We start from the raw sequence: 228,755 nt of genomic DNA, 5'->3' as shown, positions 1-228,755 counted from the left end.
CCGCACGTTGGCCGTCACGACGGCACGCGCCAGCGCCACGCAGGTCAGCAGGGCGAGCGGCGCGGCGACGACGGCGACGGCGACCGCCGCCGGCCCGTGCGCGAGGGCGACGACCGAGCCGGTGAGCAGCGTGACGGTGAACACCGGCCCGATGCCGAGCAGCGAGGCGGCGAGAAGGGCGACGACGAGCCGGCGGGGACGCAGCGGCAGCATCACCAGCCGGCTCGGATCCAGGGTCTCGTCCCCGGTGGGGACGAACAGCGGAACGACCGCCCAGCCCAGCGCGACGAGCGCCGCCAGCGGGACGACGACCGCCTCCGCGTACGGGTTGCCGCGCAGCAGCACCAGCCCGAGGAGCTGGGCCGCGGACAACAGCAGCGCCAGGACCAGCGACAGCACGAACGCGGTCGTCCGGCCGGTGGACTGGCGCAGGCCGTTGCGGAGCAGCGACAGCTTGAGGCGGAGGAACGTGGGAGTCAGGGACGGTGCGGGCGCGGTGGTGGCTGCCGTGGTCGTCACCGGTCACCACCGGCCGGAGCGCCGTCCGCCGCACGCATGCCGTCGTCCGCCCCGCCGCCGAGCCAGTCGAGGGAGTCCCCGGCGGCGCGGTCGCCCGCCCCGACGAGGCCGAGGAACGCCTCGTGCAGCGTGGGCGCGTCGCCGCGCACCTCCGCGAGCGGGCCGTGGGCGCGGAGCGTCCCCGCGGCCATCACCGCCACCCAATCGCAGAGCGACTCGACGAGTTCCATGACGTGGCTGGAGAAGACGACGGTCGCACCGGATTCGGTGTACCGCTCCAGCACGCCCCGGATGGTCTGGGCGGAGACCGGGTCCACCCCTTCGAACGGCTCGTCGAGGAACAGCACCTCCGGGTTGTGGAGCAGGGCGGCGGCCAGGCCGATCTTCTTGCGCATGCCCGTGGAGTAGTCGACGACCAGTTTGTGCTGGGCGTCCGCGAGCCCGAGGACCTCGAGGAGCTGGTCGGCGCGGTGTTCCACGTCCGCCGGGGCGAGGTTGCGGAGGGCGCCCAGATACGTGAGCAGTTCGCGGCCCGAGAGGCGTTCGAAGAGGCGCAGCCCCTCCGGGAGCACACCGATGCGGGACTTCACCGCGACCGGGTCGCGCCACACGTTGTGGCCGGCGATTTCCACGGTGCCGGAATCCGGTCGCAGCAGGCCGGTGATCATGGACAGTGTCGTCGTCTTCCCCGCGCCGTTCGGACCGACGAGGCCGACGAATCGTCCGGCCGGCACGTCGAGGTCGACACCCGCCACCGCGGCGTGGTCGCCGAAGTGCTTGCGCAGTGAACGGACGCGGACCGCGACCGGGCCACCCTCGCGGGAGCCGTCCGCCTCACCGGGCGCGGCACCGTGGTGCCCGGCGGCCAGTGGGTCCGGTCCCGCACCGCGAGGGCGGTCGCGGCGCGGCCCCGGCGCCGGTCCCCCGAACGTCGGGACGGTCCCGTCCCTGCCCTCGACGCCTTCCGGCGACTGCTGCCGGCTGTCTGCCATGCGTGCTCACCCCTTGTCCCCGTTCACGGTCGTGCGAGGCACCGGACCGTGCGGTCGCGGCCTCGCCCCGACCACCCTAGAAGTGCCGGGTCCGCGACTCGACCGCCGCGTCGGAAGCCGTTGTCCATGTGTGACACGGCGTCCGGGCCGGGCGGTGGGCGGGCGTGCCGCCTACCGGGCCCGTGCTGCTGCCGCTTCCCGGCCGCAGGCGTAGGCGAGGGCCGGGAGGATCTCCGCGGCATCGGGCAGCCACCGGTTCCCCGGCCCTGGTGGGCAGGCCCACTGGACCGATCCCCGCGTCCCGACACGCGTCGGCGGTGCCGGGACCCACCAGCCCTCGCCCCGCACGCCCATGTCGAGGGCGCCGGGCGACCAGCCCAGCGCCCGCACCAGCCCGGGGACCCTGGCCGCCGCACCGGGCTGCACGAAGAACTGCATGCGTCCGTCGGGGGAGAGGGTCACCGGCCCCCGGGGAAGGTCGAAGCGCCGCATGCGGGCCAGCGCAAGGAAACCGGCCGTGTCGGGGACGTCGAGCGCGTCGAAGGTGCGGCCGGTCGGCAGCAGCACGGAGGCGAGCGGCACCTTCGCCCAGAGCCGCCGCGCGGCACCGGCGCTGCTCGTCGCGTCGCTCGCCCACCCCTCGTCGAGGGGATGTGCGCCGGGAGCCCCGCACCTGGCGCGGCCGCAGCTGCACTGCGGTGTCGGGGAGCCGTCCACCGTCTCCAGCCAGGCACCGGGACAGACGTCCCAGTACCGCTCCTCGGTGTACCGGGCCGCGTGCTCGGCCATGTGCTCCGCCGGGACGTCGTGGCGCCGCGGAGCAGGGGGCGACGCCGCGGGAGGGGGAAAGGCAGGGGGAACCGCTGCTGAGGTGACTGCGATGGTCTTCTCCACGCACATCACAACGTCGCCGGTCGGCGGCGGTCACGGCCGGGGGCCGGGCCCCGGCGGTTCCCCGTCCGCCCGACGCGGCGTGACCTCGCACATGTCCGGACCGGCCGCGTGCTTGACGGAACCTCCGCCCTCCCGCGGGCCGGACGGTCGGGGACGATGCCGGACGCCGCGGAGACGGCGGCCGGCGCGGCGCGGACCATCCCGCACGCGTGCGTGGTCGCGACTGTGTGCGAACCGGTAGCGTGAGGCGACGGCTGCAACGGTCAGGTGGCAACGAGGAGTTCCGGTGACAGCGCACAACGGACCCGGGCAGGGCGACGACCTCCCCTACGAGGGCGTCGTGCTGCCGTCCCACGGCGAGTCGTGGACACCTGACCGGCAGCAGCAGGCGCACGGCGGAACGCCGCAACCGGCGGCGGGACAGCCCTGGGGCAGCCCCTGGGGCCCGGATGCCCCGCAGCCGCCCGCTGCCCCGCCGTCGCCGCCGCCCGCGGCGGCGTCCCCGACGTTCCCGCAGCAGCAGCCGTACTACGACGCGGCGCCTCCCGCCCCGGGCGCGCCGGTGCCGCCCGAGGCGCCCGCACCGCCACCCGTCCCGCCGGGCACCCCGCCGATGCCGTACGCGCCCCCGCCGTCCGCGGAGCAGCCCGACCGTCGTGACACCGGGACCGCCGGCCCGGGCGGGCCGCCCGGGCAGCTCCCCCCGCAGCAGCCGGCGCCGCCGCCCGGACCGGGGCCGATGCCCCCGTTCGACACCGGCGCGCCGGCCTTTCCGCCGCCGCCCGCGGACGCGCCGGCTCCCGGGGGCGCCGGTCCGTGGCCCGCTCCGCCACCCGCCGCCCCCGAGGCGGACGCGACCCAGATGCTGCCGCCGCAGTACGACACGGAGCCGGGATGGTCCGGGGCAGTGGGGCCTGCCGAGGCGGACGCCACGCAGATGCTGCCCCCGCAGCACGGCCCGGCCGACGCCGACGCGACGCAGATGCTGCCCCCGCAGTACGGTCCGGCCGATGCGACGCAGATGCTGCCCCCCGAGACGTCGCAGGGGATGCCGGGGTACGCCGGCACGGCAGCGGGGCCGCCGCCCGCCGCCGCTCCGTACGGCATACGTCCGGGAGCACCGGCCGACCGGCCCCCGCCGTCCGAGTTCGACAGCCTCTTCCGGGCCGATCCGGCAGTGGCCCCCGGCTACGGCGGGCGCGCCGCCGCCGGCAGCGCGCCCGGCGGCCCGGACCCGTCCCGTGCCGCCCGGGGCCGCAGCGATCGGGACGGCGGCGGCCGCGACGGCCGGGGCGGGCTCTCCCCGACGGTGCTGACCGCCATCGGCGTCGTCGTGGTGATGGTGCTGGGCCTCGGTGTCGGGGCACTGATCAGCGGCGGGGACGGCGAGCCGGAGAAGGACGCACCGACCCCGCCCGCCGCAGGCGGACAGCCGTCCGGGTCCGCACCGGCGGCGGACCGGGCCGAGGAGCAGGCGAAGCAGCTGAGCGCCCTGCTGGAGAAGAGCAACAACAGCCGCAACGCCGTGATCAGGGCCGTGCAGAACATCAAGTCCTGCCGGAAGCTCTCCCGCGCCGCGTCGGACCTGCGGGAAGCCGCGAGGGGCCGCAACAGTCTCGTGACCAGCCTGGCTGACCTGGAGCTCGGCGCCCTGCCCGACAGCGCGAAGCTCAACACCGCTCTGGCCCGGGCGTGGAAGGCCTCGGCGCGGGCCGACAACGCCTACGCCGACTGGGCCGACCAGGCCGCAGGGAAGAAAGGGTGCAAGAAGGGCGAGGCGCGGGTCACGCACCGGACGTCCGTCGGCAACCGCGCCAGCGGCGAGGCGACCGCCGCGAAGAAGCAGGCCGCGGAGCTGTGGAACCCGACCGCTCGGCAGTACGGACTCCCGGAGCGCCAGTACACCCAGCTCTGAAGTACACCCGGCTCCGGCTCCGGCTCCGGCCGCCGCCCCGCCTCCCGCCCGCGGGTTCCGTGTGCCCCGGACGTCGCCCGACTCATACGTCCGGGCCGCTCACCAGCTGCTTCCGCACGTCGACGAACCCGTCACCGACCTGCGTCAACCGTCCGTCCCGCACGCGCTGGAACGTGACCTTGGTGTTGACGATGCGCGGGAACTCAGCCGCCGCGAGCAGGTCCTCGAAGTGCCACCGCAGATCGGGCGTCAGGCCGCGGGTGGAGATCGCGGGACCGTTGTCCAGCTCGTGCTTCAGCGAACGTGCCGAGACCGGGGTGGCGCCGTCGATCCGCTCGAGCGCCGCGCGCAGCACCGTACAGGCGATCCAGGTCGTCCGGACTCCCGAGTCGTCGGTGTCGATCCGGTTGTCGCCGAAGGCGTGCTCGCGCACCACCCGGTGCATCCGGTCCCAGCGCGGATCGTCGGACGCCGGGTACCAGCCGGTGGCGTAGGTGCCCTCCAGAGGGCTGTTCCTGCCACCGGTGCTGTCCACCAGGTGCTGCCCGATGCTGCCCAGCACCGAGGCCCAGGTCACCTCTGAGGACTCGCTCCCCAGGCGGCGGAAGGAGTCGAAGAAGGTGTCGGTGCGCCCGCCCAGCACGGCGGAGACACACGGCTTGCCCGCGCCGGTCGCCGCGGCCGGGGCGGCGCCCTCGAGCGCCTTCTCCGCCTGGGGGCCGTACGACGTCGCGTCCTCGGGGGCCCGCACGTCCGTGGCGGGGGCGGCGGTCCCGTCGCCGTCGCTCAGGCCCGCGTCGAGCAGCGGAGGCAGCCGGTCCCCGGCGAGGGTGTCGGGACGGACCAGCGTCACGTCGGTGCATCCGGCGGCGGCGAGCTGCCGTCCGCTGCCGGCGGCCAGGGCCGCCAGTCCGCCGTGCACGGGGTACGACAGCGGGCTGTTGAACTCGTCCTCCGTCACGCCGAACCCTCCGATGTAGGGGATGTCGGCGCTCTCGAGAGGTGCGATGAAGGCCCGTCCGAACCGACTGTAGGAGCCGACGACCGCTACCACGCCCTCGTCGACGGCGCGTTCGGCGCAGGCGGTGGCTCCCGCGGCGGTGTTGTGCTCGTCGCAGGTGAGGACCTCGAGGCGGTGCCCGTCGACACCGCCGCCGGCGTTGACCCAGCGCCCGAACGCCTCGGCCATGGCCGGCATCCCCGCCATGCTGATCGCCCCGGTGTCCTGGGGCGCCCACGTCATCACCTTGATCGGCGCGTTCGCCCCGTCGCCCGGACCCGCCCCGCACCCGGACAGCAGCGGGGCGGCCACGGCGGCCACGGCCGCGACGACCGTGGTTCGGCGGAGGCCGTTCCGGAGCCGGGAACGGCTGCGGAGGTTGCGGGTCAGAGCGCTCATGGCACCGCACGATGCCGTCCGCTCGTAACCGCACGAGGGCCGCGCGCGAACACGCAGCCGCCTGAGGGTGAATTCCAGGGGGTGCTGGGGTGGGCTCCGCGGCGAAACGTAGGGTCGGTCGACATGCAGCACGTGCAGCAAGCTCCGGAGAAGTCTTCCCGCCGTGGCCGTCGGTCGACCACCATGGGCGGCATGCCCGTACATGACATGCCCTGGTGGCGCTGGCGCAGCAACGTGCGCTCCGCGCTGCACATGCTCTCCGACCCGGGGTTCCAGCAGGAGTGCTGGGCCACCGGACGTCCCGGCTACGGCGACGTCACCGACGCGGTCTACCGCCTCGTCGAGGACACCTGGCTGGACAACTGGTCCGCCGAGAAGTACGTCGGCACGATATTCCGCGACTCGCAGGAGGCCGCCCTGGTCGACACGGCGGTGCTGCGGGTGCTGCGGATCATGCACCAGGTGGGGGCGGACGCACCGGTCGGCGCCTACCTGGAGCACCACGGCTGGCAGGAGGCCGTGCGTGCGGCGCGCGAGGCGCATGTGCGGCTGACCGTCAACGACGGCGAGGACCCCGACGTGCCGCCGCAGTCCCTGGACGCTCTGGCACAGCTGCTGCGCGCGGTCTGACACCGGGTGCGCGGTGCCCGGCCCCGCCATCCTCGGAGGCACCGGGCCCGAGGGGTGGACAACGCCTCCCGGGCGGCAGCGGATGTGCCACTGTGGGCCCATGAACGCGTCTGAGCCCGACCAGTTCGTCCTCACCCTCTCCTGCCCGGACGCGAAGGGCATCGTCCATGCGGTGTCCAGCTATCTGTTCATGACCGGGTGCAACATCGAGGACAGCCGCCAGTTCGGCGACCACGACACCGGGCTGTTCTTCATGCGGGTGCACTTCTCCGCGGAACCGCCGGTGACACTGGAGAAGCTGCGGGCGAGCTTCGCCGCGGTGGGCGACTCGTTCCGGATGGACTGGCAGATCCACCTGGCCGAGGAACGCATGCGGATCGTGCTGATGGTGAGCCGCTTCGGGCACTGCCTCAACGACCTGCTGTTCCGGGCACGCATCGGCGCGCTTCCCGTCGAGATCGCCGCGGTCGTCTCCAACCACACGGACTTCGCCGAGCTCGCCGCCTCCTACGACGTGCCGTTCCACCACATTCCGGTCACCCCGGAGACCAAGACGCAGGCGGAGACCGAACTGCTGCGGATCGTGGAGCGGGAGGAGGTCGAACTGGTGGTCCTCGCCCGCTACATGCAGGTGCTCTCCGACGACCTGTGCAAGGCGCTCTCCGGGCGGATCATCAACATCCACCATTCGTTCCTGCCCAGCTTCAAGGGGGCGAAGCCCTACCACCAGGCGCACGCCCGGGGCGTGAAGCTGATCGGTGCCACCGCCCACTACGTGACGGCCGACCTCGACGAGGGGCCGATCATCGAGCAGGAGGTGGAGCGGGTCGGCCACGAGGCGGGACCGGAGGCGCTGGTCGCCGTCGGCCGGGACGTGGAGTGCCAGGCGCTGGCACGGGCGGTGAAGTGGCACAGCGAGCACCGGGTGCTGCTCAACGGGCACCGCACGGTCGTGTTCGCCTGACCTCCGCAGGCCCCGCCCGCCCCGGCAGCCTCCGGAGCCCGTCCGGGGCCCGGAGTGTCAGAGCCGTGACAGCGAGGCCGTGGCGAAGAGGACGTCGCGGACCGCCTCCCGGTCGCCGTCCTGCCCCGCCGCCGCTTCCGCCGGTGGGATGTGCCCCGCCGCCAGCCGGCAGAACTCCCTCTCGTCCAGCGCGACGTGAGCCACGGTGTTCTCGGCGGAGGCCGCGGCGCCCGGCGAGTCCAGCGGCACGTACCAGTCTCCGCCTCCCGGCCCCTCGACCTCCAGGTGCAGCGTGCGGCCAGGTGCTCCGGCCGCGGTCAGTGCGCGGGGCGGTGCTGCCAGGCCTTTCCGGCGGCGCGCGGCCAGGGCGTCCGGCAGCAGCCGCACCGCCAGATCCAGCATCTGCTCCAGATGCGGTGCTGCGGGGAGTTCGTAGGGGTAGTCCACCGCGTCGGCGATGTCGCCCGCGTGCACCCAGCACTCGAAGGCGCGCTCCAGGAAGGAGTCCCGCAGCGGGAGCTCGAACCCTCCGTAGGGGACGGGCAGTTCCGGTGTCCGATCGCCTCCGAACGGCACCGTGCGGATCAGGGCGTGCCGCTGGTCGCGCCAGGCCTCCCGCACGCGGTCGCCCAGCGCCCGGGACCGCCAGGCCGCCTCGGTGCGCGCGGTGGGGTCGGACACCGCGCTCTCCTCGGGCCGCGCGTCGGCCGGCAGCGGATCCGGTAGTCCGAGCACGACGGCGAGGCTGCCGTCGACGGCCAGCAGATGCTCCAGCACGCCCCACACCGTGGTGGTGCGGTGGGTGTGCTCGCGGCCGTCGAACCAGCGCAACCGCACCGGGGTGCGCCACTCCTCCTCGGCCATGTCGTGGAGCAGCGCGTCCAGGCGGGCGGTCTCCGCGTCGTAGGGAGCCGCCCAGACCGGGACGGAGATCCGTGCCGGACGCTGTGCCAGACAGTTGTCCAGCACCTCGGAGCGCAGCATCGGGTCGAGGTCGAGGCCGTCCTCGGGATGCAGCAGGCCGACGGCGTCCCGCAGCCGCAGTGCCTCGTCCGCGCACCGGGCGCAGTGTGTCAGGTGCTCCTCGACCGCCCCGGTCTCCCCGGTCGAGCAGGCGGCCAGGGCCCAGGCGCCGAGCAGGGACTTGAGTACGTCGTGGCTGTATTCCGGCGGTCGTGCCGCACCCTCCCGGCGGCCCGCCGGGATGCCGGGAGTGCCGGAGCCGGAGGTGCGGAGGCCCGGCGCCCCGGCCGGAGGGCCGTCCCGGTCCTCGTCAGGGGGCGGTGGAAGCGTGGGCGGCGGCCACGCGCCGTCCTCGGCCGCGTCGCGCGGCGGCGGTATGCGCGGCACACCGCCGCTCGGTGTGTCGTCCTGCGGACGGTCCGGACCGCTCATCCCGCGCGCCCCAGGCCCGAGGCGGGACCCGGCGCACCGGGCGGCGGGCCGACCGGGGGTGCGGGCGAAGCGCCGGGCAGGCTCCGGGCGGCGGCCGAGGAGAGCAGCTGCAGCCCCAGGCGCAGTCTGCGGCGGGCCTCGTCCTCGGTGACGCCGAGATGTTCGGCGGTCTGCCGGTAGTCGCGGCGCTGGAAGTAGGCCTGCTCCAGGGCGGCGCGCAGCGAGGTGGGCATGGAGGCGACGATGTAGTCCGCCCGGGCTGCTGCGGAGGCGGCGCGCACCTTCTCCTCGGCCTGCTCGGGACTGCAGTCCGTCTGACGTTCGCGCAGCACACGGGCGGAGAGTCGCTGTGTCACCGCGGCAATCCAGGAACGCAGCGAGCCGTTGTGCGGGGTCCACTCCTCGGGGTGCTCCCAGAGGTGGAGGAACACCTCGCGCGTCGCCCGGTCGGCGGCCGCGTCGTCGCCGAGGACGCGGTGCGCCAGGCCGTGCACGAGGGCGGCGAAACGGTCGTACAGCTCGCCGAGGGCGGCGGCCTCTCCCCGCGCCAGCCGCTGCTGCATCTTCCGGTCCCAGCGCGGTGGTGTGTCCTCTGCCATGGTGGCTCCTGCTTCCGTGCCGCCCGTCCCGTCTGTGCCGTGTCGTTGCCCCGGCCCGCACCCGTGCGTCCGTACCCCTCGAATGTAGTGCGGGACGCTGACAACGTATCCCCCTCGACGGCAAAGTGCGCCGTGTATTGATTGCCGATCGTGGTGAATCAGTCACGCCGGGCAGGCGACGATTCCGTGAAACAGGACCGGAATGGGGTCTGTTGCCCGCTTGGTCACCGGTTCTGACCGGAAGTCGCCGCAGGGTTGGCGGCGGACAGGGCTTAGGGTCGGCTGGAGGCGGGCCGTTTCGACGGCCGCCGCCAGGGCAGCCGAAACCAAGGATCTCCTGCGGGTGGGACGGCCGAGGCGTGCACCCCGGGCGAACGAAAGGGAAGCGGACACGTGTCGTTGAAGGTGTTGGAGGAGGAGCGGGGGGAGTGGGCCGTCCTGCGCGTCTCCGGCGAGATGGACCTGGTCACCTCACCCGCCGTACGGCAACACGTCCATGACGCGGTGGCGGAGGGGCGCCACAGTCTCGTGCTCGACCTGTCCGAGGTGCTGTTCTGCGATTCGAGCGGAGTGGGTGTCCTCATCGCTTCCCGGCGGCTGATGCGGTCCTGTGCCGGGCGTCTCCGCCTGATCCTCCCCGCCCAGGGGGCGGAGGACGGTTCGCACGTGAACCGTGTGCTGTCCGCGCTGGGGGTGCGCCGCCTCTTCGACTGCTATCCGGACCTGGCCGCGGCCACCGGCCGCTCGGGGGCCGACCGGCCCCTCTCTGCCTGATTTCTGCGCCTGCTCCCGCCGCCTGCTCTGCTCGCCCGGACCCGTCCGTGCCCGCCCGGCTTCCCTGCTCCGACCTGCCGCGGACCCTCGTCCCTTCACCGTTGCGTGAGCCGATCCGCTTCCCTCTGTCCGATCTTGCCCGGAAATGCCCGATATTCGGTGCGGTGTTCGTGGTGCAGTCCGGTACGCTCCCTGTGTGCAAGAAGTTCCGAAGTGCTCCCGGTGAGCAGTGAGTGGACGGTCTCGCGAGGAATGCCGCGGCATGGCTGCGACTGCGTGACCCGCGGGCCGCGTACTCCTTTGCGTCGGAATAGGCCCGAAGTGCTTGTGGGCGGCCCGTCGCGGCGAGCAAGCTGTGCGGTGTTGTCGTCACGCGGTGTGGTCGACTTCTTGCGTATCGTGATGTCCCCGCCGGTTCGGGTGGTGTGAGCGTGCAGTCGTGGCAGGTTCGGTTGGAGATCGGGGCCGATCCGACGGAGGTCGGCCGTGCCCGCAGGTGGGCACGTGCTCGGCTGCACGCCTGCGGCGTTGCCGAGGCCGACGAGCAGCTCGCCGAGACCGTGGTCCTGCTGGTGTCCGAACTGGTGACGAACGCCGTGGTCCACACCGGTCGTCCGGCCGTGCTGCGGCTGTGCCTGAACGGTTCTGCATCCCAGGGTGCCGCGGGAGCGGGCGCGGCGCTCCGGCTGGAGGTCCTCGACGCCGTCCGCGCCGCTCCCCGGCCCCGCCGCGCAGAGGGTGAGGACACCGGCGGCCGCGGCCTGGAACTCGTCTCCGGGCTCGCCGACCGCTGGGGCTGGCACCCGGCGGACGGCGGCAAGCGCATCTGGTGCGAATTCGACCGCGTCCCCGCGGGCGCCGCCCCGGCCGCCGCCTCCCGGGGCCTGCCACCGACCGGCGCCCGGGAGGCCGCAACGCCTCGGCAGCGCACCCCCGGGACGCTCCGGCCCCTGTGCTGAATCGTTCCGCGGAAGGTCCGGGACTGTCCCCGCGGTCCGCTTCCGCGTGCCGTGCGGCGGCTCTCTCCCGGCCCCGGTGCGGAAGTCGATGAACTGGGCCTGGCCGCCGTCACGATGGGGCGGCACCACCGTCCGCGCCGCGCACCGGTGATCCGTTCCGGCCGCGGAAGGTGCTGCGGTAGGCGGCGGGGGAGACGCCCACGGCCTCCCGCATGTGCTGCCGCAGCGACGCACCGGTGCCGAGCCCGGCCCGGTCCGCCACCCGGTCGACCGGCAGGTCGGTCTCCTCCAGCAACTGCCGGGCCCGCTCGACACGGCGCGCGGCGAGCCATCGTCCCGGGGTCGTACCGGTCTCCTCGCGGAACCGGCGGCTGAAAGTCCGTACGCCCATCGAGGCACGCTCCGCCAACTCCTGCAGTGAGAGCGGCTGTTCCAGCCGCTCCAGGGCCCATGCCCGCACGGCGCCAGTGGACGACGGCCGCCGCTCCGGCGCGGCGACCGGACGGGGCACGAACTGCGCCTGGCCGCCCTCGCGGTGGGGCGGTACGACCGTCGTCCGGGCCACGTCCGCGGCGACGGCGGCACCGGCGTCGCCGCGGATCATGTGCAGGCACAGGTCGATGCCCGCGGCCTCGCCGGCCGAGGTGAGTACATCGCCGTCGTCGGTGTAGAGCACGTCCGGGTCGAGCGCGACGCGGGGATGCAGCTCGCGGAACCGCTCCGCCGACTTCCAGTGCGTCGTCGCGGGCCTGCCGTCCAGCCGGCCGGCGGCCGCCAGCACGAAGGCACCGGTGCACACCGAGGCCACCCGCGCCCCCGGCCCCACGCGCGCCAGAGCCCGCGCGAGGTCCGGGGGCAGCCGGGCGGAGAGGCCGTCCTCCTCGTGGGAGGCGGGCACCAGCACCGTGTCCGCCTCGGCCAGGGCCCGGGGGCCGTGCCGGACCAGGACCGGGAAGTCGGCATCGGTGCGCACCTCGCCGGGAGAGACGGCGCAGGTCACCACCTCGTACAGGGCGCGACCGTCGTGCGGGTCCCGTGCGGCGCCGAACAGCTGGTGGATCAGGCCCAGTTCCAGCGGCAGCACGCCGTGGCGGACCAGCACGGCCACCCGGTGCCTGCCGTCGTCCGAGAAGGTTCCGGCGGAGTGCATCGCCGCGGTCACCTCCTCCTGGCCGTATTCTTTCACATGGTGGCCATCCGGCCACTCGTCCCGGGGCGGCCGGTGGCGCAGGGTCGAGGCATGAAGGTTCTGTGGATCTACGCCCATCCCGAGCAGCGCTCCCTCAACGGCACCCTGCGCGAGGCCGGACGGAACGCGTTGGCCGCGGACGGCCACGGCCTGCGGGAGTCGGACCTGTACGCGATGGGCTTCAAGCCGGTCGTGGACGCCGCCGACTTCCAGCGGCCGGACGACGGCCGTCTCGTCGTCGGCGCCGCACAGGAACGCGCCTACGCGGCGGGGGAACTGGCCGACGACATCCGCCTCGAGCAGGAGAAGATCGCCTGGGCGGACACCCTGGTGCTCCAGTTCCCGCTGTGGTGGTTCGGGCCGCCCGCCATCCTCAAGGGCTGGTTCGACCGGGTCCTGGTGCAGGGCTTCGCGTTCGGCGTCCGTGACGAGAGGGGGCGGACCCGGCGCTACGGGGACGGCGGACTGGCCGGTCGCCGCGCGCTGGTGGTCACCACCGTCGGGGCGCGGCCGGCCGGCTTCGGCCCGCGCGGCATCCACGGTGCGGTCGAGGAGGTGCTGTGGCCGGTGCTGCACGGCACGTTCTGGTACACCGGCATGGCCGCGCTGCAACCCCACGTCGTGCACGGTGCGGACCGGGCCACCCAGGCCGAGGCGGCGGCGCAGGCGGACCGGCTCGCCCGGCGGCTGAAGGGCCTGCCGCAGGAGGCGCCTCTCGCGTACCGGCCGGAGGCGGGCCCGGACTACGACGAGGACCTGGTGCTGCACGCCGACCGCGCCCCGGGGCGTACCGGCCTCGGAGCGCATGTCGGGTGAGGGGGCGGGTCAGAGGTTCCGCTCGGCGTACGCCTCCATCGCCTCGCAGACGTAGGCGGCCGTGCCCTCGCCGTGCACGTCGTAGTGGGCGGCGAACCGGGGATCGCCGACGTACATCCGGCCGAGTCCCGCGAACTGCTCCGCGTCCGGGCTCCTGCCCTGCCAGCCCGCCGTCACCCAGGCGTAGTGGCGCCCGGTGATCGCCTGTGCCTCCTCCCCGTCGGCGGGGAGGCCGTCCCGGTGGGCGCGGGCGAAGTCCTGTGCGACGGCGGCCTGCCGACGGCCGAAGTCGCGCTTCTCCTCGTCGGACAGACCGCGCCACCACCGGTCGCCCCGTGCGTAGGCCTCGCGTCCCCAGCGTTCGACCACCTCGTCCTCGTACTGCGTGTGGTCGAAGCCGTCCAGCACCTCGTCCGGCATGAGCGGATCGCCTCCTTCTGTCTTCCGCAAGGTCGTCCGAACGGACCGGACGAGGCGGTCGAGACGCTCCCGTTCCTGCTCCAGCAGGCGCAGGTGGGTGCGGAGCGCCGCCTCGGTGTCGCGCTGCCCCGCGAGCACGTCGGCGATGGACGCGAGACCCAGCCCGAGCTCCCGCAGCAGCAGGATGCGCTGGAGCCGTACGAGCGCGGCATCGTCGTAGTGGCGCAGGCCGCCCGGCCCGATGCGGCTGGGCGGCAGCAGGCCGATGTCGTCGTAGTGCCGCAAGGTCCGGCTGCTGACGCCGGCCGAGCGCGCCACGTCCTGGATGGGCCACTCCATGCCCTGCCGCCTCCCTCCCGCCCGTGCGGTCCGTCGGTGCTTCGACGCTACGGGTTGCCGCGACGTCAAGGGCAACCCGCGATCCCGCCGCTCGGGTGCGGGCCGGCCGCCGCGATGGCCGCGGGCGGCGGGCGTCCGGTGTGTCAATCGGCGAGTCGGTCTATCGCCCGGGCTATGCGCTCGGCGTCGCGGGCGAGCTCGCGGAGCATCCCGCTCAACGGGTTGGTGTAGCCGGTGAAGTACAGGCCGCGCGCACCCGGGTGCGAGTGCGGTCCGTGCACGAGGGGGCGGCCGTTGTCGCCGAGCACGCCGAGGTGGCCCACGAGGGGTTCCAGGCCCCGCTCGTAGCCGGTGGCGGCGACGACCACCTCGGGCGCCACCGCCGTGCCGTCCGTGAGCTCGACCTTGTCGCCGTCGAACGAGGAGACGGCGGCGACCGGTTCGACGCGGCGCTGCCGTACCGCCTTGATCAGTCCGACGTCCTGCACCGGGATGGCCCCCTGGCGGGCGCGGGTGTACAGGCCGGTCTCGGGGCGGGGCAGGCCGTACGGGGCGAGGTCGGGGACGGCGGCCTTCGCCAGCTGTGCGGCCATGCGGTCGACGAGCCCCACGGGCAGTCGTCGGCACAGTACGCCGTTCGCCTGCGCCGGCCACCCCAGTGTGGAGCGGCGCACGATGTGCGGGGGAGTGCGGACGGCCAGGCGGACGCGCTCCGCACCGCCCTCCGCGAGGTCGACGGCGATTTCGGCGCCGGTGTTGCCGCTGCCGACGACGAGCACGTCCTTGTCCCGGAACGGCTCCGCGTTGCGGTAGCGGGACGCGTGCAGCAGCTCCCCGGTGAAGGTCTCCCGCCCCGGCCACGCGGGGAGCCGCGGTGTGTGGTTGAAGCCGGTGGCCACGACCACGGCCGGTGCGGCGAGCCGGCGGCCGCCCTTGGCGTGCAGGGTCCAGCCCGTGCCGTCCGGGCCTCGTTCGAGGCGGGTCACCTCGACGCCCTGGGCGAGTTCAAGCCGGTGGTGGTCGGCGTAGGCCTCCAGGTAGCGGACCAGGTCGGCACGTGCGACCCAGCGTCCGTAGGAGCGCGGGATCGGCAACCCGGGCAGTGCTGACCAGCGGCGGGTGGTGTGCAGGCGGAGCCGGTCGTAGTGCGTGTGCCAGGAGGCCCCCACCGAGGAGGACTTCTCCAGGACCACGGCGCGGAGGCCGCGCCGCTGAAGGGCGGCCGCCACCGCGAGGCCGCCGGGGCCGCCGCCCACGACGTGGACCGGGGCGTCTTGTCCGGGCATGTGCATGCCTTGAGCGTAGTGTGCAGCCCTTCTGTGGAGGCTGTGAAGCCCGCTGGCGGTGGGGCGAGAGGAAAGGTGCAGGTCGCAGGTGTGTGCGGGGGTGGTGAACGGGAAGTGTGGTGTGCCGGTGGCGGGGTCGCGGAGTGGAGTGGCACACCCCTGCGAGGGGTAACGATTCGACAACAACGGGTAGTGTCGCGGTCTCGATGGTGGACATGTCCTGTTGGTCACGGATGTGCACGGCTAGAACGGAGCGGTCATCGCACGCCCGACCGAAAGGGCCGCTCCGTTGCAGCACGCCGAGAGAAAACACGCCACGTCCCGACCGGCCCTCCTCCTGGCGGCAGCGCTGCTGCTCGTCGGTGCCGCCGGTCCCGCCGTCGCCGGTGAGACGCCGGCACCCGCCGCGCAGGGCCACGTCCGAGGTGCGGACGCCCCCGGCGCGATCGACGGCGAGTACATCGTCGTCCTGAACGAATCGGCCGGTCCGGCCTCCGGGTCCGCCCGTCGCGCCTCGGCGCCCGCCCTGCGGCACCTTGCCGACGGCCTCCTGGAGGACGTCGGGGCGCCGGACGCAAGGGTGCACCGCACCTACGGCACGGTGCTCGAGGGGTTCGCGGTGACGGCGGACGCGGCCGCGGCCCGGCGGCTCGCGGCACTGCCGTCCGTCGCCTACGTCCAGCAGAACGGTGTCGAGTACGGCGACGGCACCCAGATCGACCCCACCTGGGGCCTGGACCGGATAGACCAGCGCTCCCTGCCGCTGGACGACGCGTACGGCCACGACGGCGGCGGTGCGGGCGTGCACGCCTACGTGGTGGATTCGGGCGTCGCGGTGGGGTACCCGGCCTTCACCGGCCGCGCCTCCGACGGGTGGGACTTCGTCGAGGACGACGGCGTCGCCCAGGACTGCCACGGCCACGGCACTCACGTGGCCGGAACCGTGGGCAGCGCGGAGTACGGAGTGGCGAAGGACGTGGAGATCGTCGCGGTGCGGGTGCTCGACTGCGAGAACAGCGGTACGACCGCGGACGTGCTCGCCGGGTACGACTGGGTGGCCGCCAACGCCCAGCTGCCCGCCGTCGCGAACGTGAGCATCGGCGGCAGCGCGAGCGACGTCAAGGACGCCGGCGTCCGGGGCATGGTGGAGGCCGGTGTGACCGTGACTGTCTCGGCGGGGAACAACGACGTCAGTGCCTGCCTGCAGTCCCCGGCCCGTGAATCCTCGGTTCTCACGGTGGCCGCGACGACCAGCAGCGACGCACGCTGGGCTTCCTCCAACCACGGCAGCTGCGTGGATCTCTTCGCGCCCGGCCACCTCATCGAGTCCGTCGACCTCGACGACCCGTTCGGCAGCGCCGTCTGGAGCGGGACGTCGATGGCGGCGCCGCACGTGACGGGCGCCGCCGCGCTGTACCTGGAGGGCCACCCGGGGGCGACGCCCGGCCAGGTGACCGACGCGCTGATCGCCGGCACGACGAAGGGCGCCGTGACCGGTGCCGGCACCGGTTCGCCGAACCGGCTGCTGTACACCCGGTACTGATCCCGGTACGGCAGGCGCCGGAGGGGCGGGTGAGCCCGGACGGTGCGACGGTGACAGGAGCCGTCGCACCGTCGCGTCCCTCACCCCGGCGGCCGGGCTGCCGGGTGAGGGACGCGGTCACTTCGCGGGCTTGCGGCCCGTCACTCCCAGGTGGACGAGCTGCACCAGGGCCGGACGGATCTGTGTCTGCTTCACGCCGAGGCTCTGGAACGCCTTCTGGTGCCCCGCCACCGAGGCGAGCAGGGTGACCAGCGAGCCGGCCATGGCGGCCGGTGCGACCTCGGGGTCGACGCGGCCGCGTTCCTGGAGCTCCTCGACCGTGTCGGCGAGATGGCCCGTCACGGAGTTCAGGATCCGTGTGCGCAGCCTGGAGAAACGTTTATCCCCTTCGGCGGCGCCGAGGTCGACCACGCGCATGATCGCGTCGTGACGCCGCCAGAACCCCAGGAATCCGTCGACGAGCTCCTCCGCCGTCCGGCGCCCCGCCTTGCCGCTCCAGGAGCGGTCCTCGACGAGTGCGCCGAGCGACGCCGACTCCTTGACCATGGAGTCCGCGAGCTCCAGGACGGCTCCTTCGACGTCCGGGAAGTACTGGTAGAAGGTCGCGGGCGAGGTGCCCGCCCGCCGTGCGACGTCGATGACCCTGACGTCGCGGTACGGCGACGATGAGAGCATCTCGCCGAGACAGTCGAGTAGTTTCTGCCGTGTCGCCTGGCCTCTCCGGCCGGCGACCCTGCCGTCGACGGTGCGTACCTGTCCTGTCATGCCGTCAGCTTACCGACGGGCCGGCGACGCGCGATTCGGCAGCGTGCAAACGGGTCCCGCGGGCCCGACCATGCCCGGAACGGCCCTGACGGGCCCTTGTCGCCCTGCGGCCGCCTGCGCCGCGGTCTAGCGTTGATCCCGAGTTGCGCCGGTGTGCCGGGACACCGGCCAGGGCCTGACGGGAGGTCGAGGACCATGGCCGGATTCGCCGAGGGCGAGCCGTGCTGGGCGGTCGCCATGCTGCCCGACGTCGCAGCGGGGAAGCGCTTCTACGGACAGCTCCTGGGCTGGTCCTTCGGCGACCCCGACCCCGAGCGGCACGCCTACACCACCGCGACGCTCGACGGGAAGGCCGTCGCCGGGCTTCTCGGCAAGCCGGACGGCAGGATGCCCACCGACTGGAACGTGCACCTGAACACTCCCGACGCGGCAGCCGCCGCCTCACGCGCCCGTGACGCCGGAGGCCAGGTCGTCGTGGAGCCGTTCCCCCTGGGGTCGGCCGGGACCACCTCGGTCGTCGCCGACCCCGGCGGCGCGGTCTTCCAGCTCTGGGAGCCCGGCAGCATGCAGGGTCACGAGACCTCCGGGGTGCCCGGCGCGTACGCCTGGGCCGAGGTGCACACCCGTGCGGGTGACAAGGAGGCCGTCGACGGCTTCTACTCCGAGGTCTTCGGCTTCGCCACGGAGGACCTCAGCGAGGAACTGGGGCACGACTACCTGCTCTGGACGCCGCGCGGCGGCGGGTCCGGCGCGCGGCACGCCGTCGGCGGGCGTGCCCTGATCGCCGCGGACGTCCCCGAGCAGCTCCCGGCCCACTTCCTGCTGTACTTCGCTGTTGCCGACTGTGACGAAGCGGTCCGGCTCACCGGCCGGCTCGGGGGACGCACGGTGCTCGAACCGACCGACACCCGGTTCGGTCGCCATGCCGTCCTGGTGGACGACCAGGGCGCCTATTTCGCCGTGATCGCCCTCGAAGGAGTGAAATGACCAGGTGGTGACCGGGGAGTAAGGGCGCGGTCGGGACGCCCCGGGTTCGCAACCGCGGGCCCGGGCAGGAACAATCGGCCGGACGGACTCTGACGTCCTGCAGGGCGGTGAGATGCTGCACGGGGCGGATACGGAAAGTGAACGCCCCAACGGGGAGGTGGCAGACAAGTGGTGGACCAGCTGACGCAGCACGATCCGCGACGGATCGGGCCGTTCGAGGTGCTCGGCCGTCTCGGCTCAGGCGGGATGGGGCTGGTCTATCTGGCACGATCCGCATCCGGCCGGCGGGTCGCGATCAAGACGGTGCGCACCGAACTCGCGGAGGACCAGCTTTTCCGGGTCCGGTTCACGCGCGAGGTCGAGGCGGCGCGTGCGGTCAGCGGCTTCTACACCGCGGCCGTGGTGGACGCCGATCCGCGGGCGACGGTGCCGTGGCTGGCGACAGCCTTCGTGCCCGCGCCGTCCCTCGAGGAGATCGTGAACGAGTGCGGTCCGCTGCCGGTCCAGGCGGTCCGGTGGCTGGCGGCCGGCATCGCCGAAGCCCTCCAGTCCATCCACGGGGCGGGCCTGGTCCACCGTGACCTCAAGCCGTCGAACGTGCTGGTCGTGGAGGACGGCCCACGCGTCATCGACTTCGGGATCGCCTCCGGCGTGTCGAACACCCGGCTCACCATGACCAACGTCGCCGTCGGCACCCCGGCCTACATGTCGCCCGAGCAGGCGAAGGACTCCCGCAGCGTCACGGGCGCCAGCGACATCTTCTCGCTCGCCTCCACCCTGGTGTTCGCCGCCACCGGACACGCCCCCTTCCACGGTGCCAACCCGGTCGAGACCGTGTTCATGCTGCTGCGCGAGGGGCCGGACCTGGAAGGCCTCCCGGAGGAGCTGCGTGGGCTGATCGAGTCGTGCATGCGCATGGCCGCCGAGGAACGGCCGTCGCCCGCCGACCTGCAGGCGCAGCTCGCCCCGCACCTGTTCTCCGCGGGCGGCGACGACAGCGGCACGGCCTCCGCCTGGCTTCCCGGAGGCGCGGTGGCGCTCATCGAGCGCAAGCGCGGAGTGCGCGGGCGCGTCCGCACCCCGGCGCCCGGTGCCGCGGGCCACGCGCCCTACGCGCCGCCGGCCCCCGAGGCCGCCCCCGGCCCCGCCGCCTTTCCGCCGCCGTCCGCCCGACCGGCGGGCAACGGCGCCCGGCCCCAGCCGTTCGGCGGGCCGGCCGGTACCGGTGGCGTTCCGGCCGGTCCCGGCGGACCGTCGGCGGCGGGCCCCGGGCACGCGTACGCCGCGGCGGCCTCGGTCTCGGCGCCGCCCTCGCCCGCACCCGTGACCGGAGCCGACGGCCCGCCCGTGGAACTTCCCGGCACCCAGGTGCCCATCGGGCCGGGGCCGCGCCGCGTCGAGGAGCCCGCCGCCGCACAGGCGGACCCGGGGGCGGGCGGCACCGGGTGGGTGCGGCCGCCGAGCGCCGCCCCGTCGTCCGCGACCGCCGCGCCGGGACCGGCGCCCGCGCCTCCCGCCCCGCCGCACGCCCCGCCGGTACCGGCCGCGCCGCCTGCCGAGGCGACCTCCGCGCCGCAGAGCTGGCGGCCCTGGCGGTTCCGCATGTCCAACGACCTGTGGGGCACCCCGGTCGTCGCCGACGACCTGCTGTACGTCACCTCCTTCGAGGTCCACGCCCTCGACGTCGCCAGCGGCCGCCGCCGGTTCAAGACCCGCGAGGTCGCGTGGTCCATGGCGGTCCAGGCGGGCCGGGTCCTCGCCTCGGACGGCCCCAGCCTCTACGCCCTCGACGCACGGGACGGGTCCGAGCACTGGCGGCTCGCCACCGACGGGTGGGTGTACGCGCTCCACGCCGACCGGGGCACGATCGTCACCGGCACCCGGGGCGGGGGTGTCCAGTCGTGGGACGCCGCCACAGGTGAGCGGCTCTGGGAGCTCACCGGTGCCCAGACCGATTTCGAGACCGCCGAGGCCGGCCCCTCGATCCACGACGGCACCGTCTTCACCTGGGGCGACGGACGGCTCTACGCCCTGGACGCACGCGTCGGCACGGAGCGCTGGTCCTACCCCGTCGGGGACACCTCCGTCACGGGAGGCGTCCCCGTGCGGCTCACCTCCGCCCCGGACGGCACGGTGTACGTGTGCGCCGGCTCCCGGGTCTTCGCGCTGGACGCGGCCACCGGCCAGGAGCGGTGGCGCTTCGACGCCCCGGCCGCCTTCCTGTGCGCGCCGGCGTTCGTGCCCGGACCGGCGGTGACCGGCGGCGGGCTCTACCTCGCCGACTATCTCGGCACGGTGTACGCCCTCGATGCCGTGAACGGCCACGACCGCTGGCGCATCGCCACCGAGGCACGGCACTCCACGGAGCCCGTGGTCGTCGCCGACGGCCTCGTCCACCTGGGCAGCGGAAGTGCGCTCTACACCCTGGACGCCGTCAGCGGCACGCCGCGCTGGCGGTTCGCCGCCGGGGGCGACGTGGTGGGCGCGCCGGTCGTGGCCGCCGGCCGGGTGCATTTCGGTTCCGCCGACAGCTGCATCTACACGCTCGACGCGGTGGGCGGGCAGCTCCGCTGGAAGCTCGCGACGCAGGGCGAGATCACAGGGTCGCCGGTCGTCGTCGGCGGCGTGGTGTACGCGTGCAGCAAGGACCGCTGCGTCTACGCCCTCGACGCCGCGAAGGGCACCGGCCAGTCCCGCGGCCCCGCCTGACGGGCCTGCCCGGGCAGGCCCGTCAGGCGGGGCGCCCGTCAGGCCGCGTCACGGTGGCCGCCGCTCCGCGGATCGTGGGAGCCGCGGAGCTGGAGCCGGTGCAGCAGCCGCTGCGGCAACGGTTCCCGCTCCTGCTTCTCCGCCGCATCGGGGGCTGCGGTGTGCGGTTCCTCTCCGCGCAGTGCGTCCGGCCCCTTCTCCGCACGCGGCTTCCCGCCGCGGGCCGGGCCGCCGCCGGTTCCGGCTGCCGCGCCGGTCGGCGGTCGGGTGCCCGGTGCCGACGCCCCGTCGGGCGGTGTCCCGGTGGGCGGTGGTTCGTCGGGTGTTCCGGCCTCACCGGCCGCTGCTGCCGTGCCCGCCTCCGCCGGAGGTTCGCTCTCCGCAGGTCGCTCCGTCGTCTTCCCGCCCTCGGCAGCAGCCGTTCCCTCCTCGGCTGCTGCTTCTCCGGCCGCCGCGGTCTCTCCGGCGTTCTTCCCGGACGTCTCCTCGGCGGGCCCGGTGCCGCCGGCCGGGGCGGGGGAGGACGGGGACGGCGCCGCGCCCGTCGCGCCCACCGTGGGCAGCGGGCGGGTCGTCGCCCCTGCGTCGCTTCCGCCGGTCCGCTCCGGGGCCGCCGTGCCGGCGGCAGCGGTCCCCGTCGCTCCGGCGGGTTCGGAAGCAGCCTTCCGGGGCTCTCGCACCGGGAGCGGCGGCGGCGCCTCGGTACGGGGCCCGGCGGCGGCTCCCGCCCTCGCTCCCGCGCCGGCCGGCACCGGGCCGGCGGGCCGCCGCAGCCGGTAGTCCCGTGCCCCGCGGTGCCTGCCGCGCCTCCGGCCGGACATCACGACCGCACCGGCGAGGACCAGCGCCGCCGCGCCGAAGGCGATCCCCACGCCCCAGTCCAGCCCGGCGTCCCCGGCGAACGTGAGACTGCCCTGAACGAGGCCCTGCCGGACCATCCACAGCACGGTGAAGCCGACCATCACCAGGGCCGCCGACCCCACTACCGCCCGGGACCGCAGCAGCACCCCGAGCACCGCGACGACGGCGGCGGCGAGCATGGGGAGGAACAGTCCGGCGAACAGCGCGGGCTGTGCGGCGGTGATGCCGTCGGCGGAGAAGAGTGCGGAGAGCGCGTAGTCCTTGCCGTCCCGCCCGCCGTACCAGGGGAGAAAGGTGCTCCACACGGCTGCTGCCGCACCGACGAGGGCGATCAGTGCGCCGGTCGCATTCCGGATCATCGCGCCGCCTCATTTCCGCGCGAGAGAACGCGGCACGCGCGGGCACGCGTGCTCACGCGTGGTCCGCCATCGACGCTACGCCGGGCCGTGCCGCCGCGCCACCGCAGGTGGGGCGGTACGGGGAGGCGTGGACGGCAGCACCTCCCCGTACCGGCACCGGGCAGCGCCCGGGGCCCGAGTCAGGCGGTGGGGAAGCCGAGGTCGATGCCGCCGTGCGACCCCTCGTGCCAGCGGGAGGTGACCACCTTCCCCCGGGTGTAGAAGTGCACGCCCTCCGTGCCGTGCACGTGGCTGTCGCCGAACAGGGAGTCCTTCCAGCCTCCGAAGGAGTAGTAGGCCATGGGGACCGGGATCGGCACGTTGATACCGACCATCCCGACCTCCACCTCGTTCTGGAAGCGGCGCGCGGCGCGGCCGTCGCCGGTGAAGACGGCCGTGCCGTTGCCGTAGGGGTTGGCGTTGACCAGGTCCACGGCATCCTCGAAGGAGTCGACGCGGAGCACGGACAGCACGGGGCCGAAGATCTCCTCGGTGTAGATGTCCATCCCGGGCGTCACCCGGTCGAACAGTGTCGGCCCGAGCCAGAAGCCGTCCGGTTCGCTCTCCACGGTCAGCCGCCGGCCGTCGCAGACCAGCTCCGCACCCGCCGCGACGCCCGCCTCGATGTGTCCGGCGACCTTGTCCCGGTGCTCCCGGGTGATGAGCGGCCCCATCTGCGAGTCGGGTGTCGTGCCGGGGCCCACGTTCAACCCGGCGATGCGGTCGCGGACCCGGGCCACCAGGTCGTCGGCGATCGGCTCGGCCGCCACCACCGCGGAGATCGCCATGCAGCGTTCCCCCGCGGACCCGAACCCGGCGTTCACCGCGGCATCGGCCGCGGCGTCGAGGTCCGCGTCGGGCAGCACCACCATGTGGTTCTTCGCCCCGCCGAGAGCCTGCACCCGCTTGCCGTGCTCCGACGCCGTGCGGTGCACGTACCGGGCGATGGGCGTGGACCCCACGAAGCTGACCGCCGCCACGTCCGGGTGCGTGAGGAGGCCGTCCACCGCCGCCTTGTCGCCGTGGAGCACGTTGAAGACGCCGTCCGGCAGTCCGGCCTGCTCCCAGAGCTCCGCCAGCACCGTCGCCGAGGACGGGTCCTTCTCGCTGGGCTTGAGCACGAAGGTATTGCCGCACGCGATGGCCAGCGGGAACATCCACATCGGCACCATCGCGGGGAAGTTGAACGGCGTGATCCCGGCGACCACGCCCAGCGGCTGCCGCAGGGAGTAGGAGTCGACCGAGGCGGAGACGTTCTCCGAGTAGGAGCCCTTGAGCAGGTGCGGGATGCCGCAGGCGAACTCCACGACCTCGAGTCCGCGCTGCACCTCGCCCGCCGCGTCCGAGGCGACCTTCCCGTGCTCGGCCGTGATGAGGGCGGCGAGCTCCTTGCGGTGCGAGTCGACCAGGTCGCGGAAGGCGAACATCACCGAGGCGCGCTTCGACAGTGGCGCGTTGCGCCACTCCCGGAAGGCGTCCTTCGCTGCGGCCACGGCCGCGTCGACCTCCGCGGCGCCCGCGAAGTCGACGTGCGCGGTCAGCTTTCCGGTCGCGGGGTCGTGGACCTCGCCCTGCCGCTCCGCCGGGCCGCCCTGCCAGGGCCTCCCGCCGATCCAGTGCGTGACCGTCCTGCTCATACGACTGCCTCCGGTTCGGCTCGAGGAACGGGTGCGGCTCACCCGCGGGGGTGTTCCGCGGACGACTCCACCCTCCACGGCCCGGCCCGCGGCGGACAATGCGCAGACTGTCGACACCCGGGCGCATTCTGCGACAGTCTGTAAAGCACCGGGGGGCGGCGCGCCGGACGTCCGGCCGACCGCAGGGGGACGGCCCGGGCGAGAGGAGGGCCGGCCGGAATGCCGACGACCGTCGCGGACATACTCGCGCTGCCCGAGATGGCGGAGGGCGACCCCCGTGTGCTGGCGGGGCACGACCACCTCGACCGCCCGGTCCGCTGGGTGCACGTCAGCGAGATCACCGAGATCGCCGGCCTGCTCCAGGGCGGCGAGCTGCTGCTCACCACCGGCGTTGCGCTGCCCGAGGCCACCGAGCGGCTCGGCGGCTACGTCGAGGAGCTCGCCGCCGCGGGCGTCAGCGGGCTGGTGCTCGAACTGGGCCGCCGCTTCCTCGAGGCGCCTCGGTCGCTGGTGCGTGCCGCGGAGCGGGCCCGCATGCCCCTGGTGGTCCTGCGCCGCGAGGTGCGGTACGTGAAGGTGACGCAGGCGGCGCAGGAACTCATCGTCAACGAGCAGTTCGCCCGTCTCGCCCAGTCCGAGCGCATCCACCACCTGTTCACCACGCTCAGCGTGGAGGGCGCCGCCCCGCAGGACATCCTGCGCCACACGGCCGAACTCACGGGCCTCCCGGTGGTGCTGGAGAACCTTTCGCACCAGGTGCTGGCCCACCACAGCACCGGCAGCCGACGGTCCGTGCTGCTGCGGGACTGGGAGCGCAGGTCGCGCGGGGCACTGGCATCCGAACGGTCCGGACCGGCGGGCCCCGAGGGATGGCTGGTCGCGCCGGTGGGCGCCCGCGGCGAGGTGTGGGGGAGGCTCATCCTGGCCGGGGACGCGGGGGAGCCGGCAGGGCACCGGCTCCTCGTGCTCGAGCGGGCGGCGACCGCCCTCGCGATGAACCGGCTCGCGGAACGCGACCGGGAGAGCCTGGAACTCCACGCCCACCGCACACTCCTCGCGGATCTGCTCCACGGGGAACTGCCGTCCGCCGCGGACATCCACGCCCGGACCGCCGCGCTGGGCGTCCCCACCGCCCGCCGCAGCCTGCTCGCGGTCGTCGTACGGCTGCAGGCCGGCCCCGGTACCCCCGGAGGGGAGGCGACCTCCGTCCGCGCGCAGGACCAGGACCGGGAGGACGCGGAGGCGATCACCACCGCGGCCCGCAGGGCCGGTGTCACGGCGCTGGTGGCGCCGCTCGGTCCCGCCCGTGTCGGACTGCTCGTCGCGCTGGAGCGGACGGAGCGGCGGGAGGACGCGCTGGCCCGGCTCGCCGACGCCGTGCACGACCGGCTCGCCCGCTGCGCGCGCCCCCGGCCGGGCCGGATCGGCGTCAGCTCCGGCATGGCGGAAGTGACCGAGGTGCGCCGCGCGTTCGCCGAGGCCGCGCAGGTCGCCGACGCCGTCGCCGGCTCCCCCGACACCGGCGGATACTCCGAACTGCCGGACGTACGGGTGCGGGGGCTGCTGTACCTGCTGCGGGAGGACCCGCGGGTGCAGGGTTTCGTGGAGCGGGAGCTGGCGCCGCTGGTGACGTACGACGCGGCGCACGGGACGGATCTGCTCGGTGTGCTGCGCGCGTTCCTGGAGTGCGGCCGGAACAAGTCGGCCGCGGCGGAGTCCCTGCACCTGAGCCGTCCGACGTTCTACGCGCGGCTGGCCACGGTGGAGCGGGTGCTCGGTGTTCCGCTGGACGCCGCCGAGTCGGCGCTGTCGCTGCACGTCGCCGTGCTGGCGCTGGACGCCGTCCGCAGGGGGACGGGCTGAGCGCGCCGCGGACGGGCGGAGCCGGCAACGGTGGAGCCCCCTCCTCCTCCACCGGTGCCGACTCCGGCTCCCCGGCGGCGCCGGCTCAGTCGGCCGGTGCCGTCGTCTGGTGACGGCTCTCCTCCGGCCCGTCCCCGGCCGTCGGCGTGGGTTCCTCCTCGGCCGCGGCTTCCTCGGTGGTCGTGGCTTCCGGCGTGGTGCTGTCGGTGGACATCGCGTCCCTCCTCCGATGCAGGGCAGTGGTGGATGCCCGTCCGGCGACTCCCCCGAGGGCCGCCGGACGAACATCTGGGCTGCTCGCCCCTCCGGGACGAGCAGGTCCCTCCCCTTCGGGCCACCTGCCCCCCGACGCGGTGGCCCGATGACGACCACTCTCGCGGCAGGCGATAAACGAATGATGAACGTCCACCGACACGGCCTCGCGCGGCCCGCGGGCGCCCGTGGAGCGGTTACGCGACGGCTGCCGGGGCGAGCAGCGCACGCACGTCCGCGGCCTCCGGCGAGTCCAGTTCCTCGTAGGTGGAGAGCGCCTCCGTCCAGCAGGCCCGCGCCCGGCTCCCCTGGCCGATGTCCGCGAGGGCGCGCCCCAGCACCGTGAGCGCGTGGGCGTGGCGCCAGGGGCCGCCCACACCGCGCAGGATCGACTGGGCCTGCTCCGCGTGCCCGGCGGCCGACGTGGCCGTCCCCGCCGGCAGGTGGACCTCCGCCAGGCGCACGTGCGCCATGCCCTCCCACAGCCGCTGCCGCGTCGTCCGGAAGGCCTCCAGCGCCTTGTCCAGCGCGTTCCGGGCCTCGTCGAACCGGCCTGCCGCCGTCAGTGCGAGCCCGAGGGCGTAGTGGCCGTTGCCGAGCCGCATCGTCATGCCGTGCCGTTCGTAGATCACCACCGCCTCCTCGGTGAGGGCGACGGCGTTCTCCGTGCGGCCCGAGCCGATCTGGTTCCGTGCCAGGTTGCACAGGGCGCTCGCGACCGACGGTTCGTTGTCGTAGGCGCGGAACGACTCCAGGGCCTGGTGCAGGTACCGCTCGCCGTCGGCATGGCGCCCCTGGTAGTTGGCGATGATGCCGCGGTCGTTGAGCGAGTAGGACGAGGCCACCGGGTCCTCCGCCTCGCGCCCGAGGAGGCCCGCCAGCCGTGCCTCCTCGTCGGCGTGACCGAACTGGCCGGTCGCCATGTGGAGTCCGGTGAGGACGGAACGCGCCCGCGCCTCCGCCTGTGCGTCGCCCTCGCGCCGGGCCGCGTCCCGCAGCGCGAGCGCGGCCTGTTCGTGGGCGCGGACGTTGACCCCGCCCTCGCCGAGCGCGACGGTGACCATCAGCAGGTCGGCGGCCCGGCGCAGGGTCGTCCCGGAGGCCAGTTGCTGTGCGCAGGCGAGGAAGCACGGCGATTCGGCGAACAGCCAGTCGATGGCCGCCGCGGGGTCGGCGAACGCCAGGCCGTCCTCGCGTGCGCCCGCCACGTGGTCGGCCAGCCGTTCTCCGGGCAGTGCCATCCGGAAGGCGTTGCCGCCGGTCGCGAGGTAGAAGTCGAGCAGCCGCGACAGCGCCTCGTCCCTTTTGGAGGGGGGCTGTTCGTCGCGTTCCGCGCATTGTCGCGCGTAGAGCCGCACCAGGTCGTGGAAGCGGTAGCGTCCGGGAGCGGCGGACTCCAGCAGGGAAGTGTCCACCAGCGACTCCAGCACGTCCTCCGCGTCCTCGGGGAGCCGGCCCAGCAGCGCGGCGGCGGCGTGCAGCGAGATGTCGGGTCCGTCGGCCAGGCCCAGCAGGCGGAACGCGCGGGCCTGGGAGGGGTCGAGCTGGCTGTAGCCGAGTTCGAAGGTGGCCTTCACCGCCTGGTCGCCGACCTGCAGTTCGTCGAGCCGTCGCCGTTCGTCCGCGAGCTTCGCCGCGAGGAACGACACGGTCCAGGTCCGCCGGGAGGCCAGGCGTGCCGCGGCGATGCGGAGCGCGAGCGGCAGGAAGCCGCAGGCGGCGACGACGTCCATGACGGCCTGGCGCTCCGCGCGCACGCGGTCCTCGCCGACGATGCGGGTGAAGAGCGTGATCGCCTCCTCCGGGCTCATCACGTCCAGGTCGACCAGGTGGGCGCCCGCGAGGTCGACCATTCTCGTGCGGCTGGTGATCAGCGCGGCGCAGCCGGCGGTGCCGGGCAGCAGGGGCCGTACCTGGGCCGCGTCGCGGGCGTTGTCCAGCAGGGCGAGGACGCGGCGTCCCGCCAGCAGCGAGCGGAAGAGCGCCGAGCGCTCCTGCAGGCCGTCCGGGATGGTGGAATCGGGGGTGCCCAGCGAACGCAGGAACGAGCCGAGGACGGCCTCCGGTTCCACGGCCTGTCCGGCGCCCTGCAGGTCGACGTACAGCTGGCCGTCGGGGAAGTGCGCGCGGGCGGCCTGGGCCACGTGGACGGCGAGGGTCGTCTTCCCGACCCCTCCGATGCCGGCGACCGCGGACACGGCCATCACGGAGCCCTCTGCGGTGCCGAGTTGCCGGCCCAGCTCGGCCACCAGTGCGGTGCGTCCGGTGAAGTCGGCAACGGTGGCGGGGAGTTGGGCAGGGCGGGCAATCTCGTGCCCGTGGGGAGCGCTGGGGGAGCCGTCGGAGGCGAGCGCCAGGTCCTCGTCCGCCTCCAGGATGCGCTGCTGGAGCTCGGAGAGTTCGGGGCGCGGATCGACGCCGAGTTCCTCTCCCAGGAGCTTCCGGGTATCGGCGTAGACGGCCAGCGCCTCGGCCTGGCGCCCGCTCCGGTACAGCGCGAGCATCAGCAGCTCCCGCAGCCGCTCGCGCAGCGGGTACGCCGCGGTGAGGGCGGTGAGTTCGGATACCGCCTCGGTGTGCAGCCCGGTCCGCAGGCTCAGGTCCAGGCCCCGTTCCGCGAGACCGAGCCGCCACTCCTCCAACCGTGCCCGCTGCGTCCCGGCGTAGGGGCCGGGTACGTGGGCCAGGGATTCGCCGCTCCACTGGGCCAGGGCGGCGGCGTACGCGTCCCGGGCGCCGGCCAGGTCTCCTGCGGCCTCCGACGCCTCTGCGCGCGCCGCGTGGTCCGCGGCAAGGTCCAGGTCGAGTACGGCGCCGGCGTCGGCCGTGCGCAGGGCGTACCCTCCGGACTCGCTCACCAGGTGCGCGGCGTCCTCGCCCAGCGCCTTGCGGAGGCGCGAGGCGTAGGTGCGCAGGGCCGACTTGGCGCGGTCCGGCGGGTCCTCGCCCCAGAGGCCGTCCATGAGGTGCTCCGCGGTCACCGTGCGGCCGGCCCGGAGCAGCAGGGCGGCGAGGAGGGCCTTCTGCTGCGGCGATCCGGTGGGCAGCGCCGTCCCGCCGCGCCAGGCGAGGACGGGGCCGAGGACGTGGAAGCGCAGCCGGTCGCGTGGTTCCGTCCCGTGTGTCCTGTGGACATCGGCGCCCATGGTGCCCCCTGCCGTCCCTCGGCTCAGCTCCGGCTTCGCTCCGGTCAGTCTGCCTTGTCTGCGGCCGCTACGTCAGCTCAGCCACTGTGCGGTTGTGGGGAGTTGAGGCGTATTGAGGTGTTCGTGCACAGGTTTCCGGCTTCCGTCGCACGGCGGGCGCACGGCGGGCGCACGGTGCGGCGGTGCCGGCCGGTGCAAGCCGTGTCCGTTCGGAGAGTGAAGACGGCGTCGCGTGTCCGTTCATGACATGTAGCTGATGTAACGGCTGCACACGTTTACATCGCCTCCGTGGCCGCCGTGAAACCCAGCAAGAACGAACATATCGGACCAAAGGATTCACCCTGGTGGCGCCTGCCCAAGAGAGTTCGTTCAAAGCATTGCAACAGGTTTTCAGGCGCCCTATGTTCGGGTCCACTCTCGCAGGGGCGGTCCCTGTGCTGCGGAGAACGGAGGCGCGATGGCTGCGACCATCATCGACGTCGCGCGCCGTGCCGGGCTGTCCACGGCGACCGTGTCACGGGCGCTGCGCGGACTCCCGAACGTCTCCGAGGGGGCACGGGAACGGGTCCGGCGGGCCGCCGAGGAGCTCTCCTACACGACGTCCCCGGTCGCCTCCCGGCTCAGCTCGGGCCGCACCGGAGCGGTCGGAGTCGTCCTTCCGTTCGTGAACCGCTGGTTCTTCGGACAGGTCGTCTCCGGCATCGACTCCGTGCTGCGCGCCCACGACTGGGACCTGCTGCTCTACAACCTGGGCGACACCCGGGTGCACGAGCGGTTCTTCGAGCGGATGCCGGTCCGCCGGCGGGTGGACGCGCTGATCGTGCTGACCCTGCCGCTGCACGCGGCCGAGACGCAGGCGCTGGCCTCCCTGGACGTCCCCGTCGCCGTGCTCGGCGACCCCGTCCCCTCCTTCTGGAACGTCCGTATCGACGACACCGCGGCCGCCACCACGGCCGTGCGGCACCTGATCAACCTGGGCCACCGGCGGATCGGGCTCGTCACCGGCGCGGCGCACGACCCGAGGCGCTTCGCCACCCCCCTGCTGCGCCGGCAGGCCTACCGGGCGGCCCTCGACGCCGCGGACCTCGCGCACGACCCGCAGCTCGAAGTCCTGGGCCACTACGGCATCGAGGAAGGAGCCGCCGCCATGGCCCAGCTCCTCACGCTCCCCGACCCGCCGACCGCCGTCTTCGCCGAGTCCGACGAGATGGCCTTCGGCGCGCTGCGGACGCTGCGAAGAATGGGGCTGCGCTGCCCCGAGGACGTCTCGGTCATCGGTTTCGACGACCACGAGGCCGCCCACCTGATGGACCTCACCACCATCGCCCAGCCGGTCGTGGAACAGGGCGCCTTACTGGCCCGTCAGGTCCTGGACGCCCTGTCGGGGGCGCGGCGGGAGCCGTTCGAGACGCTCCTCGCGACCCGCCTGGTCGTCCGGGGCAGCACCGCGCCCGCCCCCGGCAGGTCCGGCGCCCGGCACCGTACGGCCGTCGCCGTGCCCCGCTCGGGCTCCCGCGCTCCCTGACCACCGCCCCCACCGACCGCCCACGTCCGCCCCACCGGCCCCGACCGGCGGAGCCGCTGCACGCATGCGACGGATATTTCACAGAAAGGCATGAACTCGTGAACCCACTGCGCAACAGGTCGATACCGAGAAAGTCCGCCCCCGTGGCGTGCGCGATGCTCACCGCCCTCGCCGTCTCGAGCTGCGGCGGCGGTTCCGGCGGCTCCGACGACGCCGCCGGCGGCGCCGACTTCTCCGAGCACGGGCCCATCACGTACGTCGCGGGCAAGGACACCAGCGGCTACGTGCAGGACATGATCGACGTCTGGAACAAGAAGCACCCGGACGAGAAGGTCACCTTCGTCGAGCTGCCCACGGACGCCGACGCGCAGCGGCAGCAGATGATCCAGAACGCCCAGACCGAGTCGGACGCGTACACCGTCCTCTCGCTCGACGTCGTGTGGAACGCCGAGTTCGCGGCGAACCAGTGGATCGACAAGCTGCCCGAGGACGAGTTCCCGACGGACAACATGCTCGACCCCGTGGTCGAGACCTCCGAGTACCGCGACGGCCTCTACTCCGTCCCGATGGCCGCGGACGGTGGACTCCTCTACTACCGCACGGACCTCATGGACAAGGCGGGGATCGAGGAACCGCCGGCCACCTGGCAGGAGATGAAGGAGGACTGCGACCTCATCAGGAAGAAGGTCTCCGAGGCCAAGGACATGAACTGCTACGCAGGGCAGTTCGAGAAGTACGAGGGCCTCACGGTGAACTTCTCCGAAGCGGTCAACTCTGCCGGGGGCGGTCTGGTCGACGACTCGGGCAAGCCCACGGCGGACACCCCCGAGGCGAAGAAGGGCCTGGACTTCCTGGCCGACTCCTTCCAGGACGGCACCATCCCGAAGAAGGCCGTCACCTACCAGGAGGAGGACGGGCGCCGAGCCTTCCAGGGCGGGAACCTGATCTTCCACCGCAACTGGCCCTACATCTACAACCTCGCCTCCGCCGACGACGGCTCCAGCAAGGTCGCCGGGAAGTTCGACGTCGCCCCGCTTCCCGGACTGGACGGTCCCGGCACCTCCAGCCTCGGCGGCCACAACCTCGCCCTGTCCTCCTCGGCGAAGAACAAGGGCACGGCGATCGACTTCATGAAGTACTTCACCAGCCACGAGAGCGCCCAGAAGCGACTGGACGTCGCCTCCCTCGCGCCGCCGTACGCCGACCTGTACGACGACAAGGCGATGATCGAGCAGTCCCCGTACCTGCCCGAGCTGAAGGAGTCGATCCTCAACGCCAAGGCCCGCCCGCGCGTCGTCAACTACGGCGAAGCCACCATGGCCATCCAGGAGCAGGCCTACGCCGCCCTCTCCGGCAAGAAGGACAGCGGCGCCGCCCTGAAGGAACTGCAGAAGCAGCTCATGAAGATCACTGCCGGCCAGCGGTCGGCGGGCTGACACGACAGGGCTGCCGACGCCACCGGAGGGACACCATGCTGGACACCACAGTCGAGGACGGGCAGGGCGCACGCGCCCCGGCGCCCGAACGCACCCGCAAGGAGCCGCCGCGGCCCCGCAGCGGGAAGCGGGCCACCGCGGGAGTGGGAAGACTGGCCGCGCTGCTCATCTCCCCCACCATGCTGGTCCTGGGCGTCGTCGTCCTCTATCCGACGCTGATGGCGATGCACCAGTCGCTGTTCGGCGAGAAGGGCATCGACCCGGAGACGGGCTTCGTGCAGAAGACCGAGCCCTTCGTCGGAATGGACAACTACGCCGCGATCCTCGGCGATCAGGCGGAGGTGTTCTGGAACGCGTTCTGGAACACCAGCTACTTCACCGTCACCACGGTGGCGCTGGAGACCGTCATCGGTGTCGGCATGGCGTTGATCATGCATCAGGCCCTGAAGGGGCGCGCGCTCATCCGGGCGAGCATCCTCATCCCCTGGGCCATCCCCACGGCCGTCAGCGCCCTGCTGTGGCGCTGGGTGTTCGACACGGACGGCGTCGCCAACGCCGTCCTGCCCGGCACCACGCTGTGGACGGCGGACGGCGCCCAGGCGCAGCTCGCCGTCATCATCGCGGAGGTCTGGAAGACCGCGCCGTTCGTCGGCCTGCTCACCCTCGCGGGCCTGCAGCTGATCCCCCAGGAGGTGTACGAAGCGGCCCGGGTGGACGGCGCCGGCGCGCTCCGCCGCTTCTGGAGCATCACGCTGCCGCTGGTGCGGCCCGCGCTGCTGGTCGCGGTGCTGTTCCGGACGCTGGACGCCCTGCGGATGTTCGACCTTCCCTACATCCTCATCGGCGCCCAGAAGGAATCCGTCGAAACCCTGTCCATGCTCGCGCACGCGGAGGCCTCGAACGTGAACTTCGGACCGGCCTCCGCGTACGCGGTGCTCCTCTTCCTCTACGTCTTCCTGATCGCGCTGGCGTTCATCCGCCTGCTCGGCACGGACCTCGTGGGCGGCGAGGACGCTGCGGCGGGCGGCGGGAAGAAGGGCGGCGGGAAGCTGTCGTCCAGGTTCGCAGGACGTGGCCGCGCCGGTGCGCCGCCCGTCCGGAAGGAGGTGGCGGTGTGAGCTCCGCGGTGAACACCGGGGCCGTGGGCTCCAGGAACCGGACCGCACGCCGGCTGCTGCCGGTGCTGGGCGTCGGCGTGGTCGTGCTGTACTGCCTGGCGCCGTTCTACTGGATGCTGGTGTCCAGCCTGCGGCGCACCTCCGACATCTTCGACATCTCGCCGTGGCCGTCACCGCTGTCGCTGGAGAACTACGCCGCGGTCTTCGAGCCGGGGCAGGGATTCTCCCGCGCCCTGCTGAACAGCCTCATCGTGGCGGGCATCACCACGCTGTGCGCACTGGTGCTGGCGACGTTCACCGCCTACGCCGTGGCGCGCCTGAGGTTCCGCTTCAAGCGCGTCATCCTCAGCGCCATCATCGCGACCTCGATGTTCCCGGTCGTCTCGATCGTCGTGCCGCTGCTGCGGCTCTTCACCGACATCGGGTGGATCAACACCTACCAGGCGATGATCGTGCCCAGCATGTCCTTCGCCCTGCCGCTCGCGGTGTGGAACCTGACCGTCTTCTTCCGGCAGTTGCCGGACGATCTGGAACAGGCCGCGATGATCGACGGCTGCACCCGCGGCCAGGCCTTCCGCAAGATCATGCTGCCGCTCGCGGCGCCGGGCGTGTTCACCACGGCGATCATCACCTTCATCGCGGCGTGGAACGAGTTCCTCATCGCGCTGTCCATGACGAACAAGGCGGAGCTGCAGACCGCCACCGTCGCCATTTCGAAGTTCACGGGGGCCACCCAGTTCGAGACGCCGTTCGGCAGCCAGATGGCCGCGGGCGTCCTCGTCACGGTCCCGCTGGTAATCATGGTCGTGATCTTCCAGCGCCGCATCGTCGCCGGCCTCGCCGCCGGGGCGGAGAAGTAAACCCTCGACCACGGGCCCACGCCCACGCACCGCCCACCGCCGAAACGGAGTCTTCGTGCCCCGCACCGCACCACCGGACACCCCCCACTCGCCGTGGTGGCGCACGGCCGTCATCTACCAGGTCTACATCCGCAGTTTCTGCGACGGGAACGGCGACGGCATCGGCGACCTCGCCGGCCTCCGCTCCCGTCTGCCGTACCTGCGGGACCTGGGGATCGACGCCCTGTGGATCAACCCCTGGTACCCGTCGCCGATGGCCGACGGCGGCTACGACGTCGCCGACTACCGCGACATCGACCCGTCCTTCGGGACCCTGGCCGAGGCGGAGGAGATGATCGCCGAGGCCCACGGGCTCGGGCTGCGCATCATCCTCGACATCGTTCCGAACCACACCTCCGACCGGCACCCGTGGTTCCGGGAGGCGCTCGCCGCGAAGCCGGGTTCCCCGGAGCGGGACCGCTACATCCTGCGGGACGGCAAGGGCCCCGACGGTTCCCTGCCGCCCAACGACTGGCGCAGCGTCTTCGGGGGCCGCGCCTGGACCCGCATCACCGAACCCGACGGCACCCCGGGACAGTGGTACCTGCACCTGTTCGCCGCGGAGCAGCCCGACCTGAACTGGGACAACCCGGAAGTACGCGCCGAGTTCGAGGACATCCTGCGCTTCTGGTTCGACCGCGGCGTGGACGGCTTCCGCATCGACGTCGCGCACGGCCTCACCAAGGACCCCGCGCTCCCCGACATCGGCATCGAGGAGGACGCGGTCTTCGCCCCGGAGGTCGGCGAGGAGGCCCACCCGTTCTGGGACCTGGACGCCGTGCACGACATCTACCGGGCCTGGCGGCGCATCGCCGACTCCTACGACGGCGACCGCGCCTTCGTCGCCGAGGCCCACGCCCGGCACGACCGCCTGCCCCACTACCTGCGGCCCGACGAACTCCACACCGCCTTCAACTTCGACTACCTGAAGGCCGCGTGGGACCCGAAGGTGCTGCGCACCGTCATCGACCGCAGCATTGCCTCGCACGCCACCGTCGGCGCTCCCACGACCTGGGTGCTGTCCAACCACGACGTGGTCCGGCACGTCACCCGCTACGGGCGCGAGGAGACCGCGGAACTCCCCAACATGCCCGGCGGCCCGCCGCCCACCGACCTGGAGCTGGGAACGCGCCGGGCGCGCGCGGCCGCGCTGCTGATGCTGGCGCTCCCCGGCGGCGCGTACGTCTACCAGGGAGAGGAACTCGGCCTCCAGGAGGTCGAGGACATTCCCGGGGAACTGCTGCAGGACCCCACCTGGGAGCGGTCCGGCCGTACCGTGCGCGGACGCGACGGCTGCCGGGTGCCGCTGCCGTGGTCCGGAGACCGGCCGCCGTTCGGCAACGGCGGCGAGGACGCGACCCCGTGGCTCCCGCAGCCCGCGGAGTGGAAGTCCCTCACCGCCCGGGCGGAGACGGGCGACCCTGCCTCCATGCTGGAGCTGTACCGCGAGGCGCTGCGGCTGCGACGTGCCGAGCCCGGATTCGCCGGTGCCGAACTGCACTGGCTGGACGGCCCCGAGGGGGTGCTGCACTTCGCGCGGGGCGACGGCCTGCGGTGCGCCGCCAACCTGACGGAGGACCGGTTCGACCTGCCCGCCGGTGGTGAGGTCCTGCTCTCCAGCGGGCCGCTCGACGGGGCGCGCGTCCCGGCCGACACGGCCGTCTGGTACCGCGTCGACGACTGAGCCGGCATCGCGGTCCGGTCACCGGCCGTCGGCGCCCGCAACGGCCGACGACCGTGACCGGACCGCGACGAGGACCGGAAGGGAGAGAGCGGGCAGCGACAGCACCCAGGCGAACGCCGCCCACGCAGGGTCGATCGGACGGACGACCTTGTCGACGAGGACGATCGCGGTCGTCGCCAGCAGCGTCGCACCGAGTGTCACGCCCACCCACCGTGCGGCGAAGCGCTGCTCCCGGCGGCGGGCCGTCCTGCGATACGCGTCCGCCACCTCGCGCGGGGTGCCGAGGGCCGCTGCTGCGGCGGCGACGGCGGTCTCCGCGTCGGCGCCCGCCTCCATCCGTGCCGCGGCGTCGCTGCGGACACGGTCGGCGATCTCCGCCGCACGGGGACCGAGCTCCGGCTCCGTCCTCGCCAACCGGCCCACCCACTGGTCCACCAGAGCGTCGAGCTGTGACATGTGTGCCTCCCGGGGCGGGTCGTGCGAGTGCGGCGGACGCGGTGGGAGCCCCCGGGCCGGGCTCGCGGCCGAGCCGGTCCCGGGCGGGCCCCGCACCCCTCTCAATCCTCGTCGCGGCCGTACTTGAACGCCAGTATCAGGATCAGCGCGACGACGACGAGGACCACGAGGTAGGGCGTCAGTGCGCTGGACCCGCCGCCGGTGGTGCCCCCCGAGTAGCCGCCCGTCGTACCGCGGTAGCCGCCCCGGCTGCGCCCCTTGACGCCGCGGGCGACCACGACCTGTCCCGTGCCCGCGCCCGAGGCGTGCGCGGCGACCCGGGCGACGGCGGGAGCGGGCCGCGGCGACGCGGCGGCCCCGGCGGCGGGTGCCAGTGCGAGTGCGGTGAACGCGGACAGCAGAACGGCGGCCGTGCGCATGGGATCCCCCTGGTTTTCGGTTCGTGCGGCGCCTCCGCGCCGCGAGACGACCTTGCACGGTAGCGGACGGGAGCCCCGGGCGCGCGGTTCCCGCGGCATCTCCGGGGCGCACCCGCCGGGCGGGCCCGGGCCCCACCCGGCGGGTGCAGTGCGTAGGGTCGGGGCATGACGAAGGAAGCGCAGGCAGGAACGTCGACGGCACCGACCGCCAACGCGATGCGCCGTGCGTTGCGGCGCGCCCGGGACGGTGTGGCGCTCGACGCCGCCGAGGCGTCCGTGCTGTTCCGGGCACGCGGTGAGGATCTGGCCGACCTGACGGCATCCGCCCGCCGGGTCCGCGACGCGGGTCTGGAGGAGGCGGGCCGGCCCGGTGTCCTGACGTACTCGCAGAGCGTCTTCGTCCCGCTCACCCGGCTCTGCCGCGACCGCTGCCACTACTGCACCTTCGTCACCGTGCCCGGGAAGCTGCGGAGCGAGGGGCACGGCATGTTCCTCTCGCCCGACGAAGTGCTCGACATCGCCCGCAGGGGCGCGGCGGCGGGTTGCAAGGAGGCACTGTTCACGCTGGGGGACCGCCCCGAGGACCGCTGGCCCGAGGCATGGGAGTGGCTGGCCGCCGAGGGCTACGACGACACCCTGGCCTACGTCCGGGCGATGGCGATCCGTGTCCTGGAGGAGACCGGGCTGCTCCCGCACCTGAACCCGGGCGTGCTCGGCTGGACGGACTTCCAGCGGCTCAAGCCCGTGGCCCCCTCGATGGGCATGATGCTCGAGACCACCGCGGAGCGTCTGTGGAGCGAACCGGGCGGCCCGCACCACGGGTCGCCCGACAAGGAGCCCGCCGTCCGCCTGCGCGTCCTGGAGGACGCAGGCCGGTCCAACGTGCCCTTCACCAGCGGCATCCTGCTCGGCATCGGCGAGAACCTCGAGGAACGGGCGGAGTCGCTGTTCGCGCTGCGCCGGGTGCAGCGGGCCTACCACGGCCTCCAGGAAGTCATCGTGCAGAACTTCCGTGCCAAGCCCGACACCGCGATGCGCGGCATGCCGGACGCCGACCTGGACGACCTGATCGCCACCCTCGCCGTCACCCGGCTCGTCCTCGGCCCCTCCGCACGCCTCCAGGCCCCGCCGAACCTGGTCGACGGCGAGTTCGCGCGGGTCGTGGACGCGGGCATCGACGACTGGGGCGGCGTCTCCCCGCTGACCATCGACCACGTCAATCCGGAGCGCCCCTGGCCGCAGATCGAGCGGCTCGCGGAGCACGCCCGGAATTCCGGCTTCGAGCTCCGCGAACGCCTCGCCGTCTACCCGGAGTTCGTGAAGCGGGGCGAGCCGTGGCTCGACCCGCGGGTGCTGCCGCACGTCGAGGCCCTCGCCGATCCGGAGACCGGACTCGCCCGGGAGGACGCGGTCGTGCGGGGACTGCCGTGGCAGGAACCCGAGGAGGTCTTCGTCCCGAGCGGCCGCACCGACCTGCACGAGGCGGTCGACACCGAGGGCCGCAGCGCCGACCGGCGCGAGGACTTCGACGAGGTGTACGGCGACTGGGCCGCGCTGCGCGAGCAGGCCGGGCCCGGAATGGTCCCCGAACGCATCGACGGCGACGTCCGCGCGGCCCTCGCGACGGCTGCCGACGACCCCACCCGCCTCACCGACGACGAGGCGCTCGCGCTGCTGCACGCCGACGGCGACGCGCTGGAGGCACTGTGCCGGATCGCCGACGACGTGCGGCGCGACGCCGTCGGTGACGACGTCACCTACGTCGTCACGCGCAACATCAACTTCACCAACGTCTGCTACACGGGGTGCCGGTTCTGCGCCTTCGCGCAGCGCCGCACCGACGCCGACGCGTTCACGCTGTCGCTGGACCAGGTCGCCGACCGCGCCGAGCAGGCCTGGGACGTCGGAGCGGTCGAGGTGTGCATGCAGGGCGGGATCCACCCCGACCTGCCGGGCACCGCCTACTTCGACCTCGTCCGGGCGGTGCGGGCCCGCGTCCCCGGCATGCACGTCCACGCCTTCTCGCCGATGGAGGTCGTCAACGGTGCGGCACGGACCGGCATGTCGATCCGGGACTGGCTGCTCGAGGCGAAGGAGGCCGGACTCGGTTCCCTCCCCGGCACCGCCGCCGAGATCCTCGACGACGAGGTCCGATGGGTCCTCACCAAGGGCAAGCTGCCCGCCGCCACCTGGGCCGAGGTGGTCGAGACCGCGCACGACGTGGGGCTGCGGACCTCCTCCACGATGATGTACGGCCACGTCGACCAGCCGCGGCACTGGCTCGCACACCTGCGGACGCTGGCGGGGATCCAGCAGCGCACGGGCGGCTTCACCGAGTTCGTCACGCTGCCGTTCATCCACACCAACGCCCCGGTGTACCTTGCCGGGATCGCCCGGCCCGGACCCACGATGCGCGACAACCACGCGGTGACCGCCATGGCCAGGCTGCTGCTGCACCCGCACGTCCCCCACATCCAGACGAGCTGGGTGAAGCTCGGCACCGAGGGCGCCGCACGCATGCTTGCCTCCGGGGCGAACGACCTGGGCGGGACCCTGATGGAGGAGACCATCTCGCGGATGGCCGGTTCGTCCTACGGCTCCTACCGCTCGGTGCGCGATCTGGAGGCCATCGCCGAGGCCGCCGGACGTCCCGCACGTCCCCGCACGACGCTGTACGGCGAGGTCCCCGAGGAGCGGGTGCGGGCGGCGAAGGCCTCCGACGGGCACCTGCCACGGCTGCTGCCGCTCGCGGACGCCTGACCCGCACACCGGCCGGCGCCCGGTGTGCGGACAAGGAGGCGCCACGGGCGCCGCGTCCCGCTAGAGTGCCGTCCGGCAACGGTGGCGAACGGCAAGGAGAGCGCGCGTGACCACGGGTACCGCAGCCCTTTGGGGCCGTGCCGAGCAGCAGGACTTCCGCAGCCGCGTCCGCGGCTGCCTCCTCGGCGGCGCACTCGGCGACGCCCTCGGTGCGGGAATCGAATTCGACTCGCTCGACACCATCCGGGAACGGCACGGCGCCGCGGGCGTGACGGACTTCGTGCCGGCGTACGGGCGTCGCGGTGCGATCACCGACGACACCCAGATGACCCTCTTCACCGTCGACGGCCTCATCCGTGCCCACGTGCGCCGGGACACCGGTGCATGGCACCCGCCGACGGACGTGCACGCCGCATACCTGCGCTGGGCGGCCACCCAGCGCGACTGGGGTCCGGACGAACGCCGGGAGAGCGACGGCTGGCTGGCCCGCGAGGAGTGGCTGTACGCCCGCCGCGCCCCGGGGAACGCCTGCCTCAGCGGGCTCGCCGACTCCCGCATGGGCACCGTGGACGAGCCGAAGAACCCGCAGTCCAAGGGGTGCGGCACCGTGATGCGCTCCGCACCGTTCGGGCTGCTCGTCGGCTGGGAGCCGCAGCTCGTCTTCCAACTCGCCGTCGAGTGCGCGGCGCAGACCCACGGGCATCCCACCGGGTGCCTGGCGGCGGGCGCCACCGCGGCCATCGTCCACTCCCTGGCCCGCGGCGAGTCCCTGGACCACGCGGTGCAGCGCGCACTCGCCCAACTGGCCGCGCGGCCCGGCCACGAGGAGACGTCCGACGCGCTCAAGCGGGCGCTCGGCGCCGTCCGGCAGGGCATGCCGAGCGCGGAGCGGGTGGAGTCGCTGGGCCAGGGCTGGGTCGCGGAGGAGGCACTCGCCATGGCCGTCTACTGCGCGCTGGTGGCCGAGGACGTCCGGCACGGTCTGCTGCTCGCGGTCAACCACGGCGGGGACAGCGACTCCACCGGAGCGATCTGCGGCAACTTCCTGGGCGCGATCCACGGGGAGACGGCCCTCCCGCCGACCTGGGTGGCCGAGGTGGAGGGCCGTGCCACGATTCTGGAACTCGCCGACGACTTCGCGATGGAGATGACGCAGGGACCGGCACTGCACGCCCCGGGCTCCTCGTCCCCCGCGTGGCTGGCCCGCTACCCGCGGATGTGAGCCGGAACGCTGGTCAGGAGCCGCGGACCGTCGCCACGAACCCCCGCCAGGCCCGGGGCCGGAAGCGCAGCCGCGGACCGTCCGGCACCTTGGAGTCCCGGACGCCGACGACGTCCCGTGCGGGGGAGGCGACCTCGACGCACGCGCCGTTGCCGGTGGAGTAGCTCGACCTGATCCAGTCGCTCGTTCTTCCGTGCTGCAGCGTCATGTCCGCCCCGGTCCCTTCGCGTCGTCCGGTGTGTTCGGGACGACGCTACGCGGCGTCGCCGCGCTCCGACTTCCGCATTCACCCGACCGGATGGCGTCTGCGGAACAGTCCTGCGCCGCGTCGTGCGGGGGAGTAGCCTCGCCCGTTTCCGGGCGTGTGCCCGGCGGGAGCACTGCCGGGCACACGGTCAGGACTTCCGGTACTCCTCCGCCACGTCCTCGATGAACGCCCGTGTCTGGTCGGCGTTCAGCGCCTGCGCCCGCAGGTGCTCGTACATGACGCTGTAGCTCTGCACGTCGTTCGCCTTCTCCAGGTACAGGTCGCTGGTCACGCCCTCCAGGTAGACCACCGTGGAGTCGGTGGCCTCGGGGAACTCCAGGATCGCGTACTGGCCGTTGACCCCCGGGTGCGCTCCCATCGAGAACGGCATGACCTGGACGGTCAGGTGCGGCAGCCGGGACAGGGCGACCAGGTGCTCCAGCTGCTCCGCCATGGTCCGGGGGCCGCCGACGGCGCGCCGGAGCGCCGCCTCGTCCAGCACGGCCCACAGCCGCAGCGGCTGCACCGCTTCACCGATGCGGTCCTGACGGCGCATCCGCACCTGCACGCGCTTCTCGACGTCCTCCGCCGAGGCCTCCGGCAGCGCACCGGCCACCACGGCCTCGGCGTAGGCCCGGGTCTGCAGCAGCCCCGGCACCACCTGCGGCTCGTAGACCCGCAGCGAGGCGGCGTCCGTCTCCAGGCCGATGTAGACGCTGTAGGGGATGTCGCCGAACGCGTGCCACCAGCCCTGCTGGCGCGACTCCTTGGCCATCTGCATGAGGGAGTCGACGATGCGCCGGTCCTCGACCTCGTAGACCCCGCACAGATCGCGGACATCGCGCTGAGAGATGCTGCGGCGCCCGTTCTCCAGCCTGCTGATCTTCGACTGGGAGACGAGCAGCCGGTCCGCCACCTCCTCCGCCGTCATGCCGCGGAGCTCGCGCAACCTGCGCAACTCCTGGCCCAGGCGGCGGCGCCGTACCGTGGGATTGACCTGTGACGCCACAGGGACTGCACCTCCGCAGGTAAGTACGACTACTCACCAGCAGAGTGCCATCACTGTGCGCGTTCGCGCCGGGAAACGGCCGTATCCGGCCGCAGCGCACGGCTCCCCCGGGCGGGACGTCGGGCGGTCGCGTCGCGGCGCGCCCTGGTCCCGTCCGGGGTCCCCGGGCGGGGTGCACCGGAGGCGCTCAGCGCACCCCGGCCCGCACCATGCGTGCTGCGACGGGCGAGCGGCGCGCCGGCTCGCCGGTGGCACCGGCCCGGGCGGCGGGCGCCCCGACCGGGTGGGGTGTGCGGGACGGTGCGGCCGCTCGTGCGGGGCCGCGTCCGCCGCCTGCCGCGCTCTGCCGGCGGGGCGCAGCGGCGGTGCCGTTCTGCACGTCCGTCACCGCGTGCGCCACGAGACCACCCATCGGGTCGTGGCGGATCAGGTCCCGCAACCGGGAACGGCACGAGCGGCCCTCGTTGCCGGGGTAGAGGTGCTTGCCGAGCCCGACGGCGTGCGCCAGTGCGGCCAGCGCGGCGGTCCTGGAGTCCGGCGGCACACCGGTCCGTATGGCGGCGTCCAGCCGGTTCCGGATCTCCCGGCTGATCGCCGTGTCCGTCGCCTGGTACCGCGTCGTCGGAAGTACTCCGCACATCTGGCCGTTGACGGCGTGCACCATGCCGCACCGTTCCAGGTGCGTCAGGTACGTCTGGCGCAGGCCCAACCGGGGCCCGCCGATCCAGTGCACCGCACGTACCGGGCTGCCGCGCCTGCGCAGCAGCTCCAGTGCGGAGTCCAGTGTCGGATCTCCGGTCGGCCGCGGCAGCACCACGGCGATGCGGTCCCCGTCCGGGGCTATTCGTCCTGCGAGAGCCAGCTCCACGAGCTGGGCCCCGGCCAAGCCGAGGTCGAGCGACTGCGGCTGGGCTGTGGTTCCCGTGGTCGGGTCCAGCGCCAGCAGCAGAAGCTCCTCCGGAATCGTTCTGCGGCTCCTGCCCATCCATGCCTCCCCGCGTGGATGCATGACAGGGTGACCCCTCTCACAATCATCTGTCGAGAGTGCGTGACGGGAATGCGTGGGAACCGGCGGGTATGTCGTTCTCGTCCACCAGGGGGAGCGGGGTGAGTCCGTTCCACAGTGTGTCACGGGTGTGGCACGGTCCGCAGTCGGGGGTCCCGAAGTGTTTCACGGGAACAGGAAGCGGAACCGTTCAGCCACGCAACACTGTTTAACTGGGAGGGCCGTTGGTCACGGCATCCACACGCCGTGACCGCGACATCTGCACGTCGGAGACAGGAGGCATCGGTGGCGGGCGAGTCCCCCGACAGGTCGGAGCGGGAGAAGTCGTCGGGGGAGACGCGGGAGGAATCCGCACCGGTTCCCTCCGCGCGGCGGCGCCCGGGCGAACCGCCCGCGTCCACGGCACGGGCCGGAGCGGTGGACGGTGCCGCGGACGAGGCGGAGGGCGCGAGCGCGCCCGCCGGGGATTCCGGGGACGCCGGGGAGTCGGCCGATCGGGAGCCGGAGGCCGCGGAGACGTCCGCCGACTCGGGCGACTCGGGCGACGCCCGGCTGCGCGCGGCCGTGGCGGCCTGGGTCTCGGGCTCGGCGTCCGACCGGGAGACCGCTCCGGAGTCGAACGCCGAGGACGCCGCCGGGTCCGGGCAGGCATCCGGCGGCCCGGCCGGTGACGACGCATCGGCGGCGGGTGCGGCCGGTCAGCTGCCCGTCCGGCCGCGCCCCTCTGCCCCGGAGACCGCTGCGGGGCCTGCCGCGGACCGGCCGGACGAGGACCCGCCCACCACCCTGTTCGGCGGGGTGCGGCGCGAGGACCCGGAGTCCGGCGAGGACGCTGCCGCCGCCCGCGCGGAGCGGATGACGGCCGCCTTCTTCGGCGCCTCCCGCTCACGGGACGGCGCGGAGCAGGGCGCTGCCGAGGAGCCCGCAGAGCCCGCCGAGGAGTCTGCCGACCCGGCTGCCCGGCAGCCGGCGGACGAGCCCGCCGAGCAGCCGGACCCGGAACCGGACCCGGAGTCCGCAGCGGCGGAGGCCGTGGACGGTGCCGATGCCCCCGACACCCCCGACGAGCCTGCGGAGGGCGACCGGGCGGCCGCGGCGGAGGACAGCGACGGCCCGCGGGACCAGGCCACTTCCGTCCTCCGGGCTCCCGCCGGGCCGTCGGCCGACGGCCCCGTGGACAGCCCCACCACCCACCTGCGCCCCCCGGAGCCGGGCGAGACGGACACCCCGGACGCGCCGCAGGGCGAGCGGACCGGGGAGGACACCCGTCCCGCCGGGAAGAACTCCCCCGCCCCGGAGGGACGACACCCCGGCGCCGCGGCCGCCCGCGAACGCCTCGCGAAGGGCGCCGCGGGAGCCCGCTCCGCAGCGGCGGGGTTCGTGCCGCTGCGGGACCCGGACGAGGCGGAACGGTCCGGCGCGGCGGAACCGTCCGCCGGGGCACCGGAGGCGGGGCCCACCGGCGTCGGCGGCGGCCTGGAGCGGACCAAGCAGCAGCCGCTCCCCGACCCCCCGCCGCTGGAACTGCTGGCGCAGCTCACCAACACGCCCGCTCCGCCCGCGACCCCGCTGCGCACCGCGCTGCGCAGGGTGAAGATCTGGACCCCGCTCGTGGTCCTGCTGGGCATCGTGTTCGTCGTCGCGCAGGCGCTGCGCCCGCTGCCCGAGCCGTCGCTCACCCTCACCGCTGCGCCCGCGCACACCTTCGACGGCGGCCGGCCCTCGCTGCCGTGGCCCGGCGAGGGGCAGGCCGAGGTGCAGGTGGCCGGCATCGGCACACTCGGCACGCACGGCGAGCAGAAGCCGGTGCCGATCGGCAGCGTCGCGAAGACCATGACGGCCTACCTGGTGCTGCGCGAGCATCCCCTCGAGGAGGGCGAGGACGGGCCGACCCTCACTATCGACAAGCAGGCCGAGGAGGGCGGCAAGCGCGGCGCGGGCAACGGCAACGAATCGGTGCTGGACGGCGTGAAGGCCGGCGACCGGATCTCGCTGCGGCAGGCGCTCTCGGCATTGATGATTCCCTCCGCCAACAACATCGCGCGGCTCCTCGCACGCTGGGACAGCGGTTCCGAGGAGGCGTTCGTCGGGAAGATGAACCGCACCGCCGACGAACTCGGAATGGACCGCACGACCTACACCGACCCCAGCGGCCTGCGGGAGAGCACCGTCAGCACGGCCGGCGACCAGGTGAAGCTCGGCGCCGAGGTGGTCGAGATGCCGGAGCTGATGTCGATCACCAAGCTGCCGTCCTGGAAGAACCCCTTCACCGGTCAGCAGATGCGGAACTACAACACCCTGGTGCCCTACGACGGCGCGATCGGCATCAAGACCGGCACCACCACGGCTGCGGGCGGCAACCTGCTGTTCGCCGGCCACAAGGATGTCGGCGGCACCCGGCAGCTGATCGTCGGCGCCGTTCTGGGCCAGCACGCCGCACCGATCATCGACACGGTGAACGCGGTCAGCCGCGAACTGCTGACCGCCGCCGGCGACACGCTGACCTCGGAGACGATCGTGCGGAAGGGCGACGTCGTGGGCCACCTCGACGACGGCCTCGGCGGCCTTACGCCCGTGGTCGCGACGGAGGACGTGCGGGCCGTCGGCTACCCCGGCGTACGCGTCGACCTGTCCCTGGAACCCGGCGGGAAGGCGATGCCGCACGCGGCGCCGGCCGGCAAGGAGGTCGGAGTGCTGCAGGTCGGAGACGGTCCGGGAGCGGTCGAGGTGCCCGTCGCGCTGCAGAAGCGACTGACCGAGCCCCCGTTCGCCGACCGGCTGACGCACCTCCTGTGACGGTCCGGCGCGCCGCGCGCCGGTAGCCTGCGGGGGACCGCAGCAGCCACGTGGGGGAGAGAGCCATGACCACGCCGGCCCCTCCGCCACGCACCCGGACGACGGCCGACGCGGACCGGGCGTCCGCGCCCCGCGTGCCCGCGGCGCGCAGCACCCGGTCCGCGCAGGACGCGCCGCCGCCCGGCGCTGCTGCCGCGGGGCGGCGCGTCGCCGCCCACCTCGGTTCCCGCCTGGCCGCCCGGGTACGGCACCCGGTGGGGGCCGCGACGGTCACCGGTGCCGTCCTGCACCTGCTGTGGCTCTGGCTCGTCGCGAACGGCGGCGGCGATCTGGCGGCGCAGGACGCCTGGGCGGAGTTCGTCGGCCGCCATCCCGGCTCCGCCTACAACCTCGCCTGGTACGGCGGCATGCACCCGGTGTCGTACAGCATCCTCTCGCCGTACCTCATGGCCGTGGTGGGGGTGCGCCCCACCCTGATCCTCTCCGGCGTCCTTTCCGCAGGACTGCTGGCGCTGCTGCTCACACGCTCCCGTGCCGTCGCCCGTCCGATGGTGCCGGCGCTGTGGGGCGCCTTCGCCTTCGCCTGCAACGCGGCCTCCGGGAGGGTGACCTACGCTCTCGGCACGCTGTTCGCGCTGGGCGCCGTCGCCGCGGTCTGGGCCTGGCCGCGCAGGTGGCGGCACCGGCGGAAGCTGCGCGGCGCGGTCGCGTTGCTGCTGTCGGCGCTCGCCACCGCCGGCAGCCCGGTGGCCGGACTGTTCCTGGAGGTCGTGGCGGGCGCGCTGCTGCTGCAGGGCCGCCCGCGCCCCGCCGTGGCTCTCGGGGCGCCACTGCCGGTGGTGGTCGGGATCAGCGCGCTGCTGTTCCCGTTCCAGGGCGTGCAGCCGATGCCGTGGCCGTCGGTCGTGTTCCCCCTGGTGACCACGGCGGCCGTCCGGCTGCTGGCGCCCCGCGAGTGGCGGACGGTCCGCCGCGGCGCGGAGGTCTACTTCGCCGGCATCCTGCTCACCTGGGCCGTGCCCTCGCAGGTGGGATCCAACGTGGAGCGTCTCGCGCAGATCTTCGGCGGTGTGCTCCTGCTGGCGCTGCTGCCGCGGGTCCGGGCCACTGTCGCTCCGGGCGGCCGCAGGCTGACGGCACTGGTGTGCGCGTTCGTGGTGACGGCGGGTTTCCAGGTCGGAAAGCCCCTCTGGGACGTCGTCCACACGCGGCCCGAGGCGGCGTGGGCGCACAGCCTGGCCCCGCTGCTGCACCGCCTCCAGCAGGTCGACGCGGACGCGGGCCGGGTCGAGGTCGTTCCGGTGCGCAGCCACCGCGAGGCGTCGGCCCTCGCTCCGTACGTGAACCTCGCCCGCGGCTGGAACCGGCAGGCCGACGCCGAGCGGAACCCGCTGTTCTACCGGGAGGGCGGCTTCTCGCCGCAGCGCTACCACGACTGGCTGCGCCGCTGGGCGGTGCACTACGTCGTCCTGCCGGTCTCCGACACTCCCGACGTCGCGGCGCGGCAGGAGGCCCGGCTGGTCGCCTCCCGGCCCCCCTTCCTCGACCTCGTCTGGCAGGACGCCAACTGGCGGCTGTACGCGGTGGCCGACACGCGGCCGCTGGCGTCCTCGCCCGCCACCTCGGTGCGGGCGGCTGCGGGGCGGGTGACGCTGGAGGTCGAGGAGCCCGGTTCGGTGCTGCTCCGCGTCCCGTGGTCGCCGTGGCTGGGCCTGGTGACCCGGGACGGCGACCGCGTGGCTCCGCCCACGTCGGCGGAGGGCAATGTCAACGGCTGCCTGCGCCGGGCCCGTCCGCTCGCCGCGGGGCCGCCGGGCGGTGTGTCCGGGCCTCCCACGCACCGTCCCGGCAGGGAGCCGGCGGGATCGTCGGCGGGCGGCGCGCCCGCCCCCGGCGGGAACGACGGCCCGGACGGGGCGGACGAGGGGCCGCTGGGGCTTCTGGCGTCCGCCGTCTACGAGGAGGGCAGCAGCGGCCGCTGGACGGTCCTGGAGGTGCCGCGCGCCGGCACGTACCGCGTCGCCGCGCCCTACCGGCTGCCGCGCGGCACACCCTGCCCGCAGCAGGACTCCGGCGGTGCGGGCGGCTCGTGAGGCCGGGCCCGGTGAGCCCCTCAGTCGCGCAGCCCCTTCCGGACCTCGTCGACGCTGTCCGCGCCGGCCGCATCCTTGTCCTCGCGGTAGCGCAGGACGCGGGCGAACCGGAGGGTGACGCCGGCGGGATACCGCGTGGAGCGCTGCACCCCGTCGTAGGCGATCTCGACGACCAGTTCGGGGCGTACCACCACTCCCCACGGCTCCTCGCGCACCGCGAGTTCCCGCAGCCGCACGGTCTGCCAGGCGAGGAGGGCGTCGGTGAGGCCCTTGAAGGTCTTGCCCAGCATGGCGAACGAGCCGTCCGCACGGCGCGCCCCCAGGTGCAGGTTGGACAGGTGCCCGGTCCGGCGTCCGTGGCCCCACTCCGCACCGAGGACGACCAGGTCGAGGGTGTGCACGGGTTTGACCTTCAGCCAGGCGGCACCGCGGCGCCCGGCGCTGTAGCCCGCGTCGAGCGCCTTGACGACGACCCCTTCCTGACCGCGCGCCAGGGCCTCCTCGGCGAAGGCGCGCGCGGCGCGGCGCACGTCCTGCCGCGTCGGGTCCGCGGCCGTCGTCCGCCGCACGCGGAGCTCCGCCGGCACGACGCGGGCCAGTGCGGTGCCGCGCTCGTCGGCGGGACGGTCCAGCAGGGACGTGTCGTCGAGTGTGAGCAGGTCGAAGAAGGCCACGGACACCGGCAGGGCGCGGCGGGCGCCGGCGACGTCCAGGCGTGACCCGACGCGTCCCGCGGTCTCCTGGAAGGGGCGGGGCCGGCCGTCGGGTGCGCGGGCGACGACCTCGCCGTCCAGCACGGCGCGGGTCACGGGCAGCGCGGCCGCGGCGGCGACCACTTCGGGCAGCCGTTCGGTGATCTCGTCCAGGGTGCGGGTCCAGATCCGCACGGCGCCGGCCGCCGACGCCGCTGCCGTGCGGTCGACGTGGACCTGGACGCGGATGCCGTCCAGTTTCTCCTCGACGGCGCACGGACCGAGCCGGTCCAGGGCCTCGTCCACGTCTTTCGCCGTCTGCGCGAGCATCGGCAGCACCGGGCGGCCCACTTCGAGCCGGAACCCGGCGAGCGCCGCGGGCCCGCCTTCCAGCACGGCCCGGGCCACGGCTCCCGGGGAGCCGCCGAGCATCACGGCCCGCCGCACGTCGGCGGGTTCCGCGCCGGCGGCGGCCGCCAGCCCCTCGACCGCGAGGGCGTCGAGCGCACCCTGCCGGAGTTCGCCGCCGAGGAGGCGGACCAGGAAGTCCTGCTCCTCGGCGGTGGCGGCGGACAGGAGTGCGGCGAGCAGTCGGCGGCGTTCCGCCTGTGCTCCCGTGCCCGACACTGCCGCGATGCGGTCCAGGGCGCGGTCGGTCTCCTCGAGGGTGAGGGAGGCCGTTGGCGCGGGCCCGGGCCGGTCGCGGAGGGTCCGCGGGCCGATGCCGGTCCTGCGCTGCGGAAGCCTCCCTGCCAGGTAGGTGAGGGCGACCGGCGCCTCCGCCGGCTCGGCGGTGCGGAACAGCGCGGCGAGCAGCGCCACCTTCTCCGTCCGGGAGGCGGTGGCCGTGACGGCGAGCGAGGTACGGGCGATGTCGGCCAGCAGCATGTCCCCATCCTTGCGCCGCTCCCTTCTCCGCGCCGGGGAGGCGCGCGCGGGTTCGCGGCGGGCCGCGACGCGCGGGGCGCGCGACCGCGGTGCGTGCGCCTGTCAAGGGAACGTGTGAATACTGCACTTGACGTGGCGTCAACGCATGTGGACGTGGCAGGCTGAGGGGCGAGGCGGGGCCCGGCGGCGGACGACGTGCGCGGCACCGCCCGCCCGCTGAGGCTCGGCTCGAGAGTTGTGAGGTCTGACATGCGGCAGGAGAACCGCACCGTGCTGTCCGAGGTCGACGTGAACGTGCCCAGCGTGGCGCGGATGTACGACTACTACCTCGGAGGCAAGGACAACTACGCGGTGGACCGTGCCGCCGTGGCAGAACTGGACAAGGTGGTGCCGAGCACCAAGCCGCTGGCGATCAACAACCGGCGCTTCCTGCAGCGCGTGGTGCGCAGGCTGGCGGAGGACCACGGCATCCGGCAGTTCCTCGACCACGGCTCCGGCCTGCCCACCCAGGACAACGTGCACCAGGTCGCGCAGCGCATCGACCCGGGCTCGCACGTGGTGTACGTCGACGACGACCCGATCGTGCTCGCCCACGGTCGCGCGCTGCTGGAGGAGGACGAGCGCACGGTCGTCATCCAGGCGGACATGCGGCAGACCGACGAGATCTTCGGTCACCCGGAGGTCCGGCGTCTGATCGATCTCGAGCAGCCCGTGGCGGCGCTGTTCGTCTCGGTCATGCACTGCATCCCCGACCCGGGCCCCGAGGAGCTGCTGAAGCGTGTCGTGGAGAAGCTGCCGTCGGGGAGCTTCATCGTGCTGAACCAGCTGGTGAGCGAGAACAAGGAGACCCGGGACTCGGTCACCAACTTCATGGACGAGACCACCCAGGGGCACTGGGGCCGCGTGCGGGAGCCGCACGAGGTGGAGAAGTACTTCGAGGGGCTGGAGGTCGTGGAGCCGGGGCTGGGCCGCATCAACGACTGGCGCCCGGACTCCGAGCTCGCCCTCAAGGAGCCGGACACGGGCGACTGGTTCGAGTTCGGCGGTGTCGCCCGGGTGCCGTGACGCCCCGACCGCCGCGCCCGAGCGGGGCCCCTGCCGATCCGATCGGCAGGGGCCCCGCTCGTCGTCCGTTCTCCGACCTCAGGTTCTCCGGCCTCAGAGGGACGCGCGCAGCTCCTTGAGGAAGGCCGTGGTGGCCGCAGGCGCGTCCGCGGCGGCACAGAGCCGGTCCATGACCACCATGTAGTTCTCCACTTCGTCCTGCTTGTCCAGATACAGGGCGGTGGTGAGCTGTTCCAGGTAGACCACGTCGGGGAGGTCGGGCTCCAGGAAGCGAAGTATGGTCACCGGCCCGCCGGCGGCGGCGAGTCCGCCGACGTGGAACGGCGCCACCTGCAGGGTGACGTTGCGCCGGGCCCCGATCTTCAGCAGGTGGTCGATCTGCTCGCGCATGACGTCGTGGTCGCCGCCCAGGGGGCGCCGCAGCGCCGCCTCGTCGATGACGGCCCACAGGCGCGGGGCGTACTCGCTGTCCAGGGCCCGCTGACGGTCCATCCGCAGCCGGACCCGGCGCTCGATCTCGGAGTCGTCGGCCCGCGGGTGGCCGAGTCGCGTCACCGCCCGGGCGTAGTCCGGGGTCTGCAGCAGCCCTGGCACGAACTGCACTTCGTAGGTGCGGATGACCGAAGCCGACTCCTCCAGGCCGATGAGCTGCTCGAACCACGGCGGCAGCACGTCGCTGTACTTGTTCCACCAGCCCGGGAGGCTCGCCTGGCGGGCCAGCGCGAGGAAGCCCTCGCACTCTTCGCGGTCGTCGACCCCGTAGAGCTTCAGCAGGTCCGCGACGTCCCGCTCCTTGTAGCCGGTGCGGCCCAGCTCCAGGCGGCTGATCTTCGCGTGGGAGCCTCGGATGAACTCGCCTGCCGCCTCACGGCTGATGCCCGCAGCCTCCCGCAACCTGCGCAGCTGCGTGCCGAGCACGATGCGCAGGATCGTCGGTCCGCCTCGCGGGTGGTCGAGAATGCGCCTGACCGATGAGCGGTTCTCCGGATCCGGCTGTGCTGCCATCACGTGGCCCCTGCTCCCTGGGTAGTCGTCAGGCTGCCCAGTGTCCCACTCCCGACGCTGCACGTACAGCCGAACACCGCGCGGTGGCGCGATCCCGCGCGTCGTGCCCGCACCCGTGACGGGTGCGGGCACGACGGGACTTCGGGGGTTCGGGGTGTGTCGGGTGCGGGGGTCGGTGCGACGTGCGCGGGAGGACGGTCAGTTCTCCACGCGCACGAGGTCGTCGAAGTCGCCGTCCTTCGCGCCCTGGATGAACGCGGTGATCTCGGCGGGGGTGTAGAGGAGCGCGGGGCCCGTCGGGTAACGGGAGTTGCGCACCGCTACGCCGCCGTCGGCGAGTTCGGCGAGTTCGACGCAATTGCCGCTGGGGTTGCTGCGGCGGCTCTTGCGCCAGGTGACGTCCTGGAGTCGGGGGTCCTGCATGGCGTGGTCGATGTGCATGTCCTGCACCATGCCACAGGTTGATGTGCTTGCACCTGTTCTTGCACGTGTTCTTGCAGCCGTCCTTGCACTCGTTCTTGCAGATGTGCTTGCAGACAGCCGCTCGACGGCGGATGATGAGGGAACAGACGACAACTCCGGCCGCCTGACGACCTGATCGCCCCGTGTCCGGGTATCGATGACAGCAGTGGAGTTCGCGATGACGCCATCCCTGTGCACCCAGACCGACGCGCAGCAGTGCGAGTGGGAGGACCCGCTCACCCGGCTTCTCCTGCTGCTCGAACTCGCCGACAAGCCCGCCTGGTTGCGGGAGATCGCAGAGGCCCGCGGCGGTGCGGCCCGGGAGGCGCGTCCGGCCTGACCACTCCCGACTCCGGTTGTTCCTCAAAGCTTTGTGCAGGACACGACATCACTGCGAAGCTTGGGTTCGACAGTCGCCCGAACGGCGTCCGCCGACCTGCCGGAGACCCTCTTGGCCGAGTATCCCCGCAACCGCTCCGGGAGGTTGCTCGCATGGCTGCCGTTCATGGCGATGGGCTCGGTCGCCGCCGTCGACATCACGGCCGGCCCGGACGTCGGCTTCCTTCCGCTCATCGCGCTGGGACCCGCCTTCGCCGGCCTCTCCGGCAGCCTGCGGCGCACCGGTGCCATCAGCGTCTTCGCGCTGCTGCTGTGCTTCCTGCTGGGCCTGTACAACGGCCAGTTCGGCGACCGGCGGGGCACCACCGCACTCATCGGCGTCTCCGGCGTCTCCGCCGCCGGCCTGCTCGCCACGGCCGGCCGCAAACGGCGCGAGGTCGAACTCGCCAGCGTCCGCAGCATCGCGGAGGTCGCCCAACGCGTGCTGCTGCGCCCCGTCCCGCTCAGCGTCGGGCCGTTGCGCATCGCCGTCTCCTACACCTCCGCCGTCGCGGAGGCGCGGATAGGCGGAGACCTGTACGAGGTCGCCACCTCGCCCCGTGGCGTCCGGCTCATCGTGGGGGACGTGCAGGGCAAGGGCCTCACCGCCGTCGAAACCGCGGCAGTGGTGCTGGGCGCGTTCCGGGAGGCCGCCTACGACGAGAACGACCTGGTCGCCGTGGGAGAGCGCCTGGAACGTGCGCTGGGGCGGCACCTCTCGGACGAGAAGTTCGTGACGGCGGTCCTGGCGGAGGTCGTCGACGACGCGGTCACCCTGCTGGACTTCGGGCACCCGCCGCCGCTGCTGGTCCGGCACGACGGCTCGGTCGCGCACGTGGAGGTCCCCGACCCTGCGCCGCCGCTGGGCCTCGGCAACCTGGCCGCACACGCCCCCGAGCCGTACCGGCAGCCCTTCACCCCGGGCGACCAGCTGCTCTTCTACACCGACGGTGTGACCGAGGCCCGCGACCCCGTCGGGCGCTTCTACCCGCTCTCCGAGCGGATGCCGCTGCTCAAGGACCCGGACCCGCAGACGGCTCTGGACGCGGTCCGGCAGGATCTCGTGGCCCACGTGGAGCACCCGCTGCAGGACGACGCGGCGATGCTGCTGCTCCGGCACCGCATCCAGTGACCACTCTGTGGAGGAGACGCGGGGGGCATGTACATCCCCGTTGAAGGTGATGCGGAAGTGAGACATGCTGTGTCCTGGACCTGATCCCGCGGCTGCGGAAGACTCCGCTGCGTCGCGGGGGCGGTCACCTCCCCGGCGTGGCCACTGTTCACCCGAGAGTGGGGGTGATGGGGAGTGCGGAAACGGCACCGGACCCGTTCCACGGCGACAGGACTGACGCTCCTGCTGCTCCTTGCGCTGGCAGGGTGCGGTGGGCAGAACCCCCTCAGCGACGACGTCACGCTCGAGGTGGTCGCGATCGAGCGTGGCGACGGCGCCGGGAACAGCTCCCGGCAGTTCTGGGACGAGCTGATCGGCGACTTCCGCCGCGGCCACCCCACCATCGACGTCGATGTCGACCTCTACGGACCGGACGCCGTCGACGCGGAGATCCGCAAGCGGGTCCGCGCGGGCCACGCTCCCGACCTCGCGCAGACCGGCGGCATGTTCGCCGACTGGGCGAAGAAGGACCTTCTCTACGGCGCCCGGGACATGATGTCCCCCTCCACGCGGGCCCTGATCCAGGGGAGCCTGGTCGAAGCCGGCTCCGTGCGCCGCGAACAGTACGGCGTTCCGTTCTCCGCGGTGACCAGCGCCCTCTTCTGGAACAAGGACCTCTTCGAGAAGGCCGGTGTCGAGGGGCCGCCCCGCACCTGGAAGGAGCTGCGGACGGACGCCCGCGCCCTGAAGGCGGTGGGCGTGCCGACGCCGTACGGACTTCCGCTCGCCGACGGTTCCGCCCAGGACGAGGTGCTGAGCTGGACCCGCAGCGGTGGCGGCGGCTACCTGGACGAGGGCGGTGCCTACGCCTTCGACTCGGCCAAGAACGTCGCCGCCCTCGAGTGGCTGCGGGACGAGCTGGTCGAACCGGGCCTCACCAACCCCGAGCCCGCGAAGACCCCGCGCAGCGACCTGTACGGTGCCTTCGCCCGCGGCGAGGTCGGGATGCTGGGCGGCGACCCGAGCCTGATCGAACGGGCCCGGGACGAAGGAGTGCGCTTCGGAACCGCCCCGATGCCCGGCCGTGACGGGCCGAGCCGGACGGCCACCGCGGCCGCCGACTGGACCATGGCCTTCCAGGAGGGCGGGCACCTGGACCAGGTCCGCGCTCTCCTGGACTTCGTCTTCGAGGGCGACTACCTCCTCGACTACGCGCGGACCCACACCCGGCTCCCGGTGACCACCGGCGACGTGCGCACGCTCCGCGCCGACCGCGAGGAGCGGCAGCTGTGGGGCTTCCTCGACGCGCTCGGGTCGGCCCGCTTCGCGCCCACGGGGCTGAGTACCTGGAGCAGGACCTCCGCCCGCCTCGGGCCGGAGATCGGTGCAGCGGTGGAGCCGGGGCACGACCCGGCGGACGTGCTCGGACGGGTGCAGCGGGAAGCCGTCGCCGCCGCGACCGCAGCAGGCGAATGACGTCGGCGCACCGGCGCACGCCCCCGGTGCGCCGGGGTGCCCGTCGGGGGCGCGCCGCCGCGTTCGCGCCCTCGAGGCCCGCTCACCGGCGCGGGCCGCCGCCCAACGGTCTCCCGTCCTGCGCCTGACGACGACGCTGCCGCGGCGGGCGGGCAGGCCGACCACGCGGAATCGGGCCCGCGGACCGAAAGAGTGCGCGGTGTGTCGTCCGCCGTGCCCGACCGCGGCACGAGGAAGCCCCGGACCCGCCCGGGTCCGGGGCTGTCGGGTGTGCTCCGTGGTCGGCGCCGGCAGGCCGCGTCAGGCGGCCCGCGTCACCGACCCCTGGACGGCGTGCATCCATGCCTGGCGCAGGCGGGCCAGTTCCTGGAGGTCGGAAGGGGTCCATACCTTGCGGCCCGCGACGAAGGCGCGGATCGCCGCGTTCGCGTCGTCGGCGGACGACGCACGGGAAGGCGTCGGTGTAGACGGAGTGGACATGTGTGCAAGATTAGAGGAGGTGACCGACAGTTTCACCCGCCGCAGCCGGACGGGGACTGTCCGGAGGCGGCCGCCGCGGTCGTCCGCGACACCACCGTCCGAGTGCATCCGGTGGCGCGCGGGACCGAAATCCGCAGTTCACGGGCGTCGCTGCACGGGAGCGGCGCGAGGGAGTACCGGACCGGCCGTCCGGCAGGCCGCTCCGAGCCCCGTCGCGGGTCGTGGCGCATCTCACCCCTCGGCCACGTTTGCCGGCCCCCGGGAGCCGGGGGAGTGAGGGTCGTCGTGTGCGCCCCCCGTGCGCCTCCCCCGGGTACATGTGCCATGCGAACATGGCAGCGCCCGAGGGGCCCCGCGGCGCCCGGGCGGCCCGAGACGGACGACGGAGCTGACCGTGAAGACCTCACCCACCGTGCGCACCCCTGCGGCGACCGCGGCGGGCACCCCCAGAGGCCTCACCGAGTCCCGGTGGCAGGGCCAGGGCCCCACCGTCCCCCGGATGGCGCTGGGCGCCCGCCTCCGCGCGCTGCGGGAGAGGAGAGGACTGACCCGGGCCCAGGCGGGTGCCGCGATCGGCGTGTCCCGCTCGAAGATCAGCCGCCTCGAGCACGGCCGGACCGGCAGCAAGCACGAGGACGTCGAAGCCCTCCTCGCCGCCTACGGCGTCACGGGCGAGGACGAGCGGAACGCGGTCCGCGCCCTCGCGATCCAGGGAAACACCCCGGGCTGGTGGCACCGCTACTCCGACGTCATCCCCGCATGGCTCCACGACTACCTCGGAGCCGAGCAGGCCGCCGACGTCATCCGCGGGTACGAGGTCCAGTTCGTCCCCGGCCTGCTCCAGACCGCGGACTACGCACGTGAGGTCGTGCGACTGGGCCACCCCTCCGCGCTGAGCCACGAGGTGGACCGGCACGTCGAGTTCCGCATGCTCCGGCAGGACCTGCTGGAGCGCGCGAACCCCCCGCACCTGTGGATGGTCGTGGACGAGGCGGCCCTGCGGCGCCCGCTCGGAGGAGCAGCGGTGATGCGCGCCCAACTGGACCACCTGACCGAGATGGCGGGCCGCCCGCACGTCACCGTGCAGCTGCTGCCGTTCTCCTCCGGCGGCCACCCCGCCATGTGCGGCTCGGTCACCATGCTCCGGCTTCCCGGCGGCCAACTGCCCGACATGGTGTACCTGGAGCAGCTCACCACCGCCGTCTACCCCGACAAGCCGTCCGACGTGCACCGGTACTGGGACGTCCTCAACCGGCTCGTCGTCAAGGCCGCACGGGCGAGCGAGACCCCCGAACTGCTGCGGTCGATCCGCGACGACTTCTGACCGCTCCCACCCGGCACCGGGCACGGCCCGCGCCGGGCGCCCGCCCCGGGGTCTTCCGCCCACGGCCGCGTGCGGGGCATCGTGGTCCGCACACCCAGGCACCACGCTGCGAAGGAAGACCGTCAGCCGCATGCACCACACCACCTCCCCCCACGCCGCGCTCGCGCCCGCCCCGTCGTGGCTCTCCGAAGCCGTCCTCTACCAGATCTACCCGCAGAGCTTCGCCGACTCCGACGGCGACGGCATCGGCGACCTCGCCGGCATCACCGCGCACCTCGACCACCTCTCCTGGCTCGGGGTGAACACCGTCTGGCTCAATCCGTGCTTCGCCTCGCCCTTCCGCGACGGCGGGTACGACGTCTCCGACTACTTCAGCATCGCCCCGCGCTACGGCACCGACGACGACCTGGCCACGCTCGTCGACGCCGCCCGCCGCCGCGGCATCCGCATCCTCCTCGACCTCGTCGCCGGCCACACCTCCGACCGCCACGCCTGGTTCCAGCACGCCCTCCACGACCCCGACGACCACCGCTACATCTGGACCGACGGCAGCGGACCGGTCCCCGAGGGCTTCGCCCCCTCGCCGGGCCCCCGGCCCGGCGCCTACCTGCCGAACTTCTTCGTCTCGCAGCCCGCACTGAACTTCGGCTACACGCGCAGCAACGCGGACGAGCCGTGGCGGCAGCCCGTCGACGCGGAGGGCCCGCGCGCCAACCGGGCCGCGCTGCGCGAGATCATGGACCACTGGCTGCGCCTCGGCCTCTCCGGATTCCGCGTCGACATGGCGTCCTCCCTGGTCAAGGACGACCCGGGGCACGTCGAAACCACCGCGCTCTGGCAGGAACTGCGCCGCTGGCTCGACGGCGCGCACCCCGAGGCGGTGCTGCTCAGCGAGTGGGGCGACCCGGCCGTCTCCGTCCCCGCCGGCTTCCACGGCGACTTCTTCCTCCAGTTCGGCGGGCCGGACAACGGGCTGCCGATGCGCTCCCTGTGGAGCAACGGCGGCGGCACCGTGGACACCGCCTGGGAGCCCCAGGACTGCTGGTTCCACGCCGACGGCAAGGGCACCCCCGACACGTTCGTCCGGGCCTGGCAGAACGCGGAGGCCGCCCTCCACGGAACCGGCCACGTCGTGCTGCCCACCTCCAACCACGACTTCTCCCGGCTGGCCACGGAACCGCGCAGCAGAGCGGAACTCCCCGCCGCGTTCGCCTTCCAGCTCACCTGGCCCACCCTCCCCGCCCTCTACTACGGCGAGGAGATCGGCATGCGCTACGTGCCGGGCCTCCCCGACCACGAGGGCAGCCGACTCGGCCCGCAGTACAACCGCGCCGGATCCCGAACCCCCATGCAGTGGGACGACACCGCCAATGCGGGCTTCTCCACCGCCCCCGCCGAGGACCTGTACCTCCCCCTGGACCCCGACCACGACCGGCCCACCGTGGCCGCCCAGCGCGACGACCCCGACTCGCTGCTCCACCTGGTGCGCCGGCTCATCGCACTGCGCCGCACCACACCGGAGCTCGGCCCCACCGGCAGCGTGCGCATCCTCAACACCGGCTACCCGCTGGTGCACCTGCGGGGCGGCCGCTACCTGGTCGTCGTCAACCCGCGCCGCGAGCCCGTCACCATGCCGCTGCCGTGCACCGTCCCGCCCGGCGCGGTCCCCCGCCCGCTGGAGACCTCCGGCGTCACGGTCACCGACAGCACGCTCAGCGCCGAAGGCTTCGGCTTCGGCATCCACGACCTGGGGGCACCCGGCACCCCGGCCTGACCCGTCCCGCTCCGGCCCCCGGGCCGCGGACGCCCGCGTCCGCGGCCCGGGGGAGCGCGGAACCGGTCGGAACCCTCACGCCCGGCGGACGAGCCGCCGCGCCGCGGACAGCGCCAGGTGCCACGGGTAGTCCTCCGGCCCGGCGACACCCGGCGGCCGGGGGACGAAGCCCCCGTCCTCCCCGTACAGCACCCGCACGCCCGCCCCGCGCAGCGTCGCGATGCTCGCGCCGAACTGCGGGTGGGTGGCGTACACACTGTTCACGGACGGCATCACCACCAGCGGCCACCGCTTGCCGACGGCCTCCGCGACGAACCCCGCCACGAAGTCCGGAGTCAGCCCCAGCGCGAAGGTGTTGACGCTGTTCAACGTCGCCGGCGCCACCACCGCCACGTCGGCAGCCGGCCACAGATCGGTCTCCTCGGGAGTGCGCGGCGCGCTGCGCACCGGGCGGCCCGTCGCCTCCTCCAGACCCCGGACCCGCTCCTCCCCGAGCCAGGTGCGCGCCACCGGCGTCACCCCCAGGCACACGTCCCACCCGTCCCGCAGCGCCCCGTCGACGACGCCCGCGACGTCGAGGACCGGAGGGGCGGCACATCCCAACAGGTACAGCACCGGCGCATCCATCGGGACAGTCCACCACGCCCCGGCCCGCGACGTCCGGACCGGCTCCTGCGGCGCCCCACGGACGTCAGTCCCCGACCGCGCCCGCGTCGATCTTCCTGCCGCGCGTCGTCTCCACCACCACCGGCACGCCGTCCGGGACCCGGCCGTGCAGGCGGTGGAGCAGATCCGCCACCGGCGGCGGCCCGCCCGGGACGCGCACATGGATGTACAGCGTGTGCGAGGCGGCGTCCACCTTCATCACCGACGCCCCCCGCCGTCCGCCGAGCCACTCCTCCGCGGCGGTCTTCGCCCGGGCGGTCCAGAGCTCGATCAGCAGTGTCGCCGCGGTGTTGGCGGCGAGCGGCACGAACACCACGGCGAACAGCAGTCCCAGCGCGGCGTACGTCCGCCGGGTCGGCCGCTCCGCCCCTGCCCCGGGCTGCCGGCGGTAGGCCAGCGCGGCGAAGATCACCATGCCGCCGAAGACCAGGGCGAACAGGTTGGACAGGAACAGCACCAGGGCGCCCAGGGCCAGCCATCCCGACCCGTGCCCCAGGCACACCCCGGCCACCACCAGGGGCGGGACGAGGGAGATCGCGATCGCGACGCCCGGCAGCACGGCCGACACGTCCCGGCGGGCCAGCGCGACCGCACCGGCCAGTCCCGTCGCCATCGCGGCGACCAGATCCATCAGGCCCGGCGAGGTCCGTGACGCGACCTGACTGTTCGACAGCAGGTCGTAGTCGGGAGGGACGGCGACGGAGAACAGCGCCCCCACGGCGACGACCAGCAGACTCCCCAGCAGCACCGTGAGGACCGAGCCCGTCCGTCTCCGCTGCACGGACTCCACGGCGATCCCCATGATCGGCGTGGAGAGCGGCGCGATGATCATGGCGCCGATCACCGTCGCCGTCGAGTCCGTGATCACACCGCCCGCCGCGATGAACGACGACAGCGTCAGCATGGCCCAGAACGCCGAACGCTTCGCCCGGGCATCTCCCGCCGACAGGTCGAGGTCGTCCGAGAGGTCCTCCAGCGACCGCCGCTGCGATTCCGGGAGGAGGCGGGCGCGGAGTGCGCTGATCATGGCCCGAGTATCGCCCCGGCGGGCGTACCGGGACGAACAGGACACGCCCGGTGCGGCCACCGCACCGGGCGCGCCGCCGACCGGACCGGCGGACGGCACCACCCGGTCGGGCACACCACCCACCCGAGCGCCCGGGAACACCCCCTCCCGGAGGGCGGTCCACCCGGCCCGGCGCTACCGTCGGGCGGACGCCGCACCTCCGAGAAGGAACCACGCGACCATGGACGAACGGGACCGGCAGCCGCCCGCGGAGCCGACAGGACGCCGCCGCACCACCCGGGGCGCCACGGTCAGGCTGCTGGCACTGACCGTCCTGCTCGCCGGTCTCGGCGCATGGGCGGCGCTCGGCGGCGGCCGGGCGCTCGACAGCGCCGTCGACTTCGTCGGCGCCCTCGGCGTGTGGGGCCCGGCCCTGTTCGCGGTGACCTTCGCGCTCGCGACGACGGCTCTGCTTCCCGGCTCGCTGCTGTCCGCCTCCGCGGGGGCGCTGTTCGGCCTGCCCGTGGGCGCGACCGCGGTCGTCGCGGGAGCCACGGCCGGCGCCGCACTCTCGTTCGCCCTGGCCCGCGTACTCGGCCGCCCCGCCGTGGCCCGGTACACCGGCGGCGGAGGCCGACTCGCCGGCATCGACCGCTTCCTGTCCCGGCGCGGCTTCCCCGCGGTGCTCCTGCTGCGCCTGGTCCCGCTGTTCCCCTTCGCCGCCGTCAACTACGGGGCGGGGCTCTCCGGGGTGCGGTTCGTGCCCTACCTCGCGGGCACCGTCCTGGGCATCCTGCCCGCCACCCTCGTCTTCACCGCCCTGGGCGGAGCGGCGCGCGAGCCGGACTCCCCGATGCTCTGGATCGCCGCGGCCGGCTTCGTCGCCCTCACCGCAGGCGGCTGGTGGGCGTCGCGGCTCGTCCGCTCCCGCGCGCCCGAAGTCGACGCCGCCGTGCCCGAAGCCGACGCCGCCGCACCGGAAGTCGGCGCAGCCGGCGGGAGGCGGTGACGAGCGGCGGGCGCGTGGCGACCATCGCCCCGACCTCCGCCGTCCCCGCACCGTCAGTGGCTCCTGGCGTCACGAGCACGACGGGTGCGGGGAGAACGGTCCCGGGAGCCCGCGGGGTTCTCGTGCGCGGACCGGGAAGCAGGACGGCGTTCCGCCGTGTTCGGACAGCAGACACGCACGTGCCCTGCTGCGTCCTGGAGGTCTCGCCCATGTCAGAGCCGGAGATCGATGCCGTCGTGTTCGACGTGCTCGGCACGCTCGTCGACGAACCCGCCGGTATCCGTGCCGGCATTCGTGAACTGGATCCCTCGCTCGATCAGCGCGGGGTCGCACGTCTGCTGTCGTTGTGGCAGCAGCACATCGCCGTCGAGCAACGGCGCATGCTGGACGGCGCTCGGCCCTACCGTGCAAGCCAGGTCCTCGACCGGGAGGCCGCTCAACTCGTCGCCGAGGCAGCGGGCGTCGACGATCCGACCGCGGTGGCAGCCCTGGCGCTCTCGGGCCGGAGGCTCCCGCCGTGGCCCGACGCCGAGCAGGGGCTCGCCCGACTCGCCGAACGGTTCCCGCTGATCGGACTCTCCAACGCGAGCCGGACAGCGCTGCTGGAGCTCAACGCCCACGCCGGACTGCGCTGGCACCAAGCCCTGTCGGCCGAAGACGTACAGTCCTGCAAGCCCGACCCGGCGGTCTACCAGCTGGCCGTCACCGTCGCCGGAAGACCGCCGGAGCGGCTTCTGATGGTCGCCGCCCACGCCTGGGACCTGCGCGGAGCACAGGGCCTCGGTCTGCGCACCGCCTACGTGGCCCGCCCTGTCGGTGACCCGCCCGCCCCCTCGGACCGATTCCACCTGCACGCTGCTGACCTGGTCGACCTGGCGGAGCAGATCGAGCAGACCTGAGGCGTAGGGCGTCGGCCACCGACCGGTCAGCGTGGAGTCGTCTGCTCGGATCGGGTGGTCACCGCTTGCGGCGCTTGCGCTCCTTGGCCTTGCGCCGCTCGATGGTGTACGACGACCAAGCACCGCGATGGTGGTAGCACCGTGATGCTCCGATCATCGCCAGGTTTCGGCACCGAGTGCCCTTCCCGGTCGTCGCTCCACAACGCGACTGCGTGCCCATGGTGCATCACCTCCGGAGCGTCAGTGTTCAACCCTGACCCAGGCTGGCTTCCGCCCGAACACGGGCGGAAGGCGTACGCCCGGTGCACCGGAGCTGTCGGCAGGCGCACAGAGGCCTCACGACTTCTGATGGCACGCTGTGGTCAGCACGAGCGCCCGAGTTGCTGGACTCCGCTGCTGTAGTGCGACTCCAGCGTTACTCAGGTCCCATCGGTGTAAGCGAGGTGGGCACCGCAGGATCGACACCGGAAGAGAAAGGCGACCGGCATTCCGTCTCGGTCCAATGCTGCGAGATGGCGATCGATGAGTTCATCCTGCCAGCGCCAGGCACGCATCTCTTGCCGAAGCTGATCGGTCACCTCGGGGAGACCTGCAAGTTCCGCTGCGCCGGCGGGCCCCAGGAACGCGGCCGCGTCGCCACAGTGCTGCAACCACCGTTCCTGCTGCCAGCCGATGAAACCCGGAGTTCGACGTGCCACCTCCTCGATGGTCGACGCCTCAACTCCGTCGAGATCAGAGACATCGGAGAATTCGGCGTCGAATCGCTGGGCTGCTGAGCCATCCGCGATGCACCAGGGGCACACCGTGCCGTTCGGGTTCTGCGCCGTGTACATCGACGCGTGGTACAGATAGCCCCGGCGCTGTCCGCAGCACACGCAAGGCCCACTGCTGGGCTCAACGGAACCTGATGCCACGGGGGCCGGATGATAGGGGAAGAACGGCAACGCAACGGGATTCATCAGGGTGTGCCTCCATCTGTCCGGCGTGCGTCGGGTGCCACTGAGCCAAGCACGACGGCGTCGTCTCCTACGGCGAGCGCGGGCAACTCGGCCTCGAACGGGACTCCTGCACGTAGGACGTAGGGCGGGTCACCCGTCATGGCTGCGCGTCTCTGCTGTTCGCGGCCGGCGTGCCGCCCCGAGTCGTGATGGAGATCCTCGGACATTCGCAGATCGCCATCACGATGAACGTGTACACCCGCGTGAACGATGACAGCCGCCGGGGCGCGATGAGCCACATGGACGCTCAAGCGGCGACGGTAGAGCAGGGGGCTGCCGTCAATACAACCGTCAACGCCCCCGTGATCCGAGATCACGAGGGCGTTGACGCTGGTCAGCCTGGTGCCCCCGGCAGGATTCGAACCTGCGACACCCGCTTTAGGGGTTTTCCCTGGGCGAGGTGGTGACCTGCGGGGATGCAGGCTACGAGCTGTCTGACGAGAGGAAACAATCCTCCGTAGTTCACACGTTCTCATGGTGCTTCCCGTGCCCGTGTGTGCTGGATGCGTGGCCGTGGCCGTCGTCCAACGGGGGCATGCTCGGGATTCGGCGCGTGTTCGGAATGAGGCTGAGGTGCGAGCGGTGCAGGCGTCAGACCTTCTCGACTCGCACGGAGCGTCCGGCGAGGAGTTGATTCATGTCGTCGGTGTCGGACGTGAAGACGGTTGCCTGAGCCCCCTGCGCGGCTTCCCGCCCGGCCACAGCCGCCAGAACGGCGTCGATGGCGTACTTGTGCCCATGCAGGCCGACCGCCTTGAGCATGTCGCGCGCCATGGCGATCACATGGTCGTCCGTGTGGACGACCCGGATCCGGGACAGCGTCCAGTTCCACAGTGCCTGCCTCGACGTTTCGCGAGGGTCCCATGCCTCCAAGGTCGTGAGCGCCGAGGTGACGATCGGGATGTCGAGCCGCGGAGCTGTCTTGATCAACGCGGCCATCTCCCGATCACCCTGAACCGCCTTGGAGAGCGCCTCACAGTCGAAGACGAAGACGCGCCGGCGTGGCCGCTGCAGCTTCGCTCGGGCGGTGCGACTCACGCAGCCTCGTCCGAGCTCGATCGCCCCTCGTCATGCCAACCGTCGATGGCGGCGATGCGGTCCAGCGCTGCTTGCTGTTCGTCTTCCGTCACGGCGCCGTGCTCTTCTTCGAGACATTCGGCCAACTCGCGCAGTCGGTCCATGCCGTCCTGATGAGCGGCGGCGGCCGCGATGTAGGCGGAAACCCCGCGCGCGTCCACGCGTTCTTTGATCGATTCCGCCAGCTCTTCCGGCACGGTGATGGTGATCTTCCGGGTTGCCATACTGCAAGTATGCCATGGGTCCGTGTGCTCCGCGCCCGCGTCGCGGGGTGTGCCTCGATGCGTCGGAGTGCACGCTTATTGATGTCAGTTTGTGGATGTCAGTCGCGCACCCCCCCCACGCGGTCAGTCCCTACGGGAGAGCCGTTGGAGCCGTCTCCTGCGGACAGCAGCCCGCCCTCACCCGCCAGCCGGATCTCCTCAGCCTGCGCCCGGTCGACCAGCGGGGAGCCTCCGCAGAGACAGTCACGTCTGTCATCGACCGTACAGATCCAGCCGGAGGCGTGAGGAAGCCGTCAGCTCTCATCTATCAGCGAGCTCTGGAGAGGCTGCAGCTGACGGGGGCGGGGTGCGGGTTCGTCGACGACCACGCCGAGAACCTGCCCCGGCCGAGGGCCCTGGGCATCCGCACGGTCCATCACACGACAGACCCTGCAGCGACCGCCGCACTCCTGGACTCGCTGCTCCTCGACCCGGCAGGCGTCTTCTCCTGAGCCGACCCTGGGCTGTCGCGCTCCTCGCTCAGCGGACTCGCGCTGGGTCGTCCTTTTCGGGGCCTGCATGATGATCAGCGTGAACACGGAAAGCTGTGACCCATCCGAGATCGCGGCCCTCCGCGACATCTTCGCCTCCTATGCGGCGGCGGCGCCACCGGCCGGTTGGGAGGCGGTGCGGTCCTTCGAAGCAGAGCACCGCATCGTGCTCCCGGAGCCGTACCGCACACTCGTGGCGGAGATCTGCGACGGACCGTGCGCGGGACCGCCCTACTACGGTTTGCTGCCTTTCGCGCAAACGCCCTCGGATTGGGGCTCGTACCGCCCTGAACGCCTGCTGGCGGAACCTTTCCACTGTCGGCGCCGTGGTTGTGGGAGGAGGAAGGGAGCGCGCAGGTACTGTCGGAGCAGGAGCTTGAGGCTCGGACGGACTCCGTGACCGACCACGGCTCACTGCTGCTGGGCACGGACGGCTGCGGCATGTACTGGCACCTCATCGTTTCCCGCCCGCAGCGCGGTCACGTCTGGCTCATCGATGAGAACGGTGCGGTGCCCTTCGGTACTCGGCCGGACGCATCCCTGATGCCGGGCATGCCCGGTTTCACGGGGTGGGTGACCCGCTGGGCACAGGGCCGGTCTTGGTATACGGATGCCTAGGTGTATGAGGTCATGAGGTTGGTGACGCCTGTGTGGAGTCGGGAGGCTGGAGGGCGGTTCCCGGCGGCAGTGTGCGGCCGAAGGTAGTTGTAGTGGACGTTCCAGGGGGACTGCTGCATGTGAAGCTCCCCCAAGGCCGGGTAGTCAAGGTCCGGGCCGGGGGCGCAAGCGAGGACGAAACGGCCCTTCCGATCGGAACGTGAGCAACGTGGCCCCGTTGAGACAGGTGTCGACCAAGACGTCCTGCTCACGGAGCCACGTTGTCTCTTCATTCTGCATCCCCGCCTGCCCTATCGACGTTCGCGTGCGACGGCACTCCGGCCACGGGGTGCTTCGCGGCTGGGCACTTGGGCGGCCTGACCCCGTTTCTCCCCTTCGAGTTGGTGGACGCCGTTCTGGAGGAGACCCGCGCGGTCCAGCGGCGGCTGCGAGGGCTGCCCTCGAGGGTCGGTGTGTATTTCGTGGTGGCGATGTGCCTGTTCCCAGAGGTCGGGTACCGACTGGTCCGGGACAAGATGGCTGCTGCCCTTGTCGGCGTCCTGCCTGGCCCCAGCACGAAGGGTCTACGTGATCTGCGCCGGCGGGTGGGATGCGCCCCGGTGAAGGCCCTGTTCGAGGTGGTGGCCGGAGTATTGGCCCAACCCCACACCCCCGGAGTGCGCTTCGGCTCGTTCCGGACGGTGTCCTTCGACGGCTGCAGCTCGATCAAGGTGCCGGACAGCGAACGGAACCGGGCCCGGCTGGGGCGGTGCCCGCATGGCGGCCATCCCCAGATCGAGTTGATGACACTGGTCGAGACCGGAACGCGCGCGGTGATCGGCGCGGTCTTCGGGCCTACCCGGGAGGGCGAGACCTCCTACGCCAGCCGGCTACTGCATCACCTGACCCCTGGAATGCTGGTGCTGTGGGACCGAGGATTCGACAGCAACGACTTCCTCGCCGCCGTCCACGCCACCGGCGCACACCTCGTCGGCCGCATCAGTCAGCGCCGCCGCCCACCGGTCCTGAAACTTCTCGCGGACTCCTCCTCTCTCTCGACCATCGGCGGTGTGCCCGTACGCATCATCGAGGCCAAAGTGAACATCGCCTGCACCGACGGCAGCACCTTCGAGGACTCCTGCCGGCTGGTGACCACCCTGCTCGACGCCCAGCACTACCCGGCCGATTCGGCCTGAAGGTCAGCGCCGAGTGTAAGTAGCCGCCGGACGGCTATGTTGCAAGGTGCCCAGGAAGCAGGCTTCCTGGGCACCGCCCCGGTTCCATGGACTCGGTAAAGGATCAACGAGATAGTGTCTCTCCTGAATGTCAGCGACGTCAGCTACTCCTATGACGGCATTGTCAATGTCCTGTTGGACGTCACCTTCACGGTCGAGAAAGGCACGATCGTCGGTCTCGTCGGCCCCAATGGCTCCGGCAAGTCCACACTGATCAAGAACATCTTCGACCTCGTACGCCTTCAGTCGGGGTCCATCTGGATCGGCGGCCAGGAGCACGCCCGGCCCGAGGCGAAGCAATTGGGCATGTACCTGGCCAGCAACGACTACCTTCCCGAGTTCCTCACCGCCCGCGAGTACATCTCCATGATGGGCAAGCTGTACGGTCTCGACGCTGACCACGACGAAGCCCTCGCCCTGTTCCGCAAGTTCGCCATGGAGGGCCGCTACGACGACCTCATCGAGGACTATTCGCATGGTATGCGCAAGAAGACGCAGCTGGTGTCCGCCCTCGTCATCCGCCCGCCGCTGACCGTCATCGACGAGACCCTCAACGGCATCGACCTGGAAGCGCTGCATCTCGCCGAGAAGGAGTTCAGCCGGGCGCGCGACGAGGGACGTTCGATTCTGCTGTGCACGCACGACTTTGCCGTGCTGCAGCGCCTGGCCGACAGAACGGTCTTCCTCGACCTTGGTCACGTGGTGTACGACGAGTTAACGAACCATTTGGTCGAAGAACACGGATCGGTCGCCGCCATGGTGTTCGACTACCTCGAAACGGCGCAGCGGTGACGGCGGTCCGGCTGAGGCGCTCCGCAGTCCTGGCCCGGATGCTTCTCGTCTTTTTCCGCCGCCGGGTGCTGCGGGCCGGCGCCCTGAAGTCCGCCCCGGTCAGAGTGTTCGTCACGGTCGCAGCTGTTGTGCTCCTGGGCGTCATGTGCACCGCCTCCTACTTCTTCCTGCAACCCCTGGCTGACGAAGCGGCCGTGTGGCGGCTGCTGTTCGACACCTCGACGGTGTCCCTCCTGCTGTGGGTGCAGGTCGCGTTTTTGCTGGTGAAGGTGTTGTTCCTCAACGCCGAAGGAATGATGCAGCTGAGCTATCAGCTGCCGGTCACCAACCGGGAGCGCTCGGCGGCGTTTCTCATGTACGAGGCGGCGATGACCGCCATTGTTGCCGCTGCCGGCCTCGTCTCTCTCGCCGTCAGCGCGCTGGTCCTCCTCGGCCCGTCGGCGACTGGCTACATCACCGCCTCGATCATCCTGCCGGTCGCCCTGACCTATCTGGCCCTGTCCGCCCTGTACCAGCTGCTGACCCGGCTGTGGATGCTGATAGGGCTCAGCCGAATGGCGGGCGTCCTCAACGCGCTCGCTCTGTTCGCGGCGCTGGCGTACTACTCCGCGCAGATGACACCGATGGTTCAGGACATCTCCGATGCGTATCTGAGTAAGCGGACCGAGTACACATGGGTCACGTCGGTGTCCTGGGCCTACGTTCCTCGCCAGGTGGGTGTGGTTTCGCCCGTTACGCGCTTGGCGAGGTTGTCGATGGAGGCGATGTGGATCATGGCTTCGGAGCTGGCGGTCAGGGTCTCGTAGTCGCGGGTGAGACGGCGGTGCATCATGATCCAACCGATACTCCGCTCCACCACCCAGCGCCTTTTCACAACCTCGAAGCCGCGGATTCCCGGTTTTCTGTTGACGACTTCGACGTCGATTCCGAGCTGCGCTCCGTGCTCGACAACGGCCTTCTTGAAGCCTGTGTCGACCCAGCTCTTGACGATGGTCGGGTAGGTCTCCTTTGCCTGGTCGAGGAGGCGTATTCCCAGCGCGTTTTCGGAGAGGTCGGCGGCTGTGACGTTCACGGCGAGGATGAGGCCGATCGTGTCGGTGAGGATGCCTCGCTTCCGGCCCACGATCTTCTTCGCGGCGTCGGTTCCCTGGCTGGTCACGGGCACATTGGTGGAGGTCTTCACGCTCTGGGTATCGATGACGGAGGCCGTGGGTTCGGGCTTGCGACCTTCCTTCACGCGGGCCAGGGCGGTCAGGTCGTAGTTGAGCTGGACGAAGATTCCCTCGTCGCGCCAGGTGGCGTAGTAGGCGTAGACGGTGCCGTGGTTGGGGAAGTCGTGCGGGAGGTATTTCCAGGGGATTCCGGTGCGGTTCACGTAGAGAATGGCGTTGAACACGTCGCGGAGGTCGACTTTGGCCGGCTGGCCGGTGGGCCTGCGGTCGAGACGGGCTTTCCGCCATGCCGTCAACGTCGGCTCGATCAAGGCCCACCGGGCGTCGGACAGGTCGCTGGGTACGGCTTCCGCTGGCTCACGCCGTAGCGTTGGCATGAACAGGCCGGAATTCGATGTTCCGCTGAACATCGGGTGGTTCTGGTACATCGTCAAACCAGACGGACTTCCAGCTACAGAAGCGAGCAAGACGGGCGACGGGCCTCGAGCGGCAGGGGAGGACGAGACGCGCCTACCTGGTGGAACGAGGCAAACCAGGGTACGGATGAAGGCCACTTTCCGGAACGTAGCTACGTAAACGCCCTCTTGCAGTCCCTCTTCCGGCGATGCGGCGCACAAATCCGGGAGGGTCACCCGGCCTGTTGCCTACGGCTGTGCTCCAGCGCTCTCGGGCGTGCTGCTGAGCACCGTGGGCGAGTACACGTGGCCGGTGGTTCCGTCGATGGTCGCTTTGTACACATGCTGCTTGGTGTGCAGCGTGAGGAGCCAGTGCACGCGCCAGTCGCCCTCGCGGCGTTGGGCGAGGAGTACCGGTTCGGACTTCCGGGAGTCACTCGCGGTTCGGTGGAAGTGCTGCTCCATCGCTGCCCAGGCATCGGCTTGGGAAGTGTTCAGCGGTGGCAGGGCGGGGTCGTCGATGTGGCGGGCGAGGAGGTTGGTGAGGCGTCCGCTCGGCTCGATGACGACGTCCAGGCGCATCGGCATGAGGATGCCGTCCTTCTCGCGGCGCCAGCTCACCATCCAGTTCAGACCCTCGCCCTCCCCTTGGGCTGTGGCGGTCCGCCGGGAGTCCTGCAGCGCCCAGGGAGCGAACTTCTTTGCGTACGCCGTGGCGCGTGCTGCTGCGCCGTCCGCGCTGTCCACCGGCCCGGTGGCGCCGGGGATGGCGAAGCTCTGCTTCGTGCCCAGGTAGCTGGGCACGAGATCGACCCGGAAGCGCTCCCGGTCCGGCCACGTCAGTTCGGCGGCGCCTCCCGGCAGGCTGGCGCTGATGGTTCCGGATCCGTCCGGCCCGGGAGTGAAGGAGACCTCCTTCACGCGGTATCCGCTGCCGAGGGCTTGGTGGATGTGACGGGTGATCGCCTCACGTTGCGAGTCACTGGCGGAGATCTCGCTGCGGTCCCTGTCCACGACGTTCGGGGTCATCCACAGTCCCCAGGTGCCTACCAGGACGGCGAGGGCGACACCGGAGACGGCCAGGGTCCGGGATGTGGTGAGGAAAGCGGGCTCCTCCTGTTCCTTGCCCAGGCCGTTGACAAGGGCCCCCAAAGCGACCCCGCAGAGGGCGCCGGCGGAGTTGGCGACGAGGTCGCTGGTGTCGCAGAGGCGGCCCACGAAGGGGAGAACGCTCTGAAACGTCTCGATGCCTGCGGTGAGCACTATTCCCAGCAAGGCCACGGGAAGCACGCGGCGGGTCGCCATCACGCCGATGAGCCCGAAGGGGACGAACATGCCCGCGTTGAGGCGTCCCTGCACTGTGCTGAACGGTTCCCACACGCTCTTGTTGATGGTGCACACGATCGGCCCGCCACCGCCGCCCGTCGTCCACAGCGTCAGCAGCAGGACAGCGAGGATCGAGGCGATCCACAAGCCGAACAGAGCCGGCCGCGGCGATCGGCGAGAAGCCAGGCGATAGGCGAATCCTCCGCCTGCGACAGTGATGATCAGGCAGAGGACAAGGAACCCTTCGTGCCCGTTGAAGACAGCTTTCAGCATGACTACGTTTCGATAGTGTCAGGCAAAGGGGTCGCCGTAAGACGAAACACGGCGACCCCTTGTGTTGGTCATGTTCCGGTCTTTGTCAGCACTGAGGGAGCGGTGGCGTCGGGTATGTGTTGCCGCCCGAAGTGTTCAACTTGCCGGTGAACGGGGAGCAGCTTGCGCCAGGACTCCACTGGTGGCTGTAGTGGCGCGGGGTATTCGACATGTTCTGGTATCCCGCCCAGTGGTTGTTTCCGTTTCTCTCCCAGCCGAGACGTGCCGTGAGGGAACCGCCTGACTCTCTCCAGTAGTTGACACGGACGTAGGTGCCATCGCTCTTCCCGCTCACAGTGAGTACGCCGTTGCTGATCGAGGTGCAACGCTGGCCGCCTCCAGGATTCCCGTTGGACGGACAATCCGTGACTCCCAGGATCGATACATCCTGAGCCTCTTCAGCCATGGCCGTCGAGGCGCCCATGACAGGTATTGCAAGAGCTGCTCCAGCAGCAACTATGACGCGCATGCGATCACGCATAACAGGAAGTCCATTTTTTGAGTGTGACTGCAGATCTGAATCGGAAACCTTGACGAGTCGCCGATTAGTTGTTTCCAGGTCTCCTTTTAGGTTATTTTCACAGCCATGGTCAGTGGCTGGCGCCCCCTTGGAGGTATCGATCAACTTACAGTGCGTGAGGACGCCTAGGCAACAAGGAATTGACTTACTGGCTGAAACTGACATGGGTGGCGCGAAGGCTTCGGCCCCTCGGGTAATCGCCGACAGGCTTTCGCTGGCCATAATGCACTGCAATCTGGGTGAACTGGGCGGATTCAATCGGTCGTCGCAAACACCTTGATTTCGGAGGTGTTCAAGATCGCTACGGAGGACTGGAGCAGAAAGACCGGCGATGTGCCCGAGGGGCTGCTGCGTCAGTACTTCCCGAAGGGCACCGACCTCTCCCGATGGTCCGCAGAAGACCTCGAAGCCGTCGCCCAGGCGATCAACAACCGGCCCGGAAAAGTCCTCGGTTGGCGGACGCCGGCCGAAGTCTTCGAAGAGTAGCTACGCTCGTTGCAACAGCCCGGTGTTGCAAGCACCAGTCTGAACTCGCCCAATTTCGGGCAAGGAAGTTCGTCCACGCTCTGCACCGCCACGGCCTGACCGGGTCCATGGGAAGAGTCGGCGCCGCCGGCGACTACGCCGCGATGGAGTCCTTCTTCGCTCTGCTGCAGAACAACGTCCTCGACCGCCGTCCCTGGACCACCCGGCAGGACCTCCGGACCGCGATCGTGACGTTGGATTGAGCGGACCTACCACCGGCGCCGCCGACAGCTACGGCTGGGCCGCTTGACGCCCATCGAGTACGAGACCACCACGAAGCCCGCCGCTCTCGCGGCATGAAACCCGACTGTCACCTATACGTGCAGCAGTCCCTGGCCCTGGTACTCGGGCTTGAGGGGTGCCCTCATCCTGGCTTCCAGGTGGTCGACGAGGTGCTGGTGTCGGCGGCGGGCCAGTTCGTCGTTCGAGGGCATCGTCTGCCTCCCACCCTGCGCGCACGGCCATGTGTGCCATATGCGTGCTGCGAGACCGGAGGCCCTGTCGCCCTCTCGGGCGACAGGGCCTCTGACCTGGTGTTTCTGCGTGCCCCCGGCAGGATTCGAACCTGCGACACCCGCTTTAGGAGAGCGGTGCTCTATCCCCTGAGCTACGGAGGCGGGGCGTCTGCGAAGCGTGGCAGAAAACCTCGGAGGTGTCCGGGAAGGCGCTCCGTCGAGCTGTCTGCGATCACGCTGCGTCTGCTCCTGGGAGCCTTCCGTGCACCGGGCATGGGCGTGCGTGTGCAGAGACATCCACGGCTCGATCCAGCAAAGCTCCGGGGACAGCGTAGCGGACGAGGGGCCGCGGGTATCCGATCAGGGTGCCGCCGGGGAGGAGGGGGACGTTGGCGCGGGCGCCCCGCGTTGTCCGCCGCGACGGAGGTTGCGGTCGTTCCGGTGGCAGGTTCTCCGCTCCCGGCGCAGTGCTTCCGCCGCTTCGGAACCCGGCTGCGTCCGCACCGGTGATGTCGACGCCCTGACTGTTCGGAACCGCATTGTCACTGACAGCTGTTCTCATGGGTATGGGCGCATGGCCCGGCGGCGCCGTGGAGCGCCGCGAGGGGAGGGATGAACATGAGCACCACTTCGCGCGACGAGGTCATCGCGGGCGAGCAGCGGGCGGTGGACCACGCGTACGACTGCTACGCCGCGCGGCTCGCCGAGCTGACCGGTGGGGGTGTCGCCTCGGCTTCCGCCACCGGCAAGGACGGCGTCGCCAACCGCCTCGAAGCCCGGGTGCGGGCCGCGGAATACGACGGACTCGGCAACGAGTCGCTGGTCATCGGCAGGGTCGACGTGCAGGACAGGCCGAGTGACGTTCCGGAGACCTTCTACGTCGGTCGGCGTGCGGTCTCCGACGTGACCACCCGCGACACCGTCGTCGTGCTGTGGACCAGTTCGCTGGCCAAGCAGTGGTTCGAGGCAACGCCGGAGGCGCCGCGCGATGTCGCCCTGCGGCGGCAGTTGCGCTGCACGCAGAGCACCGTCGAGGACTACCACGACGAGATCGCCCCGGTGGTGCTCGCTGAGTCCTCGGCCCCCACCGTCCCCGAACCGCGGTCCGCTGCGGAGGGCGAGGCGGCCGAGGAGGAGGCGCCTCCCGAGGGGCGAGCGGGGGAAAGGGCGGAACCGCGGGCACCGGCCGGAGCGAAGCGCCGCCCGCCGCCGACTCCCGGTGATGTGGCGCGGGCCCAGCGTCGCAAGCCGGTCCAGCCGGACGACTTCCTCCTCCGTGAACTCGAGCGTTCCCGCCGGGGCCCCATGCGGGACATCGTGGAGACCATTCGGCGCGATCAGATGAGGCTGGTCACCGAATCCCCGTCCGATGTCCTCGTGGTGCAGGGCGGCCCGGGAACCGGCAAGTCCGCCGTCGGGCTGCACCGCGTGACCTGGCTCGTCAACAACGAGCACTTCCCCGCCCAGGACATCCTCGTCATCGGGCCCCACCAGCGCTTCCTCGACCATGTGGGCCAGGTGCTGCCGACGCTCGGCACGCGCGACGTCAACGCCGTCCAGCTGAACCGCCTGTGGACCGCCGACATCACGGGCAACGACGCCCCGTCGGCCCGGCTGGTGAAGTCCGACGAGCGGATGGCTGCTGTCCTGCGGAAACGTGTCGAGAGCGATCTGCGCTCCGACGTCCTCGACGAACTCACCACCGCGCCGTCCTTCGAGGGCGACGAACCCGCCGTTGTCGTCACGGCCGGCAGCGCGACGCTGCGTCTTCCCCGGTCCGAGGTCCTCGACCTGCTCAACGAGGCCCACGGCGGCGACGGTCCCTACCGGCAGCGCCGCGAACGTTTCCGGAACCTTCTCATCGATCGCCTTCTTCGCGAACTCGCCGCTCTCGCTCCTCGCCGCGTGCAGGACGGTGCGATCCGCCGTGACCTCGAACGCAATCGCCGCGTCGAGCGGCTCATCGACCGCATCTGGCCGACGCCGGGTGCCCGTGAGGCCCTGCGGAGTCTCTACGACCAGCCCGACCTGCTCCGCCGCTGCGCCGACGGCGTGCTCAGCGACGAGGAGCAGCGCGCGCTCCACCGTCCCCGGGCCGCCACCGCCGACGCCGACCCCTGGACCCTCGAGGACCACGTCTGCCTCGAGGAGCTCCGTTTCCTCATCACCGGGGAGTCACCCCGGCGGTACGGGCACATCGTCGTCGACGAGGCGCAGGACCTGACCCCCATGCAGGCCCGGGCGTTGCGTCGGCGCTGTGCGGTCAACGGTTCGATGACGGTCCTCGGTGACCTCGCGCAAGCCACCGGCCCGCACACCCACACGAGCTGGGAGCGCCTCGGTGCGTTGCTCTCGGACCACGGCGACTGGCGGGTCTCCGAGCTGAACACCAGTTACCGCGTGCCGGCAGAGATCATGTCGTTCGTCTCGCCTCTCGCCCGTGCAGTCGCACCGGCCCTGCCCTCCCCGCATGCCGTACGCGCGGCGGGCGAGGGTGCGGTACGGACCCTGGCGACAGAACCGTGGAAGCTTCTCGACGACACCGTCACCGAAGTGACGCGTCTGGTGGGTACGGACGACGGAACGACCCTGCGCTCGGTTGCGGTCGTGGTTCCCGACGACTCCGGATGGCTCGACGAGATCCGCCACCACCTCGACGCACACACCGCGATCGCCGATGCCCGCCGTGAGTCCGTCTTCGTGCTGGCGGCCGCTCAGGCCAAGGGCATGGAGTACGACCATGTCCTCGTCGTCGAACCCGCCACGATCGCGGACCGCGGCCCGGCCGGGCTGCGTCAGCTCTACATCGCTCTCACCCGCAGCACGCAGAGCCTGACCGTGCTGCACACCTCCCCGCTCCCCGAGGCGCTGACGAGGTCCGACGAGCGCACGGAAGCGTCGCCATCCGAGCCCGAACCGAAGGCGACGGGCGGCGATGTCCCCGAGATCGGCACGGACATCCGTGTTCGGGTGGTCGCCCACACCGCAGGTGGCAACTACAGGGTCGAGGCGGTGCGGCCCGCCACCGACCGGACGCTCCTCCTGGCCGTGCGGCACGGTTCCACGCCGCCTGCCGTCGGAGCGGAGCTGGACGGCTGGGTGCTCCGCCATGCCTCCGACGTCAGCTTCGTCACGCTCGAGGAACGGGGGCGCATGCCGATCTCGTCCAGGATGGCGAGGCGTTACCTCGCGGCGGTCGGCATCGTCGACGAACTGTCCGACGGTGAGGTCCCGTCGGACAGCCGCACGCGGCTTTCCGAGCTCAAGGGCATGGCCGATCGCTGCCTGCGCCTCGACCAGCAGGACTGGCTGGACGTCTGGCGCGTGCTCGGCTCCCCGGAGAGGGACCGTCTGAGTCTGTTGCGGGATCTCGCGGCGGACACGCAGCGGGCCGTGTCCGCCGGCGCCCTGGACGGTGGCAGGTTCCGGGCCGAGCTCGAACGCAGCGGCTGGGCCGACGCCTTGGCGACTGCACGACGGACACTGCGGCAACGGCTTGCGGCGGAGCCCTCCCCGCCGGCCGGTACCGGGGACTCCGCACCCGCGCACCCACCTGCGGTGAAGGAGAGCGATCGAATGCCCGACACTGCGGCAGAGCACGACACCCCGGAAGCGCGGACGGGCAGTTCACCTCTCGAGCGGGCGCTGGAGGCCGCGGCCGCAGCCGACCGCAGGTGCAACACCCACGAACTGGTCCGCCTCGAGTTGAGGGCAGCCCTGCTCCGGTCGGACCTGCGCACCACCGAATCCGCGATCGTCGACGTCCATCGCATGGGCGAGGCGGGTCACGTCGTCTACGAGGTTCTCGGTGCAGGCGGTCGTGCCTACCCCGACCTCCGCTCGGGAGCGGTGCGCCTCCTGGAGATCAATCACACCCTGACGACGCCGGTCGAGGAGCTGTTCCTGGTCCTGCCGGAAGCACCGGAGGAGGAGTGGGCCGCCGACACCGTGCACGCCGTCTTCGGCGTGCACGTGCTGTGGCAAACCCCGAACGGGTGGGACGGGCGGCACGTGGAGGCTGCGCTGGGCTCGGCGCAGCGGTCGTTCCGCCGGTGAAGTCGCTCGGGCGCCCCTCACTGCGCTCCTGTGCCTGCGCGGGCGGCGAGGTGGCGTTCGGCGACGAGGGCGGTTCCGGGGCCGTTCGGCTCCGGAACCGATGATGATCACGTCACGGATGTCGCCGTCTACTTCGCGGCGTCCGGGGTGATCTCGGCGAGAAGTTCCTCCACTCGGGCTTTGATCTCGTCGCGGATGGGGCGCACGGCCTCGACGCCCCGGCCCGCGGGGTCGTCCAGCGTCCAGTCGAGGTAGCGCTTTCCGGGGAAGACGGGGCAGGCGTCGCCGCAGCCCATGGTGATGCAGACGTCGGAGGCCCGGACGGCGTCCACGGTCAGCACCTTCGGGGACGCCGCGGTGAGGTCGATGCCGACTTCGCGCATGGCCTCCACTGCGGCCGGGTTGACCTGGTCGGCGGGTGCGGAGCCGGCGGAGCGGACCTCGACGCGGTCGCCCGCGAGGTGCGTGAGCCAGGCTGCGGCCATCTGGGAGCGGCCTGCGTTGTGCACGCAGACGAACAGGACGGAGGGCTTCTCGGCCATCGGGGGTCTCTCTCGATCGGGTTGCGCGCGCTGCCAGTTGGCATCAGCGGAGGCTGGCGTCAGCGACTGCTGATGTGACAGTATCAGTCCATGATGACGTCAGCCAAGACTGAGCTGAGCGCGACGGAGATCGACCTGATCCGGGTGCTCGCGGACCCGCTCCGGTTCCGGATCGTGCAGCTTCTGGCCCACGAGACGCTCTGCACCACGCACCTCGTCGAGGAGACGGGCGCGCGGCAGACCAACCTCTCCAACCACCTGCGGGTGCTCCGGGAGGCCGAGGTGGTGGAGACCGAGCCGTGCGGCCGCTTCACGTACTACAAGCTCCGGCCCGACGTGATCGAGAGACTGGCCGCCTCGCTCGGCGAGTTGGCCGGGACCGCCCGCAACACCCTCGCCGCCGACACGAAAAGGACCTGTCCGTGACCAGCACCGACTCCGCTGCCACCACGCCTGCGCCGCCGGACACCGGCGGCGCAGGCGTGGTGGGCCGGCTCTCCACCCTGGATCGCTTCCTGGCCGTGTGGATCCTCGCCGCCATGGCCCTCGGTCTCGGGCTGGGACGCCTGATCCCCGGCCTGAACGATGTCCTCTCCGCAGTGGAGGTCGGCGGCATCTCGCTGCCCATCGCCCTCGGCCTGCTGGTCATGATGTATCCGGTCCTGGCCAAGGTCCGCTACGACAGGCTCGACGCGGTCACCGGCGACCGGCGGCTGATGGTCTCCTCGCTGGTCGTCAACTGGGTCCTCGGCCCGGCGGTCATGTTCGCGCTGGCGTGGCTCTTCCTGCCGGACCTGCCCGAGTACCGCACGGGTCTGATCGTCGTCGGCCTCGCCCGCTGCATCGCCATGGTGATCATCTGGAACGACCTGGCGTGCGGGGACCGGGAGGCCGCCGCCGTCCTGGTCGCGCTCAACTCCGTCTTCCAGGTCCTCGCCTTCGGCCTCCTGGGCTGGCTCTACCTCGATCTGCTGCCCGGCTGGCTCGGTCTCGGCGAGGGCGAGCGGCTCGACATCTCGATGGGGGAGATCGCGTTCAACGTCGTCGTCTTCCTGGGCATCCCGCTGCTCGCCGGGTTCCTCACCCGCCGCATCGGGGAGAAGAGGGCCGGGCGCGACGCGTACGAGAACCGGTTCCTGCCGAGGATCGGCCCCCTCGCGCTCTACGGGCTGCTGTTCACCATCGTCGTCCTCTTCGCCCTGCAGGGGGACACGATCACCTCGCAGCCGCTCGACGTCGCCCGCATCGCGGTGCCGCTGCTCGTCTACTTCGCCCTGATGTGGTTCGGCACCTTCGCGCTCGGCAAGGGCCTCGGCCTGGGCTACGACCGCACCGCGACGCTCGCCTTCACCGCCGCCGGAAACAACTTCGAACTCGCCATCGCCGTCGCCATCGCCACCTTCGGCGTCACCTCCGGCCAGGCGCTGTCCGGCGTCGTCGGGCCCCTGATCGAGGTTCCGGTCCTGGTGGCGCTGGTCTACGTCTCCCTGGCCTGGCGCCGCAGGTTCACCGCTCCGGCGCCGGTCGCCGCGGGCAGGTGACGGGGTGACGGAACGGACGGACGTGGTGGTGGTCGGCGGCGGCCAGGCTGGGCTCGCGGCCGGCTACCACCTGCGCCGCCGGAAGCTGGACTGCGTCGTCCTCGACGCCTGTTCCACGCCCGGCGGTGCGTGGCAGCAGGCCTGGGACTCCCTGCGCCTGTTCTCCCCGGCCGCGTACTCCTCGCTGCCCGGCCGCCTCATGCCGCCCCGGCCCGGCGCCACGTACCCCGACGCCGAGCACGTGGTCGAGTACCTCGCCGACTACGAGAAGCGCTACGCCCTCCCCGTGCGGCGCGGCACCCGGGTCCACGCCGTGCGCCGCGACGGCCCCCGGCTTCGGACCGAGACCGACACCGGGACGTGGCAGTCCCGCGCCGTCATCAGCGCCACCGGCACCTGGTGGCGTCCCTTCCTCCCCGCCGTCCCGGGCGCCGCCGCCTTCCGGGGCAGGCAGGTGCACACCGTCGACTACCGCAGGCCCGAGGAGTTCGACGGGCACCGCGTCCTGGTCGTCGGAGGCGGCAACTCCGGTGCGCAGATCGCCGCCGACCTGGCCGTGCACGAGGGCGTCACCCTCACCTGGGGCACCCGCCGTGCGCCGCGCTACCTCCCCGACGACATCGACGGACGGGTCCTGTTCGACGTTGCCACCGCCCGCCGCCGAGCGCTGGAGACGGGCGAGGCCGACACCGGCGGAGTCGCCTCGCTCGGCGACATCGTGGCCGTGCCACCCGTACGTGAGGCCCGCGACCGCGGACTGCTCGGCGCCCGCCCGATGTTCGACCGGCTCACCGAGGACGGCGTGGCGTGGCAGGACGGCACCCGCCTCGCGGTCGACGCGATCGTCTGGTGCACGGGCTTCCGTCCCGCACTCGCCCACCTCGCCCCGCTCGGTGTGCGCGGGCCGCGCGGCCGCATCGCCACCGACGGCACGCGTTCCCTCGCCGAACCGCGGCTGCACCTGCTCGGCTACGGCGACTGGACCGGCCCGGCGTCCGCCACCCTGATCGGGGTCGGCCGCCCCGCCCGCGAGACCGCCGCCGAAATCGCCGCCCGCCTGCGCTGAGCAGCGGGAGGTGCGGGCCCGCGCGCCTCCCGGGCTCACCCGCCGCAGCAGCCGCCTGCCGCCGAGCCTGCCGCCTCGGCAGCCTTGCCGGAGGTGTCCGGGGAGGTGCCGGGGAGTCCGGAGCCCTTGCACACGCCCGTCTCCGGGAGGGCCAGTTCGACGTGTGCGGCGGCCTCGTGGTCGCCGGCGAGGGCGGCCGCGACGGAGCGGACCTGCTCGTAGCCCGTGAGCGCGAGGAAGGTGGGGGCGCGGCCGTAGCTCTTCATGCCGGCCAGGTAGAAGCCCTGCTCCGGGTGGGACAGCTCCTCGGCCCCGTGCGGCTGGACCGTGCCGCAGGAGTGCTGGTTCGGGTCGATCAGCGGCGCCAGCCGCACCGGTGCCTGAAGGCGTTCGTCCAGCCCGAGGCGCAGTTCGGAGAGGAACGACAGGTCCGGGCGGAAGCCGGTGAGGGCGATGATCTCGTCGACGGGCTCCAGGCGGCGGCCGTCCTCGCTCGTCAGGACCAGGCGTCCGTCGGCGTCCTCGTCGACGGCGGCGGTGCGGAAACCGGTGACGGCAGTGGCGTGGCCCGCCTCCACGGCGGCCTTGGCGCGCAGGCCCAGCGCGCCGCGTTCGGGGAGCTGGTCGGCCTCGCCCCCGCCGAAGGTGTCGGTGCCGATACCGCGGCGCAGTACCCACACGGCGTGGGGCCTCCCCCGGCCCGAGGGGCCGGCGGGAATCGTGCCGGATGCCTCCTCCGCCGGTTCGGCGAGCAGGGCGAGGGCGGTGAAGGCGGAGGCGCCGGAGCCGAGGACGGCGACGCGCTTCCCGGCGTAGCGTGCCCGGACCTCCGGCGCCCGCAGGTTCGGGACGCGGTAGGTGATGCGGTCCTGTGCGGCCCGCTCTCCCAGGGCGGGGAGTCCGTCCGCGCCGAGCGGGTTCGGCGTGGTCCAGGTGCCGGAGGCGTCGATCACGGACCGCGCCGTCAGACGTGCCTCGTCGCCGCCGGTGGTGCGCAGGTGCAGGGTGAACGGCTGGGCCTCGCGGTCGGCGTCCACCACGCGGTCGCGGCCCGCCCGGGACACCCCGGTGACCCGCACGCCCAGGCGTACCCGGTCGCCCAGGACGTCGGCCAGCGGCTGCAGGTACTGCTCGGCCCAGTCGCCGCCCGTCGGGCAGGAGGTCCCTTCGGGGCGGACCCAGCCGGTCGGCGCGAGCAGCTTCTCCGCGGCCGGATCCGTGACCTCCGACCAGGGCGAGAACAGCCGTACGTGGGCCCACTCGCGCACGGTCGCCGCCGGCCGGTCGCCGGCCTCCAGGACGAGCGGTTCGATGCCGCGCTCCAGCAGACGGGCGGCGGCGGCCAGCCCGACGGGCCCGGCTCCGATCACGACGACGGGCAGCTCGCCGGTGGCGGTCGCGTTCATGACGACTCCTCGCTGGTTCGATTCATGTCGATATCGAGTCTGCCGCCAGCATGGCACCTGATTCGATGAAGTTCAACATAGACTTTCGTCGAAACAGGAGTCCCGCGCTTCTTCTGCGCCCCTCTCCTGTTCCTCGTGTTTCGACATGTGTCAAAATTGAGGCATGGTGGAATCGACGGACCTGCGGATCGTGGAGGCGGAGGTCGCTCCGTGCTGCCCGCCGCTCACCGAACGCCCCTTCACACCGGAGGAGGCGGAACAGTCCGCTCCGCTGTTCAAGGCCCTCGGTGACCCCGTACGTCTGCGGCTGTTCTCCGCGATCGCCTCCCACGAGGGCGGCGAAGCCTGCGTGTGCGACATCTCGGATGTCGGCGTCTCGCAGCCCACCGTCTCCCACCACCTCAGGAAACTCAGGGAAGCCGGCCTGCTCGCTTCCGAGCGGCGCGGCACCTGGGTCTACTACCGCGTCGAGCCCTCGGTCGTGGCGGCGATGACCCGGCTCCTCGGTCCGTCCGCCGTCTCCGGGCCCTTCGCCGGGTGAAGCGCCGGGCGCGGGCGTCCGCGTGCCGACCGCGCGCTGCCGTCAGGGCGAGCGGTCCAGCCTGCGGGCGCTGAGGGTCCACAGGAGGCCGAGGGCGCCGAGGAGGAGCAGGACGGCTCCCGTCCCCCATTCGAGCTCGGGGGCTCGTTGGGCCTTGTTGGGCCGGTCGCCGTAGTCCCAGATGAACGGCGAGACGATCAGCCACGCGCCGAGCAGCATGGTGGCCACCGAGGCGAACCGCTGCTGCAGGGGCCGGAAGAAGCGGGCGAGGGCGAAGAAGACCAGCAGGACGCCCACCACGGATTCGTTGAGATAGGCGTCGCCGCCCGCGGCGGAGGAGTCGGCGTAGCCGAGTGCCCATGCGCCGAGGAACAGCCAGGCGGCCATCAGCCCGGTGAACAGGGCGGTGGCCTGGTCGTGGACGGCGAGGCGGTCGCGTCGCCGCATCGGCTCGAAGCCGCTGCCTGCCGGGAGAGGGCGGTGTGCGGTGGCCATGTCGGCTCCTTCCCCGGGGCGTGCTGCGCGTACGGGCGGAAGGCCGGGTGACCCGGGAGACGTGGCCCGAAACGGTCTGCGGTCGTGCCGCTAGCGTGTGGGGGCCGCTTCGTGCCCGGCAGCGGAGGAGGCGGCGTCCTGGGCGGCGTCCGGGGTGTCGCGCGCCGGCTCCGGAGAACCGGCGGGGCGCGCGGTGCGGCGCCGGCGGCGGAGGCGGAGCACCCGCTCGGCGTGGTGCTCCTCGTGCAGGTCGACGCGGCGGGCCTCCAGCAGGTGCCGGAGCGTCAGCACGCCCAGGGCCTGCGGCCGCGGGCCGCGGTCGACGACCAGGACGCGCGTCACGCTCTCCGCCGCCATCCGGTGGGCGGCGCCGCGGAGCGTCTCGTCGGGGTGGACCGTGACGGGAGTGCGGGCGAGGTCGCCGAGGAGGCGGGTGTCGTCCGGGCGGCCGTGCACCAGTTCGGCGCGGGTGACGACGCCGGTGAGCGTGCCCTCGGCGGAGAGGACCGGGTAGAGCCGCTGCGACAGCAGGCCCTCCGGATCGGCCTTTTCGTGGGCCTCGCGCAGCAGGGCGGTGGCCGCGCCGGCGGTCTGTTCCGCACGGAGCACGAGGGGCATGGGCGCCTGCACCTGCTGCACGAGGTGCACTTCGAGGGGGTCGACGGAGTACTCGCGGCTCAGGTGCAGGCCGCGGCGGGCGAGCTTCTCGGTCAGGACCGAGCGCTTGAGCAGCACCACGGACAGCAGGTACGCGGTGGCCGACGTGAGGGCCATGGGCAGGAGCGCGTTGACCTCCTGCGTGAGCTCCAGGCAGAACACGATGCCGGTCAGCGGGCACCGCATCACGCCGCCGAGGACGCCGGCGAGGGAGGCGACCGCCCAGAAGCCGGGGGCCACCTCGGGGAAGACCAGGCCCTCGGCGGCACCGAGGGAGGCGCCGATCATGAGCAGCGGGGCGAGGACGCCTCCCGAGGTCCCCGAGCCGAGCGCCAGTCCCCAGATGAGCGTCTTGACCAGCAGAATGCCGAGGATCAGGTGCATCCCGGCCCGGCCCGCGAGGAGCTGGGCGATGACGTCGTAGCCGATGCCGAGGGCGCGGGGCTCGACGAGGCCGCCGAGGCCGATCACGAGGCCGCCGAGGGCCGGCCACCACATCCAGTGGAAGCGGAGGCGGGAGAAGAGGTCCTCGGAGAAGTAGACGAGGCGGGTGGCGGCGACGGCGAGTAGGCCGGCCGCGATGCCCGCGACGACGCACAGGCCGTACGCGGTGGGGGAGAGCCGTTCGGGGACGTCCGGGCCGGGGAAGAGGGGGCCGGTGCCGAGGAACGGGCCGCGTACGAGGGTGGCGACCAGTACCGAGACGCATACGGGCAGGAAGGAGCGGGGGCGCCACTCGAACAGCAGGAGTTCGACGGCGAGGACGATCGAGGCGAGCGGTGCGTCGAAGGTGGCGGCCATGCCCGCGGCGGAACCCGCTACCAGCAGCGTCTTGCGCTCGTCGGTGGTGATCCGCAGGAACTGGGCGAGGAGGGAGCCGAGGGCGCCGCCGGTCATGATGATCGGGCCCTCGGCGCCGAACGGGCCGCCGGAGCCGATCGAGACGGCCGCGGAGGTGGGCTTGAGGAGCGCGAGGCGGGGCTGGACGCGGCTCCCGCCGACGAGGATGGCCTCCAGCGCCTCGGGCATGCCGTGGCCGCGGATCTTCTCCGAGCCGAAGCGGGCCATGAGGCCGACGACGAGCCCGCCGACGACGGGCATGGTGAGGATCAGCCAGGGGCTGGAGGTGCTCGCGGGGTCGGTCGGTTCGGTGCCGAGGGTGCCGTGGAAGAACAGGTTGGTGGAGAGCGCGATGAGGTGGAGCAGGCCGACCGCGGCGAGGGCGGCCGCCGCGCCGACGGGGACGGCCAGTGCGCAGATCGCCATCATGCGCGGGGGGATCTGGAAGTCGCCGAGTTGTGGCACGCTCGGTGTTCCCCTTCCGCCGTGGTCACCTCGGCGTTCCGGCCGCGGGCTGCGGTCGGGTCCGAGCGGTGTCCGGGCAGCGGCGGACGGGGGCACGTGAACCTCCGGTTCGTCTCGTCGTGCGGCGTCCGGCCCGTCGGCGGGTCGTGGCGCCGCGGTGATCCGGGCGCGGACGGCGGCACGCGGCCGGGACGATTCCCGGAGCCGGTTCCCGGCCCCGCACGGTGCGCGGTCGAGGGCGTGCCGTGATGTGTGCGCTTGTTGTCGCGGGCTGCTGTGCCGTGCGACGGGACTGGACGCGCCTCCTCGGCGTCGTCGTGCCGGTAGCACTCCACCGTATCATTGCAGCCTGCAAAAATTACTTAGGATAGGTAATTGGAAGGTATAGGAAGGATCAAGAGGCGTCGTGGGGAACGAGGTGCGTGACGTCCGGGGCCGGCTGCGGGACACGCAGGAGGACGGCACAGGAGCGGAGGACGTCACCCTCGCGGTGATGACGGCGGCGCAAGTGCTCAGCGACGTCTCGGGGCGAGCCCTCGCACGCGTCGACGACACGCTCACGTTCGCCCAGCTGCGCGTTCTGGTGGTGCTGGCGAACGACGGGGCGCAGAAGCTGACCTCCGTGGCCTCGACCCTGGGGGTCAATCCCTCCACCACGATGCGCACGGTCGACAAACTGGCGGACGCCGGGACCGTCGAGCGGCGCCGCAACCCCGCCAGCCGCCGCGAGGTGATCGTGGAACTCACCGAGCGGGGCCGGGAACTGGTGGGGGCGGTCATGGCGCACCGACGGGCCGAGGTCGCCGGTCTGCTGGCGGGGCTGACCGAGGAGCAGCGGGACGGGCTGGTCGCGGCGCTGCGCGCCTTCACCGCCGCGGGTGCGGTGCCGGGCGACGAGGCCGCCGCAGCGCTGGGGCGCACGGGCGGCCCCCGGGAGGCGGCGGGCGTCGCGGCGCCCTGAGCCGGCGGGCCGTCAGTGCGGTGCGCCGACCGGCCCGCCGCAGCGGGGGCAGACGGTCGGCGGCGCGGCATCGGCGAGCCGGCCGCACGCGGGGCACACCCGGTCCAGCAGGCAGGCGGGTTCGCCGCCCTCCTCCGCCGCGGGCGCCCCGGCGGGGTTCGGGACTTCCGGGCCGCCGCGCGTCCTCGGCCCCAGCGACGGCGACGGCGACGCTGACGGGGCGGGTGCGGGGTGTTCGTCGGCGGCCATGGACGCATTGTCGCCCGCCGCGGCCCCGTCGTCAGGACCCCGGCGCGGAACGCCGCCGGCCCGCACCCTCCCTCGCGGGGGTGCGGGCCGGCGTCCGGTGCCTGCCGGGATCAGTAGCTCAGGCCGTGGCCGAAGGGGTAGAGGTCCTGCTCGGGGGATTCGAGGACCGGAACGGCGACCGGCAGCCGTCCTCCCGGGGAGACCTTCCCGAACAGCGTGCGGGCCACCGACTCCAGCGACGGGGTGCCGTAGGAGTACGTCGCCAGGTAGGCATCGACGTCCGGGTAGCGCTGGATGTCGTACGGGTTCCTCACCGCCACGACGACGACCGGCGTGCCGGTGCCGCGCAGCGCCTCCACCAGCTGCGCCTGGGCGACGCCGCCCTCGCTGTAGGCGGCGGCCGCGTTGGCGGTCACCACGACCAGGTCGGAGTCCTGCGCCGCGGACACCGCTTCGGCGATGACCGCGTCCGACGGGCGGGAGCCGGTGTGCAGGGCGGTGGCCGTCTGGCCCTCGTGGGAGGACACGGCGTCGGCGAGGCCGGCGGTCGTCGAGACGCCCCAGCCCGCGACGAGCACCGAACGAGTGGTGCCGGTGGAGAGCGGCAGGACACCCTCGTTGCGCACCAGGGTGACCGTGCGGTCGGTGATCTCGCGGGCCCGGGCGAGGTGGCGGGGCCGACCGACGACCGCCTCGGCGCGGTCCGGGCTGACGTAGGGGTTGCCGAAGAGGCCGCGGCGCAGCTTGTGCAGCAGCACCCGCCGCAGCGAGGCGTCGATGCGCTCCTCGGTGATCTCGCCGGACCGTACGGCCTCGAGCACGGCCCGACGGGCCACGTCGGTCTGCGGTGCCAGCACCAGCTGGTCGCACCCGGCCTGGAGCGCCCTCACGGGGGCCACGTCGGGCGGGAACTCGTCGGAGGCGCCGCGCATGTCGAGAGCGTCGGTGACGACCAGGCCGTCGAAGCCGAGCTCCTCACGGAGCAGGCCGGTGACGATCGGGTGCGACATGGTCGCCGGGACCCCGCTGGAGTCCAGCGCGGGCACCACGATGTGGGCGGTCATGATGGTGTCGACACCGCGCCGGATCGCCGCGCGGAACGGCGGCAGGTCGATGCGGTCGAGTTCCGCCCGGGAGTGGTTGATGACGGGCAGTCCGTAGTGCGAGTCGGTGTCGGTGTCGCCGTGGCCGGGGAAGTGCTTGGCGGCGCTGGCGACGTCCCCGCGGTGGTAGCCGCGGACACCGGCTCCGACCATCTCGGCGCACAGACCGGGGTCGGAGCCGAAGGAGCGGACACCGATGACCGGGTTCGCCGGGTTGATGTTGACGTCGGCGACCGGCGCGTAGTTCTGGTTGATGCCGACGGCGGCGAGCTCGGTGCCGATGATGCGGGCCGAGTCCAGCGCGTCGCGGGACGAACGCGTCGCGGCCAGGGCCATGTTGCCGGGCAACATCGTCGCCGGGTCGGTGAGGCGGTAGACGACGCTGCCGCCTTCCTGGTCCACGGAGATGATCAGGGGGACCCGGCTGGCCTGCTGCAGACCGTTCGACAGCCCGGCGATCTGGCGCGGGTCGTGCACGTTGTCCGGGCCCCGCCGGTCGTCGAAGTAGATGACGCCGCCGGGACGGTAGGCCCGGACGACCTCCGCCGGAGTGTCGTAGCCGTAGAGCTGCTGGTTCATCGGGTGCGCGGTGTCCGCGGTGCGGCCGTACACCTCGATGACGAAGAGCTGGCCGATCTTCTCCTCGAGCGACATGCCGTGGGCGAGGCGCTGTGCCCGGCGCCGGAGAGTGTCCTCGGCCCGGCTGTCGTGGGGCGCGGCAACGGCCTTCTGGGCGAGGCCGAAGGTGGCCAGGGCGCCGGCGGCGCCCATCAGTGTCTGTCTGCGGGAGGGCTGCTGCATCGGGATCGGAACGCTCCTCACGTGGGCGGCTGTTGGCGTCCGGTCAGGTCTTCCCGCACGGTGCGGCGCCGGGAACCCGGGGAGGGTGCGGTGCTGCGCCCGGGGGCCGGGCCGGTGCGGGGAGGCGACTGGCGAGGACGGCACATCGTTGCAGCGGCGGTGGTGCGCGGACCAGACGCCGCGCTCACCTTTAGTGGTCCATACCGGTGACGGTGCGAAAGTGGAATGCGCGCTTCGGGCGGGGGTATGGGGGAGGCCAACGACCCGGAGAGGACTGGGGGTGTCGGAACGTGGACGCGTTCCTTTCCCGCATCACACGCGCGGTGCGGCGAGACGGCGGAGCGGACGGCGGGAAGGGCGGGGGGAAGGGCGGCTCGGGTGTGAAGTCCCGGCGGAGCAGCTGGATCGGTGGAGCGAAGTCCGGCGGGTGGAGCGGCCGCGCCGGGTCCGGTGGAGGGTCCGGCCGCAAGAGCGGCGGCACGTCCGGCGGCAAGAACGGTGGCAGGTCGGGCAGCAAGTCCGGTGGCTGGTCCGGGGCGTCGGCGAAGACCGGCACGCGCCCGAAGAGCCGCCCGAAGGCAACCTCCGGGTCCAAGCGCTCCGGTACCCGCGGTACCGCCCCCGCCGGAGCGTCCGCCGCGCGGAAGGGCCCGTCGCCGGTACTGCGGGTGTTCTCCATGCTGCTCGCGTTCGGAGCGATGGTGGGCTTCGCCGTGGTGCTGTCCCGGCTGACGCTGGAGCCCTCGCAGGCCTCGGAGGCGATCGCCCACACCAACCTCGAACCCGGCGCCTCGATCCGGGCATACCTCTCGCAACCCGCTTTCCGTGACACCGTCAAGCAGCTCGGCGGCAACATCGTGCTCGGCGTGCCCTTCGGCGTCCTGCTGCCCGTGCTGCTCCCGCGCGCCCGGGGCCTGCTGCGGGTGACGGGCGCGACCGCGGTCGTCATGCTGCTCGTCGAACTGGTCCAGGGTGCCTTGATCACCGGTCGCGCCTTCGACATCGACGACGTCATCCTCAACTCCTCCGGCGCCCTCCTCGGCTACCTGCTGCTCGGCCGGATGCTGGGACGAGCGGTGCATCCGCCGCGGCGACGCTGGTGGGAACGGTGGATGGGCGGGCCCGTGGCCGGCTGAGACCCGAGCGGGCGGCCGAAAGGGGAAGCGGCGCTCCGGCAAAAGGCTTCGGTCAAGTCCGTGTACACCGGCACGAAAGGGACTTAGCATGGCGAACGCCGCGCCGGTCGCATCGCAGACGGGAGACGCCATGATCCCGACCGCAGGCCCACCCCACTCCCCTCCACCGCCCCGTGGCACCGCGCGGCGGGGCCCCTCCACCGTGGTGGCCGCCGCTGCCGCGCTCTGCGCGCTGCTCCTCGGCCTCACCGCCTGCGGCGGAGCCGCAGGACCCTCGGGCGCCGCGCCCCCGCAGGACGTGGCCTCCTGGACGCACGACGAACCGTCCGGGGCGCGCGCCGTCGACCGCCAGGCCGACGCGCAGCGGGACGCGGTCACCGAGGCTGCCCGTGCTGCCGTCGCCGACTCCGCGCGGCAGGCGGCCGCGGAACGCGCCGCCGCAGCGGCTGCGGAGCGGAGCGGAGAATCGTCCGGCCGGTGCACGACCCGCCCCGAGGACCGGGCCGCCTGCACCATGCCCGAAGGCGCCCGGATCACGCCCGACGGCGGCGACATCGACGGCGACGGGGTCTTCGAGGACGACGAGCCGGTGGGTCCCGGCTACAAGGATCCGCGGGCCTACGACGGCGGCCCGACGTCCGGCGAGGTCCAGTGCCAGTGGGCCCGCGAGCACGGCCTCGACTGCTGAAGCACCCGGGCCCTACACCCGGGAGGCGGCCTTGCGGGCCGCCACCAGCACCGGGTCCCACACGGGGGAGAACGGCGGCGCGTAACCGAGGTCCAGCCCCGTCATCTGCTCGACCGTCATCCGGGCGGTGAGTGCGACGGCCGCGATGTCGACGCGTTTCCCCGCTCCCTCGCCACCGACGATCTGCACGCCGAGCAGGCGGCCGGTGCGTTCCTCGGCCAGCATCTTGACGTGCATCGGCTCGGCGCCGGGCAGGTACCCCGCCCGCCCCGTCGCCTCGACGGTCGTGGCGATGTACCGGAAACCGACGTCGTCCGCCTGCTCCGACAGCAGGCCCGTGCGGGCGATCTCCAGGTCGCACACCTTGCTCACTGCCGTCCCCACCACGCCGGGGAACGTGCCGTAGCCGCCCGCGACGTTGGCGCCGATGATCCGGCCGTGCTTGTTGGCGTGGGTGCCCAGCGGGATGTGCCGCATGCGGCCCGAGACCAGTTCCAGCACCTCGACGCAGTCGCCCCCCGCCCACACGTTGTGGTGCTCGCGCACCCGCATGCTCTGGTCGGTCAGCAGCCCGCCGGAGTCGCCCAGCGGCAGGCCCGCCCGCGCCGCGAGCGTGGTCTCGGGCCGGACGCCGAGACCGAGAACGACGAGATCCGCCGGGTACTCGTCCGCGTCCGTCTCCACGGCGCGGGCACGGCCCTCCCGGTCGGTGAGCACCCCGGTGACCGTCTCGCCGGTCCGCACCCGGATGCCCATGCCGCGCATCGCCTTCCGGACCAGGGCGCCCATGTCGGGGTCGAGCGTGGTCATCGGCTCCGCCGCCCTGTCCAGCACCGTCACCCCGTAGCCGCGGCGCATCAGCGCCTCTGCCATCTCCACACCGATGTAGCCGGCACCCAGGACCACCGCGCGGCGGGCACCGTTACCGGCGTGCTCCTGCCGCTCCAGCGTCTCCAGCAGCGCGGTGCCGTCCTCCAGGGACTGCACGCCGTGCACGCCGCGGGCATCGATGCCCGGGAGCGGCGGACGCAGCGGGCGGGCTCCGGTGGCCAGCACGAGCGCGTCGAAACCCGTCCAGTCCTCCTCGCCGTCGGCGTCGCGCGAGCGCACGCGCTGCCCGGCCAGGTCGAGTTCGGTGACCTCCGTGTGCAGCCGCAGGTCGATGCCGCGTTCCCGGTGCTCCTGCGGCGTACGGGCCACCAGGGCGTCGCGCTCGGCGACGTCGCCCCCGATCCAGTACGGGATGCCGCAGGCCGAGTACGAGGTGAAGCTGCCGCGCTCGAACGCCACGATCTCCAGTTCGTCCTGCTCCTGCAGCCGCCGGGCCTGCGAGGCGGCGGACATGCCGGCGGCGTCGCCGCCGACGACCACCAGGCGCCGCGCAGCCATCAGCGGCACCGGCCGTGCGGGGAGGCGGTTGCCGAGGACGCGACCCCCGCGGGGCGGCCGTCCGGAGCCGTGGCGAACCGCGCAGGGCGGAGTGTGCAGCGCATGGGTGCTCCCGTGCCGGGTGAGGGGGACGGCCTTGTGCGACACGTACCCGTCGCGGCCGCCGCTGAACGCCCGTGCGCGCGAGCGGGACTCGGCCGGGGGAACACCGGCGCCCGAGCGGGCCCGGGCGTGTTCGAGGGCCCGCAGTCTCCGGAGTCTGCAGGCCCTCGGGCGGTGGTGCTGCGGGACGAGGTCAGTGCATCACGGCCAGCGGGATCTCCTCCTCGGAGGCGTCGGACTCCGGAGCGTCGGTGCCGGAGCGGCCGACCGGTGCGGGCGCGCCCTGGCCGCGCGTCGTGATCAGCGTGGAGGCGAGGACCGCCGCCATCAGCAGGATGCCGACCGCCCACCAGATCGCTGTGGTGTAGCCCTCGACCATGCCGTTCAGCATGACCAGCTTGCGTGCCTGCGGGGAGGCACCGGCCGAGGCGAGGTGGTCGGTCACGTAGGCGGTCGTCGCGCCGGCGGCCACGGTGTTCAGCAGGGCCGTGCCGACGGCGCCGCCGACCTGCTGCGAAGTGTTGATCATCGCGGAGGCCACGCCGGCGTCCTGCGGCCGCACCCCCAGCGTCGCGAGCGACATGGCCGGCATGAACGCGGAACCCATGCCGAGACCGAGCAGGAGCTGGGCGGGCAGGATCAGGGAGACGTACGAGCTGTCCGTCTCCAGCCGGGTCAGGACCAGCATGCCGAGGGCGGCCACCAGGAAGCCGGGCCCCATCAGCAGGCGGGGCCGGACGCGGGTCATCAGCCGGGCACCGATCTGCGTCGAGCCGACGATCATGCCGGTGATCATCGGGAGGAAGGCCACGCCGGTCCTGACCGGCGCATACCCCTTCACGACCTGCAGGTAGTAGGTGAGGAACAGGAACAGCCCGAACATCGCGATGATGGCCAGACCCAGCGACAGGTACACCCCGCCCCGGTTGCGGTCGGCCACCACCCGCAGCGGCAGCAGCGGCGCCCGTACGCGGGACTCGACCGCCACGAAGCTTCCGAGTAGCACGACGGTGGCGGCGAAGAGGCCGAGTGTGAGGGTGTCGGTCCAGCTGTGCGACTCCGCGCGGGTGAACCCGTAGACGAGGGAGACGAGACCCAGCGTGGCCAGGACGACGCCCGGGATGTCGAGCGAGGAGCGGTTGCGGGCGGAACGGGGCTCGCGGATCACTGCCCAGGCGCCCAGCACGGCGACCGCGGCGAACGGGATGTTGACGAAGAAGGTCCAGCGCCAGTCCAGGTACTCGGTCAACAGGCCGCCCAGGATCAGACCGATGGCGCCTCCGCCGCCCGCGATGGCGCCGTAGATGCCGAACGCCTTGGCGCGGTCCTTCCCGTCGCGGAAGGTGATCGCCAGCAGAGACAGCGCGGAGGGGGCCAGCAGGGCGCCGAAGACGCCTTGGAGGGCCCGGGAGCCGAACAGCATCGCCGGTTCGGTGGCCGCGCCGCCGAGCGCCGAGGCGACCGCGAAACCGAGCAGGCCGGTGATGAAGGTGCGCTTCCGCCCCCACAGGTCCGCCACGCGGCCGCCGAACAGCAGCAGACCGCCGAAGGCCAGGGCGTAGGCGGTGATGACCCACTGCCGATGGGCGGTGGAGATGCCCAGATCGGCCTGGGCGGAGGGGAGCGCGATGTTCACGATGGTCGCGTCGAGCACGACCATCAGTTGGGCCGTCGCGATGACGGCCAGCGCCTTCCAGCGCCGGGGATCGGGAGGGGAGACGGACTCCTCGGACGGTGCACGGGAGGATTCGGGCATGAAGGGCCACCTTCGCTGGGGTGTGTGCTCACGGGTGAGGCACGGAACGCGGGAACGGCGACGCGTTCGCGGCCGGGGCCGCTGCGGAACGGCCGGGAAACGGGTCAGGGGGTGGAGCGCGCCGACCGGTGGGGGACGGTGTCGCGGAGTCGGTCGCACGACGTCCCGCGCACCTCCTCGAACGTCGCCGCACGCCCCGGCAGCGACGTTCCGGCCGGGGCGCGGAGACCGTCGAGGAAGATCTCCAGGTGCCGGTGGTCGAACCTCCGCATGTCCGGGCAGGACGTGCCCGGCAGCGGGCGGGTGAGCCGGCTCAGGGCGACCATGAGGTCGCCGACTCCCACGTCCCCGCGCAGGGCTCCGGCCTGCCGTGCGCGGTCCATCAGGTGCTCGGTCGCGGCCTCGAGCCGTTCGCGGGCGGTGCGGACTGCGGGATCGTCGGGGTCGATGTGGTCGATGTGGTCGATGTGGTCGGTGAGCAGGGGGCAGAGCGCGCCGATGCGTTCCTCCACGGCGTCGTGCGCGAACCGGCGCAGGGCGTCGAACGTGTCCGGTTCCGCGGTCAGGGCCTCGGCCCGGTCGGCGATGCGGCCGGTCACCGACGTCACGACGTGGCGGATCAGTGCGGCGCGGTCGGGGAAGTGGCGGTAGAGCGTGGCGTTCCCGACCTCCGCGTCACGTGCGATCTCGTCCAGGGGCGCCTCGGGGCCGAACCGGACGAAGGCCTCGCGCGCGGCCTCGGCGATCCGCTCGCGATTGCGCAGCGCGTCGGCGCGCAGGCCGCGACCCGCGGCGGCGTCGCGTGTGCCGCGTGCGGACTGGTGCCGCCCTGTCCCTGCAGCCGACGTCATGGGTCCGTGGGCTCCTTCCACGTGCGATCGGACGGGGAGGCCGGGCGTGCCGTGCGTCGTGGCGCACGGGCCTCCATGTGTGAGGCACCGCCCGGAAGGGAAGTGGGGGATCAATCCCCGCTTCGTGGTGACACCGAGGCAAACGGGGAGTCGGTCCCCGGATATTTCCGCGGTGCGCTGTGACCTGCCTCACGCGGTCGTTCCGCGGGCCGAGTCCGCCCCCGGGGGGGGCGGTGGCCGGGTTCGGCCCGGATCGTCCGGAACTACAGCGCCTTCTCGAAGCGTTGTACGTCGTGGTAGCGACCGAACTTCCGGCCCGCCTCGCTGTAGGTGCCGCACAACTCGAAACCGAAGCGGCGGTGCAGCCGGACCGAGGCTTCGTTGGGGACGGTGATCCCCGCGTAGGCCCGGTGCAGGTCCTGCCCCTCGAGTGCCGCGAACAGGTGCGTGTAGAGCAGGCTTCCCACGCCCTGCCCGCAGGCGTCCGGCGCGACGTAGACCGTGCACTCCACCGAGGTGCCGTACGCGGGCTTCGGCCGGAACCGGCTGCTGTGGGCGTAGCCCAGCAGCTCCCCCGATGCATGGACACCCTGCTTCCGGGCAACCAGAAGGCGGTGTGGGCCGTCCTTGTCGTGAGAGAGCAGCCACGGCCGCCGCTGTCCGTGGCTGAGGGGCACGGTGTCGAAGGTGGCCGCGGACTCCCGGACGTAGTGGTTGTAGAGGTCCGTGAGTGCGCCGAGGTCGCTCTCGTCCGCCGCTCCGACCAGCATCGTCGCGCTCTCTGTCACCGGTCGTCCCTCCTCTGTGCCGGGGCAGGGTACTGCACGTTCCGAAAATTCGATGCACCTTGTGGGAATTCTGTCCTGATTCCCGTCGTTGTTTCCCTCGGATGCGGGAACTCGCCCAGTGCCCCGTCCGGCCACTCCGTTGTCGAACATGCCAGGGAGCAAGCATGGCAACCCGTGCCGTCGCCCGTCGTTCCGCCACCAGCACCGACGCCACCGACACCACCGCAAGGGTGCGCACCGGGAACGGGGAGATCGCGGACCGCGACCTGGTCGGCATGTACCTCGACGAGATCGCCCGCACCCCGCTGCTCGACGCCGAGAAGGAGGTCGAGCTCTCCCTGGACATCGAGGCCGGCGTGTACGCCCGCCGCATACTGGAAGGCCGCGAGGAGCCGGTCGGCGCCGACGCGGCGAGCGCCACGGCGGAGCGTGCCGAGCTGGAGGCCGTCGCGCGCCGCGGCGACCGCGCCAAGGACCTTTTCATCCGTTCCAACCTCCGCCTCGTCGTCGCCGTGGCCCGCCGGTACCCGCGGAGCGGCCTGCCGCTCCTGGACCTGATCCAGGAGGGCAACGCCGGTCTGGTGAGGGCGGTCGAGAAGTTCGACTACAAGAAGGGCTTCAAGTTCTCCACCTACGCGACCTGGTGGATCCGGCAGGCCATCACGCGCTCCATCGCCGACCAGTCCCGCACCATTCGGCTTCCCGTCCACCTCGTGGAGGAACTGGGGCGGATCCGGCGCGTGCAGCGCGAGTTCAACCGCGAGCACGGCCGCGAGCCCGAGCCGACGGAGGTCGCGGCCGAGCTCGACTCCACGCCGGAGCGCGTCGTCGATGTACTGGACTGGGCCCGCGACCCCGTCAGCCTCAACATGTCCGTGGACGACGAGGGCGAGACGCAGTTCGGCGACCTCCTGGAGGACACCTCCGCCGACACCCCGGAGGACTCCGTCCTGACGCTGCTGCGCCGCGAGGAGCTGGACGGGCTCATCGGGCGCCTCGACAACCGCACCGCCTCCATCATCAAGGCCCGCTACGGCATGGTCGACGGCCGTGAGCGCACGCTGACCGAAGTCGGCAAGCAGCACGGCCTCACCCGTGAGCGCATCCGGCAGATCGAGAAGCACGCCCTGCTGGAGCTCAAGAAGCTGGCGCACGACGTCGGTTTCGACGCGGCCGCCTGAGCCGCGCCTCCCGCGCCGTCGAACTCCGCCCGGCCGCGGCGGCCACGCAGTCAGCCGCGGCCGTACAGGTCCGTGTAGGAGGGGAACAGGCCGCCCGGACCGTCGACGGTCCGGGCCGACAGCGCCGCCCGGACGACGGCCCGGGTGAGCACGTCCGCCCCCGCGGCGAGGACGTCGTTCACCGCCGCGGGCTCGACGGCGTGCTGCCCTGTCGCGAGGGTGAAGACCGTGTCCCCGTCGTGCAGCAGGTGCACGGGACGGATCGCCCGTGCCAGCCCGTCGTGAGCGGTGCCGGCGAGTTTCTGCGCCTGCGCCCGGTCGAGCTCGGCATCCGTAGCCACCACCGCCAGCGTGGTGTTCAGCGGCGGTGCGGCGGCGCCCTCCCAGCGCCGCTCCGACTCCTCCCGCGCGGCCGCCAGGCGCCGCGCCGCCTCGGCATGCCGCTCCGGTGAGGGAGTGCCGGGGGAGCCGGTCCACACTTCGCCGAACAGGACGCCCGAGGCCCCGTCCACCAGCGACCCGACCGCGTTGACCGCGGCCAGCGCCCCGACCGTGACGCCGTTCGGAAGCACCGCGCTCGCGGACCCCACACCTCCCTTCATCCCACCGGCCACCGCACCGGTGCCCGCCCCCACGTTGCCCTGCGGCGGCGCCGCCCCCATCGGCGCGGCCGCGGCCGCCTCGGCTGCCTCCCGGCCGAAGGCGGCGTCGGGCCGGGCCCGCCAGTCGCCACCCCGGCCCAGGTCGAAGAGGCAGGCCGCCGGCACGACGGGCACCACACGCGCGGGGTCCGCCCCGATACGGAAACCGCGGCCCTGCTCCTCCAGCCAGGCCACCACCCCGGACGCTGCGTCCAGCCCGAAGGCGCTGCCGCCCGTCAGCACCACGGCCTCGACCCGCTGAACGAGGTTTCGGGGGTCGAGCGCGTCCGTCTCGCGCGTGCCGGGCCCGCCGCCCCGCACGTCCACCGCGGCCACGGCGCCGCCCTCCGGCGCCAGCACCACGGTCGTCCCGGTCAGCCAGCCGTCGCCGGTGCGCTGGGAATGCCCCACCAGCAGACCGTGCACATCCGTCAGGGAATCCATGGGAGCCGTATACCCGGCACCCACCGCCCTCGGACACCGCATCATCCACCGGGCGGAACACCAGCGCACCGCCCCGCGGCCGCCCGCCGCGGTACGACTCCCGCCCACCGTGGCGCCTCTCCCCGTCCACGCGCCCCGTACCCTGGGCGCATGACCGACACCGCGCCGCGCCCGGACAACGACCGTCCGCAGGACAGCGAACCGCAGCCGTCGGCCGCGGCCCTGGTGTTCGACGATCCGCTGAGCCGACCCTCCCGCGACGACACGGACGAAGGCTGGGGAGACCGCCCCTCGTCCGGCGGTGCTGCCGCCGACCTCGCCCGCTTCCTCGAGGACAAGCCGCCCCACCACCTCTGAACCGCGGCACGCCGCGGGAGGGCCACGCGGCGTGCCTCCGGGACGGCTCGGCAGTATCGCGCCGCGCGCCCGGGAGGAGCGTTCCGCTCAGCACAGCGACACCGCAGGCGGGGCACCGGCACCTGCAGCAGCCCCCACCAGCTCCGCCGCAGTCCGGCGGGGCACCCGCAGCACCACGAGCGCACCCCGCCGAGGGGTCTTCGAGGCCGCCGGCACCTCTGCCACCGGCACGCAGCGCGCCACCACACGGGGGACCGCCGCTCCCTCGGAACGGGCCGCCCCCGGGCGCTCCCCGCCGGCGCGGGATGCCCGGGCCATGACGTCGATCCGGTCCCCGGCACGCAGCAGGCGGACCGTGTCCGCGTCCGCGAGGCGTACGGGAACCGACACCGGCCGTCCTCCCGGAGCGGGGCCGTCACGCGACCCGGCCGCCACGCGGTGCGCGGCGGGAGCAGCCGGAGCAGCCCGGGCGGCTCCGGCTTCCGGCGCCGGAAGCGGCCCCGCGGTGCGCGCCGCCGCACCGGCGGCACCGACCGTGCTCAGCGCCAGCCCCAGCACGAGGAGCCGGCGCCGCCGCGACAGGACCCGGCGGAGCCGCGGCAGGCCGCGCCCCGGTCCGGCCGCGATCGGCGGGAAGTCGGGGACGGCGCAGTACCGCGGGACGGTCGTGCCGTCCGGCCCGGGATGAGGGGACCGGGGACGGGGGAGAGGAGAGGGCATGGTGTCACCGCCTGCCGTGGGTGCCAGCGTGCTGGAGGTCCGGACGGCGGATCGCACCGCCGTTCCGCTCCTCACCGTGCACGAGGCGGGCCGCTGCCGCTCGGGCCTGTGGACAACCGCCCGCCTGTGGAAAACTTCCTCACCCTCCGGGGTCCGCGCCCCGGTCCGTTCCGGCACGACGGGAGGTCAGGGCAGCGTGATCCCCAGGTCCATGCCGTCCAGCGCACGGGCGCACGCGCAGTCCTGTGCGGCGGGGAGCCGGCCGACGGCGTCGAAGAGCACCTCGCGCAGCCGTCCCACGTTCTCGCCGAAGACCCGCAGCACCTCCTCGTGGGAGACGCCCTCGCCCGTCACCGCCCCGGCATCCAGGTCCGTGACCAGCGCCATCGACGAGTAGCACAGCCCCAGTTCACGGGCCAGGACGGCCTCCGGATGCCCGGTCATGCCGACCACGGACCAGCCCTGCGCGGCGTGCCAGCGGGACTCGGCGCGGGTGGAGAAGCGGGGTCCTTCCACGACGCACAGCGTGCCGCCGTCCACCGGTTCCCAGCCGCTTCCGCGTGCGGCCGCGAGCGCCGCACGCCTGCCGTGTTCGCAGTAGGGGTCGGCGAAGCCGACGTGCACGACGTTGGGCTGGGCGCCGTCCGGCAGCGGTTCGCCGTCGAAGAACGTCTGGACCCGGCCCTTCGTCCGGTCCACCAGCTGGTCGGGCACGAGAAGGGTCCCGGGGCCGTACTCCGGCTGCAGTCCCCCCACCGCGCAGGGTGCGAGGACCTGGCGCACGCCGACGGAGCGCAGAGCCCACAGGTTCGCGCGGTAGCCGATGCGGTGCGGCGGCAGGTGGTGCTTGCGCCCGTGGCGGGGCAGGAACGCGACGCGCCGCCCGCCGATCTCGCCGAGGAACAACGAGTCGCTCGGCGGCCCGTAGGGCGTTTCGACGGTGACCTCGGTCACGTCGTCGAGGAAGGAGTAGAAGCCGGACCCGCCGATGACACCGATCTCTGCCTGTGCGCTGCTCATGGGGTCACCCTACGGGCGACCCCGGAGCGTGCGGCAGGCCGCGGTTCCGAACGGACCGCGTGATCCGGCCCGGTCCGTTCAGGCGGCGGAGCTGCTCGCGGTGGACTTCGCCGTGTCCTTCGACCCGGAGGTGTCCTTCGAGGAACTCTTCGAGGAGGATTCCGAGGACGACGACGTCTCCGAGCCCGAGGAGCCCGAGGAGCCCGAGGAGCCGGACGAGCCCGTCGACGAGGAACCGGACGACTGCGTGCTGCGGCTGTCGTTGCGGTAGAAGCCCGAGCCCTTGAACACGATGCCGACGGCGGAGAACACCTTCTTCAGGCGTCCCTCGCAGCCCGGGCACTCGGTGAGCGAGTCATCGGTGAACTTCTGCACCACCTCGAGGCCGTCGCCGCACTCGGTGCACTGGTACTGGTAGGTCGGCACGTCTTTCCTCCTGGCACTCTTCCTTGCGGAGTGCTAACGACGCTCCATCGTGCAGTATTTCCGGCGCGTAGTCCACCGCGCCGCCGCTTCGGTTGTGTCACATGCGGCGGTTCCGGCGCGCTCAGCGCCTCCGGGCCGCCGTGCTGCCGCTCCCGCCGAGCCAGCCCGCGAGCTTGCCGCCCCTGCTGACCGAGAGCAGCCGGCGCTCCGCGGCGTCGCGGACCGCGTCGGTGGCGACGACCAGCAGTTCGTCGCCGTGCCGCAGCATGGTCGAGGGCTGGGGCACGAAGCTGGTGCCGTCGCGGACGACCAGCGTGACGGCGGCGCCTGGCGGCAGCCGCAGTTCGGCGACCTCCACGCCGTGCATGCGCGAGGAGCCGGAGATGCTCATCGACAGCAGGTGGCCCCGCAGCCGCTCCAGCGGTGCGGACTCGATGTCGACGTCCTCCGGTTCGCCGGTCTTCCGCAGGTGCAGCTTCCGTGCCAGCCAGGGCAGCGTCGGCCCCTGCACCAGCGTGAAGATGACGACGAGCACGAAGACGATGTTGAAGATCCGCTCGCTGCTGGGCACGCCGGCCACCATCGGAATGGTGGCGAACACGATCGGCACGGCGCCGCGCAGGCCGGCCCAGGACAGCAGGGCCTGATCCTGCCAGGGGTGGCGGAACGGCAGCAGGCACAGCACCACCGAGACCGGCCTGGCCACGAGTGTCAGCGCGAGGCCGACGACCACGGCCGGCCAGATGTCGTCCCCGAGGTCGTGCGGTGTCACCAGCAGTCCGAGCAGGACGAACAGGCCGATCTGCGCGATCCAGGCGACGCCGTCGGCGAAGCCCCGGACGGCGGGCCGGTGCGGCAGTTTGGAGTTGCCGAGCACGAGCGCCGTGACGTACACGGAGAGGAAGCCGCTGCCGTGGGCGGTCGCGCCGCCGGCGTAGGCGAGGACGCACAGCGACATCACCGCGATCGGGTAGAGGCCGGAGGCGGGCAGTGCCACCCGCCGCAGCCCGAACGCGCCGATGCGTCCGACGAGCAGGCCGACCACCAGGCCGATGGCGAGCTCGGCGACGATCGTCCCGACCACCGCGTACCAGGTCTGCGTGGTGTGGCCGAGCGCGGACAGTGCCACCACGAGGATGACCACCGGGGCGTCGTTGAAGCCCGATTCCGCCTCGAGGGTGCCCGTCACCCGGGAGGGCAGCGGGACCTTGCGCAGCACGGAGAAGACGGCCGCCGCGTCGGTCGGGGAGAGGACCGCGCCGATGATGAGTGCCAGGCGCCAGTCCAGCCCGATGAAGTAGTGGGCCGAGACCGCGACCAGGGCGACGCTGATGCCCACGCCGACGGTCGCCAGGACGGCGGCGGCCGGCACGCACTGCCTGATGTCGCGCCAGCGGGTCCCCAGGCCGCCTTCCGTGAGGATCACGACGAGCGCGGCGTATCCGAGGGTGCGGGTGAGTTCGGCGTCGCCGAACTCCAGGCCCAGTCCGTCCTGGCCGATGACGACACCGATCGCGAGGTACACCAGCAGACTGGGCAGCCCGGTGTGGGAGGAGAGCCTCACAGCCGCCACGGCAACGAGCAGGACCGCGGCACTGATCAGCATGAGCTGGTTGAGCTGCTCGATGTTCAGGGGCCGCTCCTTCCGCTTGCTTCCGATCATTCGTTCGGTTAGCTAACAATTTACCATTGCTTGACCGTGGTCGAGGTGTCGGTGATCTGTCGGCTTCTCCCATTCTCGGCCCCGGCGGCCCGTCGTGCCGGAAGCCCACTCCGCGGCTTCCCCCTGACGCGCTGTCGGTGGCCGTGACCGCTCGGCCTATGGTTGCTCCAGAACTCCTGGACCACCTGCCCGCGAAGGACAGCGATGCCCGCCAAGAAATCCCCACGACGCGCCCGCCTGATCGTGATCGCAGTCGTGCTGCTGCTCGTGGCGGGGCTCGGCTACGGAGTCCGCTGGAGCGTCGGCACCGTCCGCGACTCCTTCCCGCAGACCGCCGGTTCACTGCAGATCGACGGCCTCCAGGACCGCGTCGCCGTCAAGCGCGGAAAGCACGGGGTTCCGCAGATCTACGCCGACGACGCCCACGACCTCTTCATGGCGCAGGGGTTCGTGCACGCGCAGGACCGTTTCTGGGAGATGGATGTGCGGCGGCACACCACCTCCGGGCGGCTGTCGGAGATGTTCGGCGAGAGCCAGGTCAAGACGGACGCGTTCCTGCGGACCCTGGGCTGGCGCAAGGTCGCCGAACGCGAGTACCGCACACTCGCCCCCGACACGAAGCGGTATCTCCAGGCCTATGCGAAGGGCGTGAACGCCTACCTCGCGGAGCACGAGGGTTCCGAGATCTCCGCCGAGTACCCGCCGCTCCAGCTCGAGTACGACTACGAGCCCGAACGATGGGACCCGGTCGACTCCGTCGCCTGGCTCAAAGCCATGGCCTGGGACCTGCGGGCCAACATGGAGGACGAGATCGACCGGGCGCTGATGGCCGGCCGCCTGTCCGACGAGCAGATCGAGGACCTGTACCCGTCCTACCCGTACGACCGCAACAAGCCCATCGTCCGCGGCGGAGGCGTTGACGAGGTCACGGGCGAGTTCGTGCCCGAGGGCGGCGGACCCGAGGGAGCGGCCTCCTCCGAGGGCGTCGAGGAAGCAGTGCAGGGTGCCCGCGGCGAACTCTCCTCGGTGGCCACGATGCTGGACGGGATGCCGACCCCGCTCGGCCCGAACGGCAGCGGCATCGGCTCCAACTCCTGGGTGGTCTCCGGCGAACACACCACGAGCGGGAAGCCGCTGCTGGCCAACGACCCCCACCTGGGCCCCCATCTGCCGTCCGTGTGGACCCAGATGGGACTGCACTGCAGCAGCATCACCAAGAAGTGCCCCTTCGACGTCTCCGGCTTCACCTTCTCCGGAATGCCGGGTGTCGTCATCGGGCACAACCAGTCGATCGCCTGGGGACTGACCAACCTCGGTGCCGACGTCACCGACCTCTACCTCGAGAAGATCCAGGACGGTAAGTACCTCTACGACGGCAAGCAGAAGGCCTTCACCACACGCCGCGAGGTCATCGAGGTCGCGGGCGGCAAGTCCCGCGAGATCACCGTCCGCAGCACCGTGGACGGCCCCATCGTCTCGGACTTCGGCGACGAGGTGGCGACAGTGGGCGACAAGGCTCCGGTCGACGCCTCCGCGCCCGACCGCGGCAACGGCTACGCGGTGTCGCTCCGGTGGACCGCACTCGAACCGTCCCGCAGCATGGACGCCGTCTTCGCGCTCGACCGGGCCACCGACTTCCAGGACTTCCGCGCCGCCGCCGCGAAGCTCTCCGTCCCCGCACAGAACCTGATCTACGCCGACACCGAGGGCAACATCGGCTACCAGGCGCCCGGCCGCATCCCGATACGCGCGAAGGGCCACGACGGACGCTTCCCCGCGCCCGGCTGGGACTCCCGCTACCGCTGGAAGGACTACGTGCCGCAGGCGGCACTGCCCTGGGAGTACAACCCCGACCGCGGCTACATCGTGACGGCCAACCAGGCGGTCGTCGACCAGCGCAAGTACCCGTACACGCTCACCCGCGACTGGTCCTACGGCGTCCGGAGCCAGCGGATCAACGACCTCGTCGAATCGAAGATCGAGGACGGCGGCAAGGTCTCCATGCAGGACATGCAGGAGATGCAGAGGGACAACAGCAGCGAGATCGCCAAGCTGCTCGTCCCCCGGCTGCTCCAGATCGAGGTCGACGACGCCTACGTCCGCCAGGCCCAGGAACTGCTCCGCGGCTGGGACTACGCGCAGGACGCCGACTCCGCCGCGGCCGCCTACTTCAACGCGGTGTGGCGCAACCTCCTCAAGCTCGCCTTCGGCGACAAACTGCCCAAGGAGGTCCGCGCCGAGGGCGACTGCCTGTGGGTCCCCCCGGCCGACGAGTCCGCGCCGCTGAAGAACCTGAACGGTGACGCCAGGCTCGTGCGCGCCTGCGGCGAACGCGACCCCGACTCGGCGCAGCCCGACGGCGGCAGCCGCTGGATGGAAGTGGTGCGCGCACTGCTCGACAAGCCGAACAGCGACTGGTGGCAGACCCGCGGCACCGACCGCGAACCCGGCGCCGAGAACCGCGACGAACTGCTCGCCCGGGCGCTGAAGGACGCCCGCTGGGAGATGACCTCGAAGCTCGGCAAGGACATCGACACCTGGAGCTGGGGCCGCCTGCACCGCCTGATGCTCCGGAACCAGACACTCGGCACCGACGGCCCGGGCTGGTTGCAGTGGCTCCTCAACCGCGGCCCCTGGGACCTCGGCGGCGGCGAGGCCGCCGTCGACGCGACCGGCTGGAACGCCGCCGGCGGTTACGAGGTGAGCTGGGTGCCCTCCATGCGCATGGTGGTCGACCTCGACGACTTCGACCGGTCGAGCTGGATCAACCTCACAGGCGCCTCCGGGCACACCTACCACCCGCACTACGTCGACCAGGCCGACAAGTGGGCAGCGGGCGAGCAGCTCCCCTGGGCCTACAGCGACGGCGCGGTGGACCGGGGCACCGAGGACACCCTGGTGCTGAAGCCCTGACACCCGCAGGACACGGGCCCCCGCCGCGTCCACCCCGCCGTCCGGTTCTCCGCGCCCCTACGGGCGTCCGGCGAACCGCCGCACCTCCGTCGGCGTCACCGCCGCCGTCACCGGACGGTCGTGCCGCTCCGACGGCACCCGCTCCAGCACCTCCCCGTCGTACAGCAGCACCACTAGCGCGGGCCGCCTGCCCGCGGACTCCAGGCGCGCCAGCACGCGGTCGTAGCTGCCGCCCCCGCGTCCCAGCCGCACACCGCGACCGTCCACCGCGAGCCCCGGCAGCAGCACCGCGTCCGCCGCCATCACCGCACCAGGACCCCGACGCGGTCCCTGCGGCTCCAACAGGCCCCGTGCGGCGGGCGCCAGACCGTCCCGCCCCTCGTACTCCGCCCAGTCCAGGTCGTCGTCCGGCAGCAGCACGGGCAGCAGCACCCGCACCCCGCGGTCCCGCAGCGCGTCCAGCAGGGGCCCCGTCCCCGGCTCGCGCCCCACCGACACGTAGGCGGCGACCGTCCGCGCGTCCGCCAACTCCGGGAGGTCCGACGCCCGCCGCGCCAGGGCCTGCGGGGCCCGCCGCAGGTACGCCTCCGTCAGGGACGCCCGCGCGCCGAGGACGGCCCGCCGCAACTCCGGCTTCGTCGCTTCCGCACTGCTCACGCTGGAGAACCTCACCTTTCACTCACAGTCACCGGTTAGGGTTCAGGGCATGAGTAACTCACGTCCCAGGATCAGCAAGGCTGTCATCCCCGCCGCCGGCCTCGGCACGCGCTTCCTTCCCGCTACCAAGGCGACGCCGAAGGAGATGCTGCCGGTCGTCGACAAGCCGGCGATCCAGTACGTGGTCGAGGAGGCCGTCACCGCGGGTCTTTCCGACGTACTCATGATCACCGGCCGTAACAAGCGGCCGCTCGAGGACCACTTCGACCGCAACTACGAGCTGGAGGAGGTCCTGCGCGGCAAGGGCGACGACACCAAGCTGACCCGCGTGCAGGAGTCCAGCGACCTGGCGACCATGCACTACGTCCGCCAGGGCGACCCGAAGGGCCTCGGCCACGCCGTCGCCTGCGCCGAACCGCACGTCGGCGACCAGCCGTTCGCCGTCCTGCTCGGCGACGACCTGATCGACCCCCGCGACCCGCTGCTCGCCCGCATGAACGCGGTGCAGGAGCAGTACGGCGGCAGCGTGGTGGCCCTCATGGAGGTCGACCCGGCCACCATCCACCTCTACGGCTGCGCGGCCGTCACCCCCACCGGCGAGGACGACGTCGTCCAGGTCTCCGGCCTCGTCGAGAAGCCGTCCGCCTCCGAGGCACCGAGCAACCTCGCCATCATCGGCCGCTACGTCCTGGACCCGGCCGTGTTCGACGTGCTGCGCAGGACCGAACCCGGCCGCGGCGGCGAGATCCAGCTCACCGACGCCCTCCAGACACTCGCCTCGGACCCGTCCATCGGCGGGCCGGTGCACGGCGTCGTCTTCCGCGGCCGCCGCTACGACACCGGCGACCGCGGCGACTACCTGCGCGCCATCGTCCGCCTGGCATGCGAACGTGAGGACCTCGGCCCCGACTTCCGCGCCTGGCTGCGCGACTACGTCGCCGGGGAGATGAGCGACTGAACCTGACGAGGGAGACGACGCGTTGAGCGACACCGCGCCCGGTGCAACCTGGTCCGTCGACGACCATCTGGCGGACGTGCTGCGCAGCATCCGTCCACTGGACCCGATCGAGCTGAACCTGCTGGACGCCCAGGGCTGCGTCCTGCTCGACGACGTCGTCGTCCCCGCCTCCCTCCCGCCTTTCGACAACAGCTCCATGGACGGCTACGCGGTGCGCGCCGTCGACGTCGAGGGCTCCACGCAGCAGTACCCCGCGGTGCTGACCGTGCTGGGCGACATCGCCGCCGGCAGCGGCACCCCCGACCCGGTCGGCCCCGGACAGGCGGCCCGCATCATGACCGGGGCGCCGCTGCCGCCCGGCGCGGAGGCCGTCGTACCGGTCGAATGGACCGACGGCGGCACCGGCGGCGGCCCCGCGGACAGCATGTCCGCGCACAGCACCGACCCCGCCGGATCGGGCGGCGAAGTGCGGATCCACCGCCCGGTGACGCCAGGTCAGTACGTGAGGCCGCGCGGGAGCGACGTCCGCGCCGGCACGGTCGCACTGAAGGCCGGCACCCGACTCGGCCCGCCGCAGATCGGCCTGCTCGCCGCCATCGGACGCGGCACCGTGACCGTCCGTCCGAGACCGCGGGTGGTGGTGCTCTCCACCGGCAGCGAACTCGTCCAGCCCGGGCAGGAACTGGGCCCCGGCCAGATCCACGACTCCAACAGCTACGTGCTGGCCGCCGCCGCGCGGGCCGCCGGGGCCGAGGTCTACCGGGTCGGCGCGGTCGCCGACGACGCGGACTCGCTGCGCGCCGCCGTCGAGGACCAGCTGGTCCGCGCGGACATCGTGGTCACCAGCGGCGGCGTCAGCGTCGGGGCGTACGACGTGGTGAAGGAAGCTCTGGGGGCACCCGCCGGACCCCCGGGCCCCGGCGGAGCGTCCGGGGGGCCCGACGGCAGCGTGGTCTTCCGCCGCCTCGCGATGCAGCCGGGCAAACCGCAGGGCTTCGGCCTGATCGGTACCGGCCGCACCCCGCTGCTCGCCCTGCCCGGCAACCCCGTCAGCTCGTACGTGTCCTTCGAGCTGTTCGTCCGCCCGGTGGTGCGCCGGATGAGGGGCCTGGAGCCCGTCTCCCGCGTTCCGGTGCCGGCCCGGCTGGAGGGCGAGGATCCGCTGCGTTCGCCCGCCGGGAAACGGCAGTTCCTCCGCGGCGCCTACGAACCCCCGGCGCCGGGGGAGGAGACGGGCACCGTGCGGGCGGTCGGCGGCGCCGGATCGCACCTCGTCGCGGCACTGGCACGGGCCGACGCCCTGATCGTGGTGCCCGAAGTGACGGAACAGGTCGCCCCCGGGGAGCGGGTGGACGTCCTGCGGCTCGACTGACGCCCGTCACCGTCGCCCAGCGGGGGAGTACCGTGTGTGCGCACACGGATCCGACGGGAGAATGATGAACACCCCGGAGCAGCAGCACCTCACCCACGTCGACGAGGCCGGAGCGGCCCGCATGGTCGACGTCTCCGGCAAGGACGTCACCGCCCGTACCGCGCGGGCCTCCGGGCGGGTGACGGTCGCCCCGCGGGTGGTGGAGCTACTGCGCGGCGAGGGTGTGCCCAAGGGCGACGCCCTGGCCGCGGCACGCATCGCAGGTATCGCCGGGGCCAAGCGCACCCCGGACCTCGTGCCGCTGTGCCACCCGCTGGCTCTCTCCGGCGTGAACGTGGACCTCCGGGTCGCCGACGACGCCGTGGAGATCACCGCGACCGTCCGCACGACCGACCGCACGGGCGTCGAGATGGAGGCCCTGACCGCGGTGTCGGTCGCGGCCCTGACGGTCGTCGACATGGTGAAGGCCGTCGACAAGGGGGCCTGCATCACCGATGTCCGGGTGGAGGAGAAAACGGGCGGCAGGTCCGGTGCATGGCACCGCGACGGACACCACCAGCACCACGGGCACCACGAGCCGCGGGAGGAGCACACTCCCTCCCCGTCCGCAGCACCCGCCGGGAGCGGGTCGACCGGCCGTTTCCGGGCGCTCGCGGTGACCGCGTCGAACCGTGCGGCGGCCGGGGTGTACGCGGACAAGGGCGGGCCGCTGCTGGTGGAGGGCCTGCGTGCCATGGGCTTCACCGCCGACGGACCCCGTGTGGTGCCGGACGGCGAGCCCGTCGGGGACGCCCTGCGGGAGGCTGTCGCCGAGGGATACGACGTCGTGCTCACGACGGGCGGCACCGGCGTGTCCCCGACCGACCGGACGCCGGAGGTCACCCGGGCGCTCCTCGACCACGAGGTCCCCGGGATCACCGAGGCGATCCGGGACGCCGGCCGCGCGAAGGTGCCCACCGCGGCGCTCTCCCGTGGCGTCGCGGGTGTCGCAGGGCGCACACTGATCGTGAACCTGCCCGGTTCGTCCGGCGGCGTGCGCGACGGCCTCGCCGTCCTGGACCGGCTGCTCGTGCACGCCGTGGAGCAGATCCACGGCGGTGACCACCCTCGAGGGGACGACTCCCACTGAACATGCCCTGGCCGGTAGAACTGGCGGACGGACACACCGTCCTCCGCCCCATAAGACTGCGCGACCATCGGGCCTGGCGCGAGATCAACCAGCGCAACCGCGACTGGCTGCGGCCCTGGGAGGCCACTGTCCCGCCGTCGCCTCCGGGCCACGAGCCGCCCCGCCGTCCGACGTACCGGCAGATGGTGCGCCACCTGCGGTCCGAGGCACAGGCGGGCCGCATGCTGCCGTTCGTGGTCGAGTACGAGGGGCGGCTCGTCGGGCAGCTCACCGTTGCCGGTATCACCTGGGGTTCGATGTGCTCCGGGCACATCGGGTACTGGATCGACAAGGCGGTCGCGGGCCGCGGGGTGATGCCGACCGCGGTCGCGCTGGCGACCGACCACTGCTTCCGCGGGGTGGGGCTCCACCGCATCGAGGTGTGCATCCGCCCGGAGAACGGTCCCAGCCGCCGCGTGGTCGAGAAGCTGGGATTCCGCGAGGAGGGCGTGCGTCCCCGCTTCCTGCACATCGACGGGGCCTGGCGGGACCACCTGGTGTACGCGCTGACCGCCGAGGAGGCGGCGGAAGGGCTGCTCGGCCGCTGGCACCGGCACCGCGTGCCGCCGGCGTCGCACGCCTGACGCCGGGGAGAGGATCCGCCGGCCGGCGGCAGCCGTTCGGTCGTGCCGGACAGATGACCCGCGCGCATCGGAGTGTCGTGGATTCTCCATGAATGCGGCACAAGTGAGAGTCGTCGTCGACAGAATGACGTAAGAGGATCGTGTGATCAGCAAGATCGTGCGACACACCGCGTGATTTTGCAGATAACCCGCCGCGTGCACCTCTACCGTGTCAGGGTGAGCAGCAGTGGCCTCATCTATGCAGTCATCGTCGGGGCCTGGGCCGCCTACCTGGTGCCGATGTGGCTCCGCCGGCAGGACGAGCTGAACGAGGCCCGTCCGACGGAACGCTTCAGCACCGCCATCCGGCTGCTGTCCGGGAAGGCGGCGATGGAGCGGCGCTACGCGAAGGACGTGGAGCGGCGAGCACCGGGAGCCGAAGACGATGACGCGGACCGGAGTACACCGGACGGTCCCGCCGAGGAGTCGGTCGACGTCCGGTCCTTCGCCGCACCCAGAACCATGACGCACGAGGTGGCACCTGCCGTGGACCGTACGCCTCCGGGCGCCGCGCCCGCCCCGGGCCGGTCCGGGGACGGCGCCGGGCCCGGGGCCGGGCGGGAGCGGAGCCGTGCGGGGGGCGCCTCACCGGCGGACCGCAGGGCCGCGGAGCGAAGCAGGCGCGCCAAGGTACTGGCACGCCGTCGCCGCACCACGATGGTGCTGTTCCTGTGCTTCTCCGTCGGCGCCGTCGTCGCCGCGGTGGGCGGACTGGCGTTTCTCTGGGCGCCCGCGGTGCCCGCCGCGCTGCTGAGTGCCTACATCGCGCACCTGCGGACCCAGGAGCGCCGACGGTTCCACGCGACCATGGACCGGCGCCGGGCGGAACAGGCCGCCGCGCAGCTGCGCGAGCGCCGGGGCCGAGCCCCTCGTCCCGGCCCCGGCGGCGGCCCCGACACGTCCTCCGGCGTGCGGGTGCGGGGCGGCGAGGTTCCGCCGCCCGCCGCCGAGGCGCCCCAGGGGCCCGCGACCGAGCGTCCCTCGGCCGCCGACCGCCGGGCGCTGGTGGAGCAGACGGACCACGCCGAATGGGTCGACCAGGAGCGCGGCCGGGGGCGCGAACAGCCCGAGGGTGAGGGCTGGGAGCCGGTCCCGGTGCCGCTGCCGACGTACGTGAACGCGCCCGTCGCGCCGCGTACCGCACGCGCGGTGGACCTCGATGCCCCGGACGCCTGGAGCTCCGCCCGGTCCACCACCGCCGCGGCCGACACCACCCCCTCACCGGCACTGCCGCCCGAGCCGTCACCCGCCGCGCCCCGGCCGCAGGCCTCGCGGTCGCGCCGGGACCGTACGCCGCTCTTCGACCAGATGGCCGACGACGAGCGGCCGCGTGCCGCGGGCGAGTGAGCCGCCGTGGCGCGGGTGCGTGACCTGCGCGGCGGCGGATTTCCGCCCGGCCCGGCGGTGATGCTAAGGTTTCACCCGTCGCAAGGGCCTGTGGCGCAGTCCGGTAGCGCATCTCGTTCGCAACGAGAGGGTCAGGGGTTCAAATCCCCTCAGGTCCACAGCGAAATACCCCTTCGACCCGGAGAGAGTACGGGTCGAAGGGGTTTTTGTTTCTCTGCATGACGTCGGGTCAGTGCGGTGGCGCTGATGCGATGCGGGGGTGCTCTCATGGGAGAGGGTTGAGGTGCCTCTCCAGTCGGCCCTGCCCCCGCAGTACCTGCTCGGAGCGGTTTCGGGTTCCGGGTCGGCCGGCTCGTCCGGGAGAACAGAGACGGCAGACACGCGCACCCATGTTACTAACATGGATGTTACTAACATGAATGTTAGTTTCTTGGAGAGTGGGACGAGGAGGTGCCGGTGTCCCGTTTCGTCGGACGTGAGCGCGAGCTGGACCTGCTGGTACGTGAGCTGGGCCGGGTGGCATCCAGCTCGCCCGACGGGCATCGTGGTCGGTGCCTGCTGATGCGCGGTCGCCGGCGGGTGGGAAAGTCCCGTCTGGTCGAGGAATTCATCGAGCGGGCCGACGTGCCGTTCCTCTTCTTCACTGCCACCGGGGCGTCCCACGACGCTGACCTGCGGCGTCTGGTCCAGGATGCGGAGAGATCGACACTCCCTGCGCGCGGACTCCTGGCCGCTGCCCGCCCTGCCGACTGGAACGCGGCTTTCGAGGTGTTGTCTGCAGCGATCCCGAACGATCGGCCCAGCGTCGTCGTCATGGACGAACTGCCCTACCTGATGGATCCTGACCATGCGTTCGAGGGATACCTTCAGCGGTTCTGGGACCGCGAGTTCGAACGTAAGCCCGTCCTGTTCGTTCTCGTCGGCTCGGACCTGTCCATGATGCAGGCTCTCAACAGCTACGAGCGCCCGTTCCACCAACGTGGGCGCGAGATGGTGGTCGGACCGCTCAACCCGGCTGAGGTGTCCGAGATGTTGGACCTGACGTCGGCGGAGGCATTCGACGCGGCCCTGGTCACGGGCGGTCTTCCGTTGATCTGTGCGGATTGGGCCCGGGGGAACGGGCTCGACGCGTTCTTCGAGGAGTCGCTGAACAATCCGCTCTCAGCGCTGCTGGTGTCTGCGGAACGCTCACTGGCTGCCGAATTCCCTCAGTGGACCCAGGCCCGGACTGTTCTCGGTGCCATCGGCAGTGGTGAACGCACCTTCAGCAACATCGCCCGGGCCGCAGGCGGGTTGCAAGCCACGCCCGTGCAGCGATCCCTCGCCACACTGATGGAGAAGCGTGTGGTCTCCGGCGAACTCCCCATATCCACACGCCCGTCGAAAGACCGCAGGTACTGGGTGGCCGATCCCTATCTGCGTTTCTGGCTGCGCTTCCTCCAACCTCACATGGCGGAGATCGAGCGAGGTCGAGGCGACTTGACGCTGGAGAGGATCCGCGAAGGCTGGACGAGCTGGCGTGGCAGGGCCGTCGAGCCGATGATCCGAGAGGCCCTGGCCCGACTTCTGCCCGACCAGCAACTGCCGTCCGCCCCGGCGATCGGCGGCTACTGGACACGGTCGAACGACATCGAAATCGACATCGTCGGTGCGGACCGCGCACCGATCGCCAAAGAACTGGTCTTCGCCGGCTCGATCAAATGGCTGGAACGCTCCCCGTTCGACCGCCACGATCTGGCTGCGCTGCGGCGCCACCGAGCGGCGCTGGGAGATGCGGCATTGCCGCTCGTGGCCGTGTCGCGCAGCGGCGTCTCCTGTGACGGACTGGACGCGGTGTACGGCCCTGACGATCTGCTGCGGGCCTGGCGTACCTGACACGGAGCGGAAGGTCGTCAGCGGACCGGATCACGTCGACTTCGGCCTGGTGGGCGGATTCGGAGTCGGCGCGTGTGCCGGGAGGGCAGGCCTGGCGGGGGGCCGAGCCTGCCCGGCGGTGCTGCGTCCGGTCAGTACAGGACGAGGCCGAACGACGAGAGCACCTCGTCCAGTGGCTGGAAGTAGCTCGTGCCGCCGGAGGAGCACGAACCCGAGCCGCCGGAGGCGATGCCGACCGCCTGATTGTTGGGGGCGAACAGTGGAGTACCACCCCTTGCCCCGGTCGGGAGGCAGAGGTTCGTTCGGATGAGGCCGTGGACGATGCCGTCGGGACCGTAGTCGACCGTGGCGTTGAGACCGGTGATGGTGCCGCCGAGGGTGCCGGTCTCCGGGATGGTGATGTACACCTGCTTGCCCACGTACGGCGAACCGAAGCTGTAACCCCCCTCGGGCGTCAGGTCGGGATTGTCGTAGCGGATGAGTCCGTAGTCGTTGCCCGGGAACGACGAGGAGACCGCGGGGCCGATCGGAAGGGTGTGCTGCGGGTCCGCGTACCAGTCGGAGCCCACCGAGGTGCAGTGGCCCGCGGTCACGAGGAAAACGTCCGTGCCGTCGGTGACGTTGAAGCCGGCCGTGCACCGGGCGCCGCTGCTGAAGATCGGATCACCCGGGGAGAGGGTCTGCAACGACGCGCCCCTGAGTGTGGGTCCGGTGTCCGCGACGGCGCCAGGAGCCCATGCCATGAGTGCGGTCAGCAGGCTTGCGAAGACGGTGATCAGCCGGCCTCCTCGTGAGGGGCCTCTTCGTGCGGATGTGCGCGAGGTGGTCATGTCCTTCTCCTCCGTCGGCGGTTCGGCTGCAGTGGATGGCGTGCCCCTGACATTCGTTGAGCATGGATAGTCCACGGCCCGTGCACAAGGGGACCGGTCCGTGGCGCCGAGCCGACGGGGCCGGGCTGCGGGATGCTCCGGTTCGCGGCGGTGTCAGCCCGTCTGCCGCGAACGGCAAGGAGCCCCGCCCCTCCGGCGCCATGCCGGCAGGGTTTCCGGTTTCGGGCCTGACGCCCTGTTGTCTCCGTCACAGTCTCTCTCCATACTGCCTCTTTGACAGGGCCACTACAGAGGCAGCTGCCGCTGGCCGGTGGTCCTGGCCGCCCCCTCACGAGCCCGCCACCCTCGGGCCGTCCCCACTCCGCTGGAGGAGAATCAGTGAGGACCAAGCGCAGCACCACCCTCTCGGGCCTCAAGAAGCGCGCTTACCTGCTCGCCGCAGCCGCCGGACTGGTCACCGCCACCGTCGCCATGCCGAGCGCCGGCGCCGCCACGGCCCCGCAGTTCAGCGCCGGCGAGCTGCACCGGGCGAGCCAGGCCGTGATGGCGGCGGACGTCGAAGGCACCGCCTGGTACGTGGACGAGAGCTCCGGCCGCGTCGTCGTCACCGCCGACAGCACCGTCTCCCGTGCCGAGATCGCCAAGCTGCGGCGCTCGGCGGGCGACAACGCCGGTGCCGTCCGTGTGGAACGGGCCGCGGGCACCTTCCGGCCGCTGCTCTCGGCCGGCGACGCCATCTACGGCGGCGGCTACCGCTGCTCCCTCGGCTTCAACGTGGTCAGCGGCAGCACGTACTACTTCCTGACGGCCGGGCACTGCGGAGACGTCGCCAACACCTGGTACACCGACTCCAACCACAACACCCTGATCGGCCCCACGGTCGGCTCCAGCTTCCCCAACAACGACTATGCGCTGGTGCGCTACGACAACCAGTCGCTCAGCCACCAGGGCGGGTACACCGCGGCCGACGCCTACGTCGGTGAGTCCGTCAAGCGCACCGGGTCCACGACCGGCACCCACAGCGGCACGGTCACCGCACTCAACGTCAGCGTCCACTACTCCGGCGGCGGCACCGTCCGCGGCATGATCCAGACGAACGTCTGCGCCGAGCCCGGCGACTCGGGCGGACCGCTCTACGACGGCAGCAAGGCGCTGGGCATCACCTCCGGAGGCAGTGGCGACTGCAAGTCCGGTGGCACCACCTTCTACCAGCCGGTCCCCGAGGCGGCGAAGAAGTACAACGTCACCGTGTACTGACCCCGAGCCGACCACCGTTCCGGGGCGGGATCCGCGACCGCGGGTCCTGCCCCGGCGTGTTCGGCAGGCTCCTCCGCGGCCTTCCGCGCTCTCCGCGCGTCTCAGCCGGCGGCCTGCCCGACGGCCGAGCGTGCGGCTGCCGCATCCGGTGCGTCCAGGGCCAGTTCGGCGAGCCGGCGGCACTGGTCGAGGGTGTGTGCCGCGAGCGAGGCGCGGACCTCGGGGAGACTGTTCGGCGCCGCCGACAGGCTCGTGACACCGAGGCCGACCAGGACGGGCGCGAGGAGCGGGTCGGCCGCCGCCTCGCCGCACACGCCCACCGGCCGGTCGTTCCGTTCCCCGGCGCGGGCGGTGGCCCGCACCAGTTCGAGCAGCGCCGGCTGCCACGGGTCGAGGAGTTCGGCGAGATCGCCCAGCATGCGGTCGGCGGCCAGGGTGTACTGCGCCAGGTCGTTGGTGCCGATGCTGAGGAAGTCGCAGGCTTCGGCCACGCGTTCCGCGCGCAGTGCCGCAGCCGGCACCTCCACCATCGCTCCCGCCGTCGGGAGCCCGTGGGCGCGGACCCGCGCGGCGAACGCGGCGGCCTCGGCGGGCAGCGCGACCATGGGGGCCATCACCCACACTTCGGCGCCCGAGCCCTCCGCCGCAGCGGCGACGGCGGCGAGTTGGGTCTCCAGCAGCTCGGGGTCGCGGGTCGCGGTGCGCAGGCCGCGGACTCCGAGTGCCGGGTTCGGCTCGTCCCCGGAGACCGCGAACGGCAGCGGCTTGTCCGCCCCGGCGTCGAGGGTGCGCACGACCACGCGGCGTCCGGCGAAGGCCGTGAAGACCTCCCGGTACGCGGCCCGCTGTTCCTCCTCCGACGGGGCCTCTTCCCGGTCGAGGTACAGGAACTCGGTCCGGAACAGGCCGACTCCCTCGCTGTCGGCGGCGGCTGCCGCGGCGAGTTCTCCCGTCGCGCCGAGATTGACCAGCAGCTTCACCGGGTGCCCGTCCGCGGTGCGGCCGGGGCCGGAGACCGACTCCGCCCGGTGCCGGCGCTGTTCCTCGCGGGAGGCGGCCTCGGCGACGGTCTCCGGTCGCGGGTCGGGTTCGACGCTGCCCCGGGCGGCGTCGACCAGTACCGTCCGGCCGTCCGTGAGCGTCGTGGCGTGCGGGCAGCCGACGACGGCGGGCAGGCCCAGGGTTCTGGCGAGGATCGCGGTGTGGCTGGTGGGGCCGCCGCGTTCGGTGACCAGTGCGAGGACCTGTGCGGGGTCGAGCAGTGCGGTGTCCGCGGGCGCGAGGTCCTCGGCCACCAGTACGTACGGGTGTCCGGGGTCGGGGAGCCCCGGCATGGGCAGGCCCAGGAAACGGGCCACGGAGCGGTCCCGCAGGTCGTCGAGGTCGGCGACGCGTTCGGCGAAGAGGCCGCCCGCCGCTTCGAGCGCGGTGCGGAACTCGCCGAACGCGCCGGCCAACGCGCGCGGGCCGTCGGAGCCTTCGTGGACGAGGGCGTCGGCCCGGTCCGCCAGCGCCGGGTCGGCGACCATCATGGCCTGGGCCGACAGCACGTCGGCGGCGTCGCCCGAGGCGGCGGACGTGCGCTCCTCCAGCTCGGCGGCGACGTGGCGCAGCGCCTCCCGGACGGACGCGGCCTCGGTGTCCGCCTCGGCCGGTGGCACGGTGCGCGCCGCCGGCAGCGGTGGGGGCGGGGCCATGCGCGCCACCGGGCCGGCCGCGGTGCCGTTCCCGACGCCGATCCCGGTCAGTGGGGTCGTCACCGCCCGTCCTCCGCGTCCAGGTCGGTGGCGACCAGGGCGGCCAGTTCGTCGACCGCGGCTTCCGCGCCCTCGCCCTCGGCGGACAGCACCACTTCGTCGCCCTGCCGGGCGCCGAGGGCGAGTACGGACAGCAGGCTGCGGGCGTCGACGGGCGGGCGCCCGTCACGCGCCACGGTCACCTTCACCGGGAGGCGTCCGGCGGCCTGGACGAACAGGGAGGCGGGCCGGGCGTGCAGGCCGGTACGGGCGCCGACGGCGACGGTGCGCTCGGTCATGGGGACTCCTCGTGCAGGGATGCGGGGGTGCGGGGGATGTGGCGGGGGAGCGGGCCGGTCAGGTCGTGACGGCGGGTTCGGCGTCCGCGGCCCCGCCGGACGGCGCGGGGCTGCCGGCGGGCCCGGAGCCGGGGTCGGTGCCGCGGTCCGTGCTGCTGCGGTGTGCGCGGAGGGACTTGAGGACGACGACCAGCCCGGCCGTCACGGCCGTGCCGGCGGCTATCGCGGTCAGGTAGAGCAGCGGGCTTCCGATGAGCGGCACCACGAACACGCCTCCGTGCGGGGCCCGCAGGGTGGCACCGAAGGCCATGGAGAGCGCTCCGGTGACCGCGCCTCCCGCCATCGTTGAGGGGATCACGCGCAGCGGGTCGGCCGCGGCGAACGGGATGGCGCCCTCGCTGATGAAGGAGGCCCCGAGGACCCAGGCGGCCTTGCCGTTCTCGCGTTCGGTGCGGTCGAAGAGCCGGCCGCGCAGGGTGGTCGCCAGGGCCATGCCGAGCGGCGGCACCATGCCTGCGGCCATGACGGCGGCCATGATGCGCAGGCTTGCCCCGGTCGGGTCGGTGAGGCCGCCGACGGCGAAGGCGTAGGCGACCTTGTTGACCGGTCCGCCCAGGTCGAAGCACATCATCAGGCCGAGGAGCACGCCCAGCATGACCGCGTTGGCTCCGGACAGTCCGCTCAGCCAGTCCGTCAGCGCGCTCTGGAGGGCGGCGAGGGGTTTGCCGACCACCACGAACATCAGGAAGCCGACGAGCACGGACGACAGCAGGGGGATGACGACGACGGGCATGATGCCGCGCAGGACCGGTGGCACGTCGATCCGCTGGATCGCGGCCACGACGGCTCCGGCGAGCAGGCCCGCGACGAGGCCGCCGAGGAACCCGGCCTCGATCGTGACGGCGAGGGAGCCGCCGACGATGCCGGGTGCCAGGCCCGGTCGGTCGACCATGCCGTACGCGACGTACCCGGCGAGCACGGGCACCAGGAAGTCGAACGCGGCGCTGCCCACCTGGAACAGCAGCGCCGCCCAGGCCGCGGAGTCGGTCCAGGAGAACTGCTCGGCGACGGACGGCGCTTCGGTGATGTCGTATCCGCCGAGTGCGAAGGCGAGAGCGATGAGCAGGCCGCCCGCTGCGACGAACGGCACCATGTAACTCACGCCGGTCATCAGCCATTTCCGCAGCCGGACGCCGAAGTGGTCCGCCGAGGCGCCTTCGTCCGCAGCGGCCGGTGCGTCGGCGGGGGCGGGCGGCCCGGTCTCGCCGCGAGCGGCCGCCTCCCGTACCCGGTCGACGAGTTCGGACGCGCGGCTGACCGCGGTCTTCACGCCGACGTCGACGGTCGGTTTGCCGAGGAACCGCTCCTTCTCGCGCACCTCCACGTCGTGCGCGAGGATCACACCGTCCGCCGCGGCGATCACTGCCGGGTCGAGGCGGGTGAAGCCGCCCGAGCCCTGCGTCTCGACGGTGATCTCCACGCCTGCGGTGCGGCCGGCCCGTTCCAGGGCCTCCGCGGCCATGTAGGTGTGGGCGATGCCCGTCGGACAGCTCGTCACCGCCACGATCCGGAACGGCCGGGCGCCGTCGGCGGCGGACGCGCCGTCACCCGCGGCGTCCCCTGCGGACTCCTCCCTCGCCGACGGGGCGTCCGCTGCGGACGCTTCCGGGCCGGGCCCCTTCTCGGCAGGGTCCTCGCCGCGGAGCAGCGCGGCCACCGCCTCCGGGTCCTGCCTGCTGCGCAGCGCGCCGGTGATCTCCTCGTCCATCAACTTCCGGGCGAGGCCCGAGAGGATGGCGAGGTGGTCGCTGTCGGCGCCGGCGGGTGCGGCGATCAGGAAGATCAGGTCGGCGGGGCCGTCCGCCGCGCCGAAGTCGACGCCTCCGGTGCTGCTGCGGCCGAAGGCGAGGGTCGGCTCGGTGACGTGGGCGCTGCGGCAGTGGGGCACGCCGATGCCGCCCTCCATGCCGGTGGGCATCTGCTCCTCGCGGGCCGCGACGTCGGCGAGGAACCCGTCGAGGTCGGATATCCGGCCGACGGCCGCCATGCGTGCGGCGAGCGCGCGGGTCGCCGCTTCGCCGGTCGGTGCGGTGAGGTCGAGGTCGACCAGTTCCGCGGTGATCATTTCCGTCATCGCGCGGCTCCTTGCTCGCGGATCGCCCTGCGGGCGTCGGTGGGGACGGTGTGTCGGGGGCGGAGCGTCGTGGTGTGCTCCGGTGCGGTGGCCGCGGACGGTGCGGCGTTCATGGCGCCTCTCCCGTCAACGGGCGGTCGGTCGGGACGTCCGCGGTGGTGGACGTGCCCGCCGGGTCGAGGTCGGACGGTCCCGGCATGACGCTGCCGGGCAGGGTGACGGCGGCCGAGCCGTGGGCGACGGCCGCGGACAGTGCGGCCGGGCCGGAGCCGCCCGCGGCCAGGAAGGCGGCCAGGGAGGCGTCGCCCGCGCCGACGTTGCTGCGGACGGTGGCCACGGTGCCGGTGCCGAAGAGCACGCCGGTCTCGTCGACCAGCAGTTGGCCGACCGCTCCCAGGCTCGCGAGTACCGTGCGGGCGCCGCGGTCCCGCAGCTCCTCGGCGGCCTTGACGGCGTCCCCGACGGTCGCGAGCGGGCGGCCGACGGCTTCGGCCAGTTCCTCGGTGTTGGGCTTGACGACGTCGGGACGCTCTGCCAGCGCGGCCGTCAGCGCCGCGCCCGAGGCGTCCAGCGCGATGCGGGCCCCTGCGCGGTGTGTCCGCGCGACGAGTTCCGCGTACCACGGGGCGGGCAGTCCGCGCGGCAGGCTGCCGCAGCAGGCGATCCAGTCCGCGTCCCCGGCGTGCGACCGCACGGTCTCCAGCAGGGCCTCCGCCTCGGCGGGGGAGAGTTCCGGCCCCGGTGCGTTGACCTTGGTGAGCGTGCCGTCGGCCTCGACGAGGGTGACGTTCACCCGGGTCGTGCCCGTGACGGCGACGCCCGCGGCTTCGATGCCGTCGCGTTCCAGGAGCCGTGCGAGCGCCGAGCCCTCGGCGCCGCCGAGCGGGACGACGGCGACGGTGCGGTGCCCGGCGGCGGCGAGGGCCCGGGAGACGTTGACGCCCTTGCCGCCGGGGTCGACGCGTTCCTCCGCGGCCCGCAGCACGGCCCCGCGCACGAGACCGGGACGCCCCGGGCGCTCGGGAAGCTCGTACGTCCGGTCCAGGCTCGGGTTCGGGGTGAGTGTGAGGATCATGCGCGCACCACCTCGGTGCCGTGCAGCTCCACGGCTCGCATCTCGTCCGCGCCGAGGTCGGTGTCGGTCACCAGGACGTCCACCTGCGCGAGGCTGCCGAAGCGGGCGAAGTGCTCCTTGCCGAACTTCCCGGAGTCCGCCAGCAGGACGACGCGGCGGGCGGCGGAGAGGATGGCGCGTTTCACGGCGGCCTCCGCCAGGTCGGGGGTGGTCAGTCCGGCCTCGGGGGAGAAGCCGTTGGTGGCGACGACGGCGACGTCGGCGTGGATCTCGCCGTAGGCCCGCAGCGCCCAGTCGTCGACCGCGGCCCGGGTGCGGTGCCGCACCCGGCCGCCGACCAGGTGCAGGGCGATGCCCGGATGGTCCATCAGGCGCGTGGCCACCGGAAGCGCGTGGGTGACGACCGTGAGGGCGGCATCGAGGGGGAGGAGCCCGGCGAGGCGTGCCGCGGTGGTGCCGGCGTCGAGGATCACGCTGCCCTCGGCGGGCAGTTCGCCCAGCGCGGCCCGCGCGATGCGGTCCTTCTCGTCGGCGGCGACGGAGTCGCGTTCGGCGAGGTCGGGCTCGAAGTCCAGACGCCCGGCGGGTATGGCGCCGCCGTGCACCCGGCGGACCAGGCCCGCGCGGTCGAGGACCTTCAGGTCGCGGCGCACGGTCTCGGCGGTCACCCGGAACCCTTCGGCGAGCGACAGCACGTCGACCCTGCCGTGCTCCCCGGCGAGGCGCAGGATCTCCTGCTGGCGTTCCGCTGCGTACATGTGGGTTCGCGTCCGTTTCCTGTCCGATCGTGTGGTGGTGGCAGCACGTTACGCTCGTGTCGCCGGGAAGTAAACACATTCGGGCATGGGGGCGGGGGTGAACGGACGTGGGCAGTTTGCGGTCTCCGGGCGGCCCGGTCGGCTGCGGCCGGCCGGGGGACGCTGCGCTCCGGCCCGGTGTGTCGCGCGGGCCGCCGGGTCCGCAACGCCTACCCGTGACGCATGGCCCCGACGCCCCGTCCCGTCCCCTCGGGTGCGCACCCCCCGGTGCACCCCGGGGTGCCGGTCGCCCTGCCCGCGGACGCCCCGTCCCTCACCGCGTGGGCCGCGACCGCCCGGTGGCCCGCCCGGCGGAGCCTCGCGCTGCACCGTCTTCCCCGGGCGCTGGCCGCCCGGCGCCCTGCCCTCCGCGCCGCGCTGCACGCCTGTGGACTCGACCCGGCGGCCGCCGCGGCGGAACTGCGCGCCGCCGATCGCCTCACCCTCCGGTGCCTGGCGGCCGCGTGCCGCCGCTTCCCGCGGGCCGCCCCGGCGCGGGCCGCCGTCGTCGTCTCCTACGCCGATCCGGTCCGCCCGCTGCTGTCGCTGCTCGAAGGGGTATTGCCCGCACTGCTCGGCGGAACGGCCGTGACCACGGTCGTCGCCCCCGGCGCGGTGCCGACGGCCGGCCGGCTCGCCCGCGCGATGCGGGACGCGGGTGTGCCCGAAGGCCTCTGGAGCCCGGTGACCGCCCCCGACGGACGCCTTGCCGCCCTTCACGCCGCGCTCGCCGAACATGCCTGCTGCCTCGCCCCGCAGTGCTGCCCGCCCCCGTTCCGGCCCCGGCCGCCCGGTCTGCTGGTGGTGCGGCACGACGGCGACGCCCGCCGCGCCGCCCGCGCCCTCGTGCGGGGGCTCGCGGCCGGCACGGGCCGCACGTGCGCCGCGACGCCCCTGGTGGCGGTCCACGCCACGCGGTGGGACGAGTTCACCGCGGCACTGCCCCGGGAGACCGGTGACGGCGCCGGGAGCGGTGGCCGGGCCGCGCCCGTCGCTCTCACGCACGCGCCCGTGGCCGCCCTCGCCGCAGCGGCCCGGCGGCACGGGCACGGGGCGGTCGCCGCACCCTTCACCGCCTGGGCCGAGGTACTGCACGCGGCGCGGGGCGCCGGTGTGCACGCAGCGGTGTTCACCCGCACCCCGTGGGCGCGGGTAGCGCCGCAGTTCGACGCGCTGCCGCCGGAGCGCCCCGCCCTCAACGCCCTTCCGCGGCCCGGCCCGACGCCGGTCGCCGCGTTGCGGCTGCTGCGGTCACGGGCCGATCGGTTCCGCGGCTGACGAGGCGGGCGGCCGGGGTGTCCGCGGTCCGCGCGTACCAGCGCGCCAGCAGCGCCTCGGTGCTGCCGCGGAGGAAGGGGCCGAGGGCCTGCACGCCGCGCCGCCACCACGGCCCGATGCTCGTGCGCCGGTACACCAGCGCGTCGCACACCAGTCCGGCCGCGTCGGTCGCGCTGAGCGGCCGCACCCGGCGCAACCAGGGCGTCGCCGACGTCATCCGGGTGCGGGTGACGCCCAGATAGACGGACACCACGCGCACTCCGTCGCCCCGCACCTCCGTGGCCAGCCCCCGCAGCCATGTGTCGAACGCCGACTTGGCGGCCACGTACGCGGCCATGCGGGGAAGGGTGGGCAGCAGCGCCGCGATCGAGCAGACGCCGACGATACGGCCGCCGCCGCGCGCCCGCATTCCCGGCAGCAGCGCCAGCGTCAGCCGCAGTGGCCCGAGATGGTTCACCTCCGTCATGCGTACGGAATCCGTCGGCCGGAATTCTGTCAGGGCGAAAGAACGCCACAGCGAATGGCCGGCATTGTTGACGAGGGCGTCGACTCCGCCCTGTTCGTCCTCCACCCAGGCGGCGAGCGCGGCGACCGCCGCCGGATCGGTCAGATCCGCGGGGAAGGCAGCGGCGGAACCTCCTTCGGCAGCGATCTCCCGCACCAGGATTTCGAGCCGCCCCGCCGACCGGGCGGTGACGAGCACCCGCGCACCGGCCGTGGCGAGGCGCCGCGCGACCTGTCTGCCGACCCCCGAGGAAGCCCCGGTGACCAGCACCGTCCGCCCCGCGACGGCTCCGGCCAGCCGACGGTCGTCCGCCCGGGGGCGCCCGTGCAGGAGTCGGCGCAGGGCGGCATCGGCGCTTCTCGTTCCGTTCACACGCGCAGAATAGGGAATCACCCGCCCGGGCTTTCCCGGCGTGCGAAGCACAAGCAGGACTCCGTTGGTGAATTTCATCAGACTGGAGTATTCCTCCTCACCCGGTGAACAGCCGGCCGCACGCTAGGTTGGCGACACAGATGCCCTCGACCCGTCCGGAGCGGTACATGTCGGAAGCGATGTTCCAGCTGGTTTCCCGTCACCTCGTCGAGCATTTCGGTATCGAACCCGAACGGATTTCACCCGCCGCCACGCTGGAGGACGTCGGGCTCGACTCGATGGCGCTCGTCGAGCTGCTGCTGGTACTGGAGGAGGACTTCGGCATGCCGATGCCGGAGGACGACGACACCGCGCCCAGGACCCTGGGAGAGCTCGTCGAACGCCTGGACGCGGCCACCGGCGGCGCGCCCCTCCCGGCCACTGCCGCCGCGGCCGGCGGAACCGCCTCATGAGCGAGCGGGACGTCGCAGTCACCGGACTCGGCCTCGTCACCCCGGCAGGCCACGGCCCGGAGGCCTTCTGGGACGGCCTGGCCGCCTGCCGCTCCACCGCAGCCAGAGACCCGCGCCTCGCCGGGTTGCCCGTCGACCTCTCCTGCCCGGTCGAAGACCCGGACGTGGCCGCGGTCCTCGGGCGGCGCCTCGCGTGGCGCACGGACCGCTTCATCCACCTGGCCCTGCTGGCCGCACGCGACGCCGTCCGCGACGCCGCACTCACCCCCGGCGAGTGGGAGGCGCCGCGCGTCGCGGTCGTCATCGGCACCGGGAACGGCGGCGGCGACCAGCAGCACCGCGACCACGCCCGCCTCGCGGCCGGCCGCCCCGGCTCCGTTTCCCCCACCTCGCTGCCGCGGTCACTGCCCAACATGGCGGCGGGCGAGGTGAGCACCGACCTGCAGGCACTCGGCCCGAGCCTCTCGGTGTCCACAGCCTGTGCATCGGGCTCCACCGCCCTCGGCGTCGCCCGCGATCTGCTGCGGTCCGGCAGCTGCGACATCGCCGTCGCGGGCGGCACGGACACCGCCCGCGCGCCCGTGGCCGCCGTCGGCTTCGCCCAACTCGGCGCACTCTCCCGGGCACACGAACCGCACGCCGCGTCCCGCCCGTTCGACGCGGACCGCGACGGCTTCGTGCTCGGCGAGGGCGCCGGAATGCTCGTGCTGGAACGCGCCGAGCACGCCCGCGCCCGCCGCGCGCCGCTCCGCGCCTACCTCGCCGGGTACGGCGCCGCCGCCGACGGCCACCACCACACGGACCCTTCCCCGCACGGTGAGGGGCTGCAGCGGGCCATGGCAGCGGCCGTGCGCGACGCCGGACTGGACCCCTTCGACGTCCACCACGTCAATGCCCACGCCACCTCGACCCGGACCGGCGACCGGGCCGAGGCCCACGCGTTGCGGAAGTTCTTCGGCACGCCCCCACCCGTCACCGCCGTCAAATCGGTCACCGGCCACACGCTGGCGGCCTCGGGGGCCGTCGAGGCCGCAGCGACCGTCCTCGCCCTCCAGCACCAGCACATCCCTCCGACGGCGAACCTGGACCGGATCGACCCGGAGATCGACCTGGATGTCGTCACCACAGCGCCCAGGCCGTGCCGCATGACGGCGGCGCTCAGCAACTCCTGCGGCTTCGGCGGTCAGAACGCCGCACTGCTCTTCCGGGCAGCCTGAGCCAGGTCGCCGGAGGTCTCCCCGTCGGCCCCGGCGACAGACCCCGCACCGGCGGCGGCCGTCCCTCCGCGGGGCGGGCCGCCGCCGTCCCCAGCGGGCCCGGCCCGGCCCGGTTTCCGGCCCGGCGCCCACCAGTTGGCGTGCCCCGCCAATCGCATCACGGCCGGGACCAGTACCCCGCGCACCAACGTCGCGTCGACGAGCACCGCGAGGGCCAGCCCGAAGCCGAGCTCCTTCAACAGCAGCACCCGCGAGGTGGCCAGCGCCGCCATCGCCACCGCCACGGCCAACGCGGCCGCGGTGAACAGCCGTCCGGTGCGCGCGATGCCCCGCACCACCGCACCGGTGTTGTCGCCGGTCCGCCGGTAGGCCTCCTGCACGCGCGAGACGAGGAACAACTCGTAGTCCACGGAGAGCCCGAAAGCGACGCAGAACAGCAGCAGCGGAATCGTCATGTCCAGCGTGCCGGTCGCCGTCACCCCGCCGACCAGCCACGTCAGATGCCCCTCCTGGAACACGAAGACCAGCGCGCCGAACACGGCCGTGAGACTCAACGCCCCGACAGCGACCACCTTCAGGGGCACCAGCACGCTGCGGGTGAAGGCGTGCACCACACCCGCCGTCCCGAGCGCTACCAGCAGCAGCGCCCACGGCAGCCGCGACGCCAGCGCCTCCCGCGCGTCCAGCACCTGCGCCGGCCACCCGGAGACGTACGCGGGCCCCGGTGACGGCAGGGCGCGCAGGTCCCGCACCAGATCGCCCGCCGGTCCGGACTGCGGCGCCGCCGACGGAGTGACGAGCAGCACCGCGCCGCCACCGCGCGGCCCGCTCCCGCCCTGCCGCACGGCCGCCACCCCCGGCAGCGCACCCGCTCGACGCGCGTACGCGTCGAGCGCGCCGCCTCCGCCCGGTCCCGCCCCCGTGACCGCCCGCGCCCCGTCAGCTGCCCGCTGCCCGTCACCGGCCGACGCCCGCGGCAGCACGACCGCCAGCGTGCGCTGCGGATCGAACCCGAACTCCCGCTGCACCAGGTGCGCGGTGGTGCGCGCCTCTGCGTGCGGCGGAAGCACGTTCTCGTCCGCCAATCCGAGATGCGCCGACGTGAACGGGGCGACCATCAGCACCAGCAGTACGGCGCAGGCGCTGCCGTACCGCACCGGGCGGCGCGTCACCTCCCGCGCGATCCGCCGCCACAGCGGACTGTCCCCGCCGACCGTCGGACGCGGCGCCCACGGCACCCGGGCCAGCGGGTCGAACCGCCCGACCCGGTCGCCGAGCAGCACCAGCCACGCGGGCAGCAGCAGCGTCGCCGCCAGCGCGGCCAGCACCACCACGACGATGCCCGCCCACGCCATCGACGTCAGAAACGGGAACGGGAACAGGAACAGCACGGCCAGCGCGCAGCACACCAGGCACGCCGAGACCACCACGGTGTGCCCGGCCGTCCGCAGGCTCGCCGCCGCCGCGGCGCGGGCCGTCACACCGGGGCGGTGCTCCTCCCGGAACCGCGCCACGACGAACAACGCGTAATCCACGGCCAGGCCGAAGCCGAGGGCGCCCACCAGGTTGGTGGCGAACACCGACACCTCCGTCACCGCGCTCAGCGCCCGCAGCACGGCGAACGCGCCGAGCACCGCGAAGCCGCCCAGCAGCACCGGCAGCAGCGCCGCCACCAGGGACCGCAGCGCGATCGCGATGACGGCGAGCACCACCGGCCCCGCGAGCAGTTCGGCCCGCAGCAGGTCGTGCTGCGCCTGCCGGGTGGCCTGCGCCAGCGCCCAGGCGGGGCCCGCGGCCCGCACCGCGAACGGCCCCTGCCGCCCCGAGTACTCCGGCACCAGGCGCTGCGCCGTGCGGGCCGTGTCGCTCTCACCACCGGCGAGATCCACCAGCACCAGGGCCCGCCGCCCGTCGCCGGAGCGGAGCCCGGGCGAGGCGCCGTCCCAGGCCGACCGCACCCGGTCCACGCCCGGCTCGCGCGCCAGCCGCGCGGCGAACCGCTGCCCCGCCCCGGCCACCTCCGGCTCGTCGAGCCGTCCCGGCTCCGGCCGCAGGACGAGCAGCAGGTCCGCCCGCCCGGCGCCGTACCGGTCCGCGACGGCAGCGGCGTGCTCGGACGGCGTGCCGGTCGCGGTGAACCCGCCGCTCGCCAGCCGGTCGAACAGGCCCGGCGTGAGGCAGGCGAACACGGCGCACAGCAGCGCCGCCGCGGCCAGGGTGCGCCGTGGGCGGTGCAGTGAGAAGTGCCACAGGCGGGGGCGCGCGCTGCCGGTTCCGGTCGGATCGTGGGGGGCTCCGGTGCCGTTCACCCCTGCCACAACGAGCCGGTGGCCGCCGCGTCACGTTCCGTGCCGCTGTCCGCGCGCTCCGCGGCGTTTCGCGCCGGGAGCCGGGCGTCGTAGCGTTTCCGGGCACGTGTGAAAACCGAGGGGGAGAAGGAGAGCAGCGACGCATGACCGACTGGCTGTCGCCGGCCGCGGTGTCGGAGGTGACCCGCGTGCTGGACCTCGCGGGCGTCTTCGCCAACGGGCTGCTCGGCGGAGTCCTCGCCCGCGGCAGGAAGCTCGACCTTCTCGGGTTCCTGCTCATCGGCGTGGTGTCCGGGCTGGGCGGCGGCGTCATCCGGGACGTCCTGCTGCAGCACGGCCCGCCCGTCGCGCTCACCGACTACGCGTACCTGCCGGTGGCGGTCGCAGGCAGCCTGCTGGCCTTCGCGATCGACCTGCGGCGCCAGACGTCGAGCCGCACCTTCAACGCGCTGGACTCCGCCGTGCTCAGCTTCTGGGCCGTCGCGGGGGCACAGATGACGCTGGCCACGGGACTGGGGTGGCTGCCCGCCGTCCTGCTGGGCATGACCACGGCCGTCGGCGGCGGCGCGGTGCGCGACCTGCTGCTCGGCACCACTCCCGGCATCTTCCTCGGCGGCAGCCCGCTGTACGCCACCGTCGCGCTGCTGGTCAGCGGGGTGATGGTGGTCTCCACGGAACTCGGCGCGCCCACCCTCGGCATCGTCGCGGGAGTCCTCCTCGGCATGGTGCTCCGGCTGACGGCCCTGCACCGCGAATGGGTGCTGCCCGGCGACCGCGACTGGCGGCCGCGCTCGGCGCTGGACCGCATGCGGCGGCGCTCCGGCTACGTGCGGCGGCGCCGCGGCGGCGGAGAGACCGAAGCGTGATCTGCGGCGGTACAACCCGACAGGTGGTGCGGAGGTCTCGCAAGGGTGTGGCCGCCCCTGCGGGCGGCCTTCGCCGAGCACTCGACACCACCGAGGAGTATCCGTGCGCCGCCATACGCGCCCGAGACCCGGACGCAGGGCTGTCAGCGGCCTCGCCGTCGCAGGCCTCCTGGCCTCGCTGACCGCCGGAATCGCCCGGGCCGACGACACCACCACCCGGGGCACGTCCGCCGAGCCGATCCCCGTCGCCCTCACCGGGCCCGACCGCCACGGCATGGCGACCGGGCAGGACTATCCCGCGGACGGCGAACCGTCGTTCTCGGTCGGCCTGCGCGGGCCGGGCGAGGCCGAAGACGGAGGCACGACGACCTCCCTCCACGACGGGGAGTTCACCGTCACCATCGACGCCGGCGGGCTCGAGGGCGTCGCCGATGTCGAACTGCCCTGCGACGCCGACGGCCTGGTCGCGACCTGCACCGGCTGGAGCGTGTACCCGGGCGAGGTCTACAACAAGGACTGGGACGTACGGCTCCGCGCCGCGGACGGCGCCGAGGCGGGCGCCACCGGCACCCTCCGCATCACGGGTGAGGGCGACGGGCTGGACTTCACCGGCAAGACGGTGGAGGTCCGCGTCGGCGTCCCCGACTTCGGGATGCGCACCCTCACCGAGCCGGAGGGCTTCGAGGCGGGCGACGTGTTCCAGGGCCGTCTCGGCTTCCGCAACACCGGCGAGATCGCCGCCGACCGGGCCGTGCTCCGCTTCAGCGGCAGCCGCGGCCTGAGCTTCCCGCAGCGCTTCAGCAACTGCTCCTACGCGGTGCACAGCAAGGACAACCTGACGCGGCTGCGGAAGGTCGCCGTCTGCACCTTCGACGGCCCCTTCGCGCCGGGCGACGCCTACCGGGTGGCCACTCCGGTGAAGGTCAGGACCGCCGACTTCGCGCTGCGCGACATCTTCGGCTACCGCTTCTCGGAGACCGCGCCGGACGACTTCCCCGGCGGCTACGAGCAGGGCGACGGCCCCGAGCTCACCCTCGAGCCCGCCACCGGCGGCACCTACCGGAACTACGCCGAGGTCGACCTCGCCACCGGCAACACCTACGACCTCGACCTGACCGGCGAGCGTGTCGACGGCGCCGAGGGCGACACGGTCACCGCCGAGGTGGCGCTGCACAACCACGGCCCCGCCTGGTTCAACTCGCTCCGCGCGGGCGGCAACGAACCCTTCGCCTTCAGCGTCGGGATCCCCGAGGGCGCCTCGGTCGCGCAGGCTCCCGAGGACTGCGGACCGCTCCAGCAGGACGGCGGGAGCGGCGTCACCTACCGGTGCTGGACCGAGACCCCGCTGCTGGAGCAGGAGACGCGCACCTTCCCCTTCGACCTGCGCATCGACGAGGTCGTCGAGGGGGCGAAGGGCCTGGTGACCCTCGGCCGTACGTTCCCCTCGGAGGGCGCGGAGGCCAACGACGACGGCTGGATCGTCCTCAACGGCACCGGTGACGAGGAGACGCCGGGCGACAGCGCCGGAACCGGCTCCGACGGCCCGGACGACTCCGACGACGGAGGCACCGGAGGCACCGGTGGGAACGACGGCTCCGACGACGACGCGACCGCTGCCGGGGGCACCGGCAGCAGCGGCGCGGGCGACCAGGACGGCGGGGCCGACACCGACGGCGGCAGCCTGGCCCTCACCGGCACTACCGCGATGACCGCGGGCGGCGCTGCGCTCGCCCTGCTCGCCGCGGGCGGTGCGCTGCTGCTGGTCCGGCGCCGCCGCGCGGCCACGGCGACCGCGGCGGACGCCGCGGCCTGAGCCTCCGGCGCAGCCCCGGCATCGCCACGCCACGACTCCCGCCCGGCCGCATCGGCCGGGCGGGAGTCGTGCGTCAGCCGGGCCCCGGCCCGAACGCCGTGCGCACCAGGGACGCGGCGAGACGGTTCACGTCCGCGGTCTCCTCGTTGCTCAGGACCACCACCGTGGCGTCGAGTTCCGGTAGGCGGCCGAGGAAGGACCGGTAGCCGGGGTTGTCGCCGGTGTGGAAACGGGCGGGATGCCCGGCCACGGTGCCGAGAAAGCAGCCGTAGCCGTAGCCCACGGCCCGGACGTCCCCGTCGCCGTCCCCCACTGCCGCATGCGGCTCGAACATGGCGTCGAGGGAGAACCGGTCGAGCAGAGCCCCGTCGTGCAGTGCCTCGCCGAAACGGGAGAGGTCGCCGACCGTGGACCTGACGTCTCCCGTGCCCACCAGGTCCGTGAGGTCCTGGACCGATGGTGCGGCCTCTCCGTTGTGCCGCCCCTCGGCAACGTCCTCGCCCGATTCCTGGCCCGCAGAGGTCGACTGCATTCGCAGCGGCCGGAAGATCCTCTCCGCGACCAGCTCCCGATACGGCGCACCACCGGCCCGCTCCAGCACTGCGGCGAGGACCACGAATCCGGGACTGCTGTAGCGGAACGGTCGCGGCAGCGGCGCCTCCGTCGGCGGAGCAGCGGCGACCGTCGCCAACAACTCCTCGCGGGACGGCAGTCGGTTCTCCCAGGACGGCCACAAGTCACCCCAGTGGCCGACTCCGGACGTGTGTGTGAGCAGGTGGTGCACCGTGACCCGGGACCACTGCCGGGGCCATGACGGAAACCACCGACGCACCGGGTCGTGCAAGGAGAGATACCCGTCCTCCGCGAGCAGCAGAGCCGAGGCAGCCGCGAACTGCTTGCTCACCGACGCCACCTGGAACACGCTCTCCGGCCGGCAGTCCCGCCCTTCTCCGGCGGGCCCTCGCGCCCGTTCCACCACGACCTCGCCGCCCCGCACGACGCGGACGGCGCCGCGTACCGCTTCGGTCCCGTGCTCCCCGTGCGTGCCCGTCACCGTGCCTCCCTCTGGTACAAAGCACCATGCCCCCTCAGCCCGTGACCGGCCCCGAGGGCCCGATACGCCCGCGCGCCGCCCAACTGCCCCAGCCCGTGCGAGCGGTGCTGTTCGACTTCTCCGGAACCCTGCTCCAGATGGCGGACTACCCGGACCGCGTGCGCGCCACCCTCGGACGGGCCGTGGACGAGCGGGAGATGGACCGCATCCTGACCGGCCTGGAGGACGCGCTCGCCGATCCGGACGTGGCCGCCGCGCAGCGTGGCCGCGACGTTTCCTCGCGGGCGCACCGCCGGGCCTTCACCCGCTGGTATGCCGCCGTCCCCGAACTCGCGCCGGTTGCCGGGGCGTTGTACGACCAGCTCCGTTCTCCCGCGCACTGGGTGCCGTACGAGGACGCCTCCGCCGCGCTGGCCGCGCTGTACGGCGCGGGGATCGGTGTCGGGGTGGTCAGCGATGTCGGCTGGGACCTGCGTCCCACTTTCGCGCACCACGGCCTCGACGGGTACGTCTCCGCGTGGGTCCACAGTTTCGAGCACGGCACCGAGAAGCCCGACCCGGCGTTGTTCCGCGAGGCGTGCGCGCGGCTCGCGGTCTCACCTGGGGAGGCCCTGATGGTCGGTGACGTGCCGGCCAAGGACGGCGGTGCCGCGGCGGTGGGCATCCGCTCCTATGTGCTGCCCGCCGGCCAGGTGCCGGGCTCCGTCCGGGGCCTGGACGCGGTGCTGCGCCTCGCCGGCGTGGCGTAGCGGAGGTGTGCCGTCCGGGGCGGGAAGGTGCGCGCCGGGTTCAGAGCTGCTTGGCGTAGCAGCGGCTGTCGCGGTGGAACCGGTAGTGGCCGAACTTGGTGACCTGCTGGTAGCCGGACGACTCGTACAGCGCCATGGCCTCCGGCTGGTGGATGCCGGTCTCCAGCACCATCCGTGTCCGGCCGGCCTCCCGGGCGCTGTCCTCCAGCGCGGCGAGGATGCGGCGGGCGAGACCCTTGCCCCGTGCCTCGCGCACGACGAACATCCGCTTGATCTCCGCGTCCCCGTCGTCGTAGCCCTCGTCGTTGCGGTCCTGGGTGCGCCAGCCGCCGGTCGCCACCGGGCGGCCCTCGTCGTCGCAGGCCAGCAGGTACAGCCCGTGCGGCGGGTCGAACATCTGCGGATCGAGTGGCGTGACGTCGGTCTCGCCGTAGCGCTCGACGTACTCCTCCTGCACCGCGCCGTCCAGTGTGCGGGCGTCGGGGTGGTCGTAGCGGATGGGACGAATCTGCATACCGGCATCGTAGGGCGCGCCGCCGTCCGGGCGCCTCGGCGCGGGTGGCCGGGTGCGTAGGCTGCCTCCCATGCTCACCGTGACTTCCGTGAACGTGAACGGCCTGCGCGCCGCCGCCCGCAAGGGCTACCAGGAGTGGCTGGCCGCCACCGAGGCGGACGTGGTCTGCCTGCAGGAGGTGCGGGCCGAGCGCGACCAGCTGCCGGAGGCGGTCCGTGAGCCCGCCGGGTGGCACGCCGTGTACGCGCCGTCGTCGGCGAAGGGCCGGGCGGGTGTGGCGCTGCTGACCCGCCGGGAGCCGGAGCGGGTGCGGGTCGGTTTCGGCGTGGCGGAGTTCGACGACGCGGGTCGCTACCTAGAGGCGGACCTGCCGGGTGTCACCGTGGCCAGCCTGTACCTGCCCTCGGGCGAGGTGGGGACGGAACGGCAGGAGGAGAAGGAGCGGTTCACGTCCGCTTTCCTTCCGTATCTGAAGGAGTTGCGCGAGCGTGCTGCGGCGGACGGCCGGGAGGTGCTGGTCTGCGGCGACTGGAACATCGCGCACCGTGAGGCGGATCTGAAGAACTGGCGCGCCAACCGCAGGAACTCCGGGTTCCTGCCGGAGGAGCGTGCCTGGCTGGACCGGGTGCTGGACCCGTCGGACGGCGGCTTCACCGATGTGGTGCGCTCGCTGCATCCGGAGGAGACCGGCCCGTACTCGTGGTGGTCCTACCGGGGGCGCGCCTTCGACAACGACAGCGGCTGGAGGATCGACTACGCCATGGCCACTCCGGGCCTGGCGGGGCGTGCGGTGAAGGCGTACGTCGAGCGGGCGGCGACGCACGCCGAACGCTGGTCGGACCACGCGCCGGTCACGGTGGTCTTCGACCGCTGAGGCTCCTGGCGAAAGTCGGTGGCACGGAGGGCGCCCGGCGGCTTCACTGGGCGGCAACCGGTCAACGGCTCAACGGGGGGTTCTGTGCGTCAACTTGTCTATTGCGTGGCCTCGACTCTGGACGGCTTCATCGCCGGCCCGGACGGGGCCGACCCGACCGGGCCGGGCGGGTTCTGGCCGGTGCCCGAGGACTACCTGGCCCATCTCGTCGCCGAGCTGCCGGAGACGCTGCCCGGCCCGGCGAGGGAGGCCTTCGGCATCACCGCCGAGGGGCGCCGTTTCGACACGGTGCTGGAGGGGCGCCGCAGCTACGAGGTGGGGCTGGACGCCGGGGTGACCGACGCCTATCCGCACTTGCGGCACCTGGTGTTCTCCCGGACGCTCGCCGGGAGTCCGGATCCGGCCGTGGAGGTGGTCGCCTCCGATCCGGTGGCGACGGTGCGGGAGCTGAAGCAGCAGCCGGGGAAGGACATCTGGCTGCTCGGGGGCAGCGGGCTGGCGGGTTCCCTCCGTGGTGAGATCGATCGGATGCTCGTGAAGCTCGGGCCGCTGACGCTCGGCAGCGGCATTCCGCTGTTCTCCGGTGCTACTCCGTTCGCCCCGCAGGCCTGGGAGTTGCTCGCTCACACGGTGCTGCCGAGCGGTGCCGCCTTCCTGGAGTACCGCCGCGCCGCGGCCGGGGACCCTGCCGCCTGACCGTCGCCCTTCCCTCCTCCCGCCGCAATCGCGGCGGGAGGAGGGAAGGGCTCGGGGAGCGTTGACGCCACCGACCAGTCGCGTGAGTTGTTCGCGGGGGCGCTCGCAGCGCGTCGGCCGGAAGCGGGAGCGTTGCGCCTGCGGGTCCTGGCCGCCGCAGCGCTGGCCGCACTGACCACGGCCCTGACCTTCTGGGTGGACGGAGAAGGGGGCGACGATCTTCCCGCGCTGGTGGACGAGGCGTTCCGGGCGCCGCGCGCCCAGGGCTGACGGGCGGTCAGTCGCGGCCCGTTCCGCCTCCGGTGGCGGAGTCGCCGAACCACGCGGCCGCCTCCTCGCCGACGCGCCGGTCCAGGGCGAGGCCGAGCTCGGCGTCGACGACCTGTTTGGCGACCGGGCTCAGGCGCCGGAGTGTCGCCGCGACGTGTTCCGCGTCCGCGGTGGAGAGGTCGCCGGGGAGGACGTAGCGGCGGAGCATCTGCGCGAACACCTCGGCGATCGCGTCGACGTGTTCCCGCAGGTGGCGTCCGGCGCCCAGGACGGCGGACAGCGGGATGCCGTCGTGGACGAGGGCGGCGGACGCGTCGAGCAGCCGCCGGCTGACGTGCACGATCTCGTCGCCGTCGACGGAGAGGTAGCCGATGTCGAGGGCTTCGGCGAGGTCCTCGGCGGTGACGTCGCTGCCGAAGCGGTCGGCGAGGTCCTCGGGGGTGAGGCTCACCGGGGTCTCGTCGGAGAACGTGCGGGTCAACTGCGAGTCCATGCCGAGCAGGGCGGCGGTCGAGCTGCTGGTGCGGCCCTGCTCGAAGGCGTCCATGAGGTCGGCGATGCCGCCGAGGGTGTGGCCGCGGGCGAGGAGCGTGGAGATGGTGCGCAGCCGCGCGAGGTGGTGCTCGTCGTACCAGGCGATGCGGCCTTCCCGGCGGGGCGGCGGCAGGAGTTTGCGTTCGCGGTAGAAGCGCAGGGTGCGTTCGGTGATGCCGGCTTCCCGGGCGAGCTCCGCGGCCCGGTACTCGCGGTGTTCCTCCGTCGTCCCGTCGGGCGGGGACGGGACTGCTTCCTGCTCTGGCTTCCCCACGCGCCCACCCTATGCCGGGCGGTGGCGGGCAGGTGTCGCCGCAGGCGGGGGCGGTCGGCGGCAGCATTGGCGTAACCACCGGTAACTCATCCGTGCGTGACCCCTACCCATCGGTACGCACATGCTCTACTCTCCCGACAGTGCCAGTGATTACTGGCACTATCCGCGTCCGGTCCGGCAGGCGGCGCGGCGACAGCAGGAGCAGACCCGGTGGGGAGGCGGCGCGATGGCAGCCGAGCGCGAGCACGAGCACGTACGGGTGGCGGTGATCGGATCCGGATTCGGTGGCCTCGGCGCCGCCGTCCGGCTGCGCCGCGCGGGCATCACCGACTTCGTGGTGCTGGAACGCCGTGACGCCGTCGGCGGCACCTGGCGGGACAACAGCTACCCGGGCTGCGCCTGCGACGTGCCCTCCCACCTGTACTCCTTCTCCTTCGCACCCAACCCGGAATGGCCGCGCAACTTCTCCGGGCAGGAGCACATCCGCGCCTACCTGGAGCGCGTCACGGACACCTTCGGGCTGCGCCCCCACCTCCGCTTCGGCCGCGAGGTGCTCCACATGGCCTGGGACACCGAGGAGCTGCACTGGACGGTCGAAACGTCGCGGGGCACGCTCACCGCGGACTTCGTCGTCTCCGCCACCGGACCGCTGTCCGACCCGAAGATCCCGGACATCCGGGGCCTGGACACCTTCGAGGGCAAGGTCTTCCACTCCGCGCAGTGGGACCACGACTACGACCTGCGCGGCAAGCGCGTCGCCGTGGTCGGCACGGGTGCCTCGGCCATCCAGATCGTCCCGGCGATCCAGCCGGACGTCGAGCGGCTCACCGTCTTCCAGCGCACCCCGCCCTGGGTCATGCCGCGCATGGACCGCGAGATCAGCGCCCTGGAGCGCCGGCTGCACACCGTGCTGCCCTTCACCCGGGCCCTGCGGCGCCAACTGCTGTGGATCGTCCGGGAACTGCAGGTCGGCGCGTTCACCAGGCACCCGGGGCAGCTGGGCCTGGTGGAGAAACTCGCCGCCGCCCACATGAAGAAGGCCATCAAGGACCCGGAGATGCGGCGGCAGCTGACCCCGGACTACCGGATCGGCTGCAAACGCATCCTGCTGTCGAACACCTGGTACCCGGCGCTGGCACAGCCCAACGTCGATGTCGTCGCCTCCGGGCTGAAGGAGGTCCGGGGCAACACCCTGGTCGCCACGGACGGCACAGCAACCGAGGTCGACGCCGTCGTCTTCGGCACCGGCTTCCACGTGACCGACATGCCCATCGCCACGCGCATCAAAGGCGCCGACGGCACCACCCTCGCGGAGGCGTGGCGGGACGGCATGGAGGCGCTGCGCGGCTCCACCGCGGCCGGATTCCCCAACTTCATGACCGTCATCGGCCCCAACACCGGCCTCGGCAACAGCTCGATGATTCTCATGATCGAGTCCCAGCTGAACTACATGATCGACCACCTGCGCCGGCTCGACGCCCTCGGCGGCAAGGTGGCGCTGACGGCGCGCCGTTCGGCCGTACGGTCCTGGAACGCGCACATCCAGGACCGGATGCGCCGCACCGTGTGGAACACCGGCGGCTGCGACAGCTGGTACCTCGACGCCAACGGCCGCAACACCACCGTGTGGCCCGGCACCACCGCCGAGTTCCGCAAGGTCACCCGGCGCCTCGACCTGGACGAGTACGAGGTGCTGCGGAGGCGGCCCACCGCCGACGAGGAGCAACCGCCCGTCGCGGCCGGCACAGCCGACCCCGCCGACGCCGACATCAGCCTGAAGGAGGCTTCGTGAGCAGCCCGAACACGCCGTCCGACCGGTACGCCCCTCCCGCGCCGCGCCGCGAGGCCACCGCGGTGTCCGAGGACGGCGCGACCCTGCACGTCGAGGAGCACGGTCCGGCCGACGGCCCCGCAGTGGTGCTGGCGCACGGCTGGACCTGCTCGACGGACTTCTGGGCCCCCGTCGTCCGGGCGCTGACCGCCGACGGGCACCGCGTGGTCGTCTACGACCAGCGCGGACACGGCCGTTCACCCGCCGCCGATCCGTCGCAGTACAGCACAGGGAAGCTCGCCGACGACCTGTGCGCGGTCCTGGACACCGTGCTCGGCCCCGGCGAACGCGCCGTGATCGGCGGCCACTCGATGGGCGCCATGACGCTGATGGCCGCGGCCGAACGTCCCCGGCTGCGGGAGTGCGCCGCGGCGCTGCTGCTGTGCAGCACCGGACCTGCGCAACTGGTGCGGGAGAGCACCGTGCTGCCGCTTCCGCGCGGGCGGGTGCGGACCTGGCTGACGGCCCGGCTGCTCGGCACCCGCGCACCGCTCGGCCCCGTCACCCCCGTCTCCCGCCGCATCCTGCAGTACGCCACGATGGGCCGCCCCTCGACGCCCCGCCAGGTGGAGACCTGCGCGCGGATCGTGCACGCCTGCCCGCGCGGGGTACGGGCCGGCTGGGCGCACGTCCTGGACGAACTGGACCTCGAGTCCGGCCTCGCCCGGCTGACGCCGCCCACCGCCGTCGTCGCCGGCACCGCCGACCGCCTGACGCCTCTCGTGCACGCCCGCCGCATGGTCGAGGCCCTGCCGCACTGCACGGGGCTCACCGAGCTGCGGGGGCGCGGCCACATGACGCCGGTCGAGGAACCGGAGACCGTCACCGGCGTGCTCGCCGACCTCGTGCGGGAACACCTCGTCGCGGACACCGTTCCCGGCCGGGCGGTGCCCGGGCAGCGCGCCGCGGCCGACCAGGAAGCGAAGGAGGAGAGCGCATGAGCCGCAGGAACCTCGACGGCCAGGTCGTCGTCGTCACGGGCGCCGCCCGGGGGATCGGCGCACTGCTGGCACGGAAACTGGCCGCCCGCGGCGCGAAGCTCGCCCTCGTCGGCCTGGAACCCGAGGAGCTGCAGCACGTCAGCGCCTCGCTGGCCACCGAGTCCGCCTGGTGGCACGCCGACGTCACCGACCCCGAAGCGATGGCACGGGTCGCCGGGGAGGTCACGGAGCGGTTCGGCACGGTCGACGTCACCGTCGCCAACGCGGGAGTCGCCTCCGGCGGGCCCTTCATGGAGTCCGACCCCGCTGCCTGGCGCCGCGTGATCGAGGTCAACCTCATCGGCGGCGCGGTCACCGGCCGCGCGTTCCTGCCGGCGCTCGTCGCGTCACGCGGCTATTTCCTCCAGGTCGCCTCCCTCGCGGCGATCACCCCCGCGCCGATGATGAGCGCCTACTGTGCCTCCAAGTCGGGCGCCGAGGCGTTCGCGCACTCGCTGCGCGCGGAGGTCGCCCACCGCGGGGTGCGGGTCGGTGTCGGCTACCTGAGCTGGACGGACACCGACATGGTGCGGGGCGCCGACGAGGACGACGTCATGCGGGACCTGCGGAAGCGGCTGCCCTGGCCCTCGAACAAGACCTATCCGCTCGAGCCCGCCGTCGACCGGATCGTCGCCGGCATCGAGCGCCGCTCCGCCCACGTGTACGCGCAGTGGTGGCTGCGCGGCATGCAGGGAATCCGGGGCTACCTGCCCTCCCTCATCGGCACCGTCGGCCCGCGGGAGATGCGCCGCTTCGAGCCGCGCCTGCGAGCGGGCGGCACGCACCGCGGCCTGGTCGGCGCGGGCGGCGAGGCGGACGAGAAATCCCGGCAGGAGCGGTAGAGCGGGCCTGGTACTCCTCTGCGGCAGCACGGCACCGGCCCCGGCGGAGGGTGCCGTGCTGCCCGCACGCGGCGTGATCGGACGGCTCGCCTCCGCACGTGTGGCAGGTGGCACACTCCACACACTTCGTGAGCGCACTGCCCACGAAAGCCGGATCCCGATAGCGTGGGGCACCCCGCGTTTACCGAGTCACCGCGAAGGGCGGCAGCGACCGATGCCGCTCGCGAGGAGCAGCATGCACGCCGACCCGCCGCCGACAGGTTTTCCGACCCAGAACATGCCCGGAGCGCGGGGCCTGCACGCGCCGGCCCCGCCGTCGGTGCATGCGGGGAACCGCGTGGTCGACCTGGGAGAGGCCGAGAACTTCCTGCGCCAGTACTACTCCGAGCAGGACGACCAGCCGGTCACGTTCGCCCGCCGCCTGTACCAGATCCGCGCCGAGGTCGAGAACACCGGAACCTACGTGCACACCAGCGACGAGCTGACGTTCGGCGCCCGGGTGGCGTGGCGGAACTCGGCGCGCTGCATCGGCAGGCTGTACTGGAACAGTCTGCGGGTGCGGGACCTCAGACATGTCACGAGCCCCGAGGGCATCTTCCACGAGCTGTGCGAGCACCTCCGCCTCGCGACGAACGGCGGCCGCATACGCCCGGTGATATCGGTCTTCGCTCCCGACGCGCCCGGCCGCCCCGGCCCCCGGGTGTGGAACGACCAGCTCGTCCGCTACGCCGGGCACCGCCGCTGGGACGGGGCCGTCGACGGCGACCCGGGGCTGGTGGACTTCACCGACATGCTGCGCTCCATGGGCTGGCAGGCACCGGGCACCCCGCACGACCTGCTGCCGCTGGTGATCGAGACGCCCGGCGACAAGCCGCAGCTGTTCGACGTGCCGCGGGACTGTGTCATGGAGATCCCGCTGAAGCACCCCGACCACCCGTGGTTCGCGCACCTGGGGCTGCGCTGGTATGCGGTGCCCGCCATCTCGCACATGCGGATGCGGGTCGGCGGCATCGACTACGGGCTCGCCCCCTTCAACGGCTGGTACATGGGTACCGAGATCGGGGCCCGCAACTTCGTCGACAAGGACCGCTACGACCTGCTGCCGCTCATCGCCGAGCAGCTCGGGCTGGACACCCGCAGCGAGTCCACCCTGTGGCGGGACCGGGCGCTCGTCGAGATCAACGTGGCGGTCCTGCATTCCTTCGAGGCCGCCGGTGCAAAGATCACCGATCACCACACGGAGTCGCAGCGCTTCCTGACCCACCTGGAGAAGGAGGAGCGGCAGGGGCGGATCGTGCCCACCGACTGGAGCTGGATCGTGCCGCCCGTCTCCGGCGGCGTCACCCCGGTGTTCCACCGCTACTACGACGAGGCGGATCTGCGGCCCAACTTCTACCTGGACGAGAACGCCCGCGCGCGCAGCCGCGGGCAGTGCCCCTTCGGGTACTGAGGCGGGGCGGCCGGGGGCACGCTCCGCCTCAGCGGAGCGTGCCGAGGAAGGTCTCCCAGGCGGCGGCGGGGAACAGGAGTGTGCCGGCTGCGTGGGAGGCCGAGTCGCGGACGGGAACGCGGTGCGGGTACCCGTCGGCGACTTCGACGCAGTTGCCGCCGTCCTGGTTGCTGTAGCTCGACTTCCGCCACCGGAGGACGGGTGCGGCGACGGTGCTGCGGTGGTCACGCATCGGGGAGTCCCTCCACGAGGTCGCGTACGAACGCCACGGACCGGTCGGGCGGCAGGGCGTGGTCTCGCACGTGATCGTATGCGAGGCGCAGCTTCTCCACCTCCCCTACGTCCTCGGTCAGTTCGCCTGCGTAGCCGCTCTCGGTGTAGGCGACGGTGGTGCCGTCGGGCAGCCAGAGGAGGGTGAGGGAGGTGCCGACGAGGCAGTGCAGGCCGGCCGACAGCGGCACCACCTGGAGGGTGATGTGGGCGTGCCGGGCTGCGGTGAGCAGTGCGTCGAGCTGTGCGCGCCAGGTGGCCGGGTCGCGGGTCGGGCGGCGCAGGACTGCTTCGTCGACGAGCGCGCGGAAGGGGAGCGGTGCGGGCCCCTCGTGCAGGAGATGCTGGCGGCCGAGCCGGGCGGCGACCTGCTCCTCGACGTCCTGTGTGTCGGTGGGGCGGGCGGCGGAGAGCAACTCCCGTGCGTAGGCCTCGGTCTGAAGCAGCCCGGGAATCGTCGAGGGCGCGTACTCGTACCGCACGGAGGCGCGTCGTTCGAGTTCCATGAACCGCTTGTAGCGGTCGCGGAAGGCGTCGTCCTTGGCCAGTTCCCACAGCAGTTGCAGATGGCGGTCGGTGCCGTGGACATCGTCCAGCGCTGCCATGACCTGGAGGGAGCCGAGTTTCGCTCCGGTTTCGAGCTTGTGGAGGTAGGAGCGGTCGAAGGTGGTCAGGTCGGCGACGGCGGCCAGGGACAGTCCGGCCTCGCTGCGCAGGCGGGCGAGTTCGGTGGCGAGGAGTCGACGGGCCGATGCCCGTGCGGTCGTGTGTTCGGGCATTCGCTCTCTCCTGTGGTCCGTCCTCGTGGGGCCACACGGAACTCCTTCCGGACACCCCCCTGCCGCGTCACACTGTGACGATACGAGCACACAGTGCAGCAGAACGTCAGGGAAACGAGGCGACCAGCGGTGGACGAAAGAGCAGAACCCCCTTCCGACCTGGCGATGCGGGCCGTGCGCAGCGCACGGGAGGACGCCTGCGGGGAGGACGTGGATCCGGACGACGCGGTGCGGGCGTTGCGGCTGGCACTGCACGCCGCACGGATCACGTTGCCGGATCTGCGGGCGGACGGTTGCTCGTGCGGGTATGCCGTGACGGCGCCGCTGGTGGAGCTGGGGAACGTCCGGCCGGACGTGGCGCTGCAGTTGGCCGAGGTGGTCTCGCAGGGGGCGCTGCACGCGGCGGTGCGGGCGGCCAACGCCCGTTCGCGCGGGGAGAGGCTCTGACCGACCGGCGGACGTGCGCAGGTTGCACCGAGGTGTTGGGGTGCGTCTCGCGCAGCGTGACGGAGTGTCTGTGATCGTCACACGGGGTGTAATCTGCCGCTGAACGGGTTGCCTCGGTGCCGGAATCGAGGCGGCCCCCGACCGGTGCGCCAACACCGCGTCGAGGGCCTACACCCGGAGGACTGAACAGAGGAGTCCCCGGAATGCTTCGGCATGTTATCTCGGCTGCGCGCGCCTTCGCGCAGATCCCGCACGGCATCATCCGCAGTCCCAGGCTGACCTCGGACGCCAAGAATCTGCTCATCTGGCAGTTGTCGCTGCATCCCGACGACCGGGAGTGCCTGAGCGACACCGCCCGCAAGGCCGGTATCCCGAAGACCGCGTTCCAGCGGGCCAAGCGCACGCTGCTGGCCGAGGGATACCTCCACGAGTGGCGGATGCAGGCCGCGCAGGGGCGGTTCACCACCGTCCAGCTCGTCTCCAACGTGGTGCTGACCCCCGAGGAGGCAGCCGCCGTACGGGACGGCCGGCGGCGGGCGCCCGGCGCGTCGCGACTCGTGGCGCCGAGTGCCGCGGAACCGGCCGTCGGTGGGCCGAACGACCGGGCCGTCGGCGGTCAACCGAAGAAGAACACCAGGGAGAACACCCACCGACCCACCGCACCGGCCCGGCCGCCCGTACCGGCGCGGCGGCCGGAGGCGCCCGAGGCGCCCCAGGCGGTGCAGCCGGCGGTGACCGCACCGGCGCCACCGGAGGACGGTGCTGCGGAGGAGCTGCTGCGCTCGCTGGCACGGACGCAGCCGAGACTCGCGATGTCGGCCCGCACGGTGCGGCGTTGGGCGCCGTTGCTGGAACCGTGGCTGGCGGGCGGACTGTCGTCCGCCCGTATCCGGGAGGCGCTGACGCAGGGGCTGTCCGACGCCCGGTCGCCGCTCGGGGTGCTGCGGTGGCGGCTGGAACACGCCAGACCCGAACTGCCCCCGCCGCCCCCGCCCGTCGAGCACGTGCCGCCGCGCGTCACCGCGATGCGGGAGTGCGAGGGGACGCACACGCAGCCGCTGCTGTTCAGACCCGTGGACGGCGAGACCCGCTGTCCCGCCTGCCGGTCCGGCGGCGACGCACCCCGGCCCGTCGGGTCCGGCTTTGCGGCGTTCCTCGCCGCACGGGCCCCGCGGGCGGTGGGACCGCGGCCGGTGTAGCGGAAGCCGTCCGCCGGGCGGCTGGTGCGCCGCGCTCACGCCTCCGGCCGGGGCGGGAGCGGCGGGCGGCGCCGGTCCGGCACCTGGCCCAGGTCGGGCGGGGCCGCCGCCGGGTGGCGTGCCAGCCGGTCCAGGGCGGTGCGGACGGCCGCCCGGAGCACGGTGTGGCGTCCTTCGGCCCAGTCCTTCGGGGCGCGGTCGGCCTCGATGTCCGGATCGACGCCGTGGTTCTCCACCGACCAGCCGTACTCGTGGAACCATGCCGCGTTCATCGGCACCGTGATCACCGTGCCGTCGCCCAGCCGGTGGCGGCCCGTCATGCCGACGACGCCGCCCCAGGTGCGGCTGCCCACGACCGGGCCGAGGCCGAGCAGCCGGAACGCCGCGATGATCATGTCGCCGTCGGAGGAGGTCGCTCCGTCGGCGAGCGCGACGATCGGGCCGCGCGGGGCGTTGCTGGCGTAGCTGACGGGCTGCGCGTTGCGCGTGACGTCCCAGCCGAGGACGACGCGGGTCAGCTTCTCGACGACGAGTTCGCTGATGTGGCCGCCCGCGTTGCCCCGTACGTCCACGATCAGCGCCGGGCGGGCCATCTCCAGGCGCATGTCCCGGTTGAACTGTGCCCAGCCGGAGCCGCCCATGTCGGGGATGTGCAGGTAGCCGCACTTGCCGTGGCTGAGGTCCCGCACCACCTCCCGGCGCCGTGCCACCCAGTCCTGGTAGCGCAGCGGCCGGTCGCTGATGAGCGGGACGACCGCGATGCGGCGCGGCGGCCGGTCCGGATCTGTGCGGGAGAAGGTGAGCTCGACGGTGGTGCCGCCCGCCGCGGTCAGCAGCGGCCAGGGGCCGTCGATCGGGTCCACGGGGCGGCCGTCGATGTGCGTGACGGTCGCGCCCTCGCGGACGCCGAGGCCCGCCAGCGGCGAACGCGCCCGCGAATCGGAGGAGTTGCCGGGAAGGATGCGGGAGATCTGCCACTCGCCCGCCTCGGTGCGGGTGAAGTCCGCCCCGAGCATGCCCATGGGGCGCTGGTAGTGCGGGGGGCCCTCGTCCCGGCGGGCGGCGGCCACGTACGCGTGGGAGGTGCCCAGTTCGCCCAGCACCTCGCGCAGCAGGTCGGCGAACTCGCCGGGTGTCGCGACGCGTTCCACCAGCGGCCGGTACTGGTCGAGGACCGCGTCCCAGTCGATGCCGCACATCTCCGGGTCCCAGAAGTACGCCCGGGTGATGCGGCCCGCCTCGTCGAAGGCCTGCCGCCACTCCGCCGCCGGGTGCACCTCGTGCTGGATGCGGCGCAGGTCGACGAAGGTCATCGAATCGGCGTCGGCCGGCTCGTACGCCGGGATCACCCGCAACTCGCCCTCGTCGCTGACCACCAGGCGTGCGCCGTCCCCGCTGAGCGCGAACGAATCGATGAGGCCGGTCAGTTCGGTACGTTTGGCCTTCGCGAGATTGAAGTGCTCCAGCGTCGGACGGCCCGAGGTGTCGGACGGGTTGACGAACGTCTCTCCGAGCGCGCCCGAGATGGGGTAGCGCAGCCAGATCACGCCGCCGCCGCGCACCGGGCGCAGCCCCGAGTACTTGGAGGCCGCCACCGGGAACGGCGTCACCCGGTCGGGCAGCCCCTCCGCCTCGACCAGTGTCGTGCCGTACTCGACCGAGGAGTCCTGCGGGTCGAGCCCGCCCGCGGCGGGGCGCCCCTCGGGCGAGAGCGCGAACGGCGACAGTGTCGCCGAGGAAAGCGGCACCAGGTACGGGCGGCAGCCGAGCGGGAAGGACAGGTCGCCGGTGTGCACGTCGTGCACCGGGTCGAAGCCCCGCCAGGACAGGAACGCCAGGTAGCGGCCGTCGCGGGTGAACACCGGCTGCTCGTCCTCGAACCGTCCGTCCGTGACGTCGACGACGGTGCGGGGGCCGCCCAGCCGCCCGAGCTTGATCTGGCTGAGGGAGCGTCCGATGCCGGGATGCGCCCAGGCGAGCCAGCCGGCGTCGGGGGAGAACGCGAGATCGTGCACCGGGCCGTTGACGGAGTCGATGAGCTCGGTGATCCAGGTCTCCGCGGTCCTCGGCGGAGGAGCGGTCGGCGGCTCCTCCACCGCCCCCTCGGCGGCCCCGGCAGCAACCTCCGCCGCCTCGTCCGCTCCGTCGGGGGACTGCGCGGACGCCCCCTCGGGGGACCACTGGGGCGGCCCGGTGGCGTCCTCCGGACGGCGCACGTCGATCAGCAGCAGCCGGCCGTCGTGCGAGGCGACGGCGACGGTGCCGCCGTCGGGGGAGGCGACGATCTCCCGCACCCGCCCGATCCGTCCCTGCGCCACACGGCGCGGCGACTGCGGGCGCGTCGCCCGCGGCAGGTCCGCGATCTCCACGCAGTCCTCGCCCTCCGCGTCCGTGACGTACGCGACGCGGCCGGTGTCGCCGAGGATCACCGGCAGCCGCACCCGCACGCCCGGAGTGGTGACGAGCGCGCGGGCCGGGCCGTCCCGGTGCGTCAGCCAGTACAGCGCGCCGCGCACGCACACCGCGCTGGCCCGCCCGGTGTGGTCCACGGCCAGCGAGTCCACGTGCGCCACCGCCGGTACCTGGTACGGACGCCGCCCCGCGCGCGGCCCGCCGAGCCGTACCGGCACCCGCCGTGGCCGGCCGGTGGGGGAGAGGTCCTCGACCAGCCACAGTTCCCCCGCGCACTGGTACACCACGCGCTGCCCGTCGGTGGCGGCGTGGCGGGCGTAGAAGGCGTCGTGGTCGGTGTGGCGCCGCAGGCCGGTGCCGTCGGGGCGGCAGGAGTACAGGTTGCCGACGCCCTCGTGGTCGGAGAGGAACGCGACCCGGTCGCCCACGAGCATCGGGCAGTCCAGGTGCCCCCGCAGGTCCGGGAGCAGCTGCTCGCCCCCCAGCCACAGTCGTCCCGTCGCCCCGCCCCGGTACCGCTTCCACGCGGCCGGCTCGTGCGGCGGTGTGCCCGCCAGGAGGAGCGTGCGGTGCTCGCCGTCCCGCTCGTCCTCCGCGATGTGGGCGACCGGCCCCCAGGGCAGCTGCTGCCCCGGGCCGCCCCCGGTGCCCACCCGGTAGGCCCAGGTGAAGTGGGAGAACGGCTGGTCGTGCGAGGCGACCGCCAGGACGTCGCTGCGGCCCTCGCCGTCCGGCGGGGTCCAGCCGCAGACCGTGGTGTCCGGGGAGCCCCAGTAGGTCAGGCGGCGCGGCGGGCCGCCGTCGACGGGCATCACGTACACCTCGGGGTCGAGACTGCGCCAACCGGTGTAGGCGATGAACTGCCCGTCGGGCGAGAAGCGGGGGTGGTCCAGCCGGGTGCGGTCGACCGTCAGGCGCCAGGCCCGTTCCGGTGCGGCGCCCTCGCCCGCCAGCGGGGTCAGCCACAGGTCGTCCTCGGTGATGAAGCAGGCCAGGTCGCCGTGGAGGTGGGGGAACCTCAGGTACGCGCCGTTCTCCGTCACCTCCCCCATTCTTCCGTCCGGCCGGGCAGCGGCAAGTTGTGATGTGTCCCTCACCACGGTTCGGCCTCTCACCCTTGCACATGGCAGTCCGCGTCTTTTGGCATGGACTGACATGACCGATTGCGCCGACCGGAGTCGCACCGTCGGCCCGAGACCGGAGACCGGAGAACAGGCCTGTGGCCACCTTCCTGTACAAACTCGGCAGGCTCGCCTTCCGGCGCCGCCGCATCGTCGCCCTCGTCTGGGTGGCGCTGCTGGTGGCAGCCGGAACCGCCGCCAACACCGCCTCCCCGCCGCCCGACGACGACTTCGCCCTCCCCGGAACCGAGGCCCAGCAGGCCTTCGACCTGCTGGAGCGGCAGTTCCCCGAGGCCAACGCGGACGGTGCGACCGCACGCCTGGTGTTCCGCGCGAAGGACGGCTCGACCGTCACCGCGCAGGACAACCGTGCCGCGGTCGCCGACGTCCTCGACGCCGTCGAGGGCGAGGAGACCGTCTCGGTCTCCGACCCGTTCGCGCAGCGCAGCGGCGCCGTCAGCCGCGACCGCTCCACCGCCTACGCCGTCGTGAGCTACGCCGTGCCGGCGATGGAACTCGACGACGCCACCCGTGAGGACCTCCGCGACGCCGCCGCCCTCGGCCGGGACGACGGACTCGTCGTCGAGACCGGCGGAGACGCCCTCTTCACGGAGCCCGACATGGGCGACGGCGAGATCATCGGCGTCGTCGTCGCCGCCCTCGTCCTCATGGTCACCTTCGGGTCGCTGGTCGCCGCGGGCCTGCCGCTGCTCACCGCGCTCGCCGGGGTCGGCATCGGCATCTCCTCGATCGCCGCCCTCGGTGCCACCCTCGGGCTGTCCGCCACCACCTCGACGCTCGCCATGATGATCGGCCTCGCCGTCGGCATCGACTACGCCCTCTTCATCGCCTCCCGCTACCGGGCGGAACTCGGCGAGGGCCGGGAACGCGAGGAGGCCGCCGGGCGGGCCGTCGGCACGGCCGGTTCCGCGGTCGTCTTCGCCGGGCTGACGGTCGTGATCGCGCTCGCCGGGCTGTCGATCGTGAACATCCCCGTCCTGACAAAGATGGGCCTGGCCGCGGCGGCGACCGTCGTCATCGCCGTCCTCGTCGCCGTCACCCTCGTCCCCGCGGCGCTCGGCATGGTCGGCAAGCGGATCTTCGGCCGGAAGGTGCGCCGCGCCAACCCGGAGACCGGCGCGCCCGCCCCGCCCACCGCCGACGCCCGCCCCGGCGGCGGCGTGCGGTGGGCACGCTTCGTGCTGCGGCGTCCGATCGGCGTGCTGGTGATCGCCGTCCTGAGCCTGGGCACCCTCGCCCTGCCCGTCTCCGACATGCGGCTCGGGCTGCCGGACGCCGGAAACCAGCCCACCGACACCACGCAGCGCAAGGCGTACGACATGCTCTCCGACGCCTTCGGCGCGGGCTTCAACGGCCCGCTGCTGCTCGTCGTCGACGGGCGGCAGAGCGACGACCCGCAGGCCGCGGCCGGACGCGCCGCGAAGACCGTGCAGGGCGTCGACGGTGTCGTCGCCGTCTCCCCGCCGATGTTCAACAAGGACGGCGACACCGCGACCCTGTCCGTCATCCCGGAGACCGGCCCCAGCGACCCGGAGACCGAGCACCTCGTGCGGGAGATTCGGGACGAGGCGGACGGCCTGGAGCAGCGCACCGGCGCCGCCCTGCTCGTCAGCGGCGCCACGGCCGTCACCATCGACTTCTCGCAGGTCATGAACGACGCGCTGGTGCCGTACCTGGCGCTGGTGGTCGGGCTGGCCTTCCTGCTGCTGATGCTGGTCTTCCGCTCGGTGGCGGTGCCGCTGAAGGCGGCCCTGGGATTCCTGCTGTCGGTGCTCGCCGCGCTGGGCGCCGTCGTCGCGGTCTTCCAGTGGGGCTGGCTGGCCGGACTGCTGGGCGTCGAACAGACCGGGCCCATCATGAGCATGATGCCGATCTTCATGATCGGCGTGATCTTCGGTCTCGCGATGGACTACGAGGTGTTCCTGGTGACCCGCATGCGGGAGGCCTACGTCCACGGCGAGGAACCCGCACAGGCGATCGTCTCCGGCTTCCAGCTCGGCGCACGGGTCGTGACGGCCGCCGCCGTCATCATGATCAGCGTCTTCGCCGGGTTCATCGGCGCCGAGGACTCGATGATCAAGATGATGGGCTTCGGTCTGGCCGTCGCGATCCTCTTCGACGCGTTCGTGGTGCGCATGGCCGTGGTCCCGGCCGTGCTGGCACTGCTGGGCCGCCGCGCCTGGTGGCTGCCGCGCCCGCTCGACCGGGTGCTGCCGAACGTCGACGTCGAGGGCGAGCGGCTGCGGGCGTACACCGCGAAGAGCGCCGCGGCGGACGCCGCCGACGGCACCGCGACGGGCGCTGCCGGTGACGGCGACAGCGGCGCCGTGCCGGCGCAGCGGGAGCACGAGGACACCAGGGTGTGATCCCGCCCGCCGCGGTGTGGGCTGCGGGGCTCACGCGCCCCGCAGCAGCTCGGCGAGTCCGCGGTCGAGCGCCTCCGTCCCGGCCTTCCCGCCGCGCAGTCCCCGGCGGCGGGCGGCCGTCAGGAAGCCCTTCAGCCCGTCGGTGTCGAGGAGCACGAGGGCGACGCCCTCGTCCGCGTGCAGGGCGAGCACCGTGCGGCCCGGACCGTCCGGCCGCAGCCGCACGTCCCCCTCGCCCACGGGGGCGTGCACCCCTTCCTCCAGCAGGTCGCGCGCGAACGTCCACACCGTCTCGGTGCCGTCGAGACAGGCCTGGGCGGGGAAGTGCAGGTGGACGGCGAGCGGATCGTGCGCGTCGTAGCGCAGCGCGACCCGCAGCGGCCGGGGCTCACCCGCCGCAGCGACGAGCGACGCCCGGACGGAACGCTTGACGGTTGCGGACACGGCAGCTCCTTCCACCGGCTGTCGGGCCCCCGGCCCCCTTGCCGAGTCAGACGCGCGGGGAGGCCGGGGAGTCACGGGCAGGAGGGCGTGACATCCGCCACAACGCGCCGGGGGCGCGTTGTTCACGCGGGGGGTGCGCTCTTGCACATCATTCGCAGTAAGCCGCATCATGGAGCGGCGTCCACGACGCCTGCCCGAACCGCCCCCGCGCACCTCCCCACGACGAAGCGGAGCCCCGCCATGCATGTCCCCGACGGATTCATCGACGCCCCGGTATCGATCGCCGCGGGCGCCGTCGCCGTGGGCGCCGTCGCCGTCTCCCTCAAGGGGGCGCGCCGGGAACTCGGCGAGCGCACCGCGCCGCTCGCCGGACTCGTCGCCGCGTTCGTCTTCGCCGTGCAGATGCTCAACTTCCCCGTCGGCGCAGGCACCAGCGGCCACCTGCTGGGCGGCGCACTGGCCGCGATACTCGTCGGCCCCTACACCGGCATGCTCTGCATCTCCGTCGTGCTGCTGATGCAGGCCGCACTGTTCGCCGACGGCGGCCTCACCGCCCTCGGCGTCAACATCACCAACATGGCCGTCGTCGGCGTCCTCGCCGCCTACGGCGTCTTCCGCGCCCTGGTGAAGCTGCTGCCCCGCAGCCGCCGCTCCGTCACCGTCGCCACCTTCACCGCCGCCCTGGTGTCCGTACCCGTCGCCGCCACCGCCTTCGTCGGCCTGTACGCCCTCGGCGGCACCGCCGACGTCCCGCTCGGCAAGGTCCTCGGCGCCATGGTCGGCGTCCACGTCCTCATCGGAATCGGCGAGGCCGCCATCACCGCGCTCACCGTCGGCGCCGTCCTCGCCGTCCGCCCCGACCTCGTCCACGGCGCACGCGACCTGCAGACGCCGCTCGTGCTGCGCACCGGCACCGGGCCCGCCGTGCCCGGCACCCCGCAGGCCGCCGAGCAGTCGCTCGCCGCGCGCAGCGAAACCCGGGCAGGCACCGGCCCGCAGACCGGCACCGACCCGGCCGCCGCGCCCGCCCCGACCGCACCCGCCGCGCCGCGCCGCACCCGGCCCGTGTGGCTCGCCGGCCTGGCCACCACCCTCGCCTGCGCCGGTGTCGTCAGCTTCTACGCCTCCGGCAGCCCCGACGGACTGGAGAAGGTCGCCGCCGACTTCGGCTTCGCCACCACCGCCACCGCACACGACGCGGCAGGCTCCCCCCTCGCCGACTACGGCGTCGCCGACATCGACGACGCCCGCCTCTCCGGCGGCCTGGCCGGCGTACTCGGCGTCGGCGCGACCCTCGTCGTCGGCAGCGGCGTGTTCGTCACCGTCCGCCGCCGCCGCGCGGAGCCCGCAGCCGCCGCCGCGACCGCCGCCCCCTCCGCGGCTTCCGGCGCCTCCCGCGCCGAGGACGGGACCGCACACTCCCCGGGCGCCTGACATGGGCGCCGGACACGCACACAAGCTCTACCGCCACGGGCACACCCCCGTGCACGCCCTGCCGCCCCACTGCAAGATCGTCGCCACCTTCGGCTTCGTCCTCGCCGTCGTCGCCACACCGCGCGAAGCCATGTGGGCGTTCGGCGTGTACGCCCTGCTGCTCGCCGCCGTCGCCGCCGCCGCGCGCGTCCCCGCCCGCCACCTGCTCACCCGCATGCTCATCGAGGTGCCGTTCGTCGCGTTCGCGCTGCTCATGCCGTTCGTCGCCGAAGGCCCGCAGACCCAGGTGTGGGGGATCTCCGTGTCCGCGTCCGGGCTGTGGGCGGCGTGGAACATCCTCGCCAAGGGCACCCTCGGCGTCGCCGCGTCCGTGCTGCTCGCCGCCACGACGGAACTCCGCGAGGTGCTGCTCGGCCTGCAGCGCCTGAAACTGCCGCCGCTGCTCGTGCAGATCGCGACCTTCATGGTCCGCTACGGCGACGTGATCGCCGACGAGATGCGCCGCATGCGGATCGCCCGGATCTCCCGCGGCTTCGAGGCCCGCGGCCCGCAGCACTGGGGCGTGCTCGCCAAATCCGCCGGCGCCCTGTTCATCCGCTCCTACGAGCGCGGCGAACGCGTGCACCTGGCGATGCTCAGCCGCGGCTACACTGGCACCATGCCGGTCATCGACCGGGCGACCGCCAGCCGCACGCAGTGGGCACACAGCGCCCTGCTTCCCGTATCCGCAGCGGCGGTGTGCCTGGCAGGATGGGGGCTGTCATGACTGCACAGGACGATGCGCTCACCGCTCTCGAGGAATGGGCCGGCCCCCCGCCCTCCCTCGACGTGCGCGGCCTGGCCTACGCCTACCCCGACGGCCACCAGGCCCTCTTCGGCGTGGACCTCACCATCCCGCACGGGGAGCGTGTCGCACTGCTCGGACCGAACGGTGCCGGCAAGACCACCCTCGTCCTCCACCTCAACGGCATCCTCACCGCCGGTGCCGGGCGGGTCAGCGTCGCCGGGCTGCCCGTCGCCGAAGAGAACCTGCCGGAGATCCGCCGCCGCGTCGGCATCGTCTTCCAGGACCCGGACGACCAGCTGTTCATGCCGACCGTCCGCGAGGACGTCGCCTTCGGCCCGGCAGCCGCCGGGGTCCGCGGCGCCGAACTGGAGGAGCGCGTACTGGAGGCGCTCACCATGGTCGGCATGGAGGCCTTCGCCGACCGGCCGCCGCACCACCTGTCGTTCGGGCAGCGCCGCCGCGTCGCCGTGGCCACGGTGCTCGCCACGCGGCCGGAGATCCTGGTGCTCGACGAGCCCTCGTCCAACCTCGACCCCGCCTCCCGCCGGGAGCTGGCGGGCATCCTGCGGGACCTGGACGTGACCGTGCTCATGGTCACCCACGACCTGCCGTACGCGCTGGAGCTGTGCCCCCGCGCGGTGGTCCTCAGCGAGGGCGTCGTGGTCGCCGACGGCGGCACGCAGGAGCTGCTGTGCGACGACGGCCTGATGCGCGCCCACCGGCTGGAGCTGCCGTTCGGCTTCGACCCCCGCACGGCCGTGCCGCAGCGGGAGCGGTAGCCGCGCGCGGGCGGGTGCGGCCGAAGGGCGTGGTCGGCGGGAGCGGGCCGACCGAGACCCCTGTCCCGGGTGTCACGCCCTCAGCCCGAAAGGCCTGCCTCCCGGCTCGAAAAACAGGCGCCGGGCCAGACACCGCGACGTCGGCAAAACAGGCAAACGCGCTGAATCGATCAAGGAATACCAAGCTCGCTCACGTTAAACCTCAATCCGCGAGTCCCGCTCCATCAAGACCTGCGGCATCGCCGAAGAACTCGGCGGGATCGCCTTCCCCCCCACGGCTGTCTCGCCGTCCGCGTCCACCGACGCCGCCGACAGGTCGGCCGACGCGAGAGTCACGAGACGGTCTACACCGGCACCGGCCCCCGCGCCATGGCCACCTTCCGCAACCTCGCCACTGGCCTGATCAAAGCCCTTGGAGCCGACAACATCGCAAGACCATCCCGGCAATCCGCGACCAGCCAGAACGAGCCCTCCCACTCGTAGGCATCACCAAACAACCTGCTTGGCAAGTCTGCAGTATACGGAGAAGATTGCCGTGTAGTGCGGCAGGTGGCCATGAGCGGTATCTCAGGCGCACAGTTCGCTAAGGATGGTTGGTCAATGCTGGCCTGAGATCACAACGTCTCAACTGCCGTTCTTGGCCCCTACATGGCCAAGTACAAGATCCTCCGGGTCAACTCAACGGGGGTGCAGGCGCGCATTACGGTCGAGAATTCCATGACAATGTCTTCCTTCGCTCATATCGCAAAAGGGTATGGTATGCCCGCTGACAGATTCATTCAGAAATTCGATAGTGGCGGTCTGCCCCTATCGGGATACGGGGCTTCGCACTCTATGACAATCACCTATCGTGTGACGATGTCATTCTGGCAAGATTCATGGACCCTTGGTGGCAACTGTGGGGTCGGATCTTGAGCCAGTCCGTCGGCTTGGTGAGTGCCGTCTCCTGAGGGCGCGGCATGCTCTGGCGGGGTGCTATCTTTGAGTAGGGAAAGTATGCGAAGAATATATTTGAGTCTCACATGCGTTCTGGGGTTGGCTGTCACCTCCGCCGCGACTGGATGCTCCGGTCGATACGATGCCTGTCCTGGCGCAGGTGAGCGACCTGGAGGGCTGACAGCTCAGGACTTGACAGGTGTCTATCACAACGGCCCTGAACGCTCTGTCACGCTCAAAGAAGATGGTGCGTTCACGGTAACGGGGTGGCCCGAGGGCCTTGACGGCGCGACCGGCGCAGTGGAGGAACGGATGGGCAGCGGGAAGTGGAAATTGAACGATGTAGATGCCCAAACCTTTGACATATGGCTCTCCTACAGCGAAATCAGTGACGACGAAACGGTAAGTGGCGGAAATTACGGCGGCGGTTTCGATGTATCTGGAAGTCGACAGGAGCCTCAGCTGTACTTTTTCGTTGGCGATCCTGACGACTGCAACAATTTGGCTGTTTTCACGCAAAGAACTTGAAATTCGTTGAGTGGACTCTCTCTTTCGCGTATTCCGCAAGCAGGTTATTTGAGAAGTGATGTTACAGTAATTCTCGCTTTGCTGTTGTGGAATACCAGAAAGGGCATTGATGGTTATTTATATTGCAATCTCTGAGACTCCTCTCTCTGCGAAGATCTTCACCGCGGTATGCGGTCTCGTGTTCCTCGTGTTTGCTTCTGTTCTACTGTCCAAGGCGAGAAGTGCTTCCGAGATGACGAGTCGAGCAGTGGCGAGGACTGGGGCGGAACCACATCCAGGATTTCCGAAGAAGGGGCAAATTCTATTCTTCGGTGTTATTGCTGCATTGGTCGGCATTTCGTTGGTGGTTTTCGCGATCTCCCTGATTTCTTGATTAGCCTTGATCTCGTGTGAGGATCCCTGGCCGGCTGTGCTGACGAGGACTTCTTGTTTTGGAGGCAGTTGTGGGTGGCGGGGGCAGGCTGACGTGCCCGGTGGACGCGGGGTTCCACTGCTCCCAGGGTTCTTTTGCTCGTCCTGACTTGGCTCACGTTTCGCGGGTGAGTGAGGTTGCGGAACGTTGTCCTGGGGTTTCGCGAGGCGGTCGGGGAAAATCGTCAAACGTTGCCTGTCTGCGTATGCCGCTGGTGGCTGGAGGCAGGAGATGGCGGCGGCGTGTGCTCGCCGGGCGGGGCTGGGACCGGCGTCGCTGGTGCTCTACGACGTCTCCACCTGTACTTCGAGACCGATGCCGACGACGGCTTCCGTGAGCCGGGGTTCTCCAAGGAACGCCGGCTCGAGCCGCAGATCACCATCGGGCTCCTCACCGACTCTGCCGGTTTCCCGCTGGTGTGAACGCCTTCGAGGGCAACCGGGCGGAGACGACCACGATGCTGCCGACCATCCGGTCCTTCATGGCCGCTCACGGCCTGCCGGATGTGGTGATCGTCGCCGATGGGGGGGGGGATGGTCTTCGGCGGCAACAAGCGGGCGATCGAGGCCGAAGGGCTGTCCTTCATCCTCGGCGCGAGAGTCCCCGAGGTTCCCCACCCCGGTCCGGTCATGGTGGGAGGCGCACCCCGATCAGGAAATCCCCGACGGACGACCTGGCTGCCCGGCCGATCTACCACCACACCCGCGACCCGATCGAGGCTCACCTGACGATCGTCTTCGCCGCCTCGCCGCCTCGCCGCCTCGCCGCCTCGCCGCCTCGCCGTTTCTCGCCACATCGAGACCGTCACCGGCTGGTCCAGCTGAGCCAACTCGGGAACCCCTCGAGACGACAACGGTTTCTGACGGCCGCAGGTGCCCGTGGGTCCGCTCTGACCTTCCTGCTCCCGCTACCGCAGCGCGTCGAGCCCGGCCAGGAGCTTGTCCTGGGTGATCGGCAGGTCGCGGACACGGATGCCGGTGGCGTCGAAGGCCGCGTTGAGGACGGCGGCCGGTGCGCCGACGATGCCGATCTCGCCGATGCCGCGTGCGCCCATGACGTTGGCGTTCGGGTCCTCCTCGTCCAGCCAGACCGCCTCGACGTCGCAGACGTCGGCGTGCGAGGCGATGTGGTAGTCCGCGAAGTCGTGGTTCACCACGTGCCCGGTGCGCGGATCGAGGACGCCGTGCTCGTGCAGCGCCATCGACAGCCCCATCGTCATTCCGCCGAGGAACTGCGAGCGCGCCGTGCGCGGGTTGACGATCCGCCCGGCGGAGAACACCCCCAGCATCCGCGGCACCCTGATCTCCCCGGTGTCCGCGTCCACCCGCACCTCGGCGAACTGCGCCCCGAACGAGTGCAGTGAGTACGTCCCCGCCTCCGGGTGCTTCGGCGTCCCCGAACGGCTGCGCGCGCCGGGCTCCGGCTCCCGGCCGTGCTCCTCACGGAAAGCCTCCACTGCCGCGACCACCGTCGAACCCCAGGAAGCCAGCCCCGCCGAGCCGCCCGCGACCGTGGCCGGCGGCAGCGCGGAGTCGCCGATGAGCAGCGTCACCTCCTCCGGCGCGCACTCCAGCGCGTCCGCCGCGATCTGGGTGAGCGTCGTCCAGGTGCCCGTGCCGAGATCCGCCGCGCCGATCCGCACCGACCAGCGCCCGTCGCCGTCGTACCGCACCAGGGCCTCCGACCCCGGGATGGCGTAATAGGGGTAGGTGGACGACGCCACACCCAGGCCGACGAGTTCGCCGCCCTCCCGCCGCGACCCGGGCGCGCCGGTGCGCTGCTCCCAGCCGAAACGGCGCGCTCCCTCGCGCAGGCACTCCACCAGCCTCCGCCCGGACCAGGGCCTGCCCGTCTCGGGGTCCTCCGCCGGCTCGTTGCGCACCCGCAGCTCGATCGGGTCCAGGCCGCAGGCGACGGCGAGTTCGTCCATGGCGCATTCCAGCGCGAAGATCCCCGGGCACTCGCCGGGTGCCCTCATCCACGACGGCACCGGCACGTCCAGCGCCGCGAGACGGTGCGAGGTGCGGCGGTTGGGCGCGGCGTACATCATGCGGGTGCCGGTCGCGGTCTGTTCGGCGAACTCCTTGATGCGCGAGGTGTGCTCCACCGCCTCGTGCTCGATCGCGGTGAGTCTGCCGTCCGCGTCGGAGCCGAGGCGCAGACGCTGGACGGTGGGGGTGCGGTGCCCGGTCAGCGAGAACATCTGCTGCCGGGTGAGGGCCAGTTTCACCGGCCTGCCCGGCACGGCCTTCGCGCACAGCGCCGCAAGTACGTCCTGGGCGCGTGGCATGCCCTTCGCCCCGAACCCGCCGCCCACGTGCGGGGAGACGACCCGCACCTGCTCCGGCTCCAGCCCGAACAGCGGCGCCAGCGCGCGCCGCACGCCGTGCGCCGACTGGGTGGAGGCGTACAGCAGCAGCCGCACCTCGGACTGCGGCTGCCACACGGCGACCGTGGAGTGCGGCTCCATCGGGTTGTTGAACTCCATCGGCGTCGTGAACGTGACGTCGACGGTGACCGATGCCTCGGCCATCGCCCCGTCCACGTCGCCCTGGTCGCTGTCGGTGGCGAACCCCGGGTTCACCGCGTCCGGTGCGTACAGGTCGTCGCGGTCGGCGCGGAGTTCGGTGTCGTGCTCCTCCCGCTCGTAGGAGATCCGCACCATGGACGCCGCGTACCGCGCGGTCTCCGGGGTCTTCGCGACGACCGCACCCACGAACTGGCCGCGGAAGGCGACCCGTCCGGACTGGAGCACCGCGAGTTCCGCGTCGCCGGTGTCGGCGAGCCGGGGCGCGTCGTGGTGGGTGAGGACGCAGGCCACGCCGGGGCAGTCGGCCGCCCGCTCGGTGTCCACCGCCGTCACCCGGCCGCGGGCGATCGAGGCCTGCAGCGGGTGCACGTACAGCGGGTTCTCCAGCGGCTGCTCGAACGCGTACCGGGCGGTGCCCGTGACCTTCGCCGGGCCGTCCAGGCGCGCCATCGGTGTGCCGACGGCACGGGGGCGGAGTGTCGTCATCGGGTGCCCTCCGTCAGGTTCCGCAGCGTGGCGACCAGGGTGTTGCGGGCCAGCGGCACCTTGAAGGCGTTGCCCTCGCGCGGCGAGGCCCCCGCCATCTCGGCCTCGGCGGCCCGGCGGAACATCTCCTCGGTGGCGGGCGCGCCGCGCAGTTCGCGCTCCGCCCGCTCCGCGCGCCACGGCTTGTGCGCCACGCCGCCGAGCGCGAGGCGGACGTCCCGGACCGTGCCGCTGCCGCCGTCGACGTCCAGCGCGGCGGCGACCGACACCAGGGCGAACGCGAAGCTCGCCCGGTCGCGCACCTTGCGGTACGTGGAGCGGCGGGTCAGGGGCGACGGCGGCGGCAGCTCGACGGCGGTGACCAGTTCGCCGTGCGCCAGGTCGGTGTCGCGGTGCGGGGTGTCGCCCGGCAGCCGGTGCAGTTCCGCGAGCGGCACGCTCCGGGTGCGGTCGGGGCCGAGGACGTGCACGGTCGCGTCCAGGGCGAGCAGGGCGACGGCCATGTCCGAGGGGTGCACGGCGATGCAGTGCTCGGAGGCGCCGAACACGGCGTGGTACCGCTCCCAGCCGCCGATCGCGGAGCAGCCCGAACCGGGCGCCCGCTTGTTGCAGGGCGTGGTGACGTCCTGGAAGTAGCGGCAGCGGGTGCGTTGCAGCAGGTTCCCGGCGGTCGTCGCGGCGTTGCGCAACTGGCCGGAGGCGCCGGACAGCAGCGCGCGGGACAGCGCCGGGTACCGCTCCCGCACCAGGGGGTGGGCGGCGAGATCGCTGTTGCGCACGGTCGCGCCGATGTGCAGGCCGCCGCCGGGCGTCTCCTCGACCGTGTCGAGGGGGAGGCGGGAGACGTCGACGAGCATCTCGGGCCTGGCCAGGCCCAGTTTCATGTGGTCGACGAGGTTGGTGCCGCCGCCGAGGAACGTGGCGTGCCGGCGGGCGGTGACGGCGGCGACGGCCTCCTGCGGGGAGTGCGCGCGGTGGTACTCGAAGGGGATCACGAGGCCTCCCGGGGTGCGACCGCGGTGCCGCGCAGCGCGGCGACGATGTTGACGTAGGCGCCGCACCGACACAGGTTGCCGCTCATGCGTTCGCGGATCTCGTCGTCGCCCAGCGGCACCGGGGCGCCGGGCGCCGCGACGGGCGTGAGGTCGGCGGTGACGTGGCTGGGATGGCCGGCCTCGGCCTCGGCGAGCATGCCCACGGCGGAGCAGATCTGCCCCGGCGTGCAGTAGCCGCACTGCAGGCCGTCCTGTTCGAGGAACGCCTGCTGCACGGGGTGCAGTTCGGAGTCGCCGTAGGCGGCGGCGAGCCCTTCCGCGGTGACAACGTCCTCGCCGTCGTGCGCGACGGCGAAGGTGAGGCAGCTCAGCTGCCGGCGGCCCTCCAGCAGCACCGTGCAGGCGCCGCACTGGCCGTGGTCGCAGCCCTTCTTCGGAGAGGTCACGCCCAGCCGTTCCCGGAGCGCGTCCAGCAGCGTGGTGCGCGCGTCGACGGTCACGGGCCGGTCGGTGCCGTCCACCCGCAGCGTGATCCGGTGTTCCATGCCGCCTCCCAGCGGGGCGCTCCGACGCAGGGTCCCAGCGCGGGGTACCACGCTGCGCGCGGTCGGAACGCGCCTGCGCGAGGTGGTGCCAGCACTCTGCGCGGACATTACCGACAAAGCGGTGCGTGAGGGGTCCTGCGGAGCGCAGCGCGCGTGTCGCCGTGCACCATGGAGACCGGCGGCGCGCACCGAGGGGCGCCGCCGTACGACTGACTGACGGGAGCGGGAGAGGCCGTGGTGGACGTCCGGGGCACGGTGGCGGACGGGTACGAGCCCGTGCGGGAGGCGTTCGCGGCGAACCTCGCCGAGCGCGGCGATCCGGGCTCGGCCGTCGCCGTGCACGTGGCCGGGCGCAAGGTCGTCGACCTGTGGGGCGGCACTCGCGAGGACGCGCCGGACGGTGCCGACGCGGACACCGCCCCGCCCTGGGAGGCGGACACCGCCGCCGTCGTCCGCTCCGTCACCAAGGGCGTCGCCGCGGTCGTGCCGCACCTCCTGCACCAGCGCGGGCGCCTCGACCTCGACGCGCCCGTGGGCACCTACTGGCCCGAGTTCAAGGCGCACGGCAAGGAGGGCGTGCTCGTGCGGCACCTGCTGTCGCACCGCGCGGGACTCCCGGTGCTCGACCGGCCCCTCAGCCCCGCCGAAGCCGTCGACGGCACCAGCGGAGCGGCGGCCCTCGCCGCGCAGGCACCCCAGTGGCAGCCGGGGGCCGCGCACGGCTACCACGCCCACACCTACAGCTGGCTGCTCGCCGAACTGGTGCAGCGCCTGACGGGACGCAGCATCGGGCGCTGGTTCGCGGACGAGGTCGCCCGCCCGCTCGGACTGGACCTGTGGATGGGGCTGCCGGAGGGCCAGGAGCACCGCGTGGCGCGGCTGAAGCCCGTCGACCCGCCGCCCCCTCCGCCGTCGGCAGGACCGGCGGTGCGGCCGAAGCCGAAGGTCGCCGACGCCTACCGCGATCCGGACTCCCTCACCCGGCGTGCCTTCCGGGTCATCGACCCGCTGCCCGACGAGAACGCCGCCGCCTACCGGGCGGCGGAACTCCCCGCCTCCGGCGGCATCGCGACGGCCCGGTCGCTGTCCCGCCTGTACGCGGCGCTGATCGGCGGCGTCGAGGCGGAGGAGGCACCCACCGGGAACGAGGACGGACTGCCCGCGGCGCGCAGCCTCTTCACGCCGGCGACGCTCACCCAGGCCCGGTCGCAGGAGTCGCACGGCCCCGACCGGGTGCTCGTCGTCGACACCCGGTTCGGCCTCGGCTTCATGCTGCACAGCCCGGCCTCGCCCATGCTCGGCGCCGGATCGTTCGGCCATCCGGGCCGCGGCGGATCGCTGGCCCTGGCCGACCCGGAGACCGCCACCTCCTTCGCGTACGTCACCCGCGGCACGCGGCGTTCGGTGACCTCCGACCCGCGTGCCCAGGCGCTGCTGCGGGCGGTCAAGGCCTGCCGCGGGTAGCGGAGGCACCGCCCCGGCGGTGCGCCGTGGCCCCTCATCGGTTGCCGAGGCGCTTCTCGTACCAGTGCTGCGCGTACGGGTTGTCGTTGTACGGCTCCACCTCGGCGAAGCCGTGACGCGCGTACAGCGCCCTGGCCTCCACCAGGTCGGAGCGGGTGTCCAGACGCAGCAGGGAGGCCCCGTGCTCCCGAGCCCAGTCCTCCGCCGCGGCGAGCAGCCGCCCGCCGCATCCCCGGCCGCGGCCTTCCTCGGTCACGTACACCCGCTTGAGTTCGGCGACACCCGGAGCGAGCAGCCGCACCCCGGTGCTGCCCCGGGCCCGGCCGTCCTGGTCCCGGGCGAGCAGCACCGCGCCGTCGGGCGGGGTGAGTTCCTCGCGGAGGTGTGCGGCGAGTGCCTCCTCCAGTTCCCGTTCCGTCACCGGCCGTCCGTAGTAGCGGCGGGACAGATCCTCGACGTAGCCGGGCAGCAGAGCCCGGGCGTCGGGGTGGGTGGAGGGGACGGCGTCGACCGACCAGTTCGTGATGCTCGTCATACCGTCATGTTCTCGTCCAGAGCTGTGACCGGGCGTCGTGAGCCGGTGAACTTTTCCGGTCGCAGCGCTAACCTCGGGCGATGCGACGATTCGAGGGAACCGCGGCGCTGGTGACGGGAGCGGGGCGGGGCATCGGTGCAGCGGTTTCGCGGCGGCTCGCGAGCGAGGGCGCCCGGGTGATGATGACCGACGCGGACGCCGCACGCGTCCGCCGGGCCGCCGCGGACGTCGCCGAGGCGGAGTCCTTCCCCTGCGACGTGGCGGACGGCGCCTCCGTCGAGGCGGCCGTCGCCCGCACCGTCGAGCGCTTCGGGCGGCTCGACGTCCTCGTGAACAACGCCCACTCCTGCCACCCGGACGCCGCGTCCTTCGAGGACCAGACCGACGAGCACTGGCTGCGCGACCTCGACGTCACGCTCCACGGCGCCTTCCGCTGCGCGCGGGCCGCGCTGCCCCACCTCGCCGCCGCGGACGGCCGCGGCGCGATCGTGAGCATCGGCTCCGTCAACGGGCTCGCCGACTTCGGAGCCCACGCCTACAGCGCCGCCAAGGCCGGACTCGGCTCGCTCACCCGCACCCTGGCCGGTGAGGCCGCCGCACGCGGGGTGCGGGTCAACCTGGTCGCCCCTGGCACGGTCGCCACCGACGTCTGGGAGGGCCGCGAGGACGCCCTGGAACGCGCGGCGGGCGAGTACCCGCTGGGCCGGGTGGGCCGCCCCGACGACATCGCCGCGGCCGTCGCGTTCCTCGCCTCCCGGGACGCCGCCTGGATCACCGGCGTCACCCTTCCGGTGGACGGCGGTCTCCTCTCCGGCAACCGCGGCCTGCGCAGAGCGCTGTCCGACGAGGCCTGAAACCGGCCGGAACGCGTCGATTCCCCGGCCCGTTCGGGGCCTTCCCGCGCGTCGCCCCCTACCTCTCGCGCCACTTTCGCGCCAGCATGGGTCAGCTGTGTGCCGGGCGACCGCCCGTTCGCGACCGGAGGTGTCCGCGGTGGGATCGGAGGGACTGCACCATGAGCGTTGAGGACGAACGACCACCGGAGCCGGTCACGGTGGGCGTGCCCCGCGAGAGCGCGGAGGGCGAGCGCCGGGTCGCGCTCGTGCCGAAGGTGGTCGAGAAGCTCCGGCGGACGGGCGTCGAGGTCGTCGTCGAGCCCGGGGCCGGTTCGGGAGCGCTGATCCCCGACGAGGAGTACACCGCGGCCGGAGCCGGCCTCGGCGACCCGTGGACCTGCGACGTGGTGGTGAAGGTGGCGCCGCCGTCCCCGGAGGAGATCGGGAAGCTGCGTTCCGGCGCCGTGCTCGTCGGGTTCCTCGCGCCCCTGACGTCGCCGGAGACCGTCGACGGACTGCGGGACGCGGGCGTCACCGGTTTCGCGATGGAGTCCGTGCCCCGGATCTCCCGCGCGCAGTCCATGGACGCGCTGTCCTCGCAGGCCAACGTCGCCGGATACAAGGCGGTGCTGCTCGCCGCCGACCACTCCACCCGCTTCTTCCCCATGCTCACCACCGCCGCCGGCACCGTGAAGCCCGCGACGGCGCTGGTGCTCGGCGCGGGCGTCGCCGGTCTGCAGGCACTGGCCACCGCCAAACGCCTCGGGGCCCGCACCACCGGCTACGACGTGCGGCCCGAAGTCGCCGACCAGGTGCGGTCGCTGGGCGCGACGTGGCTGGATCTCGGTATCGACGCCGCCGGAGAGGGCGGGTACGCCCGCCAGTTGACGGAGGACGAGAGGGCGGAGCAGCTCCGGCGCCTCGAGGAGGCCATCACCGGCTTCGACGTGGTGATCACCACCGCGCTGGTGCCCGGGCGGAAGGCGCCGCGGCTCGTCACCGCGCGGGCGGTGCAGGGCATGCGGCCGGGAAGCGTCGTCGTCGACCTCGCCGGGGAGACCGGCGGAAACTGCGAGCTGGCCGAGCCGGGCCGGATCGTCGTCCGCCACGACGTCACCGTCGCCGCGCCGCTGAATCTGCCCGCCGCCATGCCGGAGCACGCCTCCGAGCTGTACGCCCGCAACATCGCGGCCCTGCTGGAGCCGATGCTCGACGAACACGGCCGGTTCGCCCCCGACTGGTCCGACGAGGTGCTGGCCAAGTCCTGCGTCACGAGGGAGGAGTCCTGATGGAGTCGGGAAGTCTGCTGGCGAACATCGCGATCCTGGTCCTGGCCGGGTTCGTCGGCTTCGCGGTCATCTCGAAGGTTCCCAACACCCTGCACACGCCGCTGATGTCGGGCACCAACGCGATCCACGGGATCGTGCTGCTGGGCGGTCTGATCGTGCTCGGTGAGCTGGAGAACCCGTCGGTGCTCGACGCGGTCGTCCTCGTCGTCGCCATCGCCTTCGGCACCATCAACGTCGTCGGCGGGTTCCTCGTCACCGACCGGATGCTGGGCATGTTCAAGTCCTCCCCCGCGAAACCCGGCTCCGCGCAGGAGAAGGGAGAGCGCTGATGGACACCCTGCAGTCGGTCCTCTACATCCTCGCCTTCGGCCTGTTCATCCACGGACTGTCCGGCCTGACCGGGCCGACGACCGCGGTGCGCGGCAACAAGACCGCCGCGCTCGGCATGGTGATCGCCGTCGCCGCGACCCTGCTGACGGTGGAGCACAACGCCCTCCTCATCGCCGCCGGCCTGGTGCTCGGCACCGTCCTCGGCATCCCCTCCGCCCGCACGGTGCGGATGACCGCCATGCCGCAGATGGTGGCGCTGTTCAACGGCGTCGGCGGTGGCGCCGTCGCCCTCATCGCCTGGTCGGAGTTCCGCACCTCCGACGGCTTCACGGGCACCGCCGGGCACGTGGTCGTCGCCTCGCTGTTCGCCGCCCTCGTCGGCTCGGTGTCGTTCTGGGGCTCGCTGATCGCCTACGGGAAGCTCCAGGAGATCCTTCCCGGACGCCCGCTGGGTCTGGGCCGCGCGCAGCAGGGCGTCAACCTGCTGCTGTTCGCGGCCGCCGTGGGGTGCGCCGTCGTCGCAGGGCTCGGCGGTGCCGCCCACCTGTGGGTCGTGCTGGTGCTGCTGCTCGCGGCGGTCCTCGGCGTGATGGTGGTGCTGCCGATCGGCGGCGCCGACATGCCCGTGGTGATCTCGCTGCTCAACGCGCTCACCGGGCTGTCGGCCGCGGCGGCCGGACTCGCACTCGACAACACCGCCATGATCGTCGCCGGCATGATCGTCGGCGCTTCCGGTTCCATTCTGACGCACCAGATGGCCGTCGCCATGAACCGGACCATACCGGCCATCGTCGCCGGCGGTTTCGGTGGCGGAACGGCCGCCGTCGGCGGGGACGGCGGGGACCGGACGGTGAAGTCCACCACCGCCGCCGACGCCGCGATCCAGATGGCGTACGCCGCGCAGGTCGTGGTGGTGCCCGGCTACGGCATGGCCGTCGCGCAGGCGCAGCACGCCGTCAAGGACATGGCCGCGCTGCTGGAGGCCCGCGGTGTGGAGGTCAAGTTCGCCATCCACCCCGTCGCCGGGCGCATGCCGGGGCACATGAACGTGCTGCTCGCCGAGGCCGACGTGCCCTACGACGCGCTCAAGGAGATGGACGAGATCAACGACGAGTTCGCCCGTACCGACGTCACCCTGGTGATCGGGGCGAACGACGTCACCAACCCCGCGGCGCGCACCGACCCCTCCAGCCCGATCCACGGCATGCCGATCCTCAACGTCGACGCCTCCCGCAACGTGATCGTGCTCAAGCGGTCGATGAGCAGCGGTTTCGCCGGGATCGACAACCCGCTGTTCTACGCCGAGCAGACCTCGATGCTGTTCGGCGACGCCAAGACGTCCGTGGCGGAGGTGACGGAGGAACTCAAGGCGCTCTGACGCGGCCCGAGTCCGGCCGCGTCCGGCAGCCGTTCACCGCAGCGCGGCGCCGGGTGCGGGCGAGGCGGCCGTACGCGCCGTGCGGCAGGTGCCGGAGGCCCGGAGTTCCTCGGCGACCCGCGCGGCGGATGCGGCGTCGGCGGTCAGGAAGGCGCAGGTCGGGCCGGAGCCCGAGACCAGTCCGGCCAGCGCCCCGGCGGCCTCGCCCGCGGCGAGCGTGCCGGTCAGTGCCGGGCGCAGCGACACCGCCGCCGCCTGCAGGTCGTTGCTCAACGCCCCCGCCAGGGCGTGCGGGTCGCCCTTGCGCAGCGCGCCCAGCAGTTCCTCGGACGGTTCCGGTTCCGGTACGGCCTCCTCGCCGCGCAGCCGGTCGCACTCGCGGTACACCGCGGGCGTCGACAGGCCGCCGTCGGCGACGGCGAACACCCAGTGGAAGGTGCCGCCGACCTCCAGCGGCGTCAGCAACTCGCCCCGGCCGCGGCCCAGAGCCGCACCGCCCACCAGACCGAACGGCACGTCCGAGCCCAATGAGGCGCCGAGCGCGAGCAGTTCGTCGCGCGGCGTGGCCAGGCCCCACAGGGTGTCGCAGGCGAGCAGTGCGCCCGCGGCGTCGGCGCTGCCGCCGGCCATGCCGCCCGCCACCGGGATGTCCTTGTCGATGTGCAGCCGCACGCCGGGCAGCGGCCTGCCGTGGTGCGACGCCAGGGCCTCGGCCGCGCGGACCGCCAGGTTGGAGTCGTCCAGCGGTACCGCCGCCGCGTCCGGGCCCGCGCAGGTCAGGTGCAGCCGTTCGGCGTCCTCGGCGCGCACCTCGTCGTACAGGTCGACGGCGAGGAACACGTTGGCCAGGTCGTGGAAACCGTCGGCACGCGGCGGTCCCACGGCCAGCTGCACGTTGACCTTGGCCGGCACACGGACGGCGATACCGGACCTCACGCGCGGTCCCCCTTCTGCTGCTGCTCCTGCGGCGGCCGGTGTTCGGCGATCGCCGCGAACTCCTCGACGGTCAGCGATTCCCCGCGGGCCCGCGGGGACACCCCCGCGGCCGTCAGCGCGGCCTCCGCCGCGGCGCCGGAACCGGCCCAGCCGGACAGTGCGGCACGCAGCGTCTTGCGGCGCTGTGCGAACGCCGCGTCGACGACGGCGAACACCTCCTCGCGGGAGGCCGCGGTCCGCGGCGGGTGCGGGCGGCGCACCAGCGCGACCAGTCCGGAGTCCACGTTCGGCGCCGGCCAGAAGACGTTCCGGCCGATGGCGCCGGCGCGCCGGACCTCGCAGTACCAGGACGCCTTCACCGACGGTACGCCGTACACCTTCGAGCCCGGTTCGGCCGCCAGCCGGTCCGCGACCTCGGACTGCACCATCACCAGCACCCGCTCGATCCCGGGGAACTGCGCCAGCATGTGGAGCAGTACCGGGACGGCCACGTTGTAGGGGAGGTTGGCGACCAGTGCGGTCGGCGGCGGGCCGGGAAGCTCCGTGACGCGCAGCGCGTCGGCGTGGACCAGCGCGAACCGGTCCGCGCGTTCGGGGAGACGGGCCGCCACCGTCGCGGGCAGGGCCGCGGCCAGTGCGTCGTCGATCTCCACGGCCGTCACGCGGTCCGCGGCCTCCAGCAGGCCGAGGGTCAGGGACCCGAGCCCGGGGCCGATCTCCACCACCACGTCGTCCTCGCGCACCTGCGCGGTCCGCACGATGCGGCGCACCGTGTTGGCGTCGATGACGAAGTTCTGCCCGCGCTGCTTGGTCGGGCGCACCCCCAGCGCGCCGGCGAGCTCGCGCACGTCGGCGGGGGAGAGCAGAGGGTCGGAGGCGGGATTCACCGCAGCAGTCTACGGGCGGTGCTCGTAGCCGAAGGCACGCGCCGTGTTGGCCGCGACGTGCTCGGCCATCTCTTCCTCGGTCAGGCCCGTGACCTGCGCCATCGCGCGGAGCGTGACCGGGATCAGGTAGGGCGCGTTGGGGCGGCCGCGGTAGGGCGTCGGTGTGAGGAACGGCGCGTCGGTCTCCACCAGCACCAGCTCCGGCGGCGCCACGGCGAGCGCGTCCCGCAGCTGCTGCGCGTTCTTGAACGTCACGTTGCCCGCGAAGGACAGGAACCAGCCGTGCTCGGCGCAGATCCGGGCCATGTCCGCGTCGCCGGAGAAGCAGTGGAAGACCGTGCGTTCGGGGGCGCCCTCCTCGCGGAGGATGCGGATCACGTCCTCGTGCGCCTCGCGGTCGTGGATGACCAGGGCCTTGTCCAGCCGCTTGGCCATCGCGACGTGCTCACGGAACGAGCGCTGCTGTTCCGCGATCCCCGCCTCCCCGGTGCGGAAGTAGTCCAGCCCGGTCTCGCCGACGGCCAGCACCTGCGGGAGCGCCGCGAGCTTCTCGATCTCCGCCAGGGCCGCGTCCAGGGCTGCCGCGCCGCCCTCCTCCGCGAGCCGCGGCGCCTCGTTGGGGTGGAGCGCGACCGCGGCGTGCACGGTGCCGTGCGCGGCGGCCGTCTCGGCGGCCCAGCGGGCCCGCTCCACGTCGCAGCCGATCTGCACCACGGTCGTCACGCCGACGGAGGCGGCCTTCTCCAGCGCCTCCTCGACGGTGCCGTCCTGCATGTCCAGGTGGGTGTGCGCATCGGCCACCGGCACGCGGAGCGGCTCGGGCAGCGGAGGCGCGGGCTGCGCGCGATCAGGCATGGTCGCGATGATAGTGCGCCCCTGCACCGGCCCCGCCGGGCGGGCCGTGGCCGCGTCGGTGGGTCAGTGGTGGTGCCACGCGTCCACGGCGGTCGCGACCCTGCCTGACCGCATGATCCGCAGCTTGTGGCCCTCGCAGTTGGGGCACGTCGGGTGCGTGAGAGGAGAGGGCACGCGGCGCCCGTCGGCCCAGTAGGTGACGTGCTCCTGGCCGTCGGACCCCGCGTAGTGCTCGATCTCGTAGGTCTGTTCCCAGCCGTAGCCGCAGTTCATGCAGGCGAAGCTGTACGCCTCGCTCGTGCGGTTCCCCGCGCCCGCTGTCTCGGAAGTGCCGCCGCTCTCCGTCATCGAAGCTCCTTTCTTCCCGGTCTACCCGGGCGGAACGCCCACGACGTCCAGTGGACTCCGTAGCCGGGGGAAACGCAGCTGCCTTGTGCGAAGCCTGGAAGACAATTGATCCGGATTTGGGCAGGAGGCGACGGAAGTCGCCGCTTTGCCAAAGAATGTTTTGCTTTTCAGGTTAACGTTTTTACCCGGTCCAGGGGTCCGCGCCGCTGCGGCGCCGTACCGGCGCCGCAGCCGCAGCCCGTCACCGGCCCGCGTTCTTCGCCGCCACCACCGCATCGAACACCTGCCGCTTCGGCACCCCGGCCGCCTGCGCCACCGACGCGATCGCCGTCTTCCGGTGCTCCCCCGCTTCCTCCCGCACGGCCACGCGCCGCGCCAGCTCCGCCGGGTCCAGCTCCCCGGGCTCCGATGTCGGCGCGCCCCCGACCACCACCGTGATCTCACCCCGCACACCCTCGGCCGCCCACGCCGCCAGCTCCGCCAGCGGTCCGCGGCGTACCTCCTCGTACGTCTTCGTCAGCTCCCGGCACACCGCCGCCCGCCGCTGCGCGCCGAACACCTCGGCCATGGCCTCCAGCGAGTCCGCCAGCCGGTGCGGCGCCTCGAAATACACCAGGGTCCGCGGCTCGCGCTCCGCCTCCCGCAGCCGCGTCAGCCGCTCACCGCGCTTCCGGGGCAGGAACCCCTCGAAGCAGAACCGGTCCACCGGCAGGCCCGACACCGCCAGTGCCGTGAGTACCGCCGACGGCCCCGGCACCGCCGTGACCCGCACCCCGCGCTCCACGGCCGCCGCCACGAGCCGGTAACCCGGATCCGACACCGACGGCATGCCCGCGTCCGTCACCACCAGCACCCGGGCACCGCCCGTCAGCGCCTCCACCAGCTCCGGCGTCCGCGCCGACTCGTTCCCCTCGAAGTACGAGACGATCCGCCCGCCCGGCCGCACCGCAAGCGCCTGCGTCAGCCTGCGGAGCCGGCGCGTGTCCTCCGCCGCCACCACATCCGCGGCCTCCAGCTCGGCGGCGAGGCGCGGTGGGGCGTCCGCCGCGTCGCCGATGGGCGTCCCGGCCAGGACCAGCGTGCCGGCGGCGGCATCGGGCGCCTCGGACGGGTCGGGAGCCCGGGAGGCAGCGGTCGTCGGGGCGGGTCCGGGAGTCTCGCTGGTCGTCACACCGGCCATCCTCGCAGGCGGCTCCCGGCCGCCGCCCGCCCCTTCGCGGGCACCGGGCGGCCCGGGCCGCCGCGCGGGGGCAGCCCCGGCCGGCGCGTTCCCTACGATGTCCGCGTGACGACGAGTGGAACCGCCGCCGAGGTACAGCGTGAGCAGGCCCGTCCCCCGCACCCGGGCGGGAGGGGCGCCCGGCCGCGCCGCTCCTCCCGGGAAGACGGGCAGCAGCCCCCGGGCCTGGCCGAACGCCTCGTGCCGCCGTACCCCAGCCCCTCCCTCCGGCCCGCGGCGCTCCTCGGCCTCCCGGCGGGAGCGGCGAAGCGGCTCGCCCGCTGGTCGGCCTGGGGCGGCCCCCTGCTTGTCGCCCTGGTCGCCGGACTGCTGCGGTTCCGGCACCTCGGCTCACCGCACGCGGTGATATTCGACGAGACGTACTACGCCAAGGACGCCTGGTCGCTGCTCCGGTTCGGTTACGAGGGCACCTGGGGCGACGGGGCCAACGAGAAGATCCTCTCCGGTGCGGGGGACGCCGCCCTCTCGGCCGACCACAGCTACGTCGTGCACCCGCCCGCCGGGAAGTGGATCATCGCGCTGGGTGAAGGCCTGTGGGGCCTGGACCCCTTCGGCTGGCGCTTCATGACGGCGCTGCTCGGCACCCTCTCCGTGCTGATGCTCTGCCGCATCGGCCGCCGCCTGTTCCGCTCCACCCTGCTCGGCTGCGCCGCCGGTGCGCTGATGGCGGTCGACGGACTCCACTTCGTGATGAGCCGGACCGCGCTGCTCGACCTCGTCGTCATGTTCTGGGTGCTCGCGGCCTTCGGCTGCCTGCTCGTCGACCGTGACGCCGCACGGGCCCGGCTGAAGGCCGCACTGCCCGACGACCCCGGACGCCCCGGCGACGTCAGGGCGGACGCCAAGATCGCCGAACGCCTCGGCCTCGGCGCGCGCCCGTGGCGCATCGCGGCCGGGGTCTGCCTCGGACTGGCCTGCGCCACCAAGTGGAACGGACTGGTGGTGCTGGCGGCGTTCGGCCTGCTCACCGTGCTGTGGGACAGCGGCTCCCGCCGACTCGCGGGCGCGGGGCGCCCGTTCAGCTCGATGCTCCGCAAGGACGCGCTGCCCGCGTTCCTCTCCACGGTCCCGGTCGCCCTCGCCACCTACCTGGCCTCCTGGACCGGCTGGTTCGCCACCGACGGCGGCTACCACCGGGACTGGGCCACGAAGGAAGGGGCCGGGCAGGGGTGGGGCCTGGTGCCGGACGCACTGCGCAGCCTGTGGCACTACGAGACGCAGGTCTACGAGTTCCACGTCAACCTCACCGACGGCCACACCTACGACTCCAACCCGTGGAGCTGGCTCGTCCAGGGCCGCCCGGTCTCCTACTTCTACGAATCCCCCGAGCAGGGCGAAGCCGGCTGCACCGCCGTCGGCGGATGCGCACGCGAAGTGCTCGCGCTCGGTACCCCGCTGCTGTGGTGGGCCGCCTGCCTGGCGGTCCTCTACGTCCTCTACCGGTGGCTGCTGCGCCGGGACTGGCGGGCCGGCGCGATCCTCTGCGGACTCGCGGCCGGATACCTGCCCTGGTTCCACTACCAGGAACGCACCATCTTCTCCTTCTACGCGGTGGTGTTCGTCCCGTTCCTGTGCCTCGCGGTCGCCATGGTCCTCGGCGCGCTCGCCGGACCGCCCGGCGTCACCGAGCGGCGGCGCGTGACCGGTGTCGTCGCGGGAGGGGTGCTCGTCCTCCTCATCGTGTGGAATTTCGTCTACTTCTGGCCCCTCTACACCGGTCAGGTCATCCCCATGGACGCCTGGCGGCACCGGATGTGGCTCGACACCTGGATCTGACGCCTGCCCGGCTTGCCGAACCCGCGCAGGAACACGGCGTTTTGGCACTCGAAAGAGTGATGTGCGCCCTCTGTGGTGTCACTTCCGTGCCGTAGGGTGCCCCTCGAACAGGCAACCGAGGCACGGTCGGGCGAGTCGGAGGGCACCAGTCGGATGGGTCGCAGGGCGCGGAAGCGGGACAAGCAGCGCATGGTGGTGATCGGGTCGGTCGCCGCTGCCGTCGTCGTGGCGACGGCAGCCGGTGTCTACGCTTTCGTCGCCGAGGACGACGGGGGCCTCGCAGCCCTGACCGCCTCGGAGGAGGAGCCGGAGATTCCGAGCGGGCCGCCCACGGCCGCCGAGACCCGCAAGGCCGCGGGGAAGTTCCTCGCCGCCTGGAGCGCCGGTGAGATACGGCGGGCTGCAGGTCTGACCGACGACCGGGCTGCCGCGCTCGAGGTGCTCACCTCCTTCCGCGAGGACGCGCACGTCGAGAAGCTCGACGTCACCCCCTCCGGCAAGCCGAAGGACGGCAGTCTGCCGTTCGGCGTCGAGGCGCGGATCGTGTACGAGGAGCAGAAGGGCGACTGGTCCTACGACTCCGCGGTGCACGTGGTGCGGAAGAAGGCCACCGGCAAGGTCGTCGTCGCATGGAACCCGACCATCCTCCACCCGGAGCTGAAGGACGGCCGGACCATCGAGACGGGCGAGGGCGGCGACCCGCCCCTCAAGGCCCTCGACCGCAACGGCACGGAGATCACCAAGGAGCAACACCCCGCCCTCAGCGGGGTGCTGGCCGACCTGCGCACCCGCTACGGCGACGAGGCGGGTGGCGAACCGGGCATCGAGACCCGCGTGCTGGACGCCGAGGGCGAGGAGACCGGCACGACCCTCCTCACGCTCTCCGAGGGCGAGGAGGGCACCCTCCGCACCACCCTTGACCTCGGGCTCCAGCGGGCGGCCGAGAAGGCCATCGCCGACAAGGGGAAGGCCGCAGTCGTCGCGGTGAAGGCCAGTACCGGCGAGATTCTCGCCGCGGCCCACGAGCCCGCGGACGGCTTCGACACCGCCTTCCAGGGCCTCTACGCGCCCGGTTCGACGATGAAGGTCGTCACCGGCGCCATGCTCATGGACAAGGGGCTCGCCGCGCCGAACGAGCAGCACCCGTGCCCCAAGAAGTTCGAGTACGGCCACTGGCCCTTCCACAACGACAACCACTTCGAGATCAAGAACGGCACCTTCGAGCAGAGCTTCGCCGCCTCCTGCAACACCGCGTTCATCAGCCAGGCCCCGGAGCTGGACGACGACTCGCTCACGAAGTACGCCCGGGATGTCTTCGGGCTGGGGCTCAACTGGCAGGTCGGCACCACGACCATGGACGGCCGGGTGCCCGTGCAGTCCGACGCGCAGATGGGCGCCTCGCTGATCGGGCAGGGCGGCGTCCGCATGAACCCGCTGAACATGGCGTCCGTCGCCGCGACGGCCCGGACCGGCACGTTCCACCAGCCGTACCTGGTCTCCCCGGACGTCGACGGCCGCACGCTCGCCACCGCCCCGAGGACGATGAAGCCGGGGACCGCCGCCGGCCTCCGCCAGGTGATGCGCACCACGGCGGTCAGCGGCACCGCGGCCGTACCGATGTCCGGCATGGGCGGCGACTTCGGCGCGAAGACCGGGTCGGCCGAGGTCATGGGGCAGAAGAAGCCGAACGCCTGGTTCACCGCGTACAGCGGGGACCTCGCGGCCGCGGCCGTGGTGCCCGCCTCCGGGCACGGCGGTGAGAACGCCGGCCCCGTCGTCCGCGCCGTGTTCGACGCCTCCACGGGGTGACACCGCCCCGCGCCGCAGCCGGCTCGCCGGTCCCGGTACCGCGCGGGCCCGGCACCGGTGACGCATGACACCGCTGGTGGCCCTCGCGGTCCTGACCGCCGCCGCGGTCCACGCGGGCTGGAACGCCATCGCGCACCGGATACGCGACCAGTTGGTCGCGTTCACCCTGATCGGTGCGGCCGACGTGCTGTGCGGCGGGCTCATCGCCGCTGCCGCGCCCGTGCCGGCACCCGCCTCCTGGCCGTACCTGCTGGCGTCCGTGGTGCTGCACACCGGCTACCAGGCCCTGCTGATGCGGGCCTTCCGGCTGGGCGACTTCGGGCAGGTGTACCCGATCGCCCGCGGCACCGCGCCCCTGGTGGTGACCGTGCTCGCCCTGGTCGTGGTGAACGAGCGGCCCGGCTTCTGGCAGACGGCGGGGGTCGCCGTCGCCTGCGCGGGGCTCTGCGGTCTCGCGCTGTGGGGCGTCCGGCGACGCGCGCCCGGCTCCGCCCCGCCCACCCAGCCCGCCCTGCTGGCCGCGTTCGCCACCGGCTGCGCGATCGCGGTGTACACCGTCGTCGACGGACTGGGTGTACGGGCCTCCGGCACGCCCCTCGGCTACACCGGCTGGCTGGTCGCCCTGATGGGCCCCGTGATCCCGCTGTACGCACTCGCCGTCCGGCGCGGGCGGCTGCTCGCCCAGCTGCGGCCTGCCGCACGGCTCGGCCTGCTCGGCGGCGTCATGTCCACGGCGGCCTACGGTCTGGTGCTGTGGGCCCAGACCCGGGCCCCGCTCGCTCCGGTCGCCGCGCTCCGCGAATCGTCGATCATCGCCGGTGCGGCGATCGGCGCGGTGGTCTTCAAGGAGCGCTTCGGCGCGGCCCGGGTCGTCGCCGCCGCCCTCATGGCCTCCGGCATCGCACTGATGCTGACCGGGAGTTCCTGACCGGCACGCCTGCGCGGCGGCCCGCCCGGAAGAGAATGTCGCGCGGGCGACTAGGCTGGACGGCTGACCGCACGCGTCGCAGGAGTGAGATGGCAGTCAACCTCGTCAATCTGGAAGCCGTCGGCAAGGTGTACGGGACCCGTGCCCTGCTGGACGGTGTCTCGCTCGGTGTGAGCGAGGGCGACCGCATCGGCGTCGTCGGGAGGAACGGGGACGGCAAGACCACGCTGATCCGCATCCTGGCCCAGCAGGAACCCTCCGACACCGGCCGCGTCACCCACGCGGGCGGGCTGCGGCTCGGCGTCCTCACCCAGCACGACTCCCTCGACCCGCGGGCCACGGTCCGGCACGAGGTGCTCGGCGACATGGCGGAGCACGAGTGGGCGGGCGACCCGAAGATCCGCGACGTGCTCACCGGCCTCTTCGGCGGCCTCGGCATGCCCGGGTTCCCCGACGGTCCGGAGACCGTGATCGGCCCGCTCTCCGGCGGGGAGCGCCGCCGCATCGCGCTCGCCAAGCTGCTCATCGCCGAGCAGGACCTGATCGTGCTCGACGAGCCGACGAACCACCTGGACGTCGAGGGCATCTCGTGGCTCGCCGGCCACCTGCGGGCCAGGCGTTCCGCCCTGGTGTGCGTCACCCACGACCGCTGGTTCCTGGACCAGGTCTGCACCCGCATGTGGGACGTGCAGCGGGGCGGCGTGCACGAGTACGACGGCGGCTACAGCGACTACGTGTTCGCCCGCGCCGAGCGGGAGCGGATCGCCGCGAACGAGGAGAGCAAGCGCCAGAACCTGATGCGCAAGGAGCTGGCGTGGCTCCGGCGCGGCGCCCCCGCGCGCACCAGCAAACCGCGCTTCCGGATCGAGGCGGCGAACGCGCTGATCTCCGACGTGCCGCCGCCCCGCGACGACGCCGAGCTGATGCGGTTCGCCAACTCCCGACTCGGGAAGACCGTCCTGGAGCTGGAGAACGTCACCGTGCAGGCCGGGCCCAAGGTGCTGCTGCGGCAGCTCACCTGGCAGCTCGGTCCCGGCGACCGGGTCGGTCTGGTCGGAGTCAACGGCTCCGGCAAGACCTCCCTGCTCCGTGCCCTCGCGGACGCGGTCCGCAGCGCGGGGGAGCAGCAGCCCGACACCGGGCACATCACGGTGGGGAAGACGGTCCGGTTGGCCTACCTCTCCCAGGAGGTGGCCGAGGTCGACCCGAACTGGCGCGTGCTGGAGGCGGTGGAGCGGGTCCGGTCCCGCGTCGAGCTCGGCAAGGGACGGGAGATGACGGCCTCCCAGCTCTGCGAGAAGTTCGGCTTCGTCAAGGAGAAGCAGTGGACCCCGGTCGGTGACCTGTCCGGCGGTGAGCGCCGCCGTCTGCAGATCCTGCGGCTCCTGATGGACGAGCCCAACGTGCTCTTCCTGGACGAGCCGACCAACGACCTGGACATCGAGACGCTGAAACAGCTCGAGGACGTGCTGGACGGCTGGGCCGGTTCGCTCGTGGTCATCTCGCACGACCGGTACTTCCTCGAGAGGACCACCGCCACCACGTACGCGCTGCTGGGGGACGGTGCGCTGCGGATGCTGCCGCGCGGCATCGACGAGTACCTGGAGCGGCGGGCGCGCGCTCGCGAACAGGCCGCCGCCGCTCCGTCGTCGGGCGGAGACAGTGCCAAGGCGGCGAAATCCGCGGCGAAACCCGCGTCCAAGCCCGCGGCGCTCTCGCGTGCGACGCAGAAGGAACTGCAGCGCATCGAGAGGCGGCTGGACCGGATCGCGGGATCGGAGTCCACCCTTCACTCGGAAATCGCGGACAACGCGACGGACTTCGAGCGGGTGGCGGAACTCGACGCCCGGCTCCGTGAACTCACCGCGGAACGCGACGACCTGGAGACGCGCTGGCTGGAACTCGCGGAGGACGCCTCGTAGTTCAGGGCCGGGCCCGGCCCCCGGGAAATCTTCCGGCCCGCCGTCGGGAGCGCGTCGACTCCACGATTCCGCGCCGGGACCGTGACACATCCGGGACCGTCCCGCGCACGGTCCGGTGATAGAAAGATGGCGCCATCCATCAGTCATGGCGGGCTGGATGTCCGCACCGCTCCGCCTGGGGACTGTCCGCCGGACAGGACCGACGGGGGGTCAGGGCGCCGGGCTTGACGGTTCGCCCGTTCCCGAGGACTTCCGCATGTCGCAGCCCCCGCCCCCACCACCCGGTCCACCGCCGCAGTCCGGTCCCGACGAGCCGGAGGGCCCGCAGCAGCCGCCGGGTCCGCCGCCGCAGCAGCCCGCTCCGGACAAGCAGCAGGGCGGCGGCTACGGCTACCCGCAGGCGCCCGCCCAGCCGCCCCAGCCGGGAGGCTACGGCTATCCGCAGCCGCCCGCGCAGCCGCCGCAGGGCGGATTCGGCGGCCCGCAGGCCGGGCCGGTACCCGGCCCGTACGGACAGCCGCAGCCCGGCCCCTACGGGCAGCCCCAGCCGTACGGCCCCGGCCCGTACGGTCAGCCGCAGCCCGGGCCGTACGGGTACCCCGGCGGGGCACCCACCGTGCCGCCCGGCGGCCGGCCCCCCGGCGGGGACAACAAGGTGCTGGTGATCGTGGCCGCCGTGGTCGCCGTTCTGCTGGTGGTCGGCGGCGGCGTGTGGTTCCTCGCGCAGGACGGCGGCGGTTCGCCGGATCCGCAGGCGTCGTCCGGTGGCACCACGAGCGGCAGCACCGGCGGTGGCGGAACGGACACCGGCGGCGGTGACGCACCCACCGGCACCGACGGCGAGCTCCTCTTCACCGTGGACGCCCCCGACGTGAACGAGTCCACCGGCGTCCCCGGGGCCTGGGCCACCGACGAGTTCTTCGTCAAGAGCTCGATCGGCAAGATCCTCGCTGTGCGTGCCGCGGACGGATCCTCCGCCTGGGAGATCCCGCTCGACGGACCGGTCTGTGCCGCGTCGCCCCACCGCAGCGAGGACGGCAGGACCGCGGTCGTCACGCGGGAGAGCGGGGCGGAGAACGCGGACTGCAACCAGATGGTCGTCCTCGACCTCGACAAGGGGAAGAAGGCCTGGCAGAAGACCATCCCCGGCGACGCGGACGTCAGTTCGCTGGGCGGCGGGGTGACGGTCGCCCGGAACACCGTCGCCGCGGCGTGGATCGGCGGCGCCGTCGCCTACTCCCTGGACGGCGGCAGCCCGCTCTGGGGCGGCGACTGGAGCGGCGAGTGCCGCGACGAGGGGTACGCGGGCGGCGCGGAACTCGTCGCCGTCGTGCGGTGCGGAAACCTGAGCGATCCCGAATACCGCGTGCAGACGCTGAACCCGAAGAACGGCAAGCCCGTCGGCGAGTACACGGTGCCGTCGGGCATCTCCTCCGTCCACGTGCTGTCCACCGCCCCGCTGGTGATCGGTGTGGGTGCGGGGGAGTACCACACGACCGACATCATCACCGTCGGGGACGACCACCAGCTGGAATCCAAGATCACTCTGGGCGACCGCTACGAGGACCCCTGCCGCACGGACACCGAGTCGTGCTGGACCTCGGCCGTCTCCGACGACTACGTGTTCCTGCCGACCAAGTCGCACGACTCCTCCGGCGACGCCATCGGCCAGACCAACTCGGTCATGGCCTTCGACATCCACAGCGGCGCCACGAAATGGAAGGTGGACGCCGGCGACGGCCGGGAGATCCTGCCGTTCGACGTGCAGGACGGGAAGCTGCTGGCCTACCGGACGGCGACCTACGAGGACGGCGGCGAGATCGTCGAGGTCGACCCGGCATCGCACCAGGAGAAGCTGCGCCTCCGACTGCCGTCGGGTCACGACCTGGACTACGAAAGGGAGATGGGTCCCCGTACCTACGGCTCCTACAGCAGGGTGATCTTCCGGAACGGGCGCCTCTTCTTCCACCAGCACATCACCTCGGACCGTGTCGGCACCTACACCAAGGAGCGGCTCCTGGCCGTCGGCTACGGGGCGGGCTGACCCGGCGCCACGCCGAGCGCTTCCACGCCGTCCCCGCGCCCCCGCCGTCCGCGCCCGCCGCGCGTGGACGGCGGGGGCGCACACCGTCCGGACCTCGGCGGAGTGACCGCGGACGCGGGCCGGTGCGCGACTATGCTGCTGCGTGTTCCGCTCGCGCCGACCCGAGGGAGTCCCGTGCACAAGACCGCGGACAGGCTCGCCGACGGCCGGCAGATCCTGTACTACGACCTCGGCGGGACCGCGCGCCGCCCGGCAGCGGACCCGCGTCCCCCCGACGCCGCGGCACCCGCCTCCGAGATCCGCCACGACCCGCTGCGCGACGACTGGGTCGCCGTCACCGCGCACCGCCAGTCGCGCACCCACCACCCGCCCGTCGACGCCTGCCCCCTCTGCCCCTCGCGCGGCGGGCGGCGGACCGAGGTGCCGGCACCGGACTACCAGGTGGCCGTCTTCGAGAACCGCTTCCCCTCCTTCACCGGCGGCCCCGGGCCGCTCACCGCCGAGGGCCCCGGCGGTCTCCTCGCGCGCGGCCCCGGCGCGGGACGCTGCGAGGTCGTCTGCTTCACGCCCGACCACGACGCCTCGTTCGCCGACCTCGCCCCGGAACGGGCCCGGCTGGTCCTGGACGCTTGGACCGACCGTACGGCGCACCTGTCGCGGCTGCCGGGAGTGGAGCAGGTGTTCTGCTTCGAGAACCGCGGACGCGAGATCGGCGTCACGCTCGGCCACCCGCACGGGCAGATCTACGCCTACCCGTTCACCACCCCGCGCACCGCCCGCACCCTCGCCTCCGTGGCCGCCCACCGGGAACGCACCGGACGCAACCTGTTCGACGACGTGCTCGCCGCCGAGCGCGCCGACGGGCGCCGGATCGTGCGGCAGGGCGAGCATTGGACGGCCTTCGTCCCCCACGCCGCGCACTGGCCGTACGAGGTGCACCTCTACCCGCACCGGCGCGTTCCCGACCTGACCGCGCTGGACGACGCGGCACGGGAGGAGTTCCCCCGGCTCCACCTGGACCTGCTGCGCCGGTTCGACCGCCTCTTCGGGCCGGACGCGTCCCCGACCCCGTACGTCTCCGCCTGGCACCAGGCGCCCCGGACCGCACCCGGACGGGGTGACTTCGCCCTCCACCTGGAACTTTTCACCATCCGCCGTGCGTCCGGCAAGCTGAAGTACCTCGCGGGTTCCGAATCCGGCATGGACGTGTTCGTCAACGACGTGCCGCCGGAGGCCGCGGCTCAGCGACTGCGAGAGGTAGAGAACGAGTGAAGTACCTGGTGACAGGCGGCGCGGGATACGTCGGCAGCGTCGTCGCCGCACACTTGCTGGAGGCAGGCCACGAGGTCACCGTGCTGGACGACCTCTCGACGGGCTTCCGCGCGGGTGTCCCCGACGGCGCGGAGTTCGTGGAGGGCCGGGTGCAGGATGCCGACCGGGTCCTGGACCCCTCCTTCGACGGCGTGCTCCACTTCGCGGCCTGCTCGCAGGTCGGCGAGTCGGTGGTCGACCCCGACAAGTACTGGCGGAACAACGTCGGCGGCACCATCGAGCTGCTCGCCGCCATGCGGGAGAAGGGCGTGCGTCGCCTGGTCTTCTCCTCCACGGCGGCCACCTACGGCGAACCCGCGGGCGCCACCATCACCGAGGACGACCCGACCGCGCCGACCAACCCGTACGGCGCGAGCAAGCTCGCCGTCGACCACATGATCACCGGCGAGTGCCGCGCCCACGGGCTCGCCGCCGCGTCGCTCCGCTACTTCAACGTCGCGGGCGCCTACGCGGCACGCGACGGCAAGGTGTACGGCGAGCGCCACGACCCCGAGTCGCACCTCATCCCGCTGGTCCTCCAGGTCGCGCAGGGCCGCCGCGAGCACATCTCGGTGTTCGGCGACGACTACCCCACTCCCGACGGCACCTGTGTCCGTGACTACATCCACGTCGCCGACCTCGCCGACGCCCACCTGCTGGCCCTGGAGTCGGCACCCGCCGGCGAGCACCTGATCTGCAACCTGGGGAACGGCAACGGCTTCTCCGTCCGCGAGGTGATCGAGACCGTCCGCAAGGTGACGGGTCACCCGATCCCCGAGGTCGTCGCCGACCGGCGGGGCGGTGACCCGGCCGTGCTCGTCGCCTCGGCGGAGCGCGCCCACCGGGTTCTCGGATGGTCGCCCTCGCGCGCCGACCTGGCCGGAATCGTCCGGGACGCCTGGGACTTCGCCCGGCAGCAGGGTGGCGCGGCGACGTCATGACGACGTTCCGCGAGGTGTTCGGGAGGGCGGCGGACGGTGTCTGGGAGGCTCCCGGACGCGTCAACCTGATCGGCGAACACACGGACTACAACGACGGTTTCGTGCTGCCGCTCGCCCTTCCCCGCACCACGCGGGTGGCCGCGGCGCGCCGAGACGACGGTGTGCTGCGGCTGTTCTCCCGGCAGGCCGCGGCGGACGGTGCGGCGACGTTCCGCCTCGCGGACGCCGCACCGCCCGGTCGCGGCTGGGCGGCCTACCCGCTCGGGGTGGCGTGGGCACTGCGCGAGGAGGCGGGCCCGTCCGCCCTGCCCGGCGCGGACCTGTTCGTCGACTCCACGGTGCCGCCAGGCGCCGGGCTCTCCTCCTCGGCGGCACTCGAGGTCGCCACCGGGCTCGCGCTGGCCGAGTTGCACGGGCCGGCCCCCGACCGGGCACGGCTGGCGGCCCTGTGCCGCCGCGCCGAGAACGACTTCGCGGGCGTGCCCTGCGGGGTCATGGACCAGATGGCCTCGGCGTGCTGCATCGAGGGGCACGCCCTGTTCCTCGACACCCGGGACCTCGGCCGCCGCCAGGTACCGCTGGACCTCGCGTCCCACGGGCTGCGCCTGCTGGTGATGGACACCCGGGTGCGGCACTCCCTGGCGGACGGTGCGTACGCCGAGCGCCGCGCCGGATGCGAGGAGGCCGCGCGGCTGCTCGGTGCGGCGGCCCTGCGGGACGTCCCGGCGGAGGACGGACGGGGCGCGCCGGCGGATCGTGTCGTGGACCCCGCGCTGCGGCGTCTGGTGCGGCACGTGGTGTCCGAGAATCAGCGGGTCCTGCGGACGGTCGCGCTGCTGGACGCCGGACAGTTGAGGGCCGTCGGCCCGGTGCTGACCGCCGGTCACGCATCGTTGCGCGACGACTTCGCGGTGTCGTGCCCGGAACTCGACCTGGCCGTCGGCACCGCGGTCGCGGCGGGAGCGCTCGGCGCGCGGATGACCGGAGGCGGGTTCGGCGGGTCGGCGATCGCGCTGGTGGAGGACGCGCGTGCCGCGACGGTCGGCGAGGCGGTGGCGGCAGCGTTCGCCGAGGCGGGACACCGCGAGCCGGGGATTTTCGAGGCGCTGCCCGCCGCCGGTGCACGGCGGGTCCGTTGAGCCGGTTCCGGGCCCGTGGAACGTTCCCACCTGCTGGGGCGTCGGTAGAGATAAGGCAATTTTCGGCCGTTCCTCTTTCACTTCTGCTACTCCTGCGTAAGCTTGGGTTCTCCTGCACGGCCTGGGGGGTCGGAGCCGTGTCCAGCAGGGCGGGACAGCCGGGTGCGACACCCGCGCGGACGACGGCGGCGTGAGAGCGGCGGCGGACCGAGCGCAGACGCGACCCGGAGCCGGGCGTCACCGCCCATCGTGTCGAGGGGTGTCGATGCAACGCATACGTGTCCTGGTGGTCGACGACCACCGGATCTTCGCCGACGCCTTGGCGGCGGCGCTGACCGCCGAGGAGGACGTGGAGGCGACTGCCGTGGGCAGTGCCGCCGCTGCCGTGAGGGCGCTGCGGACCGGTGCTGCCGAGGGGCAGCGCCCCGAGGTACTGCTCGCGGACGCGGACCTGGGCGGTGCCGAGCCGGCGCCCTCCGCCGCGATTCCCGCACCGCGGGCCGGGCAGGACACGGCCGCCGCAGTCCTCGGGCATCTCGACGAGCCGGTCGTCGCCGGGGCCTCTCCGCGCGCCGATGCCGCGGCGTCGGACGACACACCGGCGCAGGACCCGTCCTGGGACGGTATCGCCCTGGTCGCCGCACTCCGCCGCGAGTTCCCCGCCCTGCGGGCGGTCGTGCTCGCGGAGCGGGACGACGCGGCCCGCGCCTCCGCGGCACTCCGCGCCGGAGCCTGCGGCTGGGTGGCGAAGGACTGCGGCCTGTCCCGGCTGCTGGACGTCGTGCGGGGCGTGGTGAAGGGCGAGACGCACGTGCCGCCGCTGCTGCTCACCGAAGTCCTCGACGAGCTCACCGCCTCGCGCAGCCGCTCCGAGAGCGAGCAGCTGGTGCAGTCCCTGACGCCGCGTGAGCTGGAGGTGCTGCGCTGCATGGTGGCCGGATGGGGGCGCGGTGCGGTGGCCGAGCGCCTGTTCCTCTCCCCGCACACGGTGCGCACGCACATGCAGAACGTGCTGGGCAAACTGGGCGTGCATTCGACGCTCGCGGCGGTCGCCCTGGCGCGCCGTGCCGGGGTTCCGCCGGCCGGTGTCGCGGGGGAGGCGCACGGGCCGCGCTGACGGCCGGGCTCAGCCGGGGGTGTTGTCGAAGGGGGCCGTCAGCTCCCGCAGCAGACCTGCGAGGTGGGCGCGCTGGGCGTGGGACAGCTGGACCAGGATGGCCCGTTCCTGCTCCAGCAGACCGGCGAGCGCGCTGTCGGCGCGGTCGCGTCCGTCGGAGGTGAGGCGCACCAGGACGCCGCGGCGGTCGTTCGGATCGGGCAGCCGCTCGACGAGTCCCTTCTTCGCCAGCCGGTCGATACGGTTGGTCATGGTGCCGGAGGTGACCAGAGTCTGGGTCAGCAGCTGACCGGGTGACAGCTGGTACGGGGCTCCCGCCCGCCGCAGTGCCGTGAGAACGTCGAACTCCCACGGTTCCAGGCCGTGCTCGGCGAACGCGATGCGCCGTGCCCGGTCCAGGTGGCGGGCCAGTCGGCTCACGCGGCTCAGGACCTCCAGCGGTTCCACGTCCAGGTCCGGGCGTTCCCGGCGCCATGCCGACACCAGTCGGTCGACCTCGTCCTCCATGAGGATCAGTGTAGTAGTTCTGTCGACGTGAAGTCTCTTGACATCGAGAGATTGACTTCGGATCATCGTTGCATGGAGAGCCGGGAAGCCCCCGAAGGCCGATCGTCACCCGTCTGGGACCCCGAGCAGTACGCCCGTTTCGCCGCGCACCGCGCGCGGCCGCTGGCGGACCTGCTCGCCCGGGTCCCCGAACTGCCCGCCGGAACGCCGCGCATCGCGGACCTCGGCTGCGGACCGGGAGCCCCCAGCTCCCGCATCTCGGCGCGGTGGCCGCACGCCCACGTCACCGGCTACGACAACTCGCCCGCGATGCTGCGGCGGGCCGAGACCCACGCCGGACCCACCGCCGACGGCGGAAGACTGGACTTCGCCGCCGCCGACCTCGCCGGCTGGCGGCCGGACACGCCGCACCACCTGATCGTCTCCAACGCGGCCCTCCACTGGTGGCCGGACCATCCCCGGGCCCTCCCCGCGTACGTCGACGGCCTCCTCCCCGGCGGCGTGCTGGCCTTCCAGGTCCCCGGCAACTTCGACGCCCCCAGCCACGTCCTCCTCCACCGACTCCGCAACGCGCCGCGCTGGCGGGGACGGCTCGGCGCCGCCCACCGGGGCGCGGACGTCCTCGAACCCGCCGGATACGTCGCCGCACTCGCCGGGGCCGGCTGCGAAACCGACGTCTGGGAAACCACCTACCAGCACGTCCTGCCCGGCGACGATCCCGTGCTGGAGTGGACCAAGGGCACCGCACTCCGCCCCGTCCTCACCCTGCTCGCCGACGACCCGGAGGCCCGGGACGCGTTCCTCGCCGAATACGCGGCCGCACTCCGCGAGGCCTACCCGCCCGGGCCATACGGCACCGTCCTCCCGTTCCGCAGGATCTTCGCCGTGGGAGTGAAACGATGACCGCCGGGACCACGACGACCCCGAGGCCCCCGTTCCGGCTGGAGCACGTCGACCACGTCCAGCTCGCCGCCCCACCCGGCAGCGAGGAGACGCTGCGCGCCTTCTACGGCACGGTGCTCGGCATGCGGGAGAAGCCCAAGCCCGCGGCGCTCGCCGCCCGCGGCGGCTGCTGGTTCACCGCCGGAGCCGTCGAGCTGCACCTCGGGATCGAGGAGGGATTCCGCCCCGCCCGCAAGGCCCATCCGGGGTTGCGGGTCACCGGGCTGGACGCCCTCGCCGAGCGGCTCGCGGCCGCCGGCGCCCCGGTCGTTCCCGACGATTCCGTCCCCGGACGCCGCCGCCTCCACACCGAGGACCCGGTGGGGAACCGGCTGGAGTTCCTGGAGGACGGCTGAGCGGGGCCGCACGGGCCGGGCATCCGCGACGTCCCCGTCACGCCTTGCGGTGCCCGACGAGGCGGGGCTTCTGCTCCAGCCCGTCCAGACCGTGCCAGGCCAGGTTCACCAGATGCGCGGCGACCTCCGCCTTCTTCGGGCGCCGCACGTTGAGCCACCACTGACCGGTCAGGGCGACCATGCCCACCAGCGCCTGCGCGTACAGCGGGGACAGCTTCGGGTCGAACCCCCGCATCTTGAACTCGCGTCCCAGGATGTCCTCGACCTGCGTGGCGATGTCGCTGATCAGTGAAGCGAAGGTGCCCGTGGACTGGGCGACCGGCGAATCCCGCACCAGGATGCGGAAGCCGTCGGTGTACTGCTCGATGTAGTCCAGCAGCGCGAACGCCGCCTGCTCCAGCAGCTCCCGCGGATGCCCGCCGGTCAACGCGCCCGTCACCATGTCCAGGAGCTGACGCATCTCGCGGTCCACGACGACCGCGTACAGGCCCTCCTTGCCGCCGAAGTGTTCGTACACCACCGGCTTGGACACACCGGCCTTGTGCGCGATCTCCTCGACCGAGGTCGCCTCGAAACCGCGCTCCGCGAACAGCGTGCGGCCGACGTCCAGCAGCTGCTCCCGTCGCTCCTTCCCCGTCATGCGGCGCTTCGCGCGCCGTGAGGTCGGAGCCGTTCCCGGCCGGGGGGCTATGTCCTGGTCGCTGACGTCTCTGGGGCGGTCGTCGGTCGGCACGTCCTCCATCATGCCGCGTCGGTCGTCGGCTCCTTGCGGCGGGAGTCGATACGGGAGGCCTTCGGCCAGCGGACGTCGTAGGCCCAGCCGAGCTTCTCGAACCACCGGATGATGCGGGCGCTGGAGTCCAGCTGGCCGCGCATCACGCCGTGCCGCGCACACGTCGGGTCGGCGTGGTGCAGGTTGTGCCAGGACTCGCCGCAGGAGAGCACCGCGAGCCACCACACGTTGCCCGAACGGTCACGGGACTTGAAGGGACGTTTGCCCACGGCGTGGCAGATGGAGTTGATCGACCACGTCACGTGGTGCAGCAGCGCCACCCGTACGAGTGAGCCCCAGAAGAACGCGGTGAGCGCGCCCTGCCACGACCAGGTGACAAGCCCCCCGACCAGCGGCGGCAGGAGCAGCGAGACGGCCGTCCACAGCACGAACTGGCGGGAGATCCGCCGGACGGCCGGATCCCGCACCAGATCCGGGGCGTACTTCTGCTGCGAGGTCTGCTCCTGGTCGAACATCCAGCCGATGTGCGCCCACCAGAGGCCCTTCAGCAGCGCCGGCACCGTGTCGCCGTAGCGCCACGGAGAGTGGGGGTCGCCCTCGTCGTCGGAGTACTTGTGGTGCTTGCGGTGGTCGGCGACCCAGCGCACCAGCGGCCCCTCCACGGCGAGCGACCCCATGACGGCCAGCGCGATGCGCAGCGGCCGCTTCGCCTTGAACGAGCCGTGGGTGAAGTACCGGTGGAAGCCGATCGTGATGCCGTGGCACCCGATGTAGTACATGGCCGTGAGCAGCCCGAGATCGAGCCAGCTCACGCCCCACCCCCAGGCCAGCGGCACCGCCGCCAGGAGGGCGAGGAAGGGGAGGACGATGAACGTCAGCAGGGCGACCTGCTCCGCCGAACGCCGCTGCTCACCGCCCAGTGTGGCGGATTCCACCGGCGATGCGTCCGAAGCCGGTCGGGCGCTCGGATCCTGCTCGAGTACGTCCGGGCCTGTGCTCATAGTGCTGTCCCTGGAAAGCGGGGGCGGGGGGGTGAAGGCTACGGCACCGTAACCTACGGCGTCGTAAGTATGGCAGCCCTTCGCGGCGCGGCAACAGCACGTCCGCACCGGCCGGGGCGACGATCACCGGGGGTTGCTCCGGGTGTCCGAACGACCGCCACCCGGACACTTCCGGTGCACCCTTTGCCCGCCGCATATCCTGGACGGTGTCGGACAGCGCGGTCCGTGACCAGCCGGAAGCACACCGGAAGCCAACCGCTTGCCAAGGAGCCCGCACCCGTGAGCAGTGCCGACAGTGAAACCCCCGGCCAGGCCGACGCCCGTCCGGAGGACACCGACACCCTCGACACTTCCGACAACACCGCCCTGCGCGCCGACATCCGCCGCCTCGGCGATCTGCTCGGCGAGACCCTCGTACGCCAGGAGGGGCCGGAACTCCTCGAACTCGTCGAACGGGTCCGCGCCCTCACCCGCAGCGACGGCGAGGCCGCCGCCGCACTGCTGGGCCGCACCGACCTGGCCACCGCCACCCAGTTGGTGCGCGCCTTCTCGATCTACTTCCACCTGGCCAACGTCGCCGAGCAGGTGCACCGCGGACGGGAGCTGCGGGCGCGCCGCGCCAGCGAGGGCGGCATGCTCTCCCGCACCGCCGACATGCTCAAGGACGCCGACGAGGCGCACCTGCGCGACACCGCGGCCCGCCTCGGGGTACGCCCCGTCTTCACCGCCCACCCCACCGAGGCCGCCCGCCGCTCCGTGCTGACCAAGCTCCGCAAGATCGCCGAACTCCTGGAGTCGGGCGACGAGAGCGACCGGCCCCGCACCGACCTGCGACTCGCCGAGAACATCGACCTCGTCTGGCAGACCGACGAGCTGCGCGTCGCCCGCCCGGAACCCGCCGACGAGGCCCGCAACGCCGTCTACTACCTCGACGAGCTGCACGCCGGAGCCGTCGGCGACGTCCTGGAGGACCTGGCGGCCGAACTGGAGCGGGCGGGCGCCCCGCTGCCCCGCGGCAGCCGGCCGCTGACCTTCGGCACCTGGATCGGCGGCGACCGGGACGGCAACCCCAACGTCACCCCCCAGGTCACCTGGGAGGTGCTGCTGCTCCAGCACGAGCACGGCATCACCGACGCCCTGAACCACGTCGACGAGCTCCGCGGGGCGCTCTCCAGCTCCCTCCGCAACGCGGGCGCCACGCGGGAACTCCTGGACTCCCTGGAGACCGACCTCGAACGGCTTCCGGAGATCAGCCCCCGCTACAAGCGCCTCAATGCCGAGGAGCCGTACCGCCTCAAGGCCACCTGCATCCGGCAGAAGCTGCTCAACACCCGGGACCGGCTCGCGGCGGACTCCCCGCACGTACCCGGCCGCGACTACCTGGGCACCGGTGAGCTCCTCGAGGACCTCACCCTGCTGCAGACCTCGCTCCGCCGGAACAAGGGCGGGCTGGTCGCCGACGGCCATCTGGAGCGGCTGCTCCGCACCCTGGCCGCCTTCGGGCTGCAACTGGCCACCCTGGACGTCCGGGAGCACGCCGAGGCCCACCACCAGGCGCTCGGCCAGCTCTTCGACCGGTTGGGCGAGGAGTCCTGGCGGTACCTGGACATGCCGCGGGACTACCGGCAGAGGCTGCTCGCCAAGGAGCTGCGTTCCCGCCGCCCCCTCGCCCCCACCCCGCCCCCGCTCGACGAGGCGGGCCAACGGACCCTCGGCGTCTTCCGCACCGTGCGGCGCGCCCTGGACACCTTCGGCCCGGAGGTCGTCGAGTCCTACATCCTCTCGATGTGCCAGGGCGCGGACGACGTGTTCGCCGCGGCCGTCCTCGCGCGGGAGGCCGGGCTGATCGATCTGCACGCGGGCTGGGCGCGCATCGACATCGTGCCGCTGCTGGAGACGACCGACGAGCTGAGGATCGCGGACGAGCTGCTCGACGCGATGCTGTCCGACCCGTCCTACCGGCGGCTGGTGGCGCTCCGCGGCGACCGCCAGGAAGTGATGCTCGGCTATTCGGACTCCTCGAAGTTCGGCGGCATCACCACCTCGCAGTGGGAGATCCACCGGGCGCAGCGGCGGCTCCGCGACGTTGCCCACCGGCACGGCGTCCGGCTGCGGCTGTTCCACGGCCGCGGGGGCACCGTGGGCCGCGGCGGCGGCCCCACCCACGACGCGATCCTCGCGCAGCCCTGGGGCACCCTCGAGGGCGAGATCAAGGTCACCGAGCAGGGCGAGGTCATCTCCGACAAGTATCTGGTGCCGTCCCTGGCCAGGGAGAACCTCGAACTGACCGTGGCCGCGACCCTGCAGGCCTCCGCGCTGCACACCGCGCCCCGGCAGTCGGACGAGGCGCTCGCCCGGTGGGACGCCGCGATGGACACCGTCTCCGAGGCCGCCCACGCCGCGTACCGCGGGCTCGTCGCGGACCCGGACCTGCCCGCCTACTTCTTCGCCGCCACGCCCGTCGACCAGCTCGCGGAACTGCACCTGGGGTCCCGGCCCTCACGCCGCCCGGACAGCGGCAAGGGCCTGGACGGACTGCGCGCCATCCCGTGGGTCTTCGGCTGGACCCAGTCACGGCAGATCGTGCCGGGCTGGTTCGGTGTCGGTTCCGGACTGCGGGCGGCCCGCGCGGCGGGACTCGACGCGGTGCTCGACGAGGCGTACGAGCACTGGCACTTCTTCCGCAACTTCCTCTCCAACGTGGAGATGACGCTGGCGAAGACGGATCTGCGCATCGCCCGGCACTACGTGGACACCCTGGTGCCGGAGGAGCTGCGGCACGTCTTCACCGCCATCGAGGAGGAGCACGCCCGCACGGTCGAGGAGGTGCTGCGCATCACCGGGGAGGAGAAGTTGCTCGACGCCGACCCGGTGCTCCGGCAGACGCTGCGGATCCGCGACGCCTACCTCGATCCCCTCTCGTACCTCCAGGTGGCGCTGCTGAAGCGGCAGCGGCAGACAGCCGAGCGCGGGGAGGAGCCCGACCCCGACCTGGCCCGTGCGCTGCTGCTCACCGTCAACGGTGTGGCGGCGGGCCTGCGCAACACCGGCTGACGGCGCGGCACGACGGAAGCGCACGACGGGTGCCGCACCTCCACCGGAGATGCGGCACCCGTCGCGCTGCGGCCCGTGGCAGTGGGTCAGCTCTGCTGCGAGCGGGTGTTGCGGCGGCGCAGTACCAGGTAGGTGCCGGCGCCCAGGAGCGAGGCGGCAGCGGCGGCCAGTGCACCGGCGGGGACGCTCGCCCCGGTCTCCGCCAGATCGGCGCCGGTGCCGGACGGCTCGGGTCCGTCGCCGTCCGTGTCCGCCTCACCCGCGACGGGGGAGGGGTCCGAGGAGCCCTTCGGCTCGGGCATGGTCTCGGCGGGGCCGGAGGAGACCGGCTCAGGGGACGCCTCGTCCTCCTCGGGGGTGCCGTCGCAGTCCACCCAGAAGACCTTGTGCTTGGCGCGGCCCCTCTCGCCGTCGAAGGTCCAGACGAGCTTGTAGTGGCCGTCCTGCAGCGAGAGCGTCTCGCTGCGCAGGTGGCCCTCGTCGTCGAGGGTCAGGTCGCCGACCTCGGCCACCTCGGTCCGGGAACCGGTGGGCGGCATCCCGACGATTTTCCAGCTCACCTTCTGCTGGGCGTCGAAGCCGAAGCCGTCCAGGTAGAAAGTGCAGACCTTCGGCTGATTCTGCTGTTGCCACTCGCCGGTGGTGGCGTCGTGGATCTTGACGGTGCCGTTGTCACCGTTCGCGTACGCGGCCGGGGCCAGCAGCAGCGAAGCAGCTGCGGCAACCGTCACCGCGAACGCCGAAGAAAGGGCGCGCATGGGCATACCAACTTCGGTGAAAGAAGGGGGCGCTCGGGTCAGGAGCGCGAAATAAGGGACCGGTAAAGCTTGTTGTCGGGCCCGGAAAGGGGTCAAGTTCCAACTGTCCCTAGTGTCGGGTTGGTTCACCCGTGCGCAGTTGGCTCTGCATAACGATCCAGCCTCGGGGCCCGGTCACAGGAGCGCGAAGGCACCCACCATCGTGCCCGCGCCGAGCACCGCCAGGGTCCAGGCGGTGCGGCGCATGCGCAGCCCCCCGGCCAGCACGAGCGACGCGAGCAGCAGCCCTCCGCCGAGCGGCACCCACGCGTAGAGCACGCCGGCCGGGCCGGTGCGCACCGCCTCCTCGCCGTCCGGGAGCAGAGCCGTCTCCAGACGCTCACCCGTGCCGTCGGCCACCGCCGCCTTGATCGCGACGTCCTGCTGCGGCGCTCCGCCGCCGTCAGGCTCGAACGTGCCGGTGCAGAACTCGTCCGCGCATTCCTCGACCACCAGGACGCCCGGCGTTCCCGCTTCCCGGAACATGGCCGGCCGCGCCGTGTCCCAGGAGGTCCACGCGCCCGCGATCACCAGGAGCAGCGCGAGGAGTGCCATGAAGGTGTTCTTCAGCACCAGCAGGACCCCGAACGCGCTCTCTCCGGCGCGGCGGGTACGGCTGCGTCTCACCACGGTGCTCTCGGGCATGGCGGCGATACTTCGCCATTACCGGCCGTCGGTCAACCTCGTGCCCGGAAGGTTTGTCCCCACCGACGGCTCGCGGCTACGAGTTGTAGGTCGTCTGTGCGCGTTCCAGTCCGTCGGCGACAAGTGCTTCGACGGCGTCGGCGGCACGGTCGACGAAATAGTCCAGTTCCTTGCGCTCGGTCGAGGAGAAATCCCGGAGGACGTAGTCGGCCACCGCCATGCGGCCGGGCGGACGGCCCACTCCGAACCGCACCCGGTAGTAGTCCGGGCCCAGCGATTTCGTGATCGACTTCAGTCCGTTGTGCCCGTTGTCGCCGCCGCCGCGTTTCAGCCGCAGAGCGCCGTAGTCGATGTCCAACTCGTCGTGGATCACGACGATCCGGGAGAGCGGGAGCTTGTAGAAGTTCCGCAGCGCCGTCGTGGGGCCGCCCGAGGCGTTCATGAACGACATCGGCTTGGCGAGCACCACGCGCCGGCCGGCGACTCCGGGAATCCCGAAACGGCCCTCGCAGACCTGCGCGCGCGCTCGGTGCGAGGCGAAGCGGCCGCCCATGCGTTCCGCCAGCAGATCCGCCACCAGGAAGCCGATGTTGTGGCGGTTGCCCGCGTACTGCGGACCGGGATTGCCCAGGCCGACCACCAGCCACGGCACATCGGGACCCGGCTCGTCGGCGGCGGTGTTCGTCGTCATCGGGGCCCTCCGGCGGCCTCGGCGCGTCGACGGTGTCGACAGCGGTGGTCGGAACGGGAGCGGCCCCCGCCCCGGTGCCCGGCACGGGGACGGGGGCCGCTCACGAGGTGCGGCAACGCAGATTACTCGGAGGCGCCCTCGCCGGCTTCCTCGCCGGCCTCCTCGGCAGCCTCGGCCTCGGCCTGCGCGGCCAGGACCTGGATGACGATCACGTCGTCCTCGACGGCCAGCGCCGTGCCGCGGGGCAGCTCGATGTCGCCCGCGGTCACCGAGTCGCCCGCGGACAGGCCCTCCACGGAAACCGTCACGGTCTCCGGAATGTGGGTCGCCTCGGCCTCGACCGGCAGGGTGTTCAGGCCGTGCTCCAGGATGTGCTGGCCGGGCGCCAGCTCGCCCTCGACGTGGATCGGGACGTCGACGTTGACCTTCTCGCCCTTCCGGACCGTGAGCAGGTCGACGTGCACGAGGAAGGCGCGGATGGCCTCACGCTGCACGGCCTTCGGGATGACCAGCTGCTTCTTGCCCTCGATGTCCAGGTTGATCAGGACGTTCGGGGTCTTGAGGGCCATCATCATGTCGTAGCTGGGCAGCTCGACGTGGACCGGCTCGGCGCCGTGGCCGTAGATGACCGCCGGGATCTTCTCCTCGCGGCGGAGACGGCGGGCAGCGCCCTTGCCGAACTCGGTGCGAATCTTCGCGGAAAGAGTGACGTCAGCCACGGCTGCGCTCCTCGTGCTTCTCGGACTGCAGGGACAGGGGTCACCCGGCCCACGACAGGCCTGCTACGAGAGCGCGTCGATAACGGAGCCGCCGCGGTGCCGACGCACCTGCGGCCTCCCTCGCCGAGCAACTCCAGGAGTCTACCCGGCGCGGAAGGCCGCACGGAAATGGATCAACCGGATCGCCCCGGCGCTGTGATCAGGCCTGCTCCTCGAAGAGGCTCGTGACCGAGCCGTCCTCGAACACCTCGCGCACCGCGCGCGCGATCGTCGGAGCCATCGACAGCACCGTGATCTTGTCGAGGTCCTGCTCGCCGGGAGTGGGCAGCGTGTTGGTGAAGACGAACTCGCTCACCTTCGAGTTCTTCAGGCGGTCCGGAGCCGGGCCCGAGAGCACACCGTGCGTCGCGGTCACGATCACGTCCTCGGCGCCGTTCGCGAAGAGGGCGTCGGCGGCCGCGCAGATCGTGCCGCCGGTGTCGATCATGTCGTCGACCAGCACGCACACCCGGCCCTCCACGTCGCCGACGACCTCGTGCACCGTCACCCGGTTCGCCACGTCCGGATCGCGCCGCTTGTGGACGATCGCCAGCGGAGCGCCCAGCCGGTCCGCCCAGCGGTCCGCGACCCGCACCCGGCCCGCGTCCGGCGAGACCACCGTCAGCTTGTCCCGGTCCACCTTCTCGCCGACGTAGTCCGCCAGGATCGGCAGCGCGAACAGATGATCCACCGGACCGTCGAAGAAACCCTGGATCTGGTCCGTGTGCAGATCCACCGTGAGAATGCGGTCCGCTCCCGCGGAACGCAGCAGATCCGCGATCATGCGCGCGGAGATCGGCTCCCGGCCGCGGTGCTTCTTGTCCTGCCGCGCATAACCGTAGAACGGCACGATGACCGTGATGCTCCGCGCCGAAGCACGCTTCAGCGCGTCGATCATGATCAGCTGCTCCATGATCCATTTGTTGATCGGAGCAGTGTGGCTCTGCATCAGGAAGCAATCCGCACCGCGGGCGGACTCCTGAAAGCGGACGTAGATCTCACCGTTGGCGAAGTCGAAAGCCTTCGTCGGAACCACACTGATTCCCAGCTGCTCCGCGACCTCCTCGGCAAGCTCGGGGTGAGCACGGCCGGAGAAGAGCATCAGCTTCTTCTCGCCGGTCGTCTTGATCCCGGTCACAGCACAGTCTCCTTGCGTTCCGCTGGGCGTTAGTGCCCCTTCACCGTAAACCCCGCCCACTCCTCGCGCGTACCCCGCGCGCCCTTTCGAGAGCGGCCTCACTCGCCGCCGGAGTCGTTCTCCTCCGCACGCTGCGCGGCCTGCGCCGCGGCGCTCCCCGGGCGCTTCCGCGCCACCCAGCCCCCGATATTCCGCTGCTGTCCGCGCGCGACCGCCAGTGAACCCGGGGGAACGTCCTTCGTGATGACCGATCCCGCCGCCGTGTAGGCGCCGTCCCCGATGGTGACGGGCGCCACGAACATGTTGTCCGCACCGGTCCGGCAGTGCGAGCCGATCGTCGTCCGGTGCTTGTGCTCACCGTCGTAGTTCACGAAGACGGTGGCCGCTCCGATGTTGGAATGCTCACCCACGGAGGCGTCCCCGACGTAGGACAAATGCGGCACCTTGCTGCCCTCGCCGATCTCCGCGTTCTTCATTTCGACGAAACTGCCGGCCTTCACCCCGTCCCCCAGGCGTGTGCCGGGACGCAGATAGGTGAACGGCCCCACGGAAACGCCCGCGCCGAGACGGGCCCCGTCGGCCACCGTGGTGTCCGCCACCGCTCCTTCGCCGAGATGCGTGTCCGTCAGACGCGCCTGCGGGCCGGCCTCCGCCCGCGGCCCGAGATGCGTGGAGCCGCGCAGCTGCGTCCCCGGGTGCACCACCGCGTCCGGCTCGTACGTCACCGTGACGTCCAGCCACGTCGAGGCCGGATCCACCACGGTCACCCCGGCGAGCATGGCCGCCTCCAGCAGCCGGTCGTTCAGCAGCCGCCGCGCCTGCGCCAACTGCACCCGATTGTTGATCCCGACGATCTCCCGATGGTCGGCCGCCACGGCCGCGCCGACCCGGTGCCCCGCCGCACGCACGATCCCCAGGACGTCGGTCAGGTACTCCTCGCCCTGGCTGTTGTCGGTGCGCACCTTGTCGAGAGCGTCGGTCAGCAGGCGGGCGTCGAAGGCGAACACGCCCGAGTTGATCTCCCGCAGCGCGCGCTGCTCCTCCGTCGCGTCCTTGTGCTCCACGATCGCGGTGACCGCGCCGTCGGCGTCGTCCCGCACGATCCGCCCGTAGCCGGTCGCGTCCGGCACCTCGGCGGACAGCACGGTCACGGCGTTGCCCTCCGCGGTGTGGGTGTCCGCGAGCGACCGCAGGGTCCCACCCGTCAGCAGCGGAGTGTCCCCGCAGGCCACGATCACCGTGCCGTCGAGGACGACGTCGGCAGCCGCCAGCTCCTCCAGTGCCGTGCGGACGGCGTGGCCGGTGCCGTTCTGCTCGAGCTGCACCGCGGTCCTGACACCCTCGTCCACCCCGGACAGATGGGCGGTGACCTCCTCCCGCGCATGACCCACCACGACCACGAGGTGCTCGGGATCCAGGGTGCGGGAGGCGTGGACGACATGGCCGACGAGGGATCGGCCGCAGATCTCGTGGAGGACCTTGGGGGTCGCCGACTTCATGCGGGTGCCCTCACCCGCTGCGAGGACGACGACGGCTGCCGGGCGGTTGGCGCTCACGGGGTGCCCTTCGGCTTCGGGTGAGGATGACACCCGCAGGATACCGGGGGTCCCCCGGAGAGCCGGGCGGGCAGGGGGGCCGTGCTGCCCGGGAGGAGTGGGGAAGGAGCACAGACGGAAGCTGCTCCCCCGCCAGGACTCGAACCTGGAATGAACGGACCAAAACCGTTAGTGTTGCCAATTACACCACGGGGGATCGTTTCACAGGAAACGGGCATCTCGCGTGCCGGTTCCGCGGTTGACTCTACTACGCCGCCCCGCCGCCCATCGACGATGCGGCCCGCTCCGCACCGGGCCGGCTGCCGCACGCGAAGGAACCACGCCGCTCCCGGCCCTTAGGGTGGGCCGTATGACCGAGACGGGGGATGTCGGCACAGCCTCGAAGAGGGGCGGCGGACCGTGGTGGTGGGCACGGCGCCGCGGCATGGCGCTGGACGTCGGACTGGCCGCGGCGTCCGCCGTCGAGTGCGCCTTCGAAGGGGTGCGGTTCGCCGACCGGGCGGACGTGCCGGCCGTCCCCGCGGTGCTGCTGGGGATCCTCGTCGGAGCGGTGCTGGTGCTCCGCCGCCGATGGCCGATCGCCGTAGTGCTGGTGGCCGTCGCCGTCACCCCGGCCGAAATGGGCATCCTGCTGGGCACGGTGGGGCTCTACACCCTCGCTGCCTCCGAGGTGCCCCGCCGGATCATCGTGCTGCTCGCCGGAATGATGGTGGGCGGCAACCTCATCATCACCTTCCTCCGCGTGCACGAGAGCGTCGGGCGGGACCCCACGTTCGACCCGCCCGAGTGGTTCATCCCTCTGGTGTCCTTCGCCGCCTCCATCGGCTTCGCGGTGCCGCCGCTGCTGCTGGGTCTGTACGTGGGAGCACGCCGCCGCCTGGTGGTGAGCCTCCGGGAACGGGCCGACGGACTGGAACGCGAGCTCTCGCTGCTGGCCGACCGAGCCGAGGAGCGTGCCGAATGGGCCCGCAACGAGGAGCGGACCCGCATCGCCCGCGAGATGCACGACGTCGTCGCCCACCGGGTGAGCCTGATGGTCGTCCACGCCGCCGCACTGCAGGCGGTCGCCCTGAAGGAGCCGGAGAAAGCGGCGAAGAACGCCGCGCTCGTCGGCGACATGGGCCGGCAGGCGCTGACGGAGCTGCGGACCATGCTCGGTGTGCTGCGCACCGGCGAAGGAAGCGGCGCCGCCACCGCCACCGAGGAGGACGGCGCCGGGGCCGCGGCCGGGACGGGCACCGCACGGCTCGCCCGCTTCACCGGCGGCGCGGAGACCGTCCCCCCGGCGCGGAGCACGACGACCGACGGCGGACCGACCCTGGACGGCCTCGACGGACTGCTCGGGGAGTCGCGGCTCGCGGGCATGACGGTGGAGCTGTCGGTGCACGGCGAACGACCCGGAACGGGGTACGCGGCCCGGGTGGAGCGCACGGCCTACCGGGTGGTGCAGGAGGCGCTCACGAACGTCCACAAGCACGCGGCGGGCGCCCGTACCCGGGTCCGGCTCGCCCACCGCGAGGGAGAGGTCGCGCTCCAGGTGGAGAACGAGCCCCCGGCGCGCGGCACGGCCGACGCGGGCCTGCCGAGCGGCGGAAACGGCCTGGTCGGCATGCGGGAGCGCGTCACGGCCCTGGGGGGAGTCTTCGTCTCGGGTCCCACGGACGCGGGGGGATTCCGGGTATCGGCCGTCATCCCGCAGAACGGTGCCTGACACGGTCCCGTGCGGTCCCCGCGCCGCTTCCCGTTCCCGGCGGCGCGGACGGGCCCGGCCCGACGTCAGCCCTCGGAGCGCCCGGCCTGTTCCGGGATCCGGGTGCCGTCCTCGCCGCCCGTTCCCTCCGCGCTCACGGTCGTCTCCTCCGTACCGTCCGCACCGCCCTCCGCAGCCGGCTCGGCCAGGTCGCTGCGCCCGGTGAGCGTCGCCAGACTGCTGCGGACGTGTGCCATGTGGGCGCGCAGTTCCTCCGACTGCTCCTCGTGGTCCCGCAGCACCCGGTCGGTCTCGCGCTCGATGCGGTCCTGCTCCGCCCGGGCCCGGGCCAGCAGGGACTCCGACTGCGCCTCCGCGTCCTCCTGCCGGTGCCGGGCGGCCTCCTCCGCCTCCGCCTGGGTGCGCTTCGCCTCGGAGAGGAGGGTGTGGCCGCGCTGGTCCAGATCGGACACCCTGGCCTCGACCGTCGCCTCGTTCTCCGCGATCCGGCGGGCGAGCGCGTCGTTCTGCGAACTGTGCGTCTTCTCCTGGTCGGAGAGGAGATCGTGGCAGCGGCGCGAGGTCTCCTCGAACGCCTCCTCGGCCTCGCCCCGGATCTCCGCGGCGGCAGCCCGGGCGGCCTCCAGCAGCTCCTGCGCGGCCGAACGGGCCTGCGCCACGGTGCCGTCGGCCGCCTTCTCGGCAGCCGCACGCGTCCGCTCCGCCGCGTCCTGGGCGGCCTTCCTCGTCGCCTCGGCGTCCTGCGCGCTCCGGTCGGCGGTCCGGCGGACATCCGCCTCCGCGGTGTCGCGGACCTCGGACGCCTCCTCCTCCGCGGTCTCCAGGATCTCCCGGGCCCGCGCGCCGAGCGTCTCGAACGTCTGCGGCGGCTGGGTGGCGACGACGCGGCGGAGCCGCTCGGCCTCCTCGGCCAGTTCGTTCGCCAGGACGGTGAGTCTGGCTGCCCGTTCGCCGGCTTCGTCGCGTTCCTCGGTCAGATCGGACACCCGGCCGTCGACCTGGTCGGGCCGATAGCCGCGGCGTACGACGACGAAGCCGTGCGGCGACGACGCGCTCATGGATGCCCCTTACTTCAAGCTGCTGCGTGCCCACGTGCGGCGGATGCCGTGGGGCGGGCGACGCGGACATGCGTACCCGACCACGCCCGTACCCGCACCCCAGGATGCGTCATGCGTCCCTCGGGTCCGCAATCGGTATCGCGCATCCCGTGCCGTCCGGCAGCGGGACCCGGAACCTTCCGAGGCCCTGCGGGAACAGGCCCCCGCGGTGCTGCGGCACCGCGCCGCAGCGGCACGCGCCCGCCGGTGGAAAGCCGCCGGAGCCACCCGGTCGGAGCAGCCGCGGCACCCTGCGGCCGCCCTCAGAGCAGACCGTCCCACATCTGCTCGAGCAGTACCGCCCACCAGTTGTCCGGAGAGGACAGTGCCGCCGGATCCAGCATCGCCAACTGCATCTGGAAGTCCACCGTCCAGCGGCCCGCCTGTTCCGGGGTCAGACCGAGGCGCAGCCGCCACATCCGGCCGAACAGTGCGAGACAGCGCACGAACTCGGGCAGGCCCGTGTTGACGAACCGCGGCGCCGCGCACCGGCCGTCGGGGCCGGCCTCCAGCGGCACCGCCACGATGTGCGCCGTGCCGTACTGCACGCAGAGTTGACGGCCGAAGTCGTTGCCCATGACCAGGTACGAGGCCGCGTCGGAACCGGGCCGGAGCCCGCGCTCCTGGGCGAGTTCGGCGAGCGTGGGCACCGGCCGCCCCGGCTGTGCCTGCCCCCAGAACACCGGCCCCGCATCGAGAGGGACGCCCGCCCACACCAGCACCTGCCCGACGACGTCGGGGACGCCCTGCCGGGACACCGCCTGCTGGTCGAACCGGAAGACGCCCTGCGGGCCGTACGCCTGCATCAGTTCGTGACCGATGCCGTCGGGCGGGATCGGCGGGGCAGGCTGGATCTGGTGCTGCGGCGGCAGCGGCACCCGTTGCGGCGCGGGGCGCGGCGGAGCGTCGGCGACCTGGTGCAGCTCGCCCTGGTGCTCGATCAGATGCCGCATGCCCTCCTGGCGGGAGGCGTGGTCGGTGCCGTACCGGGCGGTGTGGCTGATCCGCACCTGCGGCCACGTCTCGCGGACCATGCGGGAGCAGTAGCCCCCCGGCAGGTCGCAGGACTCCAGCTCGGTGTGGAGTTCCAGGACCTGCTGCGGCGGGACGTTCATGGCCCGCAGTTCGTGCAGGATCTGCCACTCGGGGTGCGGGGTGCCGGGGGCGGAGCGCCGGATGAGCTGCTGCTCCGAGCCGTCGGGCGTCCGGTAGCGCAGCACCGCCATGTAGCCCGGCCCGACGGTGGGCGCACCTCCCGGCTGCGGCGGGGGCCCGGCGGGCGCGCCGGGAACCGGAGCGGGGTGGCCGTACGGGGGCGGCATCCCGGGAGGTCCGCCTTGCGGTCCGGGGACGCCTTGCGGCCCGGGGACGCCTTGCGGTCCGGGAACGCCTTGCGGTCCGGGGACGCCCTGTGGTCCCGGGGCCGGTGGTGCGGCGGGCCCGCCCGGCGCGGGCCCGGCCAGCATGGTGGCGGCCGCGTGCACGCCGCCGCCCGGGCCCTCGGCGGAGTCGTCGCGGCCGGAGGGTGTGCCGCCGGACTCCTTGCCCTGCGCCGCGACTTCGTCCGCCGGTACCAGCTGCGTCGGCACGTAGCCACCGGCGCCGCCGCCCGGAGTGTCGCTCTCGGGCGCGCCCGGCGCGCCCGGCGCGCCCGGCGCCCCGGGCGTCCCGGGAGCGCCGGGCGGCGGGGGTACGGACGGTCCGGAGCCCCGCGCGGTGTTCCCGGGACGCGCCGGAGCGCCCGGGGCCGGCGGTGCGCCGGGCGGCGGGGGCGCGCCGGGAACCGAGGCGGGAGCGGACGGCGCGGGCGGCGGCGTCCCGGGCGGTGGTGAGGGCGGTGGCGGCGTGCCCGACCCAGCGGCGGAAGGGTCGGCGAGCATGGTCGCGGCATGGTGCACGCCGCCTGCCGGCCCCCCGGCGGAGCCCGATCCGTCGTCGCCCGCCCGCCCCTCCGGTCCGCCGTGGGTGTCGCCCGTCGCGTCCGGACCGTCGAGGGCGGGCGACACCGTGGTGCTCCGCGGGGACGCGCGTCCGGCGAGGAACTCCGTGGCAGCTTCGCCGTCCGTCCCCGGGAGCGGGGTGTCGTCGCTGTCGCTGCCCGCCAGCGGTGGGGCGTCCAAGGTCCCGGGCGCGTCCTGGGCGCCCCCCGCACCGGACCCGCTGGTGTCGGTCCAGGAGCCGGAGTCCCGGGGGGGCGGGGCCGGTGCGGCGGCACCGGGGGCCTCCCGTTCCTCGCCCTCCGGGCGGCGGCGCCCGGGCACGCCCATCCGGTCGGCCGCCTCCTGCAGCCACTCCGGCGGCGTGAGCAGGAAGGAGGTCGCCTCCAGGTCGACCCGTTGCGGCCCGGGTGCGGGAGCGACGGGTGCCGCGGGCGCGCCGTACTCCTCCGTGTACCGGGCGATCACCTCGTCCACGGGGAGCCCAGGCCAGAGCGTCGCGTCGCCGCTGTCCCGTGCGATCACCAGCCGGCTGCGGGAGCCGTGACGGCCCGGTCCGCCCTCCGCGTCCCCGGACCAGGCGACGAAGCCTCGGTCGAACTCGCGGACGTGCACGTCGCCGCGCCGGTCCGCGGGCACGTCCGCGTTGATCCAGCGTTCGGCGCGCTCCTGGGCCTGTGCGAAGGTCACCAATGCGCTCACCCCTCCACCGGCACGGCGTGCGCGAAGCCGCCGTCGACCATCAGTTTCGCCACGGTCTCCAACTCCGGCGGGCTGCCGACGAGTCGGAGCAGGAAATCGTCGAAGTCGGTGCCGCACGGCTGCAGGAGTTCGGCCGAGCGCCCCGCCACGTCCAGCCCGTCGTGGTCCCGGGCGTCGTCGAAGGCGCAGAACCACACGCTGCCGGTCGCCTCCCCTCGCACCTTCACGGCCACGATGCCGCCCTGGACGAAGGTCACGCCCAGGTAGTCCTTCGTGAAGTGGTCCCGCAGGCACTTGTTGACGTACACGAGGTCGTTGACCGCCGGTTCGTCCCGCAGGGTGAGGAACGGCTGGTCCACGAGGAGACCGAGCTCCGGGAGGAGGGCGTAGCCGCGCGGGGCGCTGCCCCCCGCGGCCTTGAGGAACGCGCGGTAGGCGTCCGGGAGCCGGTAGCCGAGGCGCTCCTCGGCATCGAGCACCCGGCGTTCCGTCACGGCCACGTCGTGGGGGACCGTGAAGTGCGCGGCCCGGGTGTCCAGCAGCGGCCGGGTGCCGTGCTTGCCGTGGTCGACGGCGGCGGTGGCGAGCCCGCCGTGGTGCCGCAGCAGCGCCTTCACCTCGAGGGGGACGAGCTCCAACCGCCTCGAGTGCGCGACGTGGTGCCAGGTCCAGCCGTGCGGCGTGGCGACCGGCGGGAGGTCCCGCCACAGTGCGTGGCCGGCGGCGTGCGACGCCGCGTTGGCGGACACCAGGTCGGTGAGGCGGAGTTCGTCGCCGCCGAAGCCCTCGGGCGGATCGGCGATCTCCGCGACGGCCCGTGCGTAGGGAGAGAAGTCGGGCAGCCCCGCCGCGTCGACACGGACCCCCTGCGGGTGCCGGGCGGCGCGCACCGGGTCCGGGAACCCCACGACCTGCCCGGCGTACGCCGCGTTGGGTGGTGCGGCCGTCGCCCCTCGCCGACCTGTCGTCATGGACCTGGCTCCCCTGCTGCGGCGTGCTGACGTGCACAGCCTATGCGGTAGCAGCGTGCGCGGTCATCGTCACCCGGAAGACCCGGAGTCACTCGTGGGAGGGAACCTTGAAGCCCGCCTCCCGCGTCACCCTGCATACTTGGCGGGGGCCTCCGCACCAGGGGGTTTCAGGAGGAAAGCACCACCATGAACATCGCATCACGGCGGTCCGCGCCGCCGACGGGGACAGGAAAGGACGACCCGCGACAGGGTTGGTTCCGGGCCGGCGACGCCGCGCGGGAAGCGGCCCCGCCGGAGCTCGGGCCGGACGTCCCCGGCGCCCGCGGCACGGCGGCTCCGCTGCTGCGGCGCCGCCGGGACGGCATCCTCCCGGCGGTCGCCGGGGCCCTCTCGGTGCGCGGCACCACCCTCACCGGCACGGGCAGCAGAACCGACGTCCGGCCCGAGCTCCACCCGCTGGTGGAGGAGTTCCTGGACGCCCTCCCGGTCGCGGACCGCGAGCGGCACGCGGGCCGCTGCCCCGAACCGCTCCTGCTGTCCCGCTACCTCACCTCGGCGGAGGAAGCCCGTTCGGGCCGGAAGGCGGGCCGGCCGTTCACCGCGTCCGACGCCCGCAAGGCGCTGAAGCATGCGCGGCTGACGACCCGGCACCTCCGGGAGGACGGCGACCCCCGCCACGGCTCGTACGCGCCGCCCTGCCGGTCCTGCGCCCGCCTGCTGGCGCACCTCGGGGTCGCCGCGGTCGACCCCGGCAGCGTGCCGGCGGCGGAGGAGAAGGGGTGACGGCACCGCACACCTCCTCCTCCGCCACCCGGTTCCCGGTCGCCGTCGACGCGGCACTGCGGGGTGCGGGCTGGCGCCCGGGCCGCTGGGAGATCAGGGATGCCGAGATGTGGGCCGACACCCTCCGTGCGCACACCTCACCGGCCGGTCACCGGCACGTCGTGTTCCCCGCCGCGGTCGAGGCGTGGGCGGAGTTCGGCGGGCTGCAGATCACCCCCGGCGGGCCGGGCCGCGACGTCGCCCCGAGCGGTCTCCACATCGACCCGCTGCACGGCCTGTACGCGGCGCGGACGCTCGCCGCTCTCGGCCGGGCGCTGGAGTCCGAGGTGGCGCCGCTGGGCGCCGAGGTGCCTCCGGACGGTGACCCGGACGATGCCGCGGGGCTGCTGGTGCTCGACGCGGACGGCCGGGTCTACTGCCTCGATCCGCTCGGCGACTGGTACCTCGGCGGGAACGTCGACGCCGCGCTGACCACGCTGATCACCGGTCTGCCGCCCGCCCGCCTCACGGCCGCCTGACACCGAAACGTTCCTTCAAAACCGCCGCGCACCCGCCGGCGGCCGTGACGCCGCTCACGGCCCCGCACGCGGCCCCGCTCCCGGCCGGGCAACGCTCCGCCCCGCGCAGTCGTACGCTGGAGACCCCGGCCTGCCGACGCATGTCGGGCTCTTCGTGTTGCCCACCCGGACCGGACGACCACCGGTCCGCCACCCCGGACGGATGCACCCATGAGCCTGCACGGTCTCCTGGACGCGGTCCTGCGCGACCCCGCCCTCGACGAAGCGGTCGAGGCCGCCTCGGACGGCCACCGCCCCCACGTCGACCTCGTGGGTCCCTCCGCGGCCCGCCCCCTCGCCGTCGCCGCACTGGCCCGGCGGACGGGCCGTCCGGTGCTCGCCGTCACCGCCACCGGCCGCGAGGCGGAGGACCTCGCCGCGGCACTCCGCAGCCTTCTGCCCCCGGACGGCGTCGTCGAGTACCCGTCCTGGGAGACCCTGCCGCACGAGCGCCTCTCACCGCGCAGCGACACCGTCGGCCGCCGCCTGGCCGTGCTGCGCAGACTCGCGCACCCCGACCCCTCGGACCCGGCCACCGGGCCGGTGTCGGTCGTCGTGGCCCCCATCCGCTCCGTGCTCCAGCCCCAGGTCAAGGGCCTGGGGGACCTCGTGCCGGTGGCACTCCGCCAAGGCTCGGAGGTGGACCTCGAGGAGATCATCGACAACCTGGCCGCAGCCGCGTACTCGCGTGTCGAACTCATCGAGAAGCGCGGCGAGTTCGCCGTCCGGGGCGGCATCCTGGACGTCTTCCCGCCCACCGAGGAGCACCCGCTCCGCATCGAGTTCTGGGGCGACGAGGTCGAGGAGATCCGCTACTTCAAGGTCGCCGACCAGCGGTCGCTGGAGGTTGCCGACCACGGACTGTGGGCACCGCCCTGCCGCGAACTGCTCCTCACCGACGACGTCCGCCGCCGCGCCGCCGCACTCGCGGAGGACCACCCCGAACTCCAGGAGCTGCTCGGCAGGATCGCCGAGGGCATCGCGGTCGAGGGCATGGAATCCCTGGCACCGGCACTGGTCGACGAGATGGAACTGCTGCTGGACGTCCTGCCGCACGGCGCGATGGGCGTGGTGTGCGACCCGGAGCGGGTGCGCACCCGGGCCGCGGACCTCGTCGCGACCAGCCAGGAGTTCCTGCAGGCGTCCTGGGCCGCCACGGCAGGAGGCGGGAAGGCACCGATCGACGTCGGCGCCGCCTCGTTGTGGGGCCTCGCCGACGTGCGGGAACGAGCCCGGGAACTGGGCATGCCGTGGTGGTCGATCAGCCCGTTCGCCTCCGACGCCTCCGCGGACGACGGCGACGACGTGCTCCAGCTCAGCATGCGCGCCCCGGAGAGCTACCGCGGCGACACCGCCCGCGCCCTGGCCGACACCAAGGGCCGGCTGGCGGACGGCTGGCGCTGCGTGTACGTCACCGAGGGCCACGGCCCCGCCGCGCGCACCGTCGAAGTACTCGGCGGCGAAGGCATCGCGGCCCGGCTGGAGAGCGACCTCGGCGAGATCGCGCCGTCCGTCGTGCACGTCGCCTGCGGCTCTCTCGACACCGGCCTCGTCGACCCGCAGCTGAAGCTCGCGGTCCTGACCGAGACCGACCTCTCCGGACAGAAGGCGGCCGGACGCGAGGGCGCCCGCATGCCGGCACGCCGCCGCAAGACCATCGACCCGCTGACCCTCCAGGCCGGTGACTACATCGTCCACGAGCAGCACGGCGTCGGCCGCTACATCGAGATGGTGCAGCGCACCGTGCAGGGCGCCACTCGCGAGTACCTGCTCGTGGAGTACGCCCCCGCCAAGCGGGGACAGCCCGGCGACCGGCTGTTCGTGCCGACCGACCAGCTGGAGCAGGTCACCAAGTACGTCGGCGGCGAGCAGCCCTCGCTGCACCGGCTCGGCGGCGCCGACTGGACGAAGACCAAGGCGCGGGCGAAGAAGGCCGTGAAGGAGATCGCGGCCGACCTGATCAAGCTGTACTCCGCCCGCATGGCCGCCCCCGGCCACGCCTTCGCGGCGGACTCGCCCTGGCAGCGGGAACTGGAGGACGCCTTCCCCTACATGGAGACGGCGGACCAGCTCAGCACGATCGCCGAGGTCAAGGAGGACATGGAGAAGTCGGTCCCGATGGACCGGCTGATCTGCGGCGACGTCGGCTACGGCAAGACCGAGATCGCCGTCCGCGCCGCGTTCAAGGCCGTGCAGGACGGCAAGCAGGTCGCGGTGCTCGTCCCCACCACACTGCTGGTGCAGCAGCACTTCGGTACCTTCACCGAGCGGTACGGGCAGTTCCCCGTGAACGTGCGGGCACTCTCCCGCTTCCAGTCGGAGGCCGAGGTGCAGGCGGTGCAGGACGGGCTGCACGACGGCTCCGTCGACATCGTCATCGGCACCCACCGGCTGTTCTCCTCCGAAGTGCGGTTCAAGCAGCTCGGCATGGTGATCGTCGACGAGGAGCAGCGGTTCGGCGTCGAACACAAGGAGCAGTTGAAGAAGCTGCGCGCCAACGTGGACGTGCTGACCATGTCGGCCACGCCGATCCCCCGGACGCTGGAGATGGCGGTCACCGGCATCCGCGAGATGTCCACGATCACCACCCCGCCGGAGGAGCGGCACCCCGTGCTGACCTTCGTCGGCCCGTACGAGGAGAACCAGATCGGGGCCGCCGTGCGGCGCGAACTGCTCCGCGAGGGGCAGGTCTTCTACATCCACAACCGGGTCGACTCCATCGACCGGGCTGCCGCACGGCTCCGGCAGATCGTGCCCGAGGCGCGCATCGCCACGGCGCACGGGCAGATGTCGGAGGCGGCACTCGAACAGGTCGTCGTCGACTTCTGGGAGAAGAAGTACGACGTGCTGGTGTCCACCACGATCGTCGAGAACGGCATCGACATCTCCAACGCCAACACCCTGATCGTCGAGCGCGGCGACACCTTCGGCCTGTCCCAACTGCACCAGCTGCGCGGCCGGGTGGGTCGAGGCAGGGAACGCGGCTACGCGTACTTCCTGTACCCGCCGGAGAAACCGCTCACCGAGACGGCGCACGAACGGCTGGCGACCATCGCGCAGCACACCGAGATGGGCGCCGGCATGTACGTCGCCATGAAGGACCTCGAGATCCGCGGGGCGGGCAACCTGCTCGGCGGCGAGCAGTCCGGCCACATCGCCGGTGTGGGCTTCGACCTGTACGTGCGGATGGTCGGCGAGGCGGTCGCCGACTACCGCGCCGCACTCGAATCCGGCGGCGAGGTCGAAGAGGCACCGCTGGAGGTCAAGATCGAGCTGCCCGTCGATGCGCACGTCCCCCACGACTACGCGCCCGGCGAGCGGCTGCGGCTGCAGGCCTACCGCGCGATCGCCTCGGCGAACTCGGAGGAGGACATCGCGGCCGTCCGCGAGGAACTCACGGACCGGTACGGCCCGTTGCCCGAGCCGGTGGAGAACCTGCTGCTGGTCGCCGGCCTGCGGCTCCTCGCCCGCTCCTGCGGCGTCACCGACATCACCCTCCAGGGCACCAACATCCGCTTCTCCCCGGTGGAGCTGCGGGAATCGCAGGAATTGCGGCTGAAACGCCTGTACCCCCGCTCGATCCTCAAGCAGGCCTCGGGCCAGGTACTGGTGCCGCGGCCGAAGGCCGGCGGCATCGGCGGCAAGCCGGTCGTCGGCCGGGACCTGCTCGCCTGGGTGGGGGAGTTCCTCACCTCTGTGCCGGGAGCCTGAGGCCCGCCGGGAGCCGGCGCACCCGTCCGAAGAGCCCGCGCGGCCACCCGCGCCAGGGCGGTCTCAGTCCTGCTGCTGTTCTCGCGTTCGACCGTGGCCGCGATCAGCCGGTCCGCTGCGCCCGCTCGAAGGCCTGCTCGGGCACCGGTACCCAGGAGAACAACGAACGCAGCAGCCGCTGCTTCTCCAGGCGGTCCGACAGCGAGCGGGCGGAATGGAGGTGCGCCCGGAGGGGCAGGGGCACGGTTCACCGTTCCCGTTCGGGGCACGAGAGGGCCAGGAACACCGGCGACGGCCGCGGGGCGGGAGCCGGACGGGACGGCGGCCATCCGGGAGGGGCACAGCGTGAGGGCGAGGACGGCGACGAGCAGGGGCGCGGCAGCGCTCGGTGCACTCCTGCTGGCGTGGGGGTGCGCCGCGTGCGGCCCCGTGGAGATCCAGCCGGGCGCCTCGGGATCGGGCACGCCGGAGGCCTCCGGCGGGAGCCCGGAGCCGGGCGCTTCCGGCGGCGCCCGTGACGCCCTGGACGCCCTGACCGTCCGCGCACCGGGCACCATGGACGGCTACGCGCGGGACCGGTTCCCCCACTGGTCCGACCAGGGCGACCGCTGCGACACCCGCGACGTCGTGCTCCGCCGCGACGGCGAGGACGTACGCACCGACGACGACTGCGAACCCGTCTCCGGCACCTGGCGCAGCCCGTACGACGACGGAGTGTGGACCGACGACTCCGACGTGGACATCGACCACATGGTGCCGCTCGCCGAAGCCTGGCGCAGTGGCGCCCGCTCCTGGGACGACGAGCGGCGCGAAGCGTTCGCCAACGACCTCTCGCGACCCCAGCTCTTCGCCGTGACCGACGAGGTCAACCAGGCCAAGGGGGACAGTCCGCCCGACGAGTGGAAACCCGAGCGCCGCTCCTCCTGGTGCACCTACGCGCAGCAGTGGATCACGGTGAAGGCGCACTACGACCTGTCCGTCACCCGTGACGAGAAGGACGCGCTGGAGGGCATGCTGGACAGCTGCGCCCGGTGACGGCGGAGCGGCGGACGTCCCCCGCTGCGTGCGCCCACGACGGTCTTCGGCGTGAGATTCCCGGGCCGGTGCGTCGAACCAGTGGTCACAGGCGCCCCGACTCCCTACCATCGATCACCGACAGGTTGTGAAACAGCGCACAATCGCCGCCGCCCTGGAGGGTCCATGCACCGCCGAAGGTCCGTCGTCACCGTCTCCTCCGCCGCAGCCGTGCTGCTGGCGGCCCCGTTGCTGACGGGATGCGGCGGCGACACGTATCCGGGTTCCGCGGCCGTGGTCGACGGCGACGCGATCAGCCTCACCCAGCTCCAGGACCGGGTCGTCGCCACCCGTGACGCGCAGCGCGAGGCGCAGAACGGTGAGCAGCTGATCAGCCAGACCGGGCGGCTGCCCCGCACGACGCTCGACGGCATGATCCGCCACCGCATCGTCGAGCGGGCCCTCGCCGACGCCGACGCCTCGGTCTCCCGGCGGGAGGTGCAGGAGCAGCGCGACGCCTACGAACAGCAGACCGGCGGCCCGAAAGCCTTCGAGGACGCCCTGCTGGAGCAGCAGGGCGTCGCCCCCTCCGCCGCCGAGGACTGGGTCTGGCTGAACGTCGCGGTACAGAAGGTCGCCGACGCCTGGGGCGTCGACCCGAAGACCCCGAAGGGCAACAAGACGCTCAACACCCGGTTCGCCGAGCTGTCCGGGGAGATGGACATCGTCGTGAACCCCAGGTACGGCACCTGGGACACCGAGCGCAGCACGCTCGCCCCGGCGGACATGCCGTGGCTGAAGGACGTCGGCGCCCAGCAGGAGATCCAGCAGCAGGGCTGAACCGGCCCCCGACGGCGTGGGGCCCGCGTCGCGCGGAGCGGAGCGGAGCCCGGGCGCCGGGTGCGTTAGGTTGCGGGTGTGTCCCGCATCGTTCTGCTGACCACGAGTCACCGCGTCGCACCCGGCATGCTGTCCTGGCCGGCCTGGCAGGCCCTGCACGGAGCGGACCGGGTGCTCTGCGCCGACCCGGCGCACCCGCAGCTCCCCCACGTGCGCGAGGCCGGCGTCGAGGTGGAGATCGCCCGGCCGTCGGCCCGCGAACTCGTCGACGACTGCGTGTCGCAGGACCGCACCGTGGTGGTGCTGGCGACCGCCGAGGGCGAACCGCAGCTGACCGACGGCCTGGCCCGCCTCGCCGGGTCCGGCCGCGAGGAGATGCCGGAACTGGAGCTGCTGCCCGGCGCCTACGACCTCCCGGGCGCCCGGCTGCTGGACCTTGTACAGGTCATGGACCGCATCCGCGCGGACTGCCCCTGGAGCGGCGAACAGAGCCACGAGGGTCTGGCGAAGTACGCCATCGAGGAGGCGTACGAGCTCGTCGAGGCCATCGAGGCCGGAGACCGCGGGGAACTGCTGGAGGAGCTCGGCGACGTCCTGCTCCAGGTCGTCTTCCACGCCCGGATCGCGGAGGACGACCCGGAGGAGCCGTTCTCCGTCGACGACGTCGCGGCCGGGATCGTGACGAAGCTGATCCACCGGCATCCGCACGTCTTCGGCGAGGAGGCAGCCGAAACCCCCGAGGAGGTCCAGGCCCACTGGCAGCGGACCAAGGCGGCCGAGAAGCGGCGGGAGTCGGTGACCGACGGCGTGCCGCTGGGACAGCCGGCCCTCGCCCTCGCGGCCAAACTGTCCGGCCGCGCCCGCCGCGCCGGACTGCCCGCCCCGCCGCAGGACCGGGCCGGGACCGGGGCCGAACTCCTCGCTCTCGCCGCCCGCGCCGAGGCCGAGGGCACCGACCCGGAGACCGCGCTGCGCAGCGCCGCCCGCGCGTACCGCGACGCCCTCCGCGGCGCGGAGCAGGACGGCTGACCACTGCTCCGGTCCGGCGCACCTGCCGGGATACGGTCGGAGACGTGCACGACGCCGCTCCACTTCCTGACATGCCGCCGCTCTTCGACTGGCGGTTCGCCGCGGACCCCTACCCCGCCTACGCCTGGCTCCGCACACACGCCCCCGTCCATAGGGCGACGTTGCCCTCCGGCGTGGAGGCGTGGCTGGTGACCCGCTACGCCGACGCCAAGCAGGCGCTCGCCGACCAGCGCCTCAGCAAGAACCCGGAGCGGCACACCGAACGCGCCGCGCACGGCAAGGGCAAGGTCGGCATTCCCGGGGAACGCAGCGCGAACCTGATGACGCACCTGCTGAATATCGACCCGCCCGACCACACGCGGCTGCGGCGCCTGGTGTCGAAGGCGTTCACCCCGCGTCGCGTCGCCGCTTTCGAACCTCGGGTGCGGGAGTTGGCGGACCGGCTCATCGACGAATTCGCTGCTCGCGGACAGGCGGATCTGATCCACGAATTCGCTTTTCCGCTGCCGATCTACGCCATCTGCGACCTGCTCGGTGTGCCCTCCGAGGACCAGGCCGACTTCCACGCGTGGGCGGCGATGATGCTCCGGCACGGCAACGCGCCGCGCGGCGGCGTCGGACGGGCCGTGAAGAAGATGCGCAGCTATCTCGCCGAACTGATCCACCGCAAGCGGGAGGACCTCGGCGACGACCTGATCTCCGGCCTCATCCGGGCCTCCGACCACGGTGAGCACCTCAGCGAGAACGAGGCCGCGGCCATGGCCTTCATCCTCTTGTTTGCGGGGTTCGAAACCACCGTGAATCTCATCGGCAACGGCACGCTCGCCTTGCTGCGCCATCCCGTGCAACGCGCCGCTCTGCACGATGCTCTGGACCGGGGCGACGAAGCCTGGCTCGCCCGTGCGGTGGAGGAACTGCTCCGCTACGACGGGCCGGTGGAGATGGCCACCTGGCGGTTCGCCACCGAACCTCTCCGAATCGGTGGGGCCCGCATCGCGGCGGGCGAACCGGTGCTGGTCGTCCTCGCGGCGGCGGATCGCGACCCGGAGCGCTTCACGGATGCCGACGTGCTGGAACTGAGCCGCTCGGACAATCAGCACCTCGGCTACGGGCACGGCGTCCACTACTGCCTCGGGGCGCCGTTGGCGCGGCTGGAGGGACAACGGGCACTGTCCGCACTTTTCGGGCGGTTGCCGGACCTGCAACTCGCAGTCGATCCGGAGGACTTGCGGTGGCGCGGTGGGCTCATCATGCGTGGATTGCGCAGTTTGCCCGTGACCTTCACGTGATGATCGTGACATCGCCTTGTGACGGACCTGCTTCCGCGGATACGTTCGAGCACCGTCCATCGTGGTCGACGAGAGGCTTCGCATGCGTTCCGGGAACGGTCGACACCGCCGCCCCCGCCGGGCACCCGCACTCTTCGTGAGCGCAGGGGTGGCGAGTGCCGGGCTCGCCATGCCCTTGCTCGTCGCGGGTGGCGCACAGGCCGCCGACGGCGCGACCTGGGATCACGTCGCCGAGTGCGAGAGCGGCGGACTGTGGAGCGCCAATGCCGGCAACGGCTACTACGGCGGGCTCCAGTTGACGCTGGAGACGTGGAAGCAGTACGGCGGCGCGGACTTCGCGACCCGGCCGGACCTCGCCAGCAGGCACCAGCAGATCCAGGTCGCCGAGAAGATCCTCGCCGACCAGGGCCCCCGGGCGTGGCCGAGCTGCGCGATCAGTGCAGGACTGTCGGAGGAGGACGTCGAGTCCGGCCTCCCGGGCATCCCTGACGCCCCCGAGGCGCCGGAGGTGGAGGTGCCGGAGGCCGACGTCCCGGATGTTCCCGGCGTGCCCGGGTTCTCCGGCGACTCCGGGCAGGCGCCCGCCGGGGACGAGGGGGCGCGCGGAGCGTCGGGCGCGAGCGACGGGAAGAAGGGCCGAGGGGCCTCCGGCGAGGACGACTCCGGCGAGGGTTCCGCCGCTCCGGGCGGCGCCGGCGCACAGGCCGACCCGGGGCGGTCCGGTCGCACCGACACGCCGGACGCGGGGCGGGAGGCGGAGGCCCGGGACGAGCCGGGCCGGACCGGGCGCGGTGCCCGCACCCGCTCGGGGGGCGCGGCGGACGACTCCTACCGGGTGCGCCCCGGCGACTCGCTGTCGGCCATCGCGGACGCGTACGGCACGGCGGGCGGCTGGACGGCCCTCTATGAGGACAACCGGGAGACGGTGGGTGACGACCCCGACCTGATCCGGCCGGGGCAGCTGCTCGACCTCCGGACGGGTGGCGAGCTGCGCTGACCCGGCCGCGCACGCCGCTCCGCGGCGCTGCGTGACCGACCGGCGAACACTCCGTTACGGTGCGATTCCGTAACGGAGTGTTTTCTTCACTGCCGGAACAAACGCATCGTGCGACCGGGCGGTTAGGCTGCGGGGGCAGGTACCAGACACATACGAAGGAGACCCTCGTGCCGTCCATCGACGTCGTAGTGGCCCGCGAGATCCTCGACTCGCGAGGCAACCCCACGGTCGAGGTCGAGGTCGGCCTCGACGACGGCAGCACCGGCCGTGCTGCGGTCCCGTCCGGCGCCTCCACCGGTGCCTTCGAGGCCCTGGAGCTGCGCGACGGCGACGCCGGCCGCTACGGCGGCAAGGGCGTCGAGAAGGCCGTCCTGGCCGTGATCGAGCAGATCGGCCCGGAGCTCGTCGGGTACGACGCCACCGAGCAGCGGCTCATCGACCAGGCGATGTTCGACCTCGACGCGACCGCCGACAAGTCCTCGCTCGGGGCCAACGCCATCCTCGGCGTCTCCCTCGCCGTGGCCCACGCCGCCTCCGAGGCCTCCGACCTGCCGCTCTTCCGCTACCTCGGCGGGCCCAACGCGCACCAGCTGCCGGTGCCGATGATGAACATCCTCAACGGCGGCTCGCACGCCGACTCCAACGTGGACATCCAGGAGTTCATGATCGCGCCGATCGGCGCCGAGTCGTTCTCCGAGGCGCTGCGCTGGGGCGCCGAGGTGTACCACGCCCTGAAGTCCGTGCTGAAGGAGCGCGGCCTGGCGACCGGGCTCGGCGACGAGGGCGGCTTCGCCCCGAACCTCGGCTCCAACCGCGAGGCGCTCGACCTGATCCTCGAGGCCGTCGAGAAGGCCGGCTACACCCCGGGGCAGGACATCGCACTCGCCCTGGACGTCGCCGCCTCCGAGTTCTACAAGGACGGCAGCTACGTCTTCGAGGGCCGGAACCGCACCGCGGAGGAGATGGCCGCCTACTACGAGGAGCTGGCCGAGGCCTACCCGATGGTCTCCATCGAGGACCCGCTCTACGAGGACGACTGGGCGGGCTGGACCACGCTGACCGCCAAGCTGGGCGACACGGTGCAGCTGGTCGGCGACGACCTGTTCGTCACCAACCCCGAGCGTCTCTCGCGCGGCATCGAGGAGAAGGCCGGCAACGCGCTGCTGGTCAAGGTGAACCAGATCGGCTCGCTGACCGAGACGCTGGACGCCGTCGAGCTGGCACAGCGCAACGGCTTCAAGTGCATGATGTCGCACCGTTCGGGCGAGACCGAGGACGTCACCATCGCCGACCTCGCCGTCGCCGTGAACTGCGGTCAGATCAAGGCGGGCGCACCGGCCCGCTCCGACCGTGTCGCCAAGTACAACCAGCTGCTGCGCATCGAGGAGATTCTCGACGACGCCGCGGTCTACGCCGGGCGCTCCGCGTTCCCGCGCTTCAAGGGCTGAGAACCGCCGACCGGCGGAAACACCCCGCGCGCTCCGCGTCCCTCCCCGCCACCGCTGCCGTACGGTGGCGGGGACACGCGTGCGGCCGCGCGACCGCACTCCGTGACGTCTCCAGGGGAGGAACGTGCCTGCGGACCGCTTCTCGACCACGGCGCGACTCCGGGTCCTCGGGTCCCAGGCCGCGGAGCGGGTCTACCGCGCGCAGAGCCGCCGACTGCGCACCCCGCGCCGCAGCCGCCTCACCGGCAGGGCCGCGCTGCTCGCGCTCGTCGTGTGCTCGCTGGTGGTGCTGCTCGCCTATCCGCTGCGCCAGTACGTCGCCCAGCAGTCCCGGATCGAGGACCTGCGGCAGGAGACCCGGCAGCGGCAGGAGCGCGTGGAGGAACTGCGCCGTCTCGCGGCCCGCTGGAAGGACCCCGCGTTCGTCGAGCAACGTGCCCGCGCCCGCCTGCACATGGTGCGGCCCGGCGAGACCGGCTACCTCATGCGCCACGGCGAGCGGAGCTTCGACCGCCCGCCGGGCGGTGCGGTGGACCGGCCCTGGTACCGCACCCTGTGGCGGGGCCTCGACGAGGCGGACGCCTCCGACGCGGGGCGCAGCGACCCGTAAGCTCTCCGGGTACGGCCCGGCCCGTGCCGAGAGACATCCGCAGCGAAGAGAACACCGAGCGATGGACACCCCTCCTCCCCAGACCGAGCCCACTCCGCCCACCGACGCCGACATCGAGGCGTTCCAGCAGCAACTGGGACGACCGCCCCGGGGTCTGCGCACGATCGCGCACCGGTGCCCCTGCGGCAACCCGGACGTCGTCGAGACCGCGCCGCGCCTCGAGGACGGCACCCCGTTCCCGACGACCTACTACCTCACCTGCCCCCGCGCCGCCTCGGCCATCGGCACCCTCGAGGCCGACGGCGTGATGAGGGAGATGACGGCGCGCCTGCGGGAGGACGAGGAACTCGCGGCCGCCTACCGCGCCGCCCACGAGGACTATCTCGCCCGGCGGGACGCCATCGGGGTGCTCCAGGGGTTCCCCAGCGCGGGCGGCATGCCGGACCGCGTGAAGTGCCTGCACGTACTGGTGGCGCACTCCCTGGTGGCCGGCCCCGGCGTGAACCCGTTGGGCGACGAGGCTCTGGCCCTGCTGCCCGAGTGGTGGCGCAAAGGACCGTGCGTGCGTCCCGACGGGGCGGACAACGACGGCTGACGGTCCGCGGCCGTGCCCGGCGGCGGCGTCGGAGCCGGGCGGACCGGGCCGGCCGCAGAGGCCAGCCACCGGGCACCAGAACCCGGGACGAGGGACGAGGGACGAGGAGAGACCATGACCCGTGTGGCCGCCGTGGACTGCGGCACGAACTCGATCCGGCTGCTGGTCGCCGACCTGCACCCCGGGACGGGTGAGCTGGAGGACCTCGACCGACGCATGGAGATCGTGCGGCTGGGTCAGGGAGTGGACCGCACGGGCCGGCTGGCGCCCGAGGCCCTGGAGCGGACCTTCGCTGCCTGCCGCACCTACGCCGAGGCGGTGCGGGCCCATGGCGCGGAGCGCCTCCGCTTCGTCGCCACCTCCGCGTCCCGCGACGCGGAGAACCGCGCGGACTTCGTGCGGGGCGTGGTGGACATCCTCGGCGTGGAGCCGGAGGTCATCACCGGTGACCAGGAGGCCGAGCTGTCCTTCACCGGGGCCACCGGGGAGCTCGCCGACTCCTCGCACGCCCGCCCCTATCTGGTGGTCGACATCGGCGGCGGCTCGACCGAGTTCGTGGTCGGGGACACCCATGCCCGGTCCTCCCGCTCCGTGGACGTGGGCTGCGTCCGGCTCACGGAGCGGCACGGCCTGACGGGCGGGCCCGCCACCCGCGAGCAGATCGACGCCATGCGGGCGGACGTCGAGGAGGCGCTGGACCGCGTCGCCGAGTCGGTGCCCCTGGAGGAGGCCCGCACCCTCGTCGGCCTGGCAGGCACGGTGACCACCGTCGCCGGAATCGCTCTCGGGCTGGATACCTACGACTCCGAGGCCATCCACCACTCGTCGGTGACGCGGGAACAGGTCGCCGCCATCAGCGAGCGGTTGCTCGCGGCCACGCACGAGGAGCGTGCCGCGATCCCCGTGATGCACCCGGGGCGCGTCGACGTCATCGCGGCGGGATCCCTGGTGCTGCGCACGATCATGGAACGCATCGGTGCGGCGGAGGTCGTGGTGAGCGAGCACGACATCCTGGACGGCATCGCCCGGAGCTGCGCCCCCGAGAACCCGCGGCCCTGAGCCGAGTCGGGGCACGCGCTTCGTGCACACCCCTTCGGGAGCTTCCTGCCGGGTCTGTCGGTCGCGCCTGTCGGGCGTGCTCCGGGCTCGTCCGAGCGGTCCGCCCGGCAGTCCGAGCGGGCTCCGGCGGCCCCGGGCGGGCCGGGCCGCGGACGCGGTCGACGAACTTCGTGAAGTTCTTCACAAGGATTTCTCCGCAGTCGCCCCCGGATCGGTGAAGTAAGCGCGGGATCAAGACGCTCCGTCGCCCGCACGGCGCCGCGAAGGCGGAGCGTCGTCGGGGCCGCCGGGTCCGCCTCGGGGGAGTGGTCCATGCGTTGCACGCGCAAGGAGTGCAGTTCACGAGGGGTGTGTCGGGTGTGCCGGGGCCGGTGGTATACCGTCGTTCGGCTATCGGGCGGCGTAGTGGCGGCGCATAGTAGCACAAGTGGCCGGGGTTCTTGTGAAGACCCTCACGAGCACCCCCCTTCCGGGTGCTGGATACTCGATGGCATGAGCACCACGGAACGTCCTCGAATCCTCGTAGTGGGTGGCGGGTACGTCGGCTTGTACGCGGCTCGCCGCATCCTCAAGAAGATGCGGTACGGCGAGGCCACGGTCACGGTCGTCGACCCCCGCTCGTACATGACGTATCAGCCCTTCCTCCCCGAAGCGGCAGCCGGATCCATCTCCCCCCGCCACGTCGTCGTTCCCCTTCGTCGCGTGCTCCCCAAGGCGGAGGTCCTGACCGGCCGTGTCACGACCGTCGACCAGGACCGCAAGGTGGCCACCGTGTCGCCGCTGGTCGGCGAGGCGTACGAACTGCCCTTCGACTACCTGGTCGTCGCCCTCGGAGCCGTCTCGCGCACCTTCCCGATCCCCGGCCTGGCCGAGCACGGCATCGGCATGAAGGGCGTCGAGGAGGCCATCGGCCTCCGCAACCACGTGCTGGAGCAGCTGGACAAGGCCGACTCCACGACGGACGAGGACGTCCGACGCCGCGCCCTGACGTTCGTCTTCGTCGGCGGCGGCTTCGCCGGAGCGGAGACCGTCGGCGAGGTCGAGGACATGGCCCGCGACGCCGCCAAGTACTACCCCAACGTCAAGCGGGAGGACATGCGCTTCCTGCTCGCGGACGTCGCCGACAAGATCCTCCCCGAGGTCGGCCCCAAGCTCGGCGAGTGGGGCAAGGAGCATCTGCAGGACCGTGGCGTCGAGGTCTACCTCAAGACCTCCATGGAGTCCTGCATCGACGGCCGGGTGGTGCTGTCCAACGGCCTCGAGGTCGACTCCAACACCATCGTGTGGACCGCCGGCGTCAAGCCCAACCCGGCGCTGAAGCGCTTCGGTCTCCCGCTCGGCCCCCGCGGCCACGTCGACACCGAGGCCACGCTGCAGGTCCGCGGCACCGACCACATCTGGGCCGCCGGCGACAACGCCCAGATCCCGGACCTCGCCTCCGGCGAGGGCAAGTGGTGCCCGCCGAACGCCCAGCACGCGCTGCGCCAGGCCAAGGTCCTCGGCGACAACGTCATCTCCCGGATGCGCGGCTTCCCGCAGAGCGACTACAAGCACGCCAACAAGGGCGCCGTCGCCGGCCTCGGCCTGCACAAGGGCGTCGCGATGGTCGTCATGGGCAAGCTCCGCCTCAAGCTCCGCGGCCGCCTCGCCTGGTACATGCACCGCGGCTACCACGGCCTCGCCGTGCCGACCTGGAACCGTAAGATCCGGGTCTTCGCGGACTGGACGCTCGCCATGTTCCTCAAGCGCGAGGTCGTCTCCCTCGGCGCGATGGAGAAGCCGCGCGAGGAGTTCTACGAGGCCGCCGCACCGGTCACCGCAGCCGCCGCGGCGCCGTCCGGGGCCAAGGACGAGCGGCCCAAGGCGAAGGCCGGCTGACTCACGTCACCACCCGTACGCCGAAGGGGGCGTGAGCCATCCGTGGGGCTCACGCCCCCTTCGGCGTTCCCGAGGGACTTCCGCGGAAACCGTGGGCATACCGCACCTTTCGTTGTGTCATGGAACGAGTTGTCGCTTCTCCCCTGGAGGTGTGCCATGACCGGTGCCGCCCCGCGGCTCCACGTACTCGCCGGAAGACTGCTCGGGACACCGCTCCCCGTGCGCCTCCGCGCCTGGGACGGCAGCGAGGCCGGGCCACCCGACGCGCCCGCCCTGGTCCTGAGGCACCGACGGGCACTGCGCAGGTTCCTCTGGCGACCCGGCGAGCTCGGCCTCGCCCGCGGCTGGGTCGCCGGCGAGATCGACGTGGACGGTGACCTGTATGTCCTGCTCGACCGCCTGGCCGGCGTGCTCTGGGAACGCGACGGCCACCCCGGCCCCGCGCCGGTACGCGGCGCCCTCTCCCTCGCCCGCGACCCCGCCGCACGCGCCGCCGTCCGGGAACTCCTCGCGCTCGCCGGGCCCGGACTCCCGCCCCGCCCGCCCCGCGAAGAGGTGCGCGGCCGCAGCGGGCTCCGCCACACGCTCCTCCGCGACCGCGCCGCCGTCAGCCACCACTACGACGTCGGCAACGCGTTCTACGAACTGCTCCTCGGCCCCTCCATGGTCTACTCCTGCGCCTACTGGGAACAGGACGGAACGCTGGAGGAGGCCCAGCGGGCCAAGCTCGACCTGGTCTGCCGCAAGCTCGCGCTGCGCCCCGGAGCCCGGCTGCTCGACATCGGCTGCGGCTGGGGCGCGCTGGTGCGGCACGCCGCCCGCGAGTACGGCGTCCGCGCCGTCGGCGTGACCCTCTCCCGCGAGCAGGCCGGCTACGCCCGCAAGCGCGTCGCCGAGGACGGGCTCACCGACCGGGTGGAGATCCGGGTCCAGGACTACCGCGAGATCGCCGACGGCCCGTTCGACGCGATCGCCTCCGTCGGCATGGCCGAACACGTCGGCGCTCTCCGGTACCGCTCCTACGCACAGGCCCTGCACGGCCTGCTGCGGCCCGGCGGACGCCTCCTGAACCACCAGATCTCCCGGCGGCCCCAGCCGGACGAGGCGGAGTACACCTTGGACGCCTTCATCGACGCCTACGTGTTCCCCGACGGGGAACTCGCGCCGCTGGGCCGGACCACCGCCCTCCTGGAGGAGGCGGACCTGGAAGTGCGCGACGTCGAGGTGCTCCGCGAGCACTACGCGCTCACCCTGCGCCAGTGGGTGCGGAACCTGGAACGCCACCGGGACGAGGCGGTCCGCCTCACCTCCCCGGGCCGCGCCCGGGTCTGGCGGCTGTACATGGCCGCCTCCGCCCTCGCCTTCGAGCACAACCGCCTCGGCGTGAACCAGATCCTCGCGGTACGCCCCACCTCCGACGGCGCCGCGGGCCTGCCGCTGCGCCCCCGCGCCTGGACGGAAGGCCGGAACGACGACCAGGCGTCCACGAGGACAACTTCCCGGTAACTCCGTACAACCCCCGGCGCACTTCGGAGGTCACCTCAGCGTCCGTACACGGGAGTTCCGGCCCCCGGTACCCCGTTTTCAGCCGAGCCACGTAGGTGATCCCCGGAGTGCTCAAGCACCTCAGACCGATCCTCGCCACCGCTGCTGCCGCCGTCCTGACGGGCGGTCTGCTGACGGCGGCCGCAAGCCCGTCCGTCGCCGTCGACGGTGTGGAAGGCGACTTCAACAACGACGGGTACGGCGACGTCGTCGCCGCCGCCGGCTACGCCCACGTGAACGGCAAGGCCGGCGCGGGTCAGATCGTCGTCTACTGGGGCGGCCCCGACGGGCTCGACCCCGCGCGCCGCAGCCCGATCAGCCAGGCCTCCCCGGGCGTGCCGGGAAGCCCGGAGGAGGGCGACCTGTTCGGCAACTCGCTGCGGACCGGCGACTTCAACGGCGACGGCATCAGCGACCTCCTCGTCAGCGCCTACCTCGAGGACCTGGGTGGCGACGAGGAAGCCGGCATGCTCTCCGTGCTGTGGGGCTCCTCCGAAGGGCTGGTGAGCGGCGCCGTCATCGGCGACCCGGACGGCTCCGGCCACGACCGGTTCGGGCAGTCCCTGGCCGTGGGCGACTTCGACGCCGACGGCACCACGGACATCGCGGTCGGCACGGACCACCCGACGGTCCACATCCTCGCGGGCGGTCTCGACACGTGGGGCGAACCGGCCTTCGACTACACCGTCCGCCCGAACCTCGCCCCCGGCTTCAACGGCGCGTTCTACCTGACCGCCGGCCAGGTCGAGGGCGAGGGTACCGGCGACGACCTCGTCGTGAACGGCCTGGAGAACGAGCCCGACGAGAACGGCTACATCTACAACGCCAACTTCTACTTCCCGGGTATTGCGGGCAAGGGCCTGGCCGGTGACGGCGAGCCGCTGCAGGGCGGCATCGTCACCGACATCGGGGACACCGACGGCGACGGCTTCGGGGACCTGGTCATCGGCACCGAGTGGGACCAGGGCGTGCCCGGCTCCACCAAGGGCGGCAAGGTCACCGTCCTGTACGGCACCGCGGACGGCCCGAACGGTCGCGTGGTGACGGTCACCCAGAACACCAGCGGCGTCGTCGGCGCCTCCGAGAACGACGACCGGTTCGGGGACACCCTGCACCTGGGGGACGTCAACGGCGACGGCTTCGAGGACCTCGTCATCGGCTCGTCCGAGGAGAACCTCGGCGACGCCTACGACACCGGCGCCGTCCACCTGCTGTACGGCTCGCCGGCGGGCATCACCACCACCGGGGCGCAGTACTTCAACCAGAACACGCCCGGCGTGCCGGGCAGCAACGAGAAGCAGGACTACTTCGGCAGCGACGTCCTGCTCCGCGACGTCGACGCCGACGGCGACGACGACCTCGCCATCGGTGCCATGGGCGAGAACTGGTTCAACGGATCCGTCACGGCCCTGCGGTCCGACGGCACCCGCATCGTCACCGACGGCGCGCTGTGGATGAGCGCCAGGTCCTCGGGCGTCCCGACCGCGGGTCAGCCGGGGCTGGGGGGCCGGTTCAAGGGCTGACCCGGTCTCCACGCGCCACCGCGCACACGACGGCGCCCCCTCCCACGAGGAGGGGGCGCCGTCCCGTGCGTCCGCGACTCGCGGAGCGAGGTCACTCGGTGCGGATCGCCTGCAGGATGTCCAGCCGGGAGGCACGCCGCGCCGGCCACAGCGCGGCCAGCATGCCCACCAGCGCCGCCAGCGCCAGGAACACCCCCAGCCGGTCCCACGGCAGCACCAGCGCGTAGGTGTCCATACCGGTACTCGCGATCAGCTCACCGGCGGCCCAGCCGAGGAAGACACCGAGCCCGATCCCGAGCACGCCGCCGAACAGCGAGATGACCAGTGACTCCAGCCGGACCATCCGCTTGACGCTCCGCCGGTTCAGGCCGATCGCCCGCAGCATCCCGATCTCCTGGCCGCGCTCGAAGACGGACATCGCCAAGGTGTTGACCACTCCGAGCACCGCCACGACCACCGCCATGGCCAGCAGCCCGTACAGGACGTTCAGCAGCACGGAGACCAGCTGCGCGATGCCCTCGGAGATGTCCTCCTGGTCCTGCACCTGCAGGGCGGGGTTGTTGCCCAGTTCCTTCTGCAGGGTGTCCCGCGTCGCCTCGCTGGGGCCGCTGTCGGTCTCGACCAGCACCCGCATGTCGGTGACACGAGGCATGTGCGGGGTCAGCGTCGAGGCGTCCAGCATGATGCCGCGGGCGAACTCGCTGCCGTCGTAGACACCCGCCACCGTCAGCGTCTCGCGGCTTCCGTCCGCGTAGGCCACGCGGAAGTCGGAGCCCGCCTTCCAGCCCTGTTCCTCCGCCGTGTCGGCGTCGACCACGGCCTTCGTCCCGCCGGCGACGCCGGACCAGGATCCCTCGGTGAAGTCCAGGGAGAGCAGGCGGTCGACGGTCTCGCCGTTCACGCCGGTCAGCTGCCGGTTCCTGCCGTCGACGCGGGCGGCCGTGGTGCGCATCGGCGAGGTGGCGGTGACCTCGTCCAGCCCCTTCAGCTTCCCCTCGACCTCGGGGGAGAGCGGCGTGAAGTTGGCCATGGAGACCGTGTAGTCCGCCGCGACCGACTCGGCGGCCATCTTCTCGATGGCCTGCTGGACGCCGGAGGCGACCACCGTGAAGCCCGTGACGAGGGTGAGTCCGACCATCAGGGCGGAGGCCGTCGTCGCGGTGCGCCGCGGATTGCGGACCGCGTTCCGCCGGGCCAGCTTGCCGCTGACGCGGAACAACCGCAGCACCGGTGCGGCAGCGGCGATCAGCGGGCGGGACAGCAGCGGGGTGAGGACGAAGACGCCGACGAGCAGCAGGGCGGCGCCCGCACCCATCATCGCCTCGCCGTCCTCCCTCGAGGTGGCTGCCAGGACCAGGGCCGTGCCGCCGCCCGCCAGCAGCGCCCCGAGCGTGTTGCGCAGCACCAGGGAGCGGGTGGTGGACGGCGCGTGGACGCTGCCCATCGCGGCGACCGGCGGGATCTTGGCGGCCCGGCGGGCCGGCAGCCAGGCGGCGAGCACGGTCACGGCGACGCCGACCACCAGGGAGGCGGCAACGGCGTCGAGGGAGACGACCAGCGGACCGTCGGGCATGGTGCCCAGCCGGGACACCAGGGAGCGCAGCCCCACCGCGATCCCGATACCGGCGCCGAAGCCCACCACCGAGGCCGCCAGGCCGACACCGGCCGCCTCCAACAGCACGGAGCGGGTGACCTGACGACGGCTCGCCCCGACGGCCCGCAGCAGCGCCAGCTCCTTCGTCCGCTGCGCGACGAGCATGGTGAAGGTGTTGGCGATGAGGAAGATGCCGACGAACAGCGCGATGCCCGCGAACACGAGCATCGCGGTCCGCATGCCCGACATGCTGTTCTCGATCTGCTGCGACTGGTCGTCGGCGAGCTTCCGGCCCGTCACCGCCTCGGTCCTCGGGGGCAGGATCTTCTCGGCGCGCGCCTTCAGCGCGGCCTGCGTGGTGCCTTCGGCCGCCTCGAGCTGGATCTGGGTGTACTGGCCGGGCTTCGCGAACAGCCGCTGCGCGGTGGCGTCGTCGAAGAGCACGAGTGTGCCGCCGGCCGCGACGTTGCCGTCGTCCGTGGTGAAGACGCCGACGACCTTCTCCTTGCGGACCGGCCCGCTCACCGACATGCGCACCGTGTCGCCGACTCGGTAGCCGGTGCGCTCGGCGGTCCTGGCGTCGAGGGCGACCTCGCCCTCCTCCTGCGGGGCGTGGCCGCGGCGCATCGGATAGCGGGCGTCCTCGCCGTCCCGCCCCTGGTAGTTGGCGCCGCGGGTGCTCCAGCCGTCCCCGACCAGGTCGCCGTTCTTGTCGGCGAGGGCGGCGAAACCGGAGACCACACCGGTCGCGGAGGCGGCGCCCGGCAGCTCCTCCGCCTGCTGGAGCGTCTCGCGCGGCAGTCCTGCCGGGGCGGCGGACGCCCGGTCCGGGCCGCCGGCGTCCCCGACGGGGCGCAGGGAGACGTCGACGTGTTCGAACCCCTTCTCCGAACTTCGCTGGAACGCTTCCGAGACGGTCGAGGTGAAGACGAGTGTGCCGGCGACGAAGGCCACGCCGAGCATCACGGCGAGGAGGGTCATCAGCAGCCGGCCCTTGTGCGCGAGCACGTTGCGCAGGGCAGTTCTGAACATGGGCGAGTCCTGGGTTCGGGTGCCCCGGGGCGCGGGGCGGAGTGGAAGGAGGGGGCACGGGAGGGCGTACCGGCTCCGCGGGGCGGAGGCGGTACGCCGTCAGCCGGTGCGGCCCGTGGTGTCCAGGGACTTCATGCGGTCCAGCACCGTCTCGGCGGTGGGGTCGGCCAGGTCGTCGACGATCCGCCCGTCCGCGAGGAAGACGACGCGGTCCGCGTAGGAGGCGGCCACCGGGTCGTGCGTGACCATGACGACCGTCTGGCGCAGCTCGCTGACGGACTTCCGCAGGAAGCCGAGCACTTCGGCGCCCGAGCGGGAGTCGAGGTTCCCGGTGGGCTCGTCACCGAAGATGATCTCGGGCTTCGAGGCCAGTGCGCGTGCCACCGCGACGCGCTGCTGCTGCCCGCCGGAGAGCTGGTTGGGGCGGTGCTTCAGCCGGTCTCCCAGACCCACGGTCGCGACGACCTCGTCGACCCACTCCTGGTCCGGCTTCGTGCCCGCGATGTCCATCGGGAGCGTGATGTTCTCCATCGCGGTGAGCGTGGGCAGCAGGTTGAAGGCCTGGAAGATGAAGCCGATCCGGTCGCGCCGCAGGCGGGTGAGCTTCTTGTCCTTGAGCGTGGTGAGTTCGGTGTCTCCGAGGAGCGCACTGCCGCTGCTGACCGAGTCGAGTCCGGCCATGCAGTGCATCAGGGTCGACTTGCCCGAGCCGGACGGGCCCATGATGGCGGTGAACTCCGCCCGGCGGAACTCGACGGAGACGCGGTCCAGGGCCACGACCCGGGTCTCGCCCCGGCCGTAGACCTTGGTGAGTTCCGTGGCTCGGGCGGCCGCGCCGTCGCCCTGGCCGGGCGCGGCGTCGGAGACTGCGGTGTGGGTGATGGTCACGAGGACGGCTCCTGTCGGACAGCTCTGTGAGGGGACCGGTCCATCGTGCCTCCGCGTATGCCCCGGCGGATCAGCCCGGGTGCCGGTTTCCGGGGGACCCCTGGGAGGTACCCCGCGACGGTCCGGTCCTCCCTGGGGAGGACCGGCGTCCCCGAGAGACCACGGGGACGGAGGGAGGAGGGGAAGGGGCGGAGAATTTGCGTCAATTCCCGGTTGCCCGGCGCCGCAGGAGGCAGGGGGAGGACGGCCCACCAGCAGCGCTGACGGGGCGTCAGGTAGCCTTAAAATAAGACAACTTCGGAGTTCACGACGGCCTGAGACGCCCCGTCGGTGGATAGGCTCTTACCGCACCCGCGTGGATCGCGGCCCCACACGGCGGCGTCGGGCAGGCCGCGGGGTGCCGTGCCCGGATGGTGGAATGCAGACACGACGAGCTTAAACCTCGTTGACCCTCGCGGGTCGTGCCGGTTCGAGTCCGGCTCCGGGCACTCCCACCTCCACGGGGCAGTGCGACCTCACGCGATCGGCCTACGCCCCTGCCTCGCGGTGGGCGTGAGCCCCTCGAGGATCGGCGCCCCTCCTCCCCTTCGCTCCTTCTCGCACCTCTCCCCTCGCACCGACCCCGGCGCGCAGGCGTGCGGAGGCGACCGTGAGACCCCGCGGTCCGGTTGACGCCCAGTTGCCCCTTCCGGCCTCGCCGTCGCGGGTGAATGTGACGTGCCGCACGGCGCTGCGGGGTAGGGGCGATGCATGCGCCACGCCCCCTCCGGGCACCTGCCGGGCAGGGCACGTGCCGCCACGTGCCGACACCTCTCGTGTCTCGGAACAATTACGTCCCTTTGCTCGTTGGGACCGCTGCACTAGCGTGCTGTTTTTGCCCAGGCATTACTCTGGAGGCAAGGCCGCGCCGTGCGGTCATGGAGGAGTGAGATGAGGAGCAGCAACCCGGTCTTCTCGCGACGGGGAATCGGCCGCGACAGCGGCCACGCCGGTTTCGGCGCCGGCCAGCACCAGCAGGCCGGGAACCCTTACGCGGCGGGCCCCGCCACGAACCCGTACGCGACCAACCCGTACGCCCAGACGCAGACCGCCCCGGGTCAGGCACCCAAGCAGGGTGCCCCGCCGGTCGCGTCGCAGACGGGCCGCATGACGATCGACGACGTCGTCACCCGCACCGGCATGACGCTGGGCACCGTGATCCTCACCGCGGCCGCCGCCTGGATCACCGGCGTCACGCTGGGCATCGCCATCGGCGCCGCCCTGGTCGCGATGGTTCTGGCCTTCGTCCAGATCTTCAAGCGCAAGCCCTCGCCCGCGCTGATCCTGGGATACGCCGCCTTCGAGGGCGTGTTCCTCGGCTCGATCAGCAACTACCTCAACACCTACGTCGGCAACGGCGTGGCGATGCAGGCGGTGCTGGGCACCATGGCGGTGTTCGCCGCGGTGCTGTTCATGTACAAGCAGCGGATCATTCGGGTGACCCGGCGCTTCTACCAGTTCACGATGGCGGCCGCGCTCGGCTTCGTGCTCCTGATGGGCGTCAACCTGCTGTTCGCGCTCTTCGCCGGCGGCGACGGCCTGGGCTTCCGCACCGGTGGCCTCGGCATCCTCTTCGGCATCATCGGCATCGTGCTCGGCGCCGCTTTCCTCGCCATGGACTTCAAGCAGGTCGAGGACGGCATCGCCTACGGTGCCCCACGCGAGGAGTCCTGGCTGGCCGCCTTCGGTCTGACCCTCACTCTGGTGTGGATCTACCTGGAGTTCCTGCGGCTGCTGTCGATCCTGAACAGCGACTGACGCACCGTTCCGCAGCGGCGCGTGCGACCGCACGAAGGGCCCGCGAGGCGATCGCCTCGCGGGCCCTTCGTCCGTCAGCGTGGGGGAGCGTGTGCCCTTCCGGAGGGCCTGGTCACAGGTGGCGCGCGGCGCGCCGCAGGTCGTACTCGTGAACGATCGCCTTGGCGTAGCCGTAGCTGAGGTTGTGCTCCCCCCGCAGCCAGCTCACCTTCTCCTCGAAGCGGAAGAGGGCGGGGCCGTCGTCGACCGTGCGGATCCATTCGGAGATCTCGCGGCCGGTGCACTGCGGAATGCGGGCGAGCAGGTTCTGATGGGTCTCGGCGGAGAAGGTCTGGGACATCGGCGCCTCCGGACGCTGCCGTATGTGAGTCCTTCCCGCCACGGTGCCCCAGCGGGGGGCCGTTGGCAACCTTCCGGTCCCGACGATCAGGGGCGCATCGTGGTGCGGGAGCGCCGCCGGTACGGCGCGTAGGGTGGCCGGGTGCGTGAGGTGACGGCGTTGACGACCGAGGTGGATCTGCTGGCGGACCGGTTGCGGTCCCTGCCGCAGAGTGCTCTGCTGCGCGGCGCCGCGGCCGAGGGCCGCGAGCTGGCGGGCGAGCTGGCCCGGCGCGCGCAGCTGCTGGAGTTCCCGGACCGCGCGCCGCAGGCCCTGCCGGACGCCGGGCCGTTCGCCGTGGGCGACCAGGTGGCCGTCGCCGGCCACGATCTGGCGCAGGTGCTGGGCACCTCGGGCACCGCTCGGCAACTGGAGGAGGCCGTGGACCTCGTGGCGCGGGTCAGAGCGAGGCGATGACCCGGTCGGCGAGCAGGTAGATCCGGTCCTCCCCGACCTCGAAGGTCAGCGAGTAGGCGCCGGAGACGCTGGAGCCGCCCAGCAGCAGCGGGGACAGGCCCGCGTCCAGCGCGTCCGCCAGCTGATCGGCCGTTTCCCGGTGTCCGGGGGACATGCAGACGGTGGTGCCGTCCTCGAACGCGTAGACGTCCAGGGTTCCCAGCGGGCCGGGCCGCACGTCGAGCAGCGGGGTCCGGGACTCGGCGAGTTCGCCGAGGCGCCGCACGGTCCGCTCGTGCTCGGCGAGCGTGGGCGTGCCGGCCGCCGGGACCGGTGCGGGCCCGATGGGCTCGCCGGAGAGCGAGAAGTCGGGGTGCGACGGGTGACGGCGGCGGGCGGCGGCGAGTTCGGCGGCGTCGGCGTCCGAGTCCTCCTCCGGCTCCGCCTCGGTGCCGGAGGTGTCGAGCCGTTCGACGCCGAGGAACGCCTCGGGGTCGTCCGCGTCGGCGAGCAGGTCCTCGGCGCCGGGCTGGCGCGGTACGAAGACCTCGCCCTCGTTCCCCGTGCCGGTGAGTCCCTCGGTGCCGTCGAGACGCCCTTCCAGCAGCGCTTCGAGGAGCGCACGGTCCGCTTCGGGGGAGACCTCGTACTCCGTGCCGTGCCCGGCCATCAGCGGGGTGTCCTCGTCCCGCGCCTCCTGCGCGGCCCAGAAGGCGCGCGCCTCGGCGAGTTCACGCTCCCGCTCCTCGGCCAGTGCCTGGGCGACGGCGACGCGGATCTCCTCGCCCGGCGCTGAGCGAGCCGCGGGCACCGACCCGTCCTGGGCCCTGCGCGTCGGGACGGCCGCGTCGAGGCGGGAGCCGAGGGCAGCCACCTCGCGGTGGAGCCCCCGCAGCAGGAGGAGTGCGGCGCCGCCCATGGCTATGGCCAGGCCCGCAGCCGTCAGCAGGAGAATCAATATGGCGCTCACTGAGGTACTCCCGGTTCCGTTACGATCCCCGAATTTCTACCGCAGCTTTCTCCGGTAAGACTTGCACGACCGTAGTGCAAAGCGCCATCAATGGGAGAGGCGGGAAGAGGAAGCACCATGGGTCGGACGCGTGTGACCTGGGCGAACGAAACGCCCCCAGGGGATATATCACATCCCGGGGGCGCTTCGGTGGGGGCTTTATGAAGAATATGGGCCCAGTGGCAATTTCCGATCTGTTCGCCTCGCGTGCCCTGCCGAAAGTGATCGGGGAGTGACGCTGGGGTCACGTTTCCGGTCTTCCGGTCGGGGTGGGACGCGACGGGACGGAGCGGTCGTAGCGGTCGGAGCCCGGACGGCCGGTCAGCTCAGCCGCTCGAGGACCATGGCCATGCCCTGGCCGCCGCCGACGCACATCGTCTCCAGGCCGAACTGCTTGTCGTGCCACTGGAGCGAGTTGAGGAGCGTGCCGGTGATGCGTGCGCCGGTCATGCCGAACGGGTGGCCCACCGCGATGGCGCCGCCGTTGACGTTGAGCCGGTCCAGGTCGATGCCGAGGCCCTGGTAGGAGGGGATCACCTGCGCGGCGAACGCCTCGTTGATCTCGACGAGGTCGATGTCGCCGATGGTCATGCCCGCGCGGGCCAGTGCCTGCCGGGAGGCCTCCACCGGCCCGTACCCCATGATCTCCGGCGACAGCGCGGACAGCCCGGTCGACACCACGCGTGCCAGCGGGGTGATGCCCAGCTCCCGCGCCTTGGTGTCGGACATGATCACCAGTGCGGCGGCGCCGTCGTTCAGGGGGCAGCAGTTACCGGCGGTGATGCGGCCGTCGGGGCGGAAGACCGGCTTGAGGCCCTCGACGCCCTCCAGCGTCACGCCCGGCCGGGGGCCGTCGTCCTGGGACACCACGGTGCCGTCGGGCAGCGTCACCGGCGTGATCTCGCGCTTCCAGAAGCCGTCGGCGATGGCCTGCTCCGCCAGGTTCTGCGAGCGGACGCCGAACTCGTCCATCTCGCGGCGGGAGACGCCCTTGAGCCGCGCCAGGTTCTCCGCGGTCTGCCCCATCGCCATGTAGACGTCCGGCACCTCGCCGCTCTCCCGCGGGTCGGTCCAGGTCTCGGCGCCGTGCTCGGCGCGTTCGGCGGTACGGGCCTCCGCGTCGGCGAACAGCGGGTTGTGCGTGCCCGGCATGCCGTCGGAGGAGCCGTTCGCGAACCGCGACACCGTCTCCACACCGGCCGAGACGAAGACGTCGCCCTCGCCCGCCCGGATGGCGTGCATCGCCATCCGGGTCGTCTGGAGCGAGGAGGAGCAGTACCGGGTGATGGTGCAGCCCGGCAGGTGGTCCATGCCCAGCTGCACGGCGACGACGCGGCCCAGGTTGTGGCCCTGTTCACCGCCCGGCAGGCCGCAGCCCAGCATGAGGTCGTCGATCTCCGCGGGGTCCAGCTGCGGCACCTTCGCCAGCGCGGCCCGCACGATCTCACTGGTCAGATCGTCGGGCCGGACCTCCTTGAGGGAACCCTTGCCGGCGCGGCCGATCGGGGAACGGGCGGCGGAGACGATCACGGCTTCGGGCATCACAGGCTCCATCGGACGCGTGGCTGGCAGATCTGTGACGTGAAGCTACCCGCACGTAGCGGATGGGTCACGTGGCTCACCGTGTGACGCGAGCCTCTTTCCCGAGCGTACGTCCCCGCGCCGTCAGGCCGGTCGCTGCCGCCGACCCGGCGGTGCGGGCGGGTCAGCGTGCGTCCGCGTCCACGTGCCGCACCGGTTCGCTGTCCTCGGCCGGGGGCAGCCGGCGGCGCCGGCGGTGCTTGAGCAGCGCCCACGGCCCGCGCACCGAGGCGACCTCCGTGCCGCCCTCCTCGGCGGCCTCGGCGGCTGCTCGGGCCACCGGCAGGATGCCCTCGCGCCGTCCTGCCTCGGGGCGCTCCTCCTCCGCCGGCCACAGGCCGAGCGAGGCGCAGACCGTCGGCAGTATCGCCATCGCCGCGGTGGCGTAGCCCTCGGCCGACGGGTGGTAGTTGTCCGGGCTGAACAGTTCCCGCGGGTTCGCCTGGAACTCCGGCCCGAGCAGTTCCCCCAGCGAGACGGTGCGGCCGCCCTCCTCGACCACCGCGATCGTCTGCGCGGCGGCCAGCTGACGGCTCAGCCGCCGCGCGATCCAGCGCAGCGGCTGGGCGACGGGCTCGATCGTGCCGAGGTCGGGACAGGTGGCCACCACCACCTCGCAGCCGGCGGTGCGCAGCCGCGCCACCGCGTCGGACAGCAGCCGGACCGACCGCGCGGGCGGCATCCGGTGGGTGACGTCGTTCGCACCGATCATGATCACGCACACGTCGGGGGCGTCGTCCTGCCCGCTCAGCAGCATCGTCACCTGGCGCTCGAGGTCGTCCGACTGCGCGCCGGAGAGCGCCACGTTGCGGAACGCCACCGGGCGTTCCGCGATGGCGGCCAGCGCCGAGGCGAGCAGGGCCCCCGGGGTCTGCCGAGGCCGGTGGACGCCCTGACCGGCGGCCGTCGAGTCGCCCACCATGGCGAGCTGCAGAGGCCGTGCGGGCGCGGCGGCACGCCCCCCGGCGCGGCCCCCGCCGCCGGCCCGGCCCGCGTACGCCGCCCCGTAGAGGCCGTCCGCCACCGGCGGTGTGGTGTCGGAGATCCCCACGCGGCGCTTCGCGAGCTGGGCCTCGGTGAACAACAGCCCCACCGCGGCGCCCCCGAGCAGCCCGAGCCCCCCGCTGCCGTACGCGGCCGCGGTAGCGATCCGGCGTGCCACTCTGGCTGTCGCCGCCTTCGACATCGGCATGGTGGTGGTCCGCCTCCCAGTGGTCGGTGCGTCCCGAACGCGCCGTTCGCTCGGACACGTCGGATGTTTCTTCCCCAACACTGTGTTGCCCCGTGTGGCCCTCCGTACAACGCGCCCCAAGGGTGGGGTGGTGCGCAATAGGCTGTCCCCACGGGTAGGGAGCGTGTGCCGCCTCCGACTCACCTGGGGGTGATCCCCCCGGCGTCCCGACCAAGGGAAGATCCCCGAAAGGCGTGGAGAACCAAGGTGCAGTATCACGACTCGATGATCGAGCTTGTCGGCAACACCCCGCTGCTCAGGCTCAACAGTGTGACGAAGGGCCTGAAGGCCACCGTTCTGGCCAAGGTCGAGTACTTCAATCCGGGCGGTTCCGTGAAGGACCGGATCGCCGTCCGCATGATCGAGGCGGCGGAGCGCAGCGGCGCCCTCCGGCCGGGCGGTGTGATCGTCGAGCCGACCTCGGGGAACACCGGTGTCGGGCTGGCCATCGTGGCGCAGCAGAAGGGCTACCGCTGCATCTTCGTCTGCCCGGACAAGGTCTCGACCGACAAGATCAACGTGCTGCGGGCGTACGGCGCGGAGGTCGTCGTCTGCCCGACGGCCGTCGACCCCGAGCACCCCGACTCCTACTACAACGTCTCCGACCGCCTGGTCCGCGAGACGCCCGACGCCTGGAAGCCGGACCAGTACAGCAACCCGGACAACCCGCGCTCGCACTACGAGTCGACCGGACCGGAGCTGTGGGAGCAGACCGGGGGCCGCATCACCCACTTCGTCACGGGAGTCGGCACCGGAGGCACCATCTCGGGCACCGGCCGCTACCTGAAGGACGTCAGCGAGGGCAGGGTCCGCGTCGTGGGCGCCGACCCGGAGGGCTCCGTCTACAGCGGCGGCTCTGGACGCCCCTACCTGGTGGAGGGCGTCGGTGAGGACTTCTGGCCGGACGCCTACGACCGGAACGTCGCCGACGAGATCGTCGCCGTCTCCGACAAGGACTCCTTCCAGATGACCCGCCGCCTCGCCCGTGAGGAGGGCCTGCTGGTCGGCGGGTCCTGCGGCATGGCCGTCGTCGGTGCCCTGAAGGTGGCCGAGGGGCTCGGTCCGGACGACGTCGTGGTCGTGCTGCTGCCGGACGGCGGCCGCGGCTACCTCAGCAAGATCTTCAACGACGAGTGGATGAACGACTACGGCTTCCTCGAGGAGGGCGAGGCCACCTCGGTCCGCGTCGGCCACGTGCTGCGGCACAAGGAGGGCCCGATCCCCTCGCTGGTCCACATGCACCCCGAGGAGACCGTGGGCGAGGCCATCGACGTGCTGCGCGAGTACGGCGTCTCGCAGATGCCCGTCGTCAAGCCCGGAGCGGGGCACCCGGACGTCATGGCCGCCGAGGTCATCGGCTCCGTGGTGGAGCGGGAACTGCTCGACGCGCTGTTCGCGCAGCGCGCCTCGCTGAGCGACCCGCTGGAGAAGCACATGTGCGATCCGCTGCCGCAGGTCGGTGCGGGTGAGAGCGTCGGCGACCTGATGGCCGTGCTCGAAGGGGCGGACGCCGCCCTGGTGCTGGAGGAGGGCAAGCCCACCGGCGTGCTCAGCCGGCAGGACCTCCTCGCCTTCCTCGCCCGCAGCTAGGGCGTACCGCGCCGGGTCGCGCCGCGGCCCGGCGCCGCCGCTCCGCCGGGCCGCCCCCCCCGGGGGGGGCCGCCCGGGGGGGCGGGTG

The 228,755-nt window shown here is 72.6% G+C and carries 193 protein-coding genes, 4 tRNA genes and 7 pseudogenes (1 of these 204 running past the window's edge); 112 read left to right on the top strand and 92 right to left on the bottom strand.

Annotation, left to right across the window (positions count from 1 at the left end):
* The 3 genes from ACL06G_RS04045 to ACL06G_RS04035 form a co-directional block, all read right to left on the bottom strand.
* A protein-coding gene (locus tag ACL06G_RS04045) for a transporter (RefSeq protein ID WP_412786778.1) crosses the window boundary here: on the bottom strand, window positions 1-519 show its beginning. The gene continues 1,107 nt to the left of window position 1, outside the view; only the first 519 of its 1,626 coding nucleotides appear in the window; the start codon lies at window positions 517-519; the stop codon falls past the left edge of the window.
* Window positions 516-1,511, bottom strand: coding sequence for an ABC transporter ATP-binding protein (locus ACL06G_RS04040; protein WP_412786777.1), 996 nt, complete (start codon window positions 1,509-1,511; stop codon window positions 516-518). The genes ACL06G_RS04045 and ACL06G_RS04040 overlap by 4 nt, the downstream gene beginning before the upstream one ends.
* Before the next feature lie 171 nt (window positions 1,512-1,682).
* Entirely contained in the window at window positions 1,683-2,300 is a 618-nt protein-coding gene (locus ACL06G_RS04035) for a bifunctional DNA primase/polymerase (RefSeq protein WP_412786776.1), read from the bottom strand.
* A 391-nt stretch (window positions 2,301-2,691) separates the two neighbouring features.
* Between ACL06G_RS04035 and ACL06G_RS04030 the strand changes: the two genes are divergently transcribed.
* Window positions 2,692-4,320: a hypothetical protein gene (locus ACL06G_RS04030; RefSeq protein WP_412786775.1), complete on the top strand. Its 1,629-nt coding sequence runs from the start codon at window positions 2,692-2,694 to the stop codon at window positions 4,318-4,320.
* Between the two features lie 82 nt (window positions 4,321-4,402).
* On the opposite strand, the gene ACL06G_RS04025 is transcribed toward ACL06G_RS04030, so the two are convergent.
* Window positions 4,403-5,719: an ABC transporter substrate-binding protein gene (locus ACL06G_RS04025; RefSeq protein ID WP_412786774.1), complete on the bottom strand. Its 1,317-nt coding sequence runs from the start codon at window positions 5,717-5,719 to the stop codon at window positions 4,403-4,405.
* Between the two features lie 123 nt (window positions 5,720-5,842).
* On the opposite strand from ACL06G_RS04025, the gene ACL06G_RS04020 reads away from it, so the two are divergent.
* Together ACL06G_RS04020 and purU are read left to right on the top strand one after the other, a co-directional pair.
* Window positions 5,843-6,349, top strand: a complete 507-nt coding sequence (locus ACL06G_RS04020) for an SCO4402 family protein (protein ID WP_412786773.1) — start codon at window positions 5,843-5,845, stop codon at window positions 6,347-6,349.
* 100 nt (window positions 6,350-6,449) lie between these two features.
* Window positions 6,450-7,313 (top strand): formyltetrahydrofolate deformylase, encoded by an 864-nt coding sequence (gene purU, locus ACL06G_RS04015; RefSeq protein WP_412786772.1) that lies wholly within the window; start codon window positions 6,450-6,452, stop codon window positions 7,311-7,313.
* A gap of 57 nt (window positions 7,314-7,370) precedes the next feature.
* Here the strand turns inward: purU and ACL06G_RS04010 are convergent, their stop codons facing one another.
* On the bottom strand, window positions 7,371-8,708 hold the full coding sequence (locus ACL06G_RS04010) for a maleylpyruvate isomerase mycothiol-dependent enzyme family protein (RefSeq protein ID WP_412786771.1): 1,338 nt from the start codon (window positions 8,706-8,708) through the stop codon (window positions 7,371-7,373).
* Window positions 8,705-9,307 carry a sigma-70 family RNA polymerase sigma factor gene (locus tag ACL06G_RS04005; protein ID WP_412786770.1) on the bottom strand — a complete coding sequence of 201 codons (603 nt, stop codon included), beginning with the start codon at window positions 9,305-9,307 and terminating at the stop codon, window positions 8,705-8,707. Before ACL06G_RS04005 ends, ACL06G_RS04010 begins: the two co-directional genes overlap by 4 nt.
* A 393-nt stretch (window positions 9,308-9,700) precedes the next feature.
* Between ACL06G_RS04005 and ACL06G_RS04000 the strand changes: the two genes are divergently transcribed.
* Both ACL06G_RS04000 and ACL06G_RS03995 read left to right on the top strand, forming a co-directional pair.
* Window positions 9,701-10,081, top strand: a complete 381-nt coding sequence (locus ACL06G_RS04000) for an STAS domain-containing protein (protein WP_412786769.1) — start codon at window positions 9,701-9,703, stop codon at window positions 10,079-10,081.
* A 431-nt stretch (window positions 10,082-10,512) separates the two neighbouring features.
* Window positions 10,513-11,040: an ATP-binding protein gene (locus tag ACL06G_RS03995; protein WP_412786819.1), complete on the top strand. Its 528-nt coding sequence runs from the start codon at window positions 10,513-10,515 to the stop codon at window positions 11,038-11,040.
* 109 nt (window positions 11,041-11,149) lie between these two features.
* Here ACL06G_RS03995 and ACL06G_RS03990 read toward each other — a convergent pair whose 3' ends face one another.
* Window positions 11,150-12,190 (bottom strand): GlxA family transcriptional regulator, encoded by a 1,041-nt coding sequence (locus ACL06G_RS03990; RefSeq protein ID WP_412786768.1) that lies wholly within the window; start codon window positions 12,188-12,190, stop codon window positions 11,150-11,152.
* 90 nt (window positions 12,191-12,280) lie between these two features.
* On the opposite strand from ACL06G_RS03990, the gene ACL06G_RS03985 reads away from it, so the two are divergent.
* A complete protein-coding gene (locus ACL06G_RS03985) occupies window positions 12,281-13,045 on the top strand; it encodes an NAD(P)H-dependent oxidoreductase (protein ID WP_412786767.1) in 765 nt (254 codons plus the stop codon).
* Window positions 13,046-13,054: 9 nt separating this feature from the next.
* Here the strand turns inward: ACL06G_RS03985 and ACL06G_RS03980 are convergent, their stop codons facing one another.
* Both ACL06G_RS03980 and ACL06G_RS03975 read right to left on the bottom strand, forming a co-directional pair.
* Window positions 13,055-13,804: a MerR family transcriptional regulator gene (locus ACL06G_RS03980; protein ID WP_412835431.1), complete on the bottom strand. Its 750-nt coding sequence runs from the start codon at window positions 13,802-13,804 to the stop codon at window positions 13,055-13,057.
* A gap of 143 nt (window positions 13,805-13,947) precedes the next feature.
* Window positions 13,948-15,090, bottom strand: coding sequence for a flavin-containing monooxygenase (locus ACL06G_RS03975; RefSeq protein ID WP_412786764.1), 1,143 nt, complete (start codon window positions 15,088-15,090; stop codon window positions 13,948-13,950).
* Window positions 15,091-15,379: 289 nt separating this feature from the next.
* On the opposite strand from ACL06G_RS03975, the gene ACL06G_RS03970 reads away from it, so the two are divergent.
* The gene (locus tag ACL06G_RS03970) at window positions 15,380-16,633 is read left to right on the top strand and encodes a S8 family peptidase (RefSeq protein ID WP_412786763.1); all 1,254 of its coding nucleotides are present in this window, start codon (window positions 15,380-15,382) and stop codon (window positions 16,631-16,633) included.
* 117 nt (window positions 16,634-16,750) lie between these two features.
* Here the strand turns inward: ACL06G_RS03970 and ACL06G_RS03965 are convergent, their stop codons facing one another.
* The gene (locus ACL06G_RS03965; protein WP_412786762.1) at window positions 16,751-17,398 is read right to left on the bottom strand and encodes a TetR family transcriptional regulator; all 648 of its coding nucleotides are present in this window, start codon (window positions 17,396-17,398) and stop codon (window positions 16,751-16,753) included.
* Window positions 17,399-17,593: 195 nt separating this feature from the next.
* On the opposite strand from ACL06G_RS03965, the gene ACL06G_RS03960 reads away from it, so the two are divergent.
* Both ACL06G_RS03960 and afsK read left to right on the top strand, forming a co-directional pair.
* Window positions 17,594-18,385 (top strand): VOC family protein, encoded by a 792-nt coding sequence (locus ACL06G_RS03960; RefSeq protein WP_412786761.1) that lies wholly within the window; start codon window positions 17,594-17,596, stop codon window positions 18,383-18,385.
* A gap of 168 nt (window positions 18,386-18,553) precedes the next feature.
* Complete coding sequence (afsK, locus tag ACL06G_RS03955; protein WP_412835430.1) at window positions 18,554-21,094, top strand: protein serine/threonine kinase AfsK; 2,541 nt, start codon at window positions 18,554-18,556, stop codon at window positions 21,092-21,094.
* A 38-nt stretch (window positions 21,095-21,132) separates the two neighbouring features.
* Here the strand turns inward: afsK and ACL06G_RS03950 are convergent, their stop codons facing one another.
* Together ACL06G_RS03950 and ACL06G_RS03945 are read right to left on the bottom strand one after the other, a co-directional pair.
* Complete coding sequence (locus tag ACL06G_RS03950) at window positions 21,133-22,314, bottom strand: hypothetical protein (protein ID WP_412835429.1); 1,182 nt, start codon at window positions 22,312-22,314, stop codon at window positions 21,133-21,135.
* A gap of 179 nt (window positions 22,315-22,493) precedes the next feature.
* Window positions 22,494-23,990, bottom strand: coding sequence for a CoA-acylating methylmalonate-semialdehyde dehydrogenase (locus ACL06G_RS03945; protein ID WP_412786758.1), 1,497 nt, complete (start codon window positions 23,988-23,990; stop codon window positions 22,494-22,496).
* A gap of 219 nt (window positions 23,991-24,209) precedes the next feature.
* On the opposite strand from ACL06G_RS03945, the gene ACL06G_RS03940 reads away from it, so the two are divergent.
* Complete coding sequence (locus ACL06G_RS03940) at window positions 24,210-25,853, top strand: PucR family transcriptional regulator (protein WP_412786757.1); 1,644 nt, start codon at window positions 24,210-24,212, stop codon at window positions 25,851-25,853.
* A gap of 85 nt (window positions 25,854-25,938) precedes the next feature.
* Here the strand turns inward: ACL06G_RS03940 and ACL06G_RS03935 are convergent, their stop codons facing one another.
* Both ACL06G_RS03935 and afsR read right to left on the bottom strand, forming a co-directional pair.
* A complete protein-coding gene (locus ACL06G_RS03935; protein WP_412786756.1) occupies window positions 25,939-26,067 on the bottom strand; it encodes a hypothetical protein in 129 nt (42 codons plus the stop codon).
* Between the two features lie 235 nt (window positions 26,068-26,302).
* Complete coding sequence (gene afsR / locus ACL06G_RS03930; protein WP_412835428.1) at window positions 26,303-29,251, bottom strand: SARP-family global regulator AfsR; 2,949 nt, start codon at window positions 29,249-29,251, stop codon at window positions 26,303-26,305.
* A gap of 457 nt (window positions 29,252-29,708) precedes the next feature.
* On the opposite strand from afsR, the gene ACL06G_RS03925 reads away from it, so the two are divergent.
* From ACL06G_RS03925 to ACL06G_RS03905, 5 genes are all read left to right on the top strand, one after another.
* Window positions 29,709-30,776 carry a LacI family DNA-binding transcriptional regulator gene (locus ACL06G_RS03925; protein WP_412786754.1) on the top strand — a complete coding sequence of 356 codons (1,068 nt, stop codon included), beginning with the start codon at window positions 29,709-29,711 and terminating at the stop codon, window positions 30,774-30,776.
* A gap of 143 nt (window positions 30,777-30,919) precedes the next feature.
* Window positions 30,920-32,212 carry an ABC transporter substrate-binding protein gene (locus ACL06G_RS03920; RefSeq protein WP_412786753.1) on the top strand — a complete coding sequence of 431 codons (1,293 nt, stop codon included), beginning with the start codon at window positions 30,920-30,922 and terminating at the stop codon, window positions 32,210-32,212.
* Between the two features lie 35 nt (window positions 32,213-32,247).
* Window positions 32,248-33,330 (top strand): carbohydrate ABC transporter permease, encoded by a 1,083-nt coding sequence (locus tag ACL06G_RS03915; protein WP_412835427.1) that lies wholly within the window; start codon window positions 32,248-32,250, stop codon window positions 33,328-33,330.
* Window positions 33,327-34,190, top strand: a complete 864-nt coding sequence (locus tag ACL06G_RS03910; RefSeq protein WP_412786751.1) for a carbohydrate ABC transporter permease — start codon at window positions 33,327-33,329, stop codon at window positions 34,188-34,190. Before ACL06G_RS03915 ends, ACL06G_RS03910 begins: the two co-directional genes overlap by 4 nt.
* A 55-nt stretch (window positions 34,191-34,245) precedes the next feature.
* Complete coding sequence (locus ACL06G_RS03905) at window positions 34,246-35,913, top strand: glycoside hydrolase family 13 protein (RefSeq protein WP_412786750.1); 1,668 nt, start codon at window positions 34,246-34,248, stop codon at window positions 35,911-35,913.
* Between the two features lie 18 nt (window positions 35,914-35,931).
* Here the strand turns inward: ACL06G_RS03905 and ACL06G_RS03900 are convergent, their stop codons facing one another.
* Window positions 35,932-36,369: a hypothetical protein gene (locus ACL06G_RS03900; RefSeq protein ID WP_412835426.1), complete on the bottom strand. Its 438-nt coding sequence runs from the start codon at window positions 36,367-36,369 to the stop codon at window positions 35,932-35,934.
* A gap of 101 nt (window positions 36,370-36,470) precedes the next feature.
* A complete protein-coding gene (locus ACL06G_RS03895; RefSeq protein ID WP_412786748.1) occupies window positions 36,471-36,788 on the bottom strand; it encodes a hypothetical protein in 318 nt (105 codons plus the stop codon).
* Between the two features lie 165 nt (window positions 36,789-36,953).
* On the opposite strand from ACL06G_RS03895, the gene ACL06G_RS03890 reads away from it, so the two are divergent.
* Both ACL06G_RS03890 and ACL06G_RS03885 read left to right on the top strand, forming a co-directional pair.
* Window positions 36,954-39,548 (top strand): bifunctional FO biosynthesis protein CofGH, encoded by a 2,595-nt coding sequence (locus ACL06G_RS03890; RefSeq protein WP_412835425.1) that lies wholly within the window; start codon window positions 36,954-36,956, stop codon window positions 39,546-39,548.
* A gap of 106 nt (window positions 39,549-39,654) precedes the next feature.
* Window positions 39,655-40,770, top strand: a complete 1,116-nt coding sequence (locus ACL06G_RS03885) for an ADP-ribosylglycohydrolase family protein (RefSeq protein WP_412786746.1) — start codon at window positions 39,655-39,657, stop codon at window positions 40,768-40,770.
* Window positions 40,771-40,783: 13 nt separating this feature from the next.
* Here ACL06G_RS03885 and ACL06G_RS03880 read toward each other — a convergent pair whose 3' ends face one another.
* From ACL06G_RS03880 to ACL06G_RS03870, 3 genes are all read right to left on the bottom strand, one after another.
* Window positions 40,784-40,978, bottom strand: coding sequence for a DUF397 domain-containing protein (locus tag ACL06G_RS03880; protein WP_412786745.1), 195 nt, complete (start codon window positions 40,976-40,978; stop codon window positions 40,784-40,786).
* A 187-nt stretch (window positions 40,979-41,165) separates the two neighbouring features.
* Window positions 41,166-42,026 carry a helix-turn-helix domain-containing protein gene (locus ACL06G_RS03875; protein WP_412786744.1) on the bottom strand — a complete coding sequence of 287 codons (861 nt, stop codon included), beginning with the start codon at window positions 42,024-42,026 and terminating at the stop codon, window positions 41,166-41,168.
* 187 nt (window positions 42,027-42,213) lie between these two features.
* Window positions 42,214-43,011, bottom strand: coding sequence for a GOLPH3/VPS74 family protein (locus tag ACL06G_RS03870; protein WP_412786743.1), 798 nt, complete (start codon window positions 43,009-43,011; stop codon window positions 42,214-42,216).
* Between the two features lie 306 nt (window positions 43,012-43,317).
* Between ACL06G_RS03870 and ACL06G_RS03865 the strand changes: the two genes are divergently transcribed.
* Window positions 43,318-45,828, top strand: a complete 2,511-nt coding sequence (locus tag ACL06G_RS03865; RefSeq protein WP_412835424.1) for a D-alanyl-D-alanine carboxypeptidase — start codon at window positions 43,318-43,320, stop codon at window positions 45,826-45,828.
* 65 nt (window positions 45,829-45,893) lie between these two features.
* Complete coding sequence (locus ACL06G_RS03860; RefSeq protein WP_412786741.1) at window positions 45,894-47,921, top strand: DUF8823 domain-containing protein; 2,028 nt, start codon at window positions 45,894-45,896, stop codon at window positions 47,919-47,921.
* Between the two features lie 20 nt (window positions 47,922-47,941).
* Here ACL06G_RS03860 and ACL06G_RS03855 read toward each other — a convergent pair whose 3' ends face one another.
* A complete protein-coding gene (locus ACL06G_RS03855) occupies window positions 47,942-49,501 on the bottom strand; it encodes an ATP-dependent DNA ligase (protein ID WP_412786740.1) in 1,560 nt (519 codons plus the stop codon).
* A gap of 249 nt (window positions 49,502-49,750) precedes the next feature.
* Between ACL06G_RS03855 and ACL06G_RS03850 the strand changes: the two genes are divergently transcribed.
* A complete protein-coding gene (locus ACL06G_RS03850; protein ID WP_412786739.1) occupies window positions 49,751-50,566 on the top strand; it encodes an SAM-dependent methyltransferase in 816 nt (271 codons plus the stop codon).
* A 93-nt stretch (window positions 50,567-50,659) separates the two neighbouring features.
* Here the strand turns inward: ACL06G_RS03850 and ACL06G_RS03845 are convergent, their stop codons facing one another.
* Window positions 50,660-51,571, bottom strand: a complete 912-nt coding sequence (locus tag ACL06G_RS03845; protein WP_412786818.1) for a Sco1979 family transcriptional regulator — start codon at window positions 51,569-51,571, stop codon at window positions 50,660-50,662.
* Between the two features lie 198 nt (window positions 51,572-51,769).
* Window positions 51,770-52,012 carry a DUF397 domain-containing protein gene (locus tag ACL06G_RS03840; protein WP_412786738.1) on the bottom strand — a complete coding sequence of 81 codons (243 nt, stop codon included), beginning with the start codon at window positions 52,010-52,012 and terminating at the stop codon, window positions 51,770-51,772.
* Between the two features lie 199 nt (window positions 52,013-52,211).
* Here ACL06G_RS03840 and ACL06G_RS03835 point away from each other — a divergent pair, with 199 nt between their 5' ends.
* The 3 genes from ACL06G_RS03835 to ACL06G_RS03825 all read left to right on the top strand — a co-directional run bounded on the left by ACL06G_RS03835 (window position 52,212) and on the right by ACL06G_RS03825 (window position 54,998).
* Window positions 52,212-52,373 (top strand): hypothetical protein, encoded by a 162-nt coding sequence (locus ACL06G_RS03835; RefSeq protein ID WP_412786737.1) that lies wholly within the window; start codon window positions 52,212-52,214, stop codon window positions 52,371-52,373.
* Between the two features lie 165 nt (window positions 52,374-52,538).
* Window positions 52,539-53,543, top strand: coding sequence for a PP2C family protein-serine/threonine phosphatase (locus ACL06G_RS03830; protein WP_412835447.1), 1,005 nt, complete (start codon window positions 52,539-52,541; stop codon window positions 53,541-53,543).
* A 174-nt stretch (window positions 53,544-53,717) separates the two neighbouring features.
* The gene (locus tag ACL06G_RS03825; RefSeq protein ID WP_412835423.1) at window positions 53,718-54,998 is read left to right on the top strand and encodes an extracellular solute-binding protein; all 1,281 of its coding nucleotides are present in this window, start codon (window positions 53,718-53,720) and stop codon (window positions 54,996-54,998) included.
* Between the two features lie 300 nt (window positions 54,999-55,298).
* Here the strand turns inward: ACL06G_RS03825 and ACL06G_RS03820 are convergent, their stop codons facing one another.
* The gene (locus ACL06G_RS03820) at window positions 55,299-55,478 is read right to left on the bottom strand and encodes a hypothetical protein (RefSeq protein ID WP_412786735.1); all 180 of its coding nucleotides are present in this window, start codon (window positions 55,476-55,478) and stop codon (window positions 55,299-55,301) included.
* Window positions 55,479-55,872: 394 nt separating this feature from the next.
* Here ACL06G_RS03820 and ACL06G_RS03815 point away from each other — a divergent pair, with 394 nt between their 5' ends.
* Window positions 55,873-56,802: a Sco1979 family transcriptional regulator gene (locus tag ACL06G_RS03815; protein WP_412786734.1), complete on the top strand. Its 930-nt coding sequence runs from the start codon at window positions 55,873-55,875 to the stop codon at window positions 56,800-56,802.
* Between the two features lie 130 nt (window positions 56,803-56,932).
* A complete protein-coding gene (locus ACL06G_RS03810) occupies window positions 56,933-58,576 on the top strand; it encodes an alpha-amylase family glycosyl hydrolase (protein ID WP_412835422.1) in 1,644 nt (547 codons plus the stop codon).
* Window positions 58,577-58,651: 75 nt separating this feature from the next.
* Here the strand turns inward: ACL06G_RS03810 and ACL06G_RS03805 are convergent, their stop codons facing one another.
* Together ACL06G_RS03805 and ACL06G_RS03800 are read right to left on the bottom strand one after the other, a co-directional pair.
* Window positions 58,652-59,203, bottom strand: coding sequence for a flavoprotein (locus ACL06G_RS03805; protein WP_412835421.1), 552 nt, complete (start codon window positions 59,201-59,203; stop codon window positions 58,652-58,654).
* Window positions 59,204-59,267: 64 nt separating this feature from the next.
* Window positions 59,268-60,269: a DUF389 domain-containing protein gene (locus tag ACL06G_RS03800; RefSeq protein WP_412786731.1), complete on the bottom strand. Its 1,002-nt coding sequence runs from the start codon at window positions 60,267-60,269 to the stop codon at window positions 59,268-59,270.
* 220 nt (window positions 60,270-60,489) lie between these two features.
* On the opposite strand from ACL06G_RS03800, the gene ACL06G_RS03795 reads away from it, so the two are divergent.
* Window positions 60,490-61,257 (top strand): TVP38/TMEM64 family protein, encoded by a 768-nt coding sequence (locus tag ACL06G_RS03795; RefSeq protein WP_412835420.1) that lies wholly within the window; start codon window positions 60,490-60,492, stop codon window positions 61,255-61,257.
* A 209-nt stretch (window positions 61,258-61,466) separates the two neighbouring features.
* The gene (locus ACL06G_RS03790) at window positions 61,467-62,156 is read left to right on the top strand and encodes a haloacid dehalogenase type II (protein WP_412835419.1); all 690 of its coding nucleotides are present in this window, start codon (window positions 61,467-61,469) and stop codon (window positions 62,154-62,156) included.
* A 419-nt stretch (window positions 62,157-62,575) separates the two neighbouring features.
* On the opposite strand, the gene ACL06G_RS03785 is transcribed toward ACL06G_RS03790, so the two are convergent.
* The gene (locus tag ACL06G_RS03785; RefSeq protein WP_412835418.1) at window positions 62,576-63,115 is read right to left on the bottom strand and encodes a CbrC family protein; all 540 of its coding nucleotides are present in this window, start codon (window positions 63,113-63,115) and stop codon (window positions 62,576-62,578) included.
* 134 nt (window positions 63,116-63,249) lie between these two features.
* Here ACL06G_RS03785 and ACL06G_RS03780 point away from each other — a divergent pair.
* Window positions 63,250-63,399, top strand: a pseudogene (locus tag ACL06G_RS03780) (tyrosine-type recombinase/integrase); the annotation flags it as partial.
* Between the two features lie 346 nt (window positions 63,400-63,745).
* Here ACL06G_RS03780 and ACL06G_RS03775 read toward each other — a convergent pair.
* Both ACL06G_RS03775 and ACL06G_RS03770 read right to left on the bottom strand, forming a co-directional pair.
* Window positions 63,746-64,192 carry a hypothetical protein gene (locus tag ACL06G_RS03775; protein WP_412835417.1) on the bottom strand — a complete coding sequence of 149 codons (447 nt, stop codon included), beginning with the start codon at window positions 64,190-64,192 and terminating at the stop codon, window positions 63,746-63,748.
* Complete coding sequence (locus tag ACL06G_RS03770) at window positions 64,189-64,455, bottom strand: hypothetical protein (RefSeq protein ID WP_412835416.1); 267 nt, start codon at window positions 64,453-64,455, stop codon at window positions 64,189-64,191. The genes ACL06G_RS03775 and ACL06G_RS03770 overlap by 4 nt, the downstream gene beginning before the upstream one ends.
* 281 nt (window positions 64,456-64,736) lie before the next feature.
* Here ACL06G_RS03770 and ACL06G_RS03765 point away from each other — a divergent pair, with 281 nt between their 5' ends.
* Together ACL06G_RS03765 and ACL06G_RS03760 are read left to right on the top strand one after the other, a co-directional pair.
* Window positions 64,737-64,946 (top strand): HAD family hydrolase, encoded by a 210-nt coding sequence (locus tag ACL06G_RS03765; protein WP_412835415.1) that lies wholly within the window; start codon window positions 64,737-64,739, stop codon window positions 64,944-64,946.
* Between the two features lie 67 nt (window positions 64,947-65,013).
* Window positions 65,014-65,603 (top strand): annotated as a pseudogene (locus ACL06G_RS03760) (SMI1/KNR4 family protein).
* On the opposite strand, the pseudogene ACL06G_RS03755 reads toward ACL06G_RS03760, so the two are convergent.
* Window positions 65,600-65,707: pseudogene (locus tag ACL06G_RS03755) on the bottom strand (IS481 family transposase); the annotation flags it as partial. The pseudogenes ACL06G_RS03760 and ACL06G_RS03755 overlap by 4 nt on opposite strands.
* Window positions 65,708-65,863: 156 nt before the next feature.
* On the opposite strand from ACL06G_RS03755, the gene ACL06G_RS03750 reads away from it, so the two are divergent.
* The 3 genes from ACL06G_RS03750 (at window position 65,864) to ACL06G_RS03740 (ending at window position 68,415) form a co-directional block, all read left to right on the top strand.
* Window positions 65,864-66,778, top strand: coding sequence for a transposase domain-containing protein (locus tag ACL06G_RS03750; RefSeq protein ID WP_412835414.1), 915 nt, complete (start codon window positions 65,864-65,866; stop codon window positions 66,776-66,778).
* 114 nt (window positions 66,779-66,892) lie between these two features.
* A complete protein-coding gene (locus tag ACL06G_RS03745; RefSeq protein WP_412835413.1) occupies window positions 66,893-67,609 on the top strand; it encodes an ATP-binding cassette domain-containing protein in 717 nt (238 codons plus the stop codon).
* Between the two features lie 38 nt (window positions 67,610-67,647).
* Window positions 67,648-68,415, top strand: coding sequence for a hypothetical protein (locus tag ACL06G_RS03740; protein ID WP_412835412.1), 768 nt, complete (start codon window positions 67,648-67,650; stop codon window positions 68,413-68,415).
* On the opposite strand, the pseudogene ACL06G_RS03735 reads toward ACL06G_RS03740, so the two are convergent.
* Together ACL06G_RS03735 and ACL06G_RS03730 are read right to left on the bottom strand one after the other, a co-directional pair.
* Window positions 68,307-69,142 (bottom strand): annotated as a pseudogene (locus ACL06G_RS03735) (IS5 family transposase). The gene ACL06G_RS03740 and the pseudogene ACL06G_RS03735 sit on opposite strands and share 109 nt — an antisense overlap.
* A gap of 283 nt (window positions 69,143-69,425) precedes the next feature.
* Window positions 69,426-70,775 (bottom strand): VanZ family protein, encoded by a 1,350-nt coding sequence (locus ACL06G_RS03730; RefSeq protein WP_412835411.1) that lies wholly within the window; start codon window positions 70,773-70,775, stop codon window positions 69,426-69,428.
* An 871-nt stretch (window positions 70,776-71,646) separates the two neighbouring features.
* Between ACL06G_RS03730 and ACL06G_RS03725 the strand changes: the two are divergent.
* Both ACL06G_RS03725 and ACL06G_RS03720 read left to right on the top strand, forming a co-directional pair.
* A pseudogene (locus tag ACL06G_RS03725) lies at window positions 71,647-71,820 on the top strand (IS30 family transposase); the annotation flags it as partial.
* 20 nt (window positions 71,821-71,840) lie between these two features.
* Window positions 71,841-72,159: pseudogene (locus ACL06G_RS03720) on the top strand (IS3 family transposase); the annotation flags it as partial.
* 244 nt (window positions 72,160-72,403) lie between these two features.
* Here ACL06G_RS03720 and ACL06G_RS03715 read toward each other — a convergent pair.
* Window positions 72,404-72,476, bottom strand: a tRNA-Arg gene (locus tag ACL06G_RS03715).
* Between the two features lie 456 nt (window positions 72,477-72,932).
* Here ACL06G_RS03715 and ACL06G_RS03710 point away from each other — a divergent pair.
* On the top strand, window positions 72,933-76,370 hold the full coding sequence (locus ACL06G_RS03710) for an AAA family ATPase (RefSeq protein ID WP_412835410.1): 3,438 nt from the start codon (window positions 72,933-72,935) through the stop codon (window positions 76,368-76,370).
* Between the two features lie 128 nt (window positions 76,371-76,498).
* Here the strand turns inward: ACL06G_RS03710 and ACL06G_RS03705 are convergent, their stop codons facing one another.
* The gene (locus tag ACL06G_RS03705; RefSeq protein WP_412835409.1) at window positions 76,499-76,912 is read right to left on the bottom strand and encodes an arsenate reductase ArsC; all 414 of its coding nucleotides are present in this window, start codon (window positions 76,910-76,912) and stop codon (window positions 76,499-76,501) included.
* Window positions 76,913-77,005: 93 nt separating this feature from the next.
* On the opposite strand from ACL06G_RS03705, the gene ACL06G_RS03700 reads away from it, so the two are divergent.
* From ACL06G_RS03700 to ACL06G_RS03690, 3 genes are read left to right on the top strand one after another with little or no spacing between them, the layout of a single operon-like run.
* Window positions 77,006-77,338 carry an ArsR/SmtB family transcription factor gene (locus tag ACL06G_RS03700; RefSeq protein ID WP_412785480.1) on the top strand — a complete coding sequence of 111 codons (333 nt, stop codon included), beginning with the start codon at window positions 77,006-77,008 and terminating at the stop codon, window positions 77,336-77,338.
* Entirely contained in the window at window positions 77,329-78,453 is a 1,125-nt protein-coding gene (gene arsB / locus ACL06G_RS03695) for an ACR3 family arsenite efflux transporter (RefSeq protein WP_412835446.1), read from the top strand. Before ACL06G_RS03700 ends, arsB begins: the two co-directional genes overlap by 10 nt.
* A gap of 4 nt (window positions 78,454-78,457) precedes the next feature.
* Complete coding sequence (locus ACL06G_RS03690) at window positions 78,458-79,519, top strand: ArsO family NAD(P)H-dependent flavin-containing monooxygenase (RefSeq protein WP_412835408.1); 1,062 nt, start codon at window positions 78,458-78,460, stop codon at window positions 79,517-79,519.
* Between the two features lie 35 nt (window positions 79,520-79,554).
* Here ACL06G_RS03690 and ACL06G_RS03685 read toward each other — a convergent pair whose 3' ends face one another.
* Window positions 79,555-80,925 (bottom strand): FAD-dependent oxidoreductase, encoded by a 1,371-nt coding sequence (locus ACL06G_RS03685; protein WP_412835407.1) that lies wholly within the window; start codon window positions 80,923-80,925, stop codon window positions 79,555-79,557.
* A 163-nt stretch (window positions 80,926-81,088) separates the two neighbouring features.
* Between ACL06G_RS03685 and ACL06G_RS03680 the strand changes: the two genes are divergently transcribed.
* Complete coding sequence (locus tag ACL06G_RS03680; protein ID WP_412835406.1) at window positions 81,089-81,466, top strand: ArsR/SmtB family transcription factor; 378 nt, start codon at window positions 81,089-81,091, stop codon at window positions 81,464-81,466.
* 42 nt (window positions 81,467-81,508) lie between these two features.
* Here ACL06G_RS03680 and ACL06G_RS03675 read toward each other — a convergent pair whose 3' ends face one another.
* Window positions 81,509-81,961, bottom strand: a complete 453-nt coding sequence (locus ACL06G_RS03675) for an SPW repeat domain-containing protein (RefSeq protein ID WP_412785453.1) — start codon at window positions 81,959-81,961, stop codon at window positions 81,509-81,511.
* 90 nt (window positions 81,962-82,051) lie between these two features.
* Window positions 82,052-83,923, bottom strand: a complete 1,872-nt coding sequence (locus tag ACL06G_RS03670; RefSeq protein WP_412835405.1) for a chloride channel protein — start codon at window positions 83,921-83,923, stop codon at window positions 82,052-82,054.
* Window positions 83,924-84,329: 406 nt separating this feature from the next.
* Here ACL06G_RS03670 and ACL06G_RS03665 point away from each other — a divergent pair, with 406 nt between their 5' ends.
* Window positions 84,330-84,884 (top strand): MarR family winged helix-turn-helix transcriptional regulator, encoded by a 555-nt coding sequence (locus ACL06G_RS03665; protein ID WP_412785451.1) that lies wholly within the window; start codon window positions 84,330-84,332, stop codon window positions 84,882-84,884.
* A gap of 12 nt (window positions 84,885-84,896) precedes the next feature.
* Here the strand turns inward: ACL06G_RS03665 and ACL06G_RS03660 are convergent, their stop codons facing one another.
* A complete protein-coding gene (locus ACL06G_RS03660; RefSeq protein WP_412835404.1) occupies window positions 84,897-85,133 on the bottom strand; it encodes a hypothetical protein in 237 nt (78 codons plus the stop codon).
* Between the two features lie 110 nt (window positions 85,134-85,243).
* Entirely contained in the window at window positions 85,244-87,037 is a 1,794-nt protein-coding gene (locus tag ACL06G_RS03655; RefSeq protein ID WP_412785449.1) for a glycoside hydrolase family 3 protein, read from the bottom strand.
* Window positions 87,038-87,327: 290 nt separating this feature from the next.
* On the opposite strand from ACL06G_RS03655, the gene ACL06G_RS03650 reads away from it, so the two are divergent.
* Complete coding sequence (locus ACL06G_RS03650) at window positions 87,328-88,173, top strand: VanZ family protein (RefSeq protein ID WP_412835403.1); 846 nt, start codon at window positions 87,328-87,330, stop codon at window positions 88,171-88,173.
* A 130-nt stretch (window positions 88,174-88,303) separates the two neighbouring features.
* On the top strand, window positions 88,304-88,861 hold the full coding sequence (locus ACL06G_RS03645) for a hypothetical protein (RefSeq protein WP_412785447.1): 558 nt from the start codon (window positions 88,304-88,306) through the stop codon (window positions 88,859-88,861).
* Window positions 88,862-88,873: 12 nt separating this feature from the next.
* Here the strand turns inward: ACL06G_RS03645 and ACL06G_RS03640 are convergent, their stop codons facing one another.
* The 4 genes from ACL06G_RS03640 to ACL06G_RS03625 all read right to left on the bottom strand — a co-directional run bounded on the left by ACL06G_RS03640 (window position 88,874) and on the right by ACL06G_RS03625 (window position 93,729).
* Entirely contained in the window at window positions 88,874-90,250 is a 1,377-nt protein-coding gene (locus ACL06G_RS03640) for an FAD-dependent oxidoreductase (protein WP_412785446.1), read from the bottom strand.
* 295 nt (window positions 90,251-90,545) lie between these two features.
* A complete protein-coding gene (locus ACL06G_RS03635) occupies window positions 90,546-92,108 on the bottom strand; it encodes an MFS transporter (RefSeq protein WP_412835402.1) in 1,563 nt (520 codons plus the stop codon).
* A gap of 104 nt (window positions 92,109-92,212) precedes the next feature.
* Window positions 92,213-92,959: a TetR/AcrR family transcriptional regulator gene (locus ACL06G_RS03630; RefSeq protein WP_412835401.1), complete on the bottom strand. Its 747-nt coding sequence runs from the start codon at window positions 92,957-92,959 to the stop codon at window positions 92,213-92,215.
* A 263-nt stretch (window positions 92,960-93,222) separates the two neighbouring features.
* Entirely contained in the window at window positions 93,223-93,729 is a 507-nt protein-coding gene (locus ACL06G_RS03625; protein ID WP_412785478.1) for a GNAT family N-acetyltransferase, read from the bottom strand.
* A 182-nt stretch (window positions 93,730-93,911) separates the two neighbouring features.
* On the opposite strand from ACL06G_RS03625, the gene ACL06G_RS03620 reads away from it, so the two are divergent.
* Window positions 93,912-94,928, top strand: coding sequence for a sigma-70 family RNA polymerase sigma factor (locus ACL06G_RS03620; protein ID WP_412785443.1), 1,017 nt, complete (start codon window positions 93,912-93,914; stop codon window positions 94,926-94,928).
* 50 nt (window positions 94,929-94,978) lie between these two features.
* On the opposite strand, the gene ACL06G_RS03615 is transcribed toward ACL06G_RS03620, so the two are convergent.
* Window positions 94,979-96,013: a P1 family peptidase gene (locus tag ACL06G_RS03615; RefSeq protein WP_412835400.1), complete on the bottom strand. Its 1,035-nt coding sequence runs from the start codon at window positions 96,011-96,013 to the stop codon at window positions 94,979-94,981.
* 150 nt (window positions 96,014-96,163) lie between these two features.
* On the opposite strand from ACL06G_RS03615, the gene ACL06G_RS03610 reads away from it, so the two are divergent.
* Entirely contained in the window at window positions 96,164-96,370 is a 207-nt protein-coding gene (locus ACL06G_RS03610; protein ID WP_412785441.1) for a hypothetical protein, read from the top strand.
* An 87-nt stretch (window positions 96,371-96,457) separates the two neighbouring features.
* On the opposite strand, the gene ACL06G_RS03605 is transcribed toward ACL06G_RS03610, so the two are convergent.
* From ACL06G_RS03605 to ACL06G_RS03590, 4 genes are all read right to left on the bottom strand, one after another.
* Window positions 96,458-97,147 carry a hypothetical protein gene (locus tag ACL06G_RS03605; RefSeq protein WP_412785440.1) on the bottom strand — a complete coding sequence of 230 codons (690 nt, stop codon included), beginning with the start codon at window positions 97,145-97,147 and terminating at the stop codon, window positions 96,458-96,460.
* Window positions 97,148-97,276: 129 nt separating this feature from the next.
* Complete coding sequence (locus ACL06G_RS03600; RefSeq protein WP_412835399.1) at window positions 97,277-98,110, bottom strand: S-methyl-5'-thioadenosine phosphorylase; 834 nt, start codon at window positions 98,108-98,110, stop codon at window positions 97,277-97,279.
* A gap of 78 nt (window positions 98,111-98,188) precedes the next feature.
* Window positions 98,189-98,536 (bottom strand): FmdB family zinc ribbon protein, encoded by a 348-nt coding sequence (locus tag ACL06G_RS03595; protein WP_412785438.1) that lies wholly within the window; start codon window positions 98,534-98,536, stop codon window positions 98,189-98,191.
* A 121-nt stretch (window positions 98,537-98,657) separates the two neighbouring features.
* Window positions 98,658-100,199 carry a potassium/proton antiporter gene (locus tag ACL06G_RS03590; RefSeq protein ID WP_412835398.1) on the bottom strand — a complete coding sequence of 514 codons (1,542 nt, stop codon included), beginning with the start codon at window positions 100,197-100,199 and terminating at the stop codon, window positions 98,658-98,660.
* Window positions 100,200-100,403: 204 nt separating this feature from the next.
* On the opposite strand from ACL06G_RS03590, the gene ACL06G_RS03585 reads away from it, so the two are divergent.
* Window positions 100,404-103,112, top strand: a complete 2,709-nt coding sequence (locus ACL06G_RS03585; RefSeq protein ID WP_412835397.1) for a penicillin acylase family protein — start codon at window positions 100,404-100,406, stop codon at window positions 103,110-103,112.
* A 57-nt stretch (window positions 103,113-103,169) separates the two neighbouring features.
* Here ACL06G_RS03585 and ACL06G_RS03580 read toward each other — a convergent pair whose 3' ends face one another.
* Entirely contained in the window at window positions 103,170-103,769 is a 600-nt protein-coding gene (locus ACL06G_RS03580) for a 5-formyltetrahydrofolate cyclo-ligase (protein ID WP_412785435.1), read from the bottom strand.
* A 49-nt stretch (window positions 103,770-103,818) separates the two neighbouring features.
* On the opposite strand from ACL06G_RS03580, the gene galU reads away from it, so the two are divergent.
* From galU to ACL06G_RS03545, 7 genes are all read left to right on the top strand, one after another.
* Window positions 103,819-104,727: a UTP--glucose-1-phosphate uridylyltransferase GalU gene (gene galU / locus ACL06G_RS03575; protein ID WP_412785434.1), complete on the top strand. Its 909-nt coding sequence runs from the start codon at window positions 103,819-103,821 to the stop codon at window positions 104,725-104,727.
* A 22-nt stretch (window positions 104,728-104,749) separates the two neighbouring features.
* Window positions 104,750-106,099: a molybdotransferase-like divisome protein Glp gene (gene glp, locus ACL06G_RS03570; protein ID WP_412835396.1), complete on the top strand. Its 1,350-nt coding sequence runs from the start codon at window positions 104,750-104,752 to the stop codon at window positions 106,097-106,099.
* A 64-nt stretch (window positions 106,100-106,163) separates the two neighbouring features.
* Complete coding sequence (gene moaCB, locus ACL06G_RS03565; RefSeq protein ID WP_412835445.1) at window positions 106,164-107,228, top strand: bifunctional molybdenum cofactor biosynthesis protein MoaC/MoaB; 1,065 nt, start codon at window positions 106,164-106,166, stop codon at window positions 107,226-107,228.
* A 2-nt stretch (window positions 107,229-107,230) separates the two neighbouring features.
* Window positions 107,231-107,851 (top strand): GNAT family N-acetyltransferase, encoded by a 621-nt coding sequence (locus ACL06G_RS03560; RefSeq protein WP_412785431.1) that lies wholly within the window; start codon window positions 107,231-107,233, stop codon window positions 107,849-107,851.
* A 216-nt stretch (window positions 107,852-108,067) separates the two neighbouring features.
* The gene (gene sepX / locus ACL06G_RS03555; RefSeq protein WP_412785430.1) at window positions 108,068-109,237 is read left to right on the top strand and encodes a divisome protein SepX/GlpR; all 1,170 of its coding nucleotides are present in this window, start codon (window positions 108,068-108,070) and stop codon (window positions 109,235-109,237) included.
* An 84-nt stretch (window positions 109,238-109,321) separates the two neighbouring features.
* A tRNA-Ala gene (locus ACL06G_RS03550) sits at window positions 109,322-109,395 on the top strand.
* Window positions 109,396-109,693: 298 nt separating this feature from the next.
* On the top strand, window positions 109,694-111,112 hold the full coding sequence (locus tag ACL06G_RS03545; protein WP_412785429.1) for an ATP-binding protein: 1,419 nt from the start codon (window positions 109,694-109,696) through the stop codon (window positions 111,110-111,112).
* Between the two features lie 131 nt (window positions 111,113-111,243).
* Here the strand turns inward: ACL06G_RS03545 and ACL06G_RS03540 are convergent, their stop codons facing one another.
* Entirely contained in the window at window positions 111,244-111,942 is a 699-nt protein-coding gene (locus ACL06G_RS03540; protein ID WP_412835395.1) for a S1 family peptidase, read from the bottom strand.
* Window positions 111,943-112,320: 378 nt separating this feature from the next.
* Here ACL06G_RS03540 and ACL06G_RS03535 point away from each other — a divergent pair, with 378 nt between their 5' ends.
* Window positions 112,321-113,199 carry a S1 family peptidase gene (locus ACL06G_RS03535; protein ID WP_412785427.1) on the top strand — a complete coding sequence of 293 codons (879 nt, stop codon included), beginning with the start codon at window positions 112,321-112,323 and terminating at the stop codon, window positions 113,197-113,199.
* Between the two features lie 101 nt (window positions 113,200-113,300).
* On the opposite strand, the gene ptsP is transcribed toward ACL06G_RS03535, so the two are convergent.
* The 5 genes from ptsP to ACL06G_RS03510 form a co-directional block, all read right to left on the bottom strand.
* Window positions 113,301-114,959, bottom strand: a complete 1,659-nt coding sequence (gene ptsP / locus ACL06G_RS03530) for a phosphoenolpyruvate--protein phosphotransferase (RefSeq protein ID WP_412835394.1) — start codon at window positions 114,957-114,959, stop codon at window positions 113,301-113,303.
* Window positions 114,956-115,234: an HPr family phosphocarrier protein gene (locus tag ACL06G_RS03525; RefSeq protein ID WP_412835393.1), complete on the bottom strand. Its 279-nt coding sequence runs from the start codon at window positions 115,232-115,234 to the stop codon at window positions 114,956-114,958. The genes ptsP and ACL06G_RS03525 overlap by 4 nt, the downstream gene beginning before the upstream one ends.
* Before the next feature lie 58 nt (window positions 115,235-115,292).
* A complete protein-coding gene (locus ACL06G_RS03520) occupies window positions 115,293-117,368 on the bottom strand; it encodes a PTS fructose transporter subunit IIABC (RefSeq protein ID WP_412835392.1) in 2,076 nt (691 codons plus the stop codon).
* A 109-nt stretch (window positions 117,369-117,477) separates the two neighbouring features.
* Window positions 117,478-118,443, bottom strand: coding sequence for a 1-phosphofructokinase (pfkB, locus tag ACL06G_RS03515; protein WP_412835391.1), 966 nt, complete (start codon window positions 118,441-118,443; stop codon window positions 117,478-117,480).
* Window positions 118,440-119,201: a DeoR/GlpR family DNA-binding transcription regulator gene (locus ACL06G_RS03510; protein WP_412785422.1), complete on the bottom strand. Its 762-nt coding sequence runs from the start codon at window positions 119,199-119,201 to the stop codon at window positions 118,440-118,442. Before ACL06G_RS03510 ends, pfkB begins: the two co-directional genes overlap by 4 nt.
* A 222-nt stretch (window positions 119,202-119,423) precedes the next feature.
* On the opposite strand from ACL06G_RS03510, the gene ACL06G_RS03505 reads away from it, so the two are divergent.
* On the top strand, window positions 119,424-120,518 hold the full coding sequence (locus ACL06G_RS03505) for a hypothetical protein (protein ID WP_412835390.1): 1,095 nt from the start codon (window positions 119,424-119,426) through the stop codon (window positions 120,516-120,518).
* Here the strand turns inward: ACL06G_RS03505 and ACL06G_RS03500 are convergent.
* Entirely contained in the window at window positions 120,436-121,395 is a 960-nt protein-coding gene (locus ACL06G_RS03500; RefSeq protein WP_412785420.1) for an SDR family NAD(P)-dependent oxidoreductase, read from the bottom strand. The genes ACL06G_RS03505 and ACL06G_RS03500 overlap by 83 nt on opposite strands.
* A 140-nt stretch (window positions 121,396-121,535) precedes the next feature.
* Between ACL06G_RS03500 and ACL06G_RS03495 the strand changes: the two genes are divergently transcribed.
* Window positions 121,536-121,847, top strand: a complete 312-nt coding sequence (locus ACL06G_RS03495; protein ID WP_412785419.1) for a phosphopantetheine-binding protein — start codon at window positions 121,536-121,538, stop codon at window positions 121,845-121,847.
* Entirely contained in the window at window positions 121,844-123,064 is a 1,221-nt protein-coding gene (locus ACL06G_RS03490; protein ID WP_412835389.1) for a beta-ketoacyl-[acyl-carrier-protein] synthase family protein, read from the top strand. Before ACL06G_RS03495 ends, ACL06G_RS03490 begins: the two co-directional genes overlap by 4 nt.
* Here the strand turns inward: ACL06G_RS03490 and ACL06G_RS03485 are convergent.
* Window positions 123,031-125,373: an MMPL family transporter gene (locus ACL06G_RS03485; RefSeq protein ID WP_412835388.1), complete on the bottom strand. Its 2,343-nt coding sequence runs from the start codon at window positions 125,371-125,373 to the stop codon at window positions 123,031-123,033. The genes ACL06G_RS03490 and ACL06G_RS03485 overlap by 34 nt on opposite strands.
* A gap of 143 nt (window positions 125,374-125,516) precedes the next feature.
* On the opposite strand from ACL06G_RS03485, the gene ACL06G_RS03480 reads away from it, so the two are divergent.
* Window positions 125,517-126,239 (top strand): trimeric intracellular cation channel family protein, encoded by a 723-nt coding sequence (locus tag ACL06G_RS03480; RefSeq protein ID WP_412785416.1) that lies wholly within the window; start codon window positions 125,517-125,519, stop codon window positions 126,237-126,239.
* A 103-nt stretch (window positions 126,240-126,342) separates the two neighbouring features.
* Window positions 126,343-128,052, top strand: coding sequence for a COG1361 family protein (locus ACL06G_RS03475; protein WP_412835387.1), 1,710 nt, complete (start codon window positions 126,343-126,345; stop codon window positions 128,050-128,052).
* A 73-nt stretch (window positions 128,053-128,125) separates the two neighbouring features.
* Here the strand turns inward: ACL06G_RS03475 and ACL06G_RS03470 are convergent, their stop codons facing one another.
* Entirely contained in the window at window positions 128,126-129,106 is a 981-nt protein-coding gene (locus ACL06G_RS03470) for a serine hydrolase domain-containing protein (protein WP_412835386.1), read from the bottom strand.
* Between the two features lie 41 nt (window positions 129,107-129,147).
* Between ACL06G_RS03470 and ACL06G_RS03465 the strand changes: the two genes are divergently transcribed.
* Window positions 129,148-129,855 carry an HAD family hydrolase gene (locus ACL06G_RS03465; protein WP_412835385.1) on the top strand — a complete coding sequence of 236 codons (708 nt, stop codon included), beginning with the start codon at window positions 129,148-129,150 and terminating at the stop codon, window positions 129,853-129,855.
* 40 nt (window positions 129,856-129,895) lie between these two features.
* On the opposite strand, the gene ACL06G_RS03460 is transcribed toward ACL06G_RS03465, so the two are convergent.
* Window positions 129,896-130,369: a GNAT family N-acetyltransferase gene (locus ACL06G_RS03460; RefSeq protein ID WP_412785413.1), complete on the bottom strand. Its 474-nt coding sequence runs from the start codon at window positions 130,367-130,369 to the stop codon at window positions 129,896-129,898.
* Between the two features lie 70 nt (window positions 130,370-130,439).
* Here ACL06G_RS03460 and xth point away from each other — a divergent pair, with 70 nt between their 5' ends.
* From xth to ACL06G_RS03445, 3 genes are all read left to right on the top strand, one after another.
* The gene (xth, locus tag ACL06G_RS03455; RefSeq protein WP_412785412.1) at window positions 130,440-131,243 is read left to right on the top strand and encodes an exodeoxyribonuclease III; all 804 of its coding nucleotides are present in this window, start codon (window positions 130,440-130,442) and stop codon (window positions 131,241-131,243) included.
* 84 nt (window positions 131,244-131,327) lie between these two features.
* On the top strand, window positions 131,328-131,939 hold the full coding sequence (locus tag ACL06G_RS03450) for a dihydrofolate reductase family protein (protein ID WP_412835384.1): 612 nt from the start codon (window positions 131,328-131,330) through the stop codon (window positions 131,937-131,939).
* Window positions 131,940-131,966: 27 nt separating this feature from the next.
* A complete protein-coding gene (locus tag ACL06G_RS03445) occupies window positions 131,967-132,209 on the top strand; it encodes an acyl-CoA-like ligand-binding transcription factor (protein ID WP_412785477.1) in 243 nt (80 codons plus the stop codon).
* A gap of 7 nt (window positions 132,210-132,216) precedes the next feature.
* On the opposite strand, the gene ACL06G_RS03440 is transcribed toward ACL06G_RS03445, so the two are convergent.
* Complete coding sequence (locus ACL06G_RS03440) at window positions 132,217-133,017, bottom strand: MerR family transcriptional regulator (RefSeq protein WP_412835383.1); 801 nt, start codon at window positions 133,015-133,017, stop codon at window positions 132,217-132,219.
* A gap of 226 nt (window positions 133,018-133,243) precedes the next feature.
* Here ACL06G_RS03440 and ACL06G_RS03435 point away from each other — a divergent pair, with 226 nt between their 5' ends.
* From ACL06G_RS03435 to ACL06G_RS03420, 4 genes are all read left to right on the top strand, one after another.
* Entirely contained in the window at window positions 133,244-134,809 is a 1,566-nt protein-coding gene (locus ACL06G_RS03435) for a flavin-containing monooxygenase (protein ID WP_412835382.1), read from the top strand.
* On the top strand, window positions 134,806-135,789 hold the full coding sequence (locus ACL06G_RS03430) for an alpha/beta fold hydrolase (RefSeq protein ID WP_412835381.1): 984 nt from the start codon (window positions 134,806-134,808) through the stop codon (window positions 135,787-135,789). Before ACL06G_RS03435 ends, ACL06G_RS03430 begins: the two co-directional genes overlap by 4 nt.
* Window positions 135,786-136,670, top strand: coding sequence for an SDR family oxidoreductase (locus ACL06G_RS03425; RefSeq protein WP_412835380.1), 885 nt, complete (start codon window positions 135,786-135,788; stop codon window positions 136,668-136,670). Before ACL06G_RS03430 ends, ACL06G_RS03425 begins: the two co-directional genes overlap by 4 nt.
* A 235-nt stretch (window positions 136,671-136,905) precedes the next feature.
* Window positions 136,906-138,120 carry a nitric oxide synthase oxygenase gene (locus ACL06G_RS03420; RefSeq protein WP_412785407.1) on the top strand — a complete coding sequence of 405 codons (1,215 nt, stop codon included), beginning with the start codon at window positions 136,906-136,908 and terminating at the stop codon, window positions 138,118-138,120.
* Window positions 138,121-138,148: 28 nt separating this feature from the next.
* On the opposite strand, the gene ACL06G_RS03415 is transcribed toward ACL06G_RS03420, so the two are convergent.
* Together ACL06G_RS03415 and ACL06G_RS03410 are read right to left on the bottom strand one after the other, a co-directional pair.
* Window positions 138,149-138,352 (bottom strand): DUF397 domain-containing protein, encoded by a 204-nt coding sequence (locus tag ACL06G_RS03415; RefSeq protein ID WP_412835379.1) that lies wholly within the window; start codon window positions 138,350-138,352, stop codon window positions 138,149-138,151.
* Window positions 138,345-139,169 carry a helix-turn-helix domain-containing protein gene (locus ACL06G_RS03410; RefSeq protein ID WP_412835378.1) on the bottom strand — a complete coding sequence of 275 codons (825 nt, stop codon included), beginning with the start codon at window positions 139,167-139,169 and terminating at the stop codon, window positions 138,345-138,347. Before ACL06G_RS03410 ends, ACL06G_RS03415 begins: the two co-directional genes overlap by 8 nt.
* 129 nt (window positions 139,170-139,298) lie before the next feature.
* On the opposite strand from ACL06G_RS03410, the gene ACL06G_RS03405 reads away from it, so the two are divergent.
* Both ACL06G_RS03405 and ACL06G_RS03400 read left to right on the top strand, forming a co-directional pair.
* The gene (locus ACL06G_RS03405; protein WP_412785404.1) at window positions 139,299-139,616 is read left to right on the top strand and encodes a hypothetical protein; all 318 of its coding nucleotides are present in this window, start codon (window positions 139,299-139,301) and stop codon (window positions 139,614-139,616) included.
* Window positions 139,617-139,819: 203 nt separating this feature from the next.
* Window positions 139,820-140,815, top strand: coding sequence for a hypothetical protein (locus tag ACL06G_RS03400; protein ID WP_412835377.1), 996 nt, complete (start codon window positions 139,820-139,822; stop codon window positions 140,813-140,815).
* A 35-nt stretch (window positions 140,816-140,850) separates the two neighbouring features.
* Here the strand turns inward: ACL06G_RS03400 and ACL06G_RS03395 are convergent, their stop codons facing one another.
* Window positions 140,851-144,279 carry a S41 family peptidase gene (locus tag ACL06G_RS03395; RefSeq protein WP_412835376.1) on the bottom strand — a complete coding sequence of 1,143 codons (3,429 nt, stop codon included), beginning with the start codon at window positions 144,277-144,279 and terminating at the stop codon, window positions 140,851-140,853.
* A gap of 167 nt (window positions 144,280-144,446) precedes the next feature.
* Between ACL06G_RS03395 and ACL06G_RS03390 the strand changes: the two genes are divergently transcribed.
* The gene (locus tag ACL06G_RS03390) at window positions 144,447-146,735 is read left to right on the top strand and encodes an MMPL family transporter (protein WP_412835375.1); all 2,289 of its coding nucleotides are present in this window, start codon (window positions 144,447-144,449) and stop codon (window positions 146,733-146,735) included.
* A gap of 30 nt (window positions 146,736-146,765) precedes the next feature.
* Here ACL06G_RS03390 and ACL06G_RS03385 read toward each other — a convergent pair whose 3' ends face one another.
* On the bottom strand, window positions 146,766-147,179 hold the full coding sequence (locus tag ACL06G_RS03385; RefSeq protein ID WP_412835374.1) for an SsgA family sporulation/cell division regulator: 414 nt from the start codon (window positions 147,177-147,179) through the stop codon (window positions 146,766-146,768).
* Between the two features lie 240 nt (window positions 147,180-147,419).
* On the opposite strand from ACL06G_RS03385, the gene ACL06G_RS03380 reads away from it, so the two are divergent.
* From ACL06G_RS03380 to ACL06G_RS03360, 5 genes and pseudogenes are all read left to right on the top strand, one after another.
* Window positions 147,420-148,613 carry an energy-coupling factor ABC transporter permease gene (locus ACL06G_RS03380; protein WP_412835373.1) on the top strand — a complete coding sequence of 398 codons (1,194 nt, stop codon included), beginning with the start codon at window positions 147,420-147,422 and terminating at the stop codon, window positions 148,611-148,613.
* Window position 148,614: 1 nt separating this feature from the next.
* A complete protein-coding gene (gene cbiQ / locus ACL06G_RS03375) occupies window positions 148,615-149,379 on the top strand; it encodes a cobalt ECF transporter T component CbiQ (RefSeq protein WP_412785398.1) in 765 nt (254 codons plus the stop codon).
* Window positions 149,376-150,179 (top strand): energy-coupling factor ABC transporter ATP-binding protein, encoded by an 804-nt coding sequence (locus ACL06G_RS03370; RefSeq protein ID WP_412785397.1) that lies wholly within the window; start codon window positions 149,376-149,378, stop codon window positions 150,177-150,179. The genes cbiQ and ACL06G_RS03370 overlap by 4 nt, the downstream gene beginning before the upstream one ends.
* A 1,128-nt stretch (window positions 150,180-151,307) precedes the next feature.
* Window positions 151,308-151,643, top strand: coding sequence for a hypothetical protein (locus ACL06G_RS03365; RefSeq protein ID WP_412835372.1), 336 nt, complete (start codon window positions 151,308-151,310; stop codon window positions 151,641-151,643).
* A gap of 595 nt (window positions 151,644-152,238) precedes the next feature.
* Window positions 152,239-152,724, top strand: a pseudogene (locus ACL06G_RS03360) (IS1634 family transposase); the annotation flags it as partial.
* Window positions 152,725-152,962: 238 nt separating this feature from the next.
* Here the strand turns inward: ACL06G_RS03360 and ACL06G_RS03355 are convergent.
* From ACL06G_RS03355 to ACL06G_RS03345, 3 genes are read right to left on the bottom strand one after another with little or no spacing between them, the layout of a single operon-like run.
* Window positions 152,963-155,071: a xanthine dehydrogenase family protein molybdopterin-binding subunit gene (locus ACL06G_RS03355; RefSeq protein ID WP_412835371.1), complete on the bottom strand. Its 2,109-nt coding sequence runs from the start codon at window positions 155,069-155,071 to the stop codon at window positions 152,963-152,965.
* Entirely contained in the window at window positions 155,068-156,066 is a 999-nt protein-coding gene (locus ACL06G_RS03350; protein ID WP_412785391.1) for an FAD binding domain-containing protein, read from the bottom strand. Before ACL06G_RS03350 ends, ACL06G_RS03355 begins: the two co-directional genes overlap by 4 nt.
* The gene (locus ACL06G_RS03345; protein WP_412835370.1) at window positions 156,063-156,611 is read right to left on the bottom strand and encodes a (2Fe-2S)-binding protein; all 549 of its coding nucleotides are present in this window, start codon (window positions 156,609-156,611) and stop codon (window positions 156,063-156,065) included. Before ACL06G_RS03345 ends, ACL06G_RS03350 begins: the two co-directional genes overlap by 4 nt.
* Before the next feature lie 234 nt (window positions 156,612-156,845).
* On the opposite strand from ACL06G_RS03345, the gene ACL06G_RS03340 reads away from it, so the two are divergent.
* The gene (locus tag ACL06G_RS03340; RefSeq protein WP_412785389.1) at window positions 156,846-158,075 is read left to right on the top strand and encodes a serine hydrolase domain-containing protein; all 1,230 of its coding nucleotides are present in this window, start codon (window positions 156,846-156,848) and stop codon (window positions 158,073-158,075) included.
* A 34-nt stretch (window positions 158,076-158,109) separates the two neighbouring features.
* Here ACL06G_RS03340 and ACL06G_RS03335 read toward each other — a convergent pair whose 3' ends face one another.
* Window positions 158,110-158,610, bottom strand: coding sequence for a GNAT family N-acetyltransferase (locus ACL06G_RS03335; protein ID WP_412785388.1), 501 nt, complete (start codon window positions 158,608-158,610; stop codon window positions 158,110-158,112).
* Window positions 158,611-158,690: 80 nt separating this feature from the next.
* On the opposite strand from ACL06G_RS03335, the gene ACL06G_RS03330 reads away from it, so the two are divergent.
* The 4 genes from ACL06G_RS03330 (at window position 158,691) to ACL06G_RS03315 (ending at window position 162,443) form a co-directional block, all read left to right on the top strand.
* Window positions 158,691-159,464, top strand: coding sequence for an SDR family NAD(P)-dependent oxidoreductase (locus ACL06G_RS03330; protein ID WP_412785387.1), 774 nt, complete (start codon window positions 158,691-158,693; stop codon window positions 159,462-159,464).
* A gap of 161 nt (window positions 159,465-159,625) precedes the next feature.
* Window positions 159,626-160,735 (top strand): Re/Si-specific NAD(P)(+) transhydrogenase subunit alpha, encoded by a 1,110-nt coding sequence (locus ACL06G_RS03325; protein ID WP_412835369.1) that lies wholly within the window; start codon window positions 159,626-159,628, stop codon window positions 160,733-160,735.
* A complete protein-coding gene (locus tag ACL06G_RS03320; RefSeq protein ID WP_412785385.1) occupies window positions 160,735-161,064 on the top strand; it encodes an NAD(P) transhydrogenase subunit alpha part 2 in 330 nt (109 codons plus the stop codon). The genes ACL06G_RS03325 and ACL06G_RS03320 overlap by 1 nt, the downstream gene beginning before the upstream one ends.
* Complete coding sequence (locus ACL06G_RS03315; protein WP_412785384.1) at window positions 161,064-162,443, top strand: NAD(P)(+) transhydrogenase (Re/Si-specific) subunit beta; 1,380 nt, start codon at window positions 161,064-161,066, stop codon at window positions 162,441-162,443. The genes ACL06G_RS03320 and ACL06G_RS03315 overlap by 1 nt, the downstream gene beginning before the upstream one ends.
* Before the next feature lie 33 nt (window positions 162,444-162,476).
* Here the strand turns inward: ACL06G_RS03315 and ACL06G_RS03310 are convergent, their stop codons facing one another.
* The 5 genes from ACL06G_RS03310 to rsmI all read right to left on the bottom strand — a co-directional run bounded on the left by ACL06G_RS03310 (window position 162,477) and on the right by rsmI (window position 166,547).
* Window positions 162,477-163,379 carry a 4-(cytidine 5'-diphospho)-2-C-methyl-D-erythritol kinase gene (locus ACL06G_RS03310; RefSeq protein WP_412785383.1) on the bottom strand — a complete coding sequence of 301 codons (903 nt, stop codon included), beginning with the start codon at window positions 163,377-163,379 and terminating at the stop codon, window positions 162,477-162,479.
* Complete coding sequence (rsmA, locus tag ACL06G_RS03305) at window positions 163,376-164,266, bottom strand: 16S rRNA (adenine(1518)-N(6)/adenine(1519)-N(6))-dimethyltransferase RsmA (protein WP_412835368.1); 891 nt, start codon at window positions 164,264-164,266, stop codon at window positions 163,376-163,378. The genes ACL06G_RS03310 and rsmA overlap by 4 nt, the downstream gene beginning before the upstream one ends.
* A gap of 9 nt (window positions 164,267-164,275) precedes the next feature.
* Window positions 164,276-165,121 (bottom strand): TatD family hydrolase, encoded by an 846-nt coding sequence (locus ACL06G_RS03300; RefSeq protein WP_412785381.1) that lies wholly within the window; start codon window positions 165,119-165,121, stop codon window positions 164,276-164,278.
* Between the two features lie 63 nt (window positions 165,122-165,184).
* Window positions 165,185-165,469 (bottom strand): hypothetical protein, encoded by a 285-nt coding sequence (locus ACL06G_RS03295; protein WP_412785380.1) that lies wholly within the window; start codon window positions 165,467-165,469, stop codon window positions 165,185-165,187.
* Between the two features lie 241 nt (window positions 165,470-165,710).
* The gene (gene rsmI, locus ACL06G_RS03290) at window positions 165,711-166,547 is read right to left on the bottom strand and encodes a 16S rRNA (cytidine(1402)-2'-O)-methyltransferase (protein WP_412785474.1); all 837 of its coding nucleotides are present in this window, start codon (window positions 166,545-166,547) and stop codon (window positions 165,711-165,713) included.
* Window positions 166,548-166,754: 207 nt separating this feature from the next.
* Between rsmI and ACL06G_RS03285 the strand changes: the two genes are divergently transcribed.
* The 9 genes from ACL06G_RS03285 to ACL06G_RS03245 all read left to right on the top strand — a co-directional run bounded on the left by ACL06G_RS03285 (window position 166,755) and on the right by ACL06G_RS03245 (window position 179,696).
* A complete protein-coding gene (locus ACL06G_RS03285) occupies window positions 166,755-168,485 on the top strand; it encodes a dolichyl-phosphate-mannose--protein mannosyltransferase (protein WP_412785379.1) in 1,731 nt (576 codons plus the stop codon).
* A gap of 153 nt (window positions 168,486-168,638) precedes the next feature.
* Window positions 168,639-170,294, top strand: coding sequence for a penicillin-binding transpeptidase domain-containing protein (locus ACL06G_RS03280; RefSeq protein WP_412785378.1), 1,656 nt, complete (start codon window positions 168,639-168,641; stop codon window positions 170,292-170,294).
* A 64-nt stretch (window positions 170,295-170,358) separates the two neighbouring features.
* The gene (locus ACL06G_RS03275) at window positions 170,359-171,222 is read left to right on the top strand and encodes an EamA family transporter (protein WP_412835367.1); all 864 of its coding nucleotides are present in this window, start codon (window positions 170,359-170,361) and stop codon (window positions 171,220-171,222) included.
* A gap of 89 nt (window positions 171,223-171,311) precedes the next feature.
* Complete coding sequence (locus ACL06G_RS03270) at window positions 171,312-173,144, top strand: ABC-F family ATP-binding cassette domain-containing protein (RefSeq protein ID WP_412785376.1); 1,833 nt, start codon at window positions 171,312-171,314, stop codon at window positions 173,142-173,144.
* 256 nt (window positions 173,145-173,400) lie between these two features.
* A complete protein-coding gene (locus ACL06G_RS03265; protein ID WP_412835366.1) occupies window positions 173,401-175,188 on the top strand; it encodes an outer membrane protein assembly factor BamB family protein in 1,788 nt (595 codons plus the stop codon).
* Between the two features lie 174 nt (window positions 175,189-175,362).
* Window positions 175,363-176,460, top strand: a complete 1,098-nt coding sequence (galT, locus tag ACL06G_RS03260; protein ID WP_412785374.1) for a galactose-1-phosphate uridylyltransferase — start codon at window positions 175,363-175,365, stop codon at window positions 176,458-176,460.
* Window positions 176,457-177,440: a UDP-glucose 4-epimerase GalE gene (galE, locus tag ACL06G_RS03255; protein WP_412785373.1), complete on the top strand. Its 984-nt coding sequence runs from the start codon at window positions 176,457-176,459 to the stop codon at window positions 177,438-177,440. The genes galT and galE overlap by 4 nt, the downstream gene beginning before the upstream one ends.
* On the top strand, window positions 177,437-178,579 hold the full coding sequence (galK, locus tag ACL06G_RS03250; RefSeq protein ID WP_412835365.1) for a galactokinase: 1,143 nt from the start codon (window positions 177,437-177,439) through the stop codon (window positions 178,577-178,579). The genes galE and galK overlap by 4 nt, the downstream gene beginning before the upstream one ends.
* Before the next feature lie 265 nt (window positions 178,580-178,844).
* A complete protein-coding gene (locus tag ACL06G_RS03245) occupies window positions 178,845-179,696 on the top strand; it encodes a response regulator transcription factor (protein ID WP_412785371.1) in 852 nt (283 codons plus the stop codon).
* 9 nt (window positions 179,697-179,705) lie between these two features.
* Here ACL06G_RS03245 and ACL06G_RS03240 read toward each other — a convergent pair whose 3' ends face one another.
* A complete protein-coding gene (locus tag ACL06G_RS03240) occupies window positions 179,706-180,203 on the bottom strand; it encodes a MarR family winged helix-turn-helix transcriptional regulator (protein ID WP_412785370.1) in 498 nt (165 codons plus the stop codon).
* A 72-nt stretch (window positions 180,204-180,275) separates the two neighbouring features.
* On the opposite strand from ACL06G_RS03240, the gene ACL06G_RS03235 reads away from it, so the two are divergent.
* Together ACL06G_RS03235 and ACL06G_RS03230 are read left to right on the top strand one after the other, a co-directional pair.
* Window positions 180,276-181,106 carry a methyltransferase domain-containing protein gene (locus ACL06G_RS03235; RefSeq protein WP_412835364.1) on the top strand — a complete coding sequence of 277 codons (831 nt, stop codon included), beginning with the start codon at window positions 180,276-180,278 and terminating at the stop codon, window positions 181,104-181,106.
* Window positions 181,103-181,501 (top strand): VOC family protein, encoded by a 399-nt coding sequence (locus ACL06G_RS03230; protein ID WP_412835363.1) that lies wholly within the window; start codon window positions 181,103-181,105, stop codon window positions 181,499-181,501. The genes ACL06G_RS03235 and ACL06G_RS03230 overlap by 4 nt, the downstream gene beginning before the upstream one ends.
* 37 nt (window positions 181,502-181,538) lie before the next feature.
* Here ACL06G_RS03230 and ACL06G_RS03225 read toward each other — a convergent pair whose 3' ends face one another.
* Both ACL06G_RS03225 and ACL06G_RS03220 read right to left on the bottom strand, forming a co-directional pair.
* Window positions 181,539-182,246, bottom strand: coding sequence for a TetR family transcriptional regulator (locus tag ACL06G_RS03225; protein ID WP_412835362.1), 708 nt, complete (start codon window positions 182,244-182,246; stop codon window positions 181,539-181,541).
* Window positions 182,243-183,235 carry an acyl-CoA desaturase gene (locus ACL06G_RS03220; protein WP_412785366.1) on the bottom strand — a complete coding sequence of 331 codons (993 nt, stop codon included), beginning with the start codon at window positions 183,233-183,235 and terminating at the stop codon, window positions 182,243-182,245. Before ACL06G_RS03220 ends, ACL06G_RS03225 begins: the two co-directional genes overlap by 4 nt.
* A 279-nt stretch (window positions 183,236-183,514) precedes the next feature.
* On the opposite strand from ACL06G_RS03220, the gene ppc reads away from it, so the two are divergent.
* On the top strand, window positions 183,515-186,289 hold the full coding sequence (gene ppc, locus ACL06G_RS03215; protein WP_412835361.1) for a phosphoenolpyruvate carboxylase: 2,775 nt from the start codon (window positions 183,515-183,517) through the stop codon (window positions 186,287-186,289).
* Between the two features lie 86 nt (window positions 186,290-186,375).
* Here the strand turns inward: ppc and ACL06G_RS03210 are convergent, their stop codons facing one another.
* The 7 genes from ACL06G_RS03210 to ACL06G_RS03180 form a co-directional block, all read right to left on the bottom strand.
* Window positions 186,376-187,047: an LAVTG motif-containing sortase-dependent surface protein gene (locus tag ACL06G_RS03210; protein ID WP_412785364.1), complete on the bottom strand. Its 672-nt coding sequence runs from the start codon at window positions 187,045-187,047 to the stop codon at window positions 186,376-186,378.
* Between the two features lie 174 nt (window positions 187,048-187,221).
* Entirely contained in the window at window positions 187,222-187,731 is a 510-nt protein-coding gene (locus ACL06G_RS03205; RefSeq protein ID WP_412785363.1) for a hypothetical protein, read from the bottom strand.
* 76 nt (window positions 187,732-187,807) lie between these two features.
* Window positions 187,808-188,422, bottom strand: coding sequence for an aminoacyl-tRNA hydrolase (gene pth / locus ACL06G_RS03200; protein ID WP_412785362.1), 615 nt, complete (start codon window positions 188,420-188,422; stop codon window positions 187,808-187,810).
* A gap of 122 nt (window positions 188,423-188,544) precedes the next feature.
* Window positions 188,545-189,141 (bottom strand): 50S ribosomal protein L25/general stress protein Ctc, encoded by a 597-nt coding sequence (locus ACL06G_RS03195; protein WP_412785361.1) that lies wholly within the window; start codon window positions 189,139-189,141, stop codon window positions 188,545-188,547.
* Window positions 189,142-189,340: 199 nt separating this feature from the next.
* Entirely contained in the window at window positions 189,341-190,318 is a 978-nt protein-coding gene (locus ACL06G_RS03190; protein ID WP_412785360.1) for a ribose-phosphate diphosphokinase, read from the bottom strand.
* Between the two features lie 98 nt (window positions 190,319-190,416).
* Complete coding sequence (gene glmU, locus ACL06G_RS03185; protein WP_412835360.1) at window positions 190,417-191,874, bottom strand: bifunctional UDP-N-acetylglucosamine diphosphorylase/glucosamine-1-phosphate N-acetyltransferase GlmU; 1,458 nt, start codon at window positions 191,872-191,874, stop codon at window positions 190,417-190,419.
* Window positions 191,875-191,998: 124 nt separating this feature from the next.
* Window positions 191,999-192,070: transfer RNA gene (locus ACL06G_RS03180), tRNA-Gln, on the bottom strand.
* A gap of 153 nt (window positions 192,071-192,223) precedes the next feature.
* On the opposite strand from ACL06G_RS03180, the gene ACL06G_RS03175 reads away from it, so the two are divergent.
* The gene (locus ACL06G_RS03175; protein ID WP_412835359.1) at window positions 192,224-193,585 is read left to right on the top strand and encodes a sensor histidine kinase; all 1,362 of its coding nucleotides are present in this window, start codon (window positions 192,224-192,226) and stop codon (window positions 193,583-193,585) included.
* A gap of 65 nt (window positions 193,586-193,650) precedes the next feature.
* On the opposite strand, the gene ACL06G_RS03170 is transcribed toward ACL06G_RS03175, so the two are convergent.
* The 3 genes from ACL06G_RS03170 to ACL06G_RS03160 all read right to left on the bottom strand — a co-directional run bounded on the left by ACL06G_RS03170 (window position 193,651) and on the right by ACL06G_RS03160 (window position 198,292).
* Complete coding sequence (locus tag ACL06G_RS03170) at window positions 193,651-194,643, bottom strand: coiled-coil domain-containing protein (protein WP_412835358.1); 993 nt, start codon at window positions 194,641-194,643, stop codon at window positions 193,651-193,653.
* A gap of 302 nt (window positions 194,644-194,945) precedes the next feature.
* Entirely contained in the window at window positions 194,946-197,312 is a 2,367-nt protein-coding gene (locus tag ACL06G_RS03165) for an SUKH-4 family immunity protein (RefSeq protein WP_412835444.1), read from the bottom strand.
* Between the two features lie 5 nt (window positions 197,313-197,317).
* Entirely contained in the window at window positions 197,318-198,292 is a 975-nt protein-coding gene (locus ACL06G_RS03160) for an SMI1/KNR4 family protein (protein ID WP_412785356.1), read from the bottom strand.
* 186 nt (window positions 198,293-198,478) lie between these two features.
* Between ACL06G_RS03160 and ACL06G_RS03155 the strand changes: the two genes are divergently transcribed.
* From ACL06G_RS03155 to mfd, 3 genes are all read left to right on the top strand, one after another.
* The gene (locus ACL06G_RS03155) at window positions 198,479-199,075 is read left to right on the top strand and encodes a YwqJ-related putative deaminase (protein WP_412785355.1); all 597 of its coding nucleotides are present in this window, start codon (window positions 198,479-198,481) and stop codon (window positions 199,073-199,075) included.
* Window positions 199,072-199,593, top strand: a complete 522-nt coding sequence (locus ACL06G_RS03150; RefSeq protein WP_412785354.1) for an SUKH-3 domain-containing protein — start codon at window positions 199,072-199,074, stop codon at window positions 199,591-199,593. The genes ACL06G_RS03155 and ACL06G_RS03150 overlap by 4 nt, the downstream gene beginning before the upstream one ends.
* Before the next feature lie 210 nt (window positions 199,594-199,803).
* Window positions 199,804-203,343, top strand: coding sequence for a transcription-repair coupling factor (gene mfd, locus ACL06G_RS03145; RefSeq protein WP_412835357.1), 3,540 nt, complete (start codon window positions 199,804-199,806; stop codon window positions 203,341-203,343).
* A gap of 103 nt (window positions 203,344-203,446) precedes the next feature.
* Here the strand turns inward: mfd and ACL06G_RS03140 are convergent, their stop codons facing one another.
* The gene (locus ACL06G_RS03140) at window positions 203,447-203,587 is read right to left on the bottom strand and encodes a PIN domain-containing protein (RefSeq protein WP_412785352.1); all 141 of its coding nucleotides are present in this window, start codon (window positions 203,585-203,587) and stop codon (window positions 203,447-203,449) included.
* Between the two features lie 101 nt (window positions 203,588-203,688).
* Here ACL06G_RS03140 and ACL06G_RS03135 point away from each other — a divergent pair, with 101 nt between their 5' ends.
* From ACL06G_RS03135 to ACL06G_RS03080, 12 genes are all read left to right on the top strand, one after another.
* Window positions 203,689-204,378, top strand: coding sequence for an HNH endonuclease family protein (locus ACL06G_RS03135; protein WP_412785351.1), 690 nt, complete (start codon window positions 203,689-203,691; stop codon window positions 204,376-204,378).
* A gap of 165 nt (window positions 204,379-204,543) precedes the next feature.
* Window positions 204,544-205,197, top strand: coding sequence for a SurA N-terminal domain-containing protein (locus ACL06G_RS03130; protein WP_412835356.1), 654 nt, complete (start codon window positions 204,544-204,546; stop codon window positions 205,195-205,197).
* A gap of 78 nt (window positions 205,198-205,275) precedes the next feature.
* Window positions 205,276-206,226 carry a nucleoside triphosphate pyrophosphohydrolase gene (locus ACL06G_RS03125; protein WP_412835355.1) on the top strand — a complete coding sequence of 317 codons (951 nt, stop codon included), beginning with the start codon at window positions 205,276-205,278 and terminating at the stop codon, window positions 206,224-206,226.
* Window positions 206,227-206,297: 71 nt separating this feature from the next.
* The gene (locus tag ACL06G_RS03120; protein ID WP_412785348.1) at window positions 206,298-207,515 is read left to right on the top strand and encodes a cytochrome P450 family protein; all 1,218 of its coding nucleotides are present in this window, start codon (window positions 206,298-206,300) and stop codon (window positions 207,513-207,515) included.
* 136 nt (window positions 207,516-207,651) lie between these two features.
* Window positions 207,652-208,512 carry a transglycosylase family protein gene (locus ACL06G_RS03115; RefSeq protein ID WP_412835354.1) on the top strand — a complete coding sequence of 287 codons (861 nt, stop codon included), beginning with the start codon at window positions 207,652-207,654 and terminating at the stop codon, window positions 208,510-208,512.
* Between the two features lie 167 nt (window positions 208,513-208,679).
* Window positions 208,680-209,960 (top strand): phosphopyruvate hydratase, encoded by a 1,281-nt coding sequence (gene eno / locus ACL06G_RS03110; RefSeq protein WP_412785347.1) that lies wholly within the window; start codon window positions 208,680-208,682, stop codon window positions 209,958-209,960.
* 124 nt (window positions 209,961-210,084) lie between these two features.
* Window positions 210,085-210,570: an FtsB family cell division protein gene (locus tag ACL06G_RS03105; protein ID WP_412835353.1), complete on the top strand. Its 486-nt coding sequence runs from the start codon at window positions 210,085-210,087 to the stop codon at window positions 210,568-210,570.
* Between the two features lie 61 nt (window positions 210,571-210,631).
* A complete protein-coding gene (locus tag ACL06G_RS03100; protein ID WP_412785345.1) occupies window positions 210,632-211,165 on the top strand; it encodes a DUF501 domain-containing protein in 534 nt (177 codons plus the stop codon).
* A 114-nt stretch (window positions 211,166-211,279) separates the two neighbouring features.
* A complete protein-coding gene (locus ACL06G_RS03095) occupies window positions 211,280-212,224 on the top strand; it encodes a Ppx/GppA phosphatase family protein (RefSeq protein WP_412785344.1) in 945 nt (314 codons plus the stop codon).
* 492 nt (window positions 212,225-212,716) lie between these two features.
* A complete protein-coding gene (locus ACL06G_RS03090; protein WP_412785343.1) occupies window positions 212,717-214,102 on the top strand; it encodes an NAD(P)/FAD-dependent oxidoreductase in 1,386 nt (461 codons plus the stop codon).
* A gap of 156 nt (window positions 214,103-214,258) precedes the next feature.
* Window positions 214,259-215,608 carry a class I SAM-dependent methyltransferase gene (locus tag ACL06G_RS03085; protein ID WP_412785342.1) on the top strand — a complete coding sequence of 450 codons (1,350 nt, stop codon included), beginning with the start codon at window positions 214,259-214,261 and terminating at the stop codon, window positions 215,606-215,608.
* A 107-nt stretch (window positions 215,609-215,715) separates the two neighbouring features.
* Window positions 215,716-217,170: an FG-GAP and VCBS repeat-containing protein gene (locus ACL06G_RS03080; protein ID WP_412785341.1), complete on the top strand. Its 1,455-nt coding sequence runs from the start codon at window positions 215,716-215,718 to the stop codon at window positions 217,168-217,170.
* Between the two features lie 91 nt (window positions 217,171-217,261).
* Here ACL06G_RS03080 and ACL06G_RS03075 read toward each other — a convergent pair whose 3' ends face one another.
* Both ACL06G_RS03075 and ACL06G_RS03070 read right to left on the bottom strand, forming a co-directional pair.
* Window positions 217,262-219,796 (bottom strand): ABC transporter permease, encoded by a 2,535-nt coding sequence (locus ACL06G_RS03075; protein ID WP_412835352.1) that lies wholly within the window; start codon window positions 219,794-219,796, stop codon window positions 217,262-217,264.
* A 99-nt stretch (window positions 219,797-219,895) separates the two neighbouring features.
* Window positions 219,896-220,684 carry an ABC transporter ATP-binding protein gene (locus tag ACL06G_RS03070; protein ID WP_412785339.1) on the bottom strand — a complete coding sequence of 263 codons (789 nt, stop codon included), beginning with the start codon at window positions 220,682-220,684 and terminating at the stop codon, window positions 219,896-219,898.
* A gap of 404 nt (window positions 220,685-221,088) precedes the next feature.
* Here ACL06G_RS03070 and ACL06G_RS03065 point away from each other — a divergent pair.
* A tRNA-Leu gene (locus ACL06G_RS03065) sits at window positions 221,089-221,172 on the top strand.
* 442 nt (window positions 221,173-221,614) lie between these two features.
* Entirely contained in the window at window positions 221,615-222,481 is an 867-nt protein-coding gene (locus ACL06G_RS03060; RefSeq protein ID WP_412785338.1) for a Bax inhibitor-1/YccA family protein, read from the top strand.
* A gap of 112 nt (window positions 222,482-222,593) precedes the next feature.
* Here ACL06G_RS03060 and ACL06G_RS03055 read toward each other — a convergent pair whose 3' ends face one another.
* Entirely contained in the window at window positions 222,594-222,821 is a 228-nt protein-coding gene (locus ACL06G_RS03055; RefSeq protein ID WP_412785337.1) for a DUF4287 domain-containing protein, read from the bottom strand.
* Between the two features lie 141 nt (window positions 222,822-222,962).
* Between ACL06G_RS03055 and ACL06G_RS03050 the strand changes: the two genes are divergently transcribed.
* Entirely contained in the window at window positions 222,963-223,277 is a 315-nt protein-coding gene (locus tag ACL06G_RS03050) for a hypothetical protein (RefSeq protein WP_412785336.1), read from the top strand.
* Here ACL06G_RS03050 and ACL06G_RS03045 read toward each other — a convergent pair.
* The 3 genes from ACL06G_RS03045 to ACL06G_RS03035 form a co-directional block, all read right to left on the bottom strand.
* On the bottom strand, window positions 223,261-224,226 hold the full coding sequence (locus ACL06G_RS03045; protein WP_412785335.1) for a hypothetical protein: 966 nt from the start codon (window positions 224,224-224,226) through the stop codon (window positions 223,261-223,263). The two genes, ACL06G_RS03050 and ACL06G_RS03045, sit on opposite strands and share 17 nt — an antisense overlap.
* Window positions 224,227-224,586: 360 nt before the next feature.
* A complete protein-coding gene (locus tag ACL06G_RS03040) occupies window positions 224,587-225,807 on the bottom strand; it encodes an acetyl-CoA C-acetyltransferase (RefSeq protein WP_412785334.1) in 1,221 nt (406 codons plus the stop codon).
* 163 nt (window positions 225,808-225,970) lie between these two features.
* Window positions 225,971-227,038, bottom strand: a complete 1,068-nt coding sequence (locus ACL06G_RS03035) for an SGNH/GDSL hydrolase family protein (protein WP_412785333.1) — start codon at window positions 227,036-227,038, stop codon at window positions 225,971-225,973.
* Between the two features lie 246 nt (window positions 227,039-227,284).
* Between ACL06G_RS03035 and ACL06G_RS03030 the strand changes: the two genes are divergently transcribed.
* On the top strand, window positions 227,285-228,667 hold the full coding sequence (locus ACL06G_RS03030) for a cystathionine beta-synthase (protein WP_412785332.1): 1,383 nt from the start codon (window positions 227,285-227,287) through the stop codon (window positions 228,665-228,667).
* Window positions 228,668-228,755 lie beyond the last annotated feature (88 nt).

This window comes from Streptomyces callyspongiae (assembly GCF_047200695.1).
GTDB lineage: Bacteria > Actinomycetota > Actinomycetes > Streptomycetales > Streptomycetaceae > Streptomyces.
Note: the sequence above shows the minus strand (reverse complement) of the source record. Positions and strands in the feature narration are given on the sequence as shown.

Bases quoted from the DNA above. Each gene is read 5' to 3' on its own strand.
- ACL06G_RS03855 (WP_412786740.1), bottom strand. From the start codon at position 49,501: ATGCTGCTGGCCGACATCGCCCGTACCTCGCTCGCCGTCACGGCCACC.
- ACL06G_RS03510 (WP_412785422.1), bottom strand. From the start codon at position 119,201: ATGTACGCAGCGGAACGCCAGCAGGAGATCCTGCGCCTCGCCGGGGAG.
- ACL06G_RS03175 (WP_412835359.1), top strand. From the start codon at position 192,224: ATGACCGAGACGGGGGATGTCGGCACAGCCTCGAAGAGGGGCGGCGGA.
- ACL06G_RS03980 (WP_412835431.1), bottom strand. From the start codon at position 13,804: ATGGAGTGGCCCATCCAGGACGTGGCGCGCTCGGCCGGCGTCAGCAGC.
- ACL06G_RS03035 (WP_412785333.1), bottom strand. From the start codon at position 227,038: ATGCCGATGTCGAAGGCGGCGACAGCCAGAGTGGCACGCCGGATCGCT.
- ACL06G_RS04025 (WP_412786774.1), bottom strand. From the start codon at position 5,719: ATGAGCGCTCTGACCCGCAACCTCCGCAGCCGTTCCCGGCTCCGGAAC.
- ACL06G_RS03730 (WP_412835411.1), bottom strand. From the start codon at position 70,775: ATGCTGAAAGCTGTCTTCAACGGGCACGAAGGGTTCCTTGTCCTCTGC.
- ACL06G_RS03240 (WP_412785370.1), bottom strand. From the start codon at position 180,203: ATGGAGGACGAGGTCGACCGACTGGTGTCGGCATGGCGCCGGGAACGC.
- ACL06G_RS03655 (WP_412785449.1), bottom strand. From the start codon at position 87,037: ATGCAGCAGCCCTCCCGCAGACAGACACTGATGGGCGCCGCCGGCGCC.
- ACL06G_RS03790 (WP_412835419.1), top strand. From the start codon at position 61,467: ATGTCAGAGCCGGAGATCGATGCCGTCGTGTTCGACGTGCTCGGCACG.
- ACL06G_RS03100 (WP_412785345.1), top strand. From the start codon at position 210,632: ATGGACACCCCTCCTCCCCAGACCGAGCCCACTCCGCCCACCGACGCC.
- ACL06G_RS03880 (WP_412786745.1), bottom strand. From the start codon at position 40,978: ATGACGCTGCAGCACGGAAGAACGAGCGACTGGATCAGGTCGAGCTAC.
- ACL06G_RS03925 (WP_412786754.1), top strand. From the start codon at position 29,709: ATGGCTGCGACCATCATCGACGTCGCGCGCCGTGCCGGGCTGTCCACG.
- ACL06G_RS04035 (WP_412786776.1), bottom strand. From the start codon at position 2,300: ATGGCCGAGCACGCGGCCCGGTACACCGAGGAGCGGTACTGGGACGTC.
- ACL06G_RS03960 (WP_412786761.1), top strand. From the start codon at position 17,594: ATGGCCGGATTCGCCGAGGGCGAGCCGTGCTGGGCGGTCGCCATGCTG.
- ACL06G_RS03520 (WP_412835392.1), bottom strand. From the start codon at position 117,368: ATGACGGAAATGATCACCGCGGAACTGGTCGACCTCGACCTCACCGCA.
- ACL06G_RS03560 (WP_412785431.1), top strand. From the start codon at position 107,231: ATGCCCTGGCCGGTAGAACTGGCGGACGGACACACCGTCCTCCGCCCC.
- xth (WP_412785412.1), top strand. From the start codon at position 130,440: ATGCTCACCGTGACTTCCGTGAACGTGAACGGCCTGCGCGCCGCCGCC.
- pfkB (WP_412835391.1), bottom strand. From the start codon at position 118,443: ATGATCCTCACACTCACCCCGAACCCGAGCCTGGACCGGACGTACGAG.
- ACL06G_RS03945 (WP_412786758.1), bottom strand. From the start codon at position 23,990: ATGAGCAGGACGGTCACGCACTGGATCGGCGGGAGGCCCTGGCAGGGC.
- ACL06G_RS03850 (WP_412786739.1), top strand. From the start codon at position 49,751: ATGCGGCAGGAGAACCGCACCGTGCTGTCCGAGGTCGACGTGAACGTG.
- ACL06G_RS03840 (WP_412786738.1), bottom strand. From the start codon at position 52,012: ATGCACATCGACCACGCCATGCAGGACCCCCGACTCCAGGACGTCACC.
- ACL06G_RS03460 (WP_412785413.1), bottom strand. From the start codon at position 130,369: ATGCAGATTCGTCCCATCCGCTACGACCACCCCGACGCCCGCACACTG.
- ACL06G_RS03400 (WP_412835377.1), top strand. From the start codon at position 139,820: ATGCTTCGGCATGTTATCTCGGCTGCGCGCGCCTTCGCGCAGATCCCG.
- ACL06G_RS03835 (WP_412786737.1), top strand. From the start codon at position 52,212: ATGACGCCATCCCTGTGCACCCAGACCGACGCGCAGCAGTGCGAGTGG.
- ACL06G_RS03055 (WP_412785337.1), bottom strand. From the start codon at position 222,821: ATGTCCCAGACCTTCTCCGCCGAGACCCATCAGAACCTGCTCGCCCGC.
- ACL06G_RS03170 (WP_412835358.1), bottom strand. From the start codon at position 194,643: ATGAGCGCGTCGTCGCCGCACGGCTTCGTCGTCGTACGCCGCGGCTAT.
- ACL06G_RS03965 (WP_412786762.1), bottom strand. From the start codon at position 17,398: ATGACAGGACAGGTACGCACCGTCGACGGCAGGGTCGCCGGCCGGAGA.
- ACL06G_RS03270 (WP_412785376.1), top strand. From the start codon at position 171,312: ATGGCAGTCAACCTCGTCAATCTGGAAGCCGTCGGCAAGGTGTACGGG.
- ACL06G_RS03830 (WP_412835447.1), top strand. From the start codon at position 52,539: ATGGCGATGGGCTCGGTCGCCGCCGTCGACATCACGGCCGGCCCGGAC.
- mfd (WP_412835357.1), top strand. From the start codon at position 199,804: ATGAGCCTGCACGGTCTCCTGGACGCGGTCCTGCGCGACCCCGCCCTC.
- ACL06G_RS04040 (WP_412786777.1), bottom strand. From the start codon at position 1,511: ATGGCAGACAGCCGGCAGCAGTCGCCGGAAGGCGTCGAGGGCAGGGAC.
- ACL06G_RS03935 (WP_412786756.1), bottom strand. From the start codon at position 26,067: ATGTCCACCGACAGCACCACGCCGGAAGCCACGACCACCGAGGAAGCC.
- ACL06G_RS04005 (WP_412786770.1), bottom strand. From the start codon at position 9,307: ATGGCAGAGGACACACCACCGCGCTGGGACCGGAAGATGCAGCAGCGG.
- afsR (WP_412835428.1), bottom strand. From the start codon at position 29,251: ATGGGCGCCGATGTCCACAGGACACACGGGACGGAACCACGCGACCGG.
- ACL06G_RS03325 (WP_412835369.1), top strand. From the start codon at position 159,626: ATGAGCGTTGAGGACGAACGACCACCGGAGCCGGTCACGGTGGGCGTG.
- ACL06G_RS03225 (WP_412835362.1), bottom strand. From the start codon at position 182,246: ATGATGGAGGACGTGCCGACCGACGACCGCCCCAGAGACGTCAGCGAC.
- pth (WP_412785362.1), bottom strand. From the start codon at position 188,422: ATGACGACGAACACCGCCGCCGACGAGCCGGGTCCCGATGTGCCGTGG.
- ACL06G_RS03870 (WP_412786743.1), bottom strand. From the start codon at position 43,011: ATGGGCAGGAGCCGCAGAACGATTCCGGAGGAGCTTCTGCTGCTGGCG.
- ACL06G_RS03090 (WP_412785343.1), top strand. From the start codon at position 212,717: ATGAGCACCACGGAACGTCCTCGAATCCTCGTAGTGGGTGGCGGGTAC.
- ACL06G_RS03380 (WP_412835373.1), top strand. From the start codon at position 147,420: ATGCATGTCCCCGACGGATTCATCGACGCCCCGGTATCGATCGCCGCG.
- ACL06G_RS03805 (WP_412835421.1), bottom strand. From the start codon at position 59,203: ATGGATGCGCCGGTGCTGTACCTGTTGGGATGTGCCGCCCCTCCGGTC.
- ACL06G_RS03490 (WP_412835389.1), top strand. From the start codon at position 121,844: ATGAGCGAGCGGGACGTCGCAGTCACCGGACTCGGCCTCGTCACCCCG.
- ACL06G_RS03230 (WP_412835363.1), top strand. From the start codon at position 181,103: ATGACCGCCGGGACCACGACGACCCCGAGGCCCCCGTTCCGGCTGGAG.
- ACL06G_RS03740 (WP_412835412.1), top strand. From the start codon at position 67,648: ATGCTTCTCGTCTTTTTCCGCCGCCGGGTGCTGCGGGCCGGCGCCCTG.
- ACL06G_RS03540 (WP_412835395.1), bottom strand. From the start codon at position 111,942: ATGACCACCTCGCGCACATCCGCACGAAGAGGCCCCTCACGAGGAGGC.
- ACL06G_RS03710 (WP_412835410.1), top strand. From the start codon at position 72,933: ATGAGCACCACTTCGCGCGACGAGGTCATCGCGGGCGAGCAGCGGGCG.
- ACL06G_RS03355 (WP_412835371.1), bottom strand. From the start codon at position 155,071: ATGACGACACTCCGCCCCCGTGCCGTCGGCACACCGATGGCGCGCCTG.
- ACL06G_RS03590 (WP_412835398.1), bottom strand. From the start codon at position 100,199: ATGATCGGAAGCAAGCGGAAGGAGCGGCCCCTGAACATCGAGCAGCTC.
- ACL06G_RS03425 (WP_412835380.1), top strand. From the start codon at position 135,786: ATGAGCCGCAGGAACCTCGACGGCCAGGTCGTCGTCGTCACGGGCGCC.
- ACL06G_RS03300 (WP_412785381.1), bottom strand. From the start codon at position 165,121: ATGCCTGATCGCGCGCAGCCCGCGCCTCCGCTGCCCGAGCCGCTCCGC.
- galK (WP_412835365.1), top strand. From the start codon at position 177,437: ATGACGACGTTCCGCGAGGTGTTCGGGAGGGCGGCGGACGGTGTCTGG.
- ACL06G_RS03585 (WP_412835397.1), top strand. From the start codon at position 100,404: ATGCCCGCCAAGAAATCCCCACGACGCGCCCGCCTGATCGTGATCGCA.
- ACL06G_RS03700 (WP_412785480.1), top strand. From the start codon at position 77,006: ATGACGTCAGCCAAGACTGAGCTGAGCGCGACGGAGATCGACCTGATC.
- ACL06G_RS03895 (WP_412786748.1), bottom strand. From the start codon at position 36,788: ATGCGCACGGCCGCCGTTCTGCTGTCCGCGTTCACCGCACTCGCACTG.
- ACL06G_RS03950 (WP_412835429.1), bottom strand. From the start codon at position 22,314: ATGATCCGGAATGCGACCGGCGCACTGATCGCCCTCGTCGGTGCGGCA.
- ACL06G_RS03810 (WP_412835422.1), top strand. From the start codon at position 56,933: ATGCACCACACCACCTCCCCCCACGCCGCGCTCGCGCCCGCCCCGTCG.
- ACL06G_RS03420 (WP_412785407.1), top strand. From the start codon at position 136,906: ATGCACGCCGACCCGCCGCCGACAGGTTTTCCGACCCAGAACATGCCC.
- ACL06G_RS03615 (WP_412835400.1), bottom strand. From the start codon at position 96,013: ATGGATTCCCTGACGGATGTGCACGGTCTGCTGGTGGGGCATTCCCAG.
- ACL06G_RS03640 (WP_412785446.1), bottom strand. From the start codon at position 90,250: ATGGCTGCGCGGCGCCTGGTGGTCGTCGGCGGCGACGCCGCCGGCATG.
- ACL06G_RS03915 (WP_412835427.1), top strand. From the start codon at position 32,248: ATGCTGGACACCACAGTCGAGGACGGGCAGGGCGCACGCGCCCCGGCG.
- ACL06G_RS03705 (WP_412835409.1), bottom strand. From the start codon at position 76,912: ATGGCCGAGAAGCCCTCCGTCCTGTTCGTCTGCGTGCACAACGCAGGC.
- ACL06G_RS03235 (WP_412835364.1), top strand. From the start codon at position 180,276: ATGGAGAGCCGGGAAGCCCCCGAAGGCCGATCGTCACCCGTCTGGGAC.
- ACL06G_RS03820 (WP_412786735.1), bottom strand. From the start codon at position 55,478: ATGTCCACTCCGTCTACACCGACGCCTTCCCGTGCGTCGTCCGCCGAC.
- ACL06G_RS03635 (WP_412835402.1), bottom strand. From the start codon at position 92,108: ATGCCCGAATCCTCCCGTGCACCGTCCGAGGAGTCCGTCTCCCCTCCC.
- ACL06G_RS03990 (WP_412786768.1), bottom strand. From the start codon at position 12,190: ATGCACTCCGCCGGAACCTTCTCGGACGACGGCAGGCACCGGGTGGCC.
- ACL06G_RS03335 (WP_412785388.1), bottom strand. From the start codon at position 158,610: ATGACGAGCATCACGAACTGGTCGGTCGACGCCGTCCCCTCCACCCAC.
- ACL06G_RS03845 (WP_412786818.1), bottom strand. From the start codon at position 51,571: ATGGCAGCACAGCCGGATCCGGAGAACCGCTCATCGGTCAGGCGCATT.
- ACL06G_RS03505 (WP_412835390.1), top strand. From the start codon at position 119,424: ATGGCCCCGACGCCCCGTCCCGTCCCCTCGGGTGCGCACCCCCCGGTG.
- ACL06G_RS03120 (WP_412785348.1), top strand. From the start codon at position 206,298: ATGCCGCCGCTCTTCGACTGGCGGTTCGCCGCGGACCCCTACCCCGCC.
- ACL06G_RS03130 (WP_412835356.1), top strand. From the start codon at position 204,544: ATGCACCGCCGAAGGTCCGTCGTCACCGTCTCCTCCGCCGCAGCCGTG.
- ACL06G_RS03645 (WP_412785447.1), top strand. From the start codon at position 88,304: ATGATCCCGACCGCAGGCCCACCCCACTCCCCTCCACCGCCCCGTGGC.
- ACL06G_RS03620 (WP_412785443.1), top strand. From the start codon at position 93,912: ATGGCAACCCGTGCCGTCGCCCGTCGTTCCGCCACCAGCACCGACGCC.
- ACL06G_RS03085 (WP_412785342.1), top strand. From the start codon at position 214,259: ATGACCGGTGCCGCCCCGCGGCTCCACGTACTCGCCGGAAGACTGCTC.
- ACL06G_RS03495 (WP_412785419.1), top strand. From the start codon at position 121,536: ATGCCCTCGACCCGTCCGGAGCGGTACATGTCGGAAGCGATGTTCCAG.
- ACL06G_RS03330 (WP_412785387.1), top strand. From the start codon at position 158,691: ATGCGACGATTCGAGGGAACCGCGGCGCTGGTGACGGGAGCGGGGCGG.
- ACL06G_RS03525 (WP_412835393.1), bottom strand. From the start codon at position 115,234: ATGACCGAGCGCACCGTCGCCGTCGGCGCCCGTACCGGCCTGCACGCC.
- ACL06G_RS04010 (WP_412786771.1), bottom strand. From the start codon at position 8,708: ATGAGCGGTCCGGACCGTCCGCAGGACGACACACCGAGCGGCGGTGTG.
- ACL06G_RS03395 (WP_412835376.1), bottom strand. From the start codon at position 144,279: ATGGGGGAGGTGACGGAGAACGGCGCGTACCTGAGGTTCCCCCACCTC.
- ACL06G_RS03630 (WP_412835401.1), bottom strand. From the start codon at position 92,959: ATGACGTCGGCTGCAGGGACAGGGCGGCACCAGTCCGCACGCGGCACA.
- ACL06G_RS03940 (WP_412786757.1), top strand. From the start codon at position 24,210: ATGCCGACGACCGTCGCGGACATACTCGCGCTGCCCGAGATGGCGGAG.
- ACL06G_RS03160 (WP_412785356.1), bottom strand. From the start codon at position 198,292: ATGACGACAGGTCGGCGAGGGGCGACGGCCGCACCACCCAACGCGGCG.
- ACL06G_RS03675 (WP_412785453.1), bottom strand. From the start codon at position 81,961: ATGGCCACCGCACACCGCCCTCTCCCGGCAGGCAGCGGCTTCGAGCCG.
- ACL06G_RS03890 (WP_412835425.1), top strand. From the start codon at position 36,954: ATGACGAAGGAAGCGCAGGCAGGAACGTCGACGGCACCGACCGCCAAC.
- moaCB (WP_412835445.1), top strand. From the start codon at position 106,164: ATGAACACCCCGGAGCAGCAGCACCTCACCCACGTCGACGAGGCCGGA.
- ACL06G_RS03900 (WP_412835426.1), bottom strand. From the start codon at position 36,369: ATGTCACAGCTCGACGCTCTGGTGGACCAGTGGGTGGGCCGGTTGGCG.
- ACL06G_RS03320 (WP_412785385.1), top strand. From the start codon at position 160,735: ATGGAGTCGGGAAGTCTGCTGGCGAACATCGCGATCCTGGTCCTGGCC.
- ACL06G_RS03370 (WP_412785397.1), top strand. From the start codon at position 149,376: ATGACTGCACAGGACGATGCGCTCACCGCTCTCGAGGAATGGGCCGGC.
- ACL06G_RS03480 (WP_412785416.1), top strand. From the start codon at position 125,517: ATGACCGACTGGCTGTCGCCGGCCGCGGTGTCGGAGGTGACCCGCGTG.
- ACL06G_RS03245 (WP_412785371.1), top strand. From the start codon at position 178,845: ATGCAACGCATACGTGTCCTGGTGGTCGACGACCACCGGATCTTCGCC.
- ACL06G_RS03280 (WP_412785378.1), top strand. From the start codon at position 168,639: ATGGGTCGCAGGGCGCGGAAGCGGGACAAGCAGCGCATGGTGGTGATC.
- ACL06G_RS03770 (WP_412835416.1), bottom strand. From the start codon at position 64,455: ATGGCAACCCGGAAGATCACCATCACCGTGCCGGAAGAGCTGGCGGAA.
- ACL06G_RS03985 (WP_412786767.1), top strand. From the start codon at position 12,281: ATGAAGGTTCTGTGGATCTACGCCCATCCCGAGCAGCGCTCCCTCAAC.
- ACL06G_RS03625 (WP_412785478.1), bottom strand. From the start codon at position 93,729: ATGCTGGTCGGAGCGGCGGACGAGAGCGACCTCGGCGCACTCACGGAC.
- ACL06G_RS03295 (WP_412785380.1), bottom strand. From the start codon at position 165,469: ATGACGGAGAGCGGCGGCACTTCCGAGACAGCGGGCGCGGGGAACCGC.
- galU (WP_412785434.1), top strand. From the start codon at position 103,819: ATGAGTAACTCACGTCCCAGGATCAGCAAGGCTGTCATCCCCGCCGCC.
- ACL06G_RS03210 (WP_412785364.1), bottom strand. From the start codon at position 187,047: ATGCGCGCCCTTTCTTCGGCGTTCGCGGTGACGGTTGCCGCAGCTGCT.
- cbiQ (WP_412785398.1), top strand. From the start codon at position 148,615: ATGGGCGCCGGACACGCACACAAGCTCTACCGCCACGGGCACACCCCC.
- ACL06G_RS03685 (WP_412835407.1), bottom strand. From the start codon at position 80,925: ATGAACGCGACCGCCACCGGCGAGCTGCCCGTCGTCGTGATCGGAGCC.
- ACL06G_RS03660 (WP_412835404.1), bottom strand. From the start codon at position 85,133: ATGGCCGCCGACGAACACCCCGCACCCGCCCCGTCAGCGTCGCCGTCG.
- ACL06G_RS03800 (WP_412786731.1), bottom strand. From the start codon at position 60,269: ATGATCAGCGCACTCCGCGCCCGCCTCCTCCCGGAATCGCAGCGGCGG.
- ACL06G_RS03860 (WP_412786741.1), top strand. From the start codon at position 45,894: ATGACCACGCCGGCCCCTCCGCCACGCACCCGGACGACGGCCGACGCG.
- ACL06G_RS03410 (WP_412835378.1), bottom strand. From the start codon at position 139,169: ATGCCCGAACACACGACCGCACGGGCATCGGCCCGTCGACTCCTCGCC.
- ACL06G_RS04020 (WP_412786773.1), top strand. From the start codon at position 5,843: ATGCAGCACGTGCAGCAAGCTCCGGAGAAGTCTTCCCGCCGTGGCCGT.
- ACL06G_RS03155 (WP_412785355.1), top strand. From the start codon at position 198,479: ATGAACATCGCATCACGGCGGTCCGCGCCGCCGACGGGGACAGGAAAG.
- purU (WP_412786772.1), top strand. From the start codon at position 6,450: ATGAACGCGTCTGAGCCCGACCAGTTCGTCCTCACCCTCTCCTGCCCG.
- ACL06G_RS03220 (WP_412785366.1), bottom strand. From the start codon at position 183,235: ATGAGCACAGGCCCGGACGTACTCGAGCAGGATCCGAGCGCCCGACCG.
- ACL06G_RS03275 (WP_412835367.1), top strand. From the start codon at position 170,359: ATGACACCGCTGGTGGCCCTCGCGGTCCTGACCGCCGCCGCGGTCCAC.
- ACL06G_RS03205 (WP_412785363.1), bottom strand. From the start codon at position 187,731: ATGCCCGAGAGCACCGTGGTGAGACGCAGCCGTACCCGCCGCGCCGGA.
- ACL06G_RS03435 (WP_412835382.1), top strand. From the start codon at position 133,244: ATGGCAGCCGAGCGCGAGCACGAGCACGTACGGGTGGCGGTGATCGGA.
- ACL06G_RS03415 (WP_412835379.1), bottom strand. From the start codon at position 138,352: ATGCGTGACCACCGCAGCACCGTCGCCGCACCCGTCCTCCGGTGGCGG.
- ACL06G_RS03600 (WP_412835399.1), bottom strand. From the start codon at position 98,110: ATGAGCAGCGCACAGGCAGAGATCGGTGTCATCGGCGGGTCCGGCTTC.
- ACL06G_RS03610 (WP_412785441.1), top strand. From the start codon at position 96,164: ATGACCGACACCGCGCCGCGCCCGGACAACGACCGTCCGCAGGACAGC.
- ACL06G_RS03060 (WP_412785338.1), top strand. From the start codon at position 221,615: ATGAGGAGCAGCAACCCGGTCTTCTCGCGACGGGGAATCGGCCGCGAC.
- ACL06G_RS03075 (WP_412835352.1), bottom strand. From the start codon at position 219,796: ATGTTCAGAACTGCCCTGCGCAACGTGCTCGCGCACAAGGGCCGGCTG.
- ACL06G_RS03315 (WP_412785384.1), top strand. From the start codon at position 161,064: ATGGACACCCTGCAGTCGGTCCTCTACATCCTCGCCTTCGGCCTGTTC.
- ACL06G_RS03345 (WP_412835370.1), bottom strand. From the start codon at position 156,611: ATGGAACACCGGATCACGCTGCGGGTGGACGGCACCGACCGGCCCGTG.
- ACL06G_RS03785 (WP_412835418.1), bottom strand. From the start codon at position 63,115: ATGAATCCCGTTGCGTTGCCGTTCTTCCCCTATCATCCGGCCCCCGTG.
- ACL06G_RS03975 (WP_412786764.1), bottom strand. From the start codon at position 15,090: ATGCCCGGACAAGACGCCCCGGTCCACGTCGTGGGCGGCGGCCCCGGC.
- ACL06G_RS03095 (WP_412785344.1), top strand. From the start codon at position 211,280: ATGACCCGTGTGGCCGCCGTGGACTGCGGCACGAACTCGATCCGGCTG.
- ACL06G_RS03680 (WP_412835406.1), top strand. From the start codon at position 81,089: ATGGTGGAATCGACGGACCTGCGGATCGTGGAGGCGGAGGTCGCTCCG.
- ACL06G_RS03795 (WP_412835420.1), top strand. From the start codon at position 60,490: ATGGACGAACGGGACCGGCAGCCGCCCGCGGAGCCGACAGGACGCCGC.
- ACL06G_RS03265 (WP_412835366.1), top strand. From the start codon at position 173,401: ATGTCGCAGCCCCCGCCCCCACCACCCGGTCCACCGCCGCAGTCCGGT.
- ACL06G_RS03040 (WP_412785334.1), bottom strand. From the start codon at position 225,807: ATGCCCGAAGCCGTGATCGTCTCCGCCGCCCGTTCCCCGATCGGCCGC.